This is a genomic window from Aeromonas sp. TS_SC_11, from assembly GCF_057318915.1.
On record NZ_CM170470.1, the window covers coordinates 3,167,888 to 3,398,573 of the forward strand.

A 230,686-nucleotide genomic window follows, 5' to 3' on the forward strand; every position below is an offset into this window, starting at 1 on the left:
CCACGGCTCGCCGCTGCCTTGATGTAGTTCTGCTTCATCACGTCGATGAGTGAGCTGCGCACGTGGCGGATCACCTCTGTGGTGGGCACCACCGCCAGCACCAGCGAGGGCAGGATCAAGTGGCGCAGGGCGTCGTGCAGCGCCGCCTGGCGCCAGGGTTCATGGCTCATCAGTACGTCGATCAGTGCTATGCCGGTAATGGAGGGCACGTCATAAAGCAGACTGATCTGGCCGGAGGCGGGCAACCAGCCGAGATCCAGCGAGAAGAACATCACCACCAGCAGCGCCAGCCAGAACACAGGTACCGCGTAGCCGATGAGGCCGGCGGTCATGATGGAGAGATCCAGCGGCTTGCCTTGTGAGAGTGCCGCCAGGGTGCCCAGCGGAATGCCCACCAGCAGCGAGATGGCAAATGCCGTTGCACAGAGGATCAGGGTGGCCGGGAAGTAGTGGCGGATCTCGTCCAGCACAGGCAGACCTGAGACACTGGAAAGCCCCAGATCCCCGTCCAGAATGTTGCTCAGAAAGTCAGGATAACCGCTCCAGAAGCTGGCTTGCAGGCCGATGAGCCGATAATCCAGCAGGTAGGCGACAAAGGTCAGGGCCAGCAGGGTAATGAGCAACAGGCTGATGCGGCGCAGAATATAGAGAAACATGCTTACTCCCTGTGTGCTTGGTAGAAGACGGTGCCGCCAAAAGGCATCAGGGAAAGCCCCTCAATGTCGCTGCGACTGACCTGGGTGCGCAGGGCATGGGCCAGCGGGATGAGCGGCAACTGTTCGTTGAGCAGGGTCTGGGCGTAATAGTAGTTGCGCAGCCGGAACGCCAGCTGGGGTGTGGTCACAGCGTCATCCAGCAGTTGATCGAAGGCCGGGCTGCACCAGCGGCTGTAGTTGTTGCCACGCTCGACGGCGGTGCAGCTAAGCAACTGGCGAAAGAAGTTGTCGGGGTCGGCGTTGTCGGCAATCCAGCCCGACAGCAGGCTGTCATAGTAGCCATGGGCGAGGCGCGTCTCGATGACAGGCCACTCCTGCTGCACGATTTTCAGCTTGATGCCGACCTTGGCCAGATCGCTGCGCATCAGTTGGGCTGTCTTGAGGGCATCCGGGTTGTAGGGGCGCGAGCCCGGTTGCACCAGCACCTGCATCTCGAATCCGTGCTCAAGCCCGGCCTCCTTGAGCAGCTGACGTGATCGCTTCAAGTCTTGCTGACGCATAGGCAGAGAAGGATTGTAGCCCCAGGAGAGGGGAGGGAGCAGGCTGTTGGCCGGTTGTCCTGTCTCGAAGTAGACCGCTTGCAACAGGTTGTCGATATTGATGGCACTGGCGATGGCCTGACGTACCTGTACCTTGTTGAAGGGTGCCTTGCGGGTGTTGAGGGCAAGGAAGGCTACGTTCATGCCCGACTGTATGGACAAGCTCAGCTTCGGGTTCTGCTTGATCACCGACAACTGGCTGGCAACGGGGGTACTCATCACATCGCACTCGCCCGTCAGCAGCTTGGCCAGTCGCTTGGCGGATTTTGGCGTGATGTCATAGACCAGTTGTTCAATCTTGGCTTCGCCGCCCCAGTAACCCGGGTGGCGCAGGTAACGCACATATTCGTTGTGGCGATACTCCTTGAAGCTGAACGGACCTGTACCGACCGGTTGGGTGTCCAGCAGTGCCGGTGTGCCAGCGCTGCGCATCTGGTCGGCATATTCGGCGGAGAGCACTATGGCGTAGTCGCTGGCCAGCGTGGCGAGGAAGGAGGCATCCGGCCGATTCAGTTCAAACACCACCTGCAGCTGTCCCTTCTTGTAGACCCGCTTGATCAGTTGATCCAGCCCCAGGCTGTAGAAGTAGGGATACTCGCCCCCCGAAATGGCGTGATAGGGGTGCTGCTTGTCCAGCAGCCGCTGCCAGGTGAACAGCACATCGTCGGCATTCAGGTTGCGTGAGGGATTGAACCAGGGGGTGTGGTGAAAGGTGACGCCCTTGCGCAGAGTCAGGGTATAGAAGAGACCATCTTCACTCACGTTCCAGCGGGTGGCGAGCCCCCCTTCCAGCGCCAGCGTGTTGGGGTTCACCTCCAGCAGACGATCGTAGAGCGGGCGGGAGCTGGCATCCAGGGTCACCCCGGAGTTGGAGACCTGGGGATTGAAGGTCTGGGGCGAGCCTTCCGCACAGTAGATGAGTCCCGTCCTGGACGCGTCGTCTTGTTTCTGACAACCGGTAACCAGCACCAGCAATCCAAGCAGCAAGGGTTTGAGCATTCTCATTGTAGAACCATGTTTTTATACAAATGTGCCAGCATCGGGGTTGGCGAGTTGCAGGAGTCGGCCTGAACCGGGCTTACTGTGGTTTCAATCCGCATCGTTATCACTATCCTGCAGCGGGTATTTGCGCCGCATGCCACGGCACTGGTGATAGCGCAGGGCCAGCATTTCCTGTGGCGTCAATCCGCATCGTTATCACTGTCCAGCAGCTGGTATTTGCGCAGCATGCCACGGAACTGGTGATAACTCAGGGCCAGCAACTGGGCGGCTTTGCGCTGATTATACTGGGATTGCTGCATGGCTTGCTTGAGTAAATTAATCTCGTACTCCGCCACCGCATTTTTGAGATCCAGCGGCAGGCTCTGAGCGGCCGGGTTAGTCTGTGGCAGGCTCTCACTGGCGATGTGTGTGGCAGGGGCGCCTTGCGCACGGGGCCGCCAGGGGGAATCGAACGGGTTGAGCACCAGATCCGAGAGCGGCAACTGGGGATTGCCCTGACGATAGATGCTGCGCTCCACCACGTTCTTGAGCTCCCGCACGTTGCCGGGCCAGGGGTAATCCAGCAGCAGCTGGGTCGCCTTGCGCGAAAATCCGGCAAACAGGGGATAACCCAGCTCCCGGGTCATGCCGTGGGCGAAGTGCTCCGCCAGCATCAGTATGTCCTCGCGCCGCTCCCGCAAGGGGGGCAGAGTGATGACATCAAAGGCAAGCCTGTCCAGCAAGTCGTGGCGAAAGAGCCCCTTGTCGGCCAACGCCGGCAGATCCTCGTTGGTGGCACACACCAGCCGTACATCCACCTTGAGGGCCTTGGCCCCACCCACCCGCTCGAATTCACCGTATTCGATGACCCGCAGCAGTTTTTCCTGTACCTGGGCGCTGGTGGTCGCCAGCTCGTCGAGGAACAGAGTGCCACCATCGGCGCGCTCGAACCGGCCCTGATGGCGCTTGGCGGCGCCGGTGAAGGAGCCTGCCTCGTGGCCGAACAGCTCGGTTTCCAGCAGGCTCTCACTCAAGGTGGCGCAGTTGATGGTGACAAAGCTTTGATCCCAACGCCCCGAGAGATAATGTAGGCGATGGGCGATGAGCTCCTTGCCCGTTCCCCGTTCGCCGATGATCAGCACGGGTTTGCGCAGCGGTGCGAGGCGGGAGGCCTGCTCAATGATCTCGAGGAATGCGTTGGATTCCCCCAACAGGCTTTCCGTGGCCGTGCTCATAGTGATCCCTGTCAGTTGTAAAAGCTGGTCAATCTTACCAAAAGTTGGTGATTTTAATCATCACTTGCATGGGGTATCTTGAAACTCGACCCATAGGCCCATATAAATCAACAAGTTAAATTCTGTTCCAGATTGGCACACAAGTTGCCATTGTCAATGGAGAAACAACGTATGCCAACCACAGGAGTTCTATCATGAGTATTTTTTCCCGTCTGGCCGACATCATCAATTCGAACCTGACATCCCTGCTCGACAAGGCAGAAGATCCCCAGAAGATGGTGCGCCTGATCATCCAGGAAATGGAAGATGAACTGGTGAAGGAGCGCTCCAATCTGGCTCGCTTCCTCGCCAGCCAGAAAGAGATAGGCCGTCAGGTCAGTCGCCATCAGGAGCGAGTGAACGAGTGGCAGGGCAAGGCCGAGCTGGCGCTGGCCAAGGGGCGCGAAGATCTGGCGCGTGCCGCCCTTATCGAGAAGAAGAAGCAGAGCGAGCTGGCCGAAACCCTCTATCGCGAGCAGCAGGCAGTGGACAGCGGCATCGAGAAACTGGGTGACGAAATACGTCAGCTGGAAGCCAAGCTGGAAGATGCCCGCAGCCGTCAAAAAGCGATGGCGATCCGCACCGAAGCTGCCAGCAGCCGCCTCAATGTGCAGAGCCAGGTTGCCCGTGGCGACAGTCAGGCCGTGGTCAGCAAGTTCGAGCGCATGGAGCGTCGCATCGACGAGATGGAAGCCCGTGCCGATCTGGGACAATCGGACAAGGCCCTGGCCCAGCAGTTTGCCGAGCTGGAAGCCGACGATCAGATAAGCAAGGAGCTCGAGGCCATGCGTCAGAAGCTGGGCCAGGGCGACACCACACCAAAACAGGGAGAGTAACGGATGGAAGATCTGCTGGGCGTATTGATGGTTCCCATGGTGGTCTTCATGGTGGTGGTGGCCCCTATCTGGCTGGTGCTGCACTATAGAGCCAAGGGGCGGATCGGTACCGGTCTCGCCGATAGCGAACGGGAGCAACTGCAAGGCTTGCTGGCCCGCGCCGAGAAGATGCAGGAGCGGGTCGGCGCGCTGGAGTCCATTCTGGATGCGGAAGTCCCGGGCTGGAGGAACAAGGTATGAGTCCATCGAATCGGGAGGGGCGCAATCTCTATCGCGACCCCCAACAGGGCAAGATAGCCGGTGTGTGTGCCGGACTTGCCGACTACTTTGGGGTGGAGACCTGGATCGTGCGGCTGCTGGCCATCAGCGGTCTCATCTTTGCAGGTTTCATCACCTTCACCGCCTACATAGCAGCCTGGTTTCTGCTCGATAAAAAGCCGGTCACCCTCTATCAAAACGAGGAGGGAGATTTTGCCGAGGTGCGCATGAAGGCGCGCAGCTGGCAGGCGGGGATCACGCCCCATCAGGCACTGGGCCGTATCGCGCAGGAGCTCGATACTCTGGAGCCCAGGCTGCAGCGCATCGAGAAGCTGGTGACCTCCAAGGAGTTCACCCTGCAACGGGAATTCAGCAAGCTGTGAATCCGTGACGGTTCGATGACGCCTGCCGGACTCATCGAACCTGCATGACCAATCTGGTTGGCAGGTTCGGTGAGTGCAACCGGGTCGTACGATCGAGAATAAATGGGACAAACGGGAGAACGGGATCCGCTTTGATACGCAACAAATTCGAACAAAAATGGTCGCTCTTGCAGCACAAGGCCACCGACGTGGTGAACCGGGTACGGGATCGTCACATACGACTGGCAGTGACGGGTCTTTCCCGCAGCGGCAAGACCGCCTTCATCACAGCGCTGGTCAACCAGCTTGAACATGCGGCCATCGATGGCCGCTTGCCGTTGTGGGATGCCCAGCGGCAGGGGCGGATCCTGGGCGCCCGTCGGGTGCCCCAGAAAAATGCCCACATTCCCACCTTTGCCTATGAGCGCGGGCTCGATGCCCTGTTCGGCGATCCCCCAGCCTGGCCCGAGCCCACCCGCGGGGTGGCCGAGGTGCGCCTCGAGATCCGCTATCGCACCCGCCATCCCTTGCGCAAGCACCTGGGAGACATGTCCACCCTCTATGTGGATCTGGTGGACTATCCGGGGGAGTGGCTGCTCGACTTGCCGCTGCTTGAACTGAGTTATGAGCAGTGGAGCGAGCAGGTGCGTGACCAGCTGCGTCGCCCCGAGTTGCAGGCGCTGGCGGCCGCGTGGCTGGCGACCGCGTGGCAGGCCGAACAGGCCTTCGAAGAGCGGCCTGTGGCGGAGCTTGCCGAGCGTTACACCGATTACCTCCATGCCTGCAAGCGCGAGCTTGGGCTGCACCTCATCCAACCCGGTCGCTTTGTGCTGCCGGGGGAGTATGCCGGTGCCCCCATGCTGCAGTTTGTGCCCTGGATGTGGGACAAACCTGCTGGCGAGCCCGCCGATGGCACCCTCTATGCCACCCTCAAGCAGCGTTTCGAGCAGTACAAGCAGCATCTGGTGCAGGGCTTTTATGAGCAGCACTTTGCCGGTTTTGATCGTCAGATAGTGCTGGTGGACTGCCTGCAACCCCTCAATGCCGGCGCTGCCAGCTTTGGTGACATGCAGCAGGCCATCGCCCGCATCATGGAGAGCTTTGCCTACGGCAAGAGCAACTGGTGGCGCCGGCTCTTCTCGCCGCGCATCGACAAGCTGCTGTTTGTGGCGAGCAAGGCCGATCACGTGACCCCCGAGCAGCACGGCCCTCTGGTCTCTTTGCTCCAGCACCTGGTGCGCAGCGGCCGGGGTCAGGCACGCTTTGAGGGGATCACCACAGAGTGTCTGGCGCTGGCCGCCATCAAGGCGACCGAGGTGGGCAAGGGGGTGGCCAATGGCCGCGAGTTTCCCGCCATCCGCGGTACCAGTCTCTCGGGGGAGCCGTTATTGCTCTTCCCGGGGGAGGTGCCTGCCCATATCCCGCCCGCCCAGTGGTGGAACAATCAGGGCTTTGATTTTCAGGCATTTCGCCCCTTGGCGATGAGCGCCCATCAGGCGCTGCCCCATATCCGGCTCGATGCGGCGCTGGAGTTTCTGCTCGGGGATCACCTCGAATAACCCAAGCTCTGTGGAATGGATACAGATCAGGCATGGCTGCACAGCCGCGTGGAGGAACAAGCAAAAAGATGAACGATCAGACAAAACACAGGGCCGATGAGACGACGCCGTTGCAGGGCAAGGTGATCCTCGAACCCAGCTTGTCGGTGGCGAGCGAAGAGCGCCCGCCGGCTCCGGCCCAGCTGCTGGAAGAGGCTAGCTTCGAGCGCCTCGACGAGCTCGATGATTTCACCGACGTGGAGCCCGCCCTCACCATCAAGCCGCGTCGTCGCCATCGGCTGCTCGGCTGGGGGCTGGGGGCGGTTGGCCTGCTCTCTTTGGGGCAATATGGCGTCTTTCTCTATGACCAGTTTCTCACCACCCCGCTCTGGGGCAGCGCCTGGTTGCTGGCCTCCGGTCTGGTGGCCGTGGGTACGGCCGGCGTAGTGGGGCGCGAGTGGTTGCGGCTGCGCACCCTCAAGCGGCGCCAGGATGTGCGCTCGCGCGCCGACGATCTGCTGGCCCGTCAGGGCGTCGGGCAGGGGCAGGCTTTTTGCGAGGCGCTTGCCGAGAAGAATGGCGACAAGGGGCGCGAGGGGTACCAAAGCTGGCTGAGCCAGCTCGACGAGAGCCACAGCGATCGGGAAGTGCTGACCCTCTATAGCCAATTGGTGCTCACCGAGCGGGACAAGCTGGCCCAGGCCCGGGTGGCCAAATGGTCGGGGGAGGCCGCCGTGCTGGTGGCCCTGAGCCCCCTTGCCACCGTCGACATGATGCTGATGTTGTGGCGCAACCTGCGGATGATCGAGGACATCGCCGACGTCTATGCCATCGAGCTCGGTTACTGGAGCCGCATCCGTCTCATTCGTCAGGTGTTTCGCAACATGCTCTATGCCGGCGCCACCGAGCTGGTGACCGAGGTGGGGATGGACTTGCTGGGAGCCGAGCTTGCCGCCAAGCTCTCCGCCCGCGCCGCGCAAGGAGTGGGCGCGGGTCTGCTCACCGCCCGCCTTGGCCTGCGCACCATAGAGGCGTGCCGCCCGTTGCCCTGGTGTGGTGACGAGAAGCCCAAGCTCGGTGAGCTGCGCAAGCGGCTCATCGGTCAGCTGGCGGGGTATCTCAACAGGGGGTGACGGCCCGGGCCTCGATTGTGGTTGTCACAAATTGTTTACAATTTGCGTCAGCAGCCGACCCCAGGGTCGGCTGCTTTTTTGAGGGGCAAACCGTTACAGTGATCCTGTCAGTCAACGATGAGTCGCCGATGCTTGGATGTCCGGGCGTGCGCACAGGATGGAACCGCTCATGGCAAGTCTCTACACAGCACACCAGCCAGATCCCCTGGGTCTTGTCCATTACTCGAATGAGGAGCATGGCACCTGGCAGATCCTGATCGAGCGCCAGCTCGCAGCCCTTGCCGGCAAGGCCTGCGACGACTATCTGGCGGGGCTGGAATGCCTGAAGTTACCCCGTGATCGCATCCCCCAGCTGATGGATATCAATGCCGTGCTGCAACCAGCCACTGGCTGGTCGGTGGCTGCCGTGCCCGCGCTAATCTCGTTCGACCGCTTCTTTGCCCTGCTGGCCAATCGCCAGTTTCCGGTGGCTACCTTTATCCGGCGCCGGGATGAACTCGACTATTTGCAAGAGCCCGACATCTTCCACGAGATCTTCGGCCACTGCGCCATGCTGACCAATCCCGCCTTCGCCCACTTCACCCATGTCTATGGCCAGCTTGGCCTGCAGGCGAGCAAGGAGGATAGGGTCTTTCTGGCCCGGCTCTACTGGTTCACGGTGGAGTTCGGCCTGCTCAATACCCCTGCCGGGCTGAGAATTTACGGTGGCGGCATTCTCTCCTCCATCGGCGAGACCGCCTATGCCATCGGTGGCCAGCCTGTGCTGCAACCCTTCGATCCCATAGAAGTGCTGCGCACCCCATACCGTATCGACATCATGCAGCCCACCTATTTTGTGCTGCCTGAGCTGGCGGCGCTCTACCGTTTGGCGGAGCAGGACATCATGGCCATGGTGGGGGAGGCGAGGCGCCTCGGCCTGCGCCCGCCACGCTTTGAGCCGGCGGCCGGCAAGCAGGCGAGCTGAACTCACCACGATTTTTCGTTATCTCATTCCCATTGATGAACAAGGAGAGACCCATGTCCGAACTGGCCAGCCAGCAGTGTGAAGCGTGCCGCGCCGATGCCCCCAAGGTGAGCGAGCAGGAGCTGAGCGAACTGATGCACCTCATTCCCGACTGGCAGCCGCTGGTGGTGAAAGGAGAGCTGCAACTGAGGCGGGAATTTACTTTTCGCAACTTCAAGGAGGCGCTGGCGTTTACCAACCGTCTGGGTGAACTGGCGGAGGCTGAGTTTCATCACCCTGCGATCCTGACCGAATGGGGCAAGGTGACCGTCAGCTGGTGGACCCACAAGATAGGCGGATTACACCGCAACGACTTCATCATGGCGGCGCGTACCGACCAGTTGCTCAGCGATCCGCTGCACAAATAAGCCTCCTCCAGTGACTCGGGCCTGCCCGGCGAAAGCGGGGCGGGCCCGCATTTTTATGGGCCAGCGCTCGCACTGGCGGGATCGAGTCTGTATTATCCGGTCATTCATAGAGTTAGCTAGGAAGTGTGTCCCGAATGCGTCTTGAAGTCAGCTGTGAAGACCGCCTGGGCCTGACCCGGGAACTGCTCGACCGTCTGGTGGAGCACAACATCGATCTGCGCGGCATCGAAATCGATACCTCAGGCATCATCTATCTCAACTTTCCCGAGCTGGAGTTTCGCGATTTTCAACACCTGATGCCGGAGATCCGCCGCATTCCCGGCGTCTATGACGTCAAGACCATCCCCTACATGCCATCAGAGCGTGAACACCACGAGATTGAGGCCCTGCTCAAGGCGCTGCCGGATCTGGTGTTCTCTCTCGACGCCAAGGGCAAGGTGACCCAGGCTAACCAGTCTGCTCTGACGACCCTGGCCCTGCCGGTGGAAGAGATACGTGGCATGGCCCTTGGTTCTCTGGTCAAGGGGTTCTCCTTCAGCCGCTGGCTGGAGGCGAGTGAAATCAAGCCGCAGACCTGCAAGCTCAGCTTCAACGGCGAAGAGTATCTGGCGGATCTGATGCCGCTGTTCGTGGCCGAAGAGAAGGGCCGCCAGGCTCTGGCCGGCGCCGTCGTGGTGCTCAAATCCGCCCGCCGGGTCGGCATGCACTTCAGTGCCTTGCACGCGGTGGAAGTGGGGGGCTTCGAGCACCTGCAGGCCGAGAGCCAGAAGATGAAGCAGGTACTGGTAGAGGCGAGCAAGCTGGCGATGCAGGATGCGCCGCTGCTCATCGTCGGCGAGACTGGCACCGGCAAGGAGCTGCTGGCCCGCGCCTGCCACGGTGCCAGCCTGCGTTCCAGCCACCCCTTCATGGCCCTCAACTGTGCCGCCATGCCGGACAACGTGGCCGAGAGCGAACTCTTTGGTTACGCCCCCGGGGCGTTTGGCAACAACACCGAAGGCAAGCGCGGCGTGCTGGAGCTGGCCAGCGGCGGTACCCTGATGCTGGACGAGATCGGCGACATGTCTGCCCATCTGCAGACCAAGTTCCTGCGGGTGCTGCAGGACGGGGTGTTTCGCCGGGTCGGTGACGAGCAGGAGGTGAAGGTCAATGTGCGCTTCATCTGTACCACCCAGAAGCAGTTGCTGGATCTGGTGCACGACGGCAAGTTCCGGGAAGATCTCTACTACCGCCTCAATGTGTTGAGTCTGGCGTTGCCCCCTCTGCGCGAGCGCAAGGCGGACATCATGGCGCTGGCCCAGCAGTTTGTTTCCCGCTTCGCCAGCGAGTTGCAACGGCCAAGACCGCGCTTTACCCGCAACATGGCCGAGTACCTGACGGCCTACCGCTGGCCCGGCAACGTGCGTCAGCTGCGCAACTGCCTCTACCGCGCCATGACCTTGCTGGAAGGGGACGAAATCGGCCCGGAACACGTGGACTTGCCGGTGGCCGCCGATGCCATGCCGCTCATTGACGAGTGGTTCGAAGGGGGCCTGGACGAGGCGGTGAAACGCTTTGAGAGCCGGCTGCTTGAACGGCTCTATCCAGCGTTTCCTTCCACTCGTCAGCTGGCCAAGCGCCTCGGCGTGTCGCACACCGCCATCGCCAACAAATTGCGTGAATACGGGATCAGCAAGAAGTAAGCGAATGAATTCAAGTGATATATCGGGGCTCACGCCAGCGTGGGCCCCTTTTCTTATCGCGACAATTGCTGGCGCACCCCCTTGCTCTGTCGATGTTGCCTTGTCATGCTGCTGACAAGTTCAATACTACATTCATCCGGATCTCCCTGAACGGGCATCAGCCCTTCAAATAGACCGCATGTTCAATAAGCGCAGGCATGATGCACTTTTTTTCTCTGACCCGGTCCCTGGCGTGGTTGACGCTCTTGTTCTGCTCGCTGGCGCTGGCCCGCGAGCACCTTCCTTTGACCTCTGCCGAGCTGCGCTCAGAGCAGGTGCGACAGACGGTGCTCGACATACTCAGCTACACCCGCTGGCCCACCGAGCCGGAGGAATTGCGCTTGTGTATCGCCGCGCCGACGGAATATGCCACAGCGCTGTTCGCCATCAAGCAGCAGGCCAATGGCCGGCCGGTCAGTGTGCGCCGTTATGATGTCGAGGATGAGATGCTGGGGCGGCAGTGCGATGTGCTTTATCTGGGAGTGCTGGCGCCAGAGCGGCGCCTGCCATTGTTCCAGCGGCTGCGCGGCCATGCGATTCTCAGCATCAGCGAGCAGAGCGCCGAGTGTACCGCCGACGCCGTATTCTGCTTGCAGATAGGGTCGGAGCGTATTCGCTTTCGGGTCAATCTGGATGCCCTCGCCAGGAGCGGAGTGCGGGTCCATCCTGCCGTGTTGAAACTGGCCAGAGCGGATGAGGAGACACCATGAAGGCGTTTTTTCGTTCACAGGCGCAGCGGCTCACCTTGCGACAGAGCTTGGGACGCACCCACATGGTGACGTCCCTGACCGCTGTTTGTATGGCCGGTCTGCTGTTGACCGGTATCGCTTTGCTGGCCCTGCGTATCTATGCGGACCACAATCTGGAGCTGGTGGCGCGTGCCATCAGTTACACCAGTGAAGCGGCCGTGGTATTCCATGACGAAGAGGCCGCCAAGGAGGCGCTGCAGGCCATTGTCACCCGCGAGGATGTGGCACAGGCCAGTATTCAGCTGCCCAGTGGCAGGCCGCTGGCAAGCTGGAGCCGGGCCATGACCACCCCCTGGTCGGGTCTTGAGCAGTATCTTGCACAGATCATCCTGCCCGGCCCCATCGAGCAGCCCATCATGCGGGGCGGCGTCGAGATAGCCCGCGTCCATCTGGTCGGCCACGGTCAGTACCTGCTGCTGTTTCTGCTGCAAACCCTGATGGCCATGCTGGTCTGCCTCATCCTCAGTGCCATGGGATCTATCTATGTGGCGCGCTGGATGCAAAACTCCATCACTGTGCCGCTCAAGAAGCTGGCTCAGGTGGCCCACAGTGTCAGTCGTCAACGTACCCTTGCCATGCGGGTGCCCGAGGCCGACATCGCCGAGTTGCACGAACTCGGCCAGGATTTCAACTCCCTGCTCGATGAACTGGAGGCCTGGCAGGCCCACCAACGGCGGGAGAACGCCAGCCTGCTGCATCAGGCCACTCATGATGCCTTGACCGGTCTGCCCAATCGTGCTCTTTTTGAGGCTCGTCTGGATCAAGCTGTGACCACGGGCCGTTTGCAAGAGGAGCGGTTTGCGCTGCTCTACCTCGACTGTGATCGCTTCAAACAGATCAACGACACCCTGGGCCATGCCGCCGGGGATGACGTGCTGATCGCCTTGGCCAGACGGGTACAACATCAGCTTCGGCCGATGGATCTGGTATGTCGGCTGGGCGGTGACGAATTCGCCATCTTGCTGACGCCTCTGTTGCAAGAGAGCGAAGCGCAGGATGTGGTGTCCCGCATCCAGCAGGCGATGGCCGACCCCGTGGTACTGGGGGATGGTCGTCAGCTGGTGGCCGCCATCAGCATAGGCCTCGCCGTGTATCCGGATGAGGGACTCACTGCCGGTGAATTGTTGCAGCAGGCTGACAATGCCATGTACCAATCCAAACGGCTGCGTCGGGAGCTTGCACTTCATGACCAGCTGGAATTTGATGTTTCTGCTGAGGAAAAATAACAATGAAGATCACTGTCCTGATGAAAACCGGCCTGATCGGCCTGCTGTTGAGCGTGTTGGCGGGCTGTCAAAGTGCCCCTCGCGGTCTGACGGCGGAGCAGATCGGCGTACTCAAGGAGCAGGGCTTTCGCCTGACCGACGAGGGTTGGACTCTGGACTTCTCCAACCGGGTGCTGTTTGCCAACGATTCGGAAGCCCTCAACCCTGACACCCGTGTCCTGGTGGAAAAGCTGGGCATGACCTTGCTGGGGGTTGGCCTGAACAAGACGCGGATCGATGGTCACACCGATTCCAACGGACCTGAGGCTTATAACGATCAGCTCTCTCTGAAGCGGGCGAAATCGGTGGCCGATGTGCTGGTGTCGGTCGGCATGCAGCCGGCCAACCTGGATATCCGTGGTCGCGGTGAACGGGATCCGGTGGCAGACAACAAGACGGCTGCCGGTCGGGCAGAGAACCGCCGCGTTGGCATCATCATCAGCAACGAATAAGCCGGTTGTGTGGATAAAAAAAGAGCGCCTGATGGCGCTCTTTTTTGTGGCTCGTCCGCTTACTGTTCGAGCTTCTTGCTGTCGTGGTGACTGCGCAGACGGATGTTGATCATCTCCACCGTCAGCGAGAAAGCCATGGCGAAGTAGATGTAACCCTTCGGAATGTGCAGATCCATCCCCTCGGCCATCAGCGCGAAACCGACCAGGGTCAGGAAGGAGAGTGCCAGCATCTTGATGGTAGGGTGGTTGTCGACAAAGTCCCCGATGGACTTGGCGGCGAACATCATGATGAAGACGGCGATCATGATGGCCAGCACCATGACGGGCACGTGATCTGCCATGCCGACTGCCGTGATGACCGAATCCAGGCTGAACACGATATCGAGGATGGCGATCTGGATCAGGGTGCTGACGAAACCGGAGGCGACCGCCATGGAGCCTTCCGGCTCGGCGGCGCCTTCCAGGGTAGCGTGGATCTCGTGGGCACTCTTGCCGATGAGGAACAGGCCTCCCAGCAGCAGGATGAGATCGCGCCCCGAGATGGCCTCACCCAGTACGGTGAACAACGGCTCTGTCAGGCGCATGACCCAGGCAAGCGACAGCAGCAGCAGGATACGGGTACCCATGGCCAGCCCCAATCCCAGGATCCGCGCCTTCTGACGTTGCGCCTCGGGCAGGCGGGCAACCAGGATGGAGATAAAAATGATGTTATCGATACCCAGCACGATTTCGAGCAGGGTAAGGGTTGCGAGCGCAACCCAGGCAGAGGGGTCAAGAGCCCATTCCAGCATGACTGAACCTTGGTTAACAAAATGAGAGGAAGCGGATTCTAGCAGGCGCAACATGGCTTGTCCCCATGCCTTGAAAAGATAAAATGGCGGCTGACCAGAGGGAGAAATCTATGTTTCGTTTAGGGCTCATCATTAACCCGGTCGCCGGCATTGGTGGCGCGGTTGGCCTCAAGGGCAGTGACGGCGTGGTGGCTGAAGCGCTGGCTCGAGGGGCCGTGCCCAAGGCGCAGGAGCGGGCACGACAAGCCTTGTTGCCCCTGTGCGATCTTGCCACCCCATTTGAGCTGTTGACGGTCGCGGGCGAGATGGGGGCCGATCTCGCGGCGTCTCTTCAGTTGCCTTGTCGCATCGTCTATCAGCCCGTCTCTGGTGCTACCACGGCAGCCGACACTCGCGCCGCCGCCGACTTGATGCGTACGGCCGGCGTCGATCTCTTGCTGTTTGCCGGCGGCGATGGTACGGCACGGGACATTTGCGCCGCTGTCGGGGAATCCTGCCATGTGCTCGGTATTCCGGCGGGCTGCAAGATCCACTCCGGCGTATACGGCGTCACCCCCGCCGCCAGTGGTCGCGTGGCAGCCCGCATGATCGCCGGCGAATTGTTGAGTCTGGTGGATGCCGATGTGATGGACATCGACGAGGAGGCATTTCGCCTGGGCAAGGTGCGAGCCCGCTACTATGGCCAGCTGTTGGTACCGGGGGATCTGCGCTACGTGCAGGCGGTCAAGCAGGGGGGGCGGGAGTCCGAAGAGCTGGTACTGGCAGATCTTGCCGCGGGTGTGGTGGAGCAGATGGAGCCAGATACCCTCTACCTGATGGGCTCCGGCAGCACAGTCGCTGCCTGCATGGCAGTGCTGGGGCTGGAAAATACCTTGCTCGGCGTGGATCTGGTGGAAAATGGCCGGCTTATCGGGCAGGATCTGTCCGCCGCCGAGATCCTGACCCGGATCCGCGGTCGTCACTGTCGTCTGATCATTACCCTGATCGGCGGTCAGGGACATCTGTTCGGGCGCGGAAATCAGCAACTGAGTCCAGAGGTGATCCGGGCTGTCGGGCGGGACCAGATCCAGGTCCTGGCCACCAAAGCCAAGCTGGCTGCCCTCGGGGGCAGGCCGCTGCTGGTGGATACAGATGATCCGGCACTGAACCGGTCGTTAAGTGGTTATCTGCGCATAACCACGGGATACAAGGATCAGGTCATCTACCCGGTGGCCAACCCGGAATAGGACATCAAGGATGCGGCTGGCCTTGCGCCAGAGAGCCGTGATCAACCGGATCGCGGTTCCACTCTCCCGAATTATTTTGCCGGCAATTTTTTGCCAGCCACTCTGAAAATGAGGCTGCGTTACATGACGATTCATGAATTTGAGCACAAGTTGTTGGGACTGATAGACGCCATGGTGGCCACGGCGACTGAAGATGAGCTGTTTGCGGGGGGTTATCTGCGCGGTCACATTTCGCTGGCGGTGGCGCGTGCCGAGCTGGAAGGCAAGACACTGGTGCGGGATGTAAAGAGTTATGTACTGCGTAGCCTGAATGAGGCCATCCTGGAGGGGGAGCTCTCCGAGCAGGATGAAGAGCTGGTACAAGCCATGTGGAAGCGCCTGCAGCAGCAAGCGGAAGCTTGATCGAATACACATTTCAAACAGAAGTTTTAGTTGACGCTTCCCTGAAGTTAGTGAAAGGTTAATAATAAGTTTCGCCTTTTGTTTCAGGGATTAAACTATGGCTTCCTCTTCACGTATTGCCAATAAACTGCCGCTCGAGATGCTCTACCATTGGGAGCGGCAGTTTCCTGACCGAGTCTATCTTCGTCAAACCATCAACCGCGAATACGTCGACTTTACCTGGGGTGAAGTGGCTGACGAAGCGCGACGCATGGTGACGGCGCTGCGCCATCTGGGGCTGGAGCCCGGTGACAAGGTGGCCCTGCTCTCCAAGAACTGCGCCCAGTGGTTTATCGCTGATCTGGCCATGCAGATGGGGCAGTACGTGAGCGTGCCCATCTATCCGACCGCTAACGTCGATACCATCGAATATGTGCTGCGTCACAGCGAAGCCAAGGCGATCTTCGTCGGCAAGCTGGATGACTGGAAGAGCCAGGAGGCGGGTGTGCCTGCCTCCCTTCTGCGCATCGCCATGCCCTATGAGACCATGCCCGCCAGCCATCAGTGGGACGATCTGCTGGAGGCGCACGAACCTATCCCCGACAGCCCGGAGCAGGTGCCGGATGCGCTGCTGAGCCTGGTCTACACCTCAGGCAGTACCGGCAAGCCCAAAGGCGCCATGTTGAGCGTCGAGCGTTATGCCTGGTCCTGTGAAAAGCTGGTGGAAGCGGTGGAGCTGACCGCCACCGATCGCGGCTTCTCCTATCTGCCGCTCGCCCATATCACAGAGCGGGTTTACATCTATGGCGGCAGCCTGTTCAGCGGCGCTACCATCGCCTTCCCCGAGTCGCTCGACACCTTCATTGATGACGTCAAGCGTTGCCGTCCCACCGTCTTTATCTCTGTGCCCCGGCTGTGGGCCATGTTCCGCATCAAGATCCACGAAAAGCTGCCCCAGAAAAAGCTGGAACTGTTGCTCAAGATCCCGTTTGTCTCGGGTCTCATCAAGGGCAAGTTGCAAAAAGGGCTGGGGCTGGATCAGGCGCGGGTGCTGGGCTGCGGCTCGGCGCCAGTGTCACCGGCCCTGCTGCAGTGGTACAACAGCATCGGCATCAAGATAACCGAAGCCTGGGGCATGACGGAGAACCACGCTTTTTCCACCCTCAACTACCCCTTCCGCGCCGACAAGATAGGCACGGTCGGCAAGGCGGGGCCAGGGGTGACCATCAAGATTTCCGATGAGGGGGAGATCCTCTGTCGCTGTGACGGCATGATGCTGGGGTATTACAAGGATCCCGAACACAGCAGCGAAGCTATTGATGCCGACGGCTGGCTCCATACCGGCGACATGGGCAAGCTGGACAGAGAGGGCTACCTCACCATCACAGGCCGCATGAAGGATGTGTTCAAAACCGCCAAGGGCAAGTATGTGGCACCTGTGCCTATTGAAGGCTTGCTGGGACAGGAGCCCATCATAGAGCAGCTGTGCGTGATAGGTTACGGCATGCCTCAGCCCATTGCGCTGGTGCAGCTGGCCGAGAGCGCCATGAAGGGTAACCGGGAAACCATCAATGCCCAGCTGGAGGCGGCGCGCAACCGGGTCAACGATCAACTGGAATCTCACGCCAGAATTCGCGGCATCCTGGTGGTGAAGACGCCCTGGAACATTGAAAATGGTGTACTCACCCCAACCATGAAGATCAAGCGCCACCTGCTGGAGCAAAAATACGCAAACATCGGCGAGCAGTGGTCCTCCTCCCAGAGCATCATCTGGGAATCCTGACGGACTGACGTGACTCAGCGATCAACAGCAACAACAAGGGGAGCCAATGGCTCCCCTTGTTGTTGGACGTCATTTACCTCAGACGGCTTGGTATTCCAGCTCGACCGAGCCCAGCGCCTTGAGGGTGGACTGGGCAGAATCCCGCTGGCTGATCTGGCCGTTTTTGCTCTCCAGCAGCACGGCGCGACGGATGCTGGCGAGATCTTCGCCGCACAGCACAGCGTGGGCGCAGGCCATCTGCATCGGCGGCAGGCTGGGATTGAACGCCGCGTTTTCAGCGTAGCGACCACAGAAGAGGCGGCCATCGGAAAACAGCAGCGCCACGGCGGCATAGCCCTGACTGTAGGGAGCGTAGCTTTGACGGGCAGCGGCCAGCGCTGCTCGCCAGATCGGATCCTCGCTCTCGAGCACCAGCTCGTCATGGGCTTGCGGGCTCATCAGGGCATCGGTGATGTCGAGATCGGCCGGGCCAAAGGAGTGTGGCAGGAAGGATTGCAGAGCGCTCAAGTCGTCAGGCAGGGAGACTTGCAGCGTCTTGGCTGTGCTCAGCTCGTTCATGAACTGGCGGCAATGGCCGCAGGGGGTGTAGTTGACCGTGATCTCGCTGATCCCTGTCTCACCGCCCAGCCAGGCGTTGGAGATGGCGGATTGCTCCGCATGGACCGAGTGGAACAGCCCTTGTCCGGCAAATTCCATGTTGGCGCCGAAATACCAGGTACCGCTCAGGCCGCAGGCGATGGCGCCGACAAAAAATTTGGAGATGGGGGCCACCGAGCAGGCGGCGGCCAGTGGCAGCAGCGCCAGACGCAGAGCGCGATCTTCCAGCCCTGTGGCGGCTTTCAGGGTCGCCACCTGCTGTGGCGTGAAACGGGCCTGGAAATCGTTGTCCAGCATGGGCAGCAGCGCCGCTTTGAGCGGGGCGGACAGGGTATCGAGTGGCTTGGCAAAACGGGGATGCATAGTGTGTCCTCAAAGGCCAATTGGGGGGCCATTGTAGGGAGCAAGCTCGGCAAAATGTGTGAGCGCGCTCACGCCCTGACGGGCAAAAGGAGGAGGAGGATAAAGGAAACGTTTGTCTTGCGCAAATTGTGCGTCAGCTCGCACAGTGGCGGGCCAACAGGCCCGCAGCGCCAGCAAATGGGTGACCCTCAGGTCAACCAGTGATAAAGAGCAAACAGCAGGGGGGCGACGGCGGCGGTGAGGATGCCGCACACCACCATGGCCAGCGACGAGAAGGCGCCCTGGGTAATGCCCTTCTCGGCAGAGGTGGCGGTACCGATGGCGTGGGCACAGGCCCCCATGGCGAGTCCCTGGGCTTCGGGATCTGTGACCCGCATCAGCGTGAGCAGCGGGTATCCGATCAGAGCGCCGACGATCCCGACCACCACCACCACGGCCGCCGCTATGGCAGGTATACCGCCGATGGATTGGCTGACACTCATGGCAAGCGGGGTTGTGATGGACTTGGTGGCGAGCGATGCCAGCAACGCCGGGTCGGCGCCCATAAAATGACCGATGAGCAGGGTAGTGCAGACCGAGATCAAGACGGAGGCCAGAGTACAGACTAGGATGGGCTTGAGCCTGGCCTGGATCTGGCGGGCCTGCTGATACAGCGGCAGTGCCAGTGCCACCACGGCGGGTTCCAGCAGGGCCGTGATGGGGAGGGTGCCACTCTCGTACTGCTCAAGGGGCAGATCCAGCCAGAGCAGCAGGCCTATGATGACGGCGGTGGGCACCAGCACGGGATTGATGATGGGCCAGGGCAGACGGCGATAGAGGGCCCGGGTGGCAAAATAGAGTGCCAGGGTCAGGGGAATGGCAAGCCAGAAGATCATTTGTTCATCCTCTGGTACAGGCGCCCGACAGTGCCCAGGATCAAGACTATCCCCAGTACGATGCAGAGCATGATGAGGCCGAAGGACTGGCGCAGGGGCTCAAGCCAGGCGACCAGGCCGACGGCCACCGGCACGAACAGGACGCCCATATGCCGCAGCAGCAGGCCGGCACCGAGCTCGACCCAGTGCAGCTTCACCAGCTGCAAGGAGAGCAGCACGAACAGCAGCAGCATGCCGATGATGCTGCCGGGGAAGGCAAAAGGCAGTATGGCGGCCAGGGTTTTACCCACCAGCAGGCAGGCGACTATGACCATGAAGTCGCGAAGGTAGAGCAAGGCACGTTGCGCAATCACCTGGGCCTCAACTTGGAAACTGTGAATGAATGGGCAGTTTACCAGAGAGGCAGGGGCGCGGCATTAAAACAATAACAGCTGAAATTAGTTCGATGATGGCTGATTTCATTGAAGATTCTTTGATTGCAGATCTTTCTGAACCATGGGGTTTCAAGACCATGGCGTGCTGAACACATATTTTTCAATAACAAGGAGTAGCCATGACATCCCTCTTGTCCCGCGTGCGTCAACTGGCGGCCGATAGTGATCTGCCCCCTCAGTTGTTGCAGACCCGTCAGTGGGACGGGCCCCTGTGCCGTGTCCGGCTCGACAACACGGGCAGTGACGATGCCCGGGTCGCTCGCTGGGTTCTGTTTGATGGCAAGCTCGGCCTCCCGCTCGACACCCCTTTCTATGGCGAAGGGTTCCAGATGCTGGCCCAGACCATGGGCAGCTGGCAATCCCCGCAACCGGTTGGCCGTTGCCCCGATTCAAGCGTCTATCGCATCACGGACGATGATGGCTATCACACAGTTCATAACCTGTTGCTGGTGGAGTATGACAAGGGTTGGCTGCTGCTCGCCTTTGCCAGTTGCCACCGTTTTGGCGGCGAGTTTCGCCTCTATCCGGATGGCCGCTTGCAGATCCTGATGAATTGCGAAGAGCGCCTGTTGTCTGCCGGCCAGCACTGGCAAAGCGAGGCGCTGATCTGCCTGGAAGGGGCTGATAGGGAGGCGCTGTTGGCTGAACTGGCGGAGCGGATCGCCGCCGAACACGGCTCGCTGATCGGTCAGATGGGCGAGCGCCCCAATGGTTGGTGCTCCTGGTATCACTATTATGCGGACGTCAGCGCCGATGACATTCGCGAGAATCTGGCGGTGCGTGCCGAGCGTTTCCCGGCCCTGCGCTATGTGCAGATCGATGATGGCTATCAGGCCAAAATGGGGGACTGGCTTACTCCTTCGCCCAAGTTCGAGCAAGGGGTGGCTGCGCTGGCGGCCGAGATCCACGCAGCCGGATGCGAGCCCGCACTCTGGGTTGCCCCCTTTATTGCCGAGCCAGGTTCACGGGTGTTTCAGGATCATCCCGACTGGTTCGTGAAGGGGGAAGATGGCCTGCCGTTGCCCTCCGAGCGAGTCACCTATGGCGGCTGGCGCTGCACCCCCTGGTACGTACTCGATGGCACCCATCCCGAGGTGCAGGCTCACCTCGAGGGCGTGTTCCGCACCCTGCGCGAGCATTGGGGCATTCACTATTTCAAGCTGGATGCCAACTTCTGGGGCGCCATCCATGGCGGCCGCTTCCACGACACCTCCGCCACCCGGGTGGAAGCCTATCGTCGTGGCATGGCGGCTATCTTGCGCGGGGCGGGTGAGGGGGCTTTCCTGCTTGGCTGCAACGCGCCCATCTGGCCGAGCCTGGGACTGGTACACGGCATGCGGGTGAGCGACGACGTGGAGCGCAATGGCCACCGTTTTCGCCAGATCGCCCGCGAGGTCTTCTGCCGTGCCTGGCAGAACGACAGACTATGGGCGCTCGATCCTGACTGCATCTGCCTGCGGGATCTGCCGAGTCAGCAGGCCAGCCCTGCGGATTACAGCTTCCATCTGGCGGCGCTGGTGGCAAGCGGCGGCATGATGCTGGCGGGAGACAGACTGCAAGCGCTTGATGGTGAGCAAGGGGGGCAACTGCAAAAGCTGCTGGCCTTGTGTGCAGTCCGAGCCCCGTCTGCCCGTTTCGAGTCGATGGAGTTTGTCTGCGGCGAAGTGGTGTTGCCTGAAGGGGGCAGCCTGCTTTGCCTGTTCAACTGGGAAGCGCAACCCCAAGAGTGCCTGTTGCCGGAAGGTGGGCAGGATTTCTGGGACGAGGGCGCCATCGGTACCTCGCTTACTCTGCAAGGGGGCGAGGGGCGGGTGATCCGCTACCTCTGATCCTTTGCTGCCATAAACCATTCAGGTTCCCATCGGGAGCCTGAATGGTTGGTAAATCCTGTCAATATGCCGACCGCGTGAGGTCAGTAACGCCACTCGAAGCCGATGGCGTAGTTGGCGGCGCCATAGCCCGGGATCTCGTTACTGGAGAGCAGCGCCTTGAAAGTGAGCCGGGCGCTGAGCGGGATACCGAGCCCCAGGCCGATGGCGACCTCATCATTGGGGTTGCCAATCACGTCGGCCCGGATCATGCGATAGAGCGACAGATCCTTGCTCATGTGCACATAGCTTTGTGAACTTTGGTTATAGAGCTGACCAAAAACCTCGAGCTGGAAACCGGCCTGGGGGGTAATGGCCAGCGGCACCCCCACAAAGTTGTAGAGATCGGAGCGGTTGAAATAGCTGTTGGTGATCTGGGGGGTGAAGTCGGTCTGCTGGTAGAGGTGGTTGAAGTTGCTTTCGATCAGTTGATAGGTTTGCTGCGGCAACCGCAACAGGTAGTCGGGGACATCAAAACGTACCGCTGCCATGCTGGCCGATGGCAGCAGGGAGCAGACGAACAAACCGAAACCGGGCAATCCTGAGCGCATCAGATGAAGCATCTCCAAGGGTCGATAGCCAAAGACAGTCAATGCAATGTTAGTGCACAAATAGTTGAAATTTCGGGAGTCTTTACTCCCCTGCCCATTATGAATGGGGTGAGGGGAGCATACAGTCATTTAACTGTGAAACCGATCACATCTCATAGATCTTCGAGGTAGCGATAGAGACTCTTGAGAATCGCAAAGTTCCGTTCGTTCCCCTGATTCTGTTCTGCCAGTGCCTCGAGGCGAGGGGCATAGTCCGGCAGGCGGCGGCTGAAATAGTCGCTGCAGTGCAGACGCCAGCGTTTTTGCTCCGCCTCGCTCAGAGTGTGGGGCCAGTTGCGGGCGCGGTAGCGAAACAGCATCTCTGGCAGTCGTGCATCTGTGAAGGCAAACTCCCGCTCCCCCAGCAGATCGGCCGGGGTGGCGCGCACCAGATCCATGGTGGACTTGTCGCCGTGGCCGAAGAAGCCGGCGTAGAGCTGGGTATCGGGGTCCGGGTCATTGCTGCCCGCGAACTCCTGATTGAACACCTCCACCAGTTTTTCCCGCACCTCGGGGTGAGCGCGCAGCAGGTTCAGGCTCTTGCGGCACTGCTCCCGGTCGATGGTGAGCTCATCGGCTCGTTCCGGTGTCAGGGTGGCGGCTGGCGCCAGCACAGGGCACTTGTTGATGTGCACCAGTTTCACCGGAATGGCGGCCAGATCCCCCAGCTCGTCCTTGCGGGTATAGAGCCGCTCGCGGATCTCCTCGCTGGAAAGCTCGATGAGCGGGGTCGGGTCGCGGGTCAAATCCACCATGATCACCGCATTCTGGTTGGTGGGGTGCCAGGCGAGTGGCGATACCCAGCTCACGCACCCCTGCCAGGGGGAGAACATGCCGGAGACGTGGACCAGCGGCTTCATGGTCACCACATCGATGAGCGCCTTGACCTTGTTCTTGTTGCGCAGGGCAAACAGGTACTCAAACAGCTTGGGCTGGGCTTTTTTCACCAGCTTGGTCATCTCTATAGTGGCCAGCACGTCCGAGAGCGCATCGTGGGCATTGGCGTGGGATACACCGTTGGCTACCGTGAGCTTTTCGAGACGAAAACTTGGTTTGCCCTCCTCATCAAAGGCCCACTCGATCCCCTCCGGGCGCAGGGCATAGCAGGCCCGCAGCATGTCGAGGATATCCCAGCGGGAGTTGCCGTTTTGCCAAGCGTAGGCGTAAGAGTCATAGAAGTTGCGATAGAGGGTGTAACGGGTCACCTCGTCATCGAAACGGATGCTGTTGTAGCCCAGCACGCAGGTATTCGGTGTAGCGAACTGCTCGTGGATCTGGCGAATGAAATCCGCCTCGCACAGTCCGTCTTTCATCGCCTTTTGCGGCGTGATGCCAGTGATGAGGCACGCCTCCGGATCCGGCAGATAATCCGCCGGCGGCTTGCAATAGATGACCAGTGGCTCGCCGATGATGTTGAAATCCGCATCGGTGCGAATACCGGCAAACTGCGACGGCCTGTCCTTCGCCGGACTGATCCCGAAGGTCTCGTAATCGTGGAAGTAGAAGGTGGGCTCAATGCCGGATTGTGCTGTTTTGCTCATGTTGCTCGAGGTGAGGTGTCCGATGGCGGCGCCATGGCGCCTGGGTGGGCGGTGCCATGCACCGCAGTTGCCAGCATGGTAAACCATAGCGCAGGCAGAGCGAAGCCCGGGCGCCCTGGCTGCCGGTTTATTGAACGCTCAAGGATATCGGCCCAGGGGGGGCTGTGCATGATTGCGGCTGGATGGGGGTTATCGGGCTGTACCCGGGGGCAGCGGCATCAGGGTGTGGAGGTCGAGCAGGGTGAAGAAGCCGCCTTCGTCGGGATACCAGCCGCCGGTGTCTATGTAGTACACATTGCCAAGGCTGAGCGGGATGCTCACCGGGGTGTGGCCCACCACCAGGGCAACAAGATCCTCGATACCGCTCTCGTCCAACCGCTCGATGCGGCGCCGTGACCAGAGGCAGACATTCTTGATGGCCCGAAGCCTCCCGCCGCTCACCCCCGTATCCAGTGTGTCCAGCAGGCCTTGCCAGGAGGAGAAGGGGCAATCGGCGTGGAGCAGCCCGACCGGGCCGGCCGGGGTAGCCACCTCGATGGCAAGGGGCAGGGTGCGGTAGTGGCCGGCGAACACCGCCTGCTCGCCCGGGGTCAACTGCTGAAACCAGTCGCCGCCGTTCTGGATCCAGTTATTCCGATCGCAGCTCTCGTAACGGCAGACGTAGTCGTCGTGATTACCGCAGACAGGGTGAAACCAGGGCCTGGCCAGCCACTCGAGCACCTGGGTGCAGTCGGGGCCGCGATCCGTCAGATCCCCCACGGAGAAGAGGCGATCCCGAGCGGGATCGAATCCCACCTGGTTCAGGGTCTGTTCCAGCCGTGAAAAGTAGCCGTGGATATCGCCGACGGCGAGATCCCGTCCCAGAGGATTGCGGGAGAAGCGTCTGATCAGCGGGGATGGGTTCATGGCTTGCCTCCTTGTCTGGTGTGACCGGCTCGCGGCACCGCCGGATGACCGATGGGGGATCAGGGGCTCGTGGATAAGTGCAGCATGGCATGCTCTGCCTCCTCATAGTAGAGGCCGGTGGGGGAGGCTTTCCCGCGTCGAGGTGACAGGCGGCCCGCATAAAGGAGGGCAGTTTGCCGCCTTGCCGGCAGATCCCGGGTAAAAAAATGCCAGTCGGCATCGACTGGCATGCAAGGTATGGCCTGACGGATGCCCGGCATCGGGATCAGAGCAGGTCTTCGAGCTGGTACTTCTTGAGCAAGGTGTCGAAGGTGCCGTCGGCCTTGACGCTCTCGATGGCGGCATCGAACCGGCTCTTGAGCTTGTCATCGTTTTTGCGCAGGGCCACCGCCACCCCTTCTCCCAGGATCTTGTCCTGGGTGCCGTTGAACTGGGGACCGACGAAGGCGAACTGCTTGCCCATCTCCTTGTCGAGGAAGCCGACCTTCAACTGCACCATGTTGCCGAAGGTGTAGTCGGCGCGGCTGGACTGCAGATCCAGCATGGGGGACTGGGCGTTGACGTAGCGCTTGATCTTGGCCACGTCACCGTAGCGGGCGGTGATGAAGTTGTCCTGGGGCGTGCCCTCCTGCACCGCTATCACCTTGCCCTTGAAGTGCTCAGGGGTGTCGGCAAAGTCGGCTGTCTTGTCGCTGCGTCCCACGAAGCGGTTCTGCATCATGTAGTAGACCTGGCTAAAGGCGACCTTCTGGCGCCGCTCGTCCGTGATGTTCATGGAGGACATGATGGCGTCGTACTTGCGCACTTGCAGGCCGGGGAGCAGGGCATCCCAGGGCTGGTTGATCACCTCGCATTCCGTCTTCATGGCCGCGCACAGGGCATAGGCCAGATCCACTTCGAAGCCGCCGAGCTTGCCGCTGCTGTCGACCATTTCGAAGGGAGGGTAGGTGGCGTCGGTGGCGATCACCAGGGGTTTGGCGGCGGCCTGGCCGGCGGTGGCCAGGGCCAGCAGCATCATTGCGGTATTGAATTTCATGGTCATTCCCTTGCAGTTGTGGCGTCTGTGGCGTCATGCCGATGGTCGTGAAGGATGCCTGCCTCAAGGGCCGACGGCTATCTTGCGATGGGTGAGGGCCGGCAGCTGGCTGCGTACCTTGCGCTGGGCCATCAGATCCAGGGTGGCGATGGCCATGCCCTGACCCTCCTCTACCTGGGCCAGCACCCGGCCCCAGGGATCGATGATCATGCTGTGGCCGAAGGTGCGGCGCCCGCCGGGGTGCTCACCTCCTTGGGCTGAGGCCAGCACGAAGGCCAGATTCTCCACCGCACGGGCCCGCAGCAGCAGCTCCCAGTGCGCCAGCCCGGTGGTATGGGTGAAGGCCGCGGGCAGGGCGATGAAATCGGGGGCAGGGCTCAGGCGAAATAGCTCGGGAAAGCGCAAGTCGTAGCAGATCCCGACGCGCAGCACGCCCCAGGGCAGGGGATGACTCACCACCTCCCGGCCCGGGCTCATGGTCGCGGCCTCGTCATACTGCTCCTGCCCGGTGCAAAAGCCAAACAGGTGCAGCTTGTCATAGCGGCTGGCCAACTGCCCTTTCGGGTCGATGAGCAGGCTGCTGTTGTGCATTTTGCCGGGCTCATCGCTTGCAAGGGGCAGGGTGCCTGCCAGGATCCAGAGGTGAAGCTCCCGTGCCAGTTCCTGGGCCCAGGCCAGCAGAGGGTGATCGCTCACGGGGGCGGCCAGGGCAACCCGTGCCCGCTCGTCGGCAGGCATCAGGTAGAAGTACTCGGGCAGCAGGGCAAACTCGGCCCCCTCGGCCGCGGCCTGACGCAGCAGGGCCTCGGCCTGGGCCAGGTTGTGGTCAAGATCATCTCCGGAGACCATCTGCAGGACGGCAACGCGCACTGAATCCATGGTGCCTCCTAGACGCCGCACAGGCGCTCGGCGCCAGCCAGCAGGGTGTCCTCATCCTTGGAGAAGGAGAGGCGGATGACCCGTTGATCCGTGCCGTCGTGATAGAAGGCGGAGACCGGAATGGTGGCGACGCCGTGGTCACGAATGAGCCGCTGCACGAAGAGGCTGTCCGGCTCGTCGCTGATCCGCTCGTAGCTCGCCAGCATGAAGAAGCTGCCCGCCGAGGGGAGCAGGGTAAAGCGCGAATCCCCTAGGGCCGAGCTCAGCAGGTCCCGCTTGTGCTGGTAGAAGGCTGCCAATCCCTGGTAGTGGGCCGGTTGCTGCAACAGGTGGGCGAAGCCGTACTGCATGGGGGTGTCGGCGGCGAACATGGCGAACTGGTGCACCTTGCGGATCTCCTCCATCAGGGGGCGGGGAGCCACGCAGTAGCCCACCCGCCAGCCGGTGACGTGGAAGGTCTTGCCGAAGGAGAAGACGGCGACTGAGCGTTCTACCAGATCCGGATAGCGGATCACGCTCTGGTGCAGGGCGCCGTCGAACACCACGTGCTCGTACACCTCGTCCGAGAGGATCAGGATGTCGGTGCCGCGCACCAGGCGGGCCAGACGCTCCTGATCCCCTGCCTGCCAGACGGTGCCGGTGGGGTTGTGGGGGGTGTTGAGCACTATCATGCGGGTGCGGGGGCTGATGCGGGCGGCCACTTCCTCCCAGGGAATGGCAAAATCCGGCGCCTTGAGGGCGATCACCACAGGAGTAGCCCCCTGCAGCTGGATCATGGGGCGGTAGCTGTCAAACGCCGGCTCGAACATGATCACCTCGTCCCCCGGGTGCACCAGGGCGGTGATGGCGCAGAACAGGGCCTCGCTGGCGCTGGCGGTGATGGTGACTTCCTCGCCGGCGTCATAGTGGTGGCCATAGCTGGTCCCTATCTTGGCCGCCAGTTGCTCGCGCAGGGCGGGCAGCCCCGTCATGGGGGCATACTGGTTCTCCCCGGCCAGCATGGCCTCGTGAGTCACCCGGATGAGCTCGGGATCGCAGGGGAAGCTCGGCGCCCCCTGGGAGAGGTTGATGCTGGGATGGCGGGCGGCCAGATCCCCGATCACGCTGAAGATGGTGGTACCCACCTGGGGCAGTTTGCTGACAATGCGGGGGGAAGACATGACGTCGTCACCTGAGTGTTTGAAAGATGTCCCTTTTTAGTCCTCGCTCTCTTGCCGGACAACGGATTATTCGGCATGTTATGCATGAGTTTTTCTCAAGCATGGAGGCTTGTATGTTGTCCAGCCAACCCCGCAGCCAGTTGCCCCTGTATGGCTTGCAGGTTTTCGAGTGTTCTGCCCGCCACCTGAGTTTTACCCTGGCCGCTGACGAGCTGTGCGTGAGCCAGGGGGCGGTGAGCAAGCAGATTGCCCAGCTGGAGGCCCGCCTCGGCCACCTGCTCTTCGTACGAGGTACCCGTTGCCTGGCCCTGACCCCGGCCGCCGAGCGCCTGCTGCCCTTCGTCCGTGATGGGCTGGCCCGCATAGGGGAGGGGCTCTGCGCCCTGCAAACCCTGCCTCACGAGCAGGCCATCAGCATCAAGGTGCCTTCCTGCGCCAGCCGCTGGTTGCTGCGACGGTTGCAGGACTTTGAGGGGGGGGCAGTCGAAGTGCGCGGCAGCCACAGCCATGGCATCGACTTCTCCCGGGAGTCCTTCGATCTCGCCATCGTCTATCAATCCTGTCAGGCCAGATACCCCCATAGCCAACCGCTGTTTCAAGAGCAGCTGACCCCCGTCTGTGCCCCGGCCTTTGCCGCCAAGCACCGTTTGTTCGAGCGCACTATCGAGGAGCAGCCCCTGCTGCCCCTGCTTCATGCCAGCGCGGATCGGCGGGATTGGCGCAACTGGTTTGCCGCCTTCCTCGCCACCCCCTGGCAGCCCCAGGGAGGCCAGCTGTTCGATACCCTGGACCTGGCGATGAATGCCGCTTTGCAGGGATTCGGCCTCTCCCTCGGGGATCCCACAATCGTGGCCGAGGAGCTGGAGAGCGGCGTGCTGGTAGCCCCCTTTGCCCCCGTGCTCAGCACGGATCACGAGTATGCCCTGGTTGCCCGTCCCAACAGCCAGCGCCAGGGGGTGCAGCGGGTCTGTCACTGGCTGCTGGAGAGCCGCGACCATCCCTGATCCCCGTCAGTGCCTCGCCTGACGGGGCGAAATCGGCCCGGGCATTGCGCTGCTTCCTCATAAAAACAGCCCCGCTGGCGGGGCTGCTGTCATGCTGGTGGCCGCTGGCCGAAGAAGTGGGTCAGTGGCAGATCTTGTAGTAAACCTCATTCCAGCGAAGCGTCTCTTTGAGTTCGGGGATGCGGGTGTGCTGGTCGATGACTACAAACTCGATGCCCATGAGGTCGGCGAAGGTACGCAGTTGCGCTATATCCACCGACTGGGTAAACACAGAGTGGTGGGCGGCCCCGGCCAGTATCCAGGCCTCGGCGCTGGTTTGCAGGTCCGGCATGGGTTGCCACAGGGCGCTGGCCACCGGCAGTTTCGGCATGGCCTCTGGCAAGTCCACCACCTCCAGCTGATTGACCACCAGCCGGAAGCGGTTGCCCAGATCGATGAGGCTGGCATTGACCGCCTTGCCGGCGGGGGCCGCAAACAGCAGGCGGGCCGGGTCGGCCTTCTTGCCTATCCCCAGATGCTGAGCATCCAGCACGGGTTTATCGGCTGCGATGGAGGGGCAGACCTCCAGCATATGGGCCCCCAGCACCAGATTGTTGCCCGCCTCCAGGTGATAGGTGTAGTCCTCCATGAAGGAGGTGCCACCCGCAAGGCCGGTTCCCATCACCTTGAGGGTGCGCAGCAGGGCCGCTGTCTTCCAGTCCCCCTCCGCGCCAAAGCCGAAGCCTTGCTGCATCAGGCGCTGACAGGCCAGCCCCGGCAGCTGGTGCAGGCCATGGAGATCCTCGAAGGTGGTGGTGAAGGCGCCAAAGCCGCCGTCGGTGAGGAATTTCTTCATCCCCAGCTCCTGGCGCGCCGCCTCATAGAGGGAGGTGCGCAGCGGCCCACCCGCCCGCACCGCCTCGGTCAGGGTGTAGGTTTCTTCGTATTCGGCCAGCAGCGCCTCGATGTCGCTTGCAGGTACGGCGTCGATCACTTTGACCAAGTCGCCGACCGGGTGGTAGTTCACCTGATAACCGAACTGGATCTGGGCCTCAATCTTGTCGCCCTCGGTGACCGCCACGTTGCGCATGTTGTCGCCAAAGCGGGCGATCTTCAGGTGGCGGCTGTCGTGAATGGCGGCGGCGACCCGCATCCAGTTGCCCAGCTTGCGGTGGGCCTCTTCATCCTGCCAGTGACCGACCACCACTGTGCGTGGCAGTCGCAGCCGGGCCCCCATGAAACCGAACTCACGGCCGCCATGGGCGGTCTGGTTCAGGTTCATGAAGTCCATGTCGATCTCGCTCCAGGGCAGATCCCGGTTGAACTGGGTGTGGAACTGTAGCAGGGGTTTTTGCAACTGGCTGAGGGCCGGGATCCACATCTTGGCGGGGGAGAAGGTGTGCATCCACACCATGAGCCCGATGCAGCGCTGGTCGTGGTTGGCATCGCGGGCCACCGCGCTTATTTCATCGAGAGTGGTGCCGGTAGGCTTGAGCACTATCTTGACCGGCAGGCCGGCGCGCTCGTTGAGCTGGCCGGTGATGGTGTGGGCGTGATCGGCCACCTGCTTCAGGGTGGCGGCGCCATACAGGTGCTGGCTGCCGACCAGGAACCACACTTCCAGCTGTTTCATAAATTCCATGATCTTGTCCTCTTGATTGATTAAGTCTCGGTCTGGCCGTAATAGGCGTGTTTGCCATGTTTGCGCTGGTAGTGCTTCTCCAGCAGGTAATCGGGCAGGGGGCGGGCCGCGGGGTTGATCTGGCCGGTGAGCCAGGCCATGCGCGCCACCTCTTCCAGCACCACGGCGTTGTGTACAGCATCATCGGCGCTCTTGCCCCAGCTGAAGGGGCCGTGGTTGGCCACCAGCACCCCCGGCATGGTGAGGATGGGGGTCTGCTTGAGGGTCTCGACGATGAGGTGACCGGTCAGCCCCTCGTAATCCTCCTCCACCTCACCCGGGGTGAGCAGACGGGAGCAGGGGATCTCGCCGTTGAAATAGTCGGCCTGGGTGGTGCCAAAAATCGGGATGGCGCGGCACGCCTGGGCCCAGGCGGTGGCGTGGGTGGAGTGGGTGTGCACCACGCCGCCGAGTTCAGGGTATGTGCGATAGAGCACCAGATGGGTGGCGGTATCGGAGGAGGGGCGCAGGGCCCCCTCCACCTGTCTGCCGGTGAGATCCAGCACCACCAGGTCCTCAAGCTGCATCTTGTCGTAACTGACGCCGCTCGGTTTGATGACCACCAGACCCCGCTCCCTGTCGATGCCGCTCACGTTGCCCCAGGTGAAGGTCACCAGATGATGGCGCGGCAGATCCAGGTTGGCGGTCAGCACCTGCTCTTTGAGAGATTTGAGGTTCATGCCAGTGCTCCCTGGTTGTAGAGGGGCTCGGCGGCATGGCTCCATTGAAGGTAACGCTGATAGAGCCGCTCATATTCGGCGACCCGTTCAGGTTGTGGCTGGTGGATGCGCTCTACGGCGCTCGCCATGTCCCGCTGGGCATCAGCCACATCGGCGTAGATACCGGCCGCCACGGCAGCAAAGATGGCCGCCCCCAGGGCGCAGCACTGATCCGATGCCACCACCTGGATGGGGCGATTCATTACGTCGGCGCAAGTCTGCATCACAGTCGTTGATTTGCGGGCTATGCCGCCGAGCGCGATCACCTGGTCCACCGGCACCTGTTGGCTAGTCATGCACTCCATGATGCTGCGGGCACCGAAGGCGGTGGAGGCCACCAGGGCACCGAACAAGTCGGGCGCATCCGTGCCGAGGTTGAGGCCGGTGACAGTGCCCTGCAGGCGCTGGTTGGCGTAAGGGGTGCGGCGTCCGTTGAACCAGTCGAGCACCACCGGCAGATGGGCCAGATCGCGTTGCTGATCCCAGGCTGCGGCCAGGCTTGGCAACAGCTGCTGCTTGTGGGCCTCGATGGCGGTATAGAGCTCCGGATACTGAGCGGCGAGGCTGTCCAGCGGCCAGCCGAGCTGGCGCTGATACCAGGCGTAGATGTCGCCGAACGCCGATTGTCCCGCCTCCAGCCCCACCATCCCCGGCACCACGCTGCCATCCACCTGGCCGCAGATCCCGGCAATGGCACGCCCGCCTATGGTGGCTTCATCGGCGATCAGGATGTCGCAGGTGGAGGTGCCTATCACCTTGACCAGCGCATTGTTGCCGGCCCCGGCCCCGACCGCGCCCATGTGGCAGTCGAAGGCGCCGCCCGCTATCACCACCTCGCAGGAGAGGTGCAGCCGCTCCGCCCATTCGGGCGTCAGGGTGCCGACCGGCAGATCGGCGGTCCAGCTGTCGGTAAAGAGTGGGAAGTCGAGATCCTGGGTCAGCAGCGGATCCAGCGCATTGAGAAAGCCAGCGGCTGGCAGGCCGCCCCAGCTCGGGTGCCAGAGGGACTTGTGGCCGGCGGAGCAGCGCCCGCGTTTGATATTGGCAGGGGCCTGGGTGCCGCTCAGGATGGCGGGTACCCAGTCGCACAACTCGACCCAGTTGCAGGCGGCGGCGCGAACCGCAGCATCGCTGCGGGAGACGTGCAGTATCTTGGCCCAGAACCACTCGGAGGAGTAGATGCCGCCGATATAGCGGCTGTAGTCGGGGAACTGGCCGCCGTGGCAGAGCGCAGTGATGGCTTCTGCTTCCTCGATGGCTGTGTGATCTTTCCACAGCACGAACATGGCGTTGGGGTTGTCGGCAAATTCCGGGCGCAGGGCCAGCACCCGGCCCTCTTCATCGATGGGGGCGGGCGTCGAGCCCGTGCTGTCTACCCCTAAGCCGCGCACGGCGGCGCGCTGGGCGGGAGAGAGCTGGCTCACCACCTGCACCACCGCTTGTTCCATGGACTCCAGATAGTCGAGGGGGTGGTGGCGGAACTGGTTGGTGACTGGCTGGCAGTAGTGGCCAGCTTGCCAGCGCGGGTAGTAGACGACATGGGTCGCGAGTTCAGCGCCGTCGTGGCAACGCACGGCAAGTGCCCTGACCGAATCGCTGCCGAAGTCGAGTCCGATGACGATGTGCTCGGACCTGGGGTGCTCAGACATATGTGCTCCTGACCATCAATGAAGGGGTAACAGGGAGGAACCATAGGAGATGCACAGAGCGGACGGTTAGCCATTGGCTGCTGGAAATATGGATTTAAACGCTGTCAGTGCAAGAGGGTGACGACCCTCCGGAATTTGATATGTGACTATTTTGCTAAATATATAGACAAAATGGCTGCAATTTCATGGCGTGATCCTGCTCTCCATTTTTTCATGTGAAAACGATTACAACTTGGTTCGCTCATCTAGCGACAACAATAACGTCATGTTTGAACGTGCTTTTATGCGGCTACGGAGTGAATCAACTGAACAGCCGCACTTCGTTGATACATGGATTGATAGAACAGTTGGAGACACTCGCATGAACAAAATAGTTAAAAGCATGATGGCAGTAGGGTTTGCCCTTGGTATAGCAAATACTGCTTTCTCTGCTGAGGCATTGAAGCTGGGCTACCTGGTCAAGCAGCCGGAGGAACCCTGGTTCCAGACCGAATGGACCTTTGCCGACAAGGCCGGCAAGGATCTCGGTTTTGATGTCATCAAGATTGCCGTGCCCGATGGCGAGAAGACCCTCAATGCCATCGACAGCCTGGCGGCCAACGGCGCCAAGGGCTTTGTCATCTGCACCCCTGATCCCAAGCTGGGCTCGGCCATCATGGCCAAGGCCAACAGCATGGGGCTGAAAGTCATCACGGTGGACGATCAGTTCGTCAACGCCAAAGGCAAGCCCATGGAAAATGTGCCGCTGGTGATGATGGCCGCCACCAAGATAGGGGAACGCCAGGGGCAGGAGCTCTACAAGGAGATGCAAAAACGCCAGTGGGACGTGAAGGCGACAGGGGTGCTTGCCATCACGGCCGATGAGCTGGATACCGCTCGTCGCCGGGTCGAGGGTTCTCTGAGCGCGCTCAAGGCCGCCGGTTTCCCCGAGGCCCAGATCTATCGTGCGCCGACCAAGGCCAATGACATTCCGGGAGCACTGGACGCCGCCAACTCCATGCTGGTGCAGCATCCCGAGGTGAAGAACTGGCTCATCGTCGGCATGAATGACAACACTGTGCTCGGCGGCGTGCGCGCCACCGAAGGGCAGGGCTTCAAGGCCGGGAACGTCATCGGCATCGGCATCAACGGGGTGGATGCGGTGAACGAGCTGTCCAAGTCCAGCGCCACCGGTTTCCTCGGCTCTCTGCTGCCAAGCCCGGATGTGCACGGCTACAAGAGCATCCAGATGCTCCATGACTGGGTGGTCAATGACGTAGAGCCGGCCAAGTTCACCGAAGTGACCGACGTTGTGCTCATTACCCGCGACAACTTCAAGGTCGAGCTGCAGAAAAAAGGTCTGTGACAGGCGCGGTTTAACCCCTGACATCTCTACAGGCATGGTGCAAAACCGCCCATGCCTGTTACCTGGAGTAAACACATGGATCAGTCAGTTCCTTATCTGGAGTTTTGCGGCATCAGCAAGGAGTTTCCTGGCGTCAAGGCGCTGCAAAACGTCTCCTTTTCCTGTCACCGGGGCACAGTGCATGCGCTGATGGGCGAAAACGGCGCAGGCAAATCCACCCTGCTCAAGATACTGAGCGGCTTTCAGGCCCCCACCACAGGGGTGGTGAAGCTGGATGGCCAGGAGAGGGTGTTTCAAAACACGGTCGATGCGCTGGAGAGCGGGATCGCCATCATTTACCAAGAGTTGCATCTGGTCCCCGAGATGACCATCGCCGAGAACATCTATCTGGGTCAGCTGCCCACTCGGCACGGTGTCATCGATCGGGAAAAACTGTACCGGGATGCGACCAGACAGCTGGCGCGCCTCGGCATGGATGTGTCGCCCGAGACGCCCCTTAAATACCTGTCGCTGGGTCAGTGGCAGATGGTGGAGATCGCCAAGGCCCTGACCCGGGATGCGCATATCATCGCCTTTGACGAGCCGACCAGCAGCTTGTCGTCTCGCGAGATAGAGCAGCTGTTTCGGGTCATTCGCCAGCTGCGCGATGAGGGCAAGGTCATCTTGTATGTCTCCCATCGCATGGACGAGATCTTCGAGTTGTGTGATGCCATCACCGTTTTCAAGGATGGCCAGTTCGTGCGCACCTTTGACGCTATGGCAGAGGTCAGCCGGGATCTGCTGGTCAAGACCATGGTGGGGCGCGAGCTGACAGATATCTATGGCTACAGTCCTCGTCCATTGGGGGAGCTTGGCTTGCAGGTCAGCAACCTGATGGGACCCGGCCTGAAGGCACCCATTTCGTTTGAAGTGAAACGCGGCGAGATCCTCGGCATTTTCGGTCTGGTGGGCGCTGGTCGCAGCGAGCTGATGAAGCTGATTTTTGGTGCTGACAAGATGGTGTCCGGCGAGATTTCGGTGTTCGGCAAGCCGGTACCCATCCGCAACCCCATCGATGCCATTCACAGCGGCATCATGCTCTGTACAGAGGATCGCAAGGCCCTTGGCATCATCCCCATTCACTCTGTGCAGGAAAACATCAATATCAGCGCCCGGCGCCACAAGGCGTGGGGAGGCTTCTGGATCAACCAGAAATGGGAGGACGAGAACGCGAGGCTGCGGATCCGCGACATGCGGGTCAAGACCCCGTCTCCTCATCAAGCCATCATGAACCTCTCCGGCGGCAACCAGCAGAAGGCCATTCTGGGTCGCTGGCTCTCCGAAGACATGAAGGTCATCTTGCTCGACGAGCCGACCCGCGGCATCGACGTCGGGGCAAAAAATGAAATCTACAACGTGATTTACGATCTGGCCAAGGTAGGTATTGCCGTCGTGGTGGTCTCGAGCGAGCTGCCGGAGGTACTGGGCATTGCGGATCGGATCATGGTCATGCGGGAAGGGGTGATCGCAGGGGAGCTTTCCCACCATGACGCCAATGAAGTCAAGGCGCTGAACCTGGCCATGCCGGCCCGTTGATAACCCATGACAGCGATGTAACAGCATCCGGAATAATCAGGAGAAATACCATGACAACAACGACTTCTGTCGGTCAGGCAGCGACTGTCTCGGCGGCCACCGGCACCAGAGTGCAACTGGCTCGAGTGTGGGATCAATACGGGATGCTGGTGATCTTCGCCATCCTGTTCCTGCTGGCCTGCGTGCTGATCCCCAACTTTGCCAGCCTGATCAACATGCGCGGGCTGGGGCTCGCCGTCTCCATGTCGGGCATGGTGGCCTGCGGCATGCTGTTCTGCCTCGCCTCCGGTGAATTCGACATGTCGGTCGGCTCGGTCGTCGCCTGTTCCGGCGTGGCCTGCGCCGTGGGGATCAACGCCACCGAGAGCATCACGGTCGGCATCCTGGCCGGCATGTCGGTCGGCGTCCTGTTTGGCCTCATCAACGGCATAGTGGTGGCCAAGTTCAAGATCAATGCCCTGATCACCACGCTGGCAACCATGCAGATGGCGCGCGGGGTGGGCTACATCATCTCGGACGGCAAGGCGGTCGGCATAGTGGAGGAGGGCTTCTTCGAACTTGGCAGCTCAGCCCTGTTGGGGATCCCGACGCCTATCTGGCTGACGGCGCTGTGCTTCGTGTTGTTTGGCCTGCTGCTCAACAAGACCACCTTTGGCCGCAATACCCTGGCGATGGGGGGCAATGAAGAGGCCGCCCGGCTGGCGGGGGTCAACGTGGTGCGCACCAAGATCATCATCTTCACCATGACGGGGCTGATCGCCTCGATTGCAGGGATCATTCTCGCCTCCCGCATGACCTCCGGGCAGCCCATGACCTCCATCGGCTTCGAGCTGGTGGTCATCTCGGCCTGCGTGCTGGGAGGGGTCTCCATGAAGGGGGGCATTGGCAAGATCTCCTACATCATCGCCGGTGTGTTGATCCTGGGCTTGATGGAAAATGCGATGAATTTGCTCAACATATCCCCGTTCGCCCAGTACGTGGTGCGTGGCTTGATCCTGCTCGCCGCCGTCCTGTTCGACCGCTACAAGCAGGTGCGCAAGGCACGAGTCTGACCCTGGTTTTTCACGCCATCTCAGGCCAGCGTCTCGCTGGCCTTGTTGCCTGGTCTTCCCCCGGCGCGCAGCAGACCCGACTGTGAGCCAGTTCAATAAATTCACACTGCGCTGGCCGTCAGATAGCGTGTTCCCAAAGCGAGTCTCTACAATGGCCCATGCCGACTTTTTTACCCAAGCGCTTTTTTGTGCCATGTCATCAATGCAAAAAGAGAAGCCAAAACAACTCAATCCCCTGTTGCCCGGGTATGCCTTCGATGTGTTTCTCGTCTCTGGCATGACCCCGATCGAGCAACACAGCCCACTCGACTTCATCATCGACCGACCTGGTGGCATGAAGGGGTTCATCGTCAACTTGACCATCAAGGGCAAGGGGCAGATCTTTCAGGGTGATCAGGCGTTCACGGTGGAGCCAGGTGACTTGCTGCTCTTCCCGCCCGCAGCCGTGCACCATTACGGCCGTGCACCGGATGCCCGGGAGTGGTATCACCGCTGGGTCTATTTCCGGCCAAGAGCCTATTGGGCCGACTGGCTCAAGTGGCCGCGGGCGGTCGCTAATGTGGGGCGCCTGAATCTGGCAGACGGTCAATTGCTAGAGGAGTTTGATGCGCTGTTTCTCGATATCGAAGAGACCCACAAGCAGCTGAGGCCCATGTCGGAGCAACTGGCGATGAACCTGCTGGAGCGGCTGCTCATCCGTTGTTACGAGGCCTCCTCCCTGACGGAATATCCCGCCATTGATCACAGGGTTCACGAAGCGTGCCAGATCCTGAGCGACTCGCTTTCGGCTGAGATATCGGTCGAGGCGCTGGCCGAGCAGGTGTTTTTGTCTCCTTCGCGGCTGGCCCACCTGTTTCGCGAGCAAGTGGGGGTGAGCATAGTGCGTTGGCGCGAAGATCAACGGATCATGCGGGCCAAGCTCCTGTTGCAGACCACGCCCATGTCGGTCGCCGCCATTGGCCAGCAGGTAGGCTATGACGATCAGCTCTACTTCTCACGGGTGTTCAAGAAACGGGTCGGTGTCAGCCCGACCGAATATCGCAAATGCGCCACCCCGCTCTGACAGGGGATTGCAGACAGGTGAAGCAAAGCACGGGCGAATTGCATCAGGACATCAGGTATTGGCCGCAAACAGGGACGTCACTGACGTCCCTGTTTGCCGATTGACCTGCTGGTGTCGAAGAGGATGGGAGAGATGACGGTGCCATGTTTGCCCACGTCTTTGCTGCCAGAGCCTGGCTAGGGTGCAACGCGTTCAAGCCGGCGTCAGTTCTCTCCCGACTATGTCACTACTCGTGATGGCTACGAAGAGTGCCCGATAGCGACATCGTCAGGGACATCAGAGGATACCGGCGCCTGCCGAGGGTTTACTGATATAGATGCTGGGTTGCAACCCGCTGACCTGGGGATACCGGGCATTGACCTGTTCACAGACTATCGAGGTCAGTGAATGTGGCACCAGCGCCACAACGCAGCCACCGAAGCCGCCACCCGTCATTCTCACACCGCCGCGACTGCCGATGATCTCCTTGATGATGTCGACCAGGGCATCAATGGCGGGCACGGTAATGGCAAAATCATCCCGCATCGAGGCATGGGAGAGCGCCATCAGCTCCGCCATCATGATCATGTCTTCATTGGCCAGGGCATCGGCTGCGGCCAGGGTCCGTTCATTCTCGGAGATGACATGCCGTGCGCGGCGGGCGACGACGGGATCCAGCTCATCGGCTCGGGAGACAAACTGCGTCATGGTCAGATCGCGCAGCGCCTTGACGCCAAAATGGCGGGCCGCCTCTTCACATTGTGCCCGGCGGGCATTGTATTCACTGTCGACCAGTCCGCGGCGAACATTGGAGTTGATGATGACAACATCGATGCCAGCCGGAATACGGACGGGGCGAGTCCTCAGGCTGCGGCAGTCGATCAGCAGGGCGTGATCCTGCTGACCCAGAGCCGAGATGAACTGATCCATGATGCCGCAGTTGCAGCCGACGAACATGTTCTCTGCCAGTTGCCCATTGAGGGCGATATCGGCCTGACTGATGTCGAGGTGATTCATCTCCTTGAATACCTGCCCCACGGCCACTTCCAGAGAGGCGGAGGAGCTCAGGCCAGCGCCCTGCGGGACATTGCCACTGAGCACCAGATCGGCACCGGTCAGTTCGCAGCCCCGCAGCAGCAGGTACTTGATGACTCCCCGTACATAGTTGGCCCACATGTATTCAGGGCGTGACGCTATGGGACGGCTCAAATCAAACTCATCCTGCTGATTGTTGTAGTCAGCGGCGATGACTCGCACCAGGCTGTCCTGACGAGGAGCCGCACTGATCACTGTCTGATAGTCAATGGCACAGGGGAGCACAAAACCGTCGTTGTAATCCGTGTGTTCACCGATCAGATTGACGCGACCTGGCGCCTGGATGGCGAGGGTCGGATGGTAACCGTATTGGGTGTAAAACGTGGTATCAGTCACGCTGCGTGGTGATTCAATACTCATAACTCAACCTCAAACCTGTTCGCGAAAATGGACATCACTCACAGCACGCAGTCGTTCGGCCGCCTGCTCTGCCGTCAGATCACGCTGTGTTTCTGCCAGCATTTCATAGCCGACCATAAACTTGCGCACGCTCGCAGAGCGCAGCAGGGGCGGGTAGAAGTGGGCGTGCAACTGCCAGTGGTCGTTCTCTGCGCCATTGAAGGGGGCGCCATGCCAACCCATGGAATAGGGGAAAGAGCACTGGAACAAGTTGTCATAACGGCTGGTCAGTTTCTTGATCGCGAGCGCCAGGTCTGCCCGCTGTTGCGGGTTCAATGCGGGCAGGTGCGCCACCGAAAACTTGGGCAGCAGCAAGGTCTCGAACGGCCAGGCGGCCCAATAGGGCACGACCGCCAACCAGTGCTCCGTTTCAACCACGGTGCGACGGCCATCGGCTCGCTCGCGCTCGACATAATCGAGCAACATGGCGCGGTCATGTTTGGCAAGGTATTCCCGCTGGGCGTTGTCCTCTTTCACGGCTTCGTTGGGCAAAAAGCCGTTGGCCCAGATCTGTCCGTGGGGATGTGGATTGGAGCAACCCATCATGCTGCCCTTGTTTTCGAATACCTGGATCCAGGGATAATCATGTCCCAGCTCTGCGGTCTGCTCGCACCAGGTATTGACCACGGCGGTGAGTGCCGGGAGCGGCAGCTCGGGCAGTGTCTTGCTGTGATCCGGTGAGAAGCAGATCACCCGGCTGGTACCACGGGCACTCTCCAGCTGGAACAGGGGGTCGTCACTGGCCGGTGCTGCCGGTGTGTCTGTCATCAGGGCGGCAAAGTCGTTGGTAAAGACGAAGGTCTCCTGATAATCCGGATTCTTGTCACCGGTGACGCGGGTATTGCCTGCGCAGAGGAAACAGTCAGGGTCGTGTGGGGCTCGCAGGGTACGATCCGGCTCATCCTGCTGACCCTGCCAGGGGCGTTTCGCCCTGTGGGGCGAGACGAGTACCCACTGCTGGATCAGCGGGTTATAACGACGATGCGGGTGATCGGTTGGTTCAAATTGCATGGATAAATGCTCCTCGTGCTGGCCACTCATAGGGTCGGATAGCCGTTCGGATTTTGTGATTGCCAGCGCCAGGTATCGGCGGTCATGTCATCAAGGGTGCGATGAGCTTGCCAGCCCAGTTCGGTGAGGGCCCGGCTGGGATCTGCCCAGCATTGGGCTATATCCCCCGCGCGCCGTGGCACTATTTCATAAGGCAGGTCACGGCCACAGGCCCGGGAGAAGGCGGCATGTATGTCGAGAACGCTGTAGCCATGTCCTGTTCCCAGGTTGTAGACATGAACGCCCGACTGCCCGAGCTTGGTCTGCAAGGCCGCCACATGCCCGTCGGCCAGATCCATCACATGAATGTAATCGCGCACGCCAGTGCCATCCGGGGTGGGATAGTCACCCCCAAAAATGGCGAGTTTGTCACGGCGTCCTACCGCCACCTGGGCAATATAGGGCATCAGATTGTTGGGGATCCCCTGTGGGTCCTCACCCATCAAGCCACTTGGATGAGCGCCCACCGGATTGAAATAACGCAGCAGGGTCAATGACCAATCGGGCGCCGCATTGGCAAAGTCCTTGATGAGGCGCTCAACCATCAGCTTGCTCTGGCCATAAGGATTGGTGGCTTGCAGGGTTGGGCTCTCCTCTCGGACGGGCATGGCATCCGGCTCGCCGTAGACGGTGGCCGATGAGCTGAACAACAACGTCTTGACCCCGGCACGCTGCATCGCCTGCAACAAAACCAGAGTGCCGCTGACATTATTGTCATAGTATTCAAGAGGTTTTTGCACTGATTCCCCGACGGCCTTGAGTCCGGCGAAATGGATCACGGCATCAATCTGCTGTTCCGCGAACACCCGATCCAGCAAGCTGGCGTCACGCACATCCCCCCGATAGAGCACTGGGCGCTGCCCACTGAGAGTTTGGATACGTTCGAGAACACTTTCTTTGCTGTTGGCGAGGTTATCTAACAGTATGGGGGTCATATCGGCAGCGATAAGCTGCAGACAGGTATGACTTCCTATGTAACCAGTTCCACCGGTGACAAGGATTTTCAACATGTGGCGCTCCTTGGTGCTCATTCCTGTTGGTGTTTTTATTGTGTAACCGCTTTCCCTTATTGTGCTCTTGCCGGGAAGGGGAGGGAAGATGGCTGTGCATTTAATGTGATTTTTGTCACAAATGGTCTTCGGAAAGCTGGCTTGTCGGGATTTTGTGTATGTAAGCGAGTTACACTGCCGCCGACATGTATTGATAGGATGCTCCCGCTTTTTAGATGAAAGCCGTGTCAGGCATGGGAAATGCCGGTAGTATCTTGAACCCATGAAATAATGGTTTTTATTTGTACCGTTCACCGGAAAAGCTAATCCATGGCAACAATCAAAGATGTAGCACTCCTGTCTGGCGTATCTGTCGCCACAGTCTCACGTGTCATCAATAATTCTCCCAAGGCGAGTCAGGCATCCCGTGATGCTGTCTTCAAGGCGATGAATGAACTCAACTACCATCCCAACGCCAATGCGCGGGCCTTGGCCCATCAAAGCAACGAGACACTGGGGCTGGTTGTTGCAGATGTGTCCGACCCCTTCTTCGGCACCATGGTGAAAGCCGTAGAACAAGTGGCACAGTCGACGGGTAACTTCCTGCTCATCGGGAATGGCTATCACGATGCCGTCAAAGAAAAGCATGTGATAGAGCAATTAATTGGCCATCGCTGTTCGGGGCTGGTTGTGCATGCCAAAATGCTGCCGGATGAAGAGTTGATCCAGATGATGAGTTATGTCCCTGGCATGGTGCTGATCAATCGCATCGTCCCCGGGTACGAGTCCCGCTGTGTGGCGCTGGACGATCGTTATGGCTCCTGGTTGGCAACTCGTCATCTGATCCAGGAAGGGCACAAGAAGATAGGGTTTCTCTGCTCCAATCATCAGATCTCTGACTCACAAGATCGCTTGCAGGGTTACCTTGATGCGTTGCAAGAGCACGAGATAGCCGTCGATGAGCGCCTGATCTCCCGTGGCAGTCCGGATGAACTGGGCGGTGAGGCGGCGATGACTGAACTGCTGAGCCGAGGCCAGCATATGACGGCAGTGGTCTGCTATAACGACTCAATGGCAGCAGGGGCCTTGTCCGTGCTGAGCGACAATGGTATTGAGGTACCGCAGGAGCTATCACTGGTCGGATTTGATGATGTCCTGATTTCTCGTTATTTGCGCCCTCGCTTGACGACGGTGCGTTATCCCATCATCGCCATGGCCACCCAGGCTGCCGAGCTGGCGATCGCCTTGTCAAAAGGGGGACCCCTGCCCCAGACGACCCATATGTTTAGCCCTACTCTGGTTCGCCGTCATTCGGTCCGGAGTATTGACTGACATTCCCCTGATCCCCCGCTGTCGATAAGTCATCAGGCAAGGCCGTCAAGGTGCCTTGCCTTTTTTGTCTCTTCCTTGTCTGTGTCCTCTTCCTCTTGTTGCTGCGTATGTCTGTCCAGATGCAACAGCGCCATCATCCATCCATGTCTTGCACCAGGTGATGCTGCTCACATTTTTGATGGACCCGCTGCAATCTCCGTATGTCGTCATCGCCGTTGATTTCCTGAATGCATAAGCTGTGTAATCGATAACATCCTGTTTGTATTTTTTTATTGCTTAGTAATCATCAACTTAAAAATCGTCCATTATTGTTTGTTTAGTAATTAAATGCTTATGTGATGTAATAATTACAATTATGTGAGTTGCATCATGTCAGTGCTGGTTTGAATCTTTCTATAATCCACTCCGGCTAGTGAAAGCGCTTTCCCTCTGGATTGGTGAGCGTTCATCAAGATAACAATGCAACAGTGGAATAAAGGAATGACTATGAAAGTGAAGCTACTGACTACATCCGTTGCCCTGGCACTGTCAATGACAGCATTTAGTTCTAATGCTGTTGATTTTTCTGGTTATTTTCGATCCGGCGTAGGTGTGTCCCAAGATGGGGATATGCAAACCGGCAATCAGAGCCTTGTCGGACGCCTGGGTAACGAAAGTGATACCTATACCGAAATTGGTATTGGTCAGGAGGTTTACAACAAGGACGGCAAGGTTTTCTACGTTGACAGCATGTTCAGCATGCAGAGCAATGGTTCCAATGATTATGAAAGCACGGCAACTGTCTGTGACTTTGATAAAAAGCAGTGCAGTGAAGATGCGACATTTGCCCTGCGTCAATTCAATGTGAAAGCCAAGGGGCTGATCTCTGCTGCCCCCGATGCTGTGGTCTGGGCGGGCAAGCGCTTCTATCAGCGCCACGATCTTCACATCATCGATACCAAATACTGGAATATCTCGGGTGCCGGTGCCGGTATTGAAAACCTCAAGGCGGGTCCGGGTGCATTCTCGCTGGCGTGGATCCGCTCTGATGGCAACGATATCGATAACTCGATTGTCGACAATGATCTGAACGTCAACTTCCTGGATCTGCGGTATGCCGGCTGGGCACCCTGGGAAGGGGCCTGGACTGAGGCGGGCGTCAGCTATGCCATGCCCAATCCGACCGATGAGCAGAAAGCCACAGGTGGCAAGTACGATCCCGAGAACGGTGTCATGTTGACGGCAGAAATGAGTCAGTATTTTGCTGGCAGCGGCATCAACGAGAAGCTGGTGCTGCAGTATGCGAACAAGGGGCTTGCCCAGAACATGATCTCCCAAGGGGGCGGCTGGTATGACGTTTGGCAACTCACTGATGACGCCAAGGGTTACCGGGTGATCCTGACCGGTGATATTCCCCTGGGTGACAAGTTCTCCGTCAACCATGTCTTTACCTATGGTAAGGGTGAAAAACTGCAGGAATGGCACGACAACACTGAGTTGTTCAGTGCAGTGGCTCGTGGCGGTTATGCCTGGACCGATATCATGAAGACGCTGGTTGAAGCCGGTACATATGAAAGCACCAAGACCTGGACCAGTGGTGCTGAAGACAAGTCCAGTGGTCAAAAATACACCCTGGCGCAGGCCTGGTCTGCCGGCCCCAGCATGTTTGCCCGCCCAGAGATCCGTGTGTTTGCCAGCTACCTGAAAGATGGTGAAGGTGAGTCATTCAATGGGGGGGAAGATGACAGCACCTGGAACTTCGGGGTACAGGCCGAAGCCTGGTGGTAAGCACCACACAGGTTGAACAATTAGGGAGCCATTGGCTCCCTTTTTTGTCCCGGACAAGGAGATCGCCGATGGGTTGGAAGGGGTGGCAACCGTTGTTGGGAGCCATGTTGCTGATGAGTGCATCGTCCATGAGCAAGGAGGGAGAGCCCATGATTATCGGGGCGGATGTCTCCCATTTACCGCAGCTGGAAGCGGCCGGTGCCCGTTTTTATGATGGTGCGCGGCCAGAAGACTTGCTGGTTATCCTCAAGCGTCATGGGATAAATGCCATTCGTATCAAGGTCTGGAATGAGCCCGGCGAGCATGATCGCTTCCCGGCGGATCAGAGCGGGGTTGAGGGGTATAACAACCCGGATCATGTGATTGCTCTGGCCAGGCGGGCCCATCGGATGGGATTCAGGATCATGCTGGACTTCCACTACAGCGACTGGTGGGCCGATCCAGGCAAGCAGCATATGCCGGTTGCCTGGCGTGACAAGTCCGTGGCTGTGGTCAGCGAGCGGCTCTATCAATTTACTCACCAGCTGATGAGCCGTTTGCAAAGGGAGGGGATCACCCCGGCCTGGGTTCAGGTGGGCAATGAGATCTCCAATGGCATGATGTGGCCGCAGGGGCGTTTGCCTCACTGGGATAATCTGGCCCTGTTTCTTACCGCAGGCGCTCGCGCCGTCAAGGCAGTGTCACCCTCGAGCCAAGTCATACTGCATCTGGATGCGGGTGGCGATAACGCGCGTTGTCGTCACTGGTTCGAAGAGATCCTAGCCCGCAAGGTTCCCTTCGATGTGATGGGACTCTCTTATTACCCGGTGTGGCATGGCGCCATGAGGGATTTGGCTCGCAACATGGTTGACCTTAGCAGCCGTTTTTCCCGTCCTGTCATCGTGGTTGAAACGGCTTACCCCTGGACACAGGGCAATGGGGATCAGCAGCAAAACATCTACACCGATACCGGGCCAGAGACCTATCCGATGACCCCGGTGGGGCAGAGCGACTTCCTGTGGCAGTTGCTGCGCGAGATCCATGGTGTACCGCAGGGGCGAGGGTTGGGTTTCTTCTACTGGGAGCCCGAGTTCATTGCGGTAGCGGGGGCTGGTTGGAAGCGGGGGGCGGGGAATGAGTGGGATAATGTGACCCTGTTTGATGCCGATGGCCGAGCTTTACCGGCGCTCAGATCCTTGGCTCTGGCGGTGAGATCGGTGACGAAAAAAGAGTAAGGCTTGTTTGAAGCGCAGGGGGATGCCAAGAGCTCCCCCTGCTATCAGTGGTGATGTTGCGATCAGTTTTGCAGGAACGCATCCATGGCATAGGTGGGTTTGCCACCTTGATCCATCAGGCCGAGCGAGTAATTCTGCCAGCCGTTATGGCTCTGGGGTTCCCAGTAGAAGACGCCCAATCCCTTGTTGTCCGGGATCCATTTCATCTTGTTGAGCAGGTCGACCAGGGTGTCGTAGCTGTTTTTCGGATCATCCCAGGGCATGCCCACCTCCACTATCATTACCTCCTTGCCATGGCGGCTGACCATATCGGCAAGGTTGTCATAGCAACGGTTGTTCATGGAGAACCAATCGCCATTGCCGGTCTGGGTGGGGTAGATGGATGCGCCGATCACATCCCACTTGGCGCCATTGGCCTTGAGGCCGTCAAACATCCAGCGGTAAAGGGCATTGTTCTCGCAGTTGGCGAGATGGACTATCACCTTGGTCGACTTGTTGACGGCCTTGACGGCGTCATAACCACTGTTGATCAGCCAGGCAAAATTGCGCATGTTGGCCGATGCCTTGCCGTCATCCCACAGCATGCCATTGTTGGTCTCGTTGCCAACTTGTACCCATTTTGGCGTGATGCCGGCCTGCTTCAGGGCGACGAGCGAGTTGTAGGTATGCCAGTAGACGTTGGACATCAGCTGCTCGAAGGTATAGCCCTGCCAGGCGGCCGGTTTGGTCTGTTTACCCGGGTCGGCCCAGCTGTCGCTGTAGTGAAAGTCGATCATGATATCGAGGCCCGCCGCCTTGGCCCGTTTGGCTTTGGCGATGACATCGTTGAGGCTATTCCAGCCTCCGGCCGGATTGACCCAGACCCGCAGCCGGATGGTGTTGATGCCGTGCTGCTTCAGGGTGAGCAACAAATCTTGCTGCTTGCCACTGTCGTTGTAAAACCTGTAGCCGGACTGCTCCATCTGGGTTAGCCAGCTGACGTCGGCTCCCTTGACCATGGCAGTACTTTCTGACGGGTAGAGCATGCTGGCGCCAAGCACCAGAGCACTGATCAAGCTCAGTTTCATCCTTGTTTCTCCGTAATTGAAAAGGGGTCGGGCTCATGGCTGAACCCGGGGCAGGGGGAAGGTTGTAGGGCAATCGCCTGCCTGGATGCGCCATGGCCATGGCACATCCAGGCAGGTGCTGGGCAAACGTAATATGGGCCGGAGACGGCCCATGGGTGCGTTACTGCGCCTTGCTCACCGTCAGCTGGATGCTGGCGGGATCGCGGCGATCCAGGGTAAAGAGGTAGGCCCCATCCTCGAGGGGGGTGAACTTGATGTCGCTCCACTGGTAACCGGCCTTGACGATGACTGGCTTGCCGGCTTCCACCTTGCTGGCGGGGTCGAACTGGCCGTAGGTGGTATCACTCTTCCACTTCTCATCGGCAATCTTGAATTTGTAGGCGCCGTGGCTGGCTTGCAGGCTGGTGGTGACGGTGAGCAGATCAGGTTGACTCTGGACCAGTTGCTGGGCGGCCGGGGCCTCCCAGTTGTTCATCTCCCCGCGCAGGAAGAGAGGACGAGTCTGCGCCGTATCGGCCTCGGCGGCCCAGACTGGATGAAGGCAACCAAGCAGGGTAGCGGCCAGGAGCGTGTGTTTGAGCATTGTCGTTTCCTTGTGTTGTGTCTCAGTGGCGCCGGCCGGTGTCGACCGGCAATCGGTTACAGGCTGAATCGTTGTACCAGCGTGAGCTGCTGTTGTGAGAGCTGTTGCAACTGACTGCTGGTGTGGGCAACGTGGGTCAGCATCTCCTGGTTATCATCGGAGATGCTGTTGATATTGTTCATGTTGCTGGCAATTTCTTGACTGGTGTTCTGCTGTTGCTGGGCAGCAATGGCGATCTGGATGCTGAGATCCGCCACCTGTTGCAGCGAGCTGGCGAGGTGGATGAGGGTGTGACGGGATTGCTCGCTGTCATCGGCGCAAAGTGCCATCACATCGGTGCAGCCACTTATGGTGGTGACGGCCCTGTGCACGCTCTGCTGTAGCGCCGTGATCATCGCCTGAATGGTGGTGGTGGATTCTGTGGTGTGCTTGGCCAGCTGGCGTACCTCGTCTGCCACCACGGCAAAGCCTCTGCCCTGTTCTCCGGCTCTTGCTGCCTCAATGGCGGCGTTGAGTGCCAGCAGGTTGGTCTGTTCCGCAATCCGGCTGATGAATTCCAGAATGCTGCCTATGTTGTTGCCCAGCCCGTGAACCTCCTCGACGATGCGGCGCGAATCCGCCAGACGATGGGAGAGCTGGGTCATGCGCATCAGGGTGTTTTCACTCATGGTGCTGGCGGAACGGGCTTGCGTCGACACCTCCTTGATCGTTTGCTGGGCATGTCCGGCGCTCTCTGCCACATCGCGTACCGTGTGCTCCATCTCGAGCATGGCGCTGGCAACACTGGCCGTTTCACTGCGCTGCTGCTCCAGTTGTCGCTGCGCATTGAGCTGGGCACACTGGTTCTGGTTGGCCATCTCCCCCAGCGAGCTGGCGGCCATCACAATTTGCCCCAGCATGTTGCTCATCTCCTGGGCGAGGGCATTGATCCCCTTGGCCAGTTGACCGAATTCATCCTGTTGCCGATGGCTGATGCGCCTTGTCATGTCATCCCGACTCAGGGCTTCGAGCACCGTCAGGGTCTGCTTGATGGGGGTTCGGATGGAGTGAATGATGCGCCAGAGCACCAGTGCGCTGACGGCCAGCGACAGCAGCAGACCGACAAACAGCAGGGATTGCAGCTGGCTCAGGATCTGTTTGCTGCTCTGTACTCGCTGGGCAAGCTGGGTATCGATACTGTTGTCGATCTCCGCCAGCTCACCCAGCACCGAGTCGATGATACGGGTGGCCTGAGTGCTCTGGTTGCGCAGTTGATCGCTCTCTTGTGCCAGGCGAAGGTGGGTTGCCAGCAAACCTGCGTTGCCTGCGCTCTGTTGTACCACCCGGTCAAACAGGGTGCCCACCGACTGCTCCAGATCTATCTTGCCGCCAAAGGCGCTCTCCTGCTTGAGCAGTTCTGCCGCCAGTGTCTGGCGTTGGCGCTGGATAGCCTTGCTGAGTGTCTGGTTGCCGGCCAGTTGCCCCGCAATACGGGCCGCATCCTGCAGCTTCATCGCCGCCTGTGTATTGGTGAATAACAGCTCCAGCTGGTTGACCAGCGCATTCTTGAGTCCGGCTGTGTAGTGGGCGCCCAGTGTTTCAACCAGCATGGCGAGATCTCCCTGCAGGCGCTTGTTGTCACGGGTCAGGGAGGTGTCTTCTGTCAGGATCTGCTGGCTCTTCAGGTTGGCGGCATAGCTGTCAACAATCTGGGTTGCAAGCTGCCAATAGGTCGTCTGCTGCTCGGTGAGGGCATGGATGCGGCTGATCATGGCCGGGTGGTGCGAGGCCTTGTTGCCAAGCAGTGCCAAGTCCTGTTCAAACGCCTGCTGCCAGCGTGCAAGCTCGGCTCGTCCCTTGCTGACGTCATCGCTCGCCTGCAGGGTGAGCAGGCCACGCAGCGCCTTGTCTTGCATAAACAAGTCTTTGGTCACCGAGCGACTCTGAACCAGAGTGGGAGCAACCTCGCCAGTCAGGATGTCGACCTGCATGGCCAGCTGGTTGCCTGCTCGTAACGAGACCATTACGGCGAGAACCAGCAGAGTGATGATCAGACCAAAGCCCAATATCAGGCGTTGGATGATGGATATCTGTGGCATGGGTATTTTCATTGGTATCGCTTACATGTTGAGAGTGACATGGCTGACCGTCGATGAGGATCACCAATATGGTATTTTTAGCCGGCTTTATCAGGAGGTTGGTGAGTGTGAGTCATACTTCACGACGCTTTATAGCGGCGTGTCTTTGTACTCAAATTCACTGATTTTGTGTAACGTTTCACTGTTTGTGGTCATTGTTACACCGCCATGGTGCTCAACCAAACAGGATTTAAACAGGGTTGAGAGTCGGCTCTCATTTCGCTGGTATTTTGTGCTGCAGGAAGGGAGTGCTTTGGGTCTGAGGTGAAGGGTGAGCGGCAGGGCATGGGATCAGGGAAGAAAAAAGCCCCCGGTATTGGCGGGGGCAAATCTGGCATGGATAAAAGCGGGTGTAGAGAAGGCAGAGGGGTTAGCGGCTGATCCGGGTGCCATCGGCGGCAAAGACAAGGCAGTGCTCAGGTGAGAAGAAAACATCGAGCTGCTGGTACGGCTTGAAGGCATTGTCACCGGGCAGCAGCAGCTTGAAGCCGTCGATGCCACAGCATTGGCCGAACAGATAAGTACTGTTGCCAAGGCGCTCAACCACTTCACAGGTGAAGGAGAGATGGATGCCATCACCGCCAGGAACCAGGTGCTCTGGCCTCAGGCCCAATGTGATAGTACTGCCAGCTGCCAGCTCGTTGGTGATGATGGGCAGGGTGATGGTTCTTTGCTCTGACAGTGCGAGCTCCAACTGGCTGGGAGACCAGCTAATGACCTGGGCTGGCAGGAAATTCATCTTGGGTGAACCGATAAAGCCGGCCACAAACTGATTGACTGGTTTGTAATAGAGATCCATGGGTGAGCCGACTTGCTCCACCTTGCCGTAGTTCATCACGACTATCTTGTCTGCCAGTGTCATGGCCTCGATCTGGTCATGAGTGACATAAATCATGGTGGTTTTCAGCTCCTGGTGCAGCTTGGCGATATGCAGGCGCATCTCGACCCTCAGTTCGGCATCCAGGTTGGAGAGGGGCTCATCAAACAGGAACACCTTGGGGTTGCGCACTATGGCACGACCAATGGCAACCCGCTGCCGTTGTCCCCCCGAGAGCTGTTTTGGTTTGCGGTCAAGAAGATGGGAGAGTTGCAGCGTCTTGGCAACCATGCCGACCTGATGCTGGATCTGATCCTTGGGCACTCCGTTCACTTTCAATCCATAACCCATGTTTTCAGCCACAGTCATGTGGGGATAGAGGGCATAGGACTGGAATACCATGGCGACGCCACGGTGGGCAGGGGCAACATCGTTGACCACAGTGCCCCCGATGGCGATATGGCCGTCGGAGATCTCTTCCAGACCGGCGATCATTCTCAGCAAGGTTGATTTGCCACAACCTGAGGGGCCGACAAAAACGGTGAATTCACCATCTTCCACCTCCAGATCCACATTGTGCAGTGTCACGTTGGTGCCGAAACGCTTGACAACACTGTTCAGACTGATACTCGCCATACTGCTAACTCCTTGATTATAAATCCAATCTGTCATGATGCTCGATGTCGTTTGTGACACGGGGAACACATCAGGAACCAGACATAAACAGCCGGAAACCCGCTTCGCGACGACTGCATACATCACTTGTGGCAGGAATATAACAGTGGAGTGTAACCGCTTGCACAAAATGCTGTTTCTTTTGTGTATGAGATCACAACCTTTGCATATGCTGCTGGTAGATATGACGTGCTCCGCTTACCGTAATCACATTCGGTGTAACCGTTACCCTTGTGGCGGCCCTCTCGGGTGAGTTCATGGAGGAGTGGCCTGGTGAGGTGTACCGGGAAAGCATACCGGATCTCATGGTGCAGAACTGAAAGTGGATTATTAATAAATTAGTTATGTAATTTGTCGCGTTTTTTGGCAACGCAGCCTGCAACCCTTGCTGAGATTGTGTAGTGGCTTGGTAGACAGAGAGTCATACCCGTGTGATTGGAAAGAGTGAAATTATTACACACATTGGTTTGATACACGGCAAAAAACACGACGAAACAATCATTTTCGCTTGAACATGGACAAGGATAAAAGATGAAAATCAATAAGTTAACAGCAGTGATTATGTTGTCATTGGGGGCGGGCAGCCTGTTGAGCCATGGGGTGATGGCGGCAGAGGGTGAGCTGCTGGTGTGGGAAGACATCAAGAAGTCCAATGGCATTGAAGATGCGATCAAGGCATTCGAAGCCCAGTACAAGGTGAAAGTGAAGATCCAGGAGATGCCATATGCGCAGCAAATCGAGAAGCTGCGGCTGGATGGCCCGGCAGGCATAGGTCCCGATGTACTGGTCATTCCCCATGATCAGGTCGGTGGTGCCGTGGTGCAGGGGCTGCTGTCCGAACTCAAGGTGGATGCCAAGTACATGGACAGCTTTACCAAGCCCGCCGTGGATGCGCAGACCTATGAAGGCAAGTTGTACGGTATTCCTAAAGCGGTCGAGACCATAGTGCTGGTGTATAACAAGGACATACTGCCAAAAGCACCGGAAACCTTCGATGACTTGATCAAAGTTTCCAAAGAGCAGCGCGCCGCCAATAAATATGGTCTGCTAGCCAAATTTGACGAGATTTATTACTCATATGGCGTCGTTGCCGGTATGGGGGGATATATTTTCGGCCAGAATGCCAATGGTTCCCTGAATGTGAACGATATCGGGCTGGCCAATCAGGGGACGATTGATGCGGTCACCTTCCTCAAATCGTTCTACGCGGATGGCTTGTTCCCGGCAGGGATCGTCGGTGAGACAGGTGCCAATGCCATCGACTCGCTGTTTACCGAGAAAAAAGCTGCTGCCGTTATTACAGGCCCCTGGGCATTCAAACCTTACCAGGACGCCGGCGTGAATTATGGGGTGGCACCACTGCCCACTCTGCCAAATGGCGAGCACATGCGATCTTTCCTTGGGGTAAAGGGATACAGCGTCTCTACTTATTCCATTCAGAAGGAGTTGGCTCAACAATTCATCGAATTTATCAACCAGCCTGAATACGCCAAAATTCGTTTTGAGAAGACAGGTGAGATTCCACCCGTCAAGTCACTGATTGATGATCCGGTTATCAAGGGGGATGAGAAAGCAAGGGCCGTTGCCATCCAGGCCGGTTATGCCGTTCCCATGCCAAGTGTACCGGAAATGCAAGAAGTATGGACGCCCTCCAATAGCGCTCTGCAATTGAGCGTGACCGGCAAGCAAGATGTCAAGGCTGCCCTGAATGGTGCCGTTAAAACCATCAATATGCAGATTGAGGCAAACCACGCAAACCGGGATTAACGATACGCAGGCGTTACGCCTTGCCTGCATGGGTAGTATTAAGCTGCTTGATGCTACCCATGTTTCTTTAAGGATAGGAGGTATATTGTGGTTGTCGATTCCAGCGAAATCGCACAGGTTGGTTTAAAAACCCAGCACGCCAAGATTGCGGCATTATTATCGCTGATCCCGGGCTTTGGTCAGTTTTATAACAAGCAGTTTATCAAAGGTGCGCTGTTTTTTATCGTCATGTCTTGTTTCCTTGGCGTATTCAATGACTTTTTACAACAAGGATTTTGGGGGCTATTTACGCTGGGGACCGAGTTGCCAAGAGATAACTCGGTGTTTCTGCTGGCTAAAGGGGTGATCAGTGTCTTGATCGCGACGTTTGGTGTCGGTATCTATTACTGGGGGCTCCGCGATGCTTATCTCTGTGGTGAAAAGCGGGATCAGGGCTATGCATTATCTGGTATCAGAAAACAATATCAGCTTTTGTTGAGTGAAGGTTTCCCTTATCTGATGATCACCCCGGGTTTTATTCTGCTGGTGTTCGTGGTGGTCTTTCCTATTATTTTTGGTTTTTCTATTGCCTTTACCAACTACGATTTGTATCACACGCCACCGGCCAAGCTGGTTGACTGGGTTGGGCTGAAAAACTTCTTTAATATATTTCGTCTGGATCTGTGGCGTTCCACCTTGCTGGACGTATTGCAGTGGACAGTGATTTGGACCCTGATTGCGACCACATTGCAATGTTCGGTTGGTGTCCTGTTGGCGATCCTGGTCAATCAGAAAGACCTCAGGTTTAAAGCGCTCATTCGCACCATTTTGATATTGCCATGGGCAGTGCCCGGTTTTGTCACCATTCTGGTTTTTGCCGGCATGTTCAATGAAACCTTTGGGGTGATCAATAATGGCATTCTGGCGTCATTAGGTATTGAGCCCAAGCAGTGGATGACGGATCCTTTCTGGACTAAAACGGCATTGATCCTGATGCAAACCTGGTTGGGTTTCCCGTTTGTCTTCGCCATGACCACTGGCGTATTGCAGGCTATTCCGGACGATTTGTATGAAGCGGCTACCATAGACGGTGCCAGCACATGGCACAAATTGACCACGATTACCTTGCCTTTGGTACTATATTCGATTGCGCCGATCCTGATTACCCAATACACCTTCAATTTTAATAACTTCAACATTATTTATTTGTTCAATAACGGTGGCCCGGCTGTAATTGGATCCAATGCGGGTGGTACGGATATTCTGGTCTCCTGGATTTACAAATTGACCATGTCCTCCTCTCAATATTCCATCGCGGCCAGCATTACGATTTTGCTGTCCATCTTCGTAGTTGGTATCGCACTGTGGCAATTCCGTGCAACCAACTCCTTCAAGCAAGATGATATGGCCTAAGGAAAGCTGGAATATGAGTGTCAAACACAGTGTTAAAAAGAGTAACTTTATTCGGCTGGGCATCAGTTATGTGCTGCTGTTGATGGTCGCGGTGATCATCATCTATCCACTTATCTGGACTGTGGGGGCTTCCCTTAATCCGGGCAGCAGCCTGCTCAATACCTCGATCATGCCTGACAATCTGTCGTTCCTGCATTACCAGGAGCTGTTTGATGGCCGGATTGATTATGCCGCCTGGTATTGGAACTCCATGAAGATCAGCTTCCTGACCATGGTGCTCACCTTGATCAGCGTCAGCTTTACCGCCTATGCATTCTCCCGCTTCCGCTTTCGCGGTCGCCAGAATGGACTGATGCTGTTTCTGTTGCTGCAGATGGTGCCCCAGTTCTCGGCCCTGATCGCCATCTTCGTGCTGGCGCAGATGCTGGGTCTGATCAACAGCCATCTGGCGCTGGTGCTGGTTTATGTGGGGGGCATGATCCCCATGAACACCTATCTGATGAAAGGCTATCTGGATGCCATCCCCAAAGATCTGGATGAATCTGCACGGATGGATGGTGCGGGCAACTTCCGGATCTTCATCGAGATCATCATGCCCCTTTCCAAACCCATCATAGCGGTGGTGGCCCTCTTCTCTTTTACCGGCCCGCTCGGTGATTTCATCCTGGCCAGTACCATCTTGCGTACCCCGGATCAATTCACCCTGCCCATCGGGCTCTATAACCTGGTCGCCCAGAAGATGGGGGCCAGTTACACCACCTATGCGGCCGGTGCCGTGCTCATCGCCGTGCCCGTCGCCATTCTTTATCTCTCACTGCAGAAGTACTTTGTTTCCGGCCTGACCGCAGGCGGAACCAAGGGCTAATCACACAGGACCTCAACGATGAAATTAAAAAACAGTTTGTTGGTGGCGGCCATGCTGGCCACTGGATTGACCATGATGGCCCCCTCGGTTCTGGCGGCTGAAACGGTGCAGATCCAGCCGGTCAAGGTGGCGGCTGACTTTATCAAGGGTGCGGATCTCTCCATGTTGGCCGAGGTGGAAAAGCACGGTGGCAAGTTCTTTGATGAGCATGGCAACCCGCAGGATGCCATGGCCATCCTGAAGGAGAATGGCTTCAACTATATCCGCCTGCGGTTATGGGTCGACCCCAAGGATGCTGATGGCAAGCCTTATGGTGGCGGCAACAATGATCTGGCGACCACCATAGAGCTTGCCAAGCGGGCCAAGGCCAATGGCATGAAGTTCCTGCTGGATTATCACTACAGCGATTTCTGGACGGATCCGGCCCGGCAGAACAAGCCCAAGGCATGGGCCAGCATGAATATCGACCAGCTGACCGAGGCTGTCTATCAACACACCAAAACCACCATGGATGCCTTTGCCAAAGCCGGTGTGTTGCCGGACATGGTGCAGGTGGGCAACGAGATCAACGGTGGCATGCTGTGGCCGGAAGGCAAGAGCTGGGGCCAGAACGGGGGAGAATTCGACCGTCTGGCGGGTCTGCTGAATGCGGGGATCAAGGCAGTCAAAGAGCATGGGGAGCAGATAAAAATCATGCTTCACCTGGCGGAGGGGACCAAGAATGACACCTTCATCTGGTGGTTTGACGAGATAACCAAGCGCAAGGTGCCGTTCGATATCATAGGTCTCTCTTACTACATCTACTGGAACGGCCCCATGAATGCCCTCCAGTACAACATGGATGACATCAGCAAGCGCTATGACAAGGATCTGATCGTGGTCGAGGCGGCCTACGGCTATACCACAGCCAACTGCGATAACGCCGAAAACAACTTCACCTCGAAAGAGGCGGATGATGCAGGGTATCCCGCCACGGTGCAGGGGCAGGCCAATTATCTCCATGATCTGCTGCAGGTAGTCACTAAGGTGCCGGAAGGGCGCGGCAAGGGGGTCTTCTACTGGGAGCCGGCCTGGTTGCCGACACAGGGCGCCACCTGGGCCACCAAGGCTGGCATGAAATACAACAGTGATGATTGGAAAGAGGGCAATGCCCGCGAGAATCAGTCGCTGTTCGATTGCCAGGGCAAGGTGTTGCCTTCCATCAAGGCGTTCAACTAGTCACCCATGATCGGCGGGCCTGTGTGTCCGTCGGCGATGATGTCCATTATATGGAGATAGTGCATGTTCAAGTTTCCCCCCCTGAGCAGCAAGGTGCCTGTCCTGTTGCACGGTGCCGATTACAACCCTGATCAATGGCTCGATGATCCTGCCGTGCTGGCCAAAGACATAGAGATGATGAAGCAGACCAACAGCAACGTGATGTCGGTCGGCATCTTCAGCTGGTCGGGTCTGGAGCCCGAAGAGGGGCGTTATGAATTTGGATGGCTGGATCGGGTGCTCGATACGCTCTACGCCAACGGCATCTATACCTTCTTGGCCACCCCGAGCGGGGCACGTCCCGCCTGGTTGTCAAAGGCCTATCCCGAGGTGCTGCGCACCGACAAAAACCGGGTCAAGGCATTGCACGGTGGTCGCCATAATCACTGCATGAGCTCACCCGTTTATCGTGACAAGGTGCGCCAGATCAACGGTGCCCTGGCCAAACGCTACGCCAACCATCCCGGTGTCATCGCCTGGCACATCTCCAACGAATACGGTGGCGAGTGTCATTGCGAGTTGTGCCAGCATCAGTTTCGCGATTGGCTCAAAGCCCGTTACGGCACTCTGGATGCACTGAACAAGGCGTGGTGGAGTACCTTCTGGAGCCACACCTTCACCGATTGGCAGCAGATAGAGTCCCCATCGCCCATTGGCGAAAGCACCATCCATGGTCTGAATCTGGACTGGAAGCGCTTTAACACGGCCCAGGTCAGCGACTTCTGTGCCGCCGAAATAGCCCCCCTGAAGGCGGAAAACCCGGCACTGCCCGCGACGACCAACTTCATGGAGTACTTCTACGACTATGACTACTGGCAGCTGGCCAAGGTGATCGACTTCATCTCCTGGGACAGTTACCCCCTCTGGCACAATGCCGAGGATGATTGCACCCTGGCGGCCTATACCGCCATGTACCATGACCTCATGCGCACCCTAAAAGGGGGGAAACCTTTCTATCTGATGGAGTCAACCCCCAGCCTGACCAATTGGCAGCCCATCAGCAAACTGAAAAAGCCGGGCATGCATATCCTCTCTTCCCTGCAGGCGGTGGCTCATGGCTCCGATTCGGTGCAGTACTTCCAGTGGCGAAAGAGCCGTGGCTCGGTGGAAAAATTCCATGGCGCCGTGGTCGATCATGTCGGCCATATCGATACCCGTGTTGGCCGCGAAGTGCAGGCGCTGGGAGAAACTCTGAGCAAGATCTCTGCCGTAGCCGGCAGCAAGGTGGAAGCCAGAGTCGCCATTATTTTTGACTGGGAGAGCCGCTGGGCCATGGACAACGCCCAGGGTCCCCGTAATGCCGGTCTCTTCTATGAGAAGACGGTGGCCGAGCACTATCGTGCCTTCTGGGAGCAGGGTGTCGCGGTGGATGTGATCAATGCAGATTGCGATCTGAGCCCTTATGCGCTGGTCATTGCCCCCATGCTCTATATGGTTCGCGACGGCTTTGCCGAACGGGTCGACGGTTTTGTCCAGGCGGGGGGGCGCTTCGTGACCACCTACTGGTCCGGCATCGTCAACGAGACGGATCTCTGTCATCTCGGCGGTTTCCCGGGGCCATTGCGGCCAGTGCTCGGGATATGGGCAGAAGAGATCGATAGTCTCTATGACCATGAGCGCAACGCTATCAGTGGCCTGCCGGACAATGAGCTGGGGCTGAAGGGACCCTATGAGGTGACCCAATTGTGCGATCTGATCCAGTTGGAAGGGGCGCGTGCTCTCGCCAGCTACGACAGCGACTTCTATGCCGGCCGCCCGGCGGTGACGGTCAACGACCATGGCAAAGGACAAGCCTATTACATCGCCTCGCGCAACGATCTGGCGTTCCAGCGTGACTTCTTCGGCAAGCTGATAGAAGAGCTGGGCTTGCCACGGGCCCTGGCCACCGAACTGCCGTCGGGGGTCACAGCACAGCGCCGCACCGATGGTGAGCAGGAGTTTATCTTCCTGCAGAACTACACCTGTGAGGCTAGAGCGGTGTTGCTGCCATCTGCTTACGCGGAGATGAGTACCGGCCAGCCTCTGACAGGGAAACTTGCCCTGGAGGCTTATGGCTGCCGTGTCTTGAGCCGTCCGGTTCAGTAAACCCCGAGCCCGTCTTGTAGACGGGTTCTTTTGATTATTTCCCGGTGCGTGAGCTGCGGGTAAAAAAGGGAGACAAGCATGGTATCCATGCACGATTTCAAGCGTCTGTTTGGTCTGGCACTGGGCCACAAATCGCAAAAAGGGCAGGAACCAGAGGCTGTGTCCGGGCTGGATAAAGAGGGGATCCGGCAACTGGTGGCGGCATTTGGTGGAAAAGAGAACATCGAGTCGTTTGATGCCTGTCTGACCCGGCTCAGGGTCAAGGTCAAGGCGCTCTCGCCGGTGAACAGCGAAGCGTTGCAGCAGTTGGGCGCCATCGGCGTCATCATCATAGGGCAGGAGGTGCAGGCCATCTTCGGCAAGCGCTCTGACAACCTGCGCCGGGATCTCGCAACCTGGTTTGAATAATGTGATCCGGCGCGATAGTGCTGGTCAGCGAGTCTGGCTACGCCTGATTGACTCGCCTGTTCTGCCGTATCTGGTCACTCGCCCATGACGTATTGAGCTGTTATGGCTTGTCCTGGGCGCATAAACAACAACGCATTGCCAATTTCTCATCTCAATCATTGGACTGTACATGTCAGTAAATATGAAAAAGACCAAAATCGTCTGCACCATAGGTCCCAAGACCGAATCCAAAGAAATGCTGGCTAAAATGCTGGATGCTGGCATGAACGTCATGCGCCTGAACTTCTCCCACGGCGACTACGCCGAGCACGGCGGTCGTATCAGCAACCTGCGCGCTGTCATAGCCGAAACCGGCAAGCACGCAGCCATACTGCTCGACACCAAGGGTCCGGAAATCCGTACCATCAAGCTGGAAGGCGGCAACGACGTTGCCCTGGTCGCTGGCCAGACCTTCACCTTCACCACCGACCAGACCGTCATTGGCAACAAAGACAAAGTGGCCGTGACCTATGCCGGTTTCGCCAACGACCTGCGCGTCGGCAACCGCATCCTGGTGGATGACGGCCTGATCGGCATGGACGTGATCGAAATCACCGAGCGTGAAGTCATCTGTAAAGTGCTGAACAGCGGTGATCTGGGCGAGAACAAAGGCATCAACCTGCCGGGCGTCTCCATCAAGCTGCCGGCCCTGGCCGAGAAAGACAAGCGCGACCTCATCTTCGGTTGTGAGCAAGGCGTTGATTTCGTTGCGGCCTCCTTCATTCGCAAGAAAGAAGACGTGCTGGAAATCCGTGAGCACCTGAAAGCCCACGGTGGCGAGAACATCCAGATCATCTCCAAGATCGAAAACCAGGAAGGCCTGGACAACTTCGACGAGATCCTGGCTGTCTCCGACGGCATCATGGTGGCACGTGGCGACATGGGCGTGGAAATTCCGGTTGAAGAAGTGATCTTCGCCCAGAAGATGATCATCACCAAGTGCAACAAGGCACGCAAAGTGGTTATCACCGCCACCCAGATGCTGGATTCCATGATCAAGAACCCGCGTCCGACCCGCGCCGAAGCTGGCGATGTGGCCAACGCCATTCTGGACGGTACCGATGCAGTCATGCTGTCCGGTGAGTCCGCCAAGGGCAAGTACCCGCTGGAAGCCGTGACCATCATGGCCACCATCTGCGAGCGTACCGATGCCGTTATGCCGTCCAACCTGTCTGCTGCCAACGACAGCAACAAGCTGCGCATCACCGAAGCCGTTTGTAAAGGCGCGGTCGAGACCTCCGAGAAGCTGGGCGCCCCGCTGATCGTGGTTGCCACCGAAGGCGGCAAATCTGCTAAGGCCATTCGCAAGTACTTCCCGCAAGCCTGGATCCTGGCCATCACTACCAACAAGAAGACTGCTGCCCAACTGGTTCTGACCAAGGGTGTGGTGACTCATGTGGTTGACAGCATCGCCTCTACCGACGATTTCTATCGCATCGGCAAAGAAGCGGCGCTGGAAAGCGGCATGGGTCTGAAGGGTGACGTGGTCGTCATGGTCTCCGGTGCTCTGGTACCGAGCGGTACCACCAACACCGCCTCCGTTCACCTGCTCTGATCTGCGTTAAACCCATGGTGAAGAAGACGCCGGCCTCAAGCCGGTGTCTTCTCTATTGCCCTTCGACCGGAGGGTCAGTGAAGGGATTGACGTGCTCAGCGCTGGCGAGCCTTGAATCTGGGATTGCTCTTGCAGATCACGAACAGCTTGCCGCGGCGACGGACAATCTGGCAATCCGGGTGGCGCGACTTGGCTGATTTGAGGGAGGAGAGCACTTTCATGACTTGTCTTTTCCTTTGTTGAAAAATTGGCCGAAACGTTGACCAAAGCGGGCGACCTGGCCCTCCTTGCCGATCTGCTTCTGCTTGCCGGTATAGAAGGGGTGAGATGCACTGGAGACATCCAGGGTCACATAGGGATAGGTATTGCCATCCTCCCACTGCTTGGTGCGGTCTGTCTTGAGGGTGGAACCCACCAGAAAATAGGTATTGGCGGTCAGATCGTGAAACAGGACCTGACGGTATTCGGGGTGAATGTTGGGGCGCATGATACTCGCTCTATGAATTGGTATGTTATCTTATAACAACTAAATCATGCTCCTGTTGAGAATGAATATCAACTATTTTTTAGGGCGCTATCAGGGTAGATGAAGGGGGCATGGAGCATAAAACGGACGGGTATGAGCCGCCCGGGAGCAGGAAAACCGGTTATCTGCGACGTCACTGCAACTTTGATTGAAGGCCTGCTTGGGGAAGCAGATAATCCCTCCTTTACTTTTGATTTTTACTGTATAAAAATACAGTTATAAATCATGGAGACTTATCCTATGCGTCTGGAAATCATCATCGACAAGAAACATCAGATCCCCACCACTACCATGGAGGCGCTGCGTCAGGAGCTGCTCAAGCAGTTGGGCGAGAAGTTCCCCGACCTGCATGTGCGGGTCGCGCCGGGCGGCGCCATGGCGATGACGGTCAGCCGTGCCAGCAAGGAAGACAAGGAGCTAGCGGAGGCCATGGTGCAGGAGGTGTGGGAGAACGCCGACAGCTGGATGCCGGAAAACGCCGCCTCCTGAAGCTAGATGGCTACCGGGTGAGCGTAAATAAGGCTGGCAAGGCCTGAAACCGGATTATCGGATCAAATGAAACGCAGCCCTGGGCTGCGTTTTCTGTATCTGGCTATGTTACGACTCGCGCTGTTTAGCCTCTGCTGAAGATAGATGCGCTTACAATCCGGCCCACCGTTTGAGGCTGTTGACCTGCACTTTCTGGTCGGCCTGGGTGATCTCGCCATTGGCGCGAAGTGCCTTGATGGCGACAGGCAGGGCGGCGCGTACCTCGGTGGCCGTCATGCCGGCGTGAAGGGCTGGGTGATAGGCGAGCTTGAGCAGCACATAGTCGAGTCCGGTGGGGAAGCTGTCGATGCTGTTGTCGTTGAAGATGGAGGGAAACACCTTGTCCGAGTCGTTGGGCAGCCCCATCACCTGGGTGAGCTCTTCCACCACGCAGTCGAGAAAACGTCCCTTGGCGCGGCTGTAATCCACGGGAATGATGATGGTGGCGCGCGCTATCTCGTAACGGGCATTGATGGCGAAATTGGCCATGCACAGTCCTTCCTTGAGCGCCGTCTTGATGGCCGCATCCTGGCCCATGGTCCGTTTGGCCCAGTTCGCCATCCGGGCACGTTCGGTCATGATGAGCGTGATGTTGGGTTTGTCGTTCACCAAGATGATAGGGTGGCCTATGATGCCAGCCAGATGCTGGCTCTGGATCTTGACCACTTCGGTTTGCAGCGGCTTGTCGCCAAACTCGTTGATGAGCTTGAGGCGGATGGGCTGTTGCCAGCGGGCAAATCGCACGTTCTGCTCCTCGCCATACTCCCGCTTCATGGCGACTTCGAAAAAGCTGTCGATGAGATACGCATCGCTCTGCCAGCGCTCGGCGGCAGTGAGGGGCAGCGCCAGTAGCTGCGCCATCATGATCCACACTCCCATCAGCCATCCCTTGAACATGACGGAACGGGGGCGCGGCAACGGGGGGCGGCGAAATGAGGTCATGTTTCCTCCTTGAAACGGCTATCGATCAGCGAGCGGCACGCTCAAGGTCACGCCAAGTAAGCCAGAGCCTGAGATCAAACTCCAGTTGATGATAGTCCGGCTCCATGTGCTGACAGAGCTGGTAGAAGGCCTTGTTGTGATCCTTCTCTTTCAGGTGGGCCAGCTCGTGTACCACTATCATCTTCAAAAAGGCAGGGTGGGCCTCCTTGAACAGGGCGGCGATGCGGATCTCGTTCTTGGCCTTGAGTTTGTTGCCTTGCACCCGGCTGACGTAGGTGTGCAGACCGAGGGCATCCTTGATCACGTTGATCTTGCCGTCGAAGATCACCTTGGAAAGGGGCGCCGAGCTTTTGAGGTAGCGATTCTTCAACTCCATGGTGTAACCCAGCAATGCCTTGTCACTCTGGATCAGGTGACTGTCCGGGTAGCGTATTTCCAGCATATCCCCAAGCTTGCCTGCCGCGATCAGCTGTTGTACCTGGGCCTTGAGCGGGTCTGGATAGCCCCCGAGATAGGTCAGTTCCGCCATGGTTTGTTACTCGTCACATCAAAAAAGAGCGTCATTGTAGTCATCCCGCGTCGGCTTGGATAGGGCTTGCGCTTGCCCGAAACGGGTCGTCTGCCCAAACAAAAGGGCCGTCACTGCATGCAATGACGGCCCTTTTCGGCGATGGAGCGGGATCAGCGCCTGCGATAGAGACCCGGATCCACCTCTTCATACTGGCTCACCAGATATTGATAGAAGGCGAGACTGGATGGGGTGGTCGGTTTTTTCAGCTCGTCTGCAACCCGCTCTGGTTTGGCGATGATGAACTTGGGGCTCTGGCGCTTGATGTCGGCCAGCACCCGCTCACGCACATCGTAGGGCGGATTGACGTTGGCAAAGAAGAGGTAGGCCGACGCTGGTTGGCGATCGGTCCACAGATAGTATTGCGGCTGAATGCCATCGACCCAGATCTTGTCGGTCGGGCCGGTTTCGGCCTTGATCCGGTCGACCCGCATCTGGGCTGGCGGGTTGAACGGCTTGCCCTTCAGGCTGCCCTCCCAGGCGTTGTTGAGCAACAGGGCAAGCATGGCCAGCGAGGCTAGCCAGGGGGTGGCACTGCGCACATCCCAGGCGCGCCACAGGGGCACCAGGATCAGCACGGGCAAGGCCCACAGCAGGCTGTTGCCGAGCACTTCCCGTACTCGTTCCAGCGACCACTCTTTGGTGCTCCAGCCATAACCGAGCTGCTGGGCCAGCAGCCAGCTGGCAGTCAACACCACCAGCGAGATGCAGAGCAGGCCGAGACCATCGGCCTGCTGTTCGCTGCGATCGAGCAGACAGGCGAGCGGCAGCAGGGCCAGCGGCAGATAGAGAACGTCGTAGTGATCAAACACATGGCCGGAGACAGAGTTGGCAATCAGGGTAAAGATCACGCCAAACAGGGTGGCGCACAGAGCGGGCAGATACCACTCCTGACGCCGGCCCATCATCAGGACGATGAAGGCGGGCAGCAGCATGATGAGGCCGGTGCGCAGCAGGCCTACGCTGCCCACATCCGGCGAGAAGCCTGTGCCGTAGCTGCCCTCGAAGAAGATATCGAAGGCGTAATACTTGAATTCGGCCAGCAGGTTGTGGTGCTGGAAGTAGGCGAACAGGGGGCCGCCAATCAGGGCCAGACCCAGCAGGCTGGAAAAGAGCAGGGCGAAGGCACAGCGCCACTGTTCGCGCAGGCACCAATGGCAGAACAGTACCAGATACCAGGCGCCCCAGAAGGCGCCGTTGTTGGTGCGCATCCAGGCCACGATGGCAAATGTCAGCGCCGCCACCAGGGCTGGCCCCCAGCTGAAGCGTTTGTCCAGCAGCATGGTGATGAAGGCCCACTGGGCGATGAGGGCCAGGTGGAATGTCCAGTCCTCGGTCATGTTGCCGTAGTAATAGCGGGTGCTGTAGAGCGCCAGCACTGCCAGCATGGTGCCGAGGCGGGCGCGCAGGGAGAGGCCAAGCTGAGCGAATGCCTGCCAGCTGGCCAGCAGACCGAGCCAGCAGAGCGCCCACTCCAGCAGCCAGATCCCGAAGAAACCGCCCATATGATAACCGAGCGCATCGAGGGCGAAGATCATGGGGCCCTTGATGTCGATCATGTCCCGGTAGAGCACGCCCCCCTCGCTCCACATCTTGCCCATCACCGCAAACAACGAGGCATCGAAACCGGGGGCCATGCCATGAAACAGCGGATTGCGCAGACAAAACAGCAATGCCAGCAGACCGGTGAGCAGGATGACTAGCGGCCTTAGGCCCGGATTGACACGAGGAGCGGTAAAACGGATGGCATGATTCATGGGTGACCTGTTCCTGCTGGGAAGTCTCGAAAGCGGGCCTATCTTGCCGAGCCTGACTGCGCTATGCAATGGGCGAGGGTAATGTGCTTGAAATAATTTGCAAAAGTGCCGCTTCCTGGCAAGAAAGCGGCACTTTTTCTGACACAGGAAGGAGAAGCGGGAACGTGAGTCCCTTACCCGCCGACTCACGGCATGGCGTGAGGGCCGTGATACTCCACCAGCTCCGGCAGGGTTGCGAGCTCGGGCAGATAACGGGCCCAGCGGATGAAGGCATCCGCCAGCGTAATACCGAGTTCCTGATTGTGCTGGGTCAGGGTGCGAGCCAACGCCGTGTAGCCCTCTTTGCCGGAGGCGGTATAGGCACTGGATACTCCCCGATAGATGGCGTCTGCCTCGACTGGCTGCCAGCAGCCTGGCGCGCTTTCCCACTCCAGACGGGTGATCCTGGCCCCCTTGGGACGATCAGCCTGATAACAGAAGCGCATCCCGGCTGTGTAGGGGAAGCTGCCGTTACCATTGCCCGTCACGCCGTTGTTGGTGGCGTTGTCGATGGCGCCTTCCAGCGCCTCAGCCAGCTCATGGCCATGCACCCGGTAGAGGGTGAGGGGGATGGCAAACGGGAGCAGGCGACCTGCGATGTCTGCTTCGCTCAAGGGACCAGGCTCCAGGGAGCAGCGCACCCCCCCTGCGTTGTGCAGGGCGAAATCCACCTGACCAACCTGTTCGCGGGCACCGATCAGCATGGCGTGGGCCACCAGGGGGGCAACCTGGCTGCCGGCGGGCAGATTGGCATCGGGCAGGCGCTGATGATGGAGCGGCCCGGCGAGATGGGTCACGATGCGCTGGGTCATGGTCTCGAGCTCGGGCCGGTAGCGTTTGGCCAGATGCTGCTCGAGCTCTGGGGCCGGCTCGCAGAAGTACAGCCCGGCGGGGGGCTCTGAGGCAAACGGCCAGGGTTGCCAGGGCAACCATTCCAGTTGGCCTTGACTGCGACTCACACGTCCGCTGGCATCAAACTCCATCTCGCATACCCCCAGGCAGAGCGCGCTGTGGGCGGCATGGAGGATAGCCACGTCGTTCACCATCAACGGATAACTGCCATCGCTCTCGAGCCCCAAGGGCGCGAGATCCCCCAGTTGACTGTGGGTGTGGCCGCCAATGATGAGGCTCAGTTCCGGAAAGCGGGCAGCAAGGCGCTTGTCTTGCTCCAGTCCCAGGTGGCTAAGCAAAATAATGTGGTGGATGCCCGCAGCCTTGATCTCGCCGATCGCGGCGGTCAGGGTGTCATCGATACCATGAAAGCGGGTATGGGGATCCGGATTGGCGATGGCGGCCATCTGCGGCAGCGTGATGCCAAGCAGTGCAAAGGGGACGCCGTCTATGATGCGTTTGTGCCAGGGACTGCTGGCATCATGAAGCATGGGCAGGCCCTGCAGGCGCAGCGGGGTATCGGCCGGCTCCTGGCTGCTGTCGAGGTTGGCGGCCAGCACGGGAAAATCGAGCTGGCGCAAAAATTCCACCAGAGGACCGTTGCCCAGATCGAACTCGTGATTGCCGATCACCATGGCATCGGGTCGCAACAGGCTCAGCAAGTCGGCATTGGCCCGTCCCTTGAAACGGTTGAAATAGAGTGACCCCTGAAAGGTATCGCCACCGTGCAGGAACAGGCAGGTCTGGCCCGCCGCATCAGCCTGCTGGCGCAGGGCGGTGAGTCTGGTAAGAATGCGGGCATAGCCGCCACACGGGGTGCGCCATTCTGACTCGCCAACAGGGAAGAAGCGCATGGGGGCGCCATCGAAATGGGAGTGGCAGTCACTGAAATGGGCAAGTTGAACCGTAATACTCATCTCGGTCCTCCTTAGAGAAAAAGAGCACCGAGTCTACTCCAACCTCGGGGGAAGATACTAGCCCGGCAGTACGCCGGGCTAGTAAGGGAAGAGAAGGACCAAGCGGGAGCCTGCTCAGGGAATCCTGTTGGTCCAATGCAGATCTCAGGCGGGAACCATGATCTGGGTGGCGAGGATCACCACCACCAGGCCGACGGCGACCGGTACCGAGGTGCGTTTGACCACCTCGAACGGGGAGAGGTTGCCCATGCCCGCACAGGCAACCACCACGCCGGAGACAGGCGAGATGGTGCGACCCAGGTTGGAGGCTTGCAGCATGGGGATGACCAGATAGGCGGGATTGACGCCAAGGCTGGTGGCCAGGTGCGGGATCAGCTCCACGAAGGCGTAGAAGGGAGCATTGCCGGAGCCTGTGGTAAAGGCGGCCAGGGTGGTGATGACCACCAGTACCAGCATGATGACGATACCGCCGGTGCCAAAGCTCTGGGCCAGATCCAGGAGGTTCGCGATGAAGCCCAGCCCCATCAGACCTTGGGCAAACACACCGGCACCCACCAGCAGCATGACCACGCCGGCGAAGGCATCTGCCATGCTGCGCCAGCATACCTGCAGACCCTCGAGCAGATCCTTGCCGTTGCGCTTGCGCACCAGCTCCAGCAAGGCAGCCAGCACCAGACAGATGACGATGATGGTCACTATGTCGAGTTTGGGGCCCACTTTGCCGTCAAACAGCAGCACGCCGATGATGGGGGTAAACGGCAGTATGGCGTAAAGGCCGGGAGCATCCGTGATGAGATCGCTCGGTGCGACAGGCTCGTTGTGCTCGCCCGATTTCTGGTCAAGATAACGCTGCCAGAAGAAGTGGGCGACCGCCATGGCGGCGATGGCCACCAGCGAGATGGGCAGGGTCAGCTTGAAGGCAAAGTCGAGCAGCTCCATGTTGGCGGCCTGGGCTGCCATCACGACGTCACCCGAGGTGGGTGCCAGAATGATGGCGGCCGGAGAAGCACACACAGCGGCTGCGGCGCCACGGGAGATCCCCATGTTGACCATCAGCGGGAACAGGGTGGCCATCAAGAGTACGCCCAGACCGGTGGCAGAACTCACCGCCAGCGACATGGCACAGGCCACCAGATAGGCGGCCACCAGCAGTATGTAGGGGGATTTGATGATGCCGAGCGGCTTGCTGGCCAGCTTCACCAAAATGGTGTTGGCGCCGATGTGGCTCATGTAGCCGGCAAAACCGCACAGCACCATGATCAGCATGCCCAGACCACCGCCACGATCCACCAGCAGGAAGCGCACATATTCGAAGATATCGGTGGCGACATGGCCGGTGGAGGTGACGCTGGCGGGCAGCACCGTCTTGCCCATCAGGGCGGTAATGGTCAGCAGCAGCAAACCGCCGCTGAGCAGCACCCCGGTGGCCGAGTAGCCCTTGAAGATGTAGCGCCCCACGGTCAGGGTGACCAGGGTACCAATAAGGAGTTCCATCATAGAGTGAGTTCCTGAGTACGAAATGAAGGTGGATGCATTTCATGGGTTAACTTGGCGGTTAATCTGGTCAATTGCGGAAAGCATCAACAGAAAACTCGGCGATTATTATCTAATAAGGGGTAACTCACCATGATGTTGGTCATCACTTGTGATCTCGCTTGCAAATCAATGGGGACGCGGGGTTGCGACTTGTCTGGCTGGCACATAGTCTTTGTGACGGGAGTAGATGACTGCCGACGGGAACGCGGTTAATCTCTTGTTTCGTCTATTAATACGTTGATTATTAATTAAAATAACACTTCAGTCATCAACGAGGTCAAGGCAGCATAAATGGGCATGGTCAGCAAAGTTTTCATGGTGGCACTCTTGCTCCATGCTGCTACGGTCGGGGCCGAAACGTCGCATTATGCCGGCATCAAGGTGGAGCCGGATATCAAGGTGGATTTCCAGTTTTATCGGGTTTTTGGGCAGGATGTCGCCAGTGTGGCCCGGCAGATAGCAAAACAGGGGCCTGCCCAGGCCAGAGGCCATATCGGCATGGCCAGTTACCAACTTTCCTGGCAACTGCAGACCCGCCCCGGGGTGAGCCGCTGCGAGCTGGAACAGGTCAGGGTCATGACCCGCATCAAGGTGATGGTGCCGAACTGGATGGACAAGGCCAGAGCTTCCGCCGCCGAGCGGCAAAAGTGGGACGCGCTGGTGGGCGCCATGTTCGACTACGAGAGCCGCCACAAGGACATACTGCTGGAGAGCGTCAGCCTGCTAGGCATCAAGCTGGTACAACTGCCGGTGGCGCGTGATTGCGCCGCCCTGCAATATCAGGCCTGGCAGCAGGGGCAGGAGGTGCTTGCCCGCTCCCGTGAGCGTTTCACTCTGTTGCAGCAGCAGACCGATCATGGCCGCAAACTGGGGCTGGTCTGGCCCAAAGGCATCTAGCACATCGACATGCATGACAAGCGATAAAACGGGCTCCCATCGGGGAGCCCGTTTTTATTGTATCCAAGCCGTCAGCTGCACCAATGGGCTAATTGAGGGGCTTGCCCTTGAGCAGTTTGCGTATCCAGTAGCGGGCAGGATGAAGCGCTTCCAGCAGGTCGGTGGCCAGTGGCAAGGGATCGCCGCAGATCTCGCTGGCGAGCAGTTCGCCGCACAGGGGCGCCGAGCACAGGCCCCGCGAACCGAGTGCCCCCAGCACGTAGAGGCCCGGATGAAGCGGCAGTGGTGCAGCGTTTTGCTGATCACGCTGAAGCTGGGCGTAGTGATCCGCCAGCCCTGCCAACCTGACTACCGGCCCGGCCACCGGCAGGTGATCCCGGCTGGCGCAGCGCACGCCGACCCTGGCCTCATTGCTGCTTACATCCACCTCTGCTGGCCAGGCCTGGTCCGGCAGGCAGGCTTGCAGCCGAGCCTGGTTCTGAGCTTGTTCTTCTGCGCTGAATGCCTGTGTGCTCTGATTGCGGCCATAGCTGGCGCCGATGCAGTGTTCTGCATCATGGGCTGGCGTGAGATAGCCATCGTAGCAGAGCACCGTCTTGAGCTGGCTCAGGGTTGCGGTGGTCGGTACATGGCTCACCTGACCGCGCACCGGATAGAGCGGCAGCTCGGCAAAGGGGAGCAGGGCTGGCAACTGATGACCGGCAGCCACTACCAGATTGGGGGCTTGCCATTGACGACCCTCACGGCTTGCAACCATCCAGCCATCCACTTGCTCATGAATAGCCGTGACAGGGCAATCGTACTCCACTTGCAGCAGACCGCTTGCCTGCGCCTCCTTTATTGCTGCGCGGGTGAGGTCGGCCGGACAGAGCCAGCCCCCCAACGGATAGCTGACCCCGGCATGACCCGAGGGCAGACCACATTCGTGTTCGGCTTCAGCGGGCGTCAGCGGGCGCATCAGCGCGGGCGGGAAGGGGCCCTGTTGCATCTTGGCCAGCTTGGCGGTGGATTTGTCGTCATAGCCAAGCTGTACCACACCGCATAAATCAAAGGCGATGGGATGGCGCTCGGCCAGGCTCAGCAGCCGTTGGCGTGCATAGCCAAAGGCCAGTGAATAAAAGCGTGACAAGGCATCGTGCTCGCCGTTGAGCAGGGGATAGAGTGCCCCCTGTCGATTGCCGGAGGCACCGGTGGCCAGTTCATTGTCCTCGCAAAGCAGAGTGACCTTGCGTCCCCGCTCTACCAGAGAGAGCGCCGTCATGGCCGAGGCGATGCCGCCGCCGATGAGCACTACCTCGCCGTCTCGCCCCGCCGGTCTGGCATACCAGGGGGCAATGGTGCGCTGTGGTTTCTTGTCTACCCGCTCGCCTGCCAGCATTGCCCACTTGCTGCCATGGCCCTTGACCTTCTTCATGGCAAAGCCGGCGGCAATCAGGCCACGACGCACGAAGCCGGCGCTGGTAAAGGTGGAGAGGGTTGCACCGGGGCGAGCAAGGCGGGCCAGGCCGTCGAACAAGTCTTGCGTCCACATCTCGGGATTTTTTGCCGGTGCGAATCCATCCAGATACCAGGTATCCACCAGCCCCTGTTCACCATGAGGTACTTGCGGCAGCATGTCCTTGATGTCCCCAAGCCAGAGATCGAGCCGAATACGGCCGCCCGCAAAGTGCAGACGATGGCAGCCAGGGACGGGCAGTGGCCACTGTGCTATGAGTGCCTGGCTGAAGGGGGCAAGCTCGGGCCAGGCGGCCAGCGCCTTGCGAAGATCGTCACGGGTGAGGGGGAATTTTTCGAAACTGATGAAGTGCAGACGGGCGCCGTTGCCGGTTTGGGGTGCCTGTTCCAGGAAGGCTTTCATTGTCGCCAGAAAGTTAAGGCCTGTGCCGAAACCTGTTTCACCTATCACGAAACTGTCACTATTGTGGTGCGAAAATCGCGCTGGCAACCCATTTTGCTGCAAAAAGACGTAGCGGGTTTCACTTAGACCGTTATCATTGGAAAAGTACACATCCCCGAAGTCACTGGAGACTGGAGTTCCCGCTTCATTCCAGTCCAATCGGGCATGATGTAAGGATGTTTGACTCACGTTTCCCTCTGCTCGCGTCATAAGAACGCGGGCATTCTACGTGAAAGCAGACCAGTTTGGCAGCCGAAAGCGGGTAGACTTGGCGCCAGTTTTTCCAGACGAGATGAATTAATGAGAAGAGCAGTGATCACCGGTATCGGCGTCATCTCCAGTATCGGCAACAACAAGGAAGAAGTGCTGGCCTCCCTGAAAGCAGGTAAATCCGGCATCACCTATTCCGAGCAGTTCGAGCAGCACAACCTGCGCAGCCGTGTCTGGGGTAACATCAAACTCGAGCCGTCTGAACTGATCGACCGTAAAGTCATGCGTTTCATGGGTGACGCTGCGGCCTATGCCTATCTCTCCATGCAACAGGCCATTGATGATGCCGGTCTGCAGGAAGATCAGGTCTCCAACGAGCGTACCGGCCTGGTTGTCGGTTCCGGTGGTGCCTCCGGCAAGAACACCTCGGAGTCCTGTGATATCGCCCGTGAAAAAGGCGTCAAGCGGGTGGGTCCCTACATGGTGCCGCGTACCATGTCTTCCACCACCTCCGCTTGTCTGGCCACTCCGTTCAAGATCAAGGGTGTGAACTACTCCATCAGCTCCGCCTGCGCCACCTCTGCGCACTGCATCGGTCACGCCATGGAACTGATCCAGCTGGGCAAGCAGGATGTGGTCTTCGCCGGCGGCGGTGAAGAGCTGGATTGGTCCTCCACCATACAGTTCGACGCCATGGGCGCCCTGTCCACCAAGTACAACGACACCCCGGAAAAAGCGTCCCGTACCTATGACGCTGACCGCGATGGTTTCGTCATTTCCGGTGGCGGCGGCATTCTGGTGGTCGAGGAGCTGGAACACGCCCTGGCCCGTGGTGCTCACATCTATGCCGAGCTGACCGGTTACGGTGCCACCTCCGATGGCTACGACATGGTTGCTCCGAGCGGTGAAGGCGCCGTGCGTTGCATGAAGATGGCGATGCAGGGTGTTGGCAAGGTGGATTACATCAACACCCACGGCACCTCTACCCCGGTCGGTGATACCAAGGAGCTGGAAGCCATCCAGACCCTGTTTGGCACCCAGGGCCCCAAGATCTCCGCCACCAAGGCGATGACTGGCCATGCGCTGGGCGCTGCCGGCGTGCACGAGGCTGTCTACTCCCTGCTGATGATGGAACATGGCTTTATCGCCCCCAGCATCAACATCGAGACTCTGGACGAGAAGGCCGAAGGTCTGCCCATAGTACGCGAGTACGAAGCGGCCGATCTCAATACCGTCATGTCCAACAGCTTCGGCTTTGGCGGTACCAACGCATCACTGGTATTCAGCAAGTTCAAGGCTTGATGACTCGATGATGTGAAAAAAGGCGCCGAAAGGCGCCTTTTTTATTGGCTGCGGGGTGACCCTCAAGCAGGATCGGGCAGGGGCCGCCGCATGTAAACGGCGCCTTCACCATATTCGTTCAGTGGTTTGGGTGTAGCGGCAGGGACAAAGCCCTGTTTGTGCCAGAAGCGAGCCGCGCCCTGTACCGCTACCAGACCCACATGTTCATAACCTTCCTCACTGGCAAAGGTAAGGGCGGTCTCCAGCAGCAGCTGGCCAACGCCCTTGCCGCGCGCCTGCTTTGAGACGGCCAGATCGTGCAGATAGAACTCGTCGTTTCCCGCCAGGGTCTGCATCCGTACCGACAGGGACGGTGGCTGGTGGGCTTGCCAGGGATGGCAGAGCAGGTAACCCAGCACCTTGCCCTGATATTCGGCCACCCAGCAGCAGTCGGGAGCCAGGTCGGCCTTGTTGCTCATGACCTCGAGGGGCTCAGGATCCAGCTGCTGATAGCACTCGTCCTGAATGGCCATGATAGTGGGCCAGTCGTTGGCCCTGGTGGTACGGATCGTGATCATAGTGAGAGGGCATCGCTGCCTGGGTACGCTGATTAATTAATGTGTGCGTTTGCCAGCCTATCAGAATGCGGCCAGGAACTGAACAATCATTTCCAAACGATGCCTTTGATGGCAAGCCTTTAGCGGGCAGCCTGCTTGCTGACGATGTTGAGCAGGCGATAACGCAGGGAGGGGGCATCCGCCGGTACATCGGTGAGCTGCTCCTTGCTGACGGTCAAGCGGTACCGGTAGCCGGGTTCAAACTGAAATCCTTCAATCTGTTGGTAGAAGAGGCTCCAGGCTTGCTGTTCATCGTTGCGAACCTGCATGCACTGCATGGGGCCGACACCGACGCAGTCAACCAGCTGGCTGTTGATGTAGAGGGTTTCCTCCTGTGACGTGGCGGGGGCGCTCTGGCAAGCGGTGAGCAGCAGGGCGGCACTGAGGAAGAGTGGTCTCATGATGGACTCCTTTTGATCGAAAAGGGGCATTAGAGCGGCAAATAAAAAGGCGGTCAATGACCGCCTTGGTAACAAACCATGTCGACTCAGGGCATCAGCGCTGATCGATAGGAGTGAATTCCCGCAGTGGCTGCCCTGTATAGAGCTGACGCGGACGACCGATCTTCTGATCCGGATCCGAGTGCATTTCGTTCCAGTGGGCAATCCAGCCGATGGTACGGGAGATGGCGAAGATCACGGTGAACATGGACATGGGGATGCCGATGGCCTTCATGATGATGCCGGAGTAGAAGTCCACGTTCGGGTAGAGCTTCTTCTCGATGAAGTAGGGGTCGGACAGCGCAATGCGTTCCAGCTCCATGGCCACTTCCAGCAGCGGATCCTTGATCTGCAGCTCTTCCAGCACTTCGTGACAGGTCTGACGCATCACCTGGGCACGGGGATCGTGGTTCTTGTAGACACGGTGACCGAAACCCATCAGACGGAAGGGATCGTTCTTGTCCTTGGCCTTGGCGATGTACTCGGGAATGCGTTCCACCGAGCCGATCTCTTCGAGCATCTTGAGGCAAGCTTCGTTGGCACCACCGTGGGCCGGACCCCACAGGGAGGCGATCCCGGCGGCAATACAGGCAAACGGGTTGGCACCGGAGGAGCCGGCCAGACGCACTGTGGAGGTGGAGGCGTTTTGCTCGTGATCCGCATGCAGGGTAAAGATGCGGTCCATGGCGCGTTCGACGATGGGATTGACCTTGTACTCTTCGGTCGGCACGCCAAACATCATGTGCAGGAAGTTGCCGGCATAGGAGAGGGCGTTACGCGGCTGCATGAACGGCTGACCGATGGAGTACTTGTAGCACATGGCGGCCAGGGTCGGCATCTTGGAGAGCAGACGGAAGGCACAGATCTCGCGATGCTCTTCATTGTTGATGTCGAGCGCATCGTGATAGAAGGCAGACAGCGCACTGACCACGCCGCACATGATGGCCATGGGGTGGGAGTCACGACGGAAGCCGCGGAAGAAGAAGGCGATCTGTTCGTGCACCATGGTATGGCGGGTGACCAGACGATCGAATTCCGTGTACTGTGCCTTGGTGGGTGCCTCGCCGTACAGCAGGATATAGCAGACTTCGAGGTAGCTGGCCTGGGTGGCCAACTGGGCGATGGGGTAACCACGGTGCAGCAAGACACCCTGATCGCCGTCGATATAGGTAATGGATGATTTACAAGCACCGGTTGCCATAAATCCGGGGTCAAAGGTGAAGTACCCTTGCGCGCCCAATTTTCTGACGTCAATCACGTCGGGTCCGACAGTCCCTGACAGGATCGGTAGTTCTACCGGGTCTTTACCGGGCAGATGTAGGGTGGCTATCTTATCAGCCATAGCACGTCTCCTTTGCTCTTTTATAATTGGTTCCAGCTCTACTTTATTACGAGTTTGATGACGCTGGCAAAGGTTCTGACCCGTACCAGGGCGGCTGGAGCGCCTTATTTGAAACAGAGTTCAGGGTCGTTGTCAATTTTGCTGGATGATCATTAATGATTTGTTAAATGAGTTGTGAGATCTGGTTTACGGTTTTGAGTTTTCTTTGTAGCTAATTGATTGTCATTGGTTAAGCCCGCCGATATACTGCGCCTCGTGGGTGATGGCTGTCGGTGTTTGAAACGCTTTCGCAAAGCCGGATGTGATATTGAAAATGTTATTTTTGGCTTTCCCGAGTTGTTTTGGTAACAAAAACCTAACAAATGCCACTCCGTGCCCTCATAAGCGTGTAAAAACAATAACTAACGTGCTCAATGGAGCTGAGTGGGCAAAGCCGTGAAAAATAAACAGAGACCTGTAAACCTCGACCTACAGACGATCAGCTTTCCTGTCACCGCCATCGCTTCCATCTTGCATCGTGTCTCAGGGGTGATCACCTTTGTGGCGCTCTCTATCTTGCTGTGGATGCTTGGTACTTCACTCGCCTCTCCCGAAGGATTTGAAACAGTGGTGTCCATCATGGACAACTTCCTGGTCAAATTCGTGTTGTGGGGGATCCTGACTGCGCTGGCTTACCACATTGTGGGCGGTCTGCGTCACCTGGTCATGGACATGGGCTATTGGGAAGAGCTGGAATCCGGTAATCAGAGTGCCCGTGTGGCCTTCGTGATCACCGCGATTTTGGCGGTATTGGCGGGGGTACTGGTATGGTAACCAATTCTGCAACATTCGGGCGCAGCGGTGTTCATGATTACATCCTGATCCGCGCCACCGCCCTCATCATGACGGCTTACGTCCTCTATCTGGTTGGTTTTGTCGCCTTCAATGACATCAACTACGAGGTATGGACCGGCTTTTTCGCCAAAACTTTCACCAAGGTATTCACCCTGTTGACCCTGCTGTGCGTACTGATCCACGCCTGGATTGGTCTGTGGCAGGTGCTGACTGACTATATCAAGCCGGTGGGACTGCGTGGCGCACTGCAATTTGCGCTGGTCGTGGTGCTGTTTGTCTATCTGATGACTGGTTTCGTCGTGCTGTGGGGTGTGTAAGGTGACTATTCCAACTCGTGAATTTGATGCGGTCGTGATTGGTGCCGGTGGTGCCGGTATGCGCGCCGCGCTGCAGATTGCCCAATCCGGCAAGAGCTGCGCTCTGTTGTCCAAGGTCTTCCCGACCCGTTCTCATACTGTTTCCGCCCAGGGCGGGATCACGGTTGCGCTGGGCAATGCCCACGATGACAACTGGCAATGGCACATGTATGACACCGTCAAAGGCTCCGATTACATCGGAGACCAGGAAGCGATCGAATACATGTGCAAGACAGGCCCCGAGGCCATCTATGAGCTGGAGAACATGGGCTTGCCCTTCTCCCGTTTCGACAACGGCTCCGTTTACCAGCGTCCGTTTGGCGGCCAGTCCAAGAATTTTGGTGGCGAGCAGGCGGCCCGTACCGCGGCGGCTGCTGACCGTACCGGTCACGCCCTGCTGCACACCCTCTATCAACAGAACGTCAAGAGCAAGACCACCGTCTTCTCCGAGTGGTACGCGCTGGATCTGGTGAAAAACCAGGATGGTCACATCGTCGGCTGTACCGCCATCGACATGGAGAGCGGCGAAGTCGTCTACTTCAAGGCCAAGGCCACAGTGCTTGCCACCGGCGGTGCCGGTCGAATCTACCAGTCCACCACCAATGCCCACATCAACACCGGTGACGGTGTCGGCATGGCGCTGCGTGCTGGCGTCGGCGTACAGGACATGGAGTTCTGGCAGTTCCACCCGACCGGCATTGCCGGGGCAGGGGTACTGGTGACCGAAGGGTGTCGCGGTGAAGGTGGCTATCTGCTCAATAAAGATGGCGAGCGTTTCATGGAGCGTTACGCGCCGAACGCCAAGGACCTGGCCGGTCGCGACGTGGTGGCTCGTTCCATCATGATCGAAATCCGCGAAGGCCGTGGTTGCGATGGTCCCTGGGGCCCGCACATCAAGCTCAAGCTGGATCACCTCGGCAAAGAGGTACTGGAATCCCGTCTGCCAGGGATCTGCGAGCTTTCTCGCACCTTCGCCCACGTGGATCCGGTCAAAGAGCCCATCCCGATTATCCCGACCTGCCACTACATGATGGGCGGCGTGCCGACCAACGTGAACGGCCAGTGTCTGGCCCAGGATAAAGACGGCAATGACGTTCCTGTGGTCGGTTTGTTTGCGGTCGGGGAGATAGCCTGCGTCTCCGTGCACGGTGCCAACCGTCTCGGCGGCAACTCGCTGCTGGATCTGGTGGTGTTTGGCCGCGCGGCCGGCATGCACCTGGTCAATACCCTGGGCGAGATGGACCACGGTCGCGATGCCAGCGAATCTGACATCGACGCTGCCATGGCCCGCTTCAATCGCTGGGAAAACACCCGCGACGGGGAAGACCCGGTCCAGATCCGCAAGGACCTGCAGACCTGCATGCAGAACAACTTCTCCGTATTCCGTGAAGGTGACGCCATGGCCGAAGGGCTGGCCGAGCTCAAGCTTATCCGCGAGCGTTTGAAGAATGCCCGTCTGGACGACACCTCCAAGGAGTTCAATACCCAGCGCATCGAGTGCCTGGAGCTGGACAACTTGATGGAGACGGCGTTCGCCACCGCGGTGGCGGCCAACTTCCGTACCGAGAGTCGTGGTGCTCACAGCCGCTTCGATTTCCCGGATCGCGACGATGAGGGTTGGCTGTGCCACAGCCTCTATCATCCGGACACCGAGTCCATGACCCGTCGCGCTGTCAACATGTCTCCGAAAACACGCGAGGCATTCCCACCCAAGGTGCGGACTTACTGACCGATGGTGGAGACAAGCACCATGAAGGGCACATTATCGGCGTATCGCTACATTCGCCGGTCTGTGAAGAGGTGGGAGGCATTCCCATCTCTCTTCTCCAAGGTGCGGACTTAACGATTGCGGAGCCAAACAACATGAACGTCACATTCTCTGTCTACAGATACAATCCGGATGTTGATAACGTCCCCTATATGAAGGAATATCGTCTTGATATTCCTGAAGGTTCCGACATGATGGTGCTCGACGCACTGATCCAGTTGAAAGAGCTGGATCCCACTCTCGCCTTCCGCCGCTCATGCCGCGAAGGAGTCTGTGGATCAGACGGTCTCAACATGAATGGCAAGAATGGTCTTGCCTGCATCACCCCGCTCTCCGATCTGCTGAAGAAGGGCAATAACGTCGTTATCCGCCCCTTGCCTGGCCTGCCGGTGATCCGCGATCTGGTGATCGACATGACCCAGTTCTACACCCAGTGGGAGAAGGTCAAACCCTTCCTCATCAACGATGAAAAATTGCCGCCCGTGCGTGAGCACCTGCAATCCCCCGAAGAGCGCGCCAAGCTGGATGGCCTGTACGAGTGTATTCTCTGTGCTTGCTGCTCCACCTCTTGCCCCTCCTTCTGGTGGAACCCGGACAAGTTCATCGGCCCGGCCGGTCTGCTCGCAGCCTACCGCTGGTTGGCTGACAGCCGCGACACCGCCGCCACCGAACGACTGGGTAACCTGGATGACGCCTTCAGCGTGTTCCGTTGCCACGGCATCATGAACTGCGTGAACGTCTGTCCCAAGGGCTTGAACCCGACCAAAGCCATCGGTCAGATCAAGTCGATGCTGCTCAATCGGGCTGTTTAGTATCAGGGCCAGGGCGTCACGCGCCAGGCCCGACCTCTGGATAGCCATCCGACCCCATGGCTGGATGGCTATTTAAACCCTACAAGCTGCGCTGCAGTGAACAAGATGTACAAGGGATAGAAATGCATAACGGCGTGATGAAGGCCTGGTTGGAGTCATCTCACCTGGCTGGTGCGAATGCAAGCTATATTGAGGATTTGTACGAATCCTTCCTGGAAGACCCTGAATCCGTAGCCGAAGAGTGGCGCAGCCTGTTTAGCGAGCTGCCCCAGGTCAATGGCCACGCGGTTGAACAACCTCACTCCCGAGTCCGCGATTATTTCCGTCGTCTGGCCAAGGATCCCTCCCGTTACAGTGCCCCCGTCTCCGATCCGCAAGTGGATGCGAAACAGGTGCGCGTGCTGCAACTGATCAACGCCTTCCGTTTCCGCGGTCACCAGAATGCCAATCTGGATCCCCTTGGTCTCTGGACCCGTGAAACCGTTGCCGAACTGGATCCTGCTTTCCACAACCTGCAGGGCGCAGACATGGAGGCCACCTTCAATGTCGGCTCCTATGCCATCGGTCGCGAGACCATGGTGCTCTCCGATCTCTACGCCTCGCTCAAGAAAACCTACTGCAGCAGCATAGGTGCCGATTACATGCACCTCACCTCTACCGAGGAGAAACGCTGGCTGCAGGACAGACTCGAATCCATCGAGGCCAAGGGCAACTACAGCCTCGAAGAGAAGACCCGTTTTCTCGAGAGCCTGACCGCTGCCGAAGGGCTGGAAAAATACCTGGGTGCCAAGTTCCCTGGTGCCAAGCGTTTCTCCCTGGAAGGGGGCGATGCCATGGTGCCCATGCTCAAGGAGTTGATCCGTCGCGCCGGTGAGCAAGGTTGCAAAGAGGCCGTCATCGGCATGGCCCACCGTGGCCGCCTGAACGTGCTGATCAACGTGCTTGGCAAGCGGGCACAAGAGCTGTTCGACGAGTTCGCCGGCAAGCATGGCGAGTCCTGGGGCACAGGGGATGTGAAGTACCACATGGGCTTCTCCTCCGATTTCGCCACCCCGGGCGGCAACGTTCACCTGGCGCTCGCCTTCAACCCGTCTCACCTCGAGATCGTCAACCCGGTTGTCATCGGTTCCGTCCGTGCGCGGATGGACAGACGTGGCGACAAGGATGGCTCCAGCGTCCTGCCCATCACCATTCACGGCGATTCGGCCATCGCCGGTCAGGGTGTGGTTGCCGAGACCTTCAACATGTCCCAGACCCGTGCCTATGGCGTGGGCGGGACTGTGCGCATCGTCATCAACAACCAGGTCGGTTTCACCACCTCCAACATGCGTGACGTGCGCTCCACCGAATATTGCACCGACATCGCCAAGGCGGTGCAGGCCCCCGTGCTGCACGTCAACGGTGATGATCCTGAAGCCGTTGTGCTGGTGACCCAGATTGCGCTGGATTACCGCAATACCTTCAAGCGCGACGTGGTGATCGAGCTGGTCTGCTACCGTCGTCACGGTCACAACGAGGCGGACGAGCCGAGCGCGACCCAGCCCTTGATGTACCAGAAGATCAAGCAGCACCCGACTCCGCGCAAGATCTACGCCGATCAGCTGGTAGCCGAAGGCAGCATCAGCCAGGAGCTGGCCACCACCCAGGTCAACGACTATCGCGATGCCCTGGACAAGGGGGAGCGCGTGGTCAAGGAGTGGCGTCCGATGGAGCTGCATTCCGTCGACTGGACCCCGTATCTGGGTCACGACTGGGCCATGCACTATGACAGCACTGTGGCGATGGATCACCTCAAGTCACTGGGTGAGCGCATCAGCCAGTATCCGGCTGCCCACACGCTGCAGCGTCAGGTCGAGAAGATTTACGAAGACCGCCGTCTGATGGCTGCGGGCGAGAAGCTGCTGGATTGGGGTTTTGCCGAGACCCTGGCTTACGCCACCCTGGTGGACAAGGGTGCCCGCATCCGCATCACGGGGCAGGACTCGGGCCGTGGTACTTTCTTCCACCGCCACGCCGTGCTGCACAACCAGAACGATGCCAGCACCTACACGCCGCTGTGCAACATCCACGATGAACAGGGTCCATTCGAAGTTTTCGACTCCGTCTTGTCCGAAGAGGCGGTACTGGCGTTTGAATATGGTTATGCCAGCGCCGAGCCGGCCGGTCTCACCATCTGGGAAGCCCAGTTTGGCGATTTTGCCAACGGCGCCCAGGTGGTGATCGACCAGTTCCTCTCCTCCGGTGAGCAGAAGTGGGGCCGCATGTGCGGTCTGACCATGCTGCTGCCCCACGGTTACGAAGGGCAGGGGCCTGAGCACTCCTCCGCGCGGCTGGAACGTTATCTGCAGATGTGCGCAGAGCACAACATGCAGGTATGCGTACCGTCCAACCCGGCTCAGGTATTCCACATGCTGCGTCGTCAGGTGGTGCGCCCCATGCGCCGTCCGCTGATCGTGATGTCGCCCAAATCCCTGCTGCGCCATCCGCTGGCGGTGAGCAAGCTCGAAGAGCTGGCCGAAGGCACCTTCCAGAATGCCATCGGCGAGATCGATGCTCTGGATCCGAAAGCGGTCAAGCGCGTGGTGTTCTGCTCAGGCAAGGTTTACTACGACCTGCTCGATGCCCGTCGCAAGGCCGAACAGCAGGACGTGGCGCTGGTGCGTATCGAACAGCTCTATCCCTTCCCTGAAGCGGAAGTGCGCGCCATTCTGGCCGATTACGCCCATGTCACCGATTTCGTCTGGTGTCAGGAAGAGCCGCAGAACCAGGGCGCCTGGTACTGCACCCGTCATCACTACGATGGCGTGCTGCCAAGCGGTGCCCGTCTGCGTTATGCCGGTCGCCCGGCCTCGGCCTCACCCGCCGTCGGTTATATGTCGGTCCATACCAAGCAGCAGAAAGCCCTGGTGGAAGACGCCCTTACTCTGGCCTAAGCCCTGAACAAGAAGTAACAAGGAACTGATTACATGACTATCGAGATCAAGGTACCGGACCTGCCGGAATCAGTGGCGGACGCCACCATCGCCACCTGGCACAAGAAACCGGGTGATCTGGTTGCCCGTGACGAAGTACTGGTTGACATCGAAACCGATAAAGTCGTGCTGGAAGTCCCCGCGCCGGAAGCCGGTATTCTGGGTGACATCCTGCAAGCGGAAGGGGCGACCGTGTTGTCCCGCCAGCTGATCGCCATGCTCAAGCCGGCTCCCGTGGCCGGTGAAGAGACCAAAGAGAAGCCGGTGGAAGCGGTTGCCGATGACGGCGCCGATGGCCTGAGCCCCTCGGTACGCCGCCTGGTGGCTGAACACAGCATCGACGTGACCAAGCTGACCGGCACCGGCAAGGGCGGTCGCGTCACCAAGGAAGATGTGGAAGCCTTCATCAAGGGTGGCAACAAACCTGCCGCCGCACCGGTCGCTGCTGCGCCCGTGGCAGCAGTAGCGCCACTGGTGGGTCGCACCGAGAAGCGCGTGCCCATGACTCGTCTGCGCAAGCGTATTGCCGAGCGTCTGCTGGAAGCCAAAAACACCACTGCCATGCTGACCACTTTCAACGAGATCAACATGGCGCCCATCATGAAGCTGCGCAAGCAGTACGGCGAGATCTTCGAGAAGAAGCACGGCATCAAGCTCGGCTTCATGTCCTTCTACGTCAAGGCGGTGGTGGAGTCCCTGAAACGCTACCCGGAAGTGAACGCCGGGCTGGACGGTGACGACATCGTTTACCACAACTATTTCGACGTCAGCATCGCCGTTTCTACCCCACGCGGGTTGGTGACCCCTGTGCTTCGCGATTGCGACAACATGAGCCTGGCCGACATCGAGAAGGCCATCAAAGACTTGGCTGGCAAGGGCCGTGACGGCAAGCTGACCGTGGATGAACTGACTGGCGGCAACTTCACCATCACCAACGGTGGTGTGTTCGGCTCCCTGATGTCCACCCCCATCATCAACCCGCCCCAGAGCGCCATCCTGGGGATGCACAAGATCCAGGACAGACCCATGGCGGTGGACGGCAAGGTCGAGATCCTGCCGATGATGTACCTGGCCCTCTCTTATGATCACCGCATCGTCGACGGTCGTGAGTCGGTGGGCTTCCTGGTCTCCATCAAGGAGTTGCTGGAAGACCCGACCCGTCTGCTGCTGGATGTCTAGGCAATCAGCAAAATTCTGAGCGAATTAGAAAGATAACAAGGGGCCCTTGAGGCCCCCTTCACAGGGGATTGAGAAACACGAGCCCCGGACGGAAATACCTACAACACGGATAGAGCATCTATGAATCTGCATGAATATCAGGCAAAAAAGCTGTTTGCCGAGTATGGCCTGCCGGTCTCCGAAGGTTATGCCTGTGCAACCCCGCAGGAAGCGGCCGAAGCGGCCGATAAAATTGGCGGCACCACCTGGGTCGTCAAGTGCCAGGTCCACGCGGGTGGCCGCGGTAAAGCGGGCGGCGTCAAGCTGGCCAAGAGCAAGGACGAGATCCGCGCCTTTGCCCAGAACTGGCTCGGCAAGAATCTGGTGACCTATCAGACTGACGCCAACGGTCAGCCGGTGACCAAGATCCTGGTGGAATCCTGCACCGACATCGCCAAGGAGCTCTATCTGGGCGCCGTGGTCGATCGTGGCAGCCGTCGCGTGGTCTTCATGGCCTCTACCGAAGGTGGCGTGGATATTGAAAAGATTGCCCACGAAACCCCGGAACTCATTCACAAAGCCGCCATCGATCCCCTGGTGGGCCCGCAGGCCTATCAGGCCCGCGAGCTGGCCTTCAAGCTGGGTCTGGTCGGCGATCAGATCAAGCAGTTCACCAAGATCTTCATGGGTCTGGGCCAGATGTTCCTGGATTGCGACTTCGCGCTGCTGGAAATCAATCCGCTGGTGATCACGGCTCAGGGCAACCTGCATTGCCTCGACGGCAAGATCAACATCGATGCCAACGCCCTGTATCGCCAGCCCAAGCTGCGCGAGATGCACGATCCCTCCCAGGATGACCCCCGTGAAGCGCACGCCGCCCAGTGGGAGCTGAACTATGTGGCGCTCGATGGCAACATCGGCTGCATGGTCAACGGCGCGGGTCTGGCCATGGGCACCATGGACATCGTCAATCTGCACGGCGGCTCACCGGCCAACTTCCTGGACGTCGGCGGCGGCGCCACCAAGGAGCGTGTGACCGAGGCGTTCAAGATCATCCTCTCCGACAGCAAGGTGCAGGCCGTGCTGGTCAACATTTTCGGCGGCATAGTGCGCTGCGACATGATCGCGGAAGGCATTATCGGCGCGGTCAAGGAAGTGGGGGTCAAGGTGCCCGTGGTAGTGCGTCTGGAAGGCAACAATGCCGAACTGGGTGCCCGTAAACTGGCCGACAGCGGCCTCAATATCATCGCTGCAACGAGTCTGACTGACGCAGCTCAGCAAGTGGTTAAAGCAGCGGAGGCCAAATAATGAGCGTTCTGATCAACAAAGACACCAAGGTGATCTGCCAGGGCTTCACCGGCGGTCAGGGTACCTTCCACTCCGAACAGGCGATTGCCTACGGTACCCAGATGGTCGGCGGCGTGTCGCCAGGCAAGGGTGGCACCACCCACCTGGGCCTGCCGGTGTTCAATACCGTGCGTGATGCGGTTGAAACCACAGGCGCCACCGCTTCCGTCATCTATGTGCCAGCGCCCTTCTGCAAGGACGCCATCCTGGAAGCCATCGATGCGGGCATCAAGCTCATCGTTACCATCACCGAAGGCATCCCGACCCTGGACATGCTCGAGGTCAAGGTGAAGCTGCAGGAAACGGGCGTGCGCATGATAGGCCCGAACTGCCCGGGTGTGATCACCCCGGGTGAGTGCAAGATCGGCATCATGCCGGGCCACATTCACAAGCCGGGCAAGGTAGGTATCGTCTCCCGCTCCGGCACCCTGACCTACGAAGCGGTCAAGCAGACCACGGACGAGGGCTTCGGCCAGTCCACCTGCGTCGGTATCGGTGGCGACCCCATCCCAGGCTCCAACTTCATCGACATCCTGGAGATGTTCCAGAACGATCCCAAGACCGAAGCCATAGTGATGATCGGCGAGATCGGCGGCAGCGCCGAGGAAGAAGCGGCTGCCTACATCAAGGCCCACGTCACCAAGCCGGTGGTCTCCTACATAGCGGGCGTCACAGCCCCGGCTGGCAAGCGCATGGGTCATGCGGGCGCCATCATCGCCGGCGGCAAGGGCACGGCAGCAGAGAAATTTGCCGCCCTGGAAGATGCCGGCGTAAAAACCGTGCGTTCCCTGGCCGATATCGGCAAGGCCCTGCGTGAAGTAACCGGCTGGTAAGTTAGTTAGCCTGTTATCTCTGATAAAAATGCCGCCTTTGGGCGGCATTTTTTATGGCTGATAAACGTTAGACTTCACTTCGAACCGACCTACATTATTTTCTGCTTTGTAGATTGTGGCTGAGCCTGCGAAGCCCAACGCTTACCGCAGACCGCCGCCCACCTTGAAAAGTCGGGCCATAAGGCGTATAACCACGCGCTTTACTGGTCTATTTAGCGAGCCCCTTCCATGCAGCAAGTCGAGAAAATGCAGCCAACTCCTTTTTGGCAGGAAAAGCCCCTGCAGCAGATGACGGATGCGGAGTGGGAATCCCTGTGCGATGGCTGCGGCAAGTGCTGCCTGAACAAGCTGATCGATGAGGACACCGACGAACTGGTGTTCACCAACGTCGCCTGCGATCTGCTCAATACCAAGACCTGCCAGTGCTCCGACTACGGCAACCGCTTTAAAAAAGAGCCGGACTGCCTGCAGATCACCCATGACAAGATTGCCGAGTATGACTGGCTACCCTCGACCTGTGCCTACCGGTTGCTGGCCGAGGGGCAGACCCTGCCCGAATGGCATCCGCTGATCACCGGCAGTCGCTCTGCCATGCATCAGGCGGGTCAGTCGGTGCGCGGCAAGGTGATACACGAAGCCCATGCCGGTGAGTGGATCGATCACATCATCACCTGGGCGAGTTGAACCCAGGCCAGCCAAGCCGTTATCCGGTCCACAGTGCTGTTGATATGCCGCAGGGGCAGGGGAGTCATACTCTTCTGCCCCTGCTGCTATCTGGCGGCTTGCAGCGAGCAATACACAGGCTTTGCCTCACCTTGGTCCTCCCTTGCGGGAGAGGGAACCGAGTGCACTGTGCCGGGGCTCTGGTGGCCAGTCGATGGCGCTCGTTGCGGCTTTTCGCATCACTGAAAAGAGGGAAGAGACGGGCAGGAGGGTGAGGGAAGAATCCATCCCAGTCACTTCCGGGTGGAAGGAGAAGGCTGCCATATTCCGTTCGAGTTGATGCCTGCTGGCAAGCAGAGATAAAAAAACCGGCGCCTGGGCGCCGGTTTTTAGTCACTGCGACTCTTGCTTACCAATAAGCGATTACAGAGAAGCGGTGAAGGTACGGGTGATGACGTCTTGCTGTTGCTCTTTGGTCAAAGAGTTGAAGCGAACGGCATAACCGGATACACGGATGGTCAACTGCGGATATTTCTCCGGGTTTTCCATGGCGTCCAGCAGCATTTCACGGTTCATCACGTTCACGTTCAGGTGCTGACCACCTTCCAGGTTGGACTCGTGATGGAAGTAACCGTCCATCAGGCCAGCCAGGTTGGCTTTCTGGGATTCCATGTCTTTACCCAGGGCGTTCGGCACGATGGAGAAGGTATAGGAGATACCATCTTTGGCGTAAGCGAACGGCAGCTTGGCAACGGACGTCAGGGAAGCAACGGCACCCTTCTGGTCACGACCGTGCATCGGGTTGGCACCCGGGCCAAACGGCGCGCCTGAGCGACGACCATCCGGGGTGTTACCGGTCTTCTTGCCATACACGACGTTGGAGGTGATGGTCAGTACGGACTGGGTCGCCACGGCGCCACGGTAGGTGTTCAGCTTCTGAATTTTCTTCATGAAGCGTTCAACCAGGTCACAGGCGATGTCATCGACGCGAGCGTCGTTGTTACCGAACTGCGGGTATTCGCCGTCGATTTCGAAGTCGATGGCAACGCCATCTTCGTCACGAACCGGCTTGACCTTGGCGTACTTGATGGCAGACAGGGAGTCAGCCGCAACAGACAGACCGGCGATGCCGCAAGCCATGGTGCGATAGACATCACGGTCGTGCAGCGCCATCAGGGAGGCTTCGTAGCTGTACTTGTCGTGCATGTAGTGGATGATGTTCAGAGCAGCCACGTACTGCTTGGCCAGCCAGTCCATGAAGTGATCCAGACGATCCATCACGTCGTTGTAGTCGAGGTACTCGCTTTTGACCATTTCGGTTTTGGGACCGATCTGGATTTTGAGTTTCTCGTCCATACCGCCGTTGATTGCATACAGCATGGTCTTGGCCAGGTTGGCACGGGCACCGAAGAACTGCATCTGTTTGCCGACGATCATCGGGGACACGCAGCAAGCGATGGCATAGTCATCGTTGTTGAAGTCCGGACGCATCAGATCGTCGTTCTCGTACTGAACGGAAGAGGTCTCGATAGATACCTTGGCGCAGTACTTCTTGAACCCGATTGGCAGCTGCTCGGACCACAGTATGGTCAGGTTCGGCTCAGGGGACGGGCCCATGGTGTACAGGGTGTTCAGCATACGGAAGCTGTTCTTGGTGACCAGGGTACGGCCATCGACGCCCATACCAGCCAGGGTCTCGGTTGCCCACATGGGGTCGCCGGAGAACAGTGAATCGTATTCGGGAGTACGCAGGAAGCGAACCATACGCAGCTTCATGACCATGTGGTCCATCAGCTCCTGGGCTTCTTGCTCGGTGAGCACGCCTTTTTTCAGGTCACGTTCGATGTAGACGTCCAGGAAGCTGGAGGTACGACCGAAGGACATGGCGGCGCCGTTCTGGGACTTGACTGCCGCCAGATAGGCGAAGTAGGTCCACTGTACGGCTTCTTTGGCGTTCTTGGCCGGTACTGAGATATCGCAGCCGTATTTGGCAGCCATGACCTTCATCTGTGCCAGAGCACGGTGCTGCTCGGAGATCTCTTCGCGCAGACGGATGGTGGCTTCCAGGTTGACGCCGTTTTCCAGATCAGCTTGCAGGGACTTGAACTGGGCCAGTTTGTCGGCCATCAGGAAGTCGATGCCGTACAGGGCAACGCGACGGTAGTCACCGATGATACGACCACGACCGTAGGCATCCGGCAGACCGGTGATGACGCCGGACTTGCGGCAGTTCAGGATGTCCTTGGTGTAAACGTCGAACACGCCCTGGTTGTGAGTCTTGCGGTACTCGGTGAAGATCTTCTCGACCATGGGGTCAAGTTGACGACCGTACACTTCGCAAGAGGTCTTGACCATCTTGATACCGCCGTTGGCGATGATGGCGCGCTTGAGCGGCTTGTCGGTCTGCAGACCTACAATTTGCTCCAGGCTCTGATCGATATAGCCGGCATCGTGAGCGGTAATGGTGGAGGGCAGGTCGGTATCAAAATCGACCGGCGCATGGGTGCGGTTCTCGATCTTGATGCCTTCCATGACCTTGTCCCACAGCTTGGTGGTAGCTTCGGTCGCGCCAGCCAGGAAGGACTCGTCACCTTCATACGGGGTGTAGTTCTTCTGGATGAAGTCACGGGTGTTGACAGAGGTCTGCCATTCACCGGCCGCGAAGCCTTCCCATGCTTTTTGGAACTGTTCGTTAAGTTCTGCCATTTTCATTACCTCACACGGTATTGATGTAGTATCCCGCAATCATCCTTAATGATGACGACGGAAGATAAACCAGTAAGTCAGACCAACCATGACGCCACCACCAATGATATTACCTATGGTGACAGGAATGAGGTTGTGTAGGACGAAGTTGGATACGGTCAGATCGGCAAAGGTCGCCGGATCCTGGCCGATGGCCTGCCAAAATTCCGGGCCTGCGACGCTATGGATAGCGATACCGACCGGGATCATAAACATGTTTGCGATGCTGTGCTCGAAACCGGATGCCACGAACATGGCCACCGGGAGCAGCATGACCATCACCTTGTCGGTTGCACTGCGGGCACCGAAGGCCATCCACACGGCGAGACACACCATGAGGTTGCAGAGAATACCGAGGGCGAGGGCCTCGAAGAAGGTGTGGTGGATCTTGTGCTGGGCCACTTTCAGGGCATTGAGGCCCCATTGGCCATTTGCCGCCGTGTACTCGGCCGACATGATGATGAGCGCGACTATGATGAGACCGCCGATGAGGTTGCCGAAGTAGACCAGCCCCCAGTTCTTGAGCAGTTGACCCCAGGTGATGCGGTTGGCAGCCTTGGCCACCAGCGTCAGGGTCGTGGAGGTGAACAGCTCGGCGCCGAGCAGCACACACAGAATAAGACCGAGGGAGAAACAGAGGCCGCCGACCAGTTTGCTTAGGCCCCAGGCCACATCGCCGGCACCCGTGGTGACAGTGATGAAAAAGACAAACGCGATGGCGATGAAAGCGCCTGCTGTGATGGCAAGGGGGATGACCTTGTGTGCAGGCTTGGTAGCCTTGGCATAGGTGATGTCTTCTGCCAATGCTGCGATGGCTTCTGGCTTGAGACAATCAAAGGGAGATTCTGCTTTCAATTCTCATGTACCTGCTGTTTTGCCTGTGGAAATCATAACAAAGGGCCAGATCGTCAAAATTGACTCCGATCAAGAATTGCAGATTGTGAATGTAATTTTACTACAAATATTTGAGTCCTCTGGAAGCCGTTCTTTACACCAGGTTTCAGCTGAAACAGAAATGGTGCTTTTTTAATGCAATGATTTTAAAGAATTTCTTTGTCAAGCCATAAAACAGGCACTGGTAAGGCATCTTTGCATCCGTTCCGCATCATGCCCCCTTGGCTGGCAATCCCCTTAGGGGTATTTTTTGTTTTTTATTTCATCTTTGAATAACAATCCCCTCGCCAGGACGCCATATAACAGAAGGGGCCATCAAGGCCCCTTCAACAGACTATCACATCAGGCCCAGCTATGGGCTCGTTTGGCTTTTTGCAGTTTCTCGTAAGCGGCCAGCAGCTTCTGGTGCAGCGGGAACTGGGCGAGTGACAGATCCGCCGCCTCCAGTCCGTGGAAGCGGGCTTCACCGCGAGCGTTGGCCCAGGCATGGGCCAGGGTCTCTTTCCCGTACATGCGGGTAAAGACGGCGCGGTACTGCTCAGGATCACGCTCCTCGTCGATGAACAGCTCGACACAGGCGCGCAGCGCACGGTAATAGTTGGCGCGATCAGCCGGGAACACGGACTGGTTGAACTCCATGGTCCAGTCGATGAGATCCAGCGCCGTCTCCAGCTCGCCGGCGGCCAACGCCAGCATGGCTTTGAGCTCGCCCACCCGCAGGGTATGCAGGGCTGTGCCCTTGGCGGCGGCGATGCCGAGCAGCTCGCGCACCCGGGTACGCTCGTCATGCCCTTCTTCGTCCAGTTGATCGAACAACGCCATGTACTGCTCTGCATCCCACTCCAGGGACGGCAGCGCCAGGATCACTTCCCGCAGGTTGGCGCCCATGTTGTTGTTGGCCAGCAGCAAGTCTTCGGCCGGATAGATGTCGGACATGCCCGGCACCAGGATGCGGCAGGCGTAGACGCCCAGATGCTCATAGTCGGCGATGTAGACCGGCTGCTCCAGCTCGTGGAAGATGCCGATCAGGTGGTCGAACTCCTCCTGGGAGGTGCCGCGGAAATCCCAGTCAGCAAACTCGAAATCCGTATCCTGCTTGAACAGATCCCAGCTGATGAGGCCTGAGGAGTCGATGAAGTGGGTTTCCAGATTATGGTGATCCGCCACCTGCTCATTGTCGAATGACGGCGGCACGAACACGTCCAGATCCTTCAAACCACGGCCTTGCAGCAGCTCGGTGACGGTACGCTCGAAGGCCACTTCGAAGCGCGGGTGGGCGCCGAAGGAGGCAAAGCAGGTGCCATTGCTCGGATTGAGCAGCACCACGCAGATGACCGGATAGCGGCCGCCCAGGGAGGCATCGAAGCTGTAGATGGGGAAGCCTTCGGCCTCGAGTGCGGCGATGGAGGCGGCAATCCCGGGGTAACGGGCAATCACCTCACTCGGGATCAGCGGCAGGCTCAGGGCCTCGGCGATGATCTTGTTCTTCACGTGGCGCTCGAACACCTCGGAGAGCGCCTGAGTGCGCGCCTCGGTGCGGGTGTTGCCGGCGCTCATGCCGTTGGAAACATAGAGGTTGCCGATGATGTTCATCGGGATATAGACGGTCTCGTGGTCAGACTGACGCTCGAAGGGCAGGGCGACGATGCCGCGCTCCTCGTTGTTCGACTGCAGATCCACCAGCATGTCGGCGGTCACTTCACCGTCCGGGTTGTAGAACTTGCGAGTGAAGGGGTCGAGCAGACCGGCCGGGAACTGGTCACCCTCGATGGGGAACCACTTCTCGTTCGGGTAGTGAACGAAATCACCGTTCGCCACCTGCTCGCCCAGATAGAAGTCGGCGAAGAAGTAGTTGGTGGAGAGGCGTTCGAAATATTCGCCAAGGGCCGAGGCGAGGGCCGCCTTCTTGCTGGCACCCTTGCCGTTGGTGAAACAGAGGGCGCACTCCTTGTCCCGGATGTGTACGGACCAGACGTTGGGCACAGGGTTGAGCCAGGAGGCCTCTTCAATATCAAACCCCAGGGCTTGCAGCTTGGTCTGGAAACGGTCGATGGAGTCTTCCAGTGCCGCGTCCTTGCCGGGAATAAAAGTGTGGTCGGTCATCACAATATCCTGATTTTTATTGGCTCATGTTTGGCCGCAGATAATAGCAGGGGTCAGCCCGTTTGGCAGGCAAAAAACAGGATTGGAACCCGGGAGCCCCTGTGTTGATCCCGCGCCAACCTTGCGCAAGAAGCTGGGGGATACCCGCTTGGCGGCCAAGGCAGCGGCGGGCTGGCGGATATTGCAGCGAACGGCACAGAATATTGCGCAATTCGACTTGCACCCGCCGTCACAATCCGTAATGTGGACAGACGCATTTTTCGCAACACGTATTTTGTAATCTACTTGTGAACGGCCCGCGTCGGACAAGGGGTTACGGGTTTCAATACACAGTTTCTATAACAGCTATCCAGGGTAGGACATTATGAAAAAAGTAGGTTTGGTCGGTTGGCGTGGCATGGTGGGCTCGGTATTGATGAGCCGGATGCAGGAAGAGAAGGATTTTGCCCGTATTCAACCCACCTTCTTCACCACCTCCCAGGCCGGTGAGGCCGCCCCCAACTTCGGCGTGGATGCCGGTACCTTGCAGGATGCCTTCGATATCGAGGCGCTGGCCAAGCAGGATATCATCATCACGGCGCAAGGCGGCGACTACACCAAGGATGTCTATCCCCGTCTGAAGGCCGCTGGCTGGCAAGGTTACTGGATTGACGCCGCCTCCTCCCTGCGGATGGAAAAAGACGCCGTCATCATACTGGATCCGGTCAACGGAGACGTCATCGAACAGGCGCTGGACAAGGGGCTCAAGACCTTCGTCGGTGGCAACTGCACCGTTAGCCTGATGCTGCTGGCCTTGGGTGGCCTGTTCAAGGCCGATCTGGTGGAGTGGGTCAGTGTGGCGACCTATCAGGCTGCCTCCGGTGGCGGTGCCCGTCACATGCGCGAGCTGGTCACCCAGATGGGTCTGCTGCGCGACGAAGTGGCGGTGGAGCTGGCGGATCCCGCCTCTGCCATCCTCGACATCGAGCGCAAGATCACCGAGAAGACCCGCTCAGGCACCTTGCCGGTGGACAACTTCGGCGTGCCGCTGGCAGGTGGCCTCATCCCCTGGATTGACACCAAGCTCGACAACGGCCAGAGCCGCGAAGAGTGGAAGGGCCAGGCCGAGACCAACAAGATCCTGGGGATCGAAGATGCCGCCATCCCGGTGGATGGTCTGTGCGTGCGGATCGGTGCCCTGCGCTGCCACAGCCAGGCCTTCACCATCAAACTCAAAAAAGACGTGCCGCTGGCGGAGATCGAAGCCCTGCTGGCCGCCCACAACGACTGGGTGAAAGTGATCCCCAACGATCGCGACATCACGGCCCGCGAGCTGACTCCGGCGGCCGTTACTGGCACCCTCAGCATTCCGGTCGGTCGTCTGCGCAAGCTCAACATGGGCCCGGAATACCTGGCCGCCTTCACCGTGGGTGACCAGCTGCTGTGGGGCGCCGCCGAGCCCCTGCGCCGCATGCTCAACATACTGCTAGCCCGTGGCTGACGTTGATAGACAATGGATAACGAAAGGACAGGGGGCTCAGGCCCCCTGTTTTTTTGCCTCTTTTTTATATCGACGCTGTGTACCAGCCAGGGCAGGGCTATGTCGGCTGTGTTGCCATTTGTATTGACACCGACAGTTTTGTTATTAAGTGAACGGGTAGCATCACTTCGCAACCCATTATTTTTCTCTGGCTCAATAGCCATAGTTTCACTATTTTTCATGCAGTATCCGTTCACGGCCTGAGTTGCCGAAAGCAGGGATGATTCATCTTTATTTGAAATAATGGACAGGCTGGCCGCTATTAAGCTGCGGCCCTTGTTATCTTATGGTTTGTTACAAATGAAGGCGCCCGCAGGATATCCCTCAAGACTCCGATTGATTACACTGGCGGCCTTGGCCCCTCGTGCCCGCCTGTATGCCGATATGTCACCACGAAACTATGCATCCATGTGGCTGTCAGTGAGGCGAGGGCGTGCTGATCAGGCACCATGGCCAGATATCCCTGCGGATAAGCAGATAAATTGCGGCGCAGCTGGCGACTGATATGAATATGAAATAAGTGCAACAACAGAAAACAATAATAATGTTCAGGCTTGAGAATTGGGACATAACATGAGAGTCGTGTGGAGTGTATTGTATTTCTTCAGTGTTGTTGCCCTGGCTGGCCCAGTGCTGGTCAAGGAGCAGAAAAAGGGCAGCAATCCGCTGATCGTCCCTTATCAGCAATATCGGCTGGATAATGGCCTGACGGTGATCCTGACGCCGGATCACTCCGATCCTCTGGTCTATGTAGAGATGAATTATCGGGTCGGGTTGGCCGAAGAGGCGCCGGGCCAGTCCGGTATGGCCCACCTCTTTGAACACATGATGTTTCAGGGCTCGGCCCACGTGGGGAAGCTGGGGCATACCCGTCTGTTGCAACAGGTGGGGGGGCGTGGCATCAACGGGCTGACGACGCGGGATCAGACCCGCTATTACCAGACGGTGCCGGCCAACCAGTTGGAAAAAGTGCTCTGGCTGGAGTCGGATCGGATGGGATTTCTGCTAGATAACCTCTATCAGCAGAAGTTTGATGCCAAGCGTGACGTCGCCAAAAACGAGCGCGCCGAGTTTGTCGACGGGCCAGCCTATGGTCGGGTGCCTGAGGTGCTGAATCGGACCCTCTATCCACCCAATCACCCCTACTTCAATACGCCATTCGGGCGAGTCGAGGATCTGGATCGTCTCACTCTGGAGGATGTACGCCAGTTCTTCCTGCGCTGGTATGGCCCCAACAACGCCACTCTGGTGATAGGTGGCGATATCCAGCCAGCGCAAACCCTGGCCTGGGTCGAACGGTATTTCGGTACCCTGCCTGCAGGCCCCAAACTGTCCCGTTCAGTGACCCGGCCTGTTGCTCTGAAAAAGAGCCGCTACCGCACCCTGGTTGATCTGGTTGCTGAGCCCATGCTGGTGCTGGCCTATCCCACCGTCTCTGCCCGGGAACCCGGTTTTGAAGCCCTGGACCTGCTGGCCGACCAATTGGGTGGCTCAGCCAGTGGCGTGCTGCAACAGCAGCTGCAGCAAAGTGGCAAGCTGGTGTCTGTTTTTGCCAACCATGAGTGTGGTGTGCTCGCCTGCATGCTGGTGATCAGGGCGATCCCCAATCTGGCGCAGGGGGCGGAGCTTGGGCCCATCAAGAACGAAATAGACAATGTCATCGCCCGTTTTGCTCGGGATGGGGCCTCCAAAGCCCAGATCGACCACTCGGCCAATGCCTTGCGTGCCGATCTCATCTGGTCGCTCGACAGCGTGGCCGGCAAGGCCGAGCAGTTGAGCACCGGGCATAGCCTGTTTCAGGATCCCAATTATTTTCATCGCTATCTCGAGCGAATAGCCAGGGTAACCCCCGCCGATCTGCAGCGGGTGCTGCAACGTTATGTACTGCAAAAACCCAGGGTGGTGCTGAGCGTAGTGCCCGGGGATCACCTCGAATGGCAGGCAGGCCCGGCCAATTTTGTCGAGCCGCCCCCCTTGCCACCGACCTTGTCCCACACCCGGCTGGCCCCTCGTCTTGTCGAAGAAACTCTCGACAGGCGCAAGATGCCCGCAAGTGGCGGGGCTCTGGCGGTGCCCATACCGACCCTGTGGCAAGCGAGCCTGGGGGATAGGGTCTCACTGCTCGGCCACTACAGCGACGAGGTGCCGGCCTTTGCCATGAGCATACATTGGCCCGGCGGACGCAGGGCCGAGCCGGATGGCAAGGCCGGACTGGCGGAGCTGACAGCCGGCATGCTCTTCCAGGGCAGCGAGCGTTGGCAGCTTGCCTCCATTGAGGAGCGAGTGCGTCAGTTGGGCGCCAGACTCAGTTTTGGTCATGACGGTAGCCACAGCACTGTCTGGATACAGGGCGTGACCTCCCACTTTGACGAGACGCTGGCCCTGGTGCGGGAGCTGCTGCTTCAGCCTGCCTTGCGCCCGACGGACTTCCAGCGCATCAAGCTCGAGACCCGGCAATGGCTGCAACAACAGGCAAGGGATCCGCAGTGGCAGGCCGACCAGCAGTTTTATGCGCTGATCGACGGACTGGCCAGGGTGCCGGATCCGCAGGCCCAGTGGCAGACGCTGACCCTGGATGACGTGCGAGCCTTCTATCACTCCGTGTATCGCAGCGGTGAGGCCAGGGTCGTAGTGAGCGGCGATCTGGCGCAAGAGAAGGTGATGAGTGCACTCTCTTTTCTGGTTGAGCCAGAGGGGCAGTCGCCCACCTTGCAGCAGATCTTGCAGGAGCTCGATAAATACCAGCGGCAGGGCCCCACCCGGCTGGAGGTGCGAACCCTGCGTGAAGGTGTGCTCAACCGCCAGGCGCTGGATTACGAGACACTGCCCCAGGAGGTGGATTACATGTTGCCCATCTTGCTGGATCAGTGGCCGCAAAATTATGTGGAGCAGCGCGTGCAGGCGGTCAGCCAGCTGTCGGCGTTGACCCTGAGAGACCTTGCCCGGCGCTGGCTCGATCCCGATGACATGGTGATAGTGGTCGTGGGGGATGCCAAGATACTGGCCCCTGAACTGGCGACCTTGGGCTGGCCGGTACAACGGGTGGCGCTCGGTTTCTGACATCGACTGTTGGCTCGCCACGCCATCAGCTCGTGCCGGCAGTCAAGTAGCCATAAAAGAGCCCGTCCCATCACAGCGATGGGGCGGGCTCTTTGTACGTCAGATTGTCTGTCAGCCGTAAAGGTTAGCCTTTGTCCGTCAGACGAGGGCCAGTGCCGCTGCCAGATCGGCGATCAGATCGTCGGCGTCCTCCACGCCAATGCTGAAGCGGATGAGATCGTCATTCACCCCGGCGGCGAGACGGCTCGCTTCGTCCATGGCGGCGTGGGTGGTGCTGGCCGGATGGCAGGCCAGGCTCTCGAGATCGCCGAGGCTCACCGCCTGCACGAACAGTTGCAGGTTGTCGAGCAGGGTGGCGCAGCGCGCAAACCCCCCTTCAAGCTCTATGCTCACCATGCCGCCAAAGCCGCTGGCGAAGGCGCCGAGGGCATCGTGGCCCGGGTGGCTGACGAGGCCCGGGTAGATCACCTTCTTCACCGCCGGGTGAGCGGCCAGGAAGTCGGCCACTTTCTGAGCGTTGTGCAGGTGGGCATCCATGCGCAGGGGCAGGGTCTTGACTCCGCGCTGCAACAGGTAGGCCTCCTGCGGGCCTATGGGGGAGCCGATATGCTTGAGCGCCACGGTGCGGATGGATTTCATCAGCGCGTGAGAGCCCGCCACCACACCGGCGATGATGTCGCCGTGGCCGCCCAGATATTTGGTACCGCTGTGCATGACGATGTCGATGCCAAGCTCGAGCGGGCGCAACAGATAGGGGGTGAGGAAGGTGTTGTCACACACGCTGATGGCGCCCACCTTGCGGGCCGCCTGCACCACGATGCGTGGATCCACCACTTTGAGGGTGGGGTTGGTCAGGGTTTCGAACAGTACCACTTTGGTGGCCGGGCGGATGTTGGCCAGCAGATCCTGATCGCTCTCGTAGGCGGTCACCTTGATGCCGGCGCGGCTGAAGGTCTGTTTCAGGAAGGCATCTGTGCCACCGTAGAGCGGACCTATGTAGGCCACCTCATCGCCGCTGTCGGCCAGGGCATACATGATGGCGCTCACCGCCGCCATGCCGCTTGCCACCACCAACGCCTCGTCGGCGCCCTCAAGGGCTGCCAGTTTTTGCTCCAGCTCGGCTGTGGTGGGATTGCCAAAGCGGCTGTAGATGAAGCCGGGGGCCTGACCCGCGAAACGCTCCTTGCCCGCCTGGGCATTGAAGTAGCTGAAGGTGCTGCTCTGGTAGAGGGGGGTGGTGAGGGCGCCGGTCTGGGGATCGACCCGTTGGCCGCTGTGCACGCTCATTGTCTTGAATTTCATTCTATTACTCCGTCATTGCCAGGCTGTGGCTTAACTGCTTGTGTCATCCGGGTGGCGGGACGCCACGGCGTCCCCCGTTTAATAGGTATGGCAGAGTCAGGCTGGCTGCGTTTCGCGCCGCTCGCTGCTTGTCGTCTGCCCGCTTGCCATCTGTTCGTTGGCTGACGCCGGGTCGGCGGTATAGTGGCGCGCCGCCACGTCGGGGTGGGAGCGCAACCGTCCTTTCAGCACGTTTTCCCCCACCTGATAGAAGAGGGGGTTGGCGGGGTCGCTCTCGGGGCCTTGCGCCTGCGCTGCCAGACTCGGCGACAGGGTCAGCAGCGGCACTGTGGCATCGAGCCGGGCCGCCATAAAGAAGGCGCAGGAGAGGCGCGATACTCCCGGCGGCGGGCTCACCACCCGGTGCAGGGTGGCCTTGAGATAGCCGTTGGAAGCCAGCTCCAGCAGCTCGCCGATATTGACCACCAGAGCCCCCGGCAGGGGCGGCGCCGGGATCCAGCCGTCGGCTGTCTCTACCTCAAGCCCGGAGTGATCGTCCTGCATCACCAGGGTCAGGTAGCCGGGATCCTTGTGGGCGCCCACTCCCTGGCTGCTGCTGCCCGCTTCGCGCCCCGGATAGTGGATGAGCTTCATGTGCTGATAGGGGGCACCCTGGATGCTGGCATCGAACACTCCCTGCGGCTGCGCCAGCACCTCGGCGAAGGCGTCGAGCAGGGTGAGGGTGATGTCGCTCAGCCGTTCCTGCCAGGCCAGCAGCTGCGTTTTCATCTCGGGCAGGGCGGCAGGCCACTGGTTGGGGCCTATCAGCCGCTGCCAGGGGGCATGGATCTCGTCTTTTGCCAGCGCAGGCGTCTCATTCATGATGTCGAACTGCTCCCGCCGGTCCGGCCGCTGGCGAGTGAGTTCGGCGCCCACCTGGTTGTAACCGCGAAAATGGGGGGAGTGTACCATCTGCACCGCCCGTTTTTCCTGCTCCGGCAGGGTGAAGAAGCGGGCCGCCAGCGCCAGGGTCTCTTGCTGCTGCACCTCGCTCAGGCCATGGCCTGTCAGATAGAAAAAGCCGATATCGCGGGCCGCCCGGCCAAGCTTGGCCAGCATCTGGCGACGAGTCGCGGGGGCGCCACCAAGGGCGGCGAGATCGATGATCGGCAGTGGTGAATGTTCCATGTGCACCTCCTCATTTTCTGAGTACCGGGGCATTCCCGACAACTCAGTGCAAACATGACAGCGCGGGTCGGTGGTGACACACCGGGCCGACCGGTAAAGATGGCGCCATTTGGATTGAGGGTGATGCTACTGTTCGGTGTTATAAGACGGAAACAACAAATTATTCTTAGTTATATACAAAAATCGAAATAGTATTCGATACCCATTCGGGTGGGTGTTTATTGAGCGGTCCACTGGGCTGTGTTCCGACTGTCCCATCAGCACAGCGGGCCCCCAGCTATTGCGAGAACAAGCGGCTGGCTGGCATAGCGTTCACTGGCGGGATTGAGCCTGGGCTATCGGAGACGAGAAACAATAAGGGAGGCTGATGCCTCCCTTATTGTTGTGTGCTTTGAGCAGGGATCAGACAAGGGCCTGATCGGTGAGGGTGCTCAATTGCCCACTCAGTAGCCCAGAGTAAAGCGCTGGCGCAGGTGGGCCGGTTTTTCCACCTCGTTCAGCACGCCATCGGCCAGATCGCCGACCGTGATCCCGGCAGGCTTGTCACCGCTAAAGAGCACCTGATCGCCACCGAGGTGATAGCCACCGCGCTTGTCGCCGGGCTCGAGGAACACGGGCGGGGAGACGAAACGCCAGTCGAGGGTGGTTTCACGGCGCAGGGTGGTGAGACCATCGCGGGCCGCCAGGGCGCCCTGCTTCCACTCGGCCGGGAAGTCCGGGGTATCCACCAGCTGTACGCCGGGGGCGACTTCCAGACTGCCGGCACCACCGACCACCAGCAACCAGCTGTGGGCGGTCACGGCCGCCGCGACTATGGCCTTGGCCCCTTTGAGGTACTGGTCGTAGATGTCCGGTGCGGTCCAGCCCGGGTTGTAGGCGCTGATCACCCGGTCGTGCCCCTTGAGCACCTCGGCCAGTGCCTGTGGGTTCTGGGCATCTACCGCCACGGCGGTGACCTGCGGGTGGGCAGCGACTTTGCTGACATCGCGGACGATGGCGGTGACGTGATGGCCGCGGCTGACTGCTTCATTGAGGATGGCTGTACCGACAAAACCGCTGGCACCGATCAGGGCAATTTTCATGGGTGATTCTCCTTCACTGTTGGAATGGGGCTATCCTACTCCGCCAAATGTGATTTAATAATCGACTGTAAAATTGATTCACTTGTAAGCTGGATTTAATAATGGAACAGCTCAGACGTTACGCCATCTTCGCCGCCGTGGTGGAGGCGGGCAGCATGACGGGCGCCGCCAAGGCCCTTGGCATGACCCCCTCCGCCGTCAGTCAGCATATCAGCCAATTGGAGAGCCTGCTGGGCCTCACCCTGCTGCACCGTTCCACCCGTCGCCTCAATCTGACCGAGGCGGGGGAAGTGGTGTGGCAGGGGTGCCAGTCGCTGCAACAGACGCTGAACCAGACTGAGCTGCGCCTTTCCGAGGTGCGCGACAGCCTGCTCGGCGAGGTGCGGATCACGGCGCCCGTGGGGATGGCGGGCCAGCCGCTGGCGCGGGCCTTGTCGCCCCTGTTGCAGGCCCATCCCGGCCTGTGCATCCAGATCATCGCCGACGACGAGAAGCGGGATCTCATCGCCGAGCGCATCGACGTGGCGCTGCGGGTCGGTACCCTGTCCGACTCCAGCCTGGTGGCACGCAAGCTGGGTCAGACCCGGATGCTGCTATGTGCCTCGCCCGCCTATCTGGCGCGCAAGGGCACACCGCGCAGTCCGGCAGATCTGCTGGAACACGACTGGCTGGCGGCGGACATGCTGAGCGGGGGCCTGACCTTCTTCGACGACAAGGGGCAGGGCCACAAGGTCAAACCCAAACCCAGGGTGGTGTGCAACAACGTGCTGCCGCTGCGCCAGTTCACCCTGGCGGGGCAGGGGGTCTCGCTGCAACCCGAGGGGGAAATCGCCGAGGATCTCGCCCAGGGTCGGCTGCTGGAGCTGCTGCCGGGCTTTCGGGTGCCGCCCATGGAGATCCATGCCATCACCCCGCAGCGGGAGATCCCGGAGAAGGTGCGGCGGGTGATCACGGCCCTGCGCAGCCACTTCGCCGAGCCTTCGGGGGCCGTGCCGGCGCGCCCCTGAGCCGGGTGGCGACCTGCTCGTCCCGACTTGCAAACACAGAGGGCAGCCTGTTGGCTGGCCTCTGTCGTTCGCCTTGAGCCCGGCGCTATTTCATATAGAGGCCGCCGTTGATGGCCAGGGTTTCCCCCGTGATATAGGCGCCCGCTTCGCTCGCGAGGAAGGCCACGGCGGCGGCGATCTCCTCCGGCTTGGCGAGGCGACGCATGGGAATGTCTGCCTTGATGCTGTCGAGGATATCGCTGCGGATCGCCTCCACCATGGGGGTGGCTGTGTAACCGGGGGCGATGGCGTTGACCGTGACCCCGAAGCGGGCTCCCTCCGCCGCCAGCGCCTTGGTGAAGCCCAGCATGCCCGCCTTGGCCGCCGAGTAGTTGACCTGACCGAACTGTCCCTTCTGGCCGTTGACCGAGGAGATGTTGATGATGCGGGCATCGCGCTGTTCGCACATGGCATCGAACAGCGGCTGGGTCACGTTGTAGAGGCTGCACAGATTGGTGTGGATCACCTCGAACCACTGCTCCGGCGCCATGCGCTTGAAGGCGCCATCCCGGGTGATGCCGGCGTTGTTGACCAGCACGTCCACCCGGCCTTCGTCTTGCAACAGGCGACCCAGGGTCTCGCGGCACATGGCGGTGTCGGCCACGTCCAGCGGCAGCAGCCGTACCTGATCCGGCCGATAGCCCTGCTCCCCGTACCAGTCGTGGGCCGCCGCACTGTTGCCGCTGGAGTGGGTGGCGATGATGCGATACCCCTGAGCCAGCAAGGCAGTGGTGATAGCGGATCCGATGCCGCCACGGGCTCCGGTGATCAAGGCAATTTTTTTCATCTTGGCTCTCCCTGAAAAAGATTCGAACGAGGACTTTATGGGCTTTCAAATCTAATTGATATATTTGTTTTCAAACAATTTGACAGGGAAACGCGTCACTTTTGTGACAGTCTGACAACCTGGCTTGACGGTCTTGTTGAAGGCATAGATGAGAGTGCGGTGTTGAGCCACAAACAGGGCGTTCGCTGTTCACCGGTGGCCGCAGACCACTTGCCGCCGGGGCAGCGGCCATGTTTAATGTGGCCACTCGGGCGAGTGTGCCCCTCTGCTGGCAGCGATCCCAACCATCCAATGACACCGACCTTCCCCCTCGCATCCCCTGGCCCTGTGCCACAGGCTAGCGCCCATTTCACCCGCATCGAGCGGGTGCTCGACTACATCCACGGGCATCTGGATCAGCCGTTGTCGCTGGAGCAGCTGGCCGAGCAGAGCTGCTGGTCGCGCTGGCAGTTGCAGCGGGTCTTCTTGCACGAGACAGGGCTGACGGTGGCCCACTATGTGCGCGAGCTCAAGCTGAGCCTGGCGGCGGAGGCGTTGCTCACGAGCCGCCAGCGGGTGCTGGATCTGGCGCTGAACTACGGATTTGGCTCCGAGGTGAGCTTCAGCCGTGCCTTCAAGCAGCAGTTCGGCTGCTCGCCGCTGGCCTATCGCAAACGGGGTCTGCGGCTGGGTTTACGCACCCCGCTGGTGCGAGCACCTATGCCGCTTGCCAATACACCCCGACTGGTGCAGGTAAGGGTCGAGAGTCAGCCGGGTTTCATGCTGCAGGGGGTCAAGGGACTGATCCGCGGGCTCTTTGCCAGCTCGCCCGATTTTCAGCAGACGGTGCCCGCCATCTGGCGTGCCTTGCGCAGTGCCGGCGGTCTGGACAGGGCCCGCGATCTGATCGGCGTGGTAGATGTGTCAGGGGCGGGGGAGCAGCTGGCCTACTGGGCGGGCGTGGCGGCAGAGGAGGGGAGAGAGCCGCCGAGCGGGCTGGCTCGTCTGGCCATCCCGCCCCAGGAGTACGCCGTGCTTACCCACGTCGGCCCCATCAGCCAGCTGGGGCAGACCCTCAACTGGTTTATCCTGCACTGGCTGCCCGCCTCGGGTTATCGGGGGCTGGATGGTTTCGAGCTGGAGCGTTACGCCTTAGGCTTCGATGGTTTGCAACCCGATGCCCACATGGAGTACTGGTTGCCCATAGCCCCCCGCCAGGGCTGAACAGTGTGAGCTGTTTAGCGGCAGGGCGCCCATCGTCCGGCCTGTATCAAGCACAGTGGCACCCCGCCATTGGCAGCCATCTCATTAAAGCCTGCCTTTAGAAAAGATAGCCATTTGAATTCAAGGTCTTTCTCCACCGACATGACTGGTCGTCGGATGGGGCTTTTCTTGCCCCTCTTTTGCCCTTCTTCCTGCCGACATGCCCCAAATTGTTAATTCGAGAGCAAATTTGCACAATAAAATGCAAATGAGATTTGTTACCATTAACTTGTGCCAAGCAGTCGAGGATCAGATGCAACTTGTTCACCCCCCATTGACCCTGGTCGCCGCGACCATCTCCGCCCTGTTGGCCGGCCCAGTGCCGGCCGCCCCCATGTCCAATGCGCAAGGCGCGGTGGCCGATGAAACCCTGACGGTACTGGGCCAGACCTATCGCAACACGGCGACCAAGACCCGGCTCGACCCCATGGAGACGCCCCAGGCTATCTCAGTGGTGGACGGCGAGACCCTGGAGCAACGTGGTGTGAGCTCGGTGAGCGAGGCACTGCGCTACGTGCCCGGCGTCAATACCGAGCTGCGCGGCGGGGCGGTCAACCGGCTGGACCTGTTCAATATCCGTGGCTTTGACAACTACCAGAACTTCTACGACGGCCTCTTGCTGCAATACAACGACTGGAACCTGCAACCCCAGATAGATCCGGTGGCCATCGAGCAGCTGGAGGTGTTCAAGGGACCGACCTCGGTGCTCTACGGCAGCATGCCGCCGGGGGGCATGGTCAACCTCATTGCCAAGCGGCCGCAACGTGAGGCCAGACACAGCCTCAGCGTGGCGACGGGCACCGGCACCCTCCAGGAGCTGACCCTCGACAGCACGGGCGCCATCAACGAGCTGCTTGCCTATCGACTGGTGGGACTGGCCCGCCAGAAGGAGGGGCAGGCGGTGACCTCACAGGAGGAGCGCTATGTGTTCGCGCCATCGCTGGACTGGCAGTTGAGTGATCGCACCCTGCTGAACCTGAATCTCTACTACCAGAAAGACCCGCAAGCGGGCATCTACACCACAGTGCCGGCCAGCGGCTCGGTCAAGTCCAATCCCCTGGGCCAGCTTGGCAGTGACAGCTTCCTCGGCGACGAGAACTGGAACCACTACAGCCGGGAGGTGACCCTGCTTGGCTACAAGCTGAGCCACGACTTCAACGACAACTGGCAACTGCTGCAAAACGCCCGCTACATGGACGCCTCGGCCAACCAGCAGAACACCTACAATGCGGCGCTGGCGGCGGACCACCGCACTCTGGCCCGCAATGCCTATCTGACCGATGAAGCCTCCAGAGGCTTTGTCATCGACAACCAGCTGGCGGGCAAGGTGATGACCGGCAGCGCCCGGCACAACCTGTTGCTCGGGGTCGATTACCAGTATCTGGATGCCCGCATTCTCTACCGGGACACCCTCGACTATTCCGCCCCCGCCATCGACATCTTCAACCCGAACCACAGCCAGATAGTGCCGGAGGCGCTCACATTCAACTATCAGGACAGCAAGACCATTCGCCAGTCCCAGACCGGCGTCTATCTGCAGGATCAGGTGCGACTCGACCGGCTGGTGGCCATAGGCGGCGCCCGCTATGACAGCTACCGGATGGACACCGACAGCCAGACTCTCTATCAGGGGGCGGCGAGCCAGTCCCTTGCCAAGATAGATCAGGACAACCTCTCCTTCCGCCTCGGTGCTCTCTATGAACTGGATGGCGGCTTTTCCCCCTATGTGAGCTATGCCGAGAGCTTCGAGCCGGTAGCGGGGGCGGACAAGAGCGGCAAGGCTTTTGACCCTGCCACAGGCCATCAGTGGGAGGGGGGGCTCAAGTATCTTTCCGAGGACATGAGCAAGACCTTTACCGCCTCGGTCTTCCACATCACCAAGCAAAATGCGCTGGTGACGGATCCGGACAACGTCTACGGGCCCAAGCTGCAGACCGGAGAGATGGTCTCCAAGGGCGTCGAGCTGGAGGGGCGAGTCGATCTCACCAGCCAGCTGGATCTAGCGCTGAGTTATACCCGCCAGGACATGGAGATCACCCGTGATACCACCAGCCTGCAGGGCAAGACCCCGGTCTGGGTGCCCAAGCAGATGGCATCCCTCTGGAGCAACTACCAGCTGGATAACGGTTTACTGCTGGGGGCGGGTCTGCGTTACGTGGGAGAGGCCCAGCTTGATGCCGCCAACACGGACAGGGTACCGGATTACCTCCTGGTGGACATGGCGGCGTCCTACGATCTGGCCCAACTCAGCCAGCGTCTGAAGGGGGTGGAGGCCTCGGTGAGTGCCAGCAACCTCTTTAACAAGACCTACTACTCCTGCTATGACCAGAACAACTGCTGGTTCGGGGCAGAGCGCAATATGGAGGCGCGACTCAAATACGTATTCTGACCCTGCGCCCCGGGCCAGTCCCGGGGCCCGCTGCACCACTGGCAGTCAGCGATAATCGCCAGTTTACCGGGGCTGGTGGGCTTGAGGAACTGACCACGGATACACAGGCTAGTGCGCTTGCGGATCATGGTGCCCTGTTTGCCGTCGCGGCCGGGGTTATTCCTTCGCTCAAGGGGCGGCTGGCGGGAGTGGGGGACAGGCCTCATCTGCTGGCGGCTCCCCCCCATTCAGCCCCTGCCGAGGTGGCGGCGGCGCTGTATGATCACTGGCGGCTGGCGCACCCTGAGGCGGGGCCGGCCTACTGGCTGACCCGCAGCTGGGGCATGCTCTGCTGGCAATCCCTCTATCTGACCATGGCGGCTGTTTATCGGTTGGGCGCCGTCCCCTCCGTCGATCGCATGGGGCAGGACTATCAGGATGGCGTGGTATCCGGTTTTACCCTGCCGGCCGACCCCATGATCAAGGGGGACGTCAGTCTGTTGATCAAGGTGGCGGGCGAGCGGCTGCAAGCCCACTGGCAGGCGCTGTTCGCGCTGCTGGGCGGGGTGCAGCGACTCCGACCGGGTTTCGTGCGCCCGCTGCTGGCCGATGACCTGCTGGCGGCCCTGGTGCGGGTGCCAGACTTTTTCACCCATGTCAGCCGTGAGCAGGTGAGCGAACATGCGCCGCGCTGGCTCGCCGCCTGTGGCCTGCCAGCCGAGCATCTGGCGGGGTGGCGTCCGGCATCGATCCCGGCCGATACGCTGTCCCCCGGTTATGTGCGCCAGCGCTGCTGCCTGCACTACAAGCGCCGCGATGGCGAGCTCTGCGCCAACTGCCCGAGGCGACATGGCGCCACCCACTGCCAAGACGAACCCTGAGGGCACTGGCTTCCCGACTCATCGCAAGTCGTCCCAGGGGCGGCTTTTTTACGCCTCTTTCTGCTCACCCATCTTGCTGCAAATGCGCTCGAACAGGCTCTGCAGGCAGGGCTGGTCCTTGTCGGCGGCGCGCACGGCCCCATACATATGGCGGCGTACACCGTTGCCGAGTGGCCTGGCCTCAAGCAAGCCCTGGCGCACAAACTCCTCGCTGGCCCAGCGCGGCAGGGCAGCGACACCGAGCCCGGCGGCGGCCATCTGCAGCATGACGGAGGTATTGTCCACCAGCTTGCAGCGGGCGGGCTCGACACCGGCCGGTTGCAGGAAGCGGCTGAACACGTCCATGCGGGCCCGCTCCACTGGGTAGACCAGCAGCACCTCCTGCTTGAGATCGCCCGAGGTGATCTGGCTCTGGTGGCATAGAGGGTGATCCGGCGCCATCACCAGGGTGAGATCGAAGGCGAACAGCGGCTCGAAGTGGAGATCCCCGCGGGCCTGTACATCCGAGGTGAGCAGCAAGTCGAGCTGACCGCCGAGCAGGGCATTGATCGCATCAAAGCCGGGCACCGATTCCACCTCCAGATCCACCCCGGGCCACTGGCGACGAAAATCAGGCAAGAGCGGCAGCAGCCACTGAATGCAGCTGTGGCAGTCCAGCGCCAGATGCAACCGGCCCGCGTCACCGCTGTGCAGGGCCTGCAGCTGTTTCTCGGTCTGTGCCAGGGCGGGCAGCACCTGGCGGGCCAGAGCCAGCAACTGCTGGCCCGCCGCCGTCAGCACCAGAGGGCGGCTCTTGCGAAGAAAAAGCTCCAGGCCAAGACGGGTCTCCAGCTCTTTGAGCTGATGGGAGAGGGCCGACTGGGTCAGATTCAGGCTCTGCGCCGCGCCGGCCAGCGACCCTTGCTCGGCCAATGCGGTCAGGGTTCTCAAATGTTTGATTTCCAGGCCTGAATTGCTTGGCACTGCCATGACGTGGCTCCTTGTTGCATCAGTTGAAGGCTTTCTTGCATATCCGTTGAACGCTCTCTTACATGTCCGTTGAAGACGCTCTTGCACGCTAGTTGCGGATTATTTGAGAGCCAGTTGAAGAGTATTCAATAGCCAAGGCCACCTTATCTTGTCATTTTGGATGTGTAAACATCTGGATGGCTAAATCATCCAGTTTCCCATCAGATGAATGAGCATAAGGAATTGGACCTATGACACGAGCACACACACTGGGCTTCCCCCGTATCGGCGCCAAGCGCGAGCTGAAATTTGCCCTCGAATCCTACTGGCGTGGCGAGACCACTCAGGCCGAGCTGGTCGCTGTGGGCAAGAGCCTGCGTGAGCGCCACTGGCAGGCCCAGCGCACCGCCGGGGTCAACCTGCTGCCGGTGGGGGATTTTGCCTGGTACGACCAAGTGCTCGGCACCAGTTTGCTGGTGGACGCCGTGCCTGCCCGCCACCGCCATGGGGATACCGATCTCGACACCCTGTTCCGGGTGGCCCGTGGCCGTGCGCCGACCGGCCCATCTGCCGCCGCCGCCGAGATGACCAAATGGTTCAATACCAACTACCACTATCTGGTACCCGAGTTCAGCCGCGATCAGCGCTTCAAGCTGGGCTGGAGCCAACTGTTTGACGAAGTGGAAGAGGCCAAGGCGCTGGGGCTGCCGGTCAAGGCCGTGCTGCTGGGGCCCGTCTCCTATCTGTGGCTTGGCAAGGAGAAAGAGAGCGGCTTCTCTCGCCTTGAACTGCTCGACCGCCTGCTGATCGTCTATCAGGAGATACTGGCCAAGCTGGCCGCGCAAGGGGTGGAGTGGGTGCAGATCGACGAGCCCGCCCTGGCGCTGGACCTGCCGGATGAGTGGCGCCTGGCCTACCTCAACGCCTATGAGCGCTTGAGCGGCCCCTGCAAGCTGCTGCTCACCACCTATTTCGGCTCAGTGGCCCATCAGCGCGACATCATCACCAGCCTGAAGGTGGATGGTCTGCACCTGGATCTGGTGGCCGCCCCCGAGCAGCTGGAGACCCTGGTCCCGCACTTGCCGGCCCAGTGGGTCCTCTCAGCCGGGGTGATCAATGGTCGCAACGTCTGGCGTGCCAACCTGGCCAAGCTGGCGCCGACGCTGAAAGCATTGAAAGAGAAGCTCGGCGAGCGGCTCTGGGTTGCCTCTTCTTGTTCCTTGTTGCACAGCCCGGTGGACTTGACCCTGGAGCACGAGCTGGATCCCCAGACCCGCAGCTGGTTCGCCTTCGCCCTGCAAAAGTGCTACGAGCTGGGGCTGCTCTCTGACTACTTGGACGGAGGGGATCTGGACAAGATCACCGCTTACAGTCAGCCCATCGTGGATCGGGAATCCGATAGCCGGGTCCACAAGAAAGCGGTGCAGTCTCGTCTGGCCAGCCTGACCAACAGCGACTTCGATCGCCAGAGCGCCTATCCGGTACGGGCGCAGGCGCAGCGCAATGATCTCAAGCTGCCGCTGCTGCCTACCACCACCATTGGCTCATTCCCGCAGACCTCGGAAATTCGGGGGCTGCGTCAGGAGTGGCGGGCGGGCCGCATCGACGACAGTGCTTACGAGGCGGGCATTCAGGCCCAGATCAAGGATGCGATCGAGCGCCAGGAAGCCATCGGGCTGGACGTGCTGGTGCATGGCGAGGCCGAGCGCAACGACATGGTGGAGTATTTCGGCGAGCTGCTGGACGGCTTTGCTATCACCCGCTTCGGCTGGGTACAGAGCTATGGCTCCCGCTGCGTCAAGCCGCCGGTGATCACCACGGATATCGACCGCCCGACCCCCATGACCCTCGAATGGACCAAGTTTGCCCAGAGTCTGACCGACAAGCCGGTCAAGGGGATGCTGACCGGGCCCGTGACCATTCTCTGCTGGTCCTTCCCGCGGGAAGACGTGAGCCGCGAGCAGTCCGCCCTGCAAATTGGCCTGGCCATTCGTGACGAGGTGGCGGATCTGGAAGCCGCCGGCATCAAGATCATCCAGATCGACGAGCCTGCGATCCGTGAAGGGCTGCCCCTGCGCAAGCAGGATCACCAAGCATATCTGGACTGGGCGGTGCGCGCCTTCCGCCTGAGCGCAAGCCCTGTGGTGGACAGCACCCAGATCCACACCCACATGTGTTATAGCGATTTCAACCTCATCATAGAGGCTGTGGCTGCGTTGGATGCGGACGTGATCACCATAGAGACCAGCCGCAGCCAGATGCAGTTGCTTGAAGCGTTCGAGCGCTTCAACTACCCCAACGAGATCGGTCCGGGCGTGTATGACATCCACTCGCCGAATGTGCCGAGCCAGGGCTGGATTGAGGATCTGATCCGCAAGGCAGCCAAGCAGATCCCGGCCGATCGGCTCTGGGTCAACCCGGATTGCGGCCTCAAGACCCGGGGCTGGGAAGAGACGGAAGCCGCACTCAAGGTGATGGTCGATGCCACCAAGGCGCTGCGGACCGAGCTGGCCTGATCCCGGCAAGCGTGCAAATCCAAGCGAGCAAATCAGAGTGGAAATCTAGCGTGCAGACCAAAGAACAGATCTGCACATAACCAAAGAGAACGGGCATAACGAAAGAGGGAAGGCGCAAGCCTTCCCTCTGTTTTTGTTGCCGCTTGCCCGCACCCGGCCTGCTTGCACTAGGCTCAGGTCAGGCTGATGTCGATGGGGCTGGAAAAGATGAAACCAGGAGTCTGGATCGGGTGTCTATGGGCGCTGTTGTTGATGACCTGCTCGCAGGCAGCGCCTGTTCCTGTGCTCAAAATGGTCTATTTCGATGATTTTGCCCCCTACTCCTGGCGGGACGAGCAGGGCAAGATGCGGGGCATCATGGTGGATGTGATGGACAGGGTTGCCAGCGAACTGGATATCAAGGTGAGCCACGAGGGGTATCCCTGGCTGCGGGCCCAGAAGCGGGTACGTTCCGGCCAGGCCGACGGTTTTGTCACTGTGCCGACCCTGGAGCGACGGGGTTATACCCGGATAGTCGAGGAGCTGATCGCCTTCTCTGCACTGACGGTGTTCACCCAGGCAGGACACCCTGGGATGGCGCAGATCCAGCAGGCAAAATCCCTGGCCGATCTCAAGGGGTTTACCATTCTCGACTATATCGGCAATGGCTGGGGCAAGGAGAATCTGGCGGGATTCAAGGTCCATCTGACCATGAATGTGGATAACGTCTTCAAGATGCTCTCGGCCGGTCGGGGCGATCTGATGTTCACCGACTCCATAGTGGCCAACTTCAAGCTCAGCCAGCTGGGGCTGACCGGACAGATAGTCGAGGTGCCGCTCCAGCTGGGATTGACCCCGCTGACCCTCTGCATCGCCAATACGTCTCCTTTCCACCGCCGGGCCGCCGAGTTCTCCCGCGTCCTGGTCATGCTGCGCCAGAGTGGCCAGCTGGCCCTCATCGAAGCCCGCTATCGATAAGGCATCATAGCGGGGGGGATACCCCGCCGAGTCATTGTTTCTTTTCATGTTCTCCGGGTCCTGGCGTTAAAACGGCTGGCTCTGGCCGCCCGTTTTAACGCCAAGGGGCAACCCGGTGCCGTCCAGCAAGAGAGCCCTGGATGCTTGTTGGTACTGCACGTGAGAGAGAGGGGCTTGCCGCTCCCTAGGTGTTTGCTGGCGCGCCAGCGTCTCGGCAAGCCAGTGGGCATCGAGGGCAATGGCATTGCGATCGTCGACCACTTGGTTGAGGTGCCGGGCCCCGAGGCAGCCGTAGCGCGCGGGATCTGTCTGGGTAAAGAGCCCGAGGCAAGGCACACCGCTGGCGGCGGCCAGATGAAGGGGGCCTGTGTCGCAGCTGACAAAGAGGGTGAGGCCGCCGGTGAAGCGGGTCAGTTCGCTTAAGGTGTGAAGGGATACCTGCATGTCGCCAAGCGGCGGCAAAGGGGAGGCAGGATCCGTGAGCTGGATCAGCAGGGCATCCGGGCTGTGGCGGCGCAGATCCCCGAGCAGCCGCTGCCATTGGGGAAGGGAGAGCCCCTTGCCCTTGCGTGCGCCGGTGAAAAAGCCGATGAGGGGGCGGCCGGGATGAGCCTGTGCCAGCGCTGTCAGGTGGGGGCAGGCGGCATGTAGCTGGCTACCCAGTTCAATCTGATCGGCCTGGCTGGCGTGCATGCCCAGCAGCTGCAACGGTTGGTGAGCGTAGTGGCAGTGAGTGTCGGGCGCGATCAGCCGGTCAAACAGCACATCGCCCCTGGCATCGTCAAAACCCACCTTCTCGCTGGCCCGTACCCAGGCGGCGATCAGGTGATCCGTGCTGGAGGCAAAAGGCACATAGACACTGTCATAGCGTTGGCGACGCAGATGCCACAACCGGGGCAGGGCCGGGATAAGGTGCTTGCCCTGCAACCTGATCGGATGGATGCGCTGCAACTGCTTGTCGCCAAGAAAGGGAGGCAGTAGTCCACCGCTGCACACCAGTTCTATCTCGGCAAAAGGATGGGCGCGGCGTACCTGTTGCAAAAACGGCAGCAGGAACAGATTGTTGCCGATCCGGTTGGTGCTGCGGATGATGAGGATCCGTTGGGGTGGCTGGTTTGAGGCCGGCAGCTTGCCTCGTCTGGCAAGCCAGGCGAGGAGGGATCGCTCAAGCCCGGCCGTCCAGCAACGGCGCTGACCGTCGAAACGACGCAGGGCATCTCTGAGGGTGCTCATACAGGGTGGCTCCGTTCATGACAATGGCTGCAAGGTGACAGGGGATCCTTAAGCCAGTGTTAAGAGAGGAGGAAAAGAGGAAGAAAAAGGGCGGTATCTCGCGAGCCAAAGAGACGTTCATCTGACGCAATAAAAAGAGCAGCCTGGGCTGCTCCTGCTCTCTGGCGTTGGAAAGGCCTGCCGCCTGCATGGTTCACAGCAGGGGTCTTGATGGCTCAGCGAGCGTAGACGGTTTTCCCCTTGAAGACAGTCAGCTCGACCTCGGTCTCGGCTATCCTGGCCGGTGTGCCGGCCTCGACCAGAGCGAACAGATCCCTGTCCAGCACGATGAAATCGGCGGACTTGCCTGTCTCGATGGATCCTGTGACGGCTTGCTGGCGTACTGCCTTGGCCCCATTGATGGTATAGGCCGCCAGTATTTCGGCGAGGGAGGTGCGTTGATGGGGGCGGTAATCCTCGCCATCGCCCGCCGCTTTGGCGATCCCGGCTGCCATGTTGACGAAGGGGCGGGGGTCCCGGCTGTCCACAGGTGCATCGCTGCCCGCCACCAGGATGGCACCCGCCTTGCGAGCATTCTCGACCGGATAGAGCGCATCGTGCAGGTAGCCGAGGGGGTCATACAGTGCCTCGCTCAAGGATTGTCCTGCTCTGGTCGGCTGGATGAAGGGAGTGACCAGCATGTCATAGGCTATCTGGGGCGTGGTCCAGGCGTAGGTGAAGGTGAGATAAAGCCCCAGCTCCCCCAGCCTTTTTTGATCGTCAGGGTGGACAACCTGCAGATGGGCAAGGGTATGGGGGATCCCCTTGTCACCATTGCTGGTACGGGCGGCCTGCAAGGCATCCAGTCCGACCCGGGTGCTGCGATCGCCGATGCTGTGCATATGAATGCTGAAACCCGCGTTATCGAGGGCGGTGACATAGTCCTTGAGGTCGGCATCCCGGTAATTGACGATGCCGTTGCTGCCAGCATCCTCGCTGTTGGCGGTGATGGTCACCTGCTCGGTAGCAAGATCCATGGTCAGATGGGGGTGCTGGTAGTTTTCCAGCATGCCTGCATTGGGCAGAAAAGGCGGTGTGGTGAAGGGATCTCCTTCCAGCACGCCATCGAGGAAGATCTTCACTGCATCGGCCTTGATCAACGGATTGTCGGCAAAGGCGCTCCTGACCTTGCTGGCCTTGGCGAGGTGGCCGGCAATATCCAGCTTGCCGCTGTAGTCATCCTGGTGAAAACAGGTGGCGGCAGTGACGCGCATGTGCAGCAATCCACGCTTCTGCATGTTGAGCAGGCGCTGGCGGATGAAATCGGTGGCGCAGGCATCCTGGATCCCGGTTATGCCACGGGAGGCCATCAAGGAAGAGACCGCAGGCAATATCTTGTCATACTCTGCTGCCGCCTGTTCATCGCTGGCGTTGAGCACTGTGGTTTCCGGCACAGGAATGGCGCTGCGAGCCCCCTCCCTGATCACGCCACTGGTCAGGTCAACGTAGGGCTGAAAATGTGCAAACACGCCCCCCGGTGCCAGAGTCACATCGTTGAAACCCACTGTATTGCCATCCTGATCCTGCGCACTGGCCAGCGCTTGCGAGTTGTAGGCACTGGCATGACCATCGACCCCAAAGAGCACCACCGGATTGTCTGGCGCCGCGACATCCAGCGCGGCCAGCAGGGTGGCATGGGTCGCCGTCGGCGTATTGCCGTCGTAGGGGGACCACTGATTGACCACCAGCCAGCTTCCCTTGCCCGGGGCATAACGGGGCAGACATGTTTTTATCTTGTCCGCCAGCTGATCCAGCGTGACGCTCTGACCATCGAGATCGCACATATCCAGTGCCACTGTGCCGAGCAGATGGATATGGTTGTCGTGCAGACCGGGCAATACCATCCGGCCTTTCAGATCCACCGACTGACTGCCGACCGTCTGATAGGCCTTGGCCCCTTGCAGTGTACCCACGTAGAGAAACTTGCCATCGGCAACCACCATGGCCTCGGTGACCCTGCGTTGCCCATCCTGAGTGTGGATCTTGCCGTTTAGATAGAGGGTTCGTTGCGCTGTTGGTTCCGTGCTCTCCTGGTTGCAGCCGGTCAGCAGTCCGGCCATCAGCAGCAGCGCCGCGCTCAGTGTAAAACCTTGTTGCTTGCCATCCATATGCGATTGCTCTCCCTGGTTAGAATGCAGTTTTTACTGCAAATATGAGCACCTCTGTTTATTGCAGCTTCCGGGATAAATGCCAGCAATTACTGAAAATATTCTTTTTGACTTATATTTTCCTTGTTTCATCATGCAGTTATAAAACCATGCTTGGTGACCAAGGTGAGGGAGTACCCATGTCAGAACCGCCATTGCCCACCGATCTCTGTATGCGGCGCCAGCCCAGGCAGCAGCGCAGTCAGGAGACGGTGACCCGGATAGAGCAGGCCACTCTGGCGCTGTTGCAGGAGCAGGGATTTCTGGCAATCAATACCAACGCCATAGCGGCGCGAGCCGGGGTAGGGATCAAGTCGCTCTATCATCTCTTTCCCAACAAGGAGGCCATCATCTGCCGGTTGGCCATGGACTGGCTGGCGGCCGTATGCGCGGCGCAGGAAGTGATCCGCCAGGAGGCCAGCAGCTGGCCACAAACCTTGCAACTGCTGGATCAGGCGCTGGATGAGCTGGATACCCGCTTCGTCGGCTATGGCGCCTTGTGGCAGGCGATGGACCTGGTGCCGGCACTGCATGAGCTGGAGTGTGAGCATGAACGAGGTCAAGTGGCATTCTGGTCCGAGCGGCTGCGCCATTTCGGTTGCCGTTGGCCCGAGCCCGAATTGAGCGCTCTGGTGCGATACCTCTACCGGACGGCAGATGTGGTGAAGCAGTGCGCCAAGGAGCAGGGAAGAGAGGGGCCGCAGATGTGGCTATTGCATCGCCAGTGGCTGGAACAGCTGGTGGCGGCGGCCATTGCCGAGCCAGACCCCGCCAGGGTGTGGCAGGCCATGCCGGGTTTGATGGTCAAGGCCGCTGACTGATAGTGGCTAAATGCAAAGAGGGAGTGACCATGCACTCCCTCTTTTGTGTGTCTGGCCGACGGTCGTGACGGACGCAGGCTTACCCGTAGCGGGCCAGGGTAAGCCCCTCGTCGCTGATGGCCGTCGAGCTGCCGCTGATCAGATCGCTCAGCAGCTGACCCGAGCCGGCTGCCATGGTCCAGCCCAGGGTGCCGTGGCCTGTGTTGAGCCAGAGTCCGGGCACCGGGCTTGGCCCCACCAGAGGAGTGCCGTCCGGTGTCATGGGTCGCAGTCCGGTCCAGAACTCGGCGCGGCTGATATCGCCCCCTTCTGGGAAAAGATCCCCCACCACCATGGCCAGGGTGTCGTAACGCTTGGGATTGAGTGCCAGATTGAAGCCCGACAGCTCCGCCATGCCACCGACCCGGATCCGCTCGTTAAAGCGGGTGATGGCCACCTTGTAGGTTTCATCCAGCACTGTACTGCGGGGCGCCGCATCGGCATCTGTCATGGGCAGGGTCAGGGAGTAACCTTTGACCGGATAGACGGGCAGATCGATCCCAAGCGGACGAAGGAAGCCGGTAGCATAGCTGCCCAGCGCGCAGACGATGGCATCGGCCTTGAAACGCTGCTCACCGGCCCGCACCGCCACGGCGCGCCCCAGAGAGAGCTCAATCTCGTCGATGGCGCAGTTGAAGACAAATTCCACCCCGAGTTTTTGCGCCTCGGCGGCCAGTGCCTTGGTGAAGCGGAAACAGTCGCCGGTTTCATCTCCCGGCAGGCGCAGGCCGCCCACTATCTTGCCACGTACCCGTGCCAATGCCGGTTCAACCCCTTCACAACCACTGGCATCCAGTGACTGATAGGGGACGCCATACTCTTCCAGCACCTCGATATCCCGTTTGCTGGCATCAAGCTGGGCCTGGCTTCGAAACAGCTGCAAGGTGCCGAGCTGGCGTCCTTCGTAGTCCAGGGCCAGCTCGTCTCGCAGCGTCTTCATGCAGTCGCGGCTGTATTCGGCGAGGCGCACCATGCGTCCCTTGTTGGTGGCATAGGCTGCCGGGGTGCAGTTGGCGAACATCTTCAGCATCCAGCGCAGCTGGAAAGGATCCGAGGTCGGGCGCACCGTGAAAGGCGCATGTTTTTGCAGCAGCCATTTGGCGGCCTTGAGGGGAATGCCGGGCGCCGCCCAGGGCGCCGCATAGCCGGGGGAGATCTGGCCGGCGTTGGCATGGCTGGTCTCCAGCGCCACCCCGTCCCGTCGCTCCAGCAGGGTCACCTTGTGGCCCGCTTTGGCCAGATACCAGGCGCTGGTCACACCGACCACGCCACCACCGAGTACCACTATGTCCATCTTGTCTCTCCTTGACTGGGGCCATCACCATAATCAGCCGCCACAGGATATTCAACTGGTATAGATATAATCGGAATATACATCTGGTTACAATTATTTAACTGGTTTTCAATGTCGGAATTGGCTGGTTTGATGGCATTAACTGTGGCATCAAAGCTGCTCGATATGGATCAGATGATGGGCCGCGGTTGTCAGGGTGGCCTGCTGCTGCACTTCCGTTTGACCATCCCAGTTGGCATAAGGGAGAGCGAGGCGAGGATTGTTGCCAAGCTTGTCCCGATTGCGCCATAAAAAGTGCCAGTAGAGGCTGTTGAACGGGCAACTGGTGTCACCGCTGCGGGCCTTGACGTCATAGTGACACCCTTTGCAGTAGTGACCCATCCGATCCAGATAAGCGCCGCTGCTGGCGTAGGGCTTGCTGCCCATCAGGCCGCCATCGGCAAACTGGCTCATGCCTCGGGTGTTGGGCAGCTCCACCCACTCGATGGCATCCACGTAGATCCCCAGATACCACTCATCGACCTCGTCCGGGTCTACACCCGCCAGCAGGGCAAAGTTGCCTGTCACCATGAGCCGCTGGATATGATGGGCGTAGCCGTGTTCCAGAGATTGCCGGATAGCGTGCCCCACGCAAGCCATGCGGGTTTCTCCGCTCCAGAAGTAGGCGGGCAGTGGCCGGCTGGCGGCCAGAAAATTGGTGTCGCCAAGCTCGGGCATCCGCTCCCAGTAGAGGGCGCGGACAAACTCGCGCCAGCCGAGGATCTGGCGGATAAACCCTTCGACCTGTGCCAGCGAGATGGTGGCCTGATTGGCCTGCCAGTGGTTTTCGGCCGCACGGATCACCTCGAGGGGATGGAGCATCTTGCTGTTCAGGGAGAACGACAAGCGGCTGTGAAACAGGCTCCAGCCCCGCTCGCTCAGGGCATCCTGATAGCGGCCAAAGTGGGGCAGGCAGTGGGTCAGAAAGTGATCGAGCAGTTCGCGGCTCTGGCGTCGGGTGATGGGCCAGGGGAGGGCGCTGGCATCGGCCGAGCCCAGAGTGTTCACCCCGTGATGCAACAGCATGGCATCGATATCCTGCACATCGTTGGCAAACAAGAGCGGGGCCGGGATGGGCTGGCGCCCGGGCAGTTTGGCCCGGTTTTCGCTGTCAAAGTTCCAGCGCCCGCCAAGGGGCTTGCCCCCTTCATCGAGCAACACACCATATTGCTTGCGCAGAGCACGGTAGAAAAATTCCATCCGGCTATGGGGATAGCGCTGCCAGCCATCCCTCGGGGTGAGGAAATGTTCGCTGTCGACCTGATGGGCAGGCATGGCGAGCCCCGCGGCCCACTGTTCAAGCTGCGTGGCCAGCCGCCACTCATCCGGGCTCTGCCAGGCAAAGCGGCTGGCCTGGTGGTGGATAATCTGGGCATCGAGCAGGGCCGGCAGGTTCGGCCAGTGCCTGGTTTCATCCAGGGTGAGATAGCAGACTCTGTGACCCGCCTTGGTAAGGGCCGCGGCGAAGGCGCGCATGGCGGCGAAAAAGGCCAGCACCTTCTGACGATGGTGGCGGCAGTAGTCGGTCTCCTGGCGCAGCTCCGCCAGCAGATAGCAGACGTCGGGATCCGGGGTACGAAACCAGCTGTGACTGGCGTTGAGTTGATCGCCGAGGATTAAACGCAGTTCCATCAGGTCCTGGCTCCTTTCTGGTGGCGACAGCGCTCGCTGCAATAGCGAACCTCCTGCCAGTTGCGGGCCCACTTGCGTCGCCAGGCGAAGGGCCGCAGGCAGACGGGGCATATTTTCTCGGGCAGATGGGGTTTGCGATGCATGATGGCTTCCGGGCCTTGGGTAATGACTGATATGGGGTACGCGTAGGGAGCTTAACGAACAAGGAGGGCGGGCGGATCATCTACAACCCTGGCTTGCCGCGCACATGCGCACTTTGTGAGCAGGCGCACAGCGTGTCAGCGTACCCGTTGTCTGCGCGTTAACTAGCCGTTAACGTGGCGAGGCTGCCAGTTGGCAGCACTGCTTGGCAATCAAGATGCTTTGCCACCGGCACAGTTTGCAACCAATACGGAGGGGAGTGATGCCTGTCATGACAGCTAGGCCCCGGGCAGCTTGCCTGCTCGCCCACTGGTATACCCGAGATCCTATTCTCACCTTCGATTTTCCTCACCGCTGACACCCTGCCATGCCTGGCGCGAGCGCAGCTCGCCTCTGACAACCTCTTGAACTTCAATGTGTCTGCAACACTGGCCTCGCGCCGGTGAGGAGTCTTATATGCGTCGTATACCCGAACCCTTTCGTATCAAGATGGTCGAGCCCATCAAACAGACCACTGGCGCCGAGCGCCGCGCCGCCCTTGAGGCCGCTGGCTGGAATCCCTTCCTGCTGCTGGCCGAAGATGTCTATATCGATCTGCTGACCGACAGCGGCACGGGCGCGATGTCCGATCGCCAGTGGGCCGGCATCATGATGGGGGATGAAGCCTATGCGGGCAGCCGCAACTTCGTCGAGCTGGAGCGTACAGTGCGCGAGTTGTTTGGCTACCAGCATGTGATGCCCACTCACCAGGGGCGCGGGGCCGAGCAGATCCTCTTTCCCGAGCTGGTCAAGCGTTGCAAGGGCCAGGCGCCGGTCTTCATCTCCAACTACCACTTCGACACCACCAAGGCCCATGTAGAGTTAGCGGGCGCGCGGGCCATCAACCTGCTCACACCAAAGGCCCTCGACACCACTGCGCCTTATGCCTGGAAGGGGGATTTCGATCTCGGTCGCCTGACCGACACCATAGAGACACTGGGGGCCGACAACGTGGCCGCTGTCATCATCACTGTCACCTGCAACAGTGCTGGCGGTCAGCCGGTCTCCATGGGCAATATGCAGGCTGTTTCCGAGCTTGCACGTCGTCACCATATTCCTGTGGTAATCGATGCCGCCCGCTTTGCCGAAAACGCCTGGTTTATCAAGGAGCGCGACCCGGATTACGCCAAGAGCAGCATCAAGGAGATAGTGCACCAGATGTTTGCCCTGGGGGACATGTTCACCATGTCGGCCAAAAAGGACGGGCTGGTCAATATCGGCGGTCTTTGCTGCTTCAAGGAGGATCTCGACCTGTTCCGCTCGGTGCAGGTACGCTGCGTGGCGATGGAGGGGTTCGTTACCTACGGCGGTCTTGCCGGCCGTGACATGGCGGCGCTGGCCATCGGCCTGCGGGAAGGGATGGACGAGGAGTATCTGACCTATCGCATCGGTCAGGTGGCTTATCTCGGCGAGCGGCTGGCCGAGGCGGGCATCCCAATCCAGACGCCCACCGGCGGTCATGCTGTCTTTGTGGATGCCAAGAAGCTGCTGCCCCATATACCGGGGGAGCAGTTCCCGGCCCATGCCCTGGCCTGCGCGCTTTATCTGGAAGGGGGCGTGCGCGGGGTAGAGATAGGCTCACTGCTGCTGGGGCGCGATCCGGCCACCGGCAAGCAGGAGGCGGCGGACTTCGAGCTATTGCGTCTCACCATTCCGCGCCGGGTCTATACCCGGGATCACATGGACTATGTGGCTGATTGCCTCATAGCGGTCAAGGCGAGGGCCAGCGAGATCCGCGGTCTCACCTTCGACTATGAACCGCCGCTGCTGCGCCACTTCACAGCCCGGCTCAAGCCGGTCTAAACAGGGCCGGTTTCTTGACCGGTACATTGGCCACGCCAACAGCAAAGCCCCCGCACCAGTGGTGCGGGGGCTTTTTACATTTTGGGATGGACGCGGATTACTGGCTGCTGAACAACTTGGTCTGGGGGCTGGATTGAGCCGTCAGGCTGGTGCGACCCGAGCTCTCCAGCCAGGACTTGATACGCTTGGCATCCGCCACCCTGGCATTGGGGGTATCGGCATTGAGCAGCACCAGGATCACCGGTTCGCGGTTGATCTGGGTTGCCATCACCAGACAGCGACCCGCCTCGCGGATGTAGCCCGTCTTGGAGAGGGTGACCAGCCAGCTGCCTTCGCGCACCAGTCGGTTGGAGTTGAGATAGTGCAGCTGGCGCTTGCCATTGCGTACCATGCGCTGCTCTGTGGCGGAGTATTGCCGGATCAGCGGGTAGGCCGAAGCGGCCGCCACCAGCTTGGCCAGATCATGGGCGCTGGAGACATTGCGCGGATTGAGGCCAGTGCTGTCTGCAAACTGGGTGCTCCACATGCCAAGCATGCTGGCCTTGGCATTCATCGCTTCGATAAAGGCGCGTTGCCCACCCGGGTAGTGTCTTGCCAGGGCCGAGGCGGCGCGGTTTTCCGACGACATCAAGGCGATGTGCAGCATGTCGGCGCGGCTGAGGCGTGAACCTACCGCCAACCGTGAACCCGTGCCCTTGAGGCGATCCACATCGGCCATGGTAACGGTGAGCGTCTCGGAGAGACGCTGATTGGCATCGAGCACCACCAGCGCCGTCATCAATTTGGTGATGGAGGCAATCGGCATCACACGGTTGGCGTTGCGCTCGGAGAGCACCTCGCCGGTGCGCGGGTTGGCGACCACGAAGGAGGCCGAACTCAGGGCCAGATCGCTGCGTTGTTCGAGAAAGCGATTGGGGGAGGGAGATGCTGCTGAAAACGGGTTGGCCTGGACGCTCTCCATGCTGACGGGAACGAGGAAGGCACCGAGCAACAGGGTAAGAAAAGGGCGAATAATCATGATTTGACGCTTCCGTACGACTGACAGGGGTATTTGGCTAGTTATATGACGGTAATTGACGCTTCACAACGTTTAACGGCCCGATATTTCATTTTTATGGGGCCTTGCGCCTTGATATACCCACGTTCGGGGCTATATGGCGACCAGTTCCATGAAATATCGAGTCATGTATGGGTCTGATGGTCGTCAGAACCCGCTGTCATTGTGACGCGCTATGGTGGCGCACTATATGCCTGTTATGGCCATTCGTTACCACTTTTTTGTGCCCTGGAGGGGGCTGTCGCTCCCGACAGCCTGTTTATCACCCTGGCGCCGGGTAAAACGGTACCAGCGGGCAACGCTCAACAGACAGGCCGCTACTCGGAGAGGGGCGGTATCTCATCGTCGGAGTTGTGTGATGGCGCAGACGAGAAGAGCCCCCTCTGCGGTTACGAAGGGATAGTCACTTGCATCAGTGCCGAGGGGCTGTTTTCGACAAAATAGTGCCAGATGTGGTCATAGAGCGCCTTCTGCCCGGGAAAGCTCACCAGCGCCTTGGCTTCGGTGAGCGAACACCAGCGATATTCGGTGTGCTCGTCGTTGAGGGTGACCGCTTGATTGGGTGGGCAATAGACCACAAAGACCGGCACCACCATCACGGTATTCGAGGCCGATTCGTAAAACTGCTCAAGGTATTCGCCGCTGTATAGCTCTGTGACGGCGATGCCTGTCTCTTCACCCATCTCGCGAATAATGGTCTGCCAGCCGGTTTCACCCGCCTCAACCGTGCCCGCCACATGGCACCAGAAGCCGCCCTTGACCCGCTTCATCACCAGTATTTTGGCATGGCCATCGATTTCCGATAACACCACACCGGAGACGGCGTGACAGCGGATAGGGATCATGGGGAAGGCTCCGGCGGTGGAATAAAGGGGCTCGTATTGTTTGTCCTGGATTGGCGTGATGGCAAGCCATTTCCTGTTGATATTGGCCTGGACAACAGGGTGAAGGATGGCTCCTCCAACCCGTCAGCCCCCCATCATTCTCGCCGTCTGGATCGCCTCAATCAGCGCCGCACGGTTGATACGGGGACGCTCGCTATCCAGCAATTGTTGCCACAGGTCGATGGCCTGGCGGTAGCGGCCGTGCAGGAAGTGATCGGAGGCGAGCAGCATCAGGGCGCTCACTTCCCCTTTATCCTGCTTGAGGGCGCTATCGAGCAAGTGGCGCGCCTCTGGGGTGATCTGCTGGCCTGCCTGGTAGTAGCGCACAGTCGCCTGGGCGGCCAGGGTGGCGGCACTGGCGCCCCCTTCAAGCAGGGCGAGGCGCTGATAGGCAAGCCAGGCGTTGTCGTATTCATCCCGATAGAGATAGAGCTGCCCCAGTGCCGCCCAGCTGTCGAGGTCTTGCGGGTTGCGCAGCAGGGTTTGATGCAGATCCCCCAGCTCCTTGTCCTGCAGATCCCGCGGACTCAGCCCCGCCAGCGGATCGGGGCGTGACTGATAAGCCTGCCATGCCTGATAGCGGCCGCTGCCGGCATAAAAGGCGGCGAGCCCGCCGACCATCACGATTCCTAGCAGCAGAAGGATGCCCTTGTGCTGCGTGTGGCTGCCGGAGTTGCAAGACCCGTGGGTCAGCCGCTCGCGCAGGGCCAGCTCCGCCGCCGGCGTGGCATTGTCAAGGTTGGCTGCGGTCAGCTCCTGATAGAGGGGATGTTCTGGGGGAAGACAGATCTGCTCCCTGAGCATGATCAGGTGATTCAGGTCACTGCGCGGGTCGGCCGCTTGCCTGCTGGCAGAGCCGTTGAGCGGGACGAGCTGATCCCCTTTGGCCTTCAGACGGCGTCCCAGAGTGGTCAGCGCCAGTCCCAACAACAGGAGGGGACCGGCCCAGAGCAGCAGGGTGCTGGCCTTGAAGGGGGGATCGTAGCGCACGAAGTCGCCAAATCGGCTGGTCATGCGGGCGATCACCTGCTCGTCGCTCTGCCCCTCGTCCACCCAGCGGTAGACCTCGAGCCGCAGATCCCGGGCGATGGGGGAGTTGGACTCCACCAGGTTCTGGTTCTGGCATTGGGGGCAGCGCAGGGCGCGTGCGAGATCCTGGGCGCGGCTCTGTCGCTCCGGGTGCTGGAACTGATAGGTATCGACCCCGCTGGCCTGGGCGCCCACGCTCATACCGAGTACAAGCAGCAGGGTGCAGAGGATGACAGGGGTCTTCATGGTTTGCCCTCCTGCCGGGCGGGCGCGGGAGATGGCAAGGGCGCAGTGCGGGCTTGTTTGAGTTTGGGGACAAACTGGCGCTGCCAGATATCGGCAGTCAGCTCACCCGTGTGGCGGCTGAGCAGGGTGCCATCGGCGGCAAACAGATAGGTCTCCGGCGTGCCGTAGACGCCGAGCTCCAGCGCCAGCTTGCCGTCCAGATCCGCCAGCACGGCGCGATAGGGGTTGCCTGCTTCACCAAGCCAGGCGCGTGCCGCTTCGCGATTGTCTCTGTAGTTGAGCCCATAGAGGGGAACCGTGGTGGCCAGCTCAGCGAGCAGCGGGTGCTCGGCGCGGCAGTTAGGGCACCAGCTGGCCCAGACGTTGAGCACAAAGGGCTCTCCCTTGAGCTGGTCGGTGTGGACAAGCCCCCCATCCAGCAGGTTTTCGCTCTGCCACTGGGGCAGGGTACGCCCCAGGGTCGCCTCGTCCTGGCGGTAGGGATCGTTGGCAAGCCCCAGCCAAAGCAAGGTGCCGAGGCCCAGGGTCAGCAGCAAGGGGATAAAAAGGCGCAGGCGCGGGCTCATGGTGCCTCCTGTTCGCGCAGGGACTGCGGGATCTTGGCTGGACGGGATGCCAGCAACGGCTTGCGCCCCAGCAAACGCAGTGCTCCCCCCGCCATCATCAGCATGCCCCCCAGCCAGATCCAGCGCACCAGTGGCTTGTAGTGAAGGCGCATGGCATAGGCGTCCGGCCCCATCTTCTCGCCGAGCACCACGTAGAGATCCCCAAACAGCCCCCACGCGATGCCCGGTTCATTCATGTTCATGGTGCGTACGCTGTAGTGGCGCCGCTCCGGCATCAGCCGCGCCACCTCCTTGGCGCCTTTGTGCACGCTCAGCGTAATGCGCTCGGCAGTGTAGTTGGGGCCGAGCAGGGGCTCGCTCCCCTCATAGCGAAAGGTATAGGCGCCAAGCTGGTAGGGGCTGCCCGCTTTTAATACTGTGCCCCCTTCCTGGCTGTAGTGGCTCACCTGATTGATGCCAAGGGCACATATGGCGACTCCCAGGTGGGCGAGCAAACTCCCCAGCCGGTTGGCACTCAGGCCATGGGTCTTGCATGAGAAATTGAGCAGCAGGCTTGCCACCAGCCAGAGACCCAGCACGTTGGCGACAAGGCCAACCCAACTGAGGGCGCCAAGATCGCGATACCCCAGGCTGAGCAGGCCACCCCCGAGCAGGCCGAGCAGAGGCGGCACTATCTGCTTGATGGGGGGGCTGGCCGCAAGACATTGCCAGCGCAGGCGCGGGATCTGGGTCATCAGTGCCATCAGCACTAGGGCCAGCGGCACGAAGACAGTGTTGAAATAAGGCGCACCGACCGAGAGCGAGCCCAGGTGCAGGGACTGGAACACCATGGGGTAGAAGGTGCCGAGCAACACGCAGGCACAGGCCACGCTGAGCAGCAGGATGGCGGCGCCCAAGAGCCCCTCTTTTGACCAGAAGCCGAAGCGGGCGTAGGGGGCGCGGGTATCGGCCCGCAGCGCAAACAGGGTGAGCGCCGTGGTCAATAACAGGCCGAGCAGCAGCAAGAGGGTGAGGCCGCGTTTGGGATCCACCGCGAAGGCGTGAACCGAGGTGAGCACGCCGGAGCGCACCACGAAGGTGCCGAGCAGGCTCAGGGCGAAGGTGAAGATGGAGAGCAGCAGCACGCTGTGGCCGTAAGCGCCGCGCTTCTCGCAGACGATGAGAGCATGCAGCAGGGCGGTGCCGAGCAACCAGGGCAGCAGGGAGGCGTTTTCCACCGGATCCCAGAACCACCAGCCACCCCAGCCGAGCTCGTAATAGGCCCACCAGGAGCCGAGCAGGATGCCAGCGGTGAGAAACACCCAGGAGCCCAGTGCCCAGGGTCTGCTCCAGTGGGCCACGGCGCCGTCCAGCTTGCCCGAGTGCAGCGCCGCCATGGCGAAGGCGAAGTTGACTGCAAAGCCCACGTAGCCGAGATAGAGCAGGGGCGGGTGAATGATGAGGCCTATGTCCTGCAACATGGGATTGAGATCGCGTCCCTCCAGGGGCCCAGGGAACTGCCGGTCAAACGGGCTGGAGAAGACAAGGGTATAGAGTCCAAACAGCCCCACTATCAGCCCCATGATGGCGAGCACCCGGGCACGGATCAGCGAGTCGACCCGCTGCGAGCAGAGCGCCACCAGGGCGCCCCAGAGCGCCAGCGCAAACACGAAGAAGAGCATGGAGCCTTCATGGCCGCCCCAGACCGCCGCCAGCTTGAAGCCCATGGGCAGGGCGCTGTTGGCGTGCTGGGCCACATAGCTGACGGTAAAATCATCCCGGGCAAAGCAGCTGGCGAGCAGCAGCAGGGCAGCCCCCAGCAGGGCGGCATTGAGCAGTGCCAGCGGCTTGGCACAGCCCAGCAGAGGGGGCGATGCCAGCCTCAGACCCAGCCAGGGCAGGGTGCCTTGCACCAGAGAGAGCGCCGTTGCCAGCAACAGTGAGAGATAGCCGAACTCCGCCAGCACACAACCTCCGGTTCCATCATGGGTTCCTGTTATGCCGCAGCGTCCGCAGCAGGCGGGCGTTGGGGCATAACCAGAACATTCAAACATCCAGCAACAAACAAGCGCCAGTCGCCCAAGGCAGCTGGCGCTTGCGATCAGTTTCTCATACCACCGTCATCTGGCCGGCATAGAGCACGAAGTAGCGCAGCAGCAGTATGCCCATCAGGGTCAGGCTGCACACCAGCACCAGATGACCGTTGCGCTGGCGCATTTGTGCTGGTAGCAGGGAGAGCAACTGGGGCAGCAGCATGCCGATACCCACCACACCAAGCCAGAACACCTGGGCCCAGAAGCCGCTGCCGATGGCGGCCCACATGGCCACCTCTTTCTGGCCGCCACCAAAGTAGAGACCGGTAAAGAAGCAGACCAGCAGCAGCACCTCCACCGCCAGCACGGGTCGCTCGAAGCGGTGCACAAAGCTCACCCCCTGACTGTGGTGGTTCTCCCTGAACAGGGTAATCGCCAGCAGGATGGTCGAGGCGATGCCGGAGCTGATGCCAGAGACCAGAAACAGCACCGGCAGCACAGGGTTGTTGAGCAGCGGATAGGTCTTGAGCGCCGAGAGCAGAAAGCCGGTGTAGGCTCCCAGCAGCACGGCGAGCAACAGCAGCAGCGGCGCCAGCAGTGTCTCGAGGCGGGCAAGCCACGCAATCAGTCCATCGACAAAGGCGAACCTCTCCTTGAGCAGGCGGCTGCGCACCGACTCAATGTCGGCTCTGAACACCACCGCCAGCCAGGCAAACAGCACCGCCATGTAGAGCTGGAACAGCATGACCCCCATCGACATCACTGAGTCGAACTGGTAGTGGAACATCAGCTTCCAGAAGGTCCAGGGGCGGGCCAGGTGGAAGATGAGGATCAAGAGCCCCAATATCACGCTCACCGGCGCCAGAATCGCGGTCGCCTTGATGATGCCGCTCTCGCTGCCAGCCCCTTTGCGGCGCAACAACACCGAGAGGCTGGTGGCCCCGGCGGAGATGCCGAGCAGAAAGAGGTAGATGGCGATGGGCCAGTCCCAGACAAGGGAAGGAAAATGAAATGCGTCATGCCACATGGTCATTCCCTCCCTGGGTTACTGCCGCTTGCATGGTCATGACGTTATCTCCCCTTTGGGCACGCGGTACATCTTGGGCGAGGTGCCGAGCGCCTGCTTGTAGCGATAGGTGGTCTCCTTCACCAGCCGTTTGGCGATGGGGCTGTCGGGATCATCCAGATTGCCGAACACCAGCGCTCTGGTGGGGCAGGATCCCACGCAGGCCGGCTCCTTGCCCTGGGCCAGATTGGTCTTGCGGCAAAAGTCGCACTTGTCCGCCACCTGGGTGACCGGGTTGATGAAACGCACCTGATAGGGGCAGGCGGCCAGACAATACATGCAGCCGACACAGAGGTCTGGGTCCACATCGACGATGCCATCTTCCGCTCTGATATGGGAGGCACCGGTCGGGCAGACATGCACGCAAGGTGCGTTGTCGCAGTGCTGGCAGGACTTGCGAAAGAAGTGGTACTCGGCATCGGGGAATGTGCCTATGGGGCCGGAGCGGATGATCTCGAGCCGCGAGACCCCTTCCGGCACCTGATTCACCTCCCGGCAGGCATCCATGCAGGCGGTACAGCCGATGCAGGCAGCCTCGTCATGGATCATGCCGTAGCGCACCCCGTCTATGGTCTGGCTGTGGGCGAGGATGGCCGCGCTGGCGCGCACGGGGCCCGTCATCATGATCAGCGCCCCCGCGCTCATGCCCGTCACAAAGTCACGACGAGAGCAGCTCATGGTGCCTCCTTGCTCACGCTCGCCTGCTGAGCGGTTGCCTTGGCCTCATGCTGCTTGCTGTGGCAGTCGACGCAGAGCTTGATGCGGGACTTTTCCGGTATGCCCACCATGGGCTCCTTGGCCGGGTGCAGTGCATGACAGCTGGTGCAGGTGAGCCTGGTGGCGTGCACGTCGTGGGCCCAAAGCGCCTCGCGCAATGGCTTGGGTTCGTGGCAGCTCATGCAGACCCCGTTCTGCTCGGCGATGGGGTAAGCCTCATCGCTCTGCTTGTCGTTGAAGCTGTCACTGAAGCGCATCACGTCCTTGACCCCTTCCCTGTGCTGGGGGGAGGGCTGGCCGTGGCAGTTGGTGCAGGTGACCGGCGCCAGGTTGTTGGGGTTGGTTGCCTTGCCATGTTTGCCGTGCATGCCGCTTGCCTGCTCTTTGTGGCAGTCGGTGCAGGCCTTGTCGGGGCTGCGTAAAAATTCCACTTCATGCGTCGCGGGCATGGCGGCGGGCGCGCTCGCGGCGTCGCCCGCCTGTCCCTGCAGGCTGGTGAGCAACATGGCTGCCATCAGCATCAGTCGTAAAAAATCCATTGTTAAATCACCCATAGGAAGCCTCCATCAGCTGCGGGCCCGACTTGGGGCCGGGCCCGCAGGCGCCGTTACTGTGCCAGCCGTCCGGCCGCCTTGGCCTCGGCATCCCAGGCGGGAACTGTGGTCTTGAGGAACTGGGCCTTGTCTGAGTTCATCTGTTTCATGTCCATGCCAAGGGCGGCTTGCGCCTTCTCCTTGGTGGAGATGTCCGGCAGGGCGATCTCGTGGCTTATCCCTTTGGTCGCCAAGAGGCGTGCCAGCTTGGTGCGGGCATCGGCGGCTTTATCCATAGCTGTACCCAGCATGCGCAGTGCCACTTCCGGGGCGTGCATCTGCACCCCGTGGGAAGCGATGGAGAAGTCCCAGCGCCATTGGGCGTGACGGATGTCTTGCAGTATGTCTTTCATCTGCGCCTCGGTGGCGCCTGCATCCCAGGCCGCCTTGGCCTCGAAGTGGGCGTGCACCAGCTGCTTCTCGACCTTCAACTTGATCTCGGTCACCGCATCCTTGCGCTGCTGGACTATGCCTTGCAGCATCTCCTTGCTCTGGGTGTGGCAGTTGCGGCAGGTCTGCTCGAAGCGATCGAAGGGGTTGCCGACCTTGTGATCCGTGTAGACCTTGCCCTGCTCGTTTTGCACCTTGGGCATGTGGCAGTCGACACAGGCGACGTTGTTCTGGCCGTGAATGCCGGCGCGCCAGGTCTCGTATTCAGGGTGCTGGGCCTTGAGCATGGGGGTCTTGGAGAGGGCGTGGGTCCAGTCGGCGAAACCGATCTCGTCGTAGTACTCTTCCATCTGCTCAACCGTGGTGCCCTTGTCCCAGGGAAATTTCACCGCCTTGGTGGGGCCGCTGAAGTAGTACTCAACGTGGCATTGGCCACAGACCTGGGATTGCTGATCGAAACGACCCTGCTCCTTGAACGGCTTGCCGATGGCTGTCATGGCGCGGTCGGCATAGGGACGGGAGAGGTGCAGGGCGGGTTTGCCCTCCTTGAACTCTTTCGACGCCGTGTCGTGGCAGTCGGCGCAGCCTATGGTGTTGACTATCTCCGGGCCGCCTTTTGCCCACATCCCTTTGAAGTAGCCATCTTCGCCTTTTTCATCGATGACGCGGGCCACATCCGGGCCTTTGCAGCTCCAGCAGGCCATGGGCAGGGGGCCATCCTCGGCGGTCTTGGGAGCGCCGGTGCGCAGGGTTTCCCGTACGTCGGTCAGGGCATAGAAATGGCCGCGGGGCTTGTTGTAATCCTTGGAGAAGGGATAACCCCCCCAGAGCACCACCATCTGCGGATCTTCGGCCAGGGCATCGGTGCGCTCCTTGCTCTCGCTGGTCTCTTTCCAGCTGCTGAACTGGTCGACGTGATCCTTGGCGAACAGCTCGCTGCGTGCCTCTATCTTGCCCTTGGGGGTTGCCTCCTCGGCCTGTGCCAAGCCGCTGGCGCCAAAGCAGGTGGTAAGCAGCAGGGCGGCGAGGCCCAGTCTGGTCAGTCTGTTGTGTGAACTCACGATCATCACTCCCGAATCGATCTCATTGCCAAGCCTGACCGTTCCATCCTGGATGTGGGCATCAGCCCCCGCACTAGGCAGGAGCAGGCAGGCCGATTAATTGTTATTAGTGAATAAAACCCATGTAATTATGCGATTGCTCGGGTTGGATATTACCAAATGGGTAAAATGGATGATGATTTATCAGGACTGAGCTTGCGCTAGATCAATTGCCTGGGGGAGCAAGTGCCGGAAATGAGATCCCGGTTAAATAATGAGAAAACTCAACTTATTGACGCGCTTTGCCAGCATGTCGTTGCGCCCTGTTGGCAATGTTGGTTGGCATGCCTGATGTGGCAAGGGTTGGCTTGAAATCAAGCATGTGACTTATCTATTTATGGGTATAGATTGGGCGGTGAATATTTATTCTGTATTTGGGTGGGTTTTGAACCCGGTGAGAGGCACAGGAGAACCAGATTCAATCATCTCGCCTCTGCCTGTCATTCGCGGCAGTTTATTCGCACTGGGTACGTTTGATGGACTTGCTGAAATGAAAGAGCCGGCATGGGCCGGCTCGTTGCGTGTCTGTCTGGGTGATCTGCGATCAGACCAGGGCTTGGGCAAGCAGATGGACGGGATGTTCACAGCGGGAAATCGGAGTGCTCATCTCTGTATCCATCAGCGTGTTGCATTCCCCACTGTGGTTCCTTATGCCAGCGCCTGGGCAAGCAAGTGGATGGGATGTTCACAGCGAAACTCTGTGCTCATCTCGATCTGCCACTTGCAGGTCTCGCAGTCGGTGATGACCAGATCAGGCTTGAGGCGGTTTATCTGATCAAACAACCCTTCACCTATGGCCTGGCTGGTCTCGTAGTTCTCGGACTTGAAGCCATAGGTGCCGGCGATGCCGCAGCACTGGGATTCCAGTACCGTCACCTTGACCCCGGGAATGGCGCGCAGCAATTCGAGAGTATAGATGACGCCGCCCATCTTCTCCATGTGGCAGGGGGTGTGGTAGGCGATGTGCAGGTCCAGCGGCTTCATGGCCGGTTTGTTGCCCTTGTAAAACTCGTTCCATAGGAAGCGGGTCACCAGTGAGATGCGATCCCGCACCTTGTGATTGTCCTGCTCCAGCAGGTGGGGGTATTCGTCCCGCAGGGTGAAACCGCAGGTGGAGGAGGTGGCCAAGAGCGGCATCTCGTTGCCCAGCAGGGTGTTCTCAAGCTGCTTGATGTTGAAGGCCGCCTGCTGCTTGGCCTTGTCCATGAAGCCGTTGGCAATCAGCGGTACGCCGCAGCACTTCTCCCGCTCCAGCAGTTGCATGCCTATGTTCATGGCGTTGAGCACCTGCACCAGCTCCTTGCCGAGCTGCGGGTGGTTGTAGTTGACGTAGCAGCCGTGAAAATAGGCTATCTGGCGCTCATATTGGGCCTGTGTGGCTTTCTGCTTCTTGTACCAGCCGCGGAAGGTGCCCTGGGAATATTTGGGCAGGTCACGATGGGAGGAGACCCCCAGCGCCTTGTCCAGCACCAGCTTCATGGGCTTGAGGCCGGTGGTGAAGTTGACCACGGGGGCCATCAGGGTGGACATGCTGCCCATCAGGTCGGTGTGGGAGAGCACGAACTCGCGGATCCCGGGTTTGAAGCCGCTGTACTTGTCTTTGGCCTTGGCGATGATGTCGCCGATGCGCACGCCGCTTGGGCAGGCCACTTCACAGCGTTTGCAGTTGGTACAGTATTTGAGGGCGCTGTCGAACAGCTCCGGGCTCTTGATGCGCAGCCGCTCGCCATCCGGGCCAGCCTGTTTGGGGCCGGGGTAGGCGGGGTTGGCCTTGGCCACCGGGCAGTAGGCGGTGCAGACGGTGCATTTGATGCACTGATCAAAAGTTTGGTTGGCGTGATCCAGTAGCATGTCAGTTCTCCTCCCGGCGATGATGAAGACACGGGATATGGGACGAAGTAATCATTGGGCCGCGCCCAGAATATGGCCAGCGGCTTGCCAGCCGGTGGCAACGGCGACACCGGAGCCGGAGCCCTCTTTGATGGGGTCATAGTGAGCCAGCACGCTGCCCGCGCCATAGAGGTTGGTGAGCGGTTTGCCGCCGCGCATCACTCTGAGCTTGTCGTCGGTCTTGACCCCGAAGCCCATGAAGGGGTGGTGGTCGAACAGGCGGCGACCGGCCCAGGCATCGCGCTCCTCCAGGCTCAGCACGTCGGCGTCGAAGATGGGCTCGCGAATGCCACGCAGACGGGATTCGAGGCCGCGGCTGAAGAAGCTGCCGGAGGCGAGCACGAAGTGATCTGCTTCAAACAGCTGATCGTCGCCGTTCTGGCTGTGCACACCGAGCACCTTGTCCCCTTCGTAACGGGCGCCAAGCACCCGCTCGCTGGTGAGGAAGGTTCCGCCCAGGGCCTGGAAGCGACGCTTGAGCGCCTCTTGCATCCGCATGCCGATGAGTGAGGGCGGCATGGTCGCCACCTCCTTGATGGTGCAGCCGGTGCGTTTTTCCAGTTCCGCCAGACGGGGGCCGACCAGCCCCAGTGACAGGCAGGCGGGCAGCACCACATGGCGGCAGCCAGGATCGCTGCTCTCGTGCACCATGCGGCAGATCTCGCGGGCCAGATCTGCCAGCAGATCGGGCTGGTCGCCCTTTTGTTTGTCAAACAGGCGGGCTATGTCGGCGGAGCGAAACTCGTGGGGATTACGGCTGAACTCGGCGAGCTGGGGCAGGCGAATTTCCCCTGTCATGATGCGACAGTGGGCGAAGCGCGGATGGGTCGCCAGATTGGCGGCCGCGAGCGCCGGGTGAAAGTCGCGAAACCCTTCCAGGGTCGCCAGCAAGATGGCATTGGGGGCGGGTGCATCTGTCTGGCAGGCGCAGGTATGGGGCGACAACCAGGTGGATTTCAGGGTGCCTATGGGGGTCAGCCGCTGGTGGTTGGTCTCTTGGCGAAACAGGGGCAGCCCCTGCTCGTGGCAGTGGCGTTGCAGATCTGCAAGGCTCGCCTCTATGTTGGTCAGGCCTACTTTGCTGTAAGGGTGATCCGGGTGCTCGGCCATGAAGGCAGGCAGGGCAGCGCGGGGATCCCCCTCGCTCTCCAGCAGGTCGATGGAGCCGGAAGAGAAGTGCAGGGCACTCTGGCCAGAGGCCATCAGCAGCGTCTTCTGACCCGCTTCGGCGAGGCGCAGCGCCGCCGAGAGACCCGCCATGCCGCCACCTATCACGATACTGTCGAATTTCATGACTGCACTCCTTGAGTCAATGGGGCCTGGTTGTGATCCTCTGTCCTGGTCACAGGGTCGAGGGGAAAGGGGGGCTCGGCCACCAGATGGGGCGCCGTCCACTCTCCCAGACCAAACAGCCCTTCGTAGATCCAGTAGGTAAATTCTGCTTCCCGCAGGGCATCGCCCCACAGCACGGGGCGGGTACCCTTGTAACGCTCTTCCAGGAACTGGCGCAACATGACACAGGCCTCGCGGCCATCGGCCTTGCCATACTCCTGCATCAGACCGGCGGCCCGGTAGGCGCACAGCTCTCCCTGACAGGGGCCCATGCCGAGGCGCGTGCGGCGGCGCAGATCCACCAGGTTGTCCACGTCCAGCTCCCGCAGGGCGTATTCGATTTCGCCGGCTGTCACCATCTCGCATTCGCAGATGAGGGCGTTGGCCTTGGGGTTGTCACGAAAGAAGGCGATGACCCGCTCGCCGTGGCGATACTGGGCCGAGCCTTCTGCCGGGGCCGACAGACCGGGGGCGGAGACTTTCTCCGGATCCCGCGAGCCGGGCAGGCTGAGTTCGGCGGTGCGGCACGGCTTGGTGTTGCCTATCTTCCTGGCGATAAGGTCGGTGGCCCACTCGGCCATCAGCCGGTAGGTCATCAGCTTGCCGCCTGTGATGGTATTGAAGCCCTGTAGCCCGTCGCGCTCGGCATGATCCAGCAGCACTATGCCACGGCTGATGTTGCGGCCTGTCTCGTCGCCATCCACCGCTACCAGGGGGCGAACCCCGGCGTAGGCGCGCAGCAGACGGGTGCGGGCCATGATGGGGGCGAGCTTGATCCCCTCACGCAGCAGCACCTCCACTTCGTCCGGATCCACGGTGAGCTGGTCAATCTTGTGATAGTCGATGCGGCTCGAGGTGGTGCCGATGAGGGAGATGGTATCGCCAGGCACCAGTATGTCCGCATCCGCAGGTTTGCGAGCGCGGTTGAGCACCATCTGGTTGATGCGATAATCCATGATGAGCAACGAACCCTTGGCCGGGAACATGCGGATGCCGAGATCGGCGTACTCGCAGATCTGTTGGCCCCAGATCCCGGCAGCGTTCACCACCTCCTGGGCCTCCACCTCGAAGGCTTCACCGGTGCGGGTGTTGATGGCCTTGACGCCATAGACTCTGTCCTGATTGCGCAGCAGCCCCAGCACCTTGCTGTGGGTGAAAATACGCGCGCCGTGTTCCTTGGCATCCAGTACGTTGGCGGCGGCGAGGCGGAAAGGATCCACAGTGCCGTCCGGTACTTGAATAGCCCCTATCAGGGCCGGGTTGACGTTGGGCTCGAGGCGCAGCGCATCGGCCGGATCCAGCTGGCGTGTATCTATACCCGCCAGGGCGCAGGCATCCATAAAGGTTTTTTGAAAATGGATGTCATCTTCCGGCAGGGTGACGAAGAGGCCGCCCGTGTCCTCGACGCAGTGGCTGGCTATCCGCTTGAGGATGCGGTTTTCCTGAATGCACTCGCGGGCGGATTCCGGATCCGTCACCGCATAGCGGGCGCCAGAGTGGAGCAAACCGTGGTTGCGGCCCGTGGTGCCGGCGGCGATGTCATCGCGCTCCAGCAGGATGCAGTCGATGCCGCGCAGTGCGCAATCGCGCATGATGCCGGCTCCGGTTGCGCCACCCCCTATGATGACGACTTGTGTGGTTATTCTTTTCATTCTTGCCCGTCTCATCTCTTCCAGATGGGAACAGTGTCCCTTACTCATGGGATGAAATGTTTGATATGGGCCAAATTAATGTTCGTAAACGCGCATAAATGACAAGGATATGAGCATTGTGTGACGGGAGTCACAAGAGACAGCCGCAGGTGTCACCGGCGAACAAAGAAAAAGGGCGCCGAGCGCCCCAAAAGCTGGATGGTCGAGCCTTTAACCGCAGCACTTCTTGAACTTTTTGCCGCTGCCACAGGGGCAGGGGTCGTTGCGCCCTGCCTGCCGCTGTGCCGGATCCTGTTCGCCATCGGCATAGACCCAGCGCCCCTGATGGCGCACGAAGCGGGAACGCTCATGCAGGCAGTGGCACTCATCTCCCTCCCGGAACCAGGCCTTGAATTCCACCATGCCGGTGTCGTCCAGCGGACCGCCCTGAGCGGCGAGGATATCCAACCCGTCCCAGCGGGTGTCGGTCTGGGAGAGTTGATCTGCCGTCAACCCACCCAGATGATCAGGGTGCCAGCTGTGTACCAGATAGTCGCCCAGCCCCAGCACGAAGGCACTGTAACGGGAGCGCATCAACTGCTCCGGTGTTCGGGCCTCGGCCCCCTGGTGCAGTGATCCGCAGCACAGTTCGAGAGAAATAGTGGAACCGCAAGGACATTTGTTCATGTGTCAGCCCATCAGGGTCGATAGATAAAGGTGCGGGGATTGTAGCGAAAGCGGGTCCACGTCGACCAGCGTCCTATACTGGTCAGGTAGGAACGGAACACCAATAAAAACAGCAGCAAGGATGTGAAAAATGACGCTAAAACAGAAAATTCTGTTGTTGGGAGCCGTCCCCGTGCTCCTGATGGCTCTGGTAGTCAACCTCAGCAATTACATGATCTCCAAGAGCGATCTCGAAGCCGATCTGATCGTTGCGCGGGAGAATGCGATCAAGGAGCGCAAGGCGCTGCTCAGCAGCTATCTGATGCTCGCCAAGACGGCTGTCGACACTGTCTACAACCAGCCAGATACCCTGGAAGTGCGCAAGCAGGTAGCCGAAATATTGCGGCCGCTGCGCTACAGCAGCGATGGCTATTTCTTCGTTTACGACTTTCAGGGCAATACCGTCTTGTTGCCGACCCGTCCCGAGATGGAGGGCAAGAACCGTTGGCAGGACAAGGATGCCAAGGGCAAGCTGCTGATCCAGGAGATCGTCAAAGCCGCCCGTCAGGGAGATGGTTTCTCCGAATACTGGACCGCCAAGCCTTCTATCGGGCGGGATGCGCCCAAGCTTTCCTTCAACCTGGTGCTCGACAAATATGAGTGGATTATCGGCACCGGCTTTTATATCGACGACATCGACAACGAGCTTGCGGCGCTGCGCACCGAGCGCGAGAACAACATGCACGACTCCCTGCAGAGCAGTGTATTGCTCATTCTGGTGATATTGGGCATCACCCTGGTGGCGACAGTGGTGATAGGCAACCGGGTTACCCGGCCGCTGGCAGATGCGGTTCAGGCACTTAATGACATCGCAGACGGTGAGGGGGATTTGACCCAGCGCCTCAAGGTGCAGAGCAATGATGAAATTGGCCAGCTGGCCACGGCGTTCAACCGCTTTGTCGAGCGGATCCAGTCGGTGGTGAGCCAGGTGGGGGAAACCAGCAACCATCTGTTCAGTGCCGTGGAGAAGTTGCACAGCTTGAGCGAACACTATGATCATCAGATGCAGGGCCACAGCAGAGAGACGGATCAGGTGGTCACCGCCGTGACCGAGATGAGCTCCACCGCGCAGGAAGTGGCGGCCAGTGCCTCCAACGCGGCGACGGCCACCAGCGACGCGGCACGGGAGTCCGACGCTGCCCGTGGCGTGGTGGGCACCGCCATCAACAGCATCAACCGGCTGGTGGGGGAAGTGCATACCGCCTCCGGGGTCATCGAGCAGCTGGCCCATGAAACCGGCAAGATTGGCTCCGTGGTGGAGGTCATTCGCGGCATTGCAGAGCAGACCAACCTGCTGGCGCTCAACGCCGCCATCGAAGCAGCCCGGGCCGGTGAGCAGGGGCGCGGCTTTGCAGTTGTAGCGGACGAGGTGCGCTCCCTGGCGGGCCGAACCCAGCAGAGCACCAAGGAGATCAACGAGATGCTTCAACGGCTGCAAAGTGGCGTCAAACAGGCGGTAGACGTGATGCAGGCCAGCGAGGAGCGCAGCCAGGAGACGGTACAGGAGGCAAGCCATATCGCCACCTCCCTCGACAGCATGGTGATGGCGGTCAGCACCATCAACGACATGAATATCCAGATTGCCACCGCCGCCGAGGAGCAGCATGCGGTGTCGGAGGAGATCAACAAGAACCTGGTGGCCATCCAGCAGATCGTCAGCGAGCTGACCGATGCGGCTGTGGAGTCCAACAGCACCACCCGCGACCTGGCCAGCACGGGTGACAAATTGCGTAAACTTGTCTCCCAATTCCGTTATTGATCGCATTTTTGCCGTCTGGACGTCATTTCCAGACGGCAAATTTGGGGATCGGCAGAGAATGTGGGAAAATTGCCGCCATCCGTTCCTTTCGTTAACCCGTACCCTATGAATGAGATCGTGAAAGGCAGTATCGATTTGATCCGTCAGCTCAACTATGGCCTGGTCTACGCCAGCCTGGAGGAGCACAAGGAGCTGTCCCGTACCGATCTGTCCCGTTTGACCGGCCTCTCTCCGGCCAGTATCACCAAGATCACCCGTGAACTGCTCGATGGCGGTCTGGTGGTGACCTGTGGCGAAAGCTCGGTGGGGCGTGGTCGCCGTCAGACCCTGCTGCGCATCAACGAACGCCGCTTCCAGTTTCTCTCCATGCGCCTCGGCCGTGGCTATGTGGACATGGCCCTGTTCGATTTGGCCGGTCGTTCTCTCGCCCGTCATCGTCATACTTTCAGCGAAGCGGAACGTGCCGATCTGCTGGCCAGTCTGGTGCGAGCCATTGAGGGTTTCCTGCCAAAGAAGGCGTTGCGCCTTGCCTGTATCGCCCTCTGTCTGCCCGGGCAGGTGGAGCGTCACTCCGGCATGGTGAAACACTTCCCCTTCTATGATCTGCGCAACTGGCCACTTGGTCCGACCCTGCAACAGGCGTTCGAGGTACCCGTGCTGGTCAGTGGCGATGTGCGCACCTGGATCCAGGCCGAGCGTGAATGGGGCGCCGCCAAAAATTGTGCCGATGCTGTGCTGGTGTTCGTCCACAACGACATAGGTGTCGGCATGGTGGTCAACGGTCAGCTCATCGAGAGCGAGTCGGCACTGCTCGGCGATCTCAGCCACCTGCAGCTCGAACCCTACGGCCAGCGCTGCTACTGCGGCGGCTTTGGCTGCGCCTGTACCCTGGTGACCAATCAGGCGCTGGAGGCGCAATACCGGGATCTGCGCGAGCGCATGCAGGAGTATGACTTGCCGGAGAGTGTCACCATCCGCGAGTTGTGCGAGCTGGCGCTGGCGGGCAACAGCCTGTGTCAGGACATATTGCATCAGGCGGCCGGTCGTCTCTCCCGGGTGCTCTCCAACCTCATCTGTCTGCTCAATCCGGGCAAGCTGCTGCTGGGGGGGGGAAATAACTCGCGCCGATCGGCTGCTGTTCCCCATGCTGCACCAGTCTCTGGCCAGCCAGCTGCCGGCCGAATACCTGGTGCGGCTGCAGATCGAATCCACCCATTTCTACGAAGATCCCACCAAGCCCACCTCGGTACAGGTGCACAAGGCCCTGCGCGATGGCAGCCTGCTGCTCGACTTGTTGCGAGGCGACAAGGAGGCATGACGCTCGGGTTGCAAGGACGCTTCCTGCTCATGCTCTGTCTGGTCAGTCTGCTGCAACTGGTGTTGCTGAGCGGGGCCAGTTACTACTACGTTTCCGAGCAGCGCTACCAGGAGGTAGGCGATCAGGCCCTTGACGTGGCGCGGCTGGTGGCCCGTGAGCCCGGCGTCATTGCCGGGGTAAAGCGGGGCGACACAGCCCGGCTCAATGTGCTGGTTGAGCGGATCCGCGCCGAAGTCGGCGCCAGTTACATCGTCATTGGTGACAGCGAGGCGAGGCGGCTGGTGCACCCCAATGCGGATCGCATCGGCCAGCCCATGGTGGGGGACGATCCTGCCCGTGCCCTGCAAGGAGAAGCCTATATTTCCCGTGCCCAGGGGTCGCTCGGTGTCTCGGTGCGCGGCAAGGGGCCGATCCGCAACGAGATGGGACAGGTCATTGGCGTGGTGTCGGTCGGTTATCTGGTGCGCGACATAGACGCAGATCTTCAGGATTTTCTGCGCTTTGGTCTGGCGATGACCCTGCTTATCGTCTTGCTCAACAGCGCCGCTGCCGCCTGGCTGGCGCGGCGCTACAAGCGGGCCATCCTGGGGTTCGAACCCGAGCAGATCGGGCGCCTCTATGCGGAGCTGGATTGCACCCTGCGTACCGTACGCGAGGGGATCCTCACCATAGATGAGCAAGGCAGGCTTACCTCCCTCAACCCGAATGGCATCCGGCTGCTGCGCCTCGATGAGCAGGCGGCGAGGGCGGCGCTCGGCCAACCCGTCACCCAACTGTTGCCTGAAAGCCGCATGCTCTCCCTCATTCAGGATCCGCGCCCCCAGTTTGATGAAGAGATAGTGCTCAACGGCCAGCAGCTCATCGTCAACCGGCTGCCGTTGGTGCGGGACGGCAAGCTGATCGGTGCCGTGTCGAGCTTTCGCCGCAAGGATGAGCTGGCCGAGCTCAGCGCCCAGCTCTCCCAGGTACAGGCATACAGTGACCTGCTACGAGTACAGACCCACGAACACAACAACCAGCTCGGCACCATAGCCGGCATGATAGAACTGGGTGCTACCCAGGAGGCGCTCGCCTTCATCGGACGGGAAGCTGCTACCGAGCAAACCCTGCTCAGCTTCTTGATGGGGGCCATTGCCAAGCCCAAGGTGGCAGGGCTGTTGCTTGGCAAGTATCACAGGGCCCACGAGCTGGGGCTGGTGTTGGTGGTGGACCCGGATTCTCGTCTGCACGACATCCCTCTTCGTGTGAGCGGTTCCCAGCTGGTGACACTGCTGGGCAATCTCATCGACAATGCCTTCGAGGCGACCCGTCGCCACGGTGCGCCTTACCAGCCGATCCGGGTCTCGTTGAGCGATCTCGGCCAGGATCTCATCCTGGAGGTGGAGGACGGAGCCGGCGGCATAGATCCTGCCCTGGCAGACAGGTTGTTCGAGCGCGGGGTCAGCAGCAAGGTCGAGCCCGGTCACGGTATCGGCCTTGCTCTGGTGCGCAAGACGCTGGATGCCCTGCAGGGGACCATCACCATAGAAGCCACGGCGCAGGGAAGTTGCGTCGTCTGTTACATTCCCAAGGAGGTGTGAGTGATCAAGATCCTGATCGTCGAAGATGATCCGGCCATCGCCGAGATCCACCGCCGCTTCGTTCAGCGGCTGGCGGGGTTTGAGGTGCTGGGGGTGGCGCTCACCCTGTTCGATGCCAGAGAGCAGATTGGCATCCTCAAACCCGATCTGGTGTTGCTGGATGTGTGGCTGCCCGACGGAGAGGGTTTTGCCCTGCTGCGTGAACTGCGTCAGGTCGGGGCCTGCCTGGATGTCATCCTGCTCACTGCCGCGCGGGAGGCGGCCGCCTTGCAAGAGGCGATGCGGCTCGGGGTGGTGGACTTCATTCTCAAACCCGTGGTGTTCGAACGATTGCGGGATACGCTTGATAACTATTGTCAGAGCCGCGCCGCGCTGGCAGCGCTGGCTGACATCGATCAGCAGGCGGTGGATGCCCTGTTCGGTACTCCGCTGCAGCAGGTGGCGGCCGGCGGCCTGCCCAAAGGGATAGATGCGCTTACCCTGCAACGGGTATTGGCGGCGCTGACGGGGGTGGGAGCCAGTGCCGAGGAGATAGGCAACCGGGTGGGGGTGAGCCGCACCACTGCGCGCCGTTATCTGGAGTTTCTGGTGGGCCAGCAGCTGGCGAGTCCTGAGCTGGAATACGGCACTGTCGGGCGGCCGGAGCGCCGCTATCAGGCAATACAAAAGCGCCAACACTGACGCCTCAGCATGCTGCACATCATCTTTGATGTCATAAAAAGAGCGCCTTTGGGCGCTCTTTTACATTGCAAGCTCATGGGGATCAGGTCAGCTCCGAGTGCAGCGTTTCCACTGGCGCCCTGCGAGCCTGCCACCACTGCCAGACCGGCAACAGCAGCATCACCAGGGTGACCAGCGTGAAGCCGAGGGTGATGGGTCGCTCCCACAGGAAGCTCAGTGAACCGTCGTTGATGACCAGAGCCCGGCGCAGGTTGTCCTCCAGCATGCCCCCCAGAATGAAACCGAGCAGCATGGGAGCCATGGGGAAGTCCAGCAGGCGCAGCCCGATGGCGATCAGCGCCACCAGCGCCATCACATAGATGTCCATGGTGTTGAACGAGACCAGATAGACCCCGATCAGCGAGAACAGCAATACCATGGGAATAAGCACGGGACGCGGTACTTGCAGGATCTTGGCCAGATAGGGAATGAGCGGCAGGTTGAGGATCAGCAGTACCACGTTGCCCAGATACATGGAGATGATCACCGACCAGAAGACGTCCGGGTGCTCCATGAAGAGGCGAGGGCCCGGCTGAATGCCATAGGCGATGAGCGCCCCCAGCATCAGTGCCGTGGTGCCCGAGCCCGGGATCCCCAGAGTCAGCAGAGGCACGAAGGCACCACTGGAAGCCGCATTGTTGGCCGCCTCCGGCGCGGCAATGCCGGTCAGGCTGCCCTTGCCGAATTCATCCCGCTTCGCTTTGCGAGAGAAGTTTCGCTCGGCACCATAGGCCATGAAAGAGGCGATGGTGGCGCCGGCACCCGGCAGCACGCCGATGAGAAAACCCAGCACAGAGGAGCGCACTATGGGTGGGGCTATCTCTTTTACTTCTGCCTTGCTCAGCTTGAGAGATCCGAGTTGCTGGATCTTGTTCGCCTCCTCGTCACGGGAATCTTTGCCCGGGCGCAATACCGTCATCAGGATCTCTGCCAGGGCGAAGGTGGCCATGGCCAGCAGCAGGAAGGAGAAGCCATCGCGCAAGTCCGGCAGGCCGAAGGTGAATCTGTCCACCCCGACGCTGCGATCGATGCCGACGGTGGAGAGCATGATGCCAAACAGCGCCATGATCAGCGCCTTGAGTACCTGTCCCTTGCCGGCGAAGGCGGCCACGGCGGAGAGTCCCAGTACCATGAGGGCGAAGTAGTCCGCCGACTGGAAGGAGAGGGAGACCTTGGCGAGCAGCGGTGCCGCCACCATCAGGAAGATGGCCGACAGAGTGCCGCCGGTGAAGGAGGCGTAGGCCGCGATGGCCAGCGCCTTGCCGGCCTGGCCCTTGCAGGCCAGGGGATAGCCGTCGATGGCGGTGATCATGCTGGCCGAGCAACCCGGTGTGTTGATCAGAATGGAGGAGGTGGAGCCACCGAACATGGAGCCGTAGTAGACCCCGGCCATCAATATGATGCCGGAGGCCGGATCCAGCCCGTAGGTGATGGGGATCATCAGGGCGATGGCGGTGACCGGGCCCAACCCCGGCAGCATGCCGATAAAGGTGCCGACGAAGCAGCCTACTATCACCATGAAGATGTTGATGGGCATCATGGCGGTGCCCAGGCCTTGCAAGATTCCGTCTAACATGTGATTTCCTTATCCCAGCAAGTAGGTGAACAGCCGACCCGGTTCGAGGTAGACGTTGAGCACCTTGGTCAACAGAGCCCAGAAAATGAGGGTGAAGGGCACACTCACCTTGCAGGCGAAGGAGAGGCTCCGCTCGCCCATCAAGCGGATCCCGCCGATGAGGAACAGGATGGTGGCGATGACAAAGCCGAGCCAGCCGAGGGCCACCCCATAGATCAGCATCAGCAGCAGCAAGGCAAATACCAGCCGCCAGTTACCGGCTTCCTTATGCAGTCTCTCTCCGCCAGGGAAACAGATCAGCAGCAGGGAGAGCAGGGCGCCGACGCCTGACAGGGCATAGGGCAAGGTGCTGGCGGTAAAGGGTTCATACTCGTCCCCGGGATAACCGGGGATCAGGGTGGCGTGATAGCCATAGGCGAGGGAGAGCAGCAAAAACAGCAGCCCCCCGAGCCGCTCCTTGGTCATGTGCATAATGGTGACTCCAATGGGCGGGCCTCGCCCGCCACTGAGGGATTATTTGATGAAGCCGAGCTCACGCATCAGGCTGCCGATTTGCTGCTCCTGGCTGTTGAGAAAGGCGGTGAATTCGGGACCAGACTGGTAGAGATTGGTCCAGCTGTTGCGGGCGCGGACCGTTTCCCACTCCGGCTTGTCATACATCTGCTTGAGCAGGGCGGCAAACTCGGCGGATTTTTGCGCACTGACAGTGGGGGAGGCAAAGTAGCCACGCCAGTTGGCAAAGACAGTCGGATTGCCTTGCTCACTAAAGGTCGGGATCTGGCTGGCATCCGGCATCCGCTCGGGTGCCGTGACACCGAGGATCCGCATCTGGCCGGATTTGACCGCCTCCATTGCTTCGCCAAAACCGGTGGAGAGCACCTGTGTCTCTCCCGCCAGCACTGCCGCCATGGCGCTGCCGCCCGCATCATAGGCCACATAGCGCAGCTTGCTGGCATCTGCCCCTCCATTCTTGAAGGTCATGGCCGCCACCAGATGATCCAGGCTGCCACGGGCGGATCCGCCGGCTATCTTCACCTTGGCAGGGTTGGCTTCATAGGCCGCCAACAGTTGGGACCAATCCTGATAGGGCGAGTCCAGCGGTACGGCCAGTGCCTGATAATCGGCAATAATGGCGGCGACCGGCGTGAGATCCCGGAAGGACTGCGGCAGCTCCTTGGAGAGGGATTTGACGATGATGGGGGTGGAGTTGACCATCAGCGTCTTGTCGGACTGGGCCGAGGTCTCGATCAGGTGGGCGATGGCCTTGGCGCCACCACCGGCTGAGATGTTCTGATAGGAGGCGGTGGCGATGAGGCCGGACTTGGTCAGCGCCTCGCCGGTACCCCGGGCCGTGTTGTCCCAACCACCGCCGGCACCGCCCGGGATCAGAAAGTGGATTTCATCTATTTTGGCCTGTACGCCGAGGCTGGCGCCAAGCAGGCAGCAGAGCAGGGTGCGCTTGAGGGTTCCTTGCAACATGATGTACTCCTTGTGATTGTTGCAATGAGGTTAATTAATCGTGTCTAGTTGGAGAACAATCTGACCGTAATGGCTATTAAGGCTGTTCTGGTCATTTTGTGCATTTTGGTCATGAGCAGACGCTTTGTTGTTTCAAGATGGCTTGATGTCGCGCTGGCAAGGCTCTGGAGGTAAAAAACATCAGGCTCCCCGCGTAAAAAGTGGGGAGCCTGGCTCGTGCTGGCAGCAGCTTGGTCGCCGCTATGTTTTTGTCGCGGAGGAAACCTTGTCACCGATGGTCTCCTGCTGTTTGATGGTTTCAGTGGCCTGCTGTTTGAGCTGCAGCTGCTCCATCACCAGCTTGTAGGCGATGTAGTACTTGTAGATGTTGCCCACGTAGGTCACTGTTTCTGGCCCTATTTTCTCGGCCGCCACATACTCGACGTTATGAAACCAGATGTTGGGATCCAGTCCCCGTTTCTTGGCCTCTGTCCGCAGTCGTGCCACCCGTGCAGGGCCGGCATTGTAGGAAGCAAATGAAAACAAGGCCTTGTCGAGGGCCGTCATGGGCTCGTCGGCGTAGTAGTGATCGATCATCCAGCGCATGTATTTGACGCCACCGTGGATGTTGGGTTCGAGCTGGCGAATGTCGCCTACCTTCAGACCTTTGCCGGTGGCGGGCATGATCTGCATGATGCCGATGGCACCGACCGGGCTGCGCGCCTTGTGGTTGAGTGCCGACTCCTGATAGCCCTGAGCCGCGATCAACAGCCAGTCCACATCGAAACGATCGCCGTACTGGCGAAACAGATCTACCAGCTGCAGGAATTTCTTGCGCTCAGTCTCGGCGGCAGCGCTCTTGACGAATTTGTTCTGCTTGAGGTAACGGGCCAGGATATCCTCTCCTGTGGCCTTGCCCCGCTGGGCTGCTATCTGCTCGTTGAGCATGGCGAGCAACTTGGGACTCTCCTTGCGTACGGCCCAGGCGATGACACCCCCTTCACGGAATGCGGGTTGTTCGTGGATCTGGATGGCGGGAAAAATCTTCTTCCAGAAACGAGCCTTGTGCTCATCCATGACAATGAAGGGCAGCAGGCCAGCATTGACCATCTCCACCAGATCCTCATCTTCCAGAGATTCCGGTGCCGGCTTGATGTCGATGAGGGGCTCTCCTGAGTCCTTTTTGGCCTGGTTATAGGCGATGAGGCTCTCGAAGTAACTTGAAGAGGGGCGGACATGGACAGTTTGGCCACCGAGTTCGGCGACACTCTCCACCCTGGGTGAGTGAGGCCCCGAGATCAGCAGTTCCCGCACGTTTTCCAATAAGGGATTGGTAAACGCCACGCCCTGCCTTTTGCGCTGATCCGTGATGGTGAGGTTGGCTGCCGCTATGTCACCTTTGCCGTCGATCAGGGCTTGCAGCAGGGCTTCACGGGCAACCGGAATGAAGACGAACTGCAGCTTGAGGTGGCGCTTGATGGCCTTCTGTTTGCGCAGCTGATCATTGAGCCGTTTTTCTACCTGCATGAAAGCATCATAGGTTACGCCCCGTTGGACCCCTTTGTTGATGAAGTAGCCGGTCTTGTTGTAGGTGGTGAGCACCCGGATGGTGCGTCGCGCCAGCATGTCATCGAGGTCACCCAACCGAGGGCGGGACAGTTCCTCTGCGCTAAATGCCAGGGACGCCGGCACTTCGTCGGGCGCTGCCGTCTGTTCAGCCGCCGTGGCCGGCGCCAGGCAGCACAGCATCCAGCCCAGAATGATCCATAACCTTTTCATGATGAGTACCTCACTCTTTTCATTGAGTGTAAGTGGCAGGCAAGGAGCTACTTAGCTCATTGAGTTTGGTGCAACGTGTCAGATAGCACCATTGGCTCTATTTTGTGGTGCCGCAGCCGTCTCGTGCGAGATAGTCAAGAATACCTGTTGGGGCAGAGGTGTGATGCGGATGGCTGCGGGCACGAGATGCCGCGGTATCTGTCAGGGGACAGGGAATGGGGAAGCCGTGAAATTGAAATATAGAAGGGGAGCCATAACGGCTCCCCTTCTATTGCAGCAAATCCGATGTGGCGTTAGAACCAGAAGCCGATGATGAAGGACCCCGCCAGGGTCAACATGACGTTGGCAACCGCATAGGTGCCCGCATAACCAAGCGCCGGAATGGAGCTGTTGGCCGCTTCGTTCACCACGTCCATGGCCGGGGCGCAGGTGCGAGCACCCGTGATGGCGCCCAGCAGCAGTGCCGGGTTCATCTTCAACACCCAGACCCCGAACAGATAGCCCACCAGTACCGGCAAGGTAGTCACCAGCATGCCGGAGAAGAGCACCACGGCACCGACCTGGCTCAGGTGATCGAGAATGCCGCCACCGGCTTTCAGACCCGTGCTCACCATAAAGACGGCGAGCCCCAGATCCTTGGCCAGACGCAATGCCCCGGGCGGCACATAGCCGACTGTGGGGTGGTTGGCGCGCAGATAGCCCATCAGGATCCCTGCCAGCAGCAGGCCGACGGCGTTGCCCAGACCAAACTCGAGCTGGCCAAATACCAGGGAGACTGAGCCGATCAGCAGGCCCAGCACGAAGAAGGTGGTGAAGGCGACCAGATCCGTGGTCTGGCTGTGGATACTGATAAAGCCGATCTTGTTGGCCAGCAGCTTGACCCGCTGCTTCTCGCCGCTGATCTGCAGCACGTCACCTTTTTGTAGCATGATGTTGCGATCAAACGGCATCTCTATCTGGGAACGTACCACCCGGTTGAGGAAGCAGCCCTTCTCGGTGAGGTTGAGCTCCACCAGATGGCGCCCGACTACCCCATCGTTTTTCACCACTATCTCTTCGGTAACTATCTGAAGGTCCAACAGGTTGCGGTCGAACACCTCTTTACCGTTACGGTAATTGACGTCGAGTTTCTCGTGGCTTTCCGGATAGCCTACCAGGGCGATCTCGTCCCCTTCCTGGATGACGGCATCACCATCCGGGCTCGCCAGTATACCGTTGCGGCGGATCCGCTCGACATAGCAGCCGGTATGGGGATAGATACCGGTTTCCCGCAGGGTACGACCACCAATCCAGGCTGCGAGCTCGGGGCCGACCCGATAGGCGCGGATGATGGGCAGATAGGTCTTGCGGCTCTCGCTGTCCGATAACCCCCGCTCGCGGGCTATTTTCTGGGCCTCGGTGTTGAGGTCAAGTCGTGCCAGGGAGGGGAGGTAGCGCACCACCAGCATCAGCCCCACCAGGCCGACCAGATAGGTCAGCGCATAGCCGATCCCCATGTTGTCTAGCACGGGTTGCATGTCGGTGCCATGGGGCAGATTGAGCAGGCCGCTGCGCAGGGCATCCTGTGCCCCCACCAAGGCCGGGGTCGAGGTCAGCGAACCGGCCAATATGCCAGCTGCCATGCCTGGCCCCAGGTTGAAGAACTTGGCGAGCCCCACTGTCAGCAGCAGCGCCGTCAGCAGGATCACCAGAGTGAGGGTGATGTAGTGAATGCCGTCCCGCAGGAAGACGCTGAAAAAGTGCGGCCCCGCCTCTATCCCCACGCAGAAAATGAACAGCATGAAGCCGACGTTCTCCGTGGTGGCGGTGAACTCGAAACCCATCTGGCCGAACAGCAGGGCGGTAAACAGCACGCCTATGGTGTTGCCAATCTGGAAATTGCCGAGCCTGACTTTGCCGAGCAACAGGCCGAAGGCCAGTACCACGAACAGCAGCAGGGAGTCGCTTTGATGTAACAGTGTCACGAAATCTATGGTCATGCCCGGAAAAACCGAGGAAAAAAGTGGGGCCGATATTGTGCCGGATCCCTTACCAATAAAGAAGCGCCAAAGGAGGATTAATCGGTAGCAAGCTGCCTTGCTGCCCCTTGGTTGAGGGAAAACACGGGGTAACCAGGAAGATCCGTTCTATTTCGCGCTGTCTGCCCCGCTGTCAATTAGTGATTCCTGCTATCTGTGATCCTTGTCCGCATGACCTGCTTGAAAATTTATTCCCTGCTGTTTGGGAGAGTCGTTTCGTGGTTTTTCAGCATATCTGACTGAAGAGCGGGGGTTGAGCCAGGAACAGGTTCAAGGGGCAGGTACGGATGCTGACCCACTGCTCGCGGGATAGCGAAAAGATATCTGGAAAAGGCATCTGATGGCCGGAGTGTCGACCCATTTAGGGGGGCACTCAAAAACAGTAGAAAATGAGGTTGGGAAGAGAAATCGGAGCCGGTCGATGGCAATGGCCTGCCAAGCTAGGCAGTGACTGGGTTTGACTGACTTACCCACAGATTCTGTGGATAACCCTGTGCGTGAAACTTGGCGATCAGGCTGCAGGCCGCGCCAATACTGGGTTGCAAGGGCTGTTCAAAAAATACCGGAAGAAAAATGTTTCTATAAAAATCAAATAGTTAGACGCAACAGAACAAAACGCTGCTGGCATGGACAGGGAGAAAAATGGGGGATGTCACCGCAGTGAGCGGCTTGTGCATTAAAATCGGCAGAGGAAAGCACTAAAGTGGATAACTTGCACCGACTTGCACCGAGATGGTGAGGAATTGGCTCCCCCGACTGGACTTGAACCAGTGACATACGGATTAACAGTCCGCCGTTCTACCGACTGAACTACGGGGGAACATCAGGCAAGGAGGGGCATCATACAGAGGTCGCTTTTTGAGGTCAATAGCCGCTTGGGCAGGAGAGTGGATACCCAGGCCACCCCAACTCGGAGTACACTTCTTCCTTGCCGTTTTTTGCCGGGAGTCGTCATGAGCAAGTTATTTCAGTTGGCCAGCCAGTTTCAACCCGCAGGGGATCAGCCAGAGGCGATCGCCCGTCTGCTTGATGGCATCGAGTCCGGCCTGGCCCATCAGACCCTGCTCGGGGTGACAGGTTCGGGCAAGACCTTCACCATGGCCAACGTGATCGCGACCCTGAACCGCCCCACCATGATCATGGCCCCCAACAAGACGCTGGCTGCCCAGCTCTATGGCGAGATGAAGGAGTTTTTCCCCGAGAATGCGGTGGAGTATTTCGTCTCCTACTACGACTACTACCAGCCCGAGGCTTATGTACCGACCACGGACACCTTCATCGAGAAGGATGCCTCCATCAATGATCACATCGAACAGATGCGGTTGTCGGCTACCAAGGCACTACTGGAACGGCGTGACGTCATCATAGTCGCGTCCGTGTCGGCCATCTATGGTCTGGGGGACCCACAGGCTTACCTCAGCATGATGCTGCACCTCAAAGTCGGGGACGTGATCAACCAGCGGGATATACTGCGTCGTCTCGCCGAGCTGCAATACACCCGCAATGACATGGCATTCCAGCGTGGTACCTTTCGGGTGAGGGGAGAGGTCATCGACATCTACCCCGCCGAGTCGGACAAGCTGGCGCTGCGCGTGGAGTTGTTTGATGAAGAGGTGGAGCGGCTCTCCCAGTTCGATCCCCTGACCGGTGCCATCGAGCAGACGGTAGTGCGCTACACCATCTATCCCAAGACCCACTACGCTACCCCGCGCGAAACCATTCTGGGTGCCATCGAACATATAAAGGAGGAGTTGAAAAGCCGCCGGGAACAGCTGCTGTCTCTCAACAAGCTGGTGGAGGAGCAGCGCATCAGCCAACGCACCCAGTTCGACATGGAGATGATGCAGGAGCTGGGCTACTGCTCCGGTATCGAGAACTACAGCCGCTACCTCTCCGGTCGTGCACCGGGGGAGCCGCCGCCCACCCTGTTTGACTACCTGCCAGGGGATGGCCTGCTCATCATCGACGAATCCCACGTGACGGTGCCGCAGATCGGCGCCATGTTCAAAGGGGACAGATCCCGCAAGGAGACGCTGGTGGAGTACGGCTTTCGTCTGCCCTCGGCACTCGACAACCGGCCCCTCAAGTTCGATGAGTTCGAGGCCCTGATGCCGCAGACGGTGTTTGTCTCGGCTACCCCTGGTCCCTACGAGCTGGGTAAATCCGGCGATGACGTGGTGCAGCAGGTAGTGCGCCCGACCGGTTTGCTCGATCCCGAGATAGAGGTGCGCCCGGTGACCACCCAGGTGGACGATCTGCTCTCCGAGATCCGGCTGCGGGTCGCGGTGGAGGAGCGGGTGCTGGTGACGACCCTCACCAAGCGAATGTCGGAGGATTTGACCGAATATCTGGCGGATCATGATGTTAGAGTGCGCTACCTGCACTCGGATATCGATACCGTAGAGCGGGTGGAGATCATTCGCGATCTGCGCCTCGGCAAGTTTGACGTGCTGGTGGGTATCAACCTGCTGCGAGAGGGGCTCGACATGCCGGAGGTCTCTCTGGTGGCCATCCTGGATGCGGATAAAGAGGGCTTCCTGCGCTCCACCCGCTCCCTCATTCAGACCATTGGCCGCGCCGCCCGCAACCTCAACGGCAAGGTGATCCTGTACGGGGATTCCATCACCAACTCCATGAGGGTTGCCATCGAGGAGACGGAGCGCCGTCGGACCCTGCAGCATGCTCACAACCTCGAACACGGCATCACCCCCAAAGGGCTCAACAAGTCGGTGGGGGATGTGATGGACATGGGAGGCAGCCGTAGTGCAGGCAAGGCGGGCAGGGGAGGTCGCAAGGCAGCCGAGCCACAAGGGGAGTACCATGTTCGCTCCGCCAGCGAGATCGCCAAAGAGATCAAGCGGATGGAAGAGCAGATGTTCCAGCACGCGCGGGATCTGGAGTTCGAGCAGGCAGCCGCGCTGCGAGACCAGATCCAGCGGCTGCGCCACGAGTTGATCGAGAGTTGAACAATAAGCCGAACGGCAAACGCTGGCTCATCTGGCGGCGCATGCGCCGTCTCTATCAGGGCTTCCGCCATCCTGCCACTCCCTGGTGGGCCAAGGTGCTGGTGATCCTCATACTGCTGTATGGCCTCAGCCCAGTGGATCTCATCCCCGATGTGGTCCCCCTGCTTGGCTGGTGTGATGACCTGACCCTGCTGCTGCTTTTGTTGTGGGGATGGGAGAAGTGCCTGCCCGAACATGTCAGGCTGACACTGGATAAACGAGACTGAATCAGTTTCCCTCTTAATCAGGGGTGAACAGGCGTTGGTTATTTATGATTTTTTGGATAAAAAGAGAATCGATTGAGTTTCGCCTTTCGTTGATTAAAAAGAGCTCAATGGGAAGATTGTGACCCTGAATGCATTGGCGTAGACTCCACGCCGTTCACTTCATGAGTATGAAAAAATGGATCTGATCCTGTTTGCGATTGACTTTATTCTGCACGTTGACGTGCATTTGAGAGAACTTTTTGAAAACTATGGCGTCTGGGTTTATGCCATCCTGTTCCTGATCATCTTCTGCGAGACAGGGCTTGTGGTCACTCCCTTCCTGCCGGGTGACTCACTGCTGTTTGCTGCCGGTGCCCTCACAGTGGGCAGTGTGCTGGATGTTCATACCCTGGCGGCCCTGCTGATCATCGCTGCCGTGCTGGGCAACGTGGTCAACTACACCATTGGCCACTTCTTCGGCGAGCAACTGTTCCGTAACCCTGACTCCAAAATCTTCCGTCGGGATTATCTGGACAAGACTCACGCCTTTTATGACCGTCATGGTGGCAAGACCATTATCATCACCCGTTTCCTGCCGATCGTGCGTACCTTTGCTCCCTTCGTTGCAGGCATGGGTGCCATGACCTATCCGCGCTTCCTGGTATTCAACCTGGTGGGGGGGCTGCTGTGGGTTATTTCCTTCGTGTATGCCGGCCACTTCTTTGGCAACTTGCCCGTGGTGCGTCAAAACTTTACGCTGCTCATTTTCGGCATCATCTTTATTTCACTGTTGCCCATGGTCATCGGCATGGCAAGGGCCAGGATGCACGCCAGCAAGGCCGCATGATCGGCGCGTCGCTGACGAGCAGGTCATGGAAATGGGAGCGACTGGCTCCCATTTTTATTGTGTATACACTGGTTCAGCCGCATGGGTGCCCCTTGAGCCGGTTGCTGATAGCCAGGATCACAAACGCCAGAGGCAGGCTGAAAAGATGGTATTCAGCCCCATGAAGAAGGGAGCCAATGGCTCCCTTTTTCATGCTTGTTACTCTGCATTAGCTGCAGCACCGTCCCTTGACCAGATTGCCGATGGTCACGACCACAAACACCAGCAGGTAGGCGGCGAAGATGGCGACAAGCCACTGAGGCATGGAGAAGCTCAGGAATTGCCAGCTGATCTCGCTGCAATCTCCATCCGGGAAGAATAGCCAAGGCAGCCACTGATCGAGAGGAGCCCAGCTGGGGAAGTCGGCAAAAGGGCTGCAGACGTTGAATGGGGAAGGATTCATCTGATAATCCACGTGCTTCAGTGCCAGCTGAAGGCCACGGAAGGCACTGTAGCCCCAGAGCAAGAGGGCACTCCAGCGGAGATACCACTTCTCTGGCGCTATCATGCCGAGCAATCCTGCCGAGAGCACCCCCAGGATGGCAAGGCGCTCGTACACGCACATGACACATGGGTGCAGACCCAGCACATATTGGAAGAAGAGGGCACTCAACTCAAGAAACAAAGCGGACGCGGCAAGCAGACCCCATGCCAGTCGATGGGCGGTAATACGACGCAGGAACTCAATCATCTGGTTGATCTCACAGAAAAAACAGTGGCTGAATTAGAGCAGAGCAGGGGATAAAAAGAAAGGTGCTGTCCCAATCCCGCATTGTGAGATGAATCCATTGTTTGTTGTAAGGCCCATCCTGGGGTAGGTAATTGCTTTGAAGACCGTGCCTAACCGTCAAGTTGAGCGGATACCAGATCCAACATGTGAACAAGTAGCACCGTCAGTTGAAAGCACGGATGGAGTGATGCCATGTAGTGGCACCCATGGCCTGAGAAATTGTCTGGATTGGCGCAGGATGCTGGAACGTTACTGAAAGAGGGGGAATGTCAGGCATTGTTTGTATGCGGTGCTCCATACAACAGATAATTGGGAATAGCTAAAAGAAAGGGCCCCGCAGGGGCCCTTGGTCTTTAGTGCAGAGCAGGCAATACAGCGGGGGCACCGCTGTGAGGCAGAAGCCACCCGGCCTGATAAAACCACTCGGTGGCAGGACCGAGCAGCAGCTCTACCGAGAAGAAACCGACCAGACCCAGCACCAGGGTGTAAGGTAGCGCCATCCACACCATGCGACCATAGGAGAGCCGCAACAGGGGGGCCAGCGCCGAGGTGAGCATAAACAGGAAAGCCGCCTGGCCATTAGGGGTGGCGACCGAGGGCAGGTTGGTGCCGGTATTGATGGCGACCGCCAACAGATCGAACTGTTCGCGATTGATGGCATTGTTGAGCAGTGCTGTTTTCACCTCGTTGATGTAGACGGTGCCGACGAAGACGTTGTCACTGACCATGGAGAGCAGGCCGTTTGCCAGATAGAAGAGGGCGAGTTGATCATCCGGTTCTGCGGCCAGTACCCACTGGATCACGGGCCGGAACAACTGTTGATCGATGATCACGGCGACCACACTGAAGAAGACGGCAAGCAGGGCAGTGAAGGGCAGAGCTTCCTGAAAGGCCTTGCCCAGAGAGTGTTCATCGTTGATGCCGGTCAACGAGGTAGCCAGCACTATGACCGACAGCCCGATCAACCCCACGGCCGCAAGGTGCATGGCGAGACCCAAGATCAACCAGATGGCTATCACTGCCTGCACGATCAGCTTGGCCTTGTCCTGCGGGGAGCGCCCGGCTTCCTCGTAACGGTTGTAATCTTCCATGATGTGACGCACAGCATCCGGCAACTTTGCGCCATAGCCAAACCAGCGGCACTTTTCCACCAGAATACAGGTGAGCAAGCCACAGATGAAAACGGGGATGGTCACTGGTGCCATGCGAATGGCAAACTCGCCGAAGCTCCAACCGGCCTGCTCACCAATGATCAGGTTTTGTGGCTCACCCACCAGAGTGCAGACACCCCCCAGCGCCGTTCCGATGGCGGCATGCATCATCAAGCTGCGCAGGAAGGCGCGAAAATCGTCCAGGTGTTGGCGACTGAGTTCGTGAACAGAGTGATCGTCTGTGTGATCATGTTGATGGCCAAACTCCTTGCCGGAGGAGACCTTGTGGTAGATGGCATAGAAACCGGTCGCCACACTGATCACTACTGCGATCACGGTCAGGGCGTCGAGGAAGGCTGACAGAAAGGCAGACACCAGGCAGAATGCCAGAGATAGCAGGGTCTTGGAGTGGATCCGGATCAGCAGTTTGGTAAACACATAGAGCAGCAACTGCTTCATGAAGTAAATACCTGCCACCATAAACACCAGCAGCAGCAGCACTTCAATGTTGGCTACCAGTTCATGTTTGACTTGTTCTGCGGAAGTCATGCCAATGAGCACTGCTTCAATGGCCAGCAGGCCACCGGGTTGCAACGGATAGCATTTGAGCGCCATGGCCAGGGTGAAGATGAATTCGACGACCAGCAGCCAACCGGCAGCAAAGGGATCGAGATAAAAGGCGATCGGATTGATCACCAGAAATAACAGAATTGCGCTCTTGTACCACTTTGGCGCATTACCCAAAAAGTTCTTGGCAAATGCGTTCCCTAAGCTGATTGGCATAATAATGGGTCTCTGTTTTGTTGTTGATTTCTGCGTCTATGCAGTCGAGGCTAGCTCGACCCAAACATCCGGATGCTGTCCCATATCAGATTGATTCTTCATGATTTTAATCAAAAAGAGCTTTAACTATAAATAACATAGTGCCCCTTGCCCAAGATAATGTCTGTTTTATCTACAGGCAGTGGGGCTGGTTGGCGCCTATCTCGATACTTAATACATTTTTTTAACATCAAGTTCTGCTTATGTGAGCAGAGGACTGACCTTCTGCTTGCCAGCCTTTCCTGCTTTGCTATTATTCGTGGGCCTTTTTACGCACTACAACAGAGTCACTACATGGTCATAAAAGCGCAGAGCCCTGCAGGGTTTGCCGAGGAATACATCATCGAGTCCATCTGGAACAATCGCTTTCCTCCAGGATCCATACTGCCGGCCGAGCGTGAGCTGTCCGAGCTTATCGGGGTGACTCGTACTACCTTGCGCGAAGTGCTTCAGCGTCTGGCCCGTGATGGCTGGCTCACCATCCAGCATGGCAAGCCGACCAAGGTAAACAATTTCTGGGAGACCTCGGGTCTCAACATCCTGGAAACCCTTGCCCGTCTGGACCAGGACAAGGTACCGGATCTGGTGGCCCAGCTGCTGTCGGCCCGCACCAATATCTGCACCATCTTCATCCGTGGTGCTATCCGCAATAATCCGGAGCAAGCCGCAGAGATACTGCGCGGTGCCAATGCGGTAGATAGCACCCCGGAAGCGTATGCGGAGTTTGATTATCGTCTGCATCACCAGCTCTCCTTTGCCTCCGGCAATCCCATCTATGCCCTCATCCTCAATGGTTTCAAGGGATTGTATAGCCGGGTCGGGCGTTACTACTTCTCTGACAAGCAAGCTCGTGAAACGGCGGATGCCTACTACAAGACCTTGCTGGGGCTGGCCGAGACCAAGAATCATGAAGCCGTGTTCATGACAGTACGTCAGTACGGTATCGAGTCTGGCAAGCTGTGGACCCGTCTGCGTCAGGATATGCCGAGCAATCTGTGTGACAACTGATTGTTGATGCATAAAAAAACGCGCCAGATGGCGCGTTTTTTTATGGTGGAAAGTGGCCTCAGAGCGGTTTTTTATCAGGACAGCGACCGATAATGTCGGCAGGCAAGTCGCCGTTATCCTGCTCCAGTACCACATCAAATCCCCACAGCTGGTGCAGATGCTTGAGCACCTCGTGGCGTGAATCTCCAAGGGGGATCCGGTTGTGCGGCACATAGCGCAGGGTCAATGAGCGATCTCCCTTCACCGCTACGTTATAGACCTGAATATTGGGCTCCAGGTTGCTCAAGTTGTATTGAGCTGACAGGGTATTGCGTACAAGCCGATAACCCTCCTCATTGTGAATGGCAGATACCTTGAGATAGTTCTTCAAGTCATCATCGTCGATGGCAAACAGCTTCATTTCCCGCATCACCTTGGGACTGAGGAACTGACTGATGAAGCTCTCGTCCTTGAAGTTCTGCATGGCAAAATGCAGGGTATCGACCCAGTTGGTGCCGGCATAATCGGGGAACCAGTATCTGTCCTCCTCGGTCGGGTTTTCGCAGATGCGGCGCAGATCAGTGAACATAGCAAAGCCAAGGGCGTAGGGATTGATCCCCGAGTAGTAGCGGCTGTTATAGGGGGGCTGGTACACCACATTGGTGTGGCTGTGCAGCACCTCTATCATGAAGCGATCGCTGATCTTGCCCTCGTCATACAGGTGGTTAAGGATGGTGTAGTGCCAGAAGGTGGCCCAGCCTTCATTCATCACCTGAGTCTGTTTCTGCGGGTAGAAGTACTGACTGATCTTGCGCACTATGCGTACTATCTCGCGCTGCCAGGGTTCGAGCAGAGGGGCATTCTTCTCGATGAAGTAGAGAATGTTCTCCTGGGGCTCGGCCGGGTAGCGCCTGTCTTCAACACCGGAGGCTTTGTGCTGCTTGGGCAGGGTGCGCCACAGCTCGTTCACCTGAGTCTGCAGATAATCTTCCCGTGCCTTCTGGCGGCGCTTCTCCTCTGCCAGCGAGATCTTCTGGGGCCGCTTGTAACGGTCCACTCCGAAGTTCATCAGGGCATGACAGGAGTCGATCAATTTTTCCACCGCATCGATGCCGTGTTTCTCTTCGCACTCTGTGATGTAGTTCTTGGCAAACAGCAGATAGTCGATGATGGAGGAGGCATCGGTCCAGGTTTTGAACAGATAGTTGTTTTTGAAAAAAGAGTTGTGACCATAACAGGCGTGCGCCATAACCAGCGCCTGCATCGGCATCGTGTTCTCCTCCATCAGGTAAGCGATGCAGGGATCCGAGTTGATGACGATCTCATAGGCCAGCCCCATCTGACCGCGCTTGTAGTTGCGCTCGGTGTGGATGAAGCGTTTGCCAAATGACCAGTGTTGATAGCCGATGGGCATACCGACACTGGAGTAGGCATCCATCATCTGCTCGGCAGTGATCACCTCGATCTGATTGGGGTAGGTATCCAGTCGATAAAACCTGGCGACCCGGGCTATCTCCTGATGATAAGTCTCCAGCAGATCGAAGTTCCAATCCGGGCCATCGTCCAGTGGCGGTATTTTTCTTGCGGTTTCTACCATATGACCTCCCTCACGCCGCTTGCTTCTTGAACAGCTCCCGGAATACCGGATAAATATCCTCGACCTTGCGAATGTGCTCCATCGCGAAGTGGGGGAACTGGCTGGCCACCGACTCGTACTCGTGCCACAGGGTCTGGTGGGCGCGGGTGGTGATCTCTATATAGGAGTAGTACCGTACCCGCGGCATGATATCCCGGGTCAGGATCTCCCGGCATTGCGGCGAATCATCAGCCCAGTTGTCACCATCGGACGCTTGCGCCGCATAGATGTTCCACTGGTTGGCCGGGTAACGCTCGTTGATGATGTCGTTCATCATTTTGAGTGCGCTGGAGACTATGGTGCCGCCCGTCTCCTGGGAATAGAAGAACTCGTGTTCGTCCACTTCCTTGGCCTGGGTGTGATGGCGAATGTAGACGACTTCCACGTTCTTGTAGGTCCGGCTCAGGAACAGGTAGAGCAGGATATAGAAGCGCTTTGCCATCTCCTTGGTGGCCTGATCCATGGAACCCGACACGTCCATCAGGCAGAACATCACAGCCTGGCTGGAAGGCACGGGCCGTTTGACAAAGTTGTTGAACTTGAGATCGAAGGTGTCGATGAAGGGCACAGCTGAGATCCGCCGTTTCAGCTCTCGGATCTCCTTCTCAAGCAGGGCAATTTCGGCGAAATGCTCGTTGGGATCGGTTGCCAGCAGGGCCATCCTCTCTTCCAGTTCATGCAACTGGCGTTTCTTGCCGGCTTGCAGCGCCATACGCCGCGCCAGCGAGTTTTGCAGAGAACGCACCACGTTGATATTGGCAGGCACTCCGTTGGAGGTGTAACCCGCCCGGTAGGTCTTCATCTCCATCAACTGGTTGAGCTGGGTTTTCTGCAAGCGGGGCAGCTCCAGATCTTCAAACAGCAGATCCAGATACTCATCTTTGGAAATCTGGAACACGAAGTCATCTTCGCCTTCCCCCTGATTAGATGCCTGTCCCTCGCCGGAACCCTGGCCTGCGCCCCCTCCCTTTGGGCGATCAATCTTGTCGCCGGAGACGAATTGATCATTGCCGGGATGTACCATTTCCCGCTTACCGCCTTGCCCCTGATGGAAATGGGGTTCGCCGATATCCTTGGTCGGGATGCTGATGCTCTCGCCCTTGTCCACGTCCTGAATGCTGCGTTTGGAGACAGCATCCGAGACCGCTTGTTTTATTTGCTTCTTGTAGCGGCGGATAAAGCGCTGCCGATTGACAGCGCTTTTGTTTTTGCCGTTGAGCCTGCGGTCGATAAAATGCGCCATAACTCCCCCTTGAACCACGGCAGGGTCAGGATGACTTGCGTACCCTGAGATACCATTCGGAGAGCAGTCGCACCTGTTTGCGGGTGTAGCCTTTCTCCATCATCCGTTCGACAAAGTTATCGTGCTTCTTCTGCTCCTCAGCCGAGGTTTTGCTGTTGAAGGAGATAACCGGCAGCAGCTCTTCCGTGTTGGAGAACATCTTCTTCTCGATCACGGTGCGCAGCTTCTCGTAACTGGTCCAGTTGGGGTTACGGCCTGCATTGTTGGCCCGGGCTCGCAGCACGAAGTTGACGATTTCGTTGCGAAAATCTTTCGGGTTGCTGATCCCGGCGGGTTTTTCAATCTTCTCCAGCTCGCTGTTGAGCGACGCGCGGTCAAACAGCTGGCCGGTCTCGGGGTCACGGTACTCCTGATCCTGGATCCAGAAGTCGGCATAGGTGACGTAGCGATCGAAGATGTTCTGGCCGTACTCCGAATAGGATTCGAGGTAGGCGGTCTGGATCTCCTTGCCGATGAACTCCACATAGCGCGGAGTCAGATAACCCTTGATGAACTCAAGGTAGCGATCGTGCAGCTCCTGCGGGAACTGTTCGCGCTCTATCTGCTGCTCCAGCACATAGAAAAGGTGTACCGGGTTGGCCGCCACTTCCGCGTGGTCGAAGTTGAAAACGCGAGAGAGGATCTTGAACGCAAAGCGGGTGGAGAGACCATTCATACCCTCATCCACACCGGCGTAGTCACGGTACTCCTGATAGCTCTTGGCCTTGGGATCCGTATCTTTCAGGCTCTCGCCATCATAGACCCGCATCTTGGAGTAGAGGCTGGAGTTTTCCGGCTCTTTCAGTCGAGAGAGGACGGAGAACTGACCCAGCAGCTCCAGTGTGCCCGGGGCACATTTGGCGTCGGTCAGTTCGCTGTTGATCAGCAGTTTTTCGTAGATCTTCACCTCTTCCGAGACGCGCAGGCAGTAAGGCACCTTGACGATGTAAACCCGGTCGAGGAAGGCTTCGTTGTTCTTGTTGTTACGGAACTGCTGCCACTCTGATTCGTTGGAGTGAGCCAGCAATATGCCGTCGAAGGGCAGGGCGGAGAGCCCCTCTGTGCCGTTGTAGTTCCCTTCCTGGGTCGCGGTCAGCAGAGGATGCAGCACCTTGATGGGGGCTTTGAACATCTCCACGAACTCCATGATCCCCTGGTTCGCCTTGCACAGTGCACCTGAGTAGGAGTAAGCATCGGCATCATCCTGGGCATAATGCTCCAGCATGCGGATATCGACCTTGCCGACCAGAGAGGAGATATCCTGGTTGTTGTCATCACCCGGTTCTGTCTTGGCGATGGCAATCTGATCGAGGATGGATGGGTTGACCTTCTCTACCTTGAACTTGGAGATGTCGCCACCGAACTCGTGTAGTCGCTTGGCCACCCAGGGTGACATTATGGGTCGCAGATAGCGGCGCGGTATGCCGTACTCTTTTTCCAGCAGCTCGCCATCCTCTTCGATGTCGAACAGACAGAAGGGGTGGTCATTGACCGGTGAGCCCTTGATGCGATAGACCGGCACTTTTTGCATCAAGGATTTGAGCTTCTCAGCCAGAGAGGATTTGCCGCCGCCAACCGGTCCCAGCAGATAGAGGATCTGCTTCTTCTCTTCCAGCCCCTGGGCAGAGTGCTTGAGGTAGGAGACGATCTGCTCGATGGCCTCTTCCATGCCGTAGAAATCTTTGAAGGCGGGATAGCGTGCAACGACGCGGTTGGAAAAAAGGCGACTGAGTCTGGGATTGACCGAGGTATCGATCATTTCCGGCTCGCCGATGGCGACCAGCAAGCGTTCGGCAGCGGAGGCGTAGCAGGCTTTGTCCTGCTTACACATATCCAGAAACTCCTGGATACTGTACTCCTCTTCCCTGGCTTTCTCGTATCGCTGTTGATAATGCTCGAAGATGCCCATAACTTTGCCCTCGTTATAGTCGCTTACCCTGAAAAGAGTGGATCACTACTTTTGTTCTGTTTACCTCATTAATCCTAGTCAACAGCCCCCAGTAATCCATCACCATCTATTGGTTTAAATTTGCAAGGGTACTTCCCGATCCTGATGCGGGAAGGCGCAATCAGTGACACACCTATGTTACTGACTGTTAAATTATTTTTGCCACGATAGTGAGGTAAATGTCAAAGAGATAAAAAATAAATGTTTGCCAGAAAATGGAAAGGACAATGCATTGTTCGGGTCAGTTGGCTGTAACGCAGACGGGGCAAGGGAAGGAGGAAAATCGAATGGAAATGGCTGTTACGTTTACGTCAGCGGAATGATGCTTGTTTGGTGTTTAAGCTCTAATTTTTACATTGACGCTACATTTTTGCTGCTCTAGATTGGCCCTGTGTCGGCAGCCATCGCTTTAGCAAGAGAGTGATGGCTGCTGATACAAAGCTCTGTTTAAGCACGTTTCCGTTGGCTTGACCCTCGCATATGCGAGGGTCTTATTTTTTCAGCGGGTTGTAGATGTGCACTGGCATGATCAACTGTCAGGGGTGGGGTAGAACCGTGATACCGCTGCCAGCACTTCGGCGAATGGATGCGCCGCCAGCTGGCCAAATCCAGCCAGGCTTTTTGCCTTGACCCGGGAGGTCAGTGGCGTGGCGATACCGCACAGAAAACGGGTCAGAATGCGAGGATGGCTGGTGTGGCACAAGGCTATCAGGGGATCGCACCAGGCACGCAACCCCTTTTCGTTGGGCAGGGTGAGGGTCGGCAATGGCGGCAGTACGGCAACCTCGCCACGGCAGACGGAGCAGTGCCCGCATTTGCTGGGTGCCTGCTCGTCGGCAAAATATCGGGCCAGCTCCTGACTCAGGCAGTGGCTTGATGTAAAAAAGGCCAGCAAGGCCTGCAACCGGGCCAGTTCACTCAGCTCCTTCTTCTCGAACAGGGCATAGAGCTCGTCTGCCAATGCATTGATATCAACATCTTGACGCAGCACCCGATAGACATCGGTCATCTGCTTGCTCTCCAGCTCTATCCAGCCTTGTTGTTGCAGATAATCCAGGGCTGCTGCCGCACGGTGCCGTTCCCCCTGATAACCCTGCCAGAGGGCATCAAAGTCCATGGTGCACCAGCTGCGCGCTTGCGGTGCACAGGCAAACAGCTGCTCCAGAAACTGGCGTCGTTCGGGATTGAAACGGGTCAGGATCTCGGCCTTGTCCAGCACGAACTTGAAGCGATATTCGGCGAAGTAGCTGTAGGCTGGCATTATGATGCCCGCCATTTCCAGATAGACCAGCAGAGTCTTGAGCGGCAACTGGCGGATGTTGGTGTCGTTGGAGAGACGCAGCAGACCAAACTCCCACTCGCTGCCACTTTGCGACAGGATCTCGAGCAGCGCCACTATGGCGGCGCGATCGGGTGTATCCCCGAACACGAAGTTTTCCAGCACGGGGAGCTGTGCGCGATTGGCCAGCACTATGCAGCGGGAAGGGTGTCCATCCCGACCGGCACGGCCAATTTCCTGACTGTAGTTTTCGATGGATTTGGGCAAGTCATAGTGGATGACCCGGCGAATGTCCGCCTTGTCGATCCCCATACCAAAGGCGATGGTGGCGACAATGCAGTCCACCTTGCCAGCCATGAAGTCATGCTGGATCTGGCTGCGCAGGGCCGAGTCGAGCCCGGCGTGATAGGCACGCGCCCTGATCCCCGCCCGTTGCAGCAGGTCGGCGCACTGTTGCGCCGTGTGCTGCAAGGTGACATAGACGATGGTGGGGGCAGTGGGCTCTCGTCGTACTTCTGCTTGCAGCCAGTCATCACGCGCCTCGGCAGGCAGCGGCACGACCGCCAGATCCAGGTTGGCGCGATAAAAACCGGTGATGACCAGTCCCTCATCCTCGATGTCGAATTTGGTCTGCATGTCGGCCATGACAGCCGGGGTGGCGGTCGCGGTCAGCAACAGTACCTGAGGTATCTTCAGCTCGCGGCGATAAGCGGGCAGCTTGAGGTAGTCGGGTCGAAAGTTGTGGCCCCACTCCGAGATGCAGTGCGCTTCATCCACCACCAGCATCGACAGCGGCACTTGCTGGATGAAGCGGCGAAAGCGCTCGTTCTTGAGCCGCTCCACCGAGATCATCAGGATCTTGAGCTGACCGTCACTGGCCTGCTGCATCACGCGACGACTCTCCTCCGGTGTCTGGCTCGAATCCAGGGTTGCCGCGGAAATCCCTTTGCTGTGGAGAAAAGCGAGCTGGTCGTGCATCAGCGCGATCAGGGGGGAGATCACCAGGGTCAGGTGGGGCAGGGCGAGTGCTGGCAGCTGATAACAGAGGGATTTGCCGGAGCCGGTGGGGAAGATGGCAGCCGCACTCTGGCCTGCCAGCAACCGGCTGATCACCGCCTCCTGACCGGGCCTTAACTGGTCGAAGCCGAAGTGGCGGGTCAACAGGGATGAGATCATGGCAGGGACTCCAGCGCAAAGCCACCATAATACCACTGCTCGGGAGTGCCTGAACGGCCCTTCAGAGGAAAACAGCGTCCATTTGAGCGCTGTTGATATTGTGTTATCGCATTGTTGTAGTTTTTTTGTGAGGTAAACCGGATATTTTTCAGTGATTATGTGGAAAAAAGCGATTGCAGATGGGATATTCCTTGTCCGTAACCCCGTGTGTTTCCGGACTGGCTCAATAGAAGGCTTGCCGGGGCAGACGACGCCAGCCTGTGACATGGGTGTCGCCTGGTGTAGTGGTTGCCAACAGGACTAATGATTCACGCACTTCGGTGCTCAGGGACTATTTGATGACACAACAACACCCCCTCATGAGACTGGTCAACAGCACCAGTCTGGTAAGCCAGATCCTGGTCGGTCTGGTATTCGGTATCCTCCTTGCCATGTTCATGCCGGAATGGGCCAAAGCGGCGGGTCTGCTTGGCAGCCTGTTCGTCGGTGCCTTGAAGGCGGTCGCACCACTGCTGGTATTCGTGCTGGTGATGGCGGCGATCATCGGTCACAAGCAGGGTCAGAAAACCAATATTCGCCCGCTGCTTGCGCTCTATCTGTTTGGTACCTTCGCAGCTGCCGTGGTAGCTGTGATTGCCAGTTTCCTGTTTCCCTCCAACCTGCATCTGGTGGCCAACACGGCGGAAATTACCCCGCCAGGCGGCATCACTGAAGTATTGCAAACCCTGCTGTTCAACGTGGTGACCAACCCGGTGAAAGCGCTGATGGATGCGAACTATATCGGTATCCTGGCCTGGGCCATCGGCCTTGGCATCGCCATGCGCCACGCCAATGACAGCAGCAAGGCGATGATCACCGATCTCTCCCACGGCGTCTCCACCATCGTCAAGGCGGTGATCCGCTGCGCCCCCCTCGGTATTCTGGGGCTGGTGGCGTCGACTCTGGCCGAAACCGGTTTTGGTGCCTTGCTCGGTTACGCCCAGCTGTTGGCCGTACTGATTGGCTGTATGCTGTTCATCGCCTTGGTGGTCAACCCGCTGATCGTGTTCTGGAAGATCAGACGCAACCCTTATCCGCTGGTGCTGACTTGCCTGAAAGAGAGCGGCGTGACCGCCTTCTTCACCCGCAGCTCCGCTGCCAACATTCCGGTCAACATGGCGCTGTGTGAAAAACTGCGCTTGCCGGAAGACACCTATGCGGTCTCCATCCCGCTGGGTGCCACCATCAACATGGCGGGCGCCGCCATCACCATTACCGTGCTCTCCATGGCGGCGGTGCATACGCTGGGGATGGAAGTGGATCTGGCTACCGCCGTGCTGCTCTCCGTGGTCGCCACCATCAGTGCCTGCGGCGCTTCCGGTGTGGCTGGTGGCTCCCTGCTGCTGATCCCGCTGGCGTGCAGCCTGTTTGGCATCGGCAATGACATCGCCATGCAGGTAGTCGCCGTGGGCTTCATCATAGGTGTGTTGCAAGATTCTGCCGAGACAGCTCTCAACAGCTCCACCGACGTGCTGTTCACCGCTGCCGCCTGTATGGCCGAAGATGAAACCCTGCTGGATGCCGCGCCGCTGCCAAGCCGCGAAGCTTGATAGCCAGCTTCATCAAACCATTGAAAACGCCCTCTTGTGAGGGCGTTTTTTTATGTGCGTTATCGATGGCCGAGTGCATCAGGATGTGAGATCCCTTCAATTGGAGGGATACGTGTGGGCTGAAGATCATGGCGTAAATAGGGGCCAGTTTGCCAACAGACATGCCCGCCGGATGGACTAGCTGTCAGTTGCTTATCTATGTCCGGCCAGCATACGACAACCCGGATCCTGTCATGAAAGGAACAAAGTGTGGGGCTGTGGCATTCAGGAGATAGGCTCGCTGCGAGCCAGCCTGTCAATTCGGTGAGCTGGGCCGAGCCATGCTTCTCGAAGACACCCTGACTGAGCCAGGTTCGTATCGTCAAAGGCTGGACCTGGTGCGCTCGTGGATGACGGCATTGTCACGCCATTGCCACTGAAGAGTGCGGTTTAGCATTACAGGAATGGGTTATTTGATCATAAAAAATGCCCGCCATCACTGGCGGGCATTTGCTTTGCCGTTATGGTCTGGTGATTAGCCAAACAGCTGGTAAAGGATGGCGGAGATGGCAATGGTACCCATCAGAGCAACAAACGCGTTGCTGATGTGTCCCTGGTATTTTGCCATGGCTGGTACGCGTTTGATGGCGTACATCGGCATGATGAAGAGGATGGTGGCGATGATGGGGCCACCAAGAGATTCAATCATGCCCAAGATGGAGGGGTTGGCGATGGCCGTGCCCCACAGGGTGAGGATGAAGAAGGCGATGATGAAGATCTCAACCTTCTTGTGGTTCGGCTCTTTGCCGGATTTGCGCATGTTCTGGACGATCATCCCTTTCAGACCTTCACGGGCACCCAGGTAGTGACCAAAGAAGGAGGATACGATGGCGACGAATGCAACCAGCGGACCGAAGTAAGAGATGATGGGGCTTGCATGCTGGTTTGCCAGATAAGAGAGCACGGCAATATTCTGTGACTTGGCTTCAGTCAGTTGTTCCGGGGTCAGGCTCATGACACAGGAGAAGACGAAGAACATCACGAAGCCCAGCAGTATGGTAGCAGTGCGCTTGAGAATGGCATCGGACTTCTCGACTGCATGGTCGCCATGATCACGACGCTGGGCCAGAGAGAAGCTGGAGATGGCCGGGCTGTGGTTGAAGGAGAACACCAGTACCGGGATGGTCAGCCACAAGGTAGTGGCGAAATCCTTGGCAGACGGCACCTGGGACAGGGCGGCGCCAGTCCAGTCGGGGATCAGGTAGAAGGAGATACCTACCAGGATGGCGATGAGCGGGTAGACTAGGAACTCGGTGACCTTCAGCATCAGCTTCTCGCCCGCCAGCATCACCGACATCATGCCCATGATCAGCACGATGGAGAGGAGCCAGCGTGGTGGCGCAGCCATCTGCAACTGGTTGACCATGAAGCTTTCGACGGTGTTGGTGATACCGACACCGTAGATCAGCACTATGGGGTAGATGGCAAAGAAGTAGAGCAGGGTGATTAATTTACCGGCGCCCACCCCGAAATGCTCTTCCACCACTTGTGTGATGTCGGCATTGGGTTGCTTGGACGAAAGTACAAAACGGGCGAGGCCACGGTGGGCCAGATAGGTCATGGGGCCGACCAGCAGCGCCATGACCACCAGTGGCCAGAAGCCACCCATGCCAGCGTTGATGGGCAGGAACAGGATACCCGCGCCGACGGCAGTGCCGAACAGGCTGATAACCCAGCTAGTGTCTTGTTTGCTCCAACCGCGAGATTGGATTGAGCTCGTTCCTTGCTCCTGTGAGGCTGCAACTTCCTGTGCGCCTATGACTGTATTAGACATGTGTCTCACCCCGAATGTGTGTTTTTTGTTGAGTCGGCGCAAGGATACGGTTTTTCTAATCAAAAATGTTGATCAAATTCACCTTTGTGAGGGATAAACCCTCACTCTTTTATGGAAATGTGATCGAAAGAATAAAAAATCAATTTTTTTTTATAAACACATACGTTAGTTTATTGTTAACGCGCAAATATTGCACTGGAATATGTTTGCAAAATGTTACGTGGCAAGTTGGCGAGATAGCTGGCGGATCATGCTGGCAGTCGCCCCCCAGATGAAGTGATCCTGCCAAGGTATCCAGTAGATGGTGTGTAGCTGATCGGCTCTTGGAATGGTCAGGGCTATGTGGTGGCGTGGGTCCAGCAGATGATGGAGTGGTACTTCAAAGGCCTGAGCCACTTCATCCTGGCTCAAGGTGAGTTGATAATCGGCGGCAACCAGCCCCAGCACGGGTAGCACATCGTATTGGGAAATGGTGTTGAGCGGGGCCAGGGTACCGATGATCTCGACCTGAGCCGGTATGATGCCCAGCTCTTCCCAGGTTTCCCGCAATGCCGTGTGGATCAGGTTGTGATCGTCCGGATCCTGTCGCCCACCAGGAAAGCTAATCTGTCCCGCGTGATGACGCAGGTGTGCGCTACGGCGGGTCAGCAGCAGTTGCAAGCCGTCGGCCCGCTCCACCAGCGGCAGCAAGACGGCGGCAGGTTTGAGCCCTGCCACCGTCAGTCGATGGGCGGGGGCAGGGCGTTGCAGTAAAAAGCGGGTCAGCAGTTCGGCGCGGTCCATCTTGTTTATTCTCTCGAATCGTCTCTCAATCCTGCGCTTGGGTCTCTTTCATGGTCACTCCGTTATCCATTCTGTCAACTTCTCAACTTCTCAACTTCTCAACTTCTCAGCTTATCGGCTTTTCAGCGTCTCCAGCAACGGCAGTATGCGGGCCACCTTGTCATAGGTTTCCTGATATTCACTGTCCACATCGGAGTCGGCAATGATTCCCCCCCCGGCCCAGCAGTGTAGTTGGCGGTCTGCCGCAATCAGAGTGCGAATGCAGATGCTGGTGTCCATCCGGCCATGCTGGCTCAGATAGCCGATGCTGCCACAGTAAGCGCTGCGGCGCTGGGGCTCCAGCTCCTCAATGATCTCCATGGCCCTGATCTTGGGGGCGCCGGTGATAGAACCGCCCGGGAAACAGGCGCGCAGCAGATCCACCGCCTGCCAGCGGTTATCCAGCTCGCCGTGGATGGTGGACACCAGATGATGCACCGCCGGGAACGACTCCACGGCAAACAGGCTGGGCACGCTGACGGAGCCAGGACGGCTCACCCTGCCGATATCGTTGCGCAGCAGATCCACGATCATCAGATTCTCTGATCTGTCCTTGTCGGCGCCAGCCAGTTCGAGGGCGCTGGCCCGATCTTGCTGCGGATCGGCGAGTCGGGGGCGGGTACCCTTGATGGGCTTGGTTTCGATATGGCGATCATCAAGCAGCAGAAACCGCTCGGGGGAGAGGCTTAGAATGGCGCTCTGTGGCAGGCGAACAAAGGCCGAAAACGGAGCCTGGTTGGCGCGGGACAACACCTGATAAGCCTGCCACTCATCGCCGCAATAGGCGGCGCTGAAGCGCTGGGTCAGGTTGATTTGATAACAGTCCCCTGCACTCAGGTAAGCCTGTACCTGCGCAAATTTCTCGCCGTACTCGGCGCGGCTCATGTTGCTGCGCCACTCGCTCTGCAGGGCGAATGGCGGTGTTGGCATCTCGTGCTGCGCGGCCAGCCACTGCAGCCGGCGATGGAGGCCTGCTTCATCGCCCCAATGCACCAGCTGCCAGGTGCCGCTTGCTACGTTGCGCAGCAGGGCCCAGTCATAGATGCCGACTGCCATGTCCGGGACGGACACATCCTGTGCGGCCAGTGTCGGCAATCGCTCGAAGCGACGGCCAAGATCATAGCCAAACAGCCCGAGGGCGCCGCCAATAAAGGGCAATTCGTCACAGTGCGGTGCTTTCTCGCCCAGCAGATCCCGTTGCCATTGTGCCAGCAGGGTCAGGGGATCCGTGTCAAACGACAGACACTGTTCGCCCCGGGTTATCCAGGTCAGTGGCCCCTCTGTCTGCAGGGTTGCCAGCGGGTCGGCGCTGATGATGTCAAAGCGGTTGTCCGCTCCCTGCGGGCCGGCCGATTCGAGCAACATGGCCCAGGGCTGATGATGCAGACGGGCAAACAACGCATGCAGCGCTGTCTGGTGATCAAAGTGGTGGATATGAAGAGTTGGTTTCATTTTTTGTTACACAGGCAACAGTTTGCACCCTGCTCCCTAGCCGGTATGGGGGGGCAAGCGTATCATAGGCATCGGAATTTTTAGAACAAACACGCCGTTGTCTATCGGGCCGACAGGCATATCGCCTGACACTATGGCACCGAAGCACGGCTCATATGGAAGCCCTTGCTCTGCCACCACGACGGAGACAAGGACCAGTGAGGATGATATGAGCATCATTAAAAAACAGGATTTTATCGATTCCGTCGCCGACGCCCTGCAGTACATCTCCTACTATCACCCCCTTGATTTCGTCCATGCAGCCAAGGCTGCCTATGACCGTGAGGTCAACCCGGCCGCCAAGGATGCCCTGGCCCAGATCCTGATCAACTCCCGCATGTCAGCCGAAGGGCATCGTCCCCTGTGCCAGGATACCGGTATCGTTACCTGCTTCGTCAAGATAGGCATGCAGGTGCAGTGGGACAGCGACATGACGGTGCAGGAGATGGTGGATGAGGGAACGCGCCGTGCCTACACCAATCCGGACAACCCGCTGCGCGCCTCCGTGCTGGCCGACCCGGCCGGCAGCCGCAAGAACACCAAGGATAACGCCCCTGCTGTCGTGCATATCGACATGATCCCGGGCAACAAGGTGGAAGTGAGCATCGCGGCCAAAGGCGGCGGCTCCGAGAACAAATCCAAGATGGTGATGCTCAACCCATCCGATGATGTCGTCGAGTGGGTACTGAAAACAGTGCCGACCATGGGCGCCGGCTGGTGCCCGCCCGGTATGCTGGGCATCGGCATTGGTGGCACCGCCGAGAAGGCGGCCGTACTGGCCAAGGAAGCCTTGATGGAGCACATCGACATTCAGGAGCTGATCGCCCGTGGTCCCAAGACCACCGAAGAGAAGCTGCGGGTCGAACTCTATGACAAGGTCAACAAGCTCGGGATCGGTGCTCAGGGTCTGGGCGGCCTCACCACAGTGCTGGACGTGAAGGTCAAGAGTGCCCCGACCCATGCCGCCTCCAAGCCGGTGGTGATGATCCCCAACTGTGCAGCCACCCGCCATGTCCACTTCGAGCTGGATGGCTCGGGCCCGGCCGAGTTGACCCCTCCAAAACTGGCCGATTGGCCGGAGATCACCCGCGAAGCGGGGGCCAATGTGCGCCGTGTCAATGTTGACGGTATCACCAAGGCCGAGCTCGCCAGCTGGAAGAGTGGCGACACAGTACTCCTCTCCGGCAAGATCCTTACCGGTCGCGATGCAGCCCACAAGCGCATTGCCGACATGTTGAAAAATGGCGAGGGTCTGCCGGAAGGGGTCGATTTCACCAACCGTTTCATCTATTACGTTGGTCCGGTCGATGCAGTTCGTGACGAAGTGGTTGGCCCTGCCGGCCCCACGACGTCCACCCGAATGGACAAGTTCACCGACATGATGCTGGGGGAAACCGGTCTCATCGGCATGATCGGCAAGTCAGAGCGTGGCCCCAAAACAGTCGAGAGTATCAAGCAGCACAAAGCTGTTTATCTGATGGCCGTAGGGGGCGCAGCCTACCTGGTCGCCAAGGCGATCAAGAAGTCGCGGGTGGTGGCTTTTGCCGATCTGGGTATGGAAGCCATCTACGAGTTCGAGGTGGAAGACATGCCGGTGACAGTGGCGGTGGACTCTCAGGGCAACAATATCCACGAGACAGGCCCGGCCTACTGGTCGGCCAAGATTGCCGAGCTGGATGGCAAGCTCTCCTGATAGTCGTGTTGAGCCAGGGCCAAGGATACTCGTATCATTCCTGTGGGGTGGCACGAGCAAACGACCAAGCCGTCTGTGACATTGGGTGACAGCGTAAAAAGGCGACCTTAGGGTCGCCTTTTTCTATCGTCCCGCAGGTTGGCGTTGGTACTGGCTCAGGTGTACAGACCAGACGGGTCACTTCTGCTTGGTCACTCTTCTAGGGCCTTTTTCTTGGCTCTTGCCTGATCCCTTCTCCGCTTGTTCCATTTCTTCACGGCGATTTCGAGTCTCCAGGCTGTTCTGGACCATCAGTGGTTGAGATAGACATCCTGTCCGCCGTAGGCCAGCGGGCCGCTGTGCACGGGCAGTAGTTTTCCTGCAGGCTCGAAAAAGCGGGTCAGCACCCCGAAGCGTTGTCCCAGTTTGCTCAGCTTGACGCGATCCAGCGAAACCTGTGCAGGCAGCCAGGTCAAGACAGCTGCGCAGTGACCATTGCCCAGACTCTGCTCCAGCATTAGCTGCCAGTTCTTGATCTTGGGGCTGTGCACCACCAGCACCCGAGCGGGGTTGATCCCCTGAGCCTGCAGCTGTTTGGCCACTGGCAGGCCTGGCGGGGCAATCAGCAGGATCCAGCCCGTGTCACCATGGCTCAGTCTCACCAGCTCGTCGAGCAATGGCCGCTCATCGCTGGCAGGTGCGGTGTGGCACGCTTCTTCCACCTTGCTTTGATGGCGGGTTGGCCAGGGATTGCTCATGCTGACAGACGCGGCGAAAGGGAGGTGACTCATGGGCTGGCTCATATGTTTGTCCTGTATGGATAACCATGCTGTATGCGTATACAGTAGTTGCAACTCAGGTCAGTGACAAGCCATTTATGGCCAAAAATGTGATCAAGCTGGCAGGGTGTTAACCTATGCTATTGATTGTAATGGATATTTTGTTTTTACCGGGGTGCTTGTTTTTTAGGCTGTGGACAAAGAGGGAGGTGGCGCCCATGGTTATACAGTATCTGGATGAAGAGGAGAGATGAAGATGGACGTCAGTACCTTGCAACGGCTGGATGCCAATATCCTGCTCGGGATCATCAATGAAAAGTTGCGGCTGGAGTGTGATGGCCTGGAGGAACTACTGGCTTATTACGACATGACGGAGGATCAATTGGCGACCCGGTTAATGCAGATAGGCTATCACTACGACCCCATGAGCAATCAGTTCAAGGCCCATGGTTGAAGGGGAGTCGATCGTCGTTATCGGGGGGAACCAATCTTACTTTATGAACAGCGCACATTGAAATCGTTTTCAATGTGCGCTGAATTTTCAGCTATTTTCATGGATTTTCAGTACTTGGCAATGATTGAAAACCTATTCACGGATTTATATTTGCATTTATTTGTTAAGTTACTGATTTTAAATGAAATGAATGTTCCTGATTAATAAGTTTCAGGAAAGGGTTTTCAAGCTTGAACTGTCATTTTTATACGTTAAAGTGTGACTTGCGTTAACTTTTAAACCATCGGCTTTAGCTAGTATGCCCACGCCGGAACATATTCTGAGATAACAACAGCACCGGTCCCTGATGGGATAACAATTTTATTATTCTGTAACGAAGGAAATGGTTTATGGCTACCAAGAAGAAGACAGACCAGGATCTCCAACTGGATAAAGATCAGCTCAAGGCGAGTATCGTGCGTCACCTGCGTTCTACCTTGGGTACAAGCGAACAGAAAGCCTCGCCAGAAGCGTGGTGGAAAGCGACCGCAGCCGCCGTCAACGAACAGGTGTACGAGCGCCTGACCCGTACTCAGCAGACTCATTTCAAGAAAGATACTCGTGCGATTCATTATCTCTCTGCTGAATTTCTGATGGGGCGTTTGACCTCCAACAATCTGCACAACCTCTCCCTTTACAAAGTGTGTGAAGAGGCGTTGGGTGAACTCGGTCTGGAACTGACCGATTTGTGTGAACAAGAGCCGGACATGGCGCTCGGCAACGGTGGCCTTGGCCGCCTGGCTGCCTGCTTCATCGACTCCCTTGCCACCCTGAATTACCCGGCTGTCGGTTATGGCATCCATTACGAGCACGGCCTGTTCCGTCAGGAGATTAAGGATGGTCGTCAGATCGAACGCCCGGACTCCTGGCGTGAATATGGCAATCCCTGGGAGATCTGCCGCCCGGAATCCGTGCAGGAGATCCCGCTCTACGGCTATGTGGAAACCGTGTTCGGCGACAAGGGTGGCCTGAAGAAGGTATGGCACGCAGGTCGCAAGATCAAAGGGGTGCCTTGGGATATCCCTGTGGTGGGCTTTGGCGGTCACACCGTCAATATCCTGCGTCTGTGGGAATCCCGTGCCTCCGAGTTTTTCGACTGGGACGTGTTCAACGCCGGTGGTTACATCGATTCCCAGGCTGAAAAAGCCCAGGCCGAAACCATCTCCAAGGTGCTCTACCCGAATGATGAAACAGATGCGGGCAAAGAGCTGCGCCTGATCCAGCAGTACTTCTTCTGTGCCTGCTCCATCAAGGACATCATGCGCCGCTACAAGCGGGTGCATGGCAGTGACTTCAGCAATTTTGCCGCGCAAATTGCCATTCAGCTCAACGATACCCACCCGACTGTGGCTATCCCCGAGCTGATGCGGGTGCTGGTGGATGAGGAAGACTTGAACTGGGATGCCGCCTGGGCTATCTGCTATCGGGTCTTCTCCTACACCAACCACACACTGTTGCCGGAAGCGCTGGAGAAGTGGTCCGTCAGCCTGTTTGAGAAGGTGCTGCCCCGTCACCTGGAAGTCATTTACGAGATCAACGCCCGCTTCCTGAGCGATCTGGTCGAACCCAAGTGGCCAGGCAACGATGCCATCAAGGCCAAACTCTCCATCATTGAAGAAGGGGATGTACGCAAGGTGCGCATGGGTAACCTGTGCGTGATCGGTTCGTCCAAGGTGAACGGCGTGGCCGAGATCCACTCCAAGCTGGTGAAAGAGGATCTCTTCCCCGAGTTCGCCGAGCTGTGGCCAGAGAAGATGTGCAACGTCACCAACGGCGTGACGCCCCGTCGCTGGCTGCTGGCCTGCAACCCAGAGCTGGCCGAGCTCTATAACGAAGTGGTGGGCAAAGAGTGGCCGCTGCAGCTCGACAAGCTGCGTGCCGTCACCAAGTTTGCCGACGACAAGGCATTCCAGCAGCAGTTCATGACCATCAAGCGTCATAACAAGGAGAAACTGGTCAAGGTCATCAAGGCCGAAACCGGCATCGATGTGAGTGCCGAGGCGATCTTCGACGTCCAGATCAAGCGTCTGCACGAGTACAAGCGCCAACAGCTGAACCTCATCCATATCATGGCGCTCTACCGTCGTCTGCTGGCGAATCCTGACTATGACATGCACCCGCGCGTGTTCATCTTCGGCTCCAAGGCGGCGCCCGGTTACAAGCTGGCCAAGGACATCATCTACGCCATCAACAAGCTGGCGGAACGGGTCAACAACGATGCTCGCATCCAGGGCAAGCTGAAAGTGGTGTTCATGCCGAACTACCGCGTGAGTCTGGCCGAGAAGCTGATCCCGGCGGCCGATGTCTCCGAGCAGATCTCCACTGCAGGTTACGAAGCCTCCGGTACCGGCAACATGAAGATGGCACTGAACGGCGCCATCACCATAGGGACACTGGATGGGGCCAACATCGAGATCGCGGAAGAGGCGGGTGCCGAAAACTGCGCCATCTTCGGTCTGAACGTGGATGAGGTGAAGTCTCTGAAGGCGCGCGGCTACAACCCGTACGACTTCTACTATGCCAACTCCGAGCTCAAGGCCGTGCTGGATTGGTTCGACACTGACTACTTCACGCCGGGTCGTCCGGGCGAGCTGGCCTCCATCAAGCGCTCCTTGCTGGAAGGGGGCGATCCCTACCTGACCCTGGCCGATTTTGCTTCCTACTCCGACGCGCACAAGCTCATCGACACCTGGTACCGGGATCCAGCGCTGTGGGCGAAGAAAGCCATCATCAACTCGGCTACCATGGGCAAGTTCAACTCGGACCGTTCCATCCAGGACTACGTGGATCGGATCTGGAATCTGAAGAGCTGCAACGTACAAGGTTGATAACCTCTTGATATGAAAAAGCCCTCGCAATGCGAGGGCTTTTTGTTTCAGGGCATTTGGGGATCAGAGAATGTCCCCGACAAAGTAGGCAAGCCCTGCCAGCAGCACGGTGAACACGACGTTCAGTGCCATACCGGCTTTCATCATCTCTTTCTGGCGGATATGGCCGCTGGCGAAGACGATGGCATTGGGTGGGGTGGCGACCGGCAGCATGAAAGCGCAGGAGGCACCTATGGCGATCAGCACCGCCATGACGATGGGGGATACGCCCAGCGCTTCAGCCACCCCGGCAAACAGCGGGATGAGCAGGGCTGCGGTGGCGGTGTTGGAGACCAGTTCGGTCAGGAATACCACGAATGCCGCCAGCATCAGCAAGATGATGAAGATATTGGCATCGGCCAATACGGCTGACAGGTGGCTGGCCAGGAAGGCGCTGGTACCGGTCACCTTGAGGATGGCACTCAGGGTCAGACCGCCGCCAAACAACATCAGCACGCCCCAGTCGGTGTTCTGATTGATGTCATCCCAGCTGGCGACACGACTGACAGCGATGGCGATGATGGCACCCATGGCGATCAGGGTATCAAGCTGAGGAATGCCGCCCAGGGCACTGGAGATGGGTTGCGAGCCGATCCAGAGCACGACTGTGGTCAGGAAGATAGCCAGTGTTACCTTGCGCTCGCGGGTCCAGTTGATGGTGACATCCTGGATCTCGACCCTGTGGTTGAGCTGCGGACGGGTCACCAGATAGAGCAGGGCAATGCCGCAAGGCATCAGGATCAGCACCACAGGCACACCAAACTTCATCCAGTCGGTGAAGCCAATCCCCATCTGGGCGGCAGCGATGGCATTGGGTGGACTGCCGACCAGGGTGCCTATGCCACCAATGCTGGCGCTGTAGGCGATACCCAACAGTACGAAGACGAAGGTGGCCCGTTCCTTCTTGCTGTCGAGCCGTGCCAGCATACCGATGGCCAGCGGCAGCATCATGGCGGTGGTGGCGGTATTGCTGATCCACATGGACATGGCCGCCGTGATGGTAAACAGCAATATTATCCCCCAGCCCAGATGACCGTTGGCCAGGTGCATCACCTTGCCCGCCATAAGGGTATCCAATCCCTGTTTGGAGAGGGCGGCTGCGAGGGCGAAACCACCAAAAAACAGGAACAGAATAGGGTTGGCAAAATCGGTGAGGGATTTGCTCATGTCAAGCACCCCGAGCACTGTGGCCAGCAAAGGTACCAGCAGGGCCGTGATGGTGACGTGCAGGGCTTCGGTCAACCAGAGAATGGCGATGAAGACCAGGATCCCCAGCCCTTTGTTGACCATGGGATCAAATGGTAGCCAAGCCAGCATGGCACAGAGCAACAACACATCCAGGATGACAATCCCGGATTTGATGTCCAGCCAGCGAGATGGGGTAGTAGAGGGTACAGCCGATGTGTGCATAGTGTTCTCTCGGTTAATTTATGGTTGTTGTTGTGTTGCCGAGATTACAATTATTCCCCTGTTTGAAACAGGGGGAAGTCGTCAAACCATGCCGGGACTCACAGACTCAAAGCAGTGCGAAACACTTGAAAAACAAAAATTAAACAATTATTTATCAATTGAGGCTATGCCACAGAGGCAACCCACTCCTTGAAAAGGCTTTTGGGCAGAGAGCCGCTGCGTTGTGCCACCATCTTGCCCTGTTTGAATATCATCAGGGTGGGAATGCTGCGGATGGCGTAACGGGCTGCGATGGCAGCTTGTTGTTCCGTGTCGACTTTGACAAAGCGGAAGTGGGGCTCAAGTTCGCTGGCAACCTGTTGAAAAATTGGTGAAAATTGTAGGCATGGTCCGCACCAGCTGGCCCAGAAGTCCACCACGACAGGAAGGTCGGATTGGATAAGAATATCGAATTGATCCTCACGGCCGATGACAGGTGTGATACCAAAAAGCGAGGACTTGCAACGACCACATTTCGCGTTTGAATCCATTTTTCGGCGGGCAGGCGGTTTCTGGTGAAGCAATGACTACAATAGGTAGTGATAAATGACATAATTGATTCCTGTAAGCATAAGCCCTGCAACATCTTTATTGCACTGACAGGGCAGAGTAACGGTAACATAGCAGTCAGTTATCTTTCACAGCCAGTGGTCCGTTAGCGGATACACGGTCATGACATGAGAATCGAGACGGGATGAATAATGTGACACGGGTCAATCGTGTTGTCCTGAGCCTGATCATCGTCGCGCTGCTGGCGTTTGCCGGCTATTGCTGGCAACTGCTCAGCCAGCAACACAAGGCCTCCGAGCTGAGTGTGGCAGCGGAATTGATCCTCAATCGGGTCAATACCGACACTATTTATCTGCTGGGGCGCGAGAAAGCCAATGATGGCAATGTACAGCAGCGCCTCAACCAGTTGTCGAGCAACCTGGACAGCTTCGTGCGCCAGGTGCGCAACGATCCGGATACGGCCGATAGTCCCAACTCTCAATCCCTGCTGCACGATATCGACAGCTACCTGCTGGACTTGGCCAAGCTCTACTCCATGGAGATGGCCATCCAATATATAGAGCAGCCTTTTCAGAAGCAGCTCAATGCCTTGCTGGCGACCCTGCCGGCCAGCTCTGCGCTGGCCATTGATCTGGTCGAGCTGGCGCAGCTTAGCCACTACCTCAAGCGCAGCTGGGACAGGGGTGAGCAACGGCAACTGCAAGCGCTGCAGCAACGACTCAAGACCGCCTATCCCGAGTATCCCCAGGTGGCCGGGCTTGCCCAGTTGAGCGAGGACGTCAGCCGTCAGGTGGTGGATTACCATGTGTTGCGCAACCAGGTTATCGACATGCATGAGCTGGATGGCTTGTCGGTCTGGAAACAAAGCAAAATGGAGCAAGCCTCCTCCCTCAAGAGCCGTTTCTACCTGATGGTGCTCGCGGGTGCCATGGTCTGCTTCGCGCTGGTGGCGGTGACCCTGTGGCGTCGCAACCAGAAGTTGAGCGAGTTGTCACGTCAGACCGGCTTGCTGGCGCAGGCAAAAAGCGATTTTCTGGCCAACATGAGCCACGAGATCCGCACTCCCATGAATGCCATCATAGGTTTCAGTTCCCTGGCGCTGCAAACCGAGCTGGATCAGCAGCAGCGGGATTACCTCAGCAAGATAAAGTCTTCGTCAGATACCTTGCTGCTGCTTATCAACGACATTCTGGATCTGACCAAGGTGGAGTCCGGCAAGCTGACCCTGGAAGAGATCGATTTTGACTTGAGCGAGCAGATAGATTCGCTCGCCGGCATGTTTGCCGATCTGGCCGAGCGCAAGCAGGTCGAGGTCATCATCAACAAGTCCCCGGCCGTGCCCGATTTCCTGCGCGGCGATCCGCTGCGCCTGGGCCAGGTACTGGTCAATCTGGTCAACAACGCCATCAAGTTTACCGAGCGGGGCGAGGTGGAAGTGGCCATCACCTTGGTCAACCAGCATCCCATGCGGGTGCGTTTCAGCGTGCGGGATACCGGGATTGGCATCGCCGAGGATAAGCAGGACCAGCTGTTCCAGCCTTTCACCCAGCTGGAGGCGGGCAACACCCGCAAATATGGCGGCTCAGGTCTTGGCCTCAATATCTCCCAGCGTCTGGTCGAACTGATGGGCGGGCGGATCACTGTGCAGAGCAAGCCGGGGTCCGGCTCTGTGTTCCAGTTCGAGATCCCCATGACCAAGGCTGTGTACGGGGTTTCGGGCCGCCGGGTCTTTTTCGAGCATCAGCCGCTCATTCTGGTGATGGATGACAATGAGCTGGTGCTGGACTTGGCCAAGGATATTCTCGGCCGGGCCGGTGTCCGGGTCGTGGCTGTCAACAGCCTCTCCCGGGCGCGTCAGTTATTGCGGGAAGAGGGGCAGAATATCCGGCTGGCCATTCTGGATTGGCGCATGGGGCAGGAGGATGGCCTGGATCTGGCCCTCGAAATGTACCAGCACAGCCAGTGGCGGCGACTACCTATTCTGATGACCAGTGCCTGGGCCAAGGAGGGACTGCACGGGCGGATGGAGAGCATGGGCCTGACCCACTTTCTGCCCAAGCCCATGACCGAGAATTCCCTGCTGGCCAAGGTGGATGAGCTGCTCAATGGCAGCTCCCATGATCATCAGGTCCGCCAGGCCGAAGCCCAGGGCGATCAGCAGCACTTTCGTGAGCTGCTGCAAGGTGTCCGGGTCTTGCTGGCGGAGGACAACAGAGTCAACCAGCAACTCATCATCGAGTATCTGCGCCGGATCGATGCCGTGGTAACCGTGGTAGGTAACGGGCGCGAGGCGGTCGAACGGGTAGCCGAGCAGCCTTTTGACGTCATCCTGATGGATTTGCAGATGCCGGTACTCGATGGGTTGGATGCGACCCGCCAGATCCGCAAGATGGTCGACAAGCATGACGTGCCCATCATAGCGCTGACGGCCAGCGCCATGCCCGGTGACAGGGAGCGTTGCCTCGGTGTCGGCATGAACGGGTATGTCACCAAGCCGGTCAGCAAGCTGGATCTCTACAACAACCTGTTGCAGTGGGTGAAGAGCGCCAGCGGCGAGCGCCGGATCCCGTTGGAGGTGAAACCCCCTGATCTGATGGGAGTACTGGATCTGGAAGATGCCCTCAAACGGCTGGAGCAAGACAAGGAGGCGCTGCAGATCCTGTTCAAGCTGTTTATGTCCGAGCACAAGGATGATCTGTGGGAGATCCGCTCCGCCCTGCGTCGCCAGCAACCCGAAGTGGCCTGTCGTCTGTTGCATACCCTGAAGGGGGTGTCAGCCAATATCTCCGCTGCTCGCCTGCAGATCATGGCCGGTGATTTGGAGTGGCGACTGCGCCAGCAAGAAGAGTTGACCGAGCCGGATCTGGAGCAGCTGCAACAGGTATTCAGCCAGACCCGGGAGGAGGTGTCTCACTTTCTGCTGACCGGAGAGCAGCATGAATCACCATACAGCCCCGTGGGGCAGCGAGATGATCGCTTATTGTAGGGAGACAAATAGCAATAATTCTCAAGCCAGCCACTTCAGGCTATCATGACCCTCTCGTATCGCCCCCTTCTGGGGGCGATTGCATTACGTTTCCCCGTGACGGGCGGCAGCCTTGGGCTGGCCGCGACAAAGGACATCTACGTGAGTGTATTCTCAAGGCTGGGCTGGTTCTTCAAGGAGCAGTGGCGGCGTTATCTGATCGCCATCTCCTTGCTGATGATGGTGGCACTGTTGACCGTGATCCCGCCCAAAGTGGTGGGTTGGGTGGTGGATGGCATCGCCAAAGGTTCTCTCGACAACGACACCCTGATGGGCTATCTGGCGGGGCTGTTTGTGCTCGGTCTGCTCATTTATCTGCTGCGCTACGTATGGCGGGTCATGTTGTTTGGTGCCTCCTACCGGCTTGCCTATGTGCTGCGCAACCGACTGTTCAGCCACTTCACCCGCATGAGCCCCGATTTTTACCAGCGCCACCGCACCGGCGATCTGATGGCTCACGCCACCAACGATATCCAGGCGGTGGAGATGACAGCCGGGGAAGGGGTATTGACCCTGGTGGACTCCATCATAGTCGGGGTGCTGGTGCTCTCCATCATGTGCAGCCAGTACTCCTGGCAGCTGACCCTGCTCTCCCTGCTGCCCCTGCCTGTGATGGCATTCTTCATGAACCGCTTCGGTACTCAGATCTACAAGGAGTTCAAGGCGGCGCAGGGAGCCTTCTCCCGTCTCAACAACAAGACCCAGGAGGCACTCTCCGGCGTGCGGGTGCTCAAGTCTTATGCGGTTGAATCCCTGGAAGACAAGGGCTTTGCCGAACTGACCCGACAGGCGGGGGCGTGCAACATGGCGGTGGCCCGCATCGATGCCAAGTTCGACCCCGTCATCTACCTCTGTATCGGTTGCTCCTACTTTCTCGCCGTTGCCGGTGGCAGCGTGCTGGTGGTGCGTGACGAGCTGACTCTGGGGGAGCTCACCAGTTTCACCATGTATCTGGGTCAGCTCATCTGGCCCATGTTTGCCATCGCCTGGCTGTTCAACATCATAGAGCGGGGCAGCGCCGCCTATTCACGCATCGAGAGCATGCTGGCCGAGCGCAGCGACATCGAAGATCCGACGGAGCCGGCGATGTTTGTCTCTCCCTTCCCGCTTCAGGCCAAGGGGGTGAGCTATCAGCTGGAGCAGCGCACCTTGCTGCGCAATATCGACTTCACCCTCCACAGCGGCGGCATGCTGGGGATCGTCGGGCGCACCGGGGCTGGCAAGAGCTCGCTGCTCAAGCTGTTGATGCGCCTTGCCAATCCCACGTCTGGTGAGCTCACCATGGGCGCCGTGCCCATAGCGCAGCTGGCCCTTGGCGATCTGCGCGGCCAGTTTGCCTATGTGCCCCAGGAGCCGTTTTTGTTCTCTACCACCATAGCGGCCAACATCGCCCTTGGCCGGCCCGATGCCAGCCAGGAGGAGATAGAGCGGGTGGCGCGCATCGCCTGTGTGCACGATGACATCTGCCGCTTCCCCAAGGGCTATGAGACCGAAGTGGGGGAGAAGGGTGTGACCCTCTCCGGTGGTCAGAAACAGCGACTTTCCATTGCCCGCGCCCTGCTGTTGGCGGCGCCTATCTTGGTGCTGGATGATGCCTTGTCGGCGGTGGATGCTCATACCGAGCAGCAGATACTGCAAGCGCTCAAGGCCCATAGACGCACGCTGATCCTGGTCAGTCATCGCATGACGGCAGTGGAGCAGGCCGACGAAATCCTGGTGCTGGAGCAGGGCCACATCAGTGAGCGGGGCCGCCATGGCGCCCTGATGGCCCACAACGGCTGGTATGCAGACATGGTTCGTTACCAGCGACTGGAACAAGATGTAGAGGAGAGTTTGTGAACCCGACCATTGAATGGCGACTGACTGCCTGGTTGCGCCCGTTACTCGCTTCTGGAACAAGATGTGGGGAGACGCTGTGAATCCAACGATCAAACGCCTGCTCGCTTATTGCGCCCGTTATCCTCGCTGGCTGGTTCAGGCGGGGATCTGCCTGCTGCTGGCCACCGGCGCCGAAGTGGCCGGCCCTCTGCTCATCAAGCTCTTTATCGATGACTATCTGGCACCGCGCCAGCTGGTGTGGCCTCCCATTGCCGCCATCGCGGCTGGGTATCTTGGTCTGCAAGTGCTCTCGGCGGCGGGTTTCTATCTGCAATCCCTGCGTTTCAACCGCATCGCTCAGGCTGTGGTGCAGACCTTGCGCGAGCAAGTGTTTGCCACCGCCATCCGGCTGCCGGCCCGCTACTTTGACCAACATCGCTCCGGCTCGCTTATTTCCCGCATCACCAACGACACAGAGGCGATCATGAACCTCTATGTGCAGGTGATCGGCCTGCTGGTACAAAAAGTGGTGCTGCTGTGCGGCATCCTTATCTCCATGGCCCTGCTGGATGTGCGGTTGATGCTGGTGTGCGCCTGCTTGCTGCCGGCAGTGGCGGCTGTGATGTGGCTCTACCAGAAATTGAGCGTGCCCGTGGTACGGGCGACCCGCAGCTTGCTCTCCGACATCAACAGCCGCCTCAATGAGTCGCTGCAGGGAATGCCGGTCATTCAGGCCATGGTACAGGAGCGCCACTTCGCCAACGCCTTTGCCGAGGTGAATCAGCAGCACTGGTCGGCGCGCCTCAAGAGCCTCAAGATCAACGGTATTCTGCTGCGCCCCCTTATCGACCTCTTCTACATGATGGTGCTGATAGGCCTGCTGGCCCTGTTTGCCCGCGAGGGCTTGAGTGCCGGTGGTGCCATCCAGGTGGGGGTACTCTATGCCTTCATCAGCTATCTGGGGCGCATGATAGAGCCGCTCATCGAGATGACCAACCAACTCAACCAGTTGCAACAGGCCATGGTGGCCGGGGAGCGGGTATTTGCCCTGCTCGACGAGTCCCGTGAGAGCACGCAAGGCGAGAGTCCTGCGTTGCAGGGGCGGGTCAGCTTCGACAAGGTGAGCTTCTCCTACGATGGCCAGCAGCAGGTGTTGCGGGAGGTGAGCTTTGCCGCTTGTCCTGGCCAGATGCTGGCGCTGGTGGGCCATACCGGCAGTGGCAAGTCCACCATCATCAGCCTGTTGATGGGGTTTTATCCGCTGGATCAGGGCACCATCCGCTTCGATGATCACCCCATGGCTGAACTGTCGCTGGCGGCGGTGCGCCGCAGCATAGGTCTGGTGCAGCAGGATCCCTTTATCTTCGTTGGGACTTTGGCGGAAAACCTGCGGCTCGGCCGTGACGGCATCGACGAGGCCCGCCTCTGGCAGGCATTGACCGAGGTACAGCTGGCGGACTTCGTGCTGAGCCTGCCGGATGGGCTGAGTACCCTGATGGAGGAGGGGGGCAAGAACCTCTCCGCCGGTCAGCGGCAGTTGCTCTCCTTCGCCCGCGCCCTGGTGGGGGATCCGCGCATCCTCATCCTGGATGAAGCCACCGCCAGCGTGGATTCCCAGACCGAGCTGGCGCTCTCCACGGCGCTGGCAGCAGCCCGCCGTGGCCGCACCACCATCGCCATCGCTCACCGGCTCTCGACCATAGTCGATGCCGACGAGATCCTGCTGCTTTCCCGCGGTCAGGTAAATGAGCGGGGCACCCACGGTGAGCTGATGACGCAGGGAGGACACTACGCCCAGCTGTTCGAGATGCAGAGTCAGGGGGCCTGGCTGGAAGAGAAACGGGCCTGATCGCAAGGCCCGTTGTAAAAAAGAGAGGGAGCCCGAGGGTTCCCTCTTTTTTTGTGTTCACCGACAAGCAGCAGAAGCGTGATCGGCAACCTTGTAGAGCAGGGTGGTTGCATGGCAACATGCCGTTTACATTAACTCATCGGATCAGTTTGCATATGGACCTGCAACGTTTCAAAGCCAATCTGGCGCTCCGGCTGTTTGCCTGGCGCTACATTCCCGTTATCGGCTTTTGTGCCCCCGTGATCGAACGGATGGATGCGAAGGCACTGCGCATTCGCATTCCCCTTGGCTGGCGTACTCGCAACCATCTGGGCAGCATGTATTTCGGCGCCCTGGCGACCGGTGCCGATCTGGTGGGGGGATTGCTGGTAATGGAGAAGGGACGGACGAGAGGCAAGAAGGTACATTTTGCTTTTAAAGATGTACAGGGGGAGTTTCTGAAGCGGCCTGAGGCGGATGTACAGTTTGATTGCGCCGCCGGGGAAGAGATAGATGCCATGATCGACGAATCATTGGCGACGGGGCAGAGAGTCAATCGTCCCATCCAGGTGGTGGCGACTTGCCCGTCACTGAATGGGGATGAGGCGATGGCGCGCTTTGTGCTGACCTTGTCGATCAAGGCCAGCTAGTCAGCAACCGGCTCACTTGCACCTCCAGGCAGGAGGGAAGCGGCCGGTCTTCTGGCTCGGTTCCGCTTGCATCACGACTGTCATGTCGCGGATGCCAGCCACTGACTAGGTCACTCTTCTGATCTGCTGGTAGTGCTTGCGGGGATCAGAGGATCTCAGGGCTCACGCCCTCTTTTACCACGACTTTCATGCCGTTGAAGTTGACCACTTGTTCGGCCACTATCTTGCAGCGTTTGCGGGTCTCGACCTGACCGTCCACTTCGACCAGACCGTCGGCGACGAGGGCCTTGGCGGCGCCGCCACAATCGGCCCAACCCTGATGCTTGATAAGGTCACACAAGGCAACGAAGGGGTGGCCTTCGAGCAGAAACGTCTCCATGGGAAATCCTCTAGATGGATGAATGGCTGAAACAGCAGGGCGAGTATTTTAGGCAGTTCAGGCCAGCAATGAAAGGGCGGGGTAGAGAAGGCATCATAAAAGCAGCGTGATAGTGTGAACGACAATGGTCAGCCCGGCGGGTGCCGGGCTGACTCAGGGAGTGCAAGTATTGATGTCAGCCCACCTTCACTACGGCTTCTCCGGTCACGGCGAGGGTGCCGCCAGCGGCAAGGATGCGGGTGGCCAGGGTGATGATTGGCTTGTCACTGCGCATGGCGATGATCTCCACCTCGGCCGTCACCTCATCTCCCACAAACACCGGCTGCTTGAAGGAGAGACTCTGCCCCAGATAGACGGCGCCCTTGCCCGGCAGCTGCTGGCCCAACAGCCCGGAGAAGAGGCTGGCCAGCAGCATGCCGTGTACTATGGGACGCTCGAATGGCGTGGTAGCGGCAAAAGCCGAGTCCAGGTGCAGGGGATTGAAATCCTCCGACAAGCCGGCGAAGGCCTCGACTTCGGCCGCGCCGAACCGTTTGGTCAGGCTGGCTTTTTGCCCAATTTCAAGGGGGAGTGTGTTCATGCGGGCTCCTCCTCCGGGGTGTTGGCAAAGACAGGGTTGAGCCGCACCTTGACATAACCGCCGGGGGCCGCCTCCAGTCCCTCGCTCGGGATGCGGGCGGGTACGGACGTGGCCTCCTCTTCACGCCCCTTGATGAAGGCTGCCATCTCGGGCCACCAGGAGCCGCTTTGATGGGTTGCCTGCTCAAGCCAGGCGTCCGGGGTGTCACTGCTCGCATCGCTGTGCCAGAAGCCGTACTTGTTGGCCGCAGGCGGGTTGATGATGCCGGCAATGTGGCCCGATTCGGCCAGGATGAAGCGCTGCTCGCCGCCAAACAGCTTCATGCCCTGCCAGGTGCCCTGCCAGAGGGCGATGTGATCGTCCATGGCCGAGACCAGCAGCGCAGGGGTCTTCACCTTGGCCAGATCGATGCGGGTGTTGCGGATCTTGAGCTCCCCCTTCACCAGCTGGTTCTCCAGATAGAGACGGCGCAGCAGGCTGTTGTGGGTCTTGCCCGCCACGTTGGTACTGTCGCTGTTCCAGTGCAGCAGATCGAACGCCACCGGGCTCTGGCCCTTGAGGTAGCTGTCGATGTAGTAATTCCAGTAGAGGCTGTTTTCCCGCAGCAGGCTGAAGGAGACCGCCAGCTGGCGTCCATCCATGATGCCCTTGGCCTCATTCTGGGCCTCCAGCGCCGCTATGATGGGCTCGTGGATGAAGATGCCAAGCTCCCCCGGCTGGGAGAAATCGAGCAGGGTGGTGAACAGGGTGGCGGAGCGCACCCGCTGTTTCTGGCGCCGTGCCGCCAGCCAGCCCATGGCGAGCGACAGGGCGGTACCGCCGATGCAGTAACCGATACCGTGAACCTCACGCTCGCCGGTGGCCGCTTCCACGCCGTCCAGCGCGGCGATCACCCCGTCGACCACATAGTCGTCGAGATCGATATTGGCCTGCTCCACCCCCGGGTTGCGCCAGGAGATCATGAATACCGTCTGGCCCTGGGCGACCAGCCAGGCGACCAGAGAGTTCTGGGTCCGCATGTCCATGATGTAGTACTTGTTGATGAAGGGCGGCACTATCAGCACCGGCGTCCTGGCCACGGTTTCCGTGGTCGGGCTGTACTGGATAAGCTCGTAGAGCTCGGTGCGTTGCACCACCCGGCCCGGCGTCAAGGCCAGATCCCGCCCCAGTTCGAAGGCGGACTCGTCGGTCAGGCGGATGTTGAGCTGATCGGCGCTGCGCTCCAGATCCTCGGCCAGCAGGGCCAGTCCGCGCACCAGATTCTGGCCGTCGGATTCCAGGGTGAGCCTGAGCAATTCGGGGTTGGTGGCCAGAAAGTTGCTGGGCGCCATGGCATTGAGGTATTGACGGGTAAAAAAGCGCAGTCGCTCCCGGCTCTTCTGGGGAACCCCTTCCAGCGCATCTACCGAGGCCAGCAGGTGTTTGGCGGTCAGCAGATAGGATTGCTTGAGGTAGTCATAAAGGGGCTGGTCACGCCAGGCGTCGTCCTTGAAGCGGCGATCGCTGCGCTCGGGCGTGATCACCGGCTCGCTCTCCTGGCCTGCGCTTTTGAGCAGGGTATGCTGCATCAGCTTGAGTTGATCCTGCCACCAGTTCATCTGGGCATTGATCAGTTGCCAGGGTTGCTGAGTGCCCTGTTCCAGTACTTGGCCCAGATCGTCCAGATTGGTCTGCAACAGCGCCTGCGCCGTGCGCTCCGTCTGTGCCTTGGCCATGTCCAGCAACTTGTCGTTATAGTGGGCCAGGGCCTCGAACAGCGGGCCGTAAGATGATTGGCTCATGTTCTCTCCTTCACCCACACCCGTGACAGAGCGAGCCTGTCGTGTCGGGTCATGGGGAGATGTGGCTGCCCGCATCGGGCAGCCAGGGGGATATCAGGCCTTGCCCGTGCTCTTTTTGATGCCGTCGGCCGCCAGGGTATCCAGCTCTTCCTTGAACTGCAGACCCAGCGCATTGAGCTTCTGGATGTCATCCAGCATCTGGCGGGAGAGCTGGCTGGCGGTTTCCAGCTGCACAGTGCCGAGGGCCGCCAGGCTCTGGGCATCCTGCACCTTGCCAACCGCCTGCAACTGGCTCAATCCCAGTTCGGCATAGGCATTGGCGGAAGCCAGCTGCAACCGGGTCAGTTGTTCAATATTGCTGGCCAGCAGCTGGTTGTAACGGGTGAGGGGGGCAGCAAAGCCTTGCATCTGCTCGGTAAAGGTCTTGATTACGTCCATATTCATCGCGCGTCTCCGTGGTTGACAGCAGGGTATTGCAAAAGGCCGACAGGCCCATTCTTTGGTTACATCCGTTCGACTACATCCTTAAGTCGTTACGTGTCGTTTGCTCTGTTCAAACGCACGTTTGAGCATTGTGTTACCAAATGAGGCTTGATGTAAATAATATAAATGTTAATTTTTGCTTAAATTTTGATTCTGGTCTGGCCAGGTAGCCGAGAGAATTCAGACGGGGAATGACGCAGCCACGCCTGCTCGGTCTCGTTCCTTCCTGCCAGTACTGATAGGCTGGCGCCACTCTCTGACCGTCAAGGAAAGCCCCGATGAAACCTGCCCACCTCTTGCTTGTCTGTGGTTCTTTAGCCCTGAGCGGTGTCTCCCATGCCAGCACCCCGATTCAGGTCTCGCTGCCCGGTGTCAATCTGCCTGCCTCCCATCAGGTCGAAGGCGCCAGAGCCTCCTTTCTCTATGGCCGCACCGGTCAGGTGAAGGGATTAGATCTGCCCATCTTGGCCCTCTCCGATGTGGATCAGTTCAGCGGTCTGCAGCTTGGCGTTTTCCTCGGTGCCGGACGGGTGCGCCATCAGTTCAACGGTGTGGCCATCAATGCCGTCAACTGGCACGAGGGACAGGACAAGGGGGTAAACCTTGGCTTCGTCAACCTGACCAACAATGTGCAGGGCCTGAACTGGGGCGCCGTCAACATCGCCAAGGGCAATGCTCTGGCCAACGTCGGGTTCGTCAACTATGCCGAACGCACCACCTTCCAGCTGGGTTTCATCAACGCCACCAAGCATCTGGACGGGCTGCAGATAGGCCTTGCCAACTACGCCGAGAACGGTATTTTCCCCATACTGCCGCTGATCAATTTCAAGAAATCCTTCTAAGGCGCGCTCCCGGCCTTGCTTTAGGGGGCGCAGCCATTACCCTGTGCTCCATTGATAGCGCGCAGAGGTGACACGGGCATGACAATGGAACACATGGATGCTATCGGCATCGGCTGGGATGTGAGAGGTTGGCAGGGCAATGCCCAGGCGGTGGCCGTGGTGGGCTGGCAGGCACGCGAGCAGCGCCTGCACTGGTTTGGGGTGTCGCCCCTGTTCCGGCTGAGTTCGCGGGTGGCGCCGGATCTGGATGCCCTGCTGCGACCGGCGCTGCAAGATGAGATGAATCTGATGCAGGTGCTGGCTTGCCCGCAGCTGGCACTGGGTATCGATGCGCCGCTCGCCTTTCCACGTGCCCTGGGCGATCTGCTGGCGGGGAGGGCGACCGAGTGCGCCGTGCCCCAGCGCGAAATTGACAACCCTTATGCCTATCGCGATTGCGAGCGCTGGCTGCACCGGCAATATGGCAAGAAGCCTCTTTCCGCGACCTTCGACCGGCTCGGCAACAACGCCACGCTGGCGCTCTCCATGCTGCCCCGGCTGGGGGATCTGCAACTCGTACCCAAGCTGCAGTCTCAGGCCGATCGCGCCGTGCTGGAGGTCTATCCCGCTTTGGCCAAAGTGGGTGGCAAGGCATCCGCTGTCAGGGCCGAGCTGCAACCCCATCTGCCTGCAGAATTGGCGACGGGTACGGATCGCTACGACGCCGCCATCTGCGCCCTGATGGCGCTGCAATACGCAGCCAAGGGGACTGTGTCTCTGCTGCCACCCCTTATACAAGCGCCCGCCGACATGGTACTGGATGAAGGCTGGGTCTATCACTTCGCACGCCCTTGAAAGCAGGGCCGAGTACTGACCTCTCGGCCTTGTTCTGCTTCTTTTCTGCAGGGTGTTATACAGGGCACTCGGGTTTTTCTTTGCTTTCCTCAGTGCCATCACGCAGCCAGACCCGATGCTGGTTTATTGCTCTCATATGCCATCAAACAAAGGTATGAGATAACCCTGTGAAACTCGGTCAAGCCAGGGGGAGCCGCCCCTGGTCTGGCAGGGCAAAAACGGCACTAACAGGGCATGGGGTGGGATTGTGATGACAAATTCACCGTTTGATGGTGATTTCCAGGGCTAAATAGCGGTTTGTGCCGCACAAAAGTAGAAGTGCAATCTCCTCATCCGATATATTGCGCCTTTCCCTGATCTTCTCTGCGGTGATGTCGATGAAACGCATTCTCTCTATCCAGTCCCACGTGGTGTTTGGCTGTGCCGGTAACAGTGCCGCCGTGTTTCCCATGCGCCGTCTCGGCATGGAGGTGTGGCCCGTCAACACGGTGCAATTCTCCAACCACACCCAGTACGCGGCGGGCTGGCAGGGGATGGCGATGCCTGCCGGTCACATCAGCGCCCTGGTAAAGGGGTTGAGTGATATCGAGGTGCTGGGCCAGTGTGACGCCGTGTTGAGTGGTTATCTCGGCTCGGCCGAGCAGGGGGACGAGATCCTGGCGGTGGTGGCCGCGGTCAAGGCCGCCAATCCCAATGCGATCTATTTCTGCGATCCCGTCATGGGGCATCCGGAGAAGGGGTGCATAGTCGCCCCCGGTGTCACCCGTTTTCTCACCGAGCAGGCGCTGCCGGTGGCCGACATCATGGCACCCAACCTGCTGGAGCTGGAGACACTGTGTGATACCCACCTGGCGGATCTGGCCCAGACCCGGGTGGCTGCCCATCAGCTGCTGGCCAAGGGGGTCAAGATGGTACTGGTCAAGCATCTGGGGCGTGCCGCACAGGAGTCGGGTCGTTTCGAGATGCTGCTGGCCACCCCCGAGGGCGACTATCTGATCGCCCGTCCGCTCTATGCGTTTGCCCGCCAACCAGTGGGGGTAGGGGATCTTATCAGTGCTCTGATGCTGGCCAATCTGCAGACCGGCTACGATGCCGTGACTGCCTTTGAGCGAACCAATGCGGCGGTGGATACTGTGATGCTGCACACCTGGCAGGCAGAGGCTTACGAACTGCAACTGATTTCAGCTCAGGATGCGTTTGCCGAGCCAGTGATCAAGGTGTGCGCCGAGCGGTTGGCCTGATCATCCAGGTTTGCGAGCCCATGATCACACAGCAGGCAGGGCTGCCGTGTTCACCCCCAACGCGACAGCCTGACAGTGTTCCACTGCCTGATAGTGTTCCACTGTGGGGAAGGGGTCGTAGAAGTGGTGCAGCAGTGCCTTCCATTGCTGGTACTGAGCGGAGCCGCGAAAGCCCTGAGTGTGATCTTCGAGCCGCTGCCAGCTGACCAGCAGCAGATAACGGTGAGGATCGGTCAGCGAGCGTTGCAACTGGTGCCCGGCGTACCCTGGCATGGCACTGATGATGGTCTGGGCTTGCCCAAAGGCCCGCTCGAAGACGGCGGCCTGACCCGGTATAACCTGCAGATGGGCGACTTCCAATATCATGATGACTCCTTGTCTTGACGGGGGAGGCGCCATTTCAGCAGTTCAGGCCACAACGAACAAGGCCAGCCGTCAAGCTGGCCTTGTTCGTGGGCGATCATCAAGGGTTTTTATCCCGGATCAATCCCGCGGATAACGGGCCCGATAGCGCTCGGCCATGGCGTTGGCCGCTATCATGGCGTTGTAAACATCCTGCTCGCTCACGGCCATCGGCATATTGACCATGGTGTCGAGGGGATCGCAGGCAAGCGCTGCCACCTTGCGCCACTCGCTCTCGATGAAACGGGTCAGCCCCATCTCCTGCAAGGTCATGGGCAGGCCGGCAACCTGGATGATGCGCATTACCTCATCGACCTCGGCCTGGGGGGCGCGCTCCAGCACCAGCTGGGTCAGCAGACCGAATACCACCTTCTCCCCGTGCTGTGCACGGTGCAAGTCAGGTACCACCGACATGCCGTTGTTGACCGCATGGGCTGCCGCCAGACCACCGGCCTCGGCGCCGACGCCACTCAGGTAGATGGTGGCTTCAATGATCTGCTCGAGCGCCGGTGTGGTGACATGATGGTGAATGGCATCCATCGCCATTTCTATGTTTTCCCCCAGCAGCTCATAGCAGAGCTTTGCCAGGCCAAGTCCGGTACGGGAGGGGCGCTTACCCACCAGGTTGATGCCATCGGCCCGATAGCAGGCGCGGGCCTCGAAATAGGTGGCCAGGGCATCCCCCACGCCAGCGGCGAAGAAGCGGGCAGGGGCCGCCGCTATGATGGCGGTATCGGCGATCACCACGTCCGGGTTCTGGGGGAGGAACAGGTAGCGCTCGAACTCGCCCGCCTGATTGTAAATCACTGCCAGCGCGGTACAGGGCGCATCGGTGGAGGCAATGGTGGGGAACAGCACAACGGGACGGCGCAGGTAGAAGGCAACCGCTTTGGCCACATCCAGGGTCTTGCCGCCGCCGATACCGACGATCACGTTGGCGCCCTGCTGTTCGGCGAGATCGCAGAGGCGACGGATCTCGATATCGGTGCATTCGTAGTTGAATTTCTCGACCCGTCCTTTCAAGCCCGCTTGCAGCAGACCGGCCAGCGCCTCTTCGCGCACCCGCTCCAGGATGAACTCATCGCTGACGAGCAGGGCGTTGTCGCCAAAATCTTTCACATGATCATGGAGTTGAGGCAGAAGGTCGTGACCTATGATGAACTTTTTGGGGGAGGTGACGGTACGAGGCAGAATAGGCATGCAGGATTCCTCAAGGCAGTGAGTGACACCCGTTAGGTATGCAAACGGGTCTTCCTGCCACACCATACGCCTCGCTCGCCATCAGGTGAAGGGGTAATGGCGCAGGCTCCTTGTCAAAATTAATCAACTGGCGTTTTTGATTGTTTTTTCAAAGGGGCGTGCCCTGCTTGAACAAGCGCGCCACGCCGCAGCACAAGGCGCCCTCCGCGGAAAGAGTGGGCGCCTTGCTTTCCCGGAGGGCATTCATCAGAGCTGCTTGAAGAAGAAGAGGGTGGCGGCCAGGGTACCGTCGGCATTGCGGGCAAAGTCCGGGATCTGGCCAACTTCCTGATAACCGAGCTGGCGATAGAGGCTGGATGCCACGTCGCCGACCCGGGTATCGAGCACCAGCAGGGTGCGTCCCTTATCCCGGGCGCCTTGCTCCATGGCAGCCATCAGGGCGCGGCCGACGCCCTTGCCACGGGCGTGGCTGTGCACCATCAGTTTTTCTACCTCGGCCCGGTGGCGGCCATTTGCCTTGGTGCAAAGCGCCAGTTGCAGGGCCCCGACCAGGTGGTGCTGCTCGAAGGCAACCCAAAGCCGACGCCTGCCCGCTGCCAGCTCAGTCTCGATCCCTTGCCAGTATCCCAGTCCCTGATCTTCTGTCAGTGGCGGCAAAAATCCCACCGAGGCGCCATTGGCCACGCTGTCTTGCAGCAGGGTGATGAGCGCAGGCTTGATGCCCAGGGTGGTATCAACCTCAACTATGTCCATCGAGAGTCCTTGTCAAACGTGGTCACGACAGCGGGTCTTGCCCGCTGCGGCTAAATGCACAGATACAATCCAGTGTCATCAGCATGACTGGTCAGACTCGCCTTTTCTGATGCCGATTTCAAGTCGGGCACCTCTGCAGGGTGCGCAGGATCACGCTTGTCCATCAGCCCCACCACGGGTCCATCAGCCACACGTCTTAGCGGATAATGTTTTGCTCTGCCAGCCAGGCGAACAGCAGGCGGGAAACGGGGGAGATTTGTTCGAGGTGGCGGCTATCGAGCCAGCGTAGTTCGGCGATCTCGGCCGAGGCAACAGGTGTACCGCTGGCCTCGCCGGTGTAACAGCGCAATCGGACCTGCACGCCTTCAGGCTTGCCATCGGCCTGGGCGCTGAATTCGCAGGCAAGGCGCAAGGTGTCGGCTTGCAGGGTCACGCTCAGCTCCTCCTCGATTTCTCGCATCAGCGCCGCTTCATCGCTCTCTCCCGCCTCGCGTTTTCCGCCGGGAATGTAGTAGATGGCCTTGCCGTGGGAACGGGCGCAGAGCAGTTGCTGATCCTTGAAGGTCAGCCAGGCGAGTTTGTCGATCATGAGGGCAGTCTCTCTGAGTTGAGGGTGAGGCTCTGCTCGCACAGGGTGCGATAGGAGCGGGTTTCGAGTTGCCTGGAGGAGAGGCCGAGCCGTGTGGCTAAATCCTGCAACTGCTGGCGATAGCTGGGCAGCAAGGTCTCGTCATCGGTCATGATGGCCAGCTCGGCAAAGTCGCCGAGCCCGTCCAAGTGATCCAGCGTGACGTGGAAAGGGCCGACAAAGTAGATGCTGCGCCGCTTGCTGATGGCCAGCACCTGCTGATAACCCAGGGTCTGCAGCATGCTCGCAGCCTTGTCTGCGTCCGTGATATTGACCGCCTCGCAGCGATCCTGCTCGGGCCCCTTGACGATCCAGAGCTTTATGCCGGAAGGCTGCATGGTACGGATCACCAGGCTCTTGCCCTCTGTGGCCAGGGTCGGTTCCGGTGTGTCGAAGTAGCTGTCCTGTTCCAGATTGTTTTCCAGCATGACTTCCGGATCCAGCGTCTTGAGCGTGGAGATGAAGGCGGGTCTGTCATCCAGTCGATATTTGAATTCGACTTCATAGCGGCCCTGAAAATGATCCTGTGACATTGAGGCTGTCCTTGTAAGCTGCTGGCGTTTGCTGGGTGGCAGCCTACCAAAGTTGAGGGGGTGGCCCAAGGGGTCAGCCTTGCTGGAGATGGAAACGCTCTGTTTCCCGTCGGGCTCGTTTGCGCTTTGTGATTTTCCAGCAGAGCGCTTTTCTGCAGGCGTGGCTGATCGGTGTATTGCCTTTGTCAGTGATCCGGCTGGCCGCCAGTCTGTCAGCAAGAGAGGGAATGAAAAACGGGTGTTAACAGGTGGTGAGTCCCTGGTTAGAGAGTCGCCAATGGGCGCCAAAAAGTTCGCGCTGGCGCACAGGATAGGGCGCCCGGACTGGGCGGGAACAGGCCCCTGTGGTTTAATCCTTGCCACTTTCGCGGTAGCTGCTCCCGCTTGATGGGCCAGCTACCCCCGCTTTGGCAAGATGCAGGTGATCAGATGCAAGTGACAGCAGAGAGCAAATTTATCGGACTCGGGGTGGCTGGCAACTTCGCCGGCCACCTGGAGCAGGCTGGAGAAGCCTCGGATTTCGTGGCTGTGGTGGTGCGTGATACCACAGCGCCCAAGGCGCTGTTTCCCTTCTATGTGCCGGGTCACCCGGGTCAGCTCGGCGTCTTCCCCCTGAGCGAGAAGGCCATCTTGCTGCCAGAGGCTGCGGTCAGTGGTGACGAGAAGGTGCAGATCGAGCCGGAAGTCGCGCTCTGGTGCGAGCTGGAGTACGCAGGTACCCAGGTGGTGGCCATCCATCCTCGCGCCTTTGGTGCCTATAACGACTGCTCCATTCGTCGTCCCAATGCCAAGAAGATCAGCGAGAAGAAAAACTGGGGGGAAGAGAGCAAGGGGCTGGCAGCCAATCTGCTGCCACTCACTGGTTTTACCGCGGGTTGCGAGCTTGATGACTATCGCATCGCCTGCTATCTGGAGCGTGACGGCGAGCAGTACGCTTACGGGGTAGACAGCGCCGCCGTTGATTACAGCTATTTTCATCGACAGCTGCTGGACTGGGCCATCGACAAGTTCAACCATCAGCAGGATGAAGGCCCGGCAGAGCATATTCAGGGGCTGCTGGCCCAAGCTGGCTACCCGTCCCATGCGCTCATCAGCATAGGCGCCACCCGTTATACCCCGTTTGGTGAGACCCACTTCCTCAAGCCAGGCGATACGTCCTGTGTGCTGGTCTATCCGGCCAGCCGTTATAGCGAAAGTGATATCCGCGAGGCCATTCGCACCCGTCAGTTCGGGCCGGATGTGTCAGCCCTGCTGCAAGCGGTCAAAACCCGCTAATTCCACCACCTTCCCCCGTGCTCGCGGGGGAAGGCTCGCCTTCTTGCCATTCCAATCCCGTCTTTTTTCGCTGTGCTTACATAACCTGATGATTTATTTTAACATTCAGCCTGTTTAGCAAGGGTGATAGAGACACATCATGGTAGAACTCAAAACGATCGGGCTGTTTCTGATCACGGCGGTGGCCGAAATCGTCGGCTGCTATCTGCCCTATCTCTGGCTGACACAGGGCCGAAGTGTCTGGCTGCTGCTGCCAGCGGGTTTGAGTCTGGTGCTGTTTGCCTGGCTGCTTTCACTGCATCCGACCGCCGCCGGCCGCGTCTATGCCGCCTATGGTGGCGTCTATATCTTTGTCGCCATCCTCTGGCTCTGGCTGGTGGACGGTATCAGACCCACACTCTGGGATCTGGTGGGTTCGCTGGTGGCCCTGCTCGGCATGGCCATCATCATGTTTGCGCCAAGGCCCGCTTAGGATTCGTGGGTGAAGTCGCGCCGGTAATCAGATCAGGAGGATCGCCATGGTGGTGATCAGAACGTGCAATGAACAAGACGTAGCAGGTTTGCTGGCCCTTTATCGGGAGCTGAGGCCCCATGATCCGCAGTTGGTTGAAGCCGAGGCGGCCCTTGCCTCCTTGCTGGCCCAATCCCATGTGCGGCTTATCGTCGCCGAGGTGGAGGGTCAGCTTGCCGCCACCTGCCAGCTGGGGGTGATCCCCACCCTCACCAACGGTAGCAGGCCGTTTGGCATCATAGAGCACGTGATCACGGCGGCCCGATTTCGGCGCCAGGGGCTGAGCCAGAAAGTGCTCGAGCAGGCGCTGGCCATCGCCTGGCAACAGGATTGCTACAAGGTGATGCTGCTGTCAGGGGAGGGACGTGAGTCGGCCCACCGCCTGTATGAAAAGCTGGGTTTCAAGGCCGGCATCGAGAAGGGATTCGTCATCAAACAAGTGGATGCCAAAGGCACAGCCGAGCCTCTCCGGTAAGGCTGTTCGTGCCACACAACAAGAGTCATGTCATGAAGATTGAACAAGCAAAGACGCGGGATCACTCGACCCTGATCAGCCTCTGGGAAGCCTCGGTGCGCGCCACTCACCACTTTCTGCCAGAGGCGGAGATTGATGTCCTCAAGCCGCTGATCCTGGAGCACTATTTCGCCGCCGTCGATCTGGTCTGTGCCAGGGACGAGACAGGTATCGCCGGTTTTTGCGGCGTGCACGATGGCAATCTCGAGATGCTGTTTCTCGCACCCGAGGCAAGAGGCCGTGGCATCGGACGGTTGCTGGTGGCCCATGCCATCAGCCGCCAAGGGGCAACCAGGGTGGACGTCAACGAGCAGAATGCGCAGGCGCTTGGCTTCTACCAGCGCATGGGGTTCGTCGTGACGGGGCGCTCGCCACTGGATGGCCAGGGCAAACCCTATCCGCTGTTGCATATGGTGCTGGCGGATTTCGAAAAGGTGTGATCTATCCCGCCAATAAAAAACCGCCTTTCGGCGGTTTTTTATTTTTCAGTGCGAACAGCTCATGGCCGGCCTTACTCCTCGTTGGAGTTGTCCTGATAGCTGTCGCGCTGGGCCCGGGGCAGGCGGCGCATCGGGGTGAGCCCTGCGTCCACGCCACCGCGATCCTTCTGGCGCGCCGGCGCCGGTTGCTTGCTGCCATCGGCTTTGGGCTTGCCCCTGCCTTTGGCGGGCGCCTTGGCATTGTGCTTGGCGTTGGCATGGCCGCGATCCCGCGGCGGGTTTTGTACCGGCTTGCTGCCCGGCAGGGTCTGGCGAGTCGGTTTGCCGCTTGGCTCATAACCGGCCAGGATCTCGCTCGGTATGCTGAGGCCGATCAGGGACTCGATGGCCTTGAGCTGATCCTGTTCATCCTGGCTGACCAGGGAGATGGCTTCGCCGCCACGACCGGCACGGCCGGTACGGCCGATGCGGTGGATATAGTCCTCAGCCACCTGGGGCAGCTCGAAGTTGATCACATGGGGCAGCTGATCGATATCGAGACCACGGGCGGCGATGTCGGTGGCGACCAGCACCCGCACCTTGCCTTCCCTAAAATCTGCCAGCGCCCGGTTGCGGGCACCCTGGCTCTTGTCACCGTGGATGGCGACGGTATTGAGGCCGTCTTTTTCCATCTGGTGGGCGAGGCGGTCGGCGATCTGCTTGGTGCGCACGAACACCAGCACCCGTTGCCAGTTATTGCGGCCGATCATGTGGGAGAGCAGCTCGCGCTTGCGCTCGCGGTCGACCTTGATGATGCGCTGGTTGACCTGCTCGGCCGTGCTGTTGCTCGGGCTCACCTCGATCAGGGTCGGGCTCTTCAGCAGGTCGTCGGCCAGCTCCTTGATCTCGTTGGAGAAGGTGGCAGAGAACAGCAGGGTCTGCCGCTCTTCCGGCAGCGCCTTCATGATGCGGCGAATGTCGGTGATGAAGCCCATGTCGAGCATGCGATCCGCCTCATCCAGCACCAGCACTTCCAGCTCGGTCAGGGTGAGGGCGCGCTGGGTCAGCAGATCCAGCAGTCGACCCGGGGTCGCGACCAGGATGTCGACGCCGAGCTTGATGGCCTCCAGGTTGGGCTTGATGCTGACGCCGCCATAGGCGATCAGGGTGCGAAACGGCAGGTGATGGGCGTACTTGATGATGCTTTCGCCCACCTGGGCGGCCAGTTCACGGGTCGGGGTCAGCACCAGGGCGCGTACCTGACGACGGCCACCACGGCCATGGTTGGCCATCAGACGGTGCAACATGGGCAGGGTGAAACCGGCCGTTTTACCTGTGCCTGTCTGGGCGCCGCCCAGCACATCCTGGCCTGCCAGCACAGCCGGAATGGCTTGCTGCTGGATGGGGGTTGGCTGTTCGTAACCCAATTCCTTGACGGCCCGCAGAATGTGCGGTGACAGACCCAGTTCGTTAAATGACATGTTCGAGAGAGACTCCTGAGGTGAGCCTTGGGCTCAACGAGTGACCGGCAGGCGCTGACGCCTGGCCTGTCACAACATAAGACGCAGCGGACCACCTGGGCAGCCAGCCACGACATAGAAAAGATAATGGGGGCGTAATATAGCAGATGTGCGGCCTGCACGCAGCAGCCGTGTCACTTGCCCGGGCCGCTGCGTGGGTCTGGTCCCGTGGCGAGGCTCAGAGCAGTGCGCTTATCTCGTCCAGCAGGCTCTCTGGCTTGGTCTGGGGGGCGAAGCGCTCCACCACCTCACCCTCACGGTTGATGAGGAACTTGGTGAAGTTCCATTTGACGTTTTCCAGCCCCAGCAGCCCGGGTTTTTGCTGTTTCAGCCAGCGATAGAAGGGGTGGGCGTGCTCGCCGTTGACTTCGCACTTGGCCATGATGGGGAAACTGACCGGATAATCCAGCGAGCAGAAGCGGGCGATTTCGTCCGCATCCCCCGGCTCCTGATGGCCGAACTGATCGCAGGGGAAGCCCAAGATCACCAGCCCTTTGGGTCCCAGCTGCTGATAGAGTGCCTCCAGCCCCGTGTATTGGGGGGTAAAACCACAACGGCTGGCCACATTGACCACCAGAATGACCTGACCTTGCAGGGCGGTGAGAGAGAACTCGGTACCATCGAGACGTTGCAGGGGAAGATCGGGCAGAGACATGGTGCACTCCAGAGAGGATGGGGCCCATTCAGGGCAGTGGTTATGCACGTTAACGGGCCCGGGATCCCGAGGCAAGCAGCAAGTGCCGGGTTTTCCTCCCCTCATGCATCCTTTTGTCGAGCCAGATCACAGGGCGGTGAGGCCGGTACGATAAAGGGCGCCTTCTGTGGCGGGATAGCGTATTGATGGTGGGACTTCTCAGGAGAAGCAAACTGGTTTGTGCTCAGGCCAGGAAGTCGCTAAAAAGCGCCCTCTCTCCACTTATTGCGAGCCAATCTTGGACTATCAAGCCGTCATGGATGCCATTTACACCCGGGGATGGGTGATTGTGGATGACTTTTTAACCGCCGTTGAGGTGGATGCCCTCAAAGCCTGTCTGCCCCATGCGTGGCATCCGGCCGGGATTGGACGGGAAAGTCTGCATCAGGGCAATCCCGATATTCGCCGTGATCAGATCCACTGGCTGGAGCCTTCCCTTGGCGCGCCAGTGGCGGACTATCTCGGTCGCATGGAGTCCCTGCGCCTCGCCGCCAACCGCCTGCTGATGCTGGGACTGTTCGATTACGAGGCCCATTTCGCCCGTTATCGCAGCGGGGACTTCTATGCCACCCATAGGGATGCCTTCGCCGGTCGCTCCAACCGTCGCCTCACCTCTGTCTTCTATCTCAATAACGACTGGCAACCGGAGGCAGGTGGTGTGCTCAGGGTCTATGACAACGACGAGCAGCTCTTGATGGATGTCTCTCCCAAGGGAGGGCGGCTGGTATTGTTCCTGTCGGAGGAGTTCCCCCACGAGGTACTGCCCGCCAATCGTGAGCGTTATAGCATAGCCGGCTGGTTTCGGGTCAATGGCAACGGCATGGGGCGCGTGGATCCGCCGCGCTGAGCCCTTTTCGTCCAATTTTTGACACAGGCAGGAATTTTTCAGGCTGTTGTCGGCGGATGGGGCTCCCATCGGCTGACAAGGCTTGATTTCCCTTGCTACACTGGCCCGCACTTGGCTTCGTCCGGTTTTTCAGTACGGTTGGATTATCAGATGGTCATGACGAGGCCGCTTTTCCCAAGGGATCACATCTAATGAAGAACATGCATGTCTTGCTGCTGTGCGGCGGCGGTGGCTCAGAACACGAAGTCTCTCTGCGCAGCGCCAATTTCCTTGAGCAACAACTCGGTTTGGTGCCCGGCGTCGAAGTGACCCGGGTCGAGATGTTTGCCGATCGCTGGCTCTCTGCCGATGGCCGCGAGTGCAAGCTGGGGCTGGACAAGCTGCTCTCGTTTGACAGCGTGGCCCGTCCGGTGGACTACGTGGTGCCCTGCATCCACGGCTACCCGGGTGAGACGGGCGATCTGCAATCCTTCCTCGAGCTGGCGGGCCTGCCTTATCTCGGTTGCGATGCCGAGGCGAGCAAGATCTGCTTCAACAAGATCAGCACCAAGCTGTGGCTCTCCGCCATCGGCATTCCCAACACCCCCTATCTGTTCCTGACCGAACAGAACGACGCCGCCCTGACCGAGGCAAAAGCCGCCCTGGCCAAGTGGGGCAAGGTCTTCATCAAGGCCGCCTCCCAGGGCTCTTCCGTGGGGTGTTATTCCGCCAGCAACGAAGCCGAGCTGGTGCAGGGCATCAAGGATGCCTTCGGTTACTCCGAGCAGGTGTTGATCGAAAAAGCGGTCAAGCCCCGCGAGCTGGAAGTGGCTGTCTACCAGTACGGTGACGAGCTCATTGCCACCTACCCTGGCGAGATCTGCGTGCCGCAGGACAAGTTCTACACCTATGAAGAGAAGTACAGCAGCGCCAGCCACACGGCGACCAGCCTCAATGCCGAAGGCCTGACTCAGGCGCAGGCCGATGCGATCCACGAGTATTCCCTCAAGGCGTTCCGTCAGCTGAAACTGACCCATCTGTCGCGCATCGACTTCTTCCTGACGGAAGATGGCGAGATCTTGCTGAACGAGATCAATACCTTCCCCGGCATGACCTCCATCTCCATGTTCCCGAAACTGCTGGAGCATCACGGCCACAGCTTTGCTCACTACCTCGAGCAGATCCTGCGCAAGCCCGCCTGACGGTTTGCCGAACACAACAGAGGGGCCCGCGGGCCCCTCTGTTGTTTGCAGCTTGTCCAGATCACATGGGATCAGGGGTGAACAGCCAGATATGCGCCCCTTGTGGATCCGCAATCAGGGCCATGCGCCCGACTTCCGGGATATTCAGGGCCGGCACCACCACGGATCCTCCATGCAGGCTGACTTTGGCCACCCTGGCGTCCACGTCATCCACTGCTATGTAGGTTGCCCAGTGCGGCGGTACGCCGGCCATATCGGGATTGCCCCGGGTGGCCTGCACTCCGGCGATTGGCCTGCCATTGGCAACCAGCATGGGGTAGTTGCCTCCCTCCATGGCCATGGTCTGGCTCTCCCAGCCAAGCACCTCGGTATAAAAGCGGATCCCGGCCTCGGCGTCCGGAACATAGAGCTCGTGCCAGGTGAAGGCCGTGCCTTCGGCCAGTGCATGCTCTCTTGCCATATCTTGTTCTGCCATCGTCGTCCTCCAGTGTCCCATGCGTGGGCGCATGGGTTGACGACCAAGTATAGAGAGGCGTGGCACCCCGGCTTGCCCCGGATGGGGGGCCTTGCTGCGCGGCGGACGGCTCGTTACAATCTGCCCCCCTTTTTTCCCGCAATGTGCACCGCCAGAGCCGCGCCCCCATGAAGCCAATCCCAGATCACGCCGTCAATCGCCTGCGCGTATGGCGCAAGAGCATCTCAACCCGTCCTTTTCTCGCCCGTGGTGGCACAGTGCCACGCTGCGAGGCATGCCAGTTGCGCTCTGACTGGTGCGCCTGCGAATGGCGGCCAGAGCTCAAGGCAGAAGCCGGCTTCTGCCTGCTGATGTATGACAGCGAGCCCATGAAGCCCTCCAACACGGGTCGCCTGATCGCCGACGTCCTGCCGGATACCACCTGGGCCTTTCTCTGGAAGCGCACCCAGCCCCATCCTGAGTTGCTGGCCCTGCTGGCCGATCCCGTCTGGCAGCCCTATGTGGTGTTCCCCGCGTGCGAGAAAAACCCGGCGCGAGTGACCGAACACGTGGCCTTGGCAAATGGCAAGAAGCCGCTCTTCATCCTGCTGGATGGCACCTGGCCCGAGGCACGCAAGATGTTCAACATGAGCCCCTATCTGGATGGTTTTCCCGTGTTGGCGGTCAAACCGGATGCACTCTCCACCTATGGCATGCGGGTCGCCAATTGCGACGAGCACCTCTGTACCGCAGAAGTGGCGGCCTGTGTGCTGGAGGTGGCCGGTCAGCTGCAAGCCGGACATGCGTTGCAGCTCTGGTTCAATCTGTTCAGCCGTCGCTACATGGCGGGCCGTGTCAGTCGGGCGCCCGGTGAGGATGAAGTACAGCTGCAACAGGCGTTGGCTGCGATCAAGGGCGGCGTACCAGCTGAGGCGATAGCTGATAGCGCCGCCTGATGGCGGGGAAGGGGAAAACAGGGTGAGACGAATAAGACTGATGAAAATATGGAATCAATTGGCTGCCACTGTTTCGTTAGCCTCATGAACCCACGGCCTTTAGGATAGCGGCCAAGTCAGCATGTCCGGCTTGTTTACACAGCAAATTCAACAAGGGCCCCTCTTTGGCGGGCAACCCTGTCTCGCGAGGTCTATGGATGGAATTGGAACTGTTTACCCTGCTCGCCCTGTTCGGGGTGGCGCTGATTGCCGGCTTTATCGATGCCATTGCCGGCGGCGGTGGCCTCTTGACCGTACCCGCCCTGCTGGCGACCGGCATGCCGCCGGCGCTGGTACTGGGCACCAATAAACTGCAGAGCAGTTTTGGCTCCTTCTCGGCCACCTGGTTTTATGCCCGCAAGGGGCTGCTGGAGTGGGCCATGATCTGGCCTGCGGTGATCTGCACCTTTATCGGTGCCGCCATCGGCACTCTGGCGGTGCAGACCATAGACGCCGCCATTCTGGAACGGCTCTTGCCCTTCCTGCTGATGGCGTTTGCCTGCTACTTCTTTTTCTCCCCCAGAGTGAGCGATGCAGAGAGCGCACGCCGCCTGACGCCCATGGTGTTTGCGCTGCTGGTGGGGGGCGGAGTGGGCTTTTATGACGGCTTCTTCGGCCCGGGCACAGGGTCGTTTTTTGCCATCGGCTTCGTGGCGCTGGCGGGTTTTGGCATGGCGCGGGCCACAGCACACACCAAGCTCCTGAACTTAACCTCCAACCTTGCCTCCCTGCTGTTTTTTGCCCTGGGTGGCAAGGTGGTGTGGAGCGTTGGTTTCTGCATGGCGCTGGGGCAGTTTATCGGTGCCCGTGTTGGCTCCAGACTGGTGCTGAAGAAAGGGGTCAAGCTCATCAAGCCCCTGCTGGTGACCGTCTCTGTGCTGATGTCAGCCAAATTGATGTGGAGCCAGTATCCCGAGCTGTTTGCCTGGATCCAGTGAGACGGCAGATCTGCTTATAAACCCGTGCTCTCTACTGTTTGCACGGGTTTATTGACTCGGCCCGCTGAAATGATGAAAGTGCCTGCGCAGCGCACTCACCAGCTGCGCAATGCGTTCCCGCTTCAGACTGCTCTGGCGATAGACCAGATGCAAAGGGCGCCCCAGCCCAGGCAAGGGGCGCGCCGTTTCCCCCTGTTCTCCCACTAGTGCCAGCAGACCTGCCGGCAGCAGCACAGGGCCTATGCCTGCCTTGGCGAGTTCTATCAGCGCCAGATAGGAGTCCAGCTCCATGGCTGGCACCAACCCCAATTGCACCAGCGGCTCGCGCAGATAGCGGTTGGAGGGGTTCTCCAGATCCATGGTCAGGATCTTGCGCTGATCTGCCGAAGGCGCCTCATCCTGATCGCTTCCCACCAGATAGAAGGGCTCCTCCAGCAATAGCTCGGCTCCCAGGCCATGGCCGGGAGGCAGGCGGCCGGCACAGATGCCGAGCAGGGCGTCGCCACTGCGCACCCGCGCCAGGATCACCGGGGTATGATGGGTGGAGAGGGCAATATGGGGATCGCGGCCCAGATAGTCGTGCATGAAGCGGGCGAGGTAGCCCGCCAGCAGGGTTTCGGAGCAGGCGATCGGCAGGGGAGTCAAGTCGGTGAGGGTCTGGCTGTCGGCCAGCACCCCCTTCATCTCGGCGAGACTCGGAGCCACCCGGTCGAGTAGCTCCCGCGCCTGGGGGGTGAGCCGGATTTGGCGGCCATCCGGCTCGATCAGCTTCTTGCCAAGGCGCAGCTCCAGCTGACCAATACGCTTGCTCACCGCCGACTGGCTGATGTAGAGGCGGCTGGCCACCTTGGCCATGGTGCCCTCGCTTGCCAGCAGGCTGAGTGTTTCCAATCCTTCCAGTAACATTAGGGCCCCTGGTGTCTCACCGTATATCGAATGGCGTTACCTTAGGGGCTGATGGCGTCAGGAGCAAGTGTCGTTCACCGCCTTGGCAGGCCGCCAGCGCCACTCCCGCAAGGGTGGGGAGAAGATCACCAGATTGCCGAGCAAGCTGATCACGACGCCCACCACTGAGACCGTCTGCCAGACAAATCCCTCATAAAACGTCGAGAGCGTGAGCGCTACCAGCGGGAACAGTACTGTGGCGTAGGAGGCCTTGCTGGCGCCAATCCTGCCCACCAGTGTGAGGTAGGCAGTGAAGGCGATGACAGAGCCGAACAGGGCGAGATAGACCATGGCCGCCAGATAATGGCCGTCGGTCGGTATGGTCAGGGATTGGCCGAGCAGGGTGACCCAGCCCAGCAACAGCACGACGCCGTATACCATGCCCCAGGGCACCAGTTGCAGCACGTGATAGCCGTGACGCTGGCCGCGGGCAGAGACCAGGTTGCCCAGCGAGAAGCAGAGGGTGCCGCCACAGGCCAGCAGCAACCCCTTCCAGCCGTTTGTGCCCAGTTGCGCATCCGCCAGCACGGGCCAGAACAACAGCAAGGTGCCAAGCAGCCCCAGCAAGGATCCTTGCAGCCAGCGCAAGTTGGGGCGTTTGCCCTCGAACAGCCAGAGATTGAGGCCGTTGAAGATGCTGGCACTGGCGAAGATCACCGCCGACAGGCCACTCGGTATGTAGAGGGTGGCGTGATAGAAGCAGAGAAAGTTGGTGGAAAAGAGCAGGGCGCCGAGCAGGGCCGCGTAGCGCTGGCCCGCCCAGGGCAGGCGGGGGAAACGGCCGCTGACGGTGAGCAGGGCAAACAGCGCAAGCGCAGCCAGCAGGAAGCGATAGAGCACGGACACCTCGATGGGAATGGGGCCGAGCTGCCAGGCGATAGCGATCCAGGTGCTGCCCCAGATAAGGACGGTGGCAAGATAGAGCAGGAGATTCATAACACATCCGGTGAAGTGGGAATGGGATGAACCACAGCATGGGGCGGGCCGGAGCGACTGGCTTGCACCATCTTGCGGTTATTTCAGCCGGGCCGCAGCGTTTGGCCCAGCGGCGCGGTAAGATGGCCGCAAGGCATGATGGGCGAGGCAGCAAGGTGCAACAGATAAGACAGGCGGGCGTATTCGATGCACTGGTCAGCACGGGAGCGCGGCTGGAAGACTCCTGCTGGCTGGAGCCGGGCCTTGGGGTGGCCAGCTGGCGCAACTGCTACGATCAGACCCGCTATCACAAGCCGGGTCACCATACCCTGAGCGTCTATTTGCAAGGGGGCGAGCAGACTGAGCGCCTCGATGGTCCCGGCGGCCATGGTGGCACCGGCAAGGTGTGCATCATGCCGGATCACCACAGATCCGAGTGGCTGGTGCGCGAAGAGTTCCGCTTTTTCCACCTCTACTTCACGCCGGCCCACCTCACCCGCATCGCCGAACAGGCCTGCGACAAGGAGGGGCGCCATCTGTTGCTGGAAGACAAGACCTTCATCGACGACCCGCAGGCGGCAGCACTGGTGCAGGCCCAGCTGATGAAACTGGAGTGGCAGCACGGCGTCGATCGCATGGCGCTTTCCCACGGCGTCTGGATGCTGATGCTGCATGCTTATCGCCACCACACCCGGGAGGCGCCGAGCCTGCCCGAGGTGCGCGGCGGCCTGGCACCCGGGGTGATCCGGCGGGTACAGGAGTACCTGCAAGCCCATCTGGCAGAGCCGGTTACCCTGGCTGAGCTGGCACAGCAGGCGAGCCTCAGCGAATATCACTTCGCCCGCATGTTTGGCCAGAGTCTGGGGTGTCCGCCCCATCGCTATCTGCTTGGGCTGCGGCTCAAACGGGCCAAGCAGTTGCTGGCAGGATCCGACTCCCTGGCCAGCATCGCCATCCTGTGCGGTTTCTCCTCCCAGGCGCATTTCGGCAATCGTTTTCGCGAGGCATTTGGCCTCACCCCGGGCCAGTGGCGTACACAATTGTCATCTTCTCGTCACAGATAACGCTGAGACTCTGGGCAAAAGAGGTGTACCATCTGCCACTTACCCATTGAAAGGAATGCCCATTGAATTATCGCAAACGCCAGACCCGTACTCGTCACCTTTGGTTCAGCCACTGGAATGCTCCCCAAGATCGCACCTGTATTCCCACCCCTCCCGAACCCGTAGTGCCTCACAGTTCCCGCTGAAAATCGATACGACCCGATAGGTTTTTTCCGGCAACTTTGCCACTATTGCGCCATCTGAATGGATTGGATATGGCTGCATGTTTCTGGAACGCATTGAAGTCAAAGGTTTTCGCGGGATAAATCGCCTCTCGCTCGGGCTGGATAACACCACGGTTCTCATCGGTGAGAACGCCTGGGGCAAATCCAGCCTGCTGCGCGCCCTCTGGTGTCTGTTGGGGCAGGATGCCGAACCCTATCAGTTCAGCAGCGATGATTTTCACCAACCGGAAGATCCCGAGCTCGCACCCGCCCGTCATCTGCAACTGGTGCTCACCTTCAGTGAACACAGACCCCAGATGTGTCTGCACTCCCATCGCCTTGCCCGTCTTGGCGCCTCCTGGGTCAAGCACAAAGACAAATTCCACCGTATTCACTACCGTGCCAGTGCCGAATTGCAGGCCGATGGTTCCGTGCTCACCACCCATGATTTTCTCGACGGCATCGGCAAGAGCCTGCCCATCGACAATGCCCATGAACTGATCTGCCTGCTGATCACCATGAACCCTGTGTTCCGGCTGCGGGATGCCCGCACCGCACGCAACGGGGTCGAGATGTTGCAGTGGGGGGATTTGTCACAGAACCGGTTGAGCCAGCTCGCCGACAAGCTCATCGACGAACCCCAGCGCATCGGTGAGGCTGAGCTGAAAGAGGCGCTGCAGGCCGTGCGCCAGCTGATGGATCACTACTTCAACGCCCTTGCCCCCATGAAGCACAAGCCTCGCAGCCAGCGGGACATCGTCAATCGCCCTATGACACTGCGCAATCCCGGCAATCTGCAGACGCTGCTGCGCAATGCCGACAACCGGGCGCTGCAACTGGCGATGGCAGGCATGGCAGCCACCCTGCTCAACGCCCGTGGCAACCGCGAGCTGGAACAGGGGGCGCGGCCCATCATGATCCTGGAAGATCCAGAGAGTCGCCTGCACCCCACCATGATGGCGCTGGCCTGGGGTCTGCTGGAGCACCTGCCGGGCCAGAAGCTGCTGACCACCAATTCGGGTGACCTGCTCTCCTCCCTGCCTCTGAATCAGGTGCGCCGTCTGGTGCGCCGCCAGCAGGACATCGTCTGTCATCAGCTGGGGGGCGAGCGTTACAGCAGCGATGATCTGCGCAAGATTGCCTTCCATGTGCGCATTAACCGCCCCATGTCGATGTTTGCCCGTTGCTGGCTGCTGGTGGAGGGGGAGACCGAGATCTGGCTGCTCTCCGAGCTGGCCCAGATCTGCGGTTACAGCCTGCGGGCGGAAGGGGTGCGCATCATCGAATTTGCCCAGTGCGGTCAGTCGCCCCTCATCAAGGTGGCGCGCGACTTTGGCATCGAGTGGCATCTGCTCACCGACGGTGACGAGGCGGGGATCAAATACGCCACCTCGGCCCGGGCGCTGCTCAAGGGGGAGCGGGAGCGAGACCGGCTGACCCAGTTGCCGGCGGCTGATATCGAGCATTACCTCTATCACAACGGCTTCGAGGCGGTTTTCAGGCGCGAGGCCGGGGTCGGTGGCCGCTCGACCCTCAATGCCGGGCGCATCATCAACAAGGCCATCCATCATCGCAGCAAGCCTGGCATGGCGCTGGCGGTGGTGGAGGAGGCGGAGCGCCTGGGGGGCGAGCATATACCGCCTGTGATCCGGCAGATGTTTGCCAAGGTGGTGGCACTGGCGCGCGGTCAGGGCTGATGGCATGTGCTGGCCGGCGTCCAATGATACCGGCCAAGAGTGATCCCGCCTTGTCATCCAGATGGTGCTGAGCGTCCAATCCCTCTCAAGGCGCTTGCAGAGATTGGGGACGGGGCTGGGTTTGGGTATACTCGGCCCCTTCTCTGGCGCCCCACAGGCGCATTCCGAATCTTTGCTGCTGGAGGCGTCATGTTCGTCCAACTCCCTTTTTGGCTTTTTCCCCTGACAGGTTTGATGGCGCTGGGGGCCCTCATTGCCCTCGGCATAGTGTTGTGGCGCGGTGATCTCTGCCCGGGCCAGCGCTCGCGGATCACGGCCCAGCTCTTCTCCATCTGGGTGATCACAGGGCTCTCACTGATGCTGGCGGTGGAGGTCAAGGTGGCGAGCTGGCTCGTCTGGAGCGGTGGCGCCGCCCTGATCCTGGGGATAGTGCTGTCCCTTGCCCAGTCACGGCTGGAGGGCAAGCGTGCCATCCCGTCCACCCTGCTCTGGCTGCCTGCCATGCCGTTGCTGGTCTATGGGGTCGGCCTGCTGCAGATCCAGGGCTGGCTGAGCGGCCTGCTGCAGATGACCTTGCTGGGGGCGGCCTTCGCACACCTTATGCTGCTGCGAGCCCGCCACCGTCTGCAGGCGTTCAATCTGTTGCTGCCACTGGCGGGGCTGGTGGCTGCCATGCTGAGCCTGCTCTGGCTGGCGGTGCTGGTGGGCTGGCAGGGCAATGGTGCCGCGCTTGATGCCCTGATCCCCGGTGTGCTGACCCAGGCCATCTTGCTGATTGCAGCCTTGCTGCTCTGGTTCAGCCCCATCTATCTGCAAAAAGAGACGGCGCCCGTTGTGGTCTCCACCGCCCTGTGCGGCCTCGTCATTGCCCAGATAGCGGCGACCAGCGTGCTGCACCAGCTGACCTGATAGCGTACCGCACTGCATGAATAGAAAAGCCCACCCCGAGTCACTCAGGGTGGGCTTTTTGATGGCCGCAACAGTGCAATCCGGGCCTAGTAGAAGTCATCCGCCCCGCAGATAAAGAGGCAACTGCTGCGCGGCTGGGCCAGATACTCCCGGGTCAGCCCCTCCAGCGGCATGCCGAAGGTGCAGATGTCGTGGGGGGAGGGCAGGGCGGTATCCAGGATCCGGCGCCAGTAGCCGCCCACCCCCTTGGGGGGGCTTGGCAGATTGAAGGTGAGCGGCTCCCAGTAGGCATTGAACAGCACATAGAGTGCCAGTTTGGTTTCGCTGGAGAGTGCCGACATGGCGATGGCGTGGGAGTGAGGGCTGAAGTCTGGCTGGGCGGCATTGACACCATGCCAGCAGATCTCGCTGTGACGCAGGATCTCGGTCAGCGACAGCGGCATGCTCTCTTGCTCCGGTCGCTGGAACAGGTGCTTGCGATACTGGATCAGCTCCTTCATGAAGCGGAACATCTCCTGTCCCATGGTACTGGTTTGCCAGTTCATCCAGCAGGTTTCGTTGTCCTGGCAGTAACCATTGTTGTTGCCATGCTGGGTACGCAGCACCTCGTCCCCCATCAGCAGCATGGGGGAGCCCACCGACAACAGGGTGGCCACCATCATGTTCTTGGCCTGGCGTATGCGCAGCGCATTGACGTGAGGATCCTCAGTGACCCCTTCATGGCCATGATTCCAGCTGAAGTTGTGATCGCACCCATCCCTGTTCTGCTCGCCGTTGGCCTCGTTGTGCTTGTGGTCATAACTGGCCCAGTCCCACAGGGTGAAACCGTCATGACAGGTGACGAAGTTGATGCTCTTCTCCGGGTCGGCGTGGTGATAGTGATAGATATCCGGGCTGCCGCACAGTCGCTCCACGAAGGGAGTGACGGCGTTGTCATCCCCGCGCAGAAAGTGGCGCACGTCATCCCTGAACTGGCCGTTCCACTCACGCCAGCGCGCGCCGGCCAGGCTGCCCACCTGATAAAGCCCACCCGCATCCCAGGCCTCGGCGATGAGCTTGATGTCGGCGATGCGGGGATCCGTGTCTATGGTGCGCAGGGTTGGCGCATTGGCCTGCGGCATGCCGGACTCGTCCCGCGACAGTATGGCGGCCAGATCGAATCGAAAGCCGTCCACGTGCATCTCCTGGCGCCAGAAGTGGAGGCTGTCCATGATCATGCGCAGCACCACTGGGTGGGCACCGTTGAAGGTATTGCCGCAGCCCGAATAGTTGGTGTCCTTCTGATTGCTGTCGAGGATGTAGTAAGCCTCGTTGTCGATACCGCGAAACGAGAAGATGGGGCCATCGTCGCCCCCTTCGGCCGTGTGGTTGTAAACCACGTCCAGGATCACCTCGATATTGGCTCTGTGAAGGGCCTTGACCATGTCCCTGAACTCGGTGAGCGGATCGCTGCCACTGGCATATTGAGCATGGGGGGCAAAGAACGACATAGGGCTGTAGCCCCAGTAGTTGGATAGCCCCTTGGGGGCATCCTGGGGATCGAACTGGAACACCGGCAGCAGCTCGACGGCTGTGATGCCGAGGGATTGCAGATAGGGGATCTTCTCGATGAGGCCAAGATAGGTGCCGCGCAGGGCAGGCTCCACCCCCGAGCTCGGCGACTTGGTAAATCCCCCCAGATGCAGCTCGTAGATCACGGAGCGGGAGAGGGAGTGAGCGGGGAGCTTGTCCCCTTCCCAGTCATAGTCGCGGGTATCCACCACCCGGTTCTTGGCACACACAGCCAGGTTGCTGCCGGGACGGGCCGCAGCCCAGCGGTCGTAGGTTGGCCCCAGCTCAATGCTGCGACCATAGGGGTCCAGCAGTACCTTGTCCGCATCGAAGCGGGTACCGTAGTAGGGACGCCAGGGGCCCTGGATGCGATAGGCATAGCGCTGGCCCAGCGGAATGCCTTCGATATGGATGTGCCAGTAGTAGGCGGTGCGGTTGAGACGGGGGGAGAGCACTATCACCTCAGGGGTGTCATCATCGGCACGGGTGAAGAGCAGCAGTTCAACCCGACTGGCCAGGCGGGCCCAGATGGCAAAGTTGACGCCGTCGTTCTCGGGTGTGGCCCCCAATTGACGGCAATGACCGGCGGATATGCGCATGATAAGGCTACCTAAAAAGAGGAGTGACAAGCCTTTTGAGTGTAGTGCGCCAAGCTGGCCCCAAACCTGCTTGTCTGAAAAAACAGCGCCCTGTTGCAAATTCCTTCAATTTGTGCCGCTTTAACCTTCTAATGAAGTTTTTTTAGGATATTTACTTGCAATCTGAGCGCTGGCGCCTATTATTGGCGACCTCAGACGCGGGGTGGAGCAGCTCGGTAGCTCGTCGGGCTCATAACCCGAAGGTCGTCGGTTCAAATCCGGCCCCCGCAACCATCTGGGTATCAGAGTCGAAAATGCTGATTAACGCATTGAAGACAAAGATAATTCGAACTGGCTACTGCTCGGCCAATTCGGAGAAAATATGGACGCGGGGTGGAGCAGCTCGGTAGCTCGTCGGGCTCATAACCCGAAGGTCGTCAGTTCAAATCTGGCCCCCGCAACCAACTATTTGTGCTCATGGCGAGGCTGATGCCAAGCGGTGAACGTAAAGACAGCGAACTACGTCTGCTCGGTAGTGCGCGGTGATAAAGGCAGTACAATTCGGACGCGGGGTGGAGCAGCTCGGTAGCTCGTCGGGCTCATAACCCGAAGGTCGTCAGTTCAAATCTGGCCCCCGCAACCAACTATTTGTGCTCATGGCGAGGCTGATGCCAAGCGGTGAGTGTAAAGACAGCGAACTACTTCTGCTCGGTAGTTTGCGGTGATAAAGGCAGTACAATTCGGACGCGGGGTGGAGCAGCTCGGTAGCTCGTCGGGCTCATAACCCGAAGGTCGTCAGTTCAAATCTGGCCCCCGCAACCAACTATTTGTGCTCATGGCGAGGCTGATGCCAAGCGGTGAACGTAAAGACAGCGAACTACTTCTGCTCGGTAGTGCGCGGTGATAAGGCAGTACAATTCGGACGCGGGGTGGAGCAGCTCGGTAGCTCGTCGGGCTCATAACCCGAAGGTCGTCAGTTCAAATCTGGCCCCCGCAACCAACTATTTGTGCTCATGGCGAGGCTGATGCCAAGCGGTGAGTGTAAAGACAGCGAACTACTTCTGCTCGGTAGTTTGCGGTGATAAAGGCAGTACAATTCGGACGCGGGGTGGAGCAGCTCGGTAGCTCGTCGGGCTCATAACCCGAAGGTCGTCAGTTCAAATCTGGCCCCCGCAACCAACTATTTGTGCTCATGGCGAGGCTGATGCCAAGCGGTGAGTGTGAAGACAGCGAACTACTTCTGCTCGGTAGTGCGCGGTGATAAGGCAGTACAATTCGGACGCGGGGTGGAGCAGCTCGGTAGCTCGTCGGGCTCATAACCCGAAGGTCGTCAGTTCAAATCTGGCCCCCGCAACCAACTATTTGTGCTCATGGCGAGGCTGATGCCAAGCGGTGAGCGTAAAGACAGTGAACTACTTCTGCTCGGTAGTGCGCGGTGATAAGGCAGTACAATTCGGACGCGGGGTGGAGCAGCTCGGTAGCTCGTCGGGCTCATAACCCGAAGGTCGTCAGTTCAAATCTGGCCCCCGCAACCAACTATTTGTGCTCATGGCGAGGCTGATGCCAAGCGGTGAGCGTAAAGACAGTGAACTACTTCTGCTCGGTAGTGCGCGGTGATAAGGCAGTACAATTCGGACGCGGGGTGGAGCAGCTCGGTAGCTCGTCGGGCTCATAACCCGAAGGTCGTCAGTTCAAATCTGGCCCCCGCAACCAACTATTTGTGCTCATGGCGAGGCTGATGCCAAGCGGTGAGCGTAAAGACAGCGAACTACTTCTGCTCGGTAGTGCGCGGTGATAAAGGCAGTACAATTCGGACGCGGGGTGGAGCAGCTCGGTAGCTCGTCGGGCTCATAACCCGAAGGTCGTCAGTTCAAATCTGGCCCCCGCAACCAACCTTCCGTTATTTCCCTCTTTCTGTATTACCCCCTCCTTATATTCCCCTGTGTGTCCAGCCGTTCGTCACCTCAGTGCATCATGACGCTTGATATTGATTTTCAAGTGTAAATCTGGTCGTCTTCGCGTTTTGTTGGGTATCATCAGTGATATCTCTTCATGGACGAGGGCCTTGCCCAATGATGCAAAATTTCACTTATCTCCCCCCTCAAATAGATATTCATGATGCCACCCTGAGTCAGGCCATGACCAACGGGCTCTCGGCCAACTTGTTGCTGATCGCGGAAGAGTTGCGTGATCCTGTCCTTGCCATGCCCGAATTCGCCCCCGTGGCGACCCAGATAGCGCTGGGCCAGAAGGCTCCCTACAGCCTGGTGCAGCATAACAGCCTGCAACTGGTGGTCTTCATGGGCAGCCATCCTGTACGTGATCACGCCCTCTACAAGCAGGCCAGATCCTGGATAGTCCCCTTGGCTGGCCTCAAGATCGAGCGGATGGGGGTGCACCTTGAAGGGTTTGACGAAGGAGACAGGGCGCTGCTGGCCGAGCTGGCACTGGCTTGTCTGCTGGCGGCGAACGTGCCCATGCCCAGTCACAAGCACTGTGTCGAGGACGAGTGGCGCTATCAGCAGATTGCGGTGTCACCGCGCTGTGTGCTGGATCTGGCGCGGATCTACGCCGAAGCCGAAGGCAACGGCATGGCTCGGCATCTGGCAGTGTCGCCAGCCTCCGATCTCACCGCGCGCAGCTATCGGGAGTGGGTACGCCAGTTGGCTCAGGTCGAAGGGTGGCAGTGGTTCGAGTACGATCAGGCCCAGTTGGCTGAGCGGGGCGCCGGCGCCTTCATCGCAGTGGCAAGAGGTTCGGAAGACAACCAGGCCGCCATGGTCAAGCTCAGCTATTGCCCGCCCAATCCGGTGCGCCGGGTGGCACTGGTGGGCAAGGGGATCTGCCACGATTCGGGTGGCTACAACCTCAAGGTCGCCGGCAGCATGTATGGCATGCACCTGGACATGGGCGGCAGTGCCGTGGCGCTGGGTGCTCTCTATGCGATCAGCCGGGCCAGTCTGCCCTATGAGGTGCACTGCTGGCTCGCCATCGCAGAGAACCACATAGGCCCGCTGGCTTACCGGCCGGGGGAGGTGGTAACCGCGCTCAACGGCACCACCATAGAGGTGGTGGATACCGATGCCGAAGGGCGCATGGTGCTGGCGGATACCCTCTGCATGGCGGTACAGGACAATCCGGATCTGCTGATCGATTACGCCACTCTGACCGGTGCCTGCAAACGGGCGCTGGGCAGCCGCTACAGCGGTGCCTTTACCAACCGGCCCCAGTGGCTCTGTGACTTGATAAGTCTTGGCCAGCGCAGCGGCGAGCGGATCTGGCCCTTCCCGCTCGATGAAGACTACGACGACAACCTCGATAGCGAGTGGGCCGATCTGCTACAGTGTGCGCCGGGCGCGTCGCCGGATCACATCGATGCCGCCCGTTTTCTCAACCGCTTTGTGCCCCAGCAGACCCCCTGGTTGCACCTCGATTTGAGCGGTTTTCGCAGCAAGGGGGGCAATGGCGTGGTCAGCAGCGAAGTGACCGGATTCGGGGTCAGGTTGACGCTGGACTTGCTGGGCAGCCCGTTGGGCCGCCGCCATGAACTCGATGAACAAGAAAATTAAGGAATAACGTGAAAGTACCAAGTTATGACTGGGTGTTGTTCGATCTGGACGAAACACTGCTCGATTTCCCGGTCGCCAAGGCCCTGGAGCAGACCCTGCAGATCTACGGTGTGGCGCCCACTCCCCCCAAGATGGCGGAGTATCACGCGCTCAACCACCGGCTGTGGCAACAGTACAATTCGGGCGAAATTGATGCAGCGCACCTGCAGCAGACCCGTTTCTCCCTGTTCGCCGAGCAGGTGGACGTGGCGCCCATGGCGATGAACGACACCTTCTTGCAGCAGATCATTGCCCTGAGCGTGCCCCTTGAAGGGGTCGTCGAGACACTGGAAGCCCTCAAGGGCCAGGTTAGGATGGGGATCATTACCAACGGCTTCAGCCTGCCGCAGCGTGGCCGCCTCAGCAAACTGGGTTGGAGCGAGTGGTTCGAGCCGCTGGTCATTTCTGACGAAGTGCAGGTGACCAAGCCGGCCGCCGCCATTTTCCAGCATACCCTTGCCTTGATGGGGCAGCCGAGCCCGGCGCGGGTGTTGATGGTGGGGGACAACCCCAAGACCGACATCGCCGGTGCGGCGGCCCAGGGGCTGGCCACCTGCTGGTACAATCCGGCACGTCACGACACCGAGTGCGAGGCGACCCACGAGATCCACCACTTCGCCCATCTCTCCACCATAGTGCTGGGGCAGTAAGCACCAGGGAAGCAAGCGGATCGCCAGACACACAAAAGGCAGCCATCAAGGCTGCCTTTTGTCATCTTGAGGGGATCAGGTACCGAGGCGGCTGAGCAGCCAGGATTCGAGCAGGGCTACCCCGTGTTCCAGCACTGCTTCGTCGAAGTCGAACTCCGGATGGTGGTGAGGCGCCGCCAGATTGGCTCCCAGGATCAGGTAGGCGGCTTCGCCACCGTTACGCTGTACCCGCTCGATGAGAAAGCCCGCATCCTCGCTGGCGCCAAAGCGGCGGGTGTGGATGGTCTCAAGTTTGAGCGCCTGAGCAAGCGGCACTATCTCTTCGAGCAGGGCCGGGCTGTTCTCGATGCCGATGGCTTCCCCCTGCTTGCGAATGAGGTAGGTGGCTCCCTGCATCATGGCGGCCCCTTCCACTATCTGCTGCACCTGGCCGAACATGTAGTCGTTGAGCGCCGGGGTGGCACCACGGGTCTCTCCCTGCAGGCGGGCATGGCCCGGGATCACGTTGCGACCGCTGCCACCGCTGAGCTGGCCCACGTTGATGCGGGTCATGCCATCGCGATGTCGGGCAATGCCGAGCATGGCTGTGGTCGCCGTGCAGGCTGCCGCCAGCGCGTTGCTGCCCGCGTTGGGCTCAAGGCCCGCGTGGGCGGCGCGCCCCATAAACTCCACATCGAATTTGGTTGAGCAGAGAAACTCGGTGGGATTGACCACCAGCTCGCCACTGGCCGCATGAATGCCGATATGCAGTGCCAGCAGGGCATCCACATCGTCGAGCTGACCGCCGGCTGCCAGTGCCTTGCCACCACGGCAACCCTCTTCGGCGGGCTGGAAGAACAGCTTGATGCGTCCGCTGAGTCGCTCTGCCAGGGCAGCTATCCGCTCGGCCAGCACCAAACCGATGGCGGTGTGGCCGTCGTGGGCACAGGCGTGCATCCAACCGGCGTTGCGAGACTGCCACCCCTCCTGGCTGGGGGGGTGCAGCTCATCCTGGCTCTCGTCCACTTCCACCGCATCGATGTCGAAGCGAAAGGCCAGGGTCGGGCCAGGACGACCGCTGTCCCATACTCCCATCACACCCGTTATCTCTTCGATGCGCGCCAGCCAGTCGGGATGCGCCCCCTGACGCAGGGCGCGCTCCTTCTGGGCTTGTACGTCTACTTCCCGTCCCATGATGAGGTTGCTGGCCAGCAGCTTGTCCCCCAGCATGACTTCAAATCCGAGTTTTGAGAGGTGGTGAGCAATGAGGGAGCTGGTGCGAAATTCACACCAGGCCGCTTCGGGCAGACGATGAAGATCACGACGCCAATGGCGAAGAGCATCTTGTGTCATGGTAATTCCTGTGTGGCGAGTTCAGCGGATATTGTGACGGGCAGGGGAGCAAGAGTAAATCCCGCTGACAAAATGCAACAAGGGGAGCGATGAGGCTCCCCTTGTTGGTGATGGCGGTGACGTCCAGCTTGTTTAGTGTGCATCAACCCGTTCTAAATTCCGTTTCAGGCATCATCTCGAGTGAGGCAGTCAAAAAAGACAGAAAGCGGTGGAATAGTCAGCGCCAAAGCGATGGTTGTCATTCAGTAATAGAGGATTCTGGATAATTAACCGGCTCAGAGCTGTGACAAGGACGGCAGAGAGACGGCAACCAGAGTGAAAAACACGGTAAAAACGGCAGTAACAACAAACTCTTTCATATTTTGTCTCCCTTGGCTGACTCTTGATGGGACCAAGATACCATAACTGTGCAGTAACACAACGATAAAATGTAATTATATGGCTTATTGTCTAACTGATGGCTGCTAAGCCTTGTTTTTGTATTTTTGAGGGTGTTTTATCACCACTCTGTTCGTTTCTATGGGGGGGGACGTGCTGTCATTTGGTTTTTGTATATAAATTCAAATACTTACATTATTTTGTTGTGATGTTTTTAGTGGGTTTTATATGGAGCTTTTGTTGGGGTTGACCAGTCTTATGCGCAAAAATGGCTTCCTGTTGCGCCTGAAAGTGTCGCCACAAGCAGGGTTGGTGGTCTCAGCGGGAGATAGGGTGTTGATATCCAGTTTTTGGTTCAGTGAAAGTGCACAGGCCATGGGTGGCGTCACTTGCAGGAGATTGTCACTCTTCTTGTTTTTCAGTCAGAGGGATAAAAAGGATGAAAAAGGTGGGCTTTCACTGGGATAAAGAGCCGCCGGGGCCAGCGGGAAGGGATTTCACATTTTCCCTATGCCATGCGCCTGTGGATGCGGGTTGAGTGACATTGCGGGTCGGTATTTTTGGCGTTTGCAGGTGCCTATTGACCGTTGATGAGTAACTGGCTGCCCAGTCACGGCGCTGCCATCGGCTTCTTCCCCGAGCGGTTTGTGGCGTTTTCACGACAGCTTGAGAGTGTGATGGGGGAGAATAGGAGGAAAGAGCCTGAAAAATACGGGAGAAGGGCGGGGGCGAGTGGTGACAAGGGTTGGCGTTGCAGGGGGGCGCTGAGGCACTTCCCAATCACCCAGTATGGCCACCGACAGCGGAAGGCTTGCTACCCCCTGGGCTTCGCGCAGCAAGTCAGCGGACCCTGGTGACGGTCTTGAGTGGCCGAGTGAGCCAATCAGTCTTGTGTGAGTGGTGCGAGCGAACGAGAAGAGTGAGATGAAGAGTAAAGCGGAGTGCCAGTAAAGCCTGGCATGCAATGCCTCTGTTTACTGCTGACGCTGCGGTAAACAAGGCGGATTAAAAAACCCTCCAGCGGAGGGTTTTTGTCACAACAACCTGATGCAAGCCATGGGGCTTAGAACAGGGTGGTGGAGAGATCGTACAGCTCCTGATCGAACGGGCGCTTCAGGTTCTCGATGCAGTCGATGATGTCGTGGTGCACCATCTCGTTGCCCTGGATACCGACGCAGCGGCCACCCTGGCCCGCCAGCAGCTGTTCGACGGCGAAGGCACCCATGCGGCTGGACATGATGCGATCGCGTGCAGTCGGCGAGCCGCCACGCTGGATGTGACCCAGTATGGTGGCGCGTGTTTCGCGGCCAGTCATGGCTTCGATGTCCTTGGCCAGCGCATTCACGTCGGTGACGTGTTCACAGATGGTGATGATGGCGTGTTTTTTGCCTTTGGCTTCACCTTCCTTGATCTGTTGCAGCAGCTTCTCTTTGTCAAAGGCCACTTCCGGCACTATCACGTACTCGGCACCGCCAGCAACGGCGGCAGACATGGCCAGATCGCCGCAGTGGCGACCCATGATCTCCACCACTGAAATACGGTGGTGGGAGCTGCAGGTGTCGCGCAGACGGTCGATGGCGTCAACTACCACGTTCAGGGCGGTATCAAAGCCGATGGTGAAGTCGGTACCGGCGATGTCGTTGTCGATGGTGCCCGGCAGGCCGATGCAGGGGAAACCCTCTTCGGTCAGCTTCTTGGCACCCATGTAGGAGCCGTCACCGCCGATCACCACCAGGGCATCGATGCCGTGCTTTTTCAGGTTTTCGATCGCTTCGGCACGGACGGCCGGATCTTTGAAGGCGGGGAAACGGGCAGAACCCAGGAAGGTACCGCCACGGTTCACCACGTCGGAGACGCTGTGACGCTCCAGCTTGACGATCCTGTCCTGATGCAGACCGAGGTAGCCATCATAGATGCCATAAACTTCCAGGCCATGATGCAGACCGGCGCGCACCACGGCGCGAATGGCTGCGTTCATACCCGGTGCGTCACCACCACTGGTCAAAACACCAATACGTTTGAGTTGTTTGGTCATGAGTGCCTCTGGATCTGAGTTGTCGAATACGAAGTTTTACAAATGAGACAAGCCATTTTTACTATATCGGCTTTCGTATGGGATGCGGGGGCTGCCATAGGAAAAGCGATATGCAAGAGGGGGCCAAGCCCCCTCTTGGGCAACAGCTTACTTGGCTGCGCCAGCGATGATCTGGGAGAAGTCGTCCACTTTCAGGGACGCGCCACCCACCAGGCCACCGTCGATGTCCGGCTGACCGAACAGGTCGGCAGCGGTTGCACCAGTGACGGAACCGCCGTACAGGATCTGTACTTTGGCAGCCACGGCGCCATCAAAACCGGCCAGGTACTGACGGATGTGAGCGTGAACGGATTGAGCGATTTCCGGGGTAGCAGTCTTGCCGGTACCGATGGCCCATACCGGCTCATAGGCAACCACGGCGTTGCTGAAGGAGGCGATGCCGCAACGGTCGATGACGGCTTTCAGCTGGGTCTCAACCACAGTCTTGGTCACGCCGGCTTCGAACTGCTCCAGGGTCTCACCGATGCACAGTACGGGGATCAGGCCCGCTTTCTGGATGGCTTCGTACTTGGCGGCTACCACGTCGTCGTTCTCTGCGTGCAGGGTACGGCGCTCGCTGTGACCGACCAGGGAGTAGGTGCAACCGAAGGCTTTGAGCATGGAGGGGGCGTTCTCGCCGGTGAAGGCGCCGGACTCGTGAACGTCGGCATTCTGGGCACCGTAGGCAATCTTGCTGCCTGCGGTCAGCTGCTCAACCAGACCCAAAAAGATAACCGGCGGGCAGACGGCGACTTGCACGGAAGGATGAGCGGCAGCAGCCGGGGTCAGTCCTTTGATCAGAGCTTCTACAGAAGCTTTGGTACCGTTCAGTTTCCAGTTACCCATTACCAGGTGCTGTCTCATCTTGTAACTCTCCTAGGCATTTGATTGCGCGACATTATATGAATTGAACCGAGCCCAAGATAGCTGACCCGGCGGCAAATGACGTAATTTTTTTTCGCTTTCCTGATCCAAATCAGGAATGAAAGGCTCGATTGCTCAATCGTTAACCTGCCCTCGCAAACGGGCCCACCATACCCCAATCCATTCGTGAATGGCAGCCTCGGAATACATCAGATAACGCCCCTTCGGCAGGTAGCTGTAGAGGGGTTGCGCCACCTGACTCTGCTTGGCTGTGTAGTCGGTGGGGGCCGGCACTGCATCGAGTCCCTGCCCTTGGTACAGCGCCATGGCTCGCGGCAGGTGGGTGGCCGAACTGACCAGCGCCACCCGCTTGCCCTTGAGATAACGGCTGATGCTGACGGCCTCGTCATGGGTGTCTTTGTTGTTTTCAAACAACGTCATTCGGGATCTCTCTATCCCCAGGCTGGCCGCCATGCGGGCATTGACCTCGGCGTTGGAGAGGGGATCCCCCGATACATAGCCGGAGAAGACCAGTGTGGCCTGGGGGTAAGCCTGGGCGAGGCGTACGCCTTCCAGGGTTCTTGCGAGGGCGATATTGTTCTGCCAGGCGCGCTCAGGGATCGCCGGATCGCTCACATGGCCGTTGCCCAGCACCACGATAGCCTCTATATCCGGGTGTTGGCTTATTTCGAACGGCGGGAAGGTCTGCTCCAGCCCTCTGGCCAGCTCATAGCTCACCGGCCGCATCCCCATCAGAGCAACAATGATCAGGGAGCAGGTCGCCAGCAGCTTGCCGGTTTTCTGAAAGCGGGTGAACCAGAGCAGTAAAAGTGCCAGCAGCAATAAGGAGAGGGAAAAGGGCAGTGGCATCAGCAATTGGCCTAGCCATTTCTTGATAACAAACAAGTTGGCGGCAAACAGGTTGAGCTCAAACACTGGGATGTCGTCCTTGAGTTTTCAGCAAATTCGGGATGTGACAGAATACCCCTCTTTTTTCGTCAGGCCCAATGCTGCGGCCAAAAGTTGAGTGAGTCTTGAAGCAAGATCAGAGTTTTGACGGGCGTGCCGACAAGTTTGCTCGCAACATTTATGACTCCACCAAGGGGCGTATTCGCACCACTGTGGTCTGGAGCGACATTGAAGCCTGCCTGGCTCGCCTTGGCAACCGGCCCCTGCGCATCCTGGATGCGGGGGGCGGATTTGGCTATTTTGCCCAGAAGCTGGCAGCCATGGGTCATCAGGTGGAGCTGTGCGATCTCTCCGCCGAAATGCTTGAACTTGCACGGGCCCAGATCGCTGAAAAGGGGCTGGAAGACAGAATTCGTCTCATCCATTGCCCCATTCAGGATCTCAAGGCCCACGTGACCGGCACCTTTGATCTGGTGCTCTGTCACGCCGTGCTGGAGTGGCTCGCCGAGCCGCGCCAGACACTGCTCGGTCTGTTCCCTTTCGTCAATGCAGGGGGCATACTGTCGCTGCTTTTTTACAACCGTCATGGTCTGTTGTTTCAGAGTCTGGTGGTGGGCAATTTTGACTATGTGCGCCTCGGCCTGCGCAAGAAGCGCCAGACCGCCCTGACCCCCACCAATCCGCAGTTGCCTGAACAGGTCTACGACTGGATTGGGCGAGGGGGCCTCAAGATCATTGGCAAGACGGGGGTGCGGGTCATTCACGACTACATGCGCCACAAGCAGGATCAGGTCGAGAAGTTCGATGATCTGCTGGCCATGGAGCAGCAATATTGTCGCCAGGAGCCGTTTATCTCCCTGGGTCGCTATATCCATGTGATGGCGCAGAAACCGTCAAGCTGACAAGCAGTCTGTCTGGCAGCCTTGTAATAACAACGAGATGGTCAGTTTCATATGATGAGACCGTCCCACGGATAACAACGAGATGACAACGTCATGATGAGTACATCCCGTACCCTGCCCGAGCGTTCTGTGCCGGAGATAGTAGGGTGGGTCAGGCAGGAGGGGTTGGCGCTGAGCCTGCCTACCGACCGGCTGGCCTTTCTGATTGCAATCAAGACACTGTCCGAAGATGAATCGGACTTGTCGGAAGCGGCGCTGCACGATGCCTTTGGCTATGTCAGCAACGCCTTTGGCCAGATGGACGAGACCCTCACAGGTCGTGCCAACAACGCCATCAACGATCTCATTCGCCAGCAACTGCTGTCGCGCTTCAATACCGACATGGTGGCGGGGGAGAGTCTCTATCGCCTGTCGCGGCTGGGGATGGGGATCGTCGACTTCTTTATGGATCAGCGTCAGGTTGACTCCATCAAGCTCTCCATCCTGCTCGAACACCTGGCGGCCGAGCTCGATACCGCCCGCAAGGCGGCGCTTGAGACCAACACCCGCGAGCAGTGGGATGCCGAAGTGTTGCCACGGCTCACTTTCTCGCTGGAAGAGACCCTTGGGCGCATCGATCTGACCCAGCGCGCCATGGATGAGCAGCAGAATCAGGTCAAGAGCGAGATAGCGGCCCTGCTGACCCAGAACTGGGTCGATGCCATTCACAGCTGTGAAAAGCTGCTGCACGAGACAGGCCAGACCCTGCGCGAGCTGCAAGATACCCTGGACGCTGCCGGCCACCGCCTGCAGGCGGGGCTGCTCAATATTCAGGAAGCGGCCCAGGGGCGCGACGATCTGTTTCACGTCGAGGAGCTGACCCATGCCTTGCAGGGACGGCTTGATGTGATCACCAGCTGGGGCCAGCAGTGCATCGAGCTATGGTCCCGTTACGATCGCCACGTCCACAAATTTATCCGCAACGCCATCGACATGGACAAGAACCGCGCCTTCAGCCAGCGGTTGCGCGACTCCATTCGCAATTTCGAGCAGCACAACTGGCAGCTGCGCATCGCCGAGGAGCCCCGTCTGCTGGAGCTGCGGGATGAAACCATTGCCATCCACGACGAGGAGGTGACCGGCGAGGTGCCCCTTGAGATGGAATACATGGAGATGGTGGACATCAATCAGGCGCTGGCGGAGCGCATCGAGCGCTACCTCGCCCGCTATCCCGAGCAGGGCCATCAGCTGGATGTGGCCGATGTGCTGCGGGAATACCTGCTGGATTACCCGGCTCACGCCCATTTCGATGTGGCGCGTCTTCTGATCGACCAGGCCGTGCGCCTGGGCCATGCCAGCGGTGAGCGCGAGCTGCACCGCCAACCCGCATGGAAACCCATTAACCAAGCTGGATCCAAGGTTCAGGCCTATGTCATTGATCAATACTGAGTTTCCCTTGCCGCTGCGGCTCGCAGAGGCGATTGCCAACCCCTTGTTTCCGCGCATCGACACCGCCTTGCGCTCCGGCCGTCACATCAGTGCCGACGATTTCGAACAGCACTCGGCGCTGGTGGAGTACCACAACGAGCTGGAGATCTTCTACGGCCGCTATCAGGTGGAGCTGATCAAGGCGCCGGAAGGCTTCTTCTATCTGCGCCCGCGCCCCAGCGCCGACATCGGCACCACTGTGCTCTCCGAGCTCGATATGCTGGTGGGCAAGGTGCTCTGCTACCTGTTCTTGAGCCCGGACCGCCTCGCCTCGGAAGGGGTGTTCGCCATGGGCGAGCTGCAAGAAGAGGTGTTGAGCCTGGCCGACGAAAAGCAACTGCTGCGCATGGTCAACAGCCGCTCCGGCGGCACCGATCTCGACAAGAAAAAGCTGCTCGAAAAGATCCGCACCTCCATGCGCCGATTGCGTCGCCTTGGCATGATCACAGCCCTTGGCAACAGCGACAAATTCCGGGTCAACGAATCCGTGTTCCGCTTTGCCGCCGACGTGCGCTCCGATGAAGATCCCCGCGCCGTTCAGCTGCGGATGATCCAGGAGGGGGAGGCCATCTTCCACGATGACGAGATGCCGAGCAGCGATTCGCTGTTTGAAGACATTGAAGCGGATCTTGATGAAGAGCAGCTTGAACTGGAGGTCGAAGATGACCTGCAGCGTTAAATCCAAGATCCAGATGGAGAAAAAGTCGTGAGAGGCAAATTCAAATCCCTGACCATGGTCAACTGGAACGGCTTCTTCGCCCGCACCTTCGATCTCGACCAGCTGGTCACCACCCTCTCTGGCGGCAACGGGGCGGGCAAGTCCACCACAATGGCGGCCTTTATCGCGGCCCTGATCCCTGATCAATCCCTGCTCCATTTCCGCAACACCACGGAAGCGGGCTCATCCAGTGCTTCCCGTGACAAGGGGCTCTACGGCAAGCTGCAGCGCGGCCACTGTTATTCGGTGCTCGAGGTGATGAACAGCCGCGAACAGCGGATCTGGGTCGGCGTCCATCTGGAGCAGGTAGCCAACCGTGACAACAAGGTCAACATCACCCCGTTCGCGCTGGTGGATGTGCCCGAGCAACTGCAACCCACCGATCTGCTGCTGGAAAAGCTCGACGACGGCAAGGGCCGGGTGCGCGCCTTTACCGATCTGAAAGGGGCGGCCGCCGAGCTGGGGGCCATGAAGGTCGCCAAGTTCAATACGGTGACCGACTATCACAACTTCATGTTCGAGTTCGGCATCACGCCGAAGAAGTTGCGCGACCAGAAGGATCGCGGCAAGTTCTACCGCCTGATCGAAGCCTCCCTCTACGGCGGCATCTCTTCGTCCATCAGCCGTTCCTTGCGTGAATACCTTCTGCCGGAGAACTCCGGTGTGCGCAAGGCATTCCAGGACATGGAGGCGGCCATCTATGAGAACCGCCGCACCCTGGAAGCCATTAAAGAGACGCAAGGTCAGCGGGATCTGTTCAAGAACCTGATCACCGAGACCACCCACTATGTGGCGGCGGACTATGTGCGCAACGCCGCCGAGAAGAACCGTCTCTCCGAGCTGGCCCTCAGGGCGCGGCAGGAGCTGGCGGGCAAACGCCGCTTGCTGGCTGAAGAGAAGCAGCGTGCCATCTATCTGGCTGACGAGGTGGAACAGCTCACCAACCGTGAAAAATTACTGACCGACGAGCTGGAATCTGCTGCCGAGCATCTGGCCAAGGTGATGGCCGCCGTTGCTCTGCAGAAGAAGATAGAGATGTATCGCGCCGATCTGGCGGAGCTCGTCGACAAGCTGGAGCAGCAGCAAGCCGTGGTGGAAGAGATCCATTGCCAGTTGCTGGAAGTAGAAGAGCGCAAGGAACTGGCGCAAGCAGAGGTAGACAGCCTCAAGACCCAGCTCGCCGACTACCAGCAGGCGCTGGACATTCAGCAGACCCGCGCCATCCAGTACCGTCAGGCGGTGCAGGCGCTGGAGAACGCCCGCGCGCAGTGCGAGCTGCCGGGGCTGACTGCCGAACAGGCGAGCGACACTTTGCATCAGTTCCGCGCCGCCGAGCAGAGCCTCACCAGCCGTGTGCTGGGGGCCGAGCAGCAGCTGGCGCTGGCCAAGGCGGCGGTGGCCGAACACGAAGCGGCGTTGGCGCTGCTTTTGAGCATCGCCCCCGAAACAGCGCGCGAGGCCGCTTGGCCTACGGCGCAGGCGCTGCTCAAGCGTCACATCGAAGACAAGGCCCGCATCGCGCAGGGGCAGGGGCTGCGCGCCGCGCTGGCTCGCCTCGAGAAAGAGAGCGAAAGCCAGCAGGCGCTGTTCCGCTTGCGTGACGAGCTGCAGCAGGCCTCTGGCCAGCTGATCGCGAGCCAAGACGAGCTGGAGATCTTCCTCGAAGCCCAGCGCAACCGTCAGGAGGAGCTCTCCGAGCAGCAGGCGGAAGTCAACCAGCGCCGCGCCAGCCTGGAGCATCAGGGCGTCCAGCTGGGCCGCGATATCGGCGAGCTGACCAAGCTGGCTCCGCGCTGGCTCAAATCCTTTGAAAAGCTTGAGCAGTTGCGCGAGCAGAGCGGATTGCCGCTTGCCACCGCCGAGGAGCTTTCGGCCGGCATGCAGACCGTGCTCGACAAGGAGCGCGAGTTCGAGCAGGAGAGCAATCGCATCGCGGCGCAGAAACAGGCGCTGGAGCTGCAAATTCGCAACCTGCAACTGGGTGCCGGTGAGGCCGATCCGCGCCTTGCCCGCATCGCCGAGCAGGTGGGGGGCGTGCTGCTCTCCGATGTTTATGACGACATCTCCATCGACGATGCTCCTTACTACTCCGCGCTCTACGGCCCGGCCCGCAGCGCCCTGGTGGTACTCGACCTTGAGGGCGCCATCGAGCGGCTGAAAAAGCTGGAAGATTGCCCGGAAGATATCTACCTCATTCAGGGCAACCCCGACTCTTTTGACGAGGACCTGGTGGAAGCGGATGAGCTGGGGGACGCCGTGCTGGTGCGTACCAGCAAGCGTCAGGTGCGCTTCTCCCGCTACCCCGAGCTGCCGCTGTTCGGCCGCGCCGCCCGGGAAAAACGCATCGAGCAGCTCGATCTCGAGCGCGAAGGCCTGATCGAGGGTTACGCCAAGGCCGCCTTCGAGCAGCAGAAGTATCACCGCCTCTACGGCCACTTCCGTGACTTTATCGGCCAGCATCTGGATATCGCCTTCCGCCCCGATCCCGAAGCTGAAGTGCAGGCCAAACAGGCCGAGCTGCGGGGACTGCAGGGTGCTATTGGTGAGTGCGACAAGCAGCTGGCCGAGGCCAAAGCGGCCGCCGCCCAGCTGACCCGCCATATCCAGCTGGTGCAGGGGATGTTGCCCTTTGCCCACCTGTTTGCCGAGGCAGATCTAGCGGCCCGTCTCGAAGCGGCTCACGCCGATGTGGAAGCGCTGAAACAGGCCGAAGCCTTTATCGCCAAACACGGCAAGGCGCTCGAGAAGCTCGAAACCCAGGTGCAGGTGCTGCGCCAGGATCCGCAGGATCTCGCTGCCCTGCAGGCTGCATATGATGAGGTGAGCGAGCTGTTGGCCGAGCAGAAGCGCCGTTGCTATGCCCTTGATCAGCTGGTGGCCCGTCTGCCGCACTTTGCCTATCAGGACGCACAAGACCTGCTGGGCAAGGCCTCCGAGATGAGCGAGCGACTCAAAGAGAAGCTCAAGGCTGCCGAGCTGGCGGCCCGCACCGCAGGTGAGCAGCACAAGCAGATTGCCCAGCGTCACACAGAAGCGCTGCAACTGCGCACCGCGCTCGATTCCAGCGCTTCGGCCAAGCGCCAGACCCTGAACGAGTTCGAGCAGGAGCTGGCGGCCATGGGGCTGACCCTCTCTGACGACATGGAAGAGAAGTCCCGCGCTCACAAGAAAGAGATCGAAGAGCTGCTCATCCGCACCCGTTCCCGTCGCACCAGTGCCGAGGCCCAGTTGCAGGTGACCAAGCGCGAGATTGAATCTTTGGGCGGTCGCCTCAAGCTGGAGGGCAAAGATTACTTCACGGCTCGTAAATCACTGGTTAGCCACAAGGCAAGCTGGTCGCGGGTGGTGCGTCTGGCACGCGACACCGACGTCGAGAAGCGCCTCAACAAGCGCGAACTGGCTTACTTGGACAGCGACGAGCTGCGCTCCATGTCTGACAAGGCCCTCGGCGCCCTGCGGGTTGCCGTGGCTCACGACGAGGCCCTGCGTGATGCGCTGCGTCTCTCCGAGGGCAATCGCAGCACCGAGCAGAAGGTCGCCTTCTACGTGCAGGTCTACCGTTACCTCAAAGATCGCATCCGCAACGACATCATCCGCTCAGATGATCCGGTTGAGGCCATCGAGGAGATGGAGATCGAGCTGGCGCGCCTGGCTGATGAGCTCAAGCAGCGTGAGAACCATCTGTCCCTCTCCTCCCATGAGGTGGCGGCCAAGATCACCAACATCATCCGCCGCGAGCAGAACCGTATCCGGGTACTCAACCAGGGCTTGCAGAACATCGCCTTCGGTCTGGTGCGCGGGGTGCGCCTCAACGTCAATATCCGCGAGGCCCATACCCGCCTTCTCACCGCGCTGGCGGATCAGACCGCCATGCACAACGATCTGTTCGCCGACAAGGAGCTCAGCTTCTCCGAGGCCATGGCCAAGCTGTTCCAGCGTCTCAACCCGCAAACCGAGCAGGGGGATCGCAGCTATCAGGTGATGGGCGATGTTTTGCTCGACTATCGCAACTATCTGGAGCTGGAGATAGAGGTACAGCGCGGCGCCGATGGCTGGCTGCGGGCCGAGAGCGGCGCCCTCTCCACCGGCGAGGCGATCGGTACTGGTCAGGCCATCCTGCTGATGGTGCTGATCAGCTGGGAGGAGGAGTCCCGCCGTCTGCGCGGCAAGGATATCGCCCCTTGCCGCCTCTTGTTCCTCGATGAAGCGGCCCGTCTGGATGGCAAGTCCATCGCCACCCTGTTCGAGCTGTGCGAGCGGCAGGATATGCAGTTGCTTATCGCGGCACCCGAGAACATCAGCCCCGAGAAGGGCACCACCTACAAGCTCATCCGCAAGGTGCAGGGCAAGCACGAACACGTGCATGTAGTGGGGCTGCGCGGCTTTGGCTTTAGCGATGACAAGCTCATCGCCTGACCTGCGTCTGGTGCACATCCTGACAAGGGCTGACGGGTAAATACATGAACGGGAGGCTTGGCCTCCCGTTTTAGTTGCAAAATAGGGCAAAGTAGCCGCGTTGCCCTCGGGTGTGGAACCGCGAGACAGTTTATGAACCTTTTACTGGCCATCCCGATCTGGCCGTTTTACGTGACGACAACAAGACCGGCCATACCGGCAAGGGGATCAAGGATAAAGCGCATGGCGGATATGAAGGGAAAGATGCAATACATACAAAAAGGGCTGTTGTTATCTCTTTGCCTGTTGCTGGCAGCCTGTAGCAGCCGATATGACGACAGCCACGGTGGCAGTTGGCGCGGTTATACCGAAACCGGGCTCGCCTCTTATTACGCCGACCGCTACCACAATAAAAAGACCGCCAGCGGCGAGCTTTACCGCACTCACCTCAACACCGCTGCCCATATGACGTTACCCTTTGGCTCCCTGGTCAGGGTCACCAATATCGCCAACGGCAAGAGCGTCGTGGTCAAGGTCAATGACCGCGGTGCTTTTAAGCGCGGGCGGATCATCGATCTCTCCAGGTCTGCCTTCAGCACCATTGGCAACACAAGATCCGGCCTTATCAAGGTCAAGGTCGAGGTGTTGTAGCGGGCAAGAGGCACTGTCTTGAAATCCACCGATGTCATCGAACACCCAGATGACGACCTGGCCCTGATCTGCTTTGTATAAAAACGGTTTGCGCTATCAGAAGCGGAATACATATCCGGTGGGAGAGTCATCATACTGCCGAGCCCACCATATTGGACATCATTCACTATGAGCAGCATGGAGTTAAAACCCTTCGGTGACGTGAGTGCAGAAGATTTTCTGCCCCTGGTCAACGATGAGACAGTGAGAAAACATCTGATTGATCATCCTCCCTTCGATGCGGCCAGTGTGCGCGCCTGGATGGATGACAAGATACGAATTGACATGTTGCCCGGTTGCCGCGTGCGGGCCCTTGTCATCGATGGCGCTCTGGTTGGCTGGTGCGGAATACAACCCGACGGCGAGGGAGTCGAGATTGCCATTGTCATCGCCAAAGCGGGTTGGGGGGCGGGGATTGCCATCTTCAAGGAGATGATGGGATGGGCGCGAAGCATGGGCCATCGGGAGGTGCGCTTTCATCTGCTGGACACCCGCCCCGCATACCGGTTCCTTGCCAGACGATCCACCAGGGTGAAGAAGACGACCCTGTCGGGGCGTGGCTTCACCACTTATCACCTCAGCGTAGAACAATGGTTTGCGGACTAATGGCGGAGAACCAGTGCGTTGCCAGTGCATGGAGTGCCGCCCGTTGATTTTGTCGTCCTGAAGGTTATTTTCCCCAGTGGCGCCAAATCCCCTCTTGCGTGCAGAACCAAGGGATGCCTGCCAGCAGCGAGCCATGCTTCTACCGGATCCTCCGTTGTTCATCCGATGGAACACTCTGTCCATCCTGCCCATCTATATCCATCAGCCGGCCATGCATACACTGCTGCCATGTTGATGGATGAGCTTTCATGAACGTAAATGCAGAGATGTTGGCTCATCCTGATGTCTTGATGGTATGACAGTGGAGAGATATGGATGAAGATAAAGTCAGACAAAATAGTGTCGATTGCGGTGCTCAAAGCACTACCTGGTATGAAGGAACGCCTGCGCCATGAACTGCTCAAGCTGGTCGAGCCCACGCGCCACGAGCCGGGCAACCTGGATTATGTGCTGTTCGAATTGCGTGACGAACCGGACACCTTCTATATGCGTGAAGCTTTCGTCAGTCAGGCCGCCCTGGATGACCACTGCGCGACCGACTATTTTCAAGCCTTTGCCAAGCAGGCCGAAGCATTGTTGGCAGAGCCCCTGCGGCTGATTTTTATGGAAGAGGTGAGCCACTCATAAACGTATTGGGCCAGCTGCTGGCCCAACTCCCCCCCATATGCCAAGTGCCCAGCCAGAGACTTTCCCGCTATCCCTTGGTTTCAAGGACCCATCTACCTGCATTTTCACGGCATCCGTTAGGGATGCTGCATTGCACTGGTTCCTCCTATTTCTGACCAATAGCCTTTTCATCTGCTTCCTGGTCGGTAAGATATCCAAATGGGATTGATTATGGCTTAAGCCTTGTTATCGAGGCGAAAACAGCCATGGCTGGACATGTGCGCAATGACGCAGCCGGCCATCGATGTGGCTTGAGCAGGGAGTGAGATGGATATCGAGCTGGCAGATGTGCCAAAGAGTGAGTTTGAAGGGGTTTTCGCTGCCATCAAACCCCGGCCCTTGTTTCGTGAATATTGATGAGAAAATAATAGTTAATGGAGAGTGATGATGGCAATTCTTGATATTTTGATGGTACCCGACCCCAGGTTGAGAATAAAAGCCGAACGGGTTGAGGATATAACTGCCGTACAGGGGCTGATCGATGACATGCTGGCGACCCTGTATGCGACGGAAAATGGGATTGGCTTGGCAGCAACTCAAGTCGGGCGTAAAGAGGCGATCGTTATTATCGACTTGTCCGAAAGCAGGGATCAGCCGCTGATATTGATCAATCCGGAAGTGATAAGTGGTACTGACAAGGTATTCTGGCAGGAGGGATGTCTGTCCATCCCGGATTATTATGCTGATGTTGAGCGATATTCCTCGGTGGTTGTATCCGCATTGGATCGGCATGGAAATCAACTCACTATGGAGAGCAGTGAGTTTTTGGCAATTGTGATGCAACATGAAATTGATCATCTTGATGGCAATCTGTTCATTGATTATCTTTCACCACTCAAGCAGCAGATGGCACTGAAGAAAGTGAAAAAATCTATCAAGTCTGCAAGCTAGTCCTCTCTGATGAGGATTTATTGATGGTTTATTTGTTGGGAGAGGATGAGGAATGAAACTGACACACTGTAATGCCATGAACACCCTCTCCATACACACAGTGCCATTTAACCGAACTGGCAGGCGCAATGGGGTGTTGGCCACTCTGTTGCTGGGGCTTTTATGGACAACATTCCCCGCATCAGCTGACGAAGAGCCGTTGCCTGCCGAGTATCACTCCTTTGTGCAGCGTTTTATCGATGCGGCCGAAGCCAAGGATCATCAGTCGCTTGCCAACCAGATGAAATATCCCTTCAAGCGGGAGTACCCCATGCCCGCAATCAAGAACCCGTCGGAGATGCTGACCCGTATCGACGAGGTCTTTGATGACGCCATTCTAAAGCGTATCGCCATATCCCAAGTCGGGCAGGATTGGCAGACCATGGGCTGGCGCGGCATCATGTTCGGCAGTGGCGAAGTCTGGATGGATTTCGATGGCAAGGTGATCGGTATCAATCATCAGACGGCGCAGGCCGCCAAGCTGAAAGCAGAACTGATCGCCAGCCAGAAGAGCGATCTTTATCCCGGCCTGCGGGATTATCAGAGTCCCGAGCTGATGTGGCAGACCGAAAAATTCACCATTCGCATCGACGATATGGGCGATGGTCACTATCGCTACGCCTCCTGGGCCAAGGGCAAGGCGCTCGGTGACAAGCCGGATCTGGTACTGAAAAATGGCACCGTCAGGGTTGAAGGGACAGGGGGTAACCACACCTACCAATTCAAGAGCGGCCCATACCGCTACGAGTGCGTAGTGACTGTGTTGGGTGAGCGGGGCGTGCCAACCGGTGTGCTGGTGGTCTATAAAAACGATGTCGAGATAATGAGCCAGCCGGTGATCAAGGTGTTGTGACGCCAATCCACATTCCCCGATTGCTTAGAGAGCGGCCACGAGCCGCTCTTTTGCTTTCTTGGATTGGCTGGTGGGCTGCTAGCCCTGCGGCACCCTCACCCCCTTGTCCAGATAGAGGCTGCTGTAGTGGGCGCGGTGGGTGACAAACATCACCTGATGGCGGCAGCCATCGGAGAGGATAATAAAGTCCCCCGCCTGGGCAGGGCTCTGCAGACGGATCTCCTGCTCGGGGGCCGTCAACTTGTCGACCTCCTCCTTGAAGGTGAGGGTGTAAGAATACATAGGGTTCTCCACGGCA

Annotated in this window: 189 protein-coding genes, 11 tRNA genes and 1 pseudogene (1 of these 201 only partly in view); 103 read left to right on the forward strand and 98 right to left on the reverse strand. The window is 59.2% G+C overall.

Going from position 1 to position 230,686, the window contains the following annotated elements:
• From AC1P02_RS14785 to pspF, 3 genes are all read right to left on the reverse strand, one after another.
• Positions 1–656: the 5' portion of an ABC transporter permease gene (locus AC1P02_RS14785; protein ID WP_005310757.1), read on the reverse strand. It extends 304 nt beyond the left edge of the window; 656 of the gene's 960 nt are visible here — the first part of the coding sequence; it begins with the start codon at positions 654–656; its stop codon lies beyond the left edge, outside the window.
• A 2-nt stretch (positions 657–658) separates the two neighbouring features.
• Complete coding sequence (gene sapA, locus AC1P02_RS14790) at positions 659–2,254, reverse strand: ABC transporter substrate-binding protein SapA (protein ID WP_485185461.1); 1,596 nt, start codon at positions 2,252–2,254, stop codon at positions 659–661.
• 182 nt (positions 2,255–2,436) lie between these two features.
• Positions 2,437–3,471 carry a phage shock protein operon transcriptional activator gene (gene pspF / locus AC1P02_RS14795; protein ID WP_485182551.1) on the reverse strand — a complete coding sequence of 345 codons (1,035 nt, stop codon included), beginning with the start codon at positions 3,469–3,471 and terminating at the stop codon, positions 2,437–2,439.
• 194 nt (positions 3,472–3,665) lie between these two features.
• Between pspF and pspA the strand changes: the two genes are divergently transcribed.
• The 11 genes from pspA (at position 3,666) to yfiB (ending at position 13,195) form a co-directional block, all read left to right on the forward strand.
• Positions 3,666–4,346, forward strand: a complete 681-nt coding sequence (gene pspA / locus AC1P02_RS14800) for a phage shock protein PspA (RefSeq protein ID WP_005310762.1) — start codon at positions 3,666–3,668, stop codon at positions 4,344–4,346.
• Positions 4,347–4,349: 3 nt separating this feature from the next.
• Positions 4,350–4,586 (forward strand): envelope stress response membrane protein PspB, encoded by a 237-nt coding sequence (gene pspB / locus AC1P02_RS14805; protein WP_005310764.1) that lies wholly within the window; start codon positions 4,350–4,352, stop codon positions 4,584–4,586.
• Positions 4,583–4,987 carry an envelope stress response membrane protein PspC gene (gene pspC, locus AC1P02_RS14810; RefSeq protein ID WP_005310766.1) on the forward strand — a complete coding sequence of 135 codons (405 nt, stop codon included), beginning with the start codon at positions 4,583–4,585 and terminating at the stop codon, positions 4,985–4,987. The genes pspB and pspC overlap by 4 nt, the downstream gene beginning before the upstream one ends.
• A 131-nt stretch (positions 4,988–5,118) precedes the next feature.
• The gene (locus tag AC1P02_RS14815; RefSeq protein WP_485182552.1) at positions 5,119–6,525 is read left to right on the forward strand and encodes a YcjX family GTP-binding protein; all 1,407 of its coding nucleotides are present in this window, start codon (positions 5,119–5,121) and stop codon (positions 6,523–6,525) included.
• A 68-nt stretch (positions 6,526–6,593) separates the two neighbouring features.
• Positions 6,594–7,637, forward strand: coding sequence for a YcjF family protein (locus tag AC1P02_RS14820; protein ID WP_485182553.1), 1,044 nt, complete (start codon positions 6,594–6,596; stop codon positions 7,635–7,637).
• Between the two features lie 169 nt (positions 7,638–7,806).
• On the forward strand, positions 7,807–8,601 hold the full coding sequence (gene phhA / locus AC1P02_RS14825; protein WP_485182554.1) for a phenylalanine 4-monooxygenase: 795 nt from the start codon (positions 7,807–7,809) through the stop codon (positions 8,599–8,601).
• 53 nt (positions 8,602–8,654) lie between these two features.
• Positions 8,655–9,008, forward strand: coding sequence for a 4a-hydroxytetrahydrobiopterin dehydratase (locus tag AC1P02_RS14830; RefSeq protein ID WP_005310774.1), 354 nt, complete (start codon positions 8,655–8,657; stop codon positions 9,006–9,008).
• A 134-nt stretch (positions 9,009–9,142) separates the two neighbouring features.
• Complete coding sequence (gene tyrR / locus AC1P02_RS14835; RefSeq protein WP_021139596.1) at positions 9,143–10,690, forward strand: transcriptional regulator TyrR; 1,548 nt, start codon at positions 9,143–9,145, stop codon at positions 10,688–10,690.
• A gap of 197 nt (positions 10,691–10,887) precedes the next feature.
• Positions 10,888–11,439 carry a regulatory sequestration protein YfiR gene (yfiR, locus tag AC1P02_RS14840; RefSeq protein WP_005310778.1) on the forward strand — a complete coding sequence of 184 codons (552 nt, stop codon included), beginning with the start codon at positions 10,888–10,890 and terminating at the stop codon, positions 11,437–11,439.
• Positions 11,436–12,704 (forward strand): diguanylate cyclase DgcN/YfiN, encoded by a 1,269-nt coding sequence (gene dgcN / locus AC1P02_RS14845; protein ID WP_125609326.1) that lies wholly within the window; start codon positions 11,436–11,438, stop codon positions 12,702–12,704. The genes yfiR and dgcN overlap by 4 nt, the downstream gene beginning before the upstream one ends.
• Before the next feature lie 2 nt (positions 12,705–12,706).
• Positions 12,707–13,195, forward strand: coding sequence for an outer membrane lipoprotein YfiB (gene yfiB, locus AC1P02_RS14850; RefSeq protein WP_485182555.1), 489 nt, complete (start codon positions 12,707–12,709; stop codon positions 13,193–13,195).
• A gap of 59 nt (positions 13,196–13,254) precedes the next feature.
• Here the strand turns inward: yfiB and AC1P02_RS14855 are convergent, their stop codons facing one another.
• Positions 13,255–13,986: a TerC family protein gene (locus AC1P02_RS14855; RefSeq protein ID WP_058394649.1), complete on the reverse strand. Its 732-nt coding sequence runs from the start codon at positions 13,984–13,986 to the stop codon at positions 13,255–13,257.
• A 110-nt stretch (positions 13,987–14,096) separates the two neighbouring features.
• Between AC1P02_RS14855 and AC1P02_RS14860 the strand changes: the two genes are divergently transcribed.
• The 3 genes from AC1P02_RS14860 to AC1P02_RS14870 all read left to right on the forward strand — a co-directional run bounded on the left by AC1P02_RS14860 (position 14,097) and on the right by AC1P02_RS14870 (position 17,376).
• Positions 14,097–15,212, forward strand: a complete 1,116-nt coding sequence (locus AC1P02_RS14860; protein ID WP_485182556.1) for an ATP-NAD kinase family protein — start codon at positions 14,097–14,099, stop codon at positions 15,210–15,212.
• A 123-nt stretch (positions 15,213–15,335) separates the two neighbouring features.
• Complete coding sequence (locus AC1P02_RS14865) at positions 15,336–15,614, forward strand: YfcL family protein (RefSeq protein WP_005310789.1); 279 nt, start codon at positions 15,336–15,338, stop codon at positions 15,612–15,614.
• Positions 15,615–15,711: 97 nt separating this feature from the next.
• On the forward strand, positions 15,712–17,376 hold the full coding sequence (locus AC1P02_RS14870; protein WP_485182557.1) for an AMP-binding protein: 1,665 nt from the start codon (positions 15,712–15,714) through the stop codon (positions 17,374–17,376).
• Positions 17,377–17,454: 78 nt separating this feature from the next.
• On the opposite strand, the gene cdd is transcribed toward AC1P02_RS14870, so the two are convergent.
• From cdd to AC1P02_RS14885, 3 genes are all read right to left on the reverse strand, one after another.
• Positions 17,455–18,336, reverse strand: a complete 882-nt coding sequence (cdd, locus tag AC1P02_RS14875; RefSeq protein WP_485182558.1) for a cytidine deaminase — start codon at positions 18,334–18,336, stop codon at positions 17,455–17,457.
• 188 nt (positions 18,337–18,524) lie between these two features.
• Entirely contained in the window at positions 18,525–19,211 is a 687-nt protein-coding gene (locus AC1P02_RS14880; protein ID WP_021139588.1) for an LrgB family protein, read from the reverse strand.
• Positions 19,208–19,564: a CidA/LrgA family protein gene (locus AC1P02_RS14885; RefSeq protein ID WP_005310798.1), complete on the reverse strand. Its 357-nt coding sequence runs from the start codon at positions 19,562–19,564 to the stop codon at positions 19,208–19,210. The genes AC1P02_RS14880 and AC1P02_RS14885 overlap by 4 nt, the downstream gene beginning before the upstream one ends.
• A 200-nt stretch (positions 19,565–19,764) precedes the next feature.
• Here AC1P02_RS14885 and AC1P02_RS14890 point away from each other — a divergent pair, with 200 nt between their 5' ends.
• Complete coding sequence (locus AC1P02_RS14890) at positions 19,765–21,474, forward strand: glycoside hydrolase family 36 protein (protein ID WP_485182559.1); 1,710 nt, start codon at positions 19,765–19,767, stop codon at positions 21,472–21,474.
• 83 nt (positions 21,475–21,557) lie between these two features.
• Here AC1P02_RS14890 and AC1P02_RS14895 read toward each other — a convergent pair whose 3' ends face one another.
• From AC1P02_RS14895 to AC1P02_RS14920, 6 genes are all read right to left on the reverse strand, one after another.
• Positions 21,558–22,064: a hypothetical protein gene (locus AC1P02_RS14895; protein ID WP_005310800.1), complete on the reverse strand. Its 507-nt coding sequence runs from the start codon at positions 22,062–22,064 to the stop codon at positions 21,558–21,560.
• Positions 22,065–22,216: 152 nt separating this feature from the next.
• The gene (gene sbcB, locus AC1P02_RS14900) at positions 22,217–23,644 is read right to left on the reverse strand and encodes an exodeoxyribonuclease I (RefSeq protein WP_485182560.1); all 1,428 of its coding nucleotides are present in this window, start codon (positions 23,642–23,644) and stop codon (positions 22,217–22,219) included.
• A 189-nt stretch (positions 23,645–23,833) separates the two neighbouring features.
• On the reverse strand, positions 23,834–24,550 hold the full coding sequence (locus tag AC1P02_RS14905; RefSeq protein WP_485182561.1) for a metallophosphoesterase: 717 nt from the start codon (positions 24,548–24,550) through the stop codon (positions 23,834–23,836).
• Between the two features lie 265 nt (positions 24,551–24,815).
• Positions 24,816–25,586, reverse strand: a complete 771-nt coding sequence (locus AC1P02_RS14910) for an ABC transporter substrate-binding protein (protein WP_485182562.1) — start codon at positions 25,584–25,586, stop codon at positions 24,816–24,818.
• Between the two features lie 63 nt (positions 25,587–25,649).
• Positions 25,650–26,465 (reverse strand): carbon-nitrogen hydrolase family protein, encoded by an 816-nt coding sequence (locus AC1P02_RS14915; protein WP_485182563.1) that lies wholly within the window; start codon positions 26,463–26,465, stop codon positions 25,650–25,652.
• Positions 26,466–26,473: 8 nt separating this feature from the next.
• Positions 26,474–27,625, reverse strand: a complete 1,152-nt coding sequence (locus AC1P02_RS14920) for a methionine aminotransferase (protein WP_485182564.1) — start codon at positions 27,623–27,625, stop codon at positions 26,474–26,476.
• 113 nt (positions 27,626–27,738) lie between these two features.
• Between AC1P02_RS14920 and AC1P02_RS14925 the strand changes: the two genes are divergently transcribed.
• Complete coding sequence (locus tag AC1P02_RS14925; RefSeq protein WP_485182565.1) at positions 27,739–28,629, forward strand: LysR family transcriptional regulator; 891 nt, start codon at positions 27,739–27,741, stop codon at positions 28,627–28,629.
• A gap of 121 nt (positions 28,630–28,750) precedes the next feature.
• Here AC1P02_RS14925 and araA read toward each other — a convergent pair whose 3' ends face one another.
• From araA to AC1P02_RS14940, 3 genes are read right to left on the reverse strand one after another with little or no spacing between them, the layout of a single operon-like run.
• Complete coding sequence (gene araA / locus AC1P02_RS14930; RefSeq protein ID WP_485182566.1) at positions 28,751–30,250, reverse strand: L-arabinose isomerase; 1,500 nt, start codon at positions 30,248–30,250, stop codon at positions 28,751–28,753.
• 20 nt (positions 30,251–30,270) lie between these two features.
• Positions 30,271–30,969, reverse strand: a complete 699-nt coding sequence (locus tag AC1P02_RS14935) for an L-ribulose-5-phosphate 4-epimerase (RefSeq protein WP_485182567.1) — start codon at positions 30,967–30,969, stop codon at positions 30,271–30,273.
• Positions 30,966–32,657: a ribulokinase gene (locus AC1P02_RS14940; RefSeq protein ID WP_485182568.1), complete on the reverse strand. Its 1,692-nt coding sequence runs from the start codon at positions 32,655–32,657 to the stop codon at positions 30,966–30,968. Before AC1P02_RS14940 ends, AC1P02_RS14935 begins: the two co-directional genes overlap by 4 nt.
• A gap of 361 nt (positions 32,658–33,018) precedes the next feature.
• Here AC1P02_RS14940 and AC1P02_RS14945 point away from each other — a divergent pair, with 361 nt between their 5' ends.
• The 4 genes from AC1P02_RS14945 to araC all read left to right on the forward strand — a co-directional run bounded on the left by AC1P02_RS14945 (position 33,019) and on the right by araC (position 37,692).
• Entirely contained in the window at positions 33,019–34,002 is a 984-nt protein-coding gene (locus AC1P02_RS14945) for an arabinose ABC transporter substrate-binding protein (RefSeq protein WP_485182570.1), read from the forward strand.
• A 75-nt stretch (positions 34,003–34,077) separates the two neighbouring features.
• Positions 34,078–35,577: an L-arabinose ABC transporter ATP-binding protein AraG gene (gene araG / locus AC1P02_RS14950; RefSeq protein ID WP_005310824.1), complete on the forward strand. Its 1,500-nt coding sequence runs from the start codon at positions 34,078–34,080 to the stop codon at positions 35,575–35,577.
• 50 nt (positions 35,578–35,627) lie between these two features.
• Positions 35,628–36,629, forward strand: coding sequence for an L-arabinose ABC transporter permease AraH (gene araH, locus AC1P02_RS14955; RefSeq protein WP_017412388.1), 1,002 nt, complete (start codon positions 35,628–35,630; stop codon positions 36,627–36,629).
• 151 nt (positions 36,630–36,780) lie between these two features.
• A complete protein-coding gene (gene araC, locus AC1P02_RS14960) occupies positions 36,781–37,692 on the forward strand; it encodes an arabinose operon transcriptional regulator AraC (RefSeq protein WP_113721792.1) in 912 nt (303 codons plus the stop codon).
• 276 nt (positions 37,693–37,968) lie between these two features.
• Here araC and galK read toward each other — a convergent pair whose 3' ends face one another.
• The 3 genes from galK to galE are packed head-to-tail and all read right to left on the reverse strand — an operon-like array spanning position 37,969 to position 41,222.
• Positions 37,969–39,126, reverse strand: coding sequence for a galactokinase (galK, locus tag AC1P02_RS14965; RefSeq protein WP_099993580.1), 1,158 nt, complete (start codon positions 39,124–39,126; stop codon positions 37,969–37,971).
• Between the two features lie 9 nt (positions 39,127–39,135).
• Positions 39,136–40,176 carry a galactose-1-phosphate uridylyltransferase gene (gene galT / locus AC1P02_RS14970; protein ID WP_485182571.1) on the reverse strand — a complete coding sequence of 347 codons (1,041 nt, stop codon included), beginning with the start codon at positions 40,174–40,176 and terminating at the stop codon, positions 39,136–39,138.
• A gap of 26 nt (positions 40,177–40,202) precedes the next feature.
• Entirely contained in the window at positions 40,203–41,222 is a 1,020-nt protein-coding gene (galE, locus tag AC1P02_RS14975) for a UDP-glucose 4-epimerase GalE (protein WP_290026478.1), read from the reverse strand.
• A 312-nt stretch (positions 41,223–41,534) separates the two neighbouring features.
• On the opposite strand from galE, the gene galR reads away from it, so the two are divergent.
• The 3 genes from galR (at position 41,535) to AC1P02_RS14990 (ending at position 45,517) form a co-directional block, all read left to right on the forward strand.
• Positions 41,535–42,536: an HTH-type transcriptional regulator GalR gene (gene galR / locus AC1P02_RS14980; protein WP_005310836.1), complete on the forward strand. Its 1,002-nt coding sequence runs from the start codon at positions 41,535–41,537 to the stop codon at positions 42,534–42,536.
• 480 nt (positions 42,537–43,016) lie between these two features.
• Positions 43,017–44,303, forward strand: a complete 1,287-nt coding sequence (locus AC1P02_RS14985; protein ID WP_011898807.1) for a maltoporin — start codon at positions 43,017–43,019, stop codon at positions 44,301–44,303.
• A 68-nt stretch (positions 44,304–44,371) separates the two neighbouring features.
• Entirely contained in the window at positions 44,372–45,517 is a 1,146-nt protein-coding gene (locus AC1P02_RS14990) for a glycoside hydrolase family 53 protein (protein WP_485182572.1), read from the forward strand.
• Between the two features lie 62 nt (positions 45,518–45,579).
• Here the strand turns inward: AC1P02_RS14990 and AC1P02_RS14995 are convergent, their stop codons facing one another.
• The 3 genes from AC1P02_RS14995 to AC1P02_RS15005 form a co-directional block, all read right to left on the reverse strand.
• Positions 45,580–46,584, reverse strand: coding sequence for a glycoside hydrolase family 53 protein (locus tag AC1P02_RS14995; RefSeq protein ID WP_485182573.1), 1,005 nt, complete (start codon positions 46,582–46,584; stop codon positions 45,580–45,582).
• Positions 46,585–46,744: 160 nt separating this feature from the next.
• Positions 46,745–47,167, reverse strand: coding sequence for an early set domain-containing protein (locus AC1P02_RS15000; protein WP_155603982.1), 423 nt, complete (start codon positions 47,165–47,167; stop codon positions 46,745–46,747).
• A gap of 56 nt (positions 47,168–47,223) precedes the next feature.
• Positions 47,224–49,245: a methyl-accepting chemotaxis protein gene (locus AC1P02_RS15005; protein WP_485182574.1), complete on the reverse strand. Its 2,022-nt coding sequence runs from the start codon at positions 49,243–49,245 to the stop codon at positions 47,224–47,226.
• On the opposite strand from AC1P02_RS15005, the gene AC1P02_RS15010 reads away from it, so the two are divergent.
• On the forward strand, positions 49,244–49,552 hold the full coding sequence (locus tag AC1P02_RS15010; protein ID WP_374994233.1) for a hypothetical protein: 309 nt from the start codon (positions 49,244–49,246) through the stop codon (positions 49,550–49,552). The genes AC1P02_RS15005 and AC1P02_RS15010 overlap by 2 nt on opposite strands.
• A gap of 102 nt (positions 49,553–49,654) precedes the next feature.
• On the opposite strand, the gene AC1P02_RS15015 is transcribed toward AC1P02_RS15010, so the two are convergent.
• Positions 49,655–50,737 (reverse strand): ABC transporter ATP-binding protein, encoded by a 1,083-nt coding sequence (locus tag AC1P02_RS15015; RefSeq protein WP_017412380.1) that lies wholly within the window; start codon positions 50,735–50,737, stop codon positions 49,655–49,657.
• A gap of 570 nt (positions 50,738–51,307) precedes the next feature.
• Between AC1P02_RS15015 and AC1P02_RS15020 the strand changes: the two genes are divergently transcribed.
• From AC1P02_RS15020 to pykF, 7 genes are all read left to right on the forward strand, one after another.
• Positions 51,308–52,543 carry an extracellular solute-binding protein gene (locus AC1P02_RS15020; RefSeq protein ID WP_271786363.1) on the forward strand — a complete coding sequence of 412 codons (1,236 nt, stop codon included), beginning with the start codon at positions 51,308–51,310 and terminating at the stop codon, positions 52,541–52,543.
• A gap of 87 nt (positions 52,544–52,630) precedes the next feature.
• On the forward strand, positions 52,631–53,935 hold the full coding sequence (locus tag AC1P02_RS15025) for a carbohydrate ABC transporter permease (RefSeq protein ID WP_059112375.1): 1,305 nt from the start codon (positions 52,631–52,633) through the stop codon (positions 53,933–53,935).
• Between the two features lie 13 nt (positions 53,936–53,948).
• A complete protein-coding gene (locus AC1P02_RS15030) occupies positions 53,949–54,800 on the forward strand; it encodes a sugar ABC transporter permease (RefSeq protein WP_059112374.1) in 852 nt (283 codons plus the stop codon).
• Between the two features lie 18 nt (positions 54,801–54,818).
• Positions 54,819–56,018 carry a glycoside hydrolase family 53 protein gene (locus AC1P02_RS15035; protein WP_485182575.1) on the forward strand — a complete coding sequence of 400 codons (1,200 nt, stop codon included), beginning with the start codon at positions 54,819–54,821 and terminating at the stop codon, positions 56,016–56,018.
• 63 nt (positions 56,019–56,081) lie between these two features.
• Positions 56,082–58,142 (forward strand): beta-galactosidase, encoded by a 2,061-nt coding sequence (locus AC1P02_RS15040; protein ID WP_485182576.1) that lies wholly within the window; start codon positions 56,082–56,084, stop codon positions 58,140–58,142.
• Between the two features lie 78 nt (positions 58,143–58,220).
• Complete coding sequence (locus tag AC1P02_RS15045) at positions 58,221–58,550, forward strand: PTS sugar transporter subunit IIB (RefSeq protein WP_059169109.1); 330 nt, start codon at positions 58,221–58,223, stop codon at positions 58,548–58,550.
• Between the two features lie 181 nt (positions 58,551–58,731).
• Positions 58,732–60,144, forward strand: a complete 1,413-nt coding sequence (gene pykF / locus AC1P02_RS15050; protein WP_485182577.1) for a pyruvate kinase PykF — start codon at positions 58,732–58,734, stop codon at positions 60,142–60,144.
• A gap of 95 nt (positions 60,145–60,239) precedes the next feature.
• On the opposite strand, the gene ykgO is transcribed toward pykF, so the two are convergent.
• Both ykgO and AC1P02_RS15060 read right to left on the reverse strand, forming a co-directional pair.
• Positions 60,240–60,365, reverse strand: a complete 126-nt coding sequence (gene ykgO / locus AC1P02_RS15055) for a type B 50S ribosomal protein L36 (RefSeq protein ID WP_005300174.1) — start codon at positions 60,363–60,365, stop codon at positions 60,240–60,242.
• Positions 60,362–60,631: a type B 50S ribosomal protein L31 gene (locus tag AC1P02_RS15060; protein ID WP_005310870.1), complete on the reverse strand. Its 270-nt coding sequence runs from the start codon at positions 60,629–60,631 to the stop codon at positions 60,362–60,364. Before AC1P02_RS15060 ends, ykgO begins: the two co-directional genes overlap by 4 nt.
• 279 nt (positions 60,632–60,910) lie before the next feature.
• Here AC1P02_RS15060 and AC1P02_RS15065 point away from each other — a divergent pair, with 279 nt between their 5' ends.
• Positions 60,911–61,159 (forward strand): DinI family protein, encoded by a 249-nt coding sequence (locus AC1P02_RS15065; RefSeq protein WP_021140432.1) that lies wholly within the window; start codon positions 60,911–60,913, stop codon positions 61,157–61,159.
• A 150-nt stretch (positions 61,160–61,309) separates the two neighbouring features.
• Here the strand turns inward: AC1P02_RS15065 and AC1P02_RS15070 are convergent, their stop codons facing one another.
• From AC1P02_RS15070 to dcuC, 5 genes are all read right to left on the reverse strand, one after another.
• Complete coding sequence (locus AC1P02_RS15070) at positions 61,310–62,140, reverse strand: DUF2927 domain-containing protein (RefSeq protein ID WP_485182579.1); 831 nt, start codon at positions 62,138–62,140, stop codon at positions 61,310–61,312.
• A 25-nt stretch (positions 62,141–62,165) separates the two neighbouring features.
• Positions 62,166–62,669, reverse strand: coding sequence for a M48 family metallopeptidase (locus AC1P02_RS15075; RefSeq protein ID WP_485182580.1), 504 nt, complete (start codon positions 62,667–62,669; stop codon positions 62,166–62,168).
• 152 nt (positions 62,670–62,821) lie between these two features.
• Positions 62,822–64,465, reverse strand: coding sequence for a hypothetical protein (locus AC1P02_RS15080; protein WP_485182581.1), 1,644 nt, complete (start codon positions 64,463–64,465; stop codon positions 62,822–62,824).
• A gap of 185 nt (positions 64,466–64,650) precedes the next feature.
• Complete coding sequence (locus AC1P02_RS15085) at positions 64,651–66,312, reverse strand: bifunctional metallophosphatase/5'-nucleotidase (protein WP_485182582.1); 1,662 nt, start codon at positions 66,310–66,312, stop codon at positions 64,651–64,653.
• Positions 66,313–66,456: 144 nt separating this feature from the next.
• Positions 66,457–67,809: an anaerobic C4-dicarboxylate transporter DcuC gene (gene dcuC, locus AC1P02_RS15090; RefSeq protein WP_099993556.1), complete on the reverse strand. Its 1,353-nt coding sequence runs from the start codon at positions 67,807–67,809 to the stop codon at positions 66,457–66,459.
• A 336-nt stretch (positions 67,810–68,145) separates the two neighbouring features.
• Here dcuC and AC1P02_RS15095 point away from each other — a divergent pair, with 336 nt between their 5' ends.
• Positions 68,146–68,745 (forward strand): DUF922 domain-containing Zn-dependent protease, encoded by a 600-nt coding sequence (locus AC1P02_RS15095; RefSeq protein WP_485182583.1) that lies wholly within the window; start codon positions 68,146–68,148, stop codon positions 68,743–68,745.
• 88 nt (positions 68,746–68,833) lie between these two features.
• Here the strand turns inward: AC1P02_RS15095 and mnmC are convergent, their stop codons facing one another.
• A complete protein-coding gene (gene mnmC, locus AC1P02_RS15100; RefSeq protein WP_485182584.1) occupies positions 68,834–70,852 on the reverse strand; it encodes a bifunctional tRNA (5-methylaminomethyl-2-thiouridine)(34)-methyltransferase MnmC2/FAD-dependent 5-carboxymethylaminomethyl-2-thiouridine(34) oxidoreductase MnmC1 in 2,019 nt (672 codons plus the stop codon).
• A gap of 90 nt (positions 70,853–70,942) precedes the next feature.
• On the opposite strand from mnmC, the gene fabB reads away from it, so the two are divergent.
• Positions 70,943–72,154, forward strand: a complete 1,212-nt coding sequence (fabB, locus tag AC1P02_RS15105) for a beta-ketoacyl-ACP synthase I (protein WP_058394627.1) — start codon at positions 70,943–70,945, stop codon at positions 72,152–72,154.
• Positions 72,155–72,216: 62 nt separating this feature from the next.
• Here the strand turns inward: fabB and AC1P02_RS15110 are convergent, their stop codons facing one another.
• From AC1P02_RS15110 to AC1P02_RS15120, 3 genes are all read right to left on the reverse strand, one after another.
• Positions 72,217–72,711 carry a GNAT family N-acetyltransferase gene (locus tag AC1P02_RS15110; RefSeq protein ID WP_155603723.1) on the reverse strand — a complete coding sequence of 165 codons (495 nt, stop codon included), beginning with the start codon at positions 72,709–72,711 and terminating at the stop codon, positions 72,217–72,219.
• A 119-nt stretch (positions 72,712–72,830) separates the two neighbouring features.
• On the reverse strand, positions 72,831–73,151 hold the full coding sequence (locus AC1P02_RS15115; protein WP_408135391.1) for a DUF4377 domain-containing protein: 321 nt from the start codon (positions 73,149–73,151) through the stop codon (positions 72,831–72,833).
• 94 nt (positions 73,152–73,245) lie between these two features.
• Positions 73,246–74,532: a citrate synthase gene (locus AC1P02_RS15120; RefSeq protein ID WP_021140441.1), complete on the reverse strand. Its 1,287-nt coding sequence runs from the start codon at positions 74,530–74,532 to the stop codon at positions 73,246–73,248.
• 423 nt (positions 74,533–74,955) lie between these two features.
• Here AC1P02_RS15120 and sdhC point away from each other — a divergent pair, with 423 nt between their 5' ends.
• The 9 genes from sdhC (at position 74,956) to AC1P02_RS15165 (ending at position 85,296) form a co-directional block, all read left to right on the forward strand.
• The gene (gene sdhC, locus AC1P02_RS15125; RefSeq protein ID WP_005300207.1) at positions 74,956–75,345 is read left to right on the forward strand and encodes a succinate dehydrogenase cytochrome b556 subunit; all 390 of its coding nucleotides are present in this window, start codon (positions 74,956–74,958) and stop codon (positions 75,343–75,345) included.
• Entirely contained in the window at positions 75,339–75,683 is a 345-nt protein-coding gene (gene sdhD / locus AC1P02_RS15130; protein WP_212540947.1) for a succinate dehydrogenase, hydrophobic membrane anchor protein, read from the forward strand. Before sdhC ends, sdhD begins: the two co-directional genes overlap by 7 nt.
• Before the next feature lies 1 nt (position 75,684).
• The gene (sdhA, locus tag AC1P02_RS15135) at positions 75,685–77,451 is read left to right on the forward strand and encodes a succinate dehydrogenase flavoprotein subunit (RefSeq protein WP_034524204.1); all 1,767 of its coding nucleotides are present in this window, start codon (positions 75,685–75,687) and stop codon (positions 77,449–77,451) included.
• Positions 77,452–77,585: 134 nt separating this feature from the next.
• Positions 77,586–78,302, forward strand: a complete 717-nt coding sequence (locus AC1P02_RS15140) for a succinate dehydrogenase iron-sulfur subunit (RefSeq protein ID WP_005310899.1) — start codon at positions 77,586–77,588, stop codon at positions 78,300–78,302.
• Between the two features lie 122 nt (positions 78,303–78,424).
• Positions 78,425–81,235 (forward strand): 2-oxoglutarate dehydrogenase E1 component, encoded by a 2,811-nt coding sequence (gene sucA, locus AC1P02_RS15145; RefSeq protein WP_201302943.1) that lies wholly within the window; start codon positions 78,425–78,427, stop codon positions 81,233–81,235.
• A gap of 33 nt (positions 81,236–81,268) precedes the next feature.
• Complete coding sequence (gene odhB, locus AC1P02_RS15150) at positions 81,269–82,453, forward strand: 2-oxoglutarate dehydrogenase complex dihydrolipoyllysine-residue succinyltransferase (RefSeq protein ID WP_096119637.1); 1,185 nt, start codon at positions 81,269–81,271, stop codon at positions 82,451–82,453.
• 120 nt (positions 82,454–82,573) lie between these two features.
• Positions 82,574–83,740, forward strand: a complete 1,167-nt coding sequence (gene sucC / locus AC1P02_RS15155; RefSeq protein ID WP_005310904.1) for an ADP-forming succinate--CoA ligase subunit beta — start codon at positions 82,574–82,576, stop codon at positions 83,738–83,740.
• Positions 83,740–84,612, forward strand: a complete 873-nt coding sequence (gene sucD / locus AC1P02_RS15160) for a succinate--CoA ligase subunit alpha (protein ID WP_005310908.1) — start codon at positions 83,740–83,742, stop codon at positions 84,610–84,612. Before sucC ends, sucD begins: the two co-directional genes overlap by 1 nt.
• 246 nt (positions 84,613–84,858) lie before the next feature.
• Entirely contained in the window at positions 84,859–85,296 is a 438-nt protein-coding gene (locus AC1P02_RS15165) for a YcgN family cysteine cluster protein (RefSeq protein WP_043556903.1), read from the forward strand.
• Between the two features lie 402 nt (positions 85,297–85,698).
• Here the strand turns inward: AC1P02_RS15165 and pflB are convergent, their stop codons facing one another.
• The 3 genes from pflB to ycaO form a co-directional block, all read right to left on the reverse strand.
• Positions 85,699–87,981 (reverse strand): formate C-acetyltransferase, encoded by a 2,283-nt coding sequence (gene pflB / locus AC1P02_RS15170; protein ID WP_005310911.1) that lies wholly within the window; start codon positions 87,979–87,981, stop codon positions 85,699–85,701.
• A 45-nt stretch (positions 87,982–88,026) separates the two neighbouring features.
• The gene (gene focA / locus AC1P02_RS15175; RefSeq protein WP_005310913.1) at positions 88,027–88,875 is read right to left on the reverse strand and encodes a formate transporter FocA; all 849 of its coding nucleotides are present in this window, start codon (positions 88,873–88,875) and stop codon (positions 88,027–88,029) included.
• 381 nt (positions 88,876–89,256) lie between these two features.
• Complete coding sequence (gene ycaO / locus AC1P02_RS15180; RefSeq protein WP_485182585.1) at positions 89,257–91,017, reverse strand: 30S ribosomal protein S12 methylthiotransferase accessory factor YcaO; 1,761 nt, start codon at positions 91,015–91,017, stop codon at positions 89,257–89,259.
• Positions 91,018–91,381: 364 nt separating this feature from the next.
• Between ycaO and asd the strand changes: the two genes are divergently transcribed.
• Entirely contained in the window at positions 91,382–92,497 is a 1,116-nt protein-coding gene (gene asd, locus AC1P02_RS15185; protein WP_005310917.1) for an aspartate-semialdehyde dehydrogenase, read from the forward strand.
• Positions 92,498–93,109: 612 nt separating this feature from the next.
• On the forward strand, positions 93,110–95,596 hold the full coding sequence (locus AC1P02_RS15190) for a M16 family metallopeptidase (protein WP_485182586.1): 2,487 nt from the start codon (positions 93,110–93,112) through the stop codon (positions 95,594–95,596).
• A 138-nt stretch (positions 95,597–95,734) separates the two neighbouring features.
• On the opposite strand, the gene AC1P02_RS15195 is transcribed toward AC1P02_RS15190, so the two are convergent.
• The 3 genes from AC1P02_RS15195 to AC1P02_RS15205 form a co-directional block, all read right to left on the reverse strand.
• Complete coding sequence (locus AC1P02_RS15195) at positions 95,735–96,898, reverse strand: trans-sulfuration enzyme family protein (protein WP_485182587.1); 1,164 nt, start codon at positions 96,896–96,898, stop codon at positions 95,735–95,737.
• A gap of 96 nt (positions 96,899–96,994) precedes the next feature.
• A complete protein-coding gene (locus AC1P02_RS15200; RefSeq protein ID WP_485182588.1) occupies positions 96,995–98,065 on the reverse strand; it encodes an isopenicillin N synthase family dioxygenase in 1,071 nt (356 codons plus the stop codon).
• Between the two features lie 443 nt (positions 98,066–98,508).
• Complete coding sequence (locus AC1P02_RS15205; protein WP_290044284.1) at positions 98,509–99,147, reverse strand: NAD(P)-dependent oxidoreductase; 639 nt, start codon at positions 99,145–99,147, stop codon at positions 98,509–98,511.
• Positions 99,148–99,248: 101 nt separating this feature from the next.
• On the opposite strand from AC1P02_RS15205, the gene AC1P02_RS15210 reads away from it, so the two are divergent.
• The gene (locus AC1P02_RS15210; protein WP_021138227.1) at positions 99,249–100,154 is read left to right on the forward strand and encodes a LysR family transcriptional regulator; all 906 of its coding nucleotides are present in this window, start codon (positions 99,249–99,251) and stop codon (positions 100,152–100,154) included.
• An 85-nt stretch (positions 100,155–100,239) separates the two neighbouring features.
• Here the strand turns inward: AC1P02_RS15210 and AC1P02_RS15215 are convergent, their stop codons facing one another.
• Positions 100,240–100,980, reverse strand: a complete 741-nt coding sequence (locus tag AC1P02_RS15215) for an SDR family oxidoreductase (protein ID WP_042869918.1) — start codon at positions 100,978–100,980, stop codon at positions 100,240–100,242.
• Positions 100,981–101,271: 291 nt separating this feature from the next.
• On the opposite strand from AC1P02_RS15215, the gene AC1P02_RS15220 reads away from it, so the two are divergent.
• The 3 genes from AC1P02_RS15220 (at position 101,272) to AC1P02_RS15230 (ending at position 105,471) form a co-directional block, all read left to right on the forward strand.
• Positions 101,272–102,183: a helix-turn-helix domain-containing protein gene (locus tag AC1P02_RS15220; RefSeq protein WP_404295066.1), complete on the forward strand. Its 912-nt coding sequence runs from the start codon at positions 101,272–101,274 to the stop codon at positions 102,181–102,183.
• 292 nt (positions 102,184–102,475) lie between these two features.
• Positions 102,476–104,611 carry a TonB-dependent siderophore receptor gene (locus tag AC1P02_RS15225; protein ID WP_485182589.1) on the forward strand — a complete coding sequence of 712 codons (2,136 nt, stop codon included), beginning with the start codon at positions 102,476–102,478 and terminating at the stop codon, positions 104,609–104,611.
• Between the two features lie 89 nt (positions 104,612–104,700).
• A complete protein-coding gene (locus AC1P02_RS15230; protein WP_485185462.1) occupies positions 104,701–105,471 on the forward strand; it encodes a siderophore ferric iron reductase in 771 nt (256 codons plus the stop codon).
• Between the two features lie 48 nt (positions 105,472–105,519).
• Here AC1P02_RS15230 and AC1P02_RS15235 read toward each other — a convergent pair whose 3' ends face one another.
• The gene (locus AC1P02_RS15235; protein ID WP_485182590.1) at positions 105,520–106,440 is read right to left on the reverse strand and encodes a LysR substrate-binding domain-containing protein; all 921 of its coding nucleotides are present in this window, start codon (positions 106,438–106,440) and stop codon (positions 105,520–105,522) included.
• A 230-nt stretch (positions 106,441–106,670) separates the two neighbouring features.
• Here AC1P02_RS15235 and metE point away from each other — a divergent pair, with 230 nt between their 5' ends.
• Positions 106,671–108,935 carry a 5-methyltetrahydropteroyltriglutamate--homocysteine S-methyltransferase gene (gene metE, locus AC1P02_RS15240; protein WP_485182591.1) on the forward strand — a complete coding sequence of 755 codons (2,265 nt, stop codon included), beginning with the start codon at positions 106,671–106,673 and terminating at the stop codon, positions 108,933–108,935.
• A 252-nt stretch (positions 108,936–109,187) separates the two neighbouring features.
• Positions 109,188–109,892 carry a substrate-binding periplasmic protein gene (locus tag AC1P02_RS15245; RefSeq protein ID WP_485182592.1) on the forward strand — a complete coding sequence of 235 codons (705 nt, stop codon included), beginning with the start codon at positions 109,188–109,190 and terminating at the stop codon, positions 109,890–109,892.
• A gap of 66 nt (positions 109,893–109,958) precedes the next feature.
• On the opposite strand, the gene AC1P02_RS15250 is transcribed toward AC1P02_RS15245, so the two are convergent.
• Positions 109,959–111,125 (reverse strand): glycosyltransferase family 9 protein, encoded by a 1,167-nt coding sequence (locus AC1P02_RS15250; RefSeq protein ID WP_485182593.1) that lies wholly within the window; start codon positions 111,123–111,125, stop codon positions 109,959–109,961.
• 215 nt (positions 111,126–111,340) lie between these two features.
• On the reverse strand, positions 111,341–113,272 hold the full coding sequence (locus tag AC1P02_RS15255; RefSeq protein WP_485182594.1) for an amidohydrolase: 1,932 nt from the start codon (positions 113,270–113,272) through the stop codon (positions 111,341–111,343).
• A 179-nt stretch (positions 113,273–113,451) separates the two neighbouring features.
• On the opposite strand from AC1P02_RS15255, the gene AC1P02_RS15260 reads away from it, so the two are divergent.
• Positions 113,452–114,132, forward strand: coding sequence for a TetR/AcrR family transcriptional regulator (locus AC1P02_RS15260; protein WP_461853570.1), 681 nt, complete (start codon positions 113,452–113,454; stop codon positions 114,130–114,132).
• 79 nt (positions 114,133–114,211) lie between these two features.
• Here the strand turns inward: AC1P02_RS15260 and AC1P02_RS15265 are convergent, their stop codons facing one another.
• The 3 genes from AC1P02_RS15265 to AC1P02_RS15275 form a co-directional block, all read right to left on the reverse strand.
• On the reverse strand, positions 114,212–115,465 hold the full coding sequence (locus AC1P02_RS15265) for a D-amino acid dehydrogenase (protein WP_042467647.1): 1,254 nt from the start codon (positions 115,463–115,465) through the stop codon (positions 114,212–114,214).
• A 150-nt stretch (positions 115,466–115,615) separates the two neighbouring features.
• Positions 115,616–117,136, reverse strand: a complete 1,521-nt coding sequence (locus AC1P02_RS15270; RefSeq protein ID WP_485182595.1) for a cryptochrome/photolyase family protein — start codon at positions 117,134–117,136, stop codon at positions 115,616–115,618.
• On the reverse strand, positions 117,136–117,279 hold the full coding sequence (locus tag AC1P02_RS15275) for a DUF2256 domain-containing protein (protein ID WP_017412211.1): 144 nt from the start codon (positions 117,277–117,279) through the stop codon (positions 117,136–117,138). Before AC1P02_RS15275 ends, AC1P02_RS15270 begins: the two co-directional genes overlap by 1 nt.
• Positions 117,280–117,733: 454 nt before the next feature.
• Here AC1P02_RS15275 and AC1P02_RS15280 point away from each other — a divergent pair, with 454 nt between their 5' ends.
• Positions 117,734–119,119 carry a tryptophanase gene (locus AC1P02_RS15280; RefSeq protein ID WP_131730592.1) on the forward strand — a complete coding sequence of 462 codons (1,386 nt, stop codon included), beginning with the start codon at positions 117,734–117,736 and terminating at the stop codon, positions 119,117–119,119.
• 97 nt (positions 119,120–119,216) lie between these two features.
• On the opposite strand, the gene pbpG is transcribed toward AC1P02_RS15280, so the two are convergent.
• The 13 genes from pbpG to AC1P02_RS15345 all read right to left on the reverse strand — a co-directional run bounded on the left by pbpG (position 119,217) and on the right by AC1P02_RS15345 (position 134,319).
• Positions 119,217–120,137: a D-alanyl-D-alanine endopeptidase gene (gene pbpG, locus AC1P02_RS15285; RefSeq protein WP_005310945.1), complete on the reverse strand. Its 921-nt coding sequence runs from the start codon at positions 120,135–120,137 to the stop codon at positions 119,217–119,219.
• A 428-nt stretch (positions 120,138–120,565) separates the two neighbouring features.
• Positions 120,566–121,021: an NUDIX hydrolase gene (locus AC1P02_RS15290; protein WP_485182596.1), complete on the reverse strand. Its 456-nt coding sequence runs from the start codon at positions 121,019–121,021 to the stop codon at positions 120,566–120,568.
• A gap of 123 nt (positions 121,022–121,144) precedes the next feature.
• Positions 121,145–122,335: a heme lyase NrfEFG subunit NrfF gene (nrfF, locus tag AC1P02_RS15295; protein ID WP_485182597.1), complete on the reverse strand. Its 1,191-nt coding sequence runs from the start codon at positions 122,333–122,335 to the stop codon at positions 121,145–121,147.
• A complete protein-coding gene (locus AC1P02_RS15300; RefSeq protein WP_485182598.1) occupies positions 122,332–122,901 on the reverse strand; it encodes a DsbE family thiol:disulfide interchange protein in 570 nt (189 codons plus the stop codon). Before AC1P02_RS15300 ends, nrfF begins: the two co-directional genes overlap by 4 nt.
• Positions 122,898–124,847 carry a heme lyase NrfEFG subunit NrfE gene (gene nrfE / locus AC1P02_RS15305; protein WP_485182599.1) on the reverse strand — a complete coding sequence of 650 codons (1,950 nt, stop codon included), beginning with the start codon at positions 124,845–124,847 and terminating at the stop codon, positions 122,898–122,900. Before nrfE ends, AC1P02_RS15300 begins: the two co-directional genes overlap by 4 nt.
• Before the next feature lie 142 nt (positions 124,848–124,989).
• The gene (gene nrfD / locus AC1P02_RS15310) at positions 124,990–125,940 is read right to left on the reverse strand and encodes a cytochrome c nitrite reductase subunit NrfD (protein ID WP_485182600.1); all 951 of its coding nucleotides are present in this window, start codon (positions 125,938–125,940) and stop codon (positions 124,990–124,992) included.
• A gap of 36 nt (positions 125,941–125,976) precedes the next feature.
• Entirely contained in the window at positions 125,977–126,657 is a 681-nt protein-coding gene (locus AC1P02_RS15315) for a 4Fe-4S dicluster domain-containing protein (RefSeq protein WP_485182601.1), read from the reverse strand.
• Complete coding sequence (gene nrfB, locus AC1P02_RS15320) at positions 126,654–127,250, reverse strand: cytochrome c nitrite reductase pentaheme subunit (RefSeq protein WP_485182602.1); 597 nt, start codon at positions 127,248–127,250, stop codon at positions 126,654–126,656. Before nrfB ends, AC1P02_RS15315 begins: the two co-directional genes overlap by 4 nt.
• Before the next feature lie 53 nt (positions 127,251–127,303).
• The gene (gene nrfA / locus AC1P02_RS15325; RefSeq protein WP_485182603.1) at positions 127,304–128,746 is read right to left on the reverse strand and encodes an ammonia-forming nitrite reductase cytochrome c552 subunit; all 1,443 of its coding nucleotides are present in this window, start codon (positions 128,744–128,746) and stop codon (positions 127,304–127,306) included.
• Between the two features lie 681 nt (positions 128,747–129,427).
• On the reverse strand, positions 129,428–130,630 hold the full coding sequence (gene glpC / locus AC1P02_RS15330; RefSeq protein WP_058394475.1) for an anaerobic glycerol-3-phosphate dehydrogenase subunit GlpC: 1,203 nt from the start codon (positions 130,628–130,630) through the stop codon (positions 129,428–129,430).
• Between the two features lie 51 nt (positions 130,631–130,681).
• Positions 130,682–131,962 carry a glycerol-3-phosphate dehydrogenase subunit GlpB gene (glpB, locus tag AC1P02_RS15335; RefSeq protein WP_265456175.1) on the reverse strand — a complete coding sequence of 427 codons (1,281 nt, stop codon included), beginning with the start codon at positions 131,960–131,962 and terminating at the stop codon, positions 130,682–130,684.
• Positions 131,959–133,653, reverse strand: coding sequence for an anaerobic glycerol-3-phosphate dehydrogenase subunit A (gene glpA / locus AC1P02_RS15340; RefSeq protein ID WP_099368966.1), 1,695 nt, complete (start codon positions 133,651–133,653; stop codon positions 131,959–131,961). Before glpA ends, glpB begins: the two co-directional genes overlap by 4 nt.
• Before the next feature lie 210 nt (positions 133,654–133,863).
• On the reverse strand, positions 133,864–134,319 hold the full coding sequence (locus tag AC1P02_RS15345; protein ID WP_485182604.1) for a YchJ family protein: 456 nt from the start codon (positions 134,317–134,319) through the stop codon (positions 133,864–133,866).
• A 130-nt stretch (positions 134,320–134,449) separates the two neighbouring features.
• Here AC1P02_RS15345 and AC1P02_RS15350 point away from each other — a divergent pair, with 130 nt between their 5' ends.
• The 3 genes from AC1P02_RS15350 to AC1P02_RS15360 all read left to right on the forward strand — a co-directional run bounded on the left by AC1P02_RS15350 (position 134,450) and on the right by AC1P02_RS15360 (position 139,696).
• The gene (locus tag AC1P02_RS15350) at positions 134,450–136,117 is read left to right on the forward strand and encodes a methyl-accepting chemotaxis protein (RefSeq protein ID WP_485182605.1); all 1,668 of its coding nucleotides are present in this window, start codon (positions 134,450–134,452) and stop codon (positions 136,115–136,117) included.
• Positions 136,118–136,234: 117 nt separating this feature from the next.
• Positions 136,235–139,015 (forward strand): ROK family protein, encoded by a 2,781-nt coding sequence (locus tag AC1P02_RS15355; protein WP_485182606.1) that lies wholly within the window; start codon positions 136,235–136,237, stop codon positions 139,013–139,015.
• Positions 139,016–139,696: a response regulator gene (locus AC1P02_RS15360; protein ID WP_485182607.1), complete on the forward strand. Its 681-nt coding sequence runs from the start codon at positions 139,016–139,018 to the stop codon at positions 139,694–139,696. It abuts the gene before it with no gap.
• 82 nt (positions 139,697–139,778) lie between these two features.
• Here the strand turns inward: AC1P02_RS15360 and AC1P02_RS15365 are convergent, their stop codons facing one another.
• The 6 genes from AC1P02_RS15365 to AC1P02_RS15390 all read right to left on the reverse strand — a co-directional run bounded on the left by AC1P02_RS15365 (position 139,779) and on the right by AC1P02_RS15390 (position 147,386).
• Positions 139,779–141,311, reverse strand: coding sequence for a tripartite tricarboxylate transporter permease (locus tag AC1P02_RS15365; protein WP_440145813.1), 1,533 nt, complete (start codon positions 141,309–141,311; stop codon positions 139,779–139,781).
• 9 nt (positions 141,312–141,320) lie between these two features.
• Positions 141,321–141,782: a tripartite tricarboxylate transporter TctB family protein gene (locus AC1P02_RS15370; RefSeq protein WP_059167527.1), complete on the reverse strand. Its 462-nt coding sequence runs from the start codon at positions 141,780–141,782 to the stop codon at positions 141,321–141,323.
• A gap of 42 nt (positions 141,783–141,824) precedes the next feature.
• The gene (locus tag AC1P02_RS15375; RefSeq protein ID WP_485182608.1) at positions 141,825–142,790 is read right to left on the reverse strand and encodes a tripartite tricarboxylate transporter substrate binding protein; all 966 of its coding nucleotides are present in this window, start codon (positions 142,788–142,790) and stop codon (positions 141,825–141,827) included.
• Between the two features lie 240 nt (positions 142,791–143,030).
• Entirely contained in the window at positions 143,031–144,548 is a 1,518-nt protein-coding gene (locus AC1P02_RS15380; protein WP_485182609.1) for an MltF family protein, read from the reverse strand.
• A gap of 293 nt (positions 144,549–144,841) precedes the next feature.
• Entirely contained in the window at positions 144,842–146,527 is a 1,686-nt protein-coding gene (locus tag AC1P02_RS15385) for an aspartate:alanine antiporter (RefSeq protein ID WP_265467873.1), read from the reverse strand.
• 783 nt (positions 146,528–147,310) lie between these two features.
• Positions 147,311–147,386: transfer RNA gene (locus AC1P02_RS15390), tRNA-Asn, on the reverse strand.
• 133 nt (positions 147,387–147,519) lie between these two features.
• Between AC1P02_RS15390 and uvrB the strand changes: the two genes are divergently transcribed.
• The 3 genes from uvrB (at position 147,520) to AC1P02_RS15405 (ending at position 150,624) form a co-directional block, all read left to right on the forward strand.
• A complete protein-coding gene (gene uvrB, locus AC1P02_RS15395; RefSeq protein WP_125606855.1) occupies positions 147,520–149,532 on the forward strand; it encodes an excinuclease ABC subunit UvrB in 2,013 nt (670 codons plus the stop codon).
• Positions 149,533–149,573: 41 nt separating this feature from the next.
• A complete protein-coding gene (locus tag AC1P02_RS15400) occupies positions 149,574–149,798 on the forward strand; it encodes a YkvA family protein (protein ID WP_265421446.1) in 225 nt (74 codons plus the stop codon).
• Between the two features lie 175 nt (positions 149,799–149,973).
• Positions 149,974–150,624 carry a DedA family protein gene (locus AC1P02_RS15405; RefSeq protein ID WP_485182610.1) on the forward strand — a complete coding sequence of 217 codons (651 nt, stop codon included), beginning with the start codon at positions 149,974–149,976 and terminating at the stop codon, positions 150,622–150,624.
• A 208-nt stretch (positions 150,625–150,832) separates the two neighbouring features.
• Here AC1P02_RS15405 and dsbB read toward each other — a convergent pair whose 3' ends face one another.
• Both dsbB and nhaB read right to left on the reverse strand, forming a co-directional pair.
• Complete coding sequence (gene dsbB, locus AC1P02_RS15410; protein ID WP_485182611.1) at positions 150,833–151,354, reverse strand: disulfide bond formation protein DsbB; 522 nt, start codon at positions 151,352–151,354, stop codon at positions 150,833–150,835.
• Positions 151,355–151,746: 392 nt separating this feature from the next.
• On the reverse strand, positions 151,747–153,327 hold the full coding sequence (gene nhaB, locus AC1P02_RS15415) for a Na(+)/H(+) antiporter NhaB (RefSeq protein ID WP_005310998.1): 1,581 nt from the start codon (positions 153,325–153,327) through the stop codon (positions 151,747–151,749).
• A 333-nt stretch (positions 153,328–153,660) separates the two neighbouring features.
• On the opposite strand from nhaB, the gene fadR reads away from it, so the two are divergent.
• Positions 153,661–154,374 carry a fatty acid metabolism transcriptional regulator FadR gene (fadR, locus tag AC1P02_RS15420; RefSeq protein ID WP_042869993.1) on the forward strand — a complete coding sequence of 238 codons (714 nt, stop codon included), beginning with the start codon at positions 153,661–153,663 and terminating at the stop codon, positions 154,372–154,374.
• Positions 154,375–154,432: 58 nt separating this feature from the next.
• On the opposite strand, the gene AC1P02_RS15425 is transcribed toward fadR, so the two are convergent.
• The 4 genes from AC1P02_RS15425 to AC1P02_RS15440 form a co-directional block, all read right to left on the reverse strand.
• A complete protein-coding gene (locus AC1P02_RS15425) occupies positions 154,433–155,950 on the reverse strand; it encodes a SpoVR family protein (protein ID WP_005311011.1) in 1,518 nt (505 codons plus the stop codon).
• Between the two features lie 10 nt (positions 155,951–155,960).
• Positions 155,961–157,232 (reverse strand): YeaH/YhbH family protein, encoded by a 1,272-nt coding sequence (locus AC1P02_RS15430; RefSeq protein ID WP_113720441.1) that lies wholly within the window; start codon positions 157,230–157,232, stop codon positions 155,961–155,963.
• A gap of 25 nt (positions 157,233–157,257) precedes the next feature.
• Positions 157,258–159,180, reverse strand: a complete 1,923-nt coding sequence (locus AC1P02_RS15435; RefSeq protein ID WP_021138270.1) for a PrkA family serine protein kinase — start codon at positions 159,178–159,180, stop codon at positions 157,258–157,260.
• Positions 159,181–159,748: 568 nt separating this feature from the next.
• Complete coding sequence (locus tag AC1P02_RS15440) at positions 159,749–161,674, reverse strand: RecQ family ATP-dependent DNA helicase (RefSeq protein ID WP_485182612.1); 1,926 nt, start codon at positions 161,672–161,674, stop codon at positions 159,749–159,751.
• A 338-nt stretch (positions 161,675–162,012) separates the two neighbouring features.
• On the opposite strand from AC1P02_RS15440, the gene sstT reads away from it, so the two are divergent.
• The gene (gene sstT / locus AC1P02_RS15445) at positions 162,013–163,263 is read left to right on the forward strand and encodes a serine/threonine transporter SstT (protein WP_485182613.1); all 1,251 of its coding nucleotides are present in this window, start codon (positions 162,013–162,015) and stop codon (positions 163,261–163,263) included.
• Positions 163,264–163,777: 514 nt separating this feature from the next.
• On the opposite strand, the gene AC1P02_RS15450 is transcribed toward sstT, so the two are convergent.
• The 3 genes from AC1P02_RS15450 to pabB all read right to left on the reverse strand — a co-directional run bounded on the left by AC1P02_RS15450 (position 163,778) and on the right by pabB (position 167,263).
• Entirely contained in the window at positions 163,778–165,076 is a 1,299-nt protein-coding gene (locus AC1P02_RS15450) for a serine/threonine transporter (protein WP_058394458.1), read from the reverse strand.
• 216 nt (positions 165,077–165,292) lie between these two features.
• Positions 165,293–165,859 (reverse strand): CoA pyrophosphatase, encoded by a 567-nt coding sequence (locus AC1P02_RS15455; protein WP_096119592.1) that lies wholly within the window; start codon positions 165,857–165,859, stop codon positions 165,293–165,295.
• A gap of 111 nt (positions 165,860–165,970) precedes the next feature.
• Positions 165,971–167,263, reverse strand: coding sequence for an aminodeoxychorismate synthase component I (gene pabB / locus AC1P02_RS15460; RefSeq protein WP_485185463.1), 1,293 nt, complete (start codon positions 167,261–167,263; stop codon positions 165,971–165,973).
• A 295-nt stretch (positions 167,264–167,558) separates the two neighbouring features.
• On the opposite strand from pabB, the gene AC1P02_RS15465 reads away from it, so the two are divergent.
• Positions 167,559–169,082: a fumarate hydratase gene (locus AC1P02_RS15465; RefSeq protein WP_005311025.1), complete on the forward strand. Its 1,524-nt coding sequence runs from the start codon at positions 167,559–167,561 to the stop codon at positions 169,080–169,082.
• A gap of 290 nt (positions 169,083–169,372) precedes the next feature.
• Here AC1P02_RS15465 and AC1P02_RS15470 read toward each other — a convergent pair whose 3' ends face one another.
• Positions 169,373–169,864, reverse strand: coding sequence for a cell division inhibitor SulA (locus AC1P02_RS15470; protein WP_005311027.1), 492 nt, complete (start codon positions 169,862–169,864; stop codon positions 169,373–169,375).
• Between the two features lie 232 nt (positions 169,865–170,096).
• On the opposite strand from AC1P02_RS15470, the gene AC1P02_RS15475 reads away from it, so the two are divergent.
• On the forward strand, positions 170,097–170,294 hold the full coding sequence (locus AC1P02_RS15475; protein WP_005311031.1) for a DUF4250 domain-containing protein: 198 nt from the start codon (positions 170,097–170,099) through the stop codon (positions 170,292–170,294).
• 389 nt (positions 170,295–170,683) lie between these two features.
• The gene (locus AC1P02_RS15480) at positions 170,684–173,161 is read left to right on the forward strand and encodes a glycogen/starch/alpha-glucan phosphorylase (protein WP_096119590.1); all 2,478 of its coding nucleotides are present in this window, start codon (positions 170,684–170,686) and stop codon (positions 173,159–173,161) included.
• 63 nt (positions 173,162–173,224) lie between these two features.
• Here the strand turns inward: AC1P02_RS15480 and AC1P02_RS15485 are convergent, their stop codons facing one another.
• Together AC1P02_RS15485 and trxC are read right to left on the reverse strand one after the other, a co-directional pair.
• On the reverse strand, positions 173,225–174,610 hold the full coding sequence (locus tag AC1P02_RS15485; protein WP_017412837.1) for an SLC13 family permease: 1,386 nt from the start codon (positions 174,608–174,610) through the stop codon (positions 173,225–173,227).
• Between the two features lie 164 nt (positions 174,611–174,774).
• Positions 174,775–175,202 (reverse strand): annotated as a pseudogene (gene trxC, locus AC1P02_RS15490) (thioredoxin TrxC).
• 141 nt (positions 175,203–175,343) lie between these two features.
• Between trxC and AC1P02_RS15495 the strand changes: the two are divergent.
• From AC1P02_RS15495 to AC1P02_RS15510, 4 genes are all read left to right on the forward strand, one after another.
• The gene (locus AC1P02_RS15495) at positions 175,344–178,145 is read left to right on the forward strand and encodes a response regulator (RefSeq protein WP_058394450.1); all 2,802 of its coding nucleotides are present in this window, start codon (positions 175,344–175,346) and stop codon (positions 178,143–178,145) included.
• Between the two features lie 141 nt (positions 178,146–178,286).
• Positions 178,287–180,023: an ABC transporter transmembrane domain-containing protein gene (locus tag AC1P02_RS15500; RefSeq protein ID WP_166541567.1), complete on the forward strand. Its 1,737-nt coding sequence runs from the start codon at positions 178,287–178,289 to the stop codon at positions 180,021–180,023.
• A gap of 76 nt (positions 180,024–180,099) precedes the next feature.
• On the forward strand, positions 180,100–181,851 hold the full coding sequence (locus tag AC1P02_RS15505; protein WP_485182614.1) for an ABC transporter transmembrane domain-containing protein: 1,752 nt from the start codon (positions 180,100–180,102) through the stop codon (positions 181,849–181,851).
• Positions 181,852–182,006: 155 nt separating this feature from the next.
• The gene (locus AC1P02_RS15510) at positions 182,007–182,480 is read left to right on the forward strand and encodes a DUF4442 domain-containing protein (protein ID WP_058394447.1); all 474 of its coding nucleotides are present in this window, start codon (positions 182,007–182,009) and stop codon (positions 182,478–182,480) included.
• Positions 182,481–182,625: 145 nt separating this feature from the next.
• Here AC1P02_RS15510 and ybcJ read toward each other — a convergent pair whose 3' ends face one another.
• From ybcJ to AC1P02_RS15530, 4 genes are all read right to left on the reverse strand, one after another.
• Positions 182,626–182,859 (reverse strand): ribosome-associated protein YbcJ, encoded by a 234-nt coding sequence (ybcJ, locus tag AC1P02_RS15515; RefSeq protein ID WP_005311045.1) that lies wholly within the window; start codon positions 182,857–182,859, stop codon positions 182,626–182,628.
• A gap of 175 nt (positions 182,860–183,034) precedes the next feature.
• The gene (locus tag AC1P02_RS15520) at positions 183,035–183,439 is read right to left on the reverse strand and encodes a MaoC family dehydratase (RefSeq protein WP_485182615.1); all 405 of its coding nucleotides are present in this window, start codon (positions 183,437–183,439) and stop codon (positions 183,035–183,037) included.
• Positions 183,436–185,220, reverse strand: a complete 1,785-nt coding sequence (locus AC1P02_RS15525) for a class I poly(R)-hydroxyalkanoic acid synthase (protein WP_485182616.1) — start codon at positions 185,218–185,220, stop codon at positions 183,436–183,438. The genes AC1P02_RS15520 and AC1P02_RS15525 overlap by 4 nt, the downstream gene beginning before the upstream one ends.
• A 93-nt stretch (positions 185,221–185,313) precedes the next feature.
• Complete coding sequence (locus tag AC1P02_RS15530) at positions 185,314–185,664, reverse strand: phasin family protein (RefSeq protein ID WP_021138288.1); 351 nt, start codon at positions 185,662–185,664, stop codon at positions 185,314–185,316.
• 317 nt (positions 185,665–185,981) lie between these two features.
• Here AC1P02_RS15530 and AC1P02_RS15535 point away from each other — a divergent pair, with 317 nt between their 5' ends.
• The 3 genes from AC1P02_RS15535 (at position 185,982) to pdxY (ending at position 188,620) form a co-directional block, all read left to right on the forward strand.
• Positions 185,982–186,545 carry a VC2662 family protein gene (locus AC1P02_RS15535; protein WP_485182618.1) on the forward strand — a complete coding sequence of 188 codons (564 nt, stop codon included), beginning with the start codon at positions 185,982–185,984 and terminating at the stop codon, positions 186,543–186,545.
• A 78-nt stretch (positions 186,546–186,623) separates the two neighbouring features.
• On the forward strand, positions 186,624–187,379 hold the full coding sequence (locus AC1P02_RS15540) for a DUF429 domain-containing protein (protein WP_059111956.1): 756 nt from the start codon (positions 186,624–186,626) through the stop codon (positions 187,377–187,379).
• Positions 187,380–187,756: 377 nt separating this feature from the next.
• Entirely contained in the window at positions 187,757–188,620 is an 864-nt protein-coding gene (gene pdxY / locus AC1P02_RS15545; RefSeq protein ID WP_277736319.1) for a pyridoxal kinase PdxY, read from the forward strand.
• A gap of 24 nt (positions 188,621–188,644) precedes the next feature.
• On the opposite strand, the gene AC1P02_RS15550 is transcribed toward pdxY, so the two are convergent.
• The 5 genes from AC1P02_RS15550 to cyaB all read right to left on the reverse strand — a co-directional run bounded on the left by AC1P02_RS15550 (position 188,645) and on the right by cyaB (position 192,136).
• Positions 188,645–188,986 carry an antibiotic biosynthesis monooxygenase family protein gene (locus AC1P02_RS15550; protein WP_277736320.1) on the reverse strand — a complete coding sequence of 114 codons (342 nt, stop codon included), beginning with the start codon at positions 188,984–188,986 and terminating at the stop codon, positions 188,645–188,647.
• A 117-nt stretch (positions 188,987–189,103) separates the two neighbouring features.
• Positions 189,104–190,222, reverse strand: a complete 1,119-nt coding sequence (locus AC1P02_RS15555) for a glycerol dehydrogenase (protein ID WP_096119580.1) — start codon at positions 190,220–190,222, stop codon at positions 189,104–189,106.
• Positions 190,223–190,468: 246 nt separating this feature from the next.
• A complete protein-coding gene (locus AC1P02_RS15560; protein ID WP_277736321.1) occupies positions 190,469–190,975 on the reverse strand; it encodes a GNAT family N-acetyltransferase in 507 nt (168 codons plus the stop codon).
• Positions 190,976–191,171: 196 nt separating this feature from the next.
• The gene (locus AC1P02_RS15565) at positions 191,172–191,564 is read right to left on the reverse strand and encodes an NUDIX hydrolase (protein WP_277736322.1); all 393 of its coding nucleotides are present in this window, start codon (positions 191,562–191,564) and stop codon (positions 191,172–191,174) included.
• Positions 191,561–192,136, reverse strand: coding sequence for a class IV adenylate cyclase (gene cyaB, locus AC1P02_RS15570; protein WP_058394437.1), 576 nt, complete (start codon positions 192,134–192,136; stop codon positions 191,561–191,563). Before cyaB ends, AC1P02_RS15565 begins: the two co-directional genes overlap by 4 nt.
• Positions 192,137–192,565: 429 nt before the next feature.
• On the opposite strand from cyaB, the gene AC1P02_RS15575 reads away from it, so the two are divergent.
• From AC1P02_RS15575 to AC1P02_RS15590, 4 genes are all read left to right on the forward strand, one after another.
• On the forward strand, positions 192,566–193,411 hold the full coding sequence (locus AC1P02_RS15575; RefSeq protein WP_219615643.1) for a DUF5718 family protein: 846 nt from the start codon (positions 192,566–192,568) through the stop codon (positions 193,409–193,411).
• Positions 193,412–193,550: 139 nt separating this feature from the next.
• Complete coding sequence (locus AC1P02_RS15580) at positions 193,551–193,883, forward strand: YnfA family protein (protein ID WP_059167499.1); 333 nt, start codon at positions 193,551–193,553, stop codon at positions 193,881–193,883.
• 46 nt (positions 193,884–193,929) lie between these two features.
• The gene (locus AC1P02_RS15585; RefSeq protein ID WP_265431005.1) at positions 193,930–194,397 is read left to right on the forward strand and encodes a GNAT family N-acetyltransferase; all 468 of its coding nucleotides are present in this window, start codon (positions 193,930–193,932) and stop codon (positions 194,395–194,397) included.
• A 32-nt stretch (positions 194,398–194,429) separates the two neighbouring features.
• Positions 194,430–194,876, forward strand: a complete 447-nt coding sequence (locus AC1P02_RS15590; protein ID WP_314926255.1) for an acetyltransferase — start codon at positions 194,430–194,432, stop codon at positions 194,874–194,876.
• A 71-nt stretch (positions 194,877–194,947) separates the two neighbouring features.
• On the opposite strand, the gene AC1P02_RS15595 is transcribed toward AC1P02_RS15590, so the two are convergent.
• Positions 194,948–196,336, reverse strand: a complete 1,389-nt coding sequence (locus tag AC1P02_RS15595; RefSeq protein ID WP_058394431.1) for a DEAD/DEAH box helicase — start codon at positions 196,334–196,336, stop codon at positions 194,948–194,950.
• A 217-nt stretch (positions 196,337–196,553) separates the two neighbouring features.
• A complete protein-coding gene (locus AC1P02_RS15600; RefSeq protein WP_005311083.1) occupies positions 196,554–197,030 on the reverse strand; it encodes a glutathione peroxidase in 477 nt (158 codons plus the stop codon).
• A gap of 277 nt (positions 197,031–197,307) precedes the next feature.
• Here AC1P02_RS15600 and AC1P02_RS15605 point away from each other — a divergent pair, with 277 nt between their 5' ends.
• The gene (locus AC1P02_RS15605; RefSeq protein ID WP_219615645.1) at positions 197,308–197,916 is read left to right on the forward strand and encodes a 2OG-Fe(II) oxygenase; all 609 of its coding nucleotides are present in this window, start codon (positions 197,308–197,310) and stop codon (positions 197,914–197,916) included.
• A gap of 191 nt (positions 197,917–198,107) precedes the next feature.
• Positions 198,108–199,097 carry a D-alanine--D-alanine ligase gene (locus AC1P02_RS15610; RefSeq protein ID WP_485182619.1) on the forward strand — a complete coding sequence of 330 codons (990 nt, stop codon included), beginning with the start codon at positions 198,108–198,110 and terminating at the stop codon, positions 199,095–199,097.
• Between the two features lie 61 nt (positions 199,098–199,158).
• Here the strand turns inward: AC1P02_RS15610 and AC1P02_RS15615 are convergent, their stop codons facing one another.
• Positions 199,159–199,572 carry a VOC family protein gene (locus tag AC1P02_RS15615; RefSeq protein WP_485182620.1) on the reverse strand — a complete coding sequence of 138 codons (414 nt, stop codon included), beginning with the start codon at positions 199,570–199,572 and terminating at the stop codon, positions 199,159–199,161.
• Positions 199,573–199,739: 167 nt separating this feature from the next.
• Between AC1P02_RS15615 and AC1P02_RS15620 the strand changes: the two genes are divergently transcribed.
• Both AC1P02_RS15620 and AC1P02_RS15625 read left to right on the forward strand, forming a co-directional pair.
• Positions 199,740–200,507 (forward strand): tRNA-uridine aminocarboxypropyltransferase, encoded by a 768-nt coding sequence (locus tag AC1P02_RS15620; RefSeq protein WP_485182621.1) that lies wholly within the window; start codon positions 199,740–199,742, stop codon positions 200,505–200,507.
• A gap of 197 nt (positions 200,508–200,704) precedes the next feature.
• On the forward strand, positions 200,705–201,484 hold the full coding sequence (locus tag AC1P02_RS15625; protein ID WP_005311090.1) for a TSUP family transporter: 780 nt from the start codon (positions 200,705–200,707) through the stop codon (positions 201,482–201,484).
• A gap of 48 nt (positions 201,485–201,532) precedes the next feature.
• Here AC1P02_RS15625 and AC1P02_RS15630 read toward each other — a convergent pair whose 3' ends face one another.
• Positions 201,533–202,390 (reverse strand): LysR family transcriptional regulator, encoded by an 858-nt coding sequence (locus AC1P02_RS15630; protein WP_309940799.1) that lies wholly within the window; start codon positions 202,388–202,390, stop codon positions 201,533–201,535.
• A gap of 57 nt (positions 202,391–202,447) precedes the next feature.
• Positions 202,448–203,365, reverse strand: a complete 918-nt coding sequence (locus tag AC1P02_RS15635) for a DMT family transporter (RefSeq protein WP_485182622.1) — start codon at positions 203,363–203,365, stop codon at positions 202,448–202,450.
• Positions 203,366–203,487: 122 nt separating this feature from the next.
• Between AC1P02_RS15635 and AC1P02_RS15640 the strand changes: the two genes are divergently transcribed.
• The 3 genes from AC1P02_RS15640 (at position 203,488) to AC1P02_RS15650 (ending at position 207,217) form a co-directional block, all read left to right on the forward strand.
• On the forward strand, positions 203,488–204,408 hold the full coding sequence (locus AC1P02_RS15640) for a helix-turn-helix domain-containing protein (RefSeq protein WP_435301710.1): 921 nt from the start codon (positions 203,488–203,490) through the stop codon (positions 204,406–204,408).
• Positions 204,409–204,670: 262 nt separating this feature from the next.
• Entirely contained in the window at positions 204,671–206,308 is a 1,638-nt protein-coding gene (locus tag AC1P02_RS15645; RefSeq protein ID WP_485182623.1) for an ATP-dependent endonuclease, read from the forward strand.
• A gap of 189 nt (positions 206,309–206,497) precedes the next feature.
• A complete protein-coding gene (locus tag AC1P02_RS15650; protein WP_485182624.1) occupies positions 206,498–207,217 on the forward strand; it encodes a hypothetical protein in 720 nt (239 codons plus the stop codon).
• A gap of 86 nt (positions 207,218–207,303) precedes the next feature.
• Here the strand turns inward: AC1P02_RS15650 and glgX are convergent, their stop codons facing one another.
• The gene (gene glgX, locus AC1P02_RS15655) at positions 207,304–209,367 is read right to left on the reverse strand and encodes a glycogen debranching protein GlgX (RefSeq protein WP_485182625.1); all 2,064 of its coding nucleotides are present in this window, start codon (positions 209,365–209,367) and stop codon (positions 207,304–207,306) included.
• A gap of 196 nt (positions 209,368–209,563) precedes the next feature.
• Here glgX and AC1P02_RS15660 point away from each other — a divergent pair.
• The 12 genes from AC1P02_RS15660 (at position 209,564) to yjjG (ending at position 213,604) form a co-directional block, all read left to right on the forward strand.
• Positions 209,564–209,640: transfer RNA gene (locus AC1P02_RS15660), tRNA-Met, on the forward strand.
• A 93-nt stretch (positions 209,641–209,733) separates the two neighbouring features.
• Positions 209,734–209,810, forward strand: a tRNA-Met gene (locus AC1P02_RS15665).
• Between the two features lie 102 nt (positions 209,811–209,912).
• A tRNA-Met gene (locus tag AC1P02_RS15670) sits at positions 209,913–209,989 on the forward strand.
• A 102-nt stretch (positions 209,990–210,091) separates the two neighbouring features.
• Positions 210,092–210,168 (forward strand) — tRNA-Met (locus tag AC1P02_RS15675).
• 101 nt (positions 210,169–210,269) lie between these two features.
• Positions 210,270–210,346: transfer RNA gene (locus AC1P02_RS15680), tRNA-Met, on the forward strand.
• Between the two features lie 102 nt (positions 210,347–210,448).
• Positions 210,449–210,525: transfer RNA gene (locus AC1P02_RS15685), tRNA-Met, on the forward strand.
• A 101-nt stretch (positions 210,526–210,626) separates the two neighbouring features.
• A tRNA-Met gene (locus AC1P02_RS15690) sits at positions 210,627–210,703 on the forward strand.
• Positions 210,704–210,804: 101 nt separating this feature from the next.
• Positions 210,805–210,881 (forward strand) — tRNA-Met (locus AC1P02_RS15695).
• Positions 210,882–210,982: 101 nt separating this feature from the next.
• Positions 210,983–211,059: transfer RNA gene (locus tag AC1P02_RS15700), tRNA-Met, on the forward strand.
• Positions 211,060–211,161: 102 nt separating this feature from the next.
• Positions 211,162–211,238 (forward strand) — tRNA-Met (locus tag AC1P02_RS15705).
• A gap of 180 nt (positions 211,239–211,418) precedes the next feature.
• A complete protein-coding gene (locus AC1P02_RS15710; protein ID WP_485182626.1) occupies positions 211,419–212,915 on the forward strand; it encodes a M17 family metallopeptidase in 1,497 nt (498 codons plus the stop codon).
• Between the two features lie 8 nt (positions 212,916–212,923).
• Complete coding sequence (gene yjjG / locus AC1P02_RS15715; RefSeq protein WP_058394423.1) at positions 212,924–213,604, forward strand: pyrimidine 5'-nucleotidase; 681 nt, start codon at positions 212,924–212,926, stop codon at positions 213,602–213,604.
• A 75-nt stretch (positions 213,605–213,679) separates the two neighbouring features.
• On the opposite strand, the gene AC1P02_RS15720 is transcribed toward yjjG, so the two are convergent.
• The 4 genes from AC1P02_RS15720 to elyC form a co-directional block, all read right to left on the reverse strand.
• Positions 213,680–214,936 carry an amidohydrolase gene (locus AC1P02_RS15720; protein WP_059167486.1) on the reverse strand — a complete coding sequence of 419 codons (1,257 nt, stop codon included), beginning with the start codon at positions 214,934–214,936 and terminating at the stop codon, positions 213,680–213,682.
• Between the two features lie 1,441 nt (positions 214,937–216,377).
• Complete coding sequence (gene pfkA / locus AC1P02_RS15725) at positions 216,378–217,349, reverse strand: 6-phosphofructokinase (protein ID WP_005311131.1); 972 nt, start codon at positions 217,347–217,349, stop codon at positions 216,378–216,380.
• Between the two features lie 147 nt (positions 217,350–217,496).
• Positions 217,497–218,252, reverse strand: coding sequence for a triose-phosphate isomerase (gene tpiA / locus AC1P02_RS15730; RefSeq protein WP_005311133.1), 756 nt, complete (start codon positions 218,250–218,252; stop codon positions 217,497–217,499).
• 135 nt (positions 218,253–218,387) lie between these two features.
• Complete coding sequence (elyC, locus tag AC1P02_RS15735) at positions 218,388–219,158, reverse strand: envelope biogenesis factor ElyC (protein WP_448763755.1); 771 nt, start codon at positions 219,156–219,158, stop codon at positions 218,388–218,390.
• A gap of 128 nt (positions 219,159–219,286) precedes the next feature.
• Here elyC and cmoM point away from each other — a divergent pair, with 128 nt between their 5' ends.
• The 9 genes from cmoM (at position 219,287) to AC1P02_RS15780 (ending at position 230,388) form a co-directional block, all read left to right on the forward strand.
• Positions 219,287–220,063 carry a tRNA uridine 5-oxyacetic acid(34) methyltransferase CmoM gene (cmoM, locus tag AC1P02_RS15740; RefSeq protein ID WP_059111977.1) on the forward strand — a complete coding sequence of 259 codons (777 nt, stop codon included), beginning with the start codon at positions 219,287–219,289 and terminating at the stop codon, positions 220,061–220,063.
• Positions 220,064–220,156: 93 nt separating this feature from the next.
• Positions 220,157–221,491, forward strand: coding sequence for a chromosome partition protein MukF (gene mukF, locus AC1P02_RS15745; RefSeq protein WP_005311139.1), 1,335 nt, complete (start codon positions 220,157–220,159; stop codon positions 221,489–221,491).
• Positions 221,472–222,209 carry a chromosome partition protein MukE gene (gene mukE, locus AC1P02_RS15750; protein ID WP_005311141.1) on the forward strand — a complete coding sequence of 246 codons (738 nt, stop codon included), beginning with the start codon at positions 221,472–221,474 and terminating at the stop codon, positions 222,207–222,209. Before mukF ends, mukE begins: the two co-directional genes overlap by 20 nt.
• Before the next feature lie 27 nt (positions 222,210–222,236).
• Entirely contained in the window at positions 222,237–226,664 is a 4,428-nt protein-coding gene (mukB, locus tag AC1P02_RS15755) for a chromosome partition protein MukB (protein WP_485182627.1), read from the forward strand.
• A gap of 243 nt (positions 226,665–226,907) precedes the next feature.
• On the forward strand, positions 226,908–227,294 hold the full coding sequence (locus AC1P02_RS15760; RefSeq protein ID WP_181455230.1) for a septal ring lytic transglycosylase RlpA family protein: 387 nt from the start codon (positions 226,908–226,910) through the stop codon (positions 227,292–227,294).
• A gap of 168 nt (positions 227,295–227,462) precedes the next feature.
• Entirely contained in the window at positions 227,463–227,939 is a 477-nt protein-coding gene (locus tag AC1P02_RS15765; RefSeq protein ID WP_485182628.1) for a GNAT family N-acetyltransferase, read from the forward strand.
• Positions 227,940–228,254: 315 nt separating this feature from the next.
• Positions 228,255–228,566, forward strand: coding sequence for a putative quinol monooxygenase (locus tag AC1P02_RS15770; protein WP_485182629.1), 312 nt, complete (start codon positions 228,255–228,257; stop codon positions 228,564–228,566).
• Between the two features lie 426 nt (positions 228,567–228,992).
• A complete protein-coding gene (gene def, locus AC1P02_RS15775) occupies positions 228,993–229,496 on the forward strand; it encodes a peptide deformylase (protein ID WP_485185464.1) in 504 nt (167 codons plus the stop codon).
• 52 nt (positions 229,497–229,548) lie between these two features.
• A complete protein-coding gene (locus tag AC1P02_RS15780; protein WP_485182630.1) occupies positions 229,549–230,388 on the forward strand; it encodes a hypothetical protein in 840 nt (279 codons plus the stop codon).
• A 78-nt stretch (positions 230,389–230,466) separates the two neighbouring features.
• Here AC1P02_RS15780 and AC1P02_RS15785 read toward each other — a convergent pair whose 3' ends face one another.
• Positions 230,467–230,670, reverse strand: coding sequence for a hypothetical protein (locus AC1P02_RS15785; RefSeq protein ID WP_404295657.1), 204 nt, complete (start codon positions 230,668–230,670; stop codon positions 230,467–230,469).
• Positions 230,671–230,686: the final 16 nt, after the last annotated feature.

Bases quoted from the DNA above. Each gene is read 5' to 3' on its own strand.
- sapA (WP_485185461.1), bottom strand. From the start codon at position 2,254: ATGCTCAAACCCTTGCTGCTTGGATTGCTGGTGCTGGTTACCGGTTGT.
- pspF (WP_485182551.1), bottom strand. From the start codon at position 3,471: ATGAGCACGGCCACGGAAAGCCTGTTGGGGGAATCCAACGCATTCCTC.
- pspA (WP_005310762.1), top strand. From the start codon at position 3,666: ATGAGTATTTTTTCCCGTCTGGCCGACATCATCAATTCGAACCTGACA.
- pspB (WP_005310764.1), top strand. From the start codon at position 4,350: ATGGAAGATCTGCTGGGCGTATTGATGGTTCCCATGGTGGTCTTCATG.
- pspC (WP_005310766.1), top strand. From the start codon at position 4,583: ATGAGTCCATCGAATCGGGAGGGGCGCAATCTCTATCGCGACCCCCAA.
- AC1P02_RS14820 (WP_485182553.1), top strand. From the start codon at position 6,594: ATGAACGATCAGACAAAACACAGGGCCGATGAGACGACGCCGTTGCAG.
- phhA (WP_485182554.1), top strand. From the start codon at position 7,807: ATGGCAAGTCTCTACACAGCACACCAGCCAGATCCCCTGGGTCTTGTC.
- AC1P02_RS14830 (WP_005310774.1), top strand. From the start codon at position 8,655: ATGTCCGAACTGGCCAGCCAGCAGTGTGAAGCGTGCCGCGCCGATGCC.
- tyrR (WP_021139596.1), top strand. From the start codon at position 9,143: ATGCGTCTTGAAGTCAGCTGTGAAGACCGCCTGGGCCTGACCCGGGAA.
- yfiR (WP_005310778.1), top strand. From the start codon at position 10,888: ATGATGCACTTTTTTTCTCTGACCCGGTCCCTGGCGTGGTTGACGCTC.
- dgcN (WP_125609326.1), top strand. From the start codon at position 11,436: ATGAAGGCGTTTTTTCGTTCACAGGCGCAGCGGCTCACCTTGCGACAG.
- yfiB (WP_485182555.1), top strand. From the start codon at position 12,707: ATGAAGATCACTGTCCTGATGAAAACCGGCCTGATCGGCCTGCTGTTG.
- AC1P02_RS14855 (WP_058394649.1), bottom strand. From the start codon at position 13,986: ATGCTGGAATGGGCTCTTGACCCCTCTGCCTGGGTTGCGCTCGCAACC.
- AC1P02_RS14860 (WP_485182556.1), top strand. From the start codon at position 14,097: ATGTTTCGTTTAGGGCTCATCATTAACCCGGTCGCCGGCATTGGTGGC.
- AC1P02_RS14865 (WP_005310789.1), top strand. From the start codon at position 15,336: ATGACGATTCATGAATTTGAGCACAAGTTGTTGGGACTGATAGACGCC.
- AC1P02_RS14870 (WP_485182557.1), top strand. From the start codon at position 15,712: ATGGCTTCCTCTTCACGTATTGCCAATAAACTGCCGCTCGAGATGCTC.
- cdd (WP_485182558.1), bottom strand. From the start codon at position 18,336: ATGCATCCCCGTTTTGCCAAGCCACTCGATACCCTGTCCGCCCCGCTC.
- AC1P02_RS14880 (WP_021139588.1), bottom strand. From the start codon at position 19,211: ATGATCTTCTGGCTTGCCATTCCCCTGACCCTGGCACTCTATTTTGCC.
- AC1P02_RS14890 (WP_485182559.1), top strand. From the start codon at position 19,765: ATGACATCCCTCTTGTCCCGCGTGCGTCAACTGGCGGCCGATAGTGAT.
- AC1P02_RS14895 (WP_005310800.1), bottom strand. From the start codon at position 22,064: ATGCGCTCAGGATTGCCCGGTTTCGGTTTGTTCGTCTGCTCCCTGCTG.
- sbcB (WP_485182560.1), bottom strand. From the start codon at position 23,644: ATGAGCAAAACAGCACAATCCGGCATTGAGCCCACCTTCTACTTCCAC.
- AC1P02_RS14905 (WP_485182561.1), bottom strand. From the start codon at position 24,550: ATGAACCCATCCCCGCTGATCAGACGCTTCTCCCGCAATCCTCTGGGA.
- AC1P02_RS14910 (WP_485182562.1), bottom strand. From the start codon at position 25,586: ATGAAATTCAATACCGCAATGATGCTGCTGGCCCTGGCCACCGCCGGC.
- AC1P02_RS14915 (WP_485182563.1), bottom strand. From the start codon at position 26,465: ATGGATTCAGTGCGCGTTGCCGTCCTGCAGATGGTCTCCGGAGATGAT.
- AC1P02_RS14920 (WP_485182564.1), bottom strand. From the start codon at position 27,625: ATGTCTTCCCCCCGCATTGTCAGCAAACTGCCCCAGGTGGGTACCACC.
- AC1P02_RS14925 (WP_485182565.1), top strand. From the start codon at position 27,739: ATGTTGTCCAGCCAACCCCGCAGCCAGTTGCCCCTGTATGGCTTGCAG.
- araA (WP_485182566.1), bottom strand. From the start codon at position 30,250: ATGGAATTTATGAAACAGCTGGAAGTGTGGTTCCTGGTCGGCAGCCAG.
- AC1P02_RS14935 (WP_485182567.1), bottom strand. From the start codon at position 30,969: ATGAACCTCAAATCTCTCAAAGAGCAGGTGCTGACCGCCAACCTGGAT.
- AC1P02_RS14940 (WP_485182568.1), bottom strand. From the start codon at position 32,657: ATGTCTGAGCACCCCAGGTCCGAGCACATCGTCATCGGACTCGACTTC.
- AC1P02_RS14945 (WP_485182570.1), top strand. From the start codon at position 33,019: ATGAACAAAATAGTTAAAAGCATGATGGCAGTAGGGTTTGCCCTTGGT.
- araG (WP_005310824.1), top strand. From the start codon at position 34,078: ATGGATCAGTCAGTTCCTTATCTGGAGTTTTGCGGCATCAGCAAGGAG.
- araH (WP_017412388.1), top strand. From the start codon at position 35,628: ATGACAACAACGACTTCTGTCGGTCAGGCAGCGACTGTCTCGGCGGCC.
- araC (WP_113721792.1), top strand. From the start codon at position 36,781: ATGGCCCATGCCGACTTTTTTACCCAAGCGCTTTTTTGTGCCATGTCA.
- galK (WP_099993580.1), bottom strand. From the start codon at position 39,126: ATGAGTATTGAATCACCACGCAGCGTGACTGATACCACGTTTTACACC.
- galT (WP_485182571.1), bottom strand. From the start codon at position 40,176: ATGCAATTTGAACCAACCGATCACCCGCATCGTCGTTATAACCCGCTG.
- galR (WP_005310836.1), top strand. From the start codon at position 41,535: ATGGCAACAATCAAAGATGTAGCACTCCTGTCTGGCGTATCTGTCGCC.
- AC1P02_RS14985 (WP_011898807.1), top strand. From the start codon at position 43,017: ATGACTATGAAAGTGAAGCTACTGACTACATCCGTTGCCCTGGCACTG.
- AC1P02_RS14990 (WP_485182572.1), top strand. From the start codon at position 44,372: ATGGGTTGGAAGGGGTGGCAACCGTTGTTGGGAGCCATGTTGCTGATG.
- AC1P02_RS14995 (WP_485182573.1), bottom strand. From the start codon at position 46,584: ATGAAACTGAGCTTGATCAGTGCTCTGGTGCTTGGCGCCAGCATGCTC.
- AC1P02_RS15000 (WP_155603982.1), bottom strand. From the start codon at position 47,167: ATGCTCAAACACACGCTCCTGGCCGCTACCCTGCTTGGTTGCCTTCAT.
- AC1P02_RS15010 (WP_374994233.1), top strand. From the start codon at position 49,244: ATGGGTATTTTCATTGGTATCGCTTACATGTTGAGAGTGACATGGCTG.
- AC1P02_RS15005 (WP_485182574.1), bottom strand. From the start codon at position 49,245: ATGCCACAGATATCCATCATCCAACGCCTGATATTGGGCTTTGGTCTG.
- AC1P02_RS15015 (WP_017412380.1), bottom strand. From the start codon at position 50,737: ATGGCGAGTATCAGTCTGAACAGTGTTGTCAAGCGTTTCGGCACCAAC.
- AC1P02_RS15020 (WP_271786363.1), top strand. From the start codon at position 51,308: ATGAAAATCAATAAGTTAACAGCAGTGATTATGTTGTCATTGGGGGCG.
- AC1P02_RS15030 (WP_059112374.1), top strand. From the start codon at position 53,949: ATGAGTGTCAAACACAGTGTTAAAAAGAGTAACTTTATTCGGCTGGGC.
- AC1P02_RS15035 (WP_485182575.1), top strand. From the start codon at position 54,819: ATGAAATTAAAAAACAGTTTGTTGGTGGCGGCCATGCTGGCCACTGGA.
- AC1P02_RS15040 (WP_485182576.1), top strand. From the start codon at position 56,082: ATGTTCAAGTTTCCCCCCCTGAGCAGCAAGGTGCCTGTCCTGTTGCAC.
- AC1P02_RS15045 (WP_059169109.1), top strand. From the start codon at position 58,221: ATGGTATCCATGCACGATTTCAAGCGTCTGTTTGGTCTGGCACTGGGC.
- pykF (WP_485182577.1), top strand. From the start codon at position 58,732: ATGAAAAAGACCAAAATCGTCTGCACCATAGGTCCCAAGACCGAATCC.
- ykgO (WP_005300174.1), bottom strand. From the start codon at position 60,365: ATGAAAGTGCTCTCCTCCCTCAAATCAGCCAAGTCGCGCCACCCGGAT.
- AC1P02_RS15060 (WP_005310870.1), bottom strand. From the start codon at position 60,631: ATGCGCCCCAACATTCACCCCGAATACCGTCAGGTCCTGTTTCACGAT.
- AC1P02_RS15065 (WP_021140432.1), top strand. From the start codon at position 60,911: ATGCGTCTGGAAATCATCATCGACAAGAAACATCAGATCCCCACCACT.
- AC1P02_RS15070 (WP_485182579.1), bottom strand. From the start codon at position 62,140: ATGACCTCATTTCGCCGCCCCCCGTTGCCGCGCCCCCGTTCCGTCATG.
- AC1P02_RS15075 (WP_485182580.1), bottom strand. From the start codon at position 62,669: ATGGCGGAACTGACCTATCTCGGGGGCTATCCAGACCCGCTCAAGGCC.
- AC1P02_RS15080 (WP_485182581.1), bottom strand. From the start codon at position 64,465: ATGAATCATGCCATCCGTTTTACCGCTCCTCGTGTCAATCCGGGCCTA.
- AC1P02_RS15085 (WP_485182582.1), bottom strand. From the start codon at position 66,312: ATGAGTATTACGGTTCAACTTGCCCATTTCAGTGACTGCCACTCCCAT.
- dcuC (WP_099993556.1), bottom strand. From the start codon at position 67,809: ATGATGGAACTCCTTATTGGTACCCTGGTCACCCTGACCGTGGGGCGC.
- AC1P02_RS15095 (WP_485182583.1), top strand. From the start codon at position 68,146: ATGGTCAGCAAAGTTTTCATGGTGGCACTCTTGCTCCATGCTGCTACG.
- mnmC (WP_485182584.1), bottom strand. From the start codon at position 70,852: ATGACGCGAGCAGAGGGAAACGTGAGTCAAACATCCTTACATCATGCC.
- fabB (WP_058394627.1), top strand. From the start codon at position 70,943: ATGAGAAGAGCAGTGATCACCGGTATCGGCGTCATCTCCAGTATCGGC.
- AC1P02_RS15110 (WP_155603723.1), bottom strand. From the start codon at position 72,711: ATGATCACGATCCGTACCACCAGGGCCAACGACTGGCCCACTATCATG.
- AC1P02_RS15115 (WP_408135391.1), bottom strand. From the start codon at position 73,151: ATGAGACCACTCTTCCTCAGTGCCGCCCTGCTGCTCACCGCTTGCCAG.
- AC1P02_RS15120 (WP_021140441.1), bottom strand. From the start codon at position 74,532: ATGGCTGATAAGATAGCCACCCTACATCTGCCCGGTAAAGACCCGGTA.
- sdhD (WP_212540947.1), top strand. From the start codon at position 75,339: ATGGTAACCAATTCTGCAACATTCGGGCGCAGCGGTGTTCATGATTAC.
- AC1P02_RS15140 (WP_005310899.1), top strand. From the start codon at position 77,586: ATGAACGTCACATTCTCTGTCTACAGATACAATCCGGATGTTGATAAC.
- sucA (WP_201302943.1), top strand. From the start codon at position 78,425: ATGCATAACGGCGTGATGAAGGCCTGGTTGGAGTCATCTCACCTGGCT.
- odhB (WP_096119637.1), top strand. From the start codon at position 81,269: ATGACTATCGAGATCAAGGTACCGGACCTGCCGGAATCAGTGGCGGAC.
- sucC (WP_005310904.1), top strand. From the start codon at position 82,574: ATGAATCTGCATGAATATCAGGCAAAAAAGCTGTTTGCCGAGTATGGC.
- sucD (WP_005310908.1), top strand. From the start codon at position 83,740: ATGAGCGTTCTGATCAACAAAGACACCAAGGTGATCTGCCAGGGCTTC.
- AC1P02_RS15165 (WP_043556903.1), top strand. From the start codon at position 84,859: ATGCAGCCAACTCCTTTTTGGCAGGAAAAGCCCCTGCAGCAGATGACG.
- pflB (WP_005310911.1), bottom strand. From the start codon at position 87,981: ATGGCAGAACTTAACGAACAGTTCCAAAAAGCATGGGAAGGCTTCGCG.
- ycaO (WP_485182585.1), bottom strand. From the start codon at position 91,017: ATGACCGACCACACTTTTATTCCCGGCAAGGACGCGGCACTGGAAGAC.
- asd (WP_005310917.1), top strand. From the start codon at position 91,382: ATGAAAAAAGTAGGTTTGGTCGGTTGGCGTGGCATGGTGGGCTCGGTA.
- AC1P02_RS15190 (WP_485182586.1), top strand. From the start codon at position 93,110: ATGAGAGTCGTGTGGAGTGTATTGTATTTCTTCAGTGTTGTTGCCCTG.
- AC1P02_RS15195 (WP_485182587.1), bottom strand. From the start codon at position 96,898: ATGAAATTCAAGACAATGAGCGTGCACAGCGGCCAACGGGTCGATCCC.
- AC1P02_RS15200 (WP_485182588.1), bottom strand. From the start codon at position 98,065: ATGGAACATTCACCACTGCCGATCATCGATCTCGCCGCCCTTGGTGGC.
- AC1P02_RS15205 (WP_290044284.1), bottom strand. From the start codon at position 99,147: ATGAAAATTGCCCTGATCGGTGCCAGCGGTTTTGTCGGTACAGCCATC.
- AC1P02_RS15210 (WP_021138227.1), top strand. From the start codon at position 99,249: ATGGAACAGCTCAGACGTTACGCCATCTTCGCCGCCGTGGTGGAGGCG.
- AC1P02_RS15215 (WP_042869918.1), bottom strand. From the start codon at position 100,980: ATGAAAAAAATTGCCTTGATCACCGGAGCCCGTGGCGGCATCGGATCC.
- AC1P02_RS15220 (WP_404295066.1), top strand. From the start codon at position 101,272: ATGACACCGACCTTCCCCCTCGCATCCCCTGGCCCTGTGCCACAGGCT.
- AC1P02_RS15225 (WP_485182589.1), top strand. From the start codon at position 102,476: ATGCAACTTGTTCACCCCCCATTGACCCTGGTCGCCGCGACCATCTCC.
- AC1P02_RS15235 (WP_485182590.1), bottom strand. From the start codon at position 106,440: ATGGCAGTGCCAAGCAATTCAGGCCTGGAAATCAAACATTTGAGAACC.
- metE (WP_485182591.1), top strand. From the start codon at position 106,671: ATGACACGAGCACACACACTGGGCTTCCCCCGTATCGGCGCCAAGCGC.
- AC1P02_RS15245 (WP_485182592.1), top strand. From the start codon at position 109,188: ATGACCTGCTCGCAGGCAGCGCCTGTTCCTGTGCTCAAAATGGTCTAT.
- AC1P02_RS15250 (WP_485182593.1), bottom strand. From the start codon at position 111,125: ATGAGCACCCTCAGAGATGCCCTGCGTCGTTTCGACGGTCAGCGCCGT.
- AC1P02_RS15255 (WP_485182594.1), bottom strand. From the start codon at position 113,272: ATGGATGGCAAGCAACAAGGTTTTACACTGAGCGCGGCGCTGCTGCTG.
- AC1P02_RS15260 (WP_461853570.1), top strand. From the start codon at position 113,452: ATGTCAGAACCGCCATTGCCCACCGATCTCTGTATGCGGCGCCAGCCC.
- AC1P02_RS15265 (WP_042467647.1), bottom strand. From the start codon at position 115,465: ATGGACATAGTGGTACTCGGTGGTGGCGTGGTCGGTGTGACCAGCGCC.
- AC1P02_RS15270 (WP_485182595.1), bottom strand. From the start codon at position 117,136: ATGGAACTGCGTTTAATCCTCGGCGATCAACTCAACGCCAGTCACAGC.
- AC1P02_RS15275 (WP_017412211.1), bottom strand. From the start codon at position 117,279: ATGCATCGCAAACCCCATCTGCCCGAGAAAATATGCCCCGTCTGCCTG.
- AC1P02_RS15280 (WP_131730592.1), top strand. From the start codon at position 117,734: ATGCGTCGTATACCCGAACCCTTTCGTATCAAGATGGTCGAGCCCATC.
- pbpG (WP_005310945.1), bottom strand. From the start codon at position 120,137: ATGATTATTCGCCCTTTTCTTACCCTGTTGCTCGGTGCCTTCCTCGTT.
- AC1P02_RS15290 (WP_485182596.1), bottom strand. From the start codon at position 121,021: ATGATCCCTATCCGCTGTCACGCCGTCTCCGGTGTGGTGTTATCGGAA.
- nrfF (WP_485182597.1), bottom strand. From the start codon at position 122,335: ATGAAGACCCCTGTCATCCTCTGCACCCTGCTGCTTGTACTCGGTATG.
- AC1P02_RS15300 (WP_485182598.1), bottom strand. From the start codon at position 122,901: ATGAGCCCGCGCCTGCGCCTTTTTATCCCCTTGCTGCTGACCCTGGGC.
- nrfD (WP_485182600.1), bottom strand. From the start codon at position 125,940: ATGTGGCATGACGCATTTCATTTTCCTTCCCTTGTCTGGGACTGGCCC.
- AC1P02_RS15315 (WP_485182601.1), bottom strand. From the start codon at position 126,657: ATGAGCTGCTCTCGTCGTGACTTTGTGACGGGCATGAGCGCGGGGGCG.
- nrfB (WP_485182602.1), bottom strand. From the start codon at position 127,250: ATGGGTGATTTAACAATGGATTTTTTACGACTGATGCTGATGGCAGCC.
- nrfA (WP_485182603.1), bottom strand. From the start codon at position 128,746: ATGATCGTGAGTTCACACAACAGACTGACCAGACTGGGCCTCGCCGCC.
- glpC (WP_058394475.1), bottom strand. From the start codon at position 130,630: ATGCTACTGGATCACGCCAACCAAACTTTTGATCAGTGCATCAAATGC.
- glpB (WP_265456175.1), bottom strand. From the start codon at position 131,962: ATGAAATTCGACAGTATCGTGATAGGTGGCGGCATGGCGGGTCTCTCG.
- glpA (WP_099368966.1), bottom strand. From the start codon at position 133,653: ATGAAAAGAATAACCACACAAGTCGTCATCATAGGGGGTGGCGCAACC.
- AC1P02_RS15345 (WP_485182604.1), bottom strand. From the start codon at position 134,319: ATGAACAAATGTCCTTGCGGTTCCACTATTTCTCTCGAACTGTGCTGC.
- AC1P02_RS15350 (WP_485182605.1), top strand. From the start codon at position 134,450: ATGACGCTAAAACAGAAAATTCTGTTGTTGGGAGCCGTCCCCGTGCTC.
- AC1P02_RS15365 (WP_440145813.1), bottom strand. From the start codon at position 141,311: ATGTTAGACGGAATCTTGCAAGGCCTGGGCACCGCCATGATGCCCATC.
- AC1P02_RS15370 (WP_059167527.1), bottom strand. From the start codon at position 141,782: ATGCACATGACCAAGGAGCGGCTCGGGGGGCTGCTGTTTTTGCTGCTC.
- AC1P02_RS15375 (WP_485182608.1), bottom strand. From the start codon at position 142,790: ATGTTGCAAGGAACCCTCAAGCGCACCCTGCTCTGCTGCCTGCTTGGC.
- AC1P02_RS15380 (WP_485182609.1), bottom strand. From the start codon at position 144,548: ATGAAAAGGTTATGGATCATTCTGGGCTGGATGCTGTGCTGCCTGGCG.
- AC1P02_RS15385 (WP_265467873.1), bottom strand. From the start codon at position 146,527: ATGACCATAGATTTCGTGACACTGTTACATCAAAGCGACTCCCTGCTG.
- uvrB (WP_125606855.1), top strand. From the start codon at position 147,520: ATGAGCAAGTTATTTCAGTTGGCCAGCCAGTTTCAACCCGCAGGGGAT.
- AC1P02_RS15400 (WP_265421446.1), top strand. From the start codon at position 149,574: ATGCGCCGTCTCTATCAGGGCTTCCGCCATCCTGCCACTCCCTGGTGG.
- AC1P02_RS15405 (WP_485182610.1), top strand. From the start codon at position 149,974: ATGGATCTGATCCTGTTTGCGATTGACTTTATTCTGCACGTTGACGTG.
- dsbB (WP_485182611.1), bottom strand. From the start codon at position 151,354: ATGATTGAGTTCCTGCGTCGTATTACCGCCCATCGACTGGCATGGGGT.
- nhaB (WP_005310998.1), bottom strand. From the start codon at position 153,327: ATGCCAATCAGCTTAGGGAACGCATTTGCCAAGAACTTTTTGGGTAAT.
- fadR (WP_042869993.1), top strand. From the start codon at position 153,661: ATGGTCATAAAAGCGCAGAGCCCTGCAGGGTTTGCCGAGGAATACATC.
- AC1P02_RS15425 (WP_005311011.1), bottom strand. From the start codon at position 155,950: ATGGTAGAAACCGCAAGAAAAATACCGCCACTGGACGATGGCCCGGAT.
- AC1P02_RS15430 (WP_113720441.1), bottom strand. From the start codon at position 157,232: ATGGCGCATTTTATCGACCGCAGGCTCAACGGCAAAAACAAAAGCGCT.
- AC1P02_RS15435 (WP_021138270.1), bottom strand. From the start codon at position 159,180: ATGGGCATCTTCGAGCATTATCAACAGCGATACGAGAAAGCCAGGGAA.
- AC1P02_RS15440 (WP_485182612.1), bottom strand. From the start codon at position 161,674: ATGATCTCATCCCTGTTGACCCGCCACTTCGGCTTCGACCAGTTAAGG.
- sstT (WP_485182613.1), top strand. From the start codon at position 162,013: ATGACACAACAACACCCCCTCATGAGACTGGTCAACAGCACCAGTCTG.
- AC1P02_RS15450 (WP_058394458.1), bottom strand. From the start codon at position 165,076: ATGTCTAATACAGTCATAGGCGCACAGGAAGTTGCAGCCTCACAGGAG.
- AC1P02_RS15455 (WP_096119592.1), bottom strand. From the start codon at position 165,859: ATGGACCGCGCCGAACTGCTGACCCGCTTTTTACTGCAACGCCCTGCC.
- pabB (WP_485185463.1), bottom strand. From the start codon at position 167,263: ATGTTGCTCGAATCGGCCGGCCCGCAGGGAGCGGACAACCGCTTTGAC.
- AC1P02_RS15465 (WP_005311025.1), top strand. From the start codon at position 167,559: ATGAGCATCATTAAAAAACAGGATTTTATCGATTCCGTCGCCGACGCC.
- AC1P02_RS15470 (WP_005311027.1), bottom strand. From the start codon at position 169,864: ATGAGCCAGCCCATGAGTCACCTCCCTTTCGCCGCGTCTGTCAGCATG.
- AC1P02_RS15475 (WP_005311031.1), top strand. From the start codon at position 170,097: ATGGACGTCAGTACCTTGCAACGGCTGGATGCCAATATCCTGCTCGGG.
- AC1P02_RS15480 (WP_096119590.1), top strand. From the start codon at position 170,684: ATGGCTACCAAGAAGAAGACAGACCAGGATCTCCAACTGGATAAAGAT.
- AC1P02_RS15485 (WP_017412837.1), bottom strand. From the start codon at position 174,610: ATGCACACATCGGCTGTACCCTCTACTACCCCATCTCGCTGGCTGGAC.
- AC1P02_RS15495 (WP_058394450.1), top strand. From the start codon at position 175,344: ATGAATAATGTGACACGGGTCAATCGTGTTGTCCTGAGCCTGATCATC.
- AC1P02_RS15510 (WP_058394447.1), top strand. From the start codon at position 182,007: ATGGACCTGCAACGTTTCAAAGCCAATCTGGCGCTCCGGCTGTTTGCC.
- ybcJ (WP_005311045.1), bottom strand. From the start codon at position 182,859: ATGGAGACGTTTCTGCTCGAAGGCCACCCCTTCGTTGCCTTGTGTGAC.
- AC1P02_RS15520 (WP_485182615.1), bottom strand. From the start codon at position 183,439: ATGAACACACTCCCCCTTGAAATTGGGCAAAAAGCCAGCCTGACCAAA.
- AC1P02_RS15525 (WP_485182616.1), bottom strand. From the start codon at position 185,220: ATGAGCCAATCATCTTACGGCCCGCTGTTCGAGGCCCTGGCCCACTAT.
- AC1P02_RS15530 (WP_021138288.1), bottom strand. From the start codon at position 185,664: ATGAATATGGACGTAATCAAGACCTTTACCGAGCAGATGCAAGGCTTT.
- AC1P02_RS15535 (WP_485182618.1), top strand. From the start codon at position 185,982: ATGAAACCTGCCCACCTCTTGCTTGTCTGTGGTTCTTTAGCCCTGAGC.
- AC1P02_RS15540 (WP_059111956.1), top strand. From the start codon at position 186,624: ATGACAATGGAACACATGGATGCTATCGGCATCGGCTGGGATGTGAGA.
- pdxY (WP_277736319.1), top strand. From the start codon at position 187,757: ATGAAACGCATTCTCTCTATCCAGTCCCACGTGGTGTTTGGCTGTGCC.
- AC1P02_RS15550 (WP_277736320.1), bottom strand. From the start codon at position 188,986: ATGATATTGGAAGTCGCCCATCTGCAGGTTATACCGGGTCAGGCCGCC.
- AC1P02_RS15555 (WP_096119580.1), bottom strand. From the start codon at position 190,222: ATGCCTATTCTGCCTCGTACCGTCACCTCCCCCAAAAAGTTCATCATA.
- AC1P02_RS15560 (WP_277736321.1), bottom strand. From the start codon at position 190,975: ATGGACATAGTTGAGGTTGATACCACCCTGGGCATCAAGCCTGCGCTC.
- AC1P02_RS15565 (WP_277736322.1), bottom strand. From the start codon at position 191,564: ATGATCGACAAACTCGCCTGGCTGACCTTCAAGGATCAGCAACTGCTC.
- cyaB (WP_058394437.1), bottom strand. From the start codon at position 192,136: ATGTCACAGGATCATTTTCAGGGCCGCTATGAAGTCGAATTCAAATAT.
- AC1P02_RS15575 (WP_219615643.1), top strand. From the start codon at position 192,566: ATGCAAGTGACAGCAGAGAGCAAATTTATCGGACTCGGGGTGGCTGGC.
- AC1P02_RS15580 (WP_059167499.1), top strand. From the start codon at position 193,551: ATGGTAGAACTCAAAACGATCGGGCTGTTTCTGATCACGGCGGTGGCC.
- AC1P02_RS15585 (WP_265431005.1), top strand. From the start codon at position 193,930: ATGGTGGTGATCAGAACGTGCAATGAACAAGACGTAGCAGGTTTGCTG.
- AC1P02_RS15590 (WP_314926255.1), top strand. From the start codon at position 194,430: ATGAAGATTGAACAAGCAAAGACGCGGGATCACTCGACCCTGATCAGC.
- AC1P02_RS15595 (WP_058394431.1), bottom strand. From the start codon at position 196,336: ATGTCATTTAACGAACTGGGTCTGTCACCGCACATTCTGCGGGCCGTC.
- AC1P02_RS15600 (WP_005311083.1), bottom strand. From the start codon at position 197,030: ATGTCTCTGCCCGATCTTCCCCTGCAACGTCTCGATGGTACCGAGTTC.
- AC1P02_RS15610 (WP_485182619.1), top strand. From the start codon at position 198,108: ATGAAGAACATGCATGTCTTGCTGCTGTGCGGCGGCGGTGGCTCAGAA.
- AC1P02_RS15615 (WP_485182620.1), bottom strand. From the start codon at position 199,572: ATGGCAGAACAAGATATGGCAAGAGAGCATGCACTGGCCGAAGGCACG.
- AC1P02_RS15620 (WP_485182621.1), top strand. From the start codon at position 199,740: ATGAAGCCAATCCCAGATCACGCCGTCAATCGCCTGCGCGTATGGCGC.
- AC1P02_RS15625 (WP_005311090.1), top strand. From the start codon at position 200,705: ATGGAATTGGAACTGTTTACCCTGCTCGCCCTGTTCGGGGTGGCGCTG.
- AC1P02_RS15630 (WP_309940799.1), bottom strand. From the start codon at position 202,390: ATGTTACTGGAAGGATTGGAAACACTCAGCCTGCTGGCAAGCGAGGGC.
- AC1P02_RS15635 (WP_485182622.1), bottom strand. From the start codon at position 203,365: ATGAATCTCCTGCTCTATCTTGCCACCGTCCTTATCTGGGGCAGCACC.
- AC1P02_RS15640 (WP_435301710.1), top strand. From the start codon at position 203,488: ATGGCCGCAAGGCATGATGGGCGAGGCAGCAAGGTGCAACAGATAAGA.
- AC1P02_RS15645 (WP_485182623.1), top strand. From the start codon at position 204,671: ATGTTTCTGGAACGCATTGAAGTCAAAGGTTTTCGCGGGATAAATCGC.
- AC1P02_RS15650 (WP_485182624.1), top strand. From the start codon at position 206,498: ATGTTCGTCCAACTCCCTTTTTGGCTTTTTCCCCTGACAGGTTTGATG.
- glgX (WP_485182625.1), bottom strand. From the start codon at position 209,367: ATGCGCATATCCGCCGGTCATTGCCGTCAATTGGGGGCCACACCCGAG.
- AC1P02_RS15710 (WP_485182626.1), top strand. From the start codon at position 211,419: ATGATGCAAAATTTCACTTATCTCCCCCCTCAAATAGATATTCATGAT.
- AC1P02_RS15720 (WP_059167486.1), bottom strand. From the start codon at position 214,936: ATGACACAAGATGCTCTTCGCCATTGGCGTCGTGATCTTCATCGTCTG.
- pfkA (WP_005311131.1), bottom strand. From the start codon at position 217,349: ATGACCAAACAACTCAAACGTATTGGTGTTTTGACCAGTGGTGGTGAC.
- tpiA (WP_005311133.1), bottom strand. From the start codon at position 218,252: ATGAGACAGCACCTGGTAATGGGTAACTGGAAACTGAACGGTACCAAA.
- mukF (WP_005311139.1), top strand. From the start codon at position 220,157: ATGATGAGTACATCCCGTACCCTGCCCGAGCGTTCTGTGCCGGAGATA.
- mukE (WP_005311141.1), top strand. From the start codon at position 221,472: ATGTCATTGATCAATACTGAGTTTCCCTTGCCGCTGCGGCTCGCAGAG.
- AC1P02_RS15760 (WP_181455230.1), top strand. From the start codon at position 226,908: ATGCAATACATACAAAAAGGGCTGTTGTTATCTCTTTGCCTGTTGCTG.
- AC1P02_RS15765 (WP_485182628.1), top strand. From the start codon at position 227,463: ATGAGCAGCATGGAGTTAAAACCCTTCGGTGACGTGAGTGCAGAAGAT.
- AC1P02_RS15770 (WP_485182629.1), top strand. From the start codon at position 228,255: ATGAAGATAAAGTCAGACAAAATAGTGTCGATTGCGGTGCTCAAAGCA.
- def (WP_485185464.1), top strand. From the start codon at position 228,993: ATGGCAATTCTTGATATTTTGATGGTACCCGACCCCAGGTTGAGAATA.
- AC1P02_RS15780 (WP_485182630.1), top strand. From the start codon at position 229,549: ATGAAACTGACACACTGTAATGCCATGAACACCCTCTCCATACACACA.
- AC1P02_RS15785 (WP_404295657.1), bottom strand. From the start codon at position 230,670: ATGTATTCTTACACCCTCACCTTCAAGGAGGAGGTCGACAAGTTGACG.